At 68.3% G+C, this 223,611-nt stretch carries 208 protein-coding genes, 3 tRNA genes, 3 rRNA genes and 4 pseudogenes (1 of these 218 only partly in view); 136 read left to right on the top strand and 82 right to left on the bottom strand.

The genetic code is table 11. The features are described from left to right. Both ACT3UF_RS01090 and ACT3UF_RS01085 read right to left on the bottom strand, forming a co-directional pair. Positions 1 to 630, bottom strand: the 5' portion of a protein-coding gene (locus ACT3UF_RS01090) for a DNA recombination protein RmuC (protein WP_444607970.1). Its footprint begins 582 nt before the window's first position; 630 of the gene's 1,212 nt are visible here — the first part of the coding sequence; it begins with the start codon at positions 628 to 630; its stop codon lies off the left edge, out of view. Positions 631 to 698: 68 nt separating this feature from the next. Continuing rightward, positions 699 to 1,061 (bottom strand): winged helix-turn-helix transcriptional regulator, encoded by a 363-nt coding sequence (locus ACT3UF_RS01085; RefSeq protein WP_441444967.1) that lies wholly within the window; start codon positions 1,059 to 1,061, stop codon positions 699 to 701. Positions 1,062 to 1,243: 182 nt separating this feature from the next. On the opposite strand from ACT3UF_RS01085, the gene ACT3UF_RS01080 reads away from it, so the two are divergent. Then, entirely contained in the window at positions 1,244 to 1,894 is a 651-nt protein-coding gene (locus tag ACT3UF_RS01080; protein WP_444592074.1) for an NAD(P)-dependent oxidoreductase, read from the top strand. 87 nt (positions 1,895 to 1,981) lie between these two features. Here ACT3UF_RS01080 and ACT3UF_RS01075 read toward each other — a convergent pair whose 3' ends face one another. Then, positions 1,982 to 2,389 carry a hypothetical protein gene (locus tag ACT3UF_RS01075; protein ID WP_444598982.1) on the bottom strand — a complete coding sequence of 136 codons (408 nt, stop codon included), beginning with the start codon at positions 2,387 to 2,389 and terminating at the stop codon, positions 1,982 to 1,984. A 195-nt stretch (positions 2,390 to 2,584) separates the two neighbouring features. On the opposite strand from ACT3UF_RS01075, the gene ychF reads away from it, so the two are divergent. The 7 genes from ychF (at position 2,585) to ACT3UF_RS01040 (ending at position 10,358) form a co-directional block, all read left to right on the top strand. Next, complete coding sequence (gene ychF, locus ACT3UF_RS01070) at positions 2,585 to 3,688, top strand: redox-regulated ATPase YchF (RefSeq protein WP_444598981.1); 1,104 nt, start codon at positions 2,585 to 2,587, stop codon at positions 3,686 to 3,688. A gap of 88 nt (positions 3,689 to 3,776) precedes the next feature. Next, positions 3,777 to 4,124, top strand: coding sequence for a DUF3021 family protein (locus ACT3UF_RS01065; protein ID WP_170286904.1), 348 nt, complete (start codon positions 3,777 to 3,779; stop codon positions 4,122 to 4,124). 621 nt (positions 4,125 to 4,745) lie between these two features. Then, positions 4,746 to 6,293, top strand: coding sequence for a recombinase family protein (locus ACT3UF_RS01060; RefSeq protein WP_101555290.1), 1,548 nt, complete (start codon positions 4,746 to 4,748; stop codon positions 6,291 to 6,293). A gap of 330 nt (positions 6,294 to 6,623) precedes the next feature. Continuing rightward, positions 6,624 to 7,925: an IS256 family transposase gene (locus ACT3UF_RS01055; protein ID WP_444607969.1), complete on the top strand. Its 1,302-nt coding sequence runs from the start codon at positions 6,624 to 6,626 to the stop codon at positions 7,923 to 7,925. A 195-nt stretch (positions 7,926 to 8,120) separates the two neighbouring features. Beyond that, the gene (locus ACT3UF_RS01050) at positions 8,121 to 8,249 is read left to right on the top strand and encodes a hypothetical protein (protein ID WP_443335418.1); all 129 of its coding nucleotides are present in this window, start codon (positions 8,121 to 8,123) and stop codon (positions 8,247 to 8,249) included. 31 nt (positions 8,250 to 8,280) lie between these two features. Continuing rightward, entirely contained in the window at positions 8,281 to 8,778 is a 498-nt protein-coding gene (locus ACT3UF_RS01045; protein WP_429179881.1) for a hypothetical protein, read from the top strand. A gap of 293 nt (positions 8,779 to 9,071) precedes the next feature. After that, a complete protein-coding gene (locus ACT3UF_RS01040; RefSeq protein ID WP_444607968.1) occupies positions 9,072 to 10,358 on the top strand; it encodes an ISL3 family transposase in 1,287 nt (428 codons plus the stop codon). On the opposite strand, the gene ACT3UF_RS01035 is transcribed toward ACT3UF_RS01040, so the two are convergent. Further along, complete coding sequence (locus ACT3UF_RS01035; RefSeq protein ID WP_444607967.1) at positions 10,310 to 10,588, bottom strand: hypothetical protein; 279 nt, start codon at positions 10,586 to 10,588, stop codon at positions 10,310 to 10,312. The two genes, ACT3UF_RS01040 and ACT3UF_RS01035, sit on opposite strands and share 49 nt — an antisense overlap. Positions 10,589 to 10,671: 83 nt before the next feature. On the opposite strand from ACT3UF_RS01035, the gene ACT3UF_RS01030 reads away from it, so the two are divergent. The 8 genes and pseudogenes from ACT3UF_RS01030 (at position 10,672) to ACT3UF_RS00995 (ending at position 15,982) form a co-directional block, all read left to right on the top strand. After that, on the top strand, positions 10,672 to 11,037 hold the full coding sequence (locus ACT3UF_RS01030) for a type II secretion system F family protein (protein WP_444502888.1): 366 nt from the start codon (positions 10,672 to 10,674) through the stop codon (positions 11,035 to 11,037). Positions 11,038 to 11,242: 205 nt separating this feature from the next. Beyond that, positions 11,243 to 11,557, top strand: a complete 315-nt coding sequence (locus tag ACT3UF_RS01025) for a hypothetical protein (protein ID WP_147522362.1) — start codon at positions 11,243 to 11,245, stop codon at positions 11,555 to 11,557. A gap of 267 nt (positions 11,558 to 11,824) precedes the next feature. Further along, positions 11,825 to 11,989 (top strand): hypothetical protein, encoded by a 165-nt coding sequence (locus ACT3UF_RS01020; protein ID WP_444502889.1) that lies wholly within the window; start codon positions 11,825 to 11,827, stop codon positions 11,987 to 11,989. A 117-nt stretch (positions 11,990 to 12,106) separates the two neighbouring features. Continuing rightward, positions 12,107 to 13,393: an ISL3 family transposase gene (locus tag ACT3UF_RS01015; protein ID WP_444607966.1), complete on the top strand. Its 1,287-nt coding sequence runs from the start codon at positions 12,107 to 12,109 to the stop codon at positions 13,391 to 13,393. 270 nt (positions 13,394 to 13,663) lie between these two features. Then, a complete protein-coding gene (locus ACT3UF_RS01010; protein WP_443352271.1) occupies positions 13,664 to 14,182 on the top strand; it encodes a phospholipase A2 in 519 nt (172 codons plus the stop codon). A gap of 487 nt (positions 14,183 to 14,669) precedes the next feature. Continuing rightward, on the top strand, positions 14,670 to 14,903 hold the full coding sequence (locus tag ACT3UF_RS01005) for a hypothetical protein (RefSeq protein ID WP_114359129.1): 234 nt from the start codon (positions 14,670 to 14,672) through the stop codon (positions 14,901 to 14,903). Between the two features lie 184 nt (positions 14,904 to 15,087). Next, positions 15,088 to 15,558 (top strand): annotated as a pseudogene (locus ACT3UF_RS01000) (antirestriction protein ArdA); the annotation flags it as partial. Positions 15,559 to 15,736: 178 nt separating this feature from the next. Further along, positions 15,737 to 15,982, top strand: a complete 246-nt coding sequence (locus ACT3UF_RS00995; protein WP_101555291.1) for a hypothetical protein — start codon at positions 15,737 to 15,739, stop codon at positions 15,980 to 15,982. On the opposite strand, the gene ACT3UF_RS00990 is transcribed toward ACT3UF_RS00995, so the two are convergent. Beyond that, positions 15,970 to 16,215: a helix-turn-helix domain-containing protein gene (locus ACT3UF_RS00990; RefSeq protein WP_051216143.1), complete on the bottom strand. Its 246-nt coding sequence runs from the start codon at positions 16,213 to 16,215 to the stop codon at positions 15,970 to 15,972. The genes ACT3UF_RS00995 and ACT3UF_RS00990 overlap by 13 nt on opposite strands. Positions 16,216 to 16,333: 118 nt before the next feature. On the opposite strand from ACT3UF_RS00990, the gene ACT3UF_RS00985 reads away from it, so the two are divergent. Next, the gene (locus ACT3UF_RS00985; RefSeq protein WP_441459771.1) at positions 16,334 to 17,254 is read left to right on the top strand and encodes a hypothetical protein; all 921 of its coding nucleotides are present in this window, start codon (positions 16,334 to 16,336) and stop codon (positions 17,252 to 17,254) included. Positions 17,255 to 17,316: 62 nt separating this feature from the next. On the opposite strand, the gene ACT3UF_RS00980 is transcribed toward ACT3UF_RS00985, so the two are convergent. From ACT3UF_RS00980 to ACT3UF_RS00965, 4 genes are all read right to left on the bottom strand, one after another. Then, a complete protein-coding gene (locus tag ACT3UF_RS00980) occupies positions 17,317 to 18,660 on the bottom strand; it encodes a plasmid recombination protein (protein WP_029152154.1) in 1,344 nt (447 codons plus the stop codon). A gap of 319 nt (positions 18,661 to 18,979) precedes the next feature. Continuing rightward, positions 18,980 to 20,458: a Rep family protein gene (locus ACT3UF_RS00975; RefSeq protein ID WP_101555292.1), complete on the bottom strand. Its 1,479-nt coding sequence runs from the start codon at positions 20,456 to 20,458 to the stop codon at positions 18,980 to 18,982. A 360-nt stretch (positions 20,459 to 20,818) separates the two neighbouring features. Continuing rightward, on the bottom strand, positions 20,819 to 21,124 hold the full coding sequence (locus tag ACT3UF_RS00970; protein ID WP_029152152.1) for a helix-turn-helix domain-containing protein: 306 nt from the start codon (positions 21,122 to 21,124) through the stop codon (positions 20,819 to 20,821). A 640-nt stretch (positions 21,125 to 21,764) separates the two neighbouring features. Further along, on the bottom strand, positions 21,765 to 22,067 hold the full coding sequence (locus ACT3UF_RS00965; protein ID WP_444608402.1) for a transposase: 303 nt from the start codon (positions 22,065 to 22,067) through the stop codon (positions 21,765 to 21,767). 165 nt (positions 22,068 to 22,232) lie between these two features. Between ACT3UF_RS00965 and istA (ACT3UF_RS00960) the strand changes: the two genes are divergently transcribed. The 9 genes from istA (ACT3UF_RS00960) (at position 22,233) to ACT3UF_RS00920 (ending at position 32,415) form a co-directional block, all read left to right on the top strand. Continuing rightward, positions 22,233 to 23,540, top strand: coding sequence for an IS21 family transposase (istA, locus tag ACT3UF_RS00960; RefSeq protein WP_444607965.1), 1,308 nt, complete (start codon positions 22,233 to 22,235; stop codon positions 23,538 to 23,540). After that, complete coding sequence (gene istB, locus ACT3UF_RS00955) at positions 23,537 to 24,349, top strand: IS21-like element helper ATPase IstB (RefSeq protein ID WP_444607032.1); 813 nt, start codon at positions 23,537 to 23,539, stop codon at positions 24,347 to 24,349. The genes istA (ACT3UF_RS00960) and istB (ACT3UF_RS00955) overlap by 4 nt, the downstream gene beginning before the upstream one ends. A gap of 73 nt (positions 24,350 to 24,422) precedes the next feature. Continuing rightward, positions 24,423 to 24,599 (top strand): hypothetical protein, encoded by a 177-nt coding sequence (locus ACT3UF_RS00950; RefSeq protein ID WP_444607964.1) that lies wholly within the window; start codon positions 24,423 to 24,425, stop codon positions 24,597 to 24,599. Between the two features lie 126 nt (positions 24,600 to 24,725). Beyond that, positions 24,726 to 25,346: a helix-turn-helix domain-containing protein gene (locus ACT3UF_RS00945; RefSeq protein ID WP_444607963.1), complete on the top strand. Its 621-nt coding sequence runs from the start codon at positions 24,726 to 24,728 to the stop codon at positions 25,344 to 25,346. Between the two features lie 6 nt (positions 25,347 to 25,352). Further along, on the top strand, positions 25,353 to 25,496 hold the full coding sequence (locus ACT3UF_RS00940; protein WP_081014865.1) for a TrmH family RNA methyltransferase: 144 nt from the start codon (positions 25,353 to 25,355) through the stop codon (positions 25,494 to 25,496). Between the two features lie 94 nt (positions 25,497 to 25,590). After that, a complete protein-coding gene (locus ACT3UF_RS00935) occupies positions 25,591 to 27,162 on the top strand; it encodes a type I restriction-modification system subunit M (protein WP_444599877.1) in 1,572 nt (523 codons plus the stop codon). After that, positions 27,159 to 28,085 (top strand): restriction endonuclease, encoded by a 927-nt coding sequence (locus ACT3UF_RS00930; protein WP_264154852.1) that lies wholly within the window; start codon positions 27,159 to 27,161, stop codon positions 28,083 to 28,085. The genes ACT3UF_RS00935 and ACT3UF_RS00930 overlap by 4 nt, the downstream gene beginning before the upstream one ends. Beyond that, positions 28,082 to 29,266, top strand: a complete 1,185-nt coding sequence (locus ACT3UF_RS00925) for a restriction endonuclease subunit S (protein WP_444607962.1) — start codon at positions 28,082 to 28,084, stop codon at positions 29,264 to 29,266. The genes ACT3UF_RS00930 and ACT3UF_RS00925 overlap by 4 nt, the downstream gene beginning before the upstream one ends. Beyond that, complete coding sequence (locus ACT3UF_RS00920) at positions 29,263 to 32,415, top strand: type I restriction endonuclease subunit R (RefSeq protein ID WP_444607961.1); 3,153 nt, start codon at positions 29,263 to 29,265, stop codon at positions 32,413 to 32,415. The genes ACT3UF_RS00925 and ACT3UF_RS00920 overlap by 4 nt, the downstream gene beginning before the upstream one ends. A 144-nt stretch (positions 32,416 to 32,559) precedes the next feature. Here the strand turns inward: ACT3UF_RS00920 and ACT3UF_RS00915 are convergent, their stop codons facing one another. Both ACT3UF_RS00915 and ACT3UF_RS00910 read right to left on the bottom strand, forming a co-directional pair. Next, the gene (locus tag ACT3UF_RS00915) at positions 32,560 to 33,972 is read right to left on the bottom strand and encodes an IS1380 family transposase (protein WP_444502887.1); all 1,413 of its coding nucleotides are present in this window, start codon (positions 33,970 to 33,972) and stop codon (positions 32,560 to 32,562) included. Positions 33,973 to 34,585: 613 nt separating this feature from the next. Continuing rightward, a complete protein-coding gene (locus ACT3UF_RS00910) occupies positions 34,586 to 34,996 on the bottom strand; it encodes a VOC family protein (RefSeq protein WP_444599899.1) in 411 nt (136 codons plus the stop codon). Positions 34,997 to 35,107: 111 nt separating this feature from the next. Between ACT3UF_RS00910 and ACT3UF_RS00905 the strand changes: the two genes are divergently transcribed. Further along, positions 35,108 to 36,094 (top strand): helix-turn-helix transcriptional regulator, encoded by a 987-nt coding sequence (locus ACT3UF_RS00905; protein WP_444607960.1) that lies wholly within the window; start codon positions 35,108 to 35,110, stop codon positions 36,092 to 36,094. A 231-nt stretch (positions 36,095 to 36,325) separates the two neighbouring features. On the opposite strand, the gene ACT3UF_RS00900 is transcribed toward ACT3UF_RS00905, so the two are convergent. Together ACT3UF_RS00900 and ACT3UF_RS00895 are read right to left on the bottom strand one after the other, a co-directional pair. After that, complete coding sequence (locus tag ACT3UF_RS00900; protein ID WP_442332521.1) at positions 36,326 to 36,553, bottom strand: tautomerase family protein; 228 nt, start codon at positions 36,551 to 36,553, stop codon at positions 36,326 to 36,328. A gap of 181 nt (positions 36,554 to 36,734) precedes the next feature. Beyond that, positions 36,735 to 36,902 (bottom strand): annotated as a pseudogene (locus ACT3UF_RS00895) (helix-turn-helix transcriptional regulator); the annotation flags it as partial. Between the two features lie 188 nt (positions 36,903 to 37,090). Here ACT3UF_RS00895 and istA (ACT3UF_RS00890) point away from each other — a divergent pair. Beyond that, positions 37,091 to 38,668, top strand: coding sequence for an IS21 family transposase (istA, locus tag ACT3UF_RS00890; protein WP_444607959.1), 1,578 nt, complete (start codon positions 37,091 to 37,093; stop codon positions 38,666 to 38,668). Continuing rightward, positions 38,665 to 39,447: an IS21-like element helper ATPase IstB gene (gene istB, locus ACT3UF_RS00885; RefSeq protein WP_193119620.1), complete on the top strand. Its 783-nt coding sequence runs from the start codon at positions 38,665 to 38,667 to the stop codon at positions 39,445 to 39,447. Before istA (ACT3UF_RS00890) ends, istB (ACT3UF_RS00885) begins: the two co-directional genes overlap by 4 nt. A 59-nt stretch (positions 39,448 to 39,506) precedes the next feature. On the opposite strand, the gene ACT3UF_RS00880 is transcribed toward istB (ACT3UF_RS00885), so the two are convergent. The 4 genes from ACT3UF_RS00880 to ACT3UF_RS00865 all read right to left on the bottom strand — a co-directional run bounded on the left by ACT3UF_RS00880 (position 39,507) and on the right by ACT3UF_RS00865 (position 42,662). Continuing rightward, on the bottom strand, positions 39,507 to 40,442 hold the full coding sequence (locus tag ACT3UF_RS00880) for an alpha/beta fold hydrolase (RefSeq protein WP_444607958.1): 936 nt from the start codon (positions 40,440 to 40,442) through the stop codon (positions 39,507 to 39,509). Positions 40,443 to 40,614: 172 nt separating this feature from the next. Further along, on the bottom strand, positions 40,615 to 41,382 hold the full coding sequence (locus tag ACT3UF_RS00875; protein ID WP_442332519.1) for an SCO1664 family protein: 768 nt from the start codon (positions 41,380 to 41,382) through the stop codon (positions 40,615 to 40,617). Then, positions 41,382 to 41,945: a DUF3090 domain-containing protein gene (locus tag ACT3UF_RS00870; protein ID WP_442332518.1), complete on the bottom strand. Its 564-nt coding sequence runs from the start codon at positions 41,943 to 41,945 to the stop codon at positions 41,382 to 41,384. The genes ACT3UF_RS00875 and ACT3UF_RS00870 overlap by 1 nt, the downstream gene beginning before the upstream one ends. Positions 41,946 to 41,969: 24 nt before the next feature. Beyond that, positions 41,970 to 42,662 (bottom strand): histidine phosphatase family protein, encoded by a 693-nt coding sequence (locus ACT3UF_RS00865; RefSeq protein WP_442332517.1) that lies wholly within the window; start codon positions 42,660 to 42,662, stop codon positions 41,970 to 41,972. Between the two features lie 319 nt (positions 42,663 to 42,981). On the opposite strand from ACT3UF_RS00865, the gene ACT3UF_RS00860 reads away from it, so the two are divergent. Continuing rightward, on the top strand, positions 42,982 to 43,353 hold the full coding sequence (locus tag ACT3UF_RS00860; protein ID WP_444502734.1) for a zinc ribbon domain-containing protein YjdM: 372 nt from the start codon (positions 42,982 to 42,984) through the stop codon (positions 43,351 to 43,353). Positions 43,354 to 43,361: 8 nt separating this feature from the next. Here the strand turns inward: ACT3UF_RS00860 and ACT3UF_RS00855 are convergent, their stop codons facing one another. Further along, complete coding sequence (locus ACT3UF_RS00855) at positions 43,362 to 44,153, bottom strand: SDR family oxidoreductase (protein WP_444502733.1); 792 nt, start codon at positions 44,151 to 44,153, stop codon at positions 43,362 to 43,364. Positions 44,154 to 44,350: 197 nt separating this feature from the next. Here ACT3UF_RS00855 and ACT3UF_RS00850 point away from each other — a divergent pair, with 197 nt between their 5' ends. Beyond that, positions 44,351 to 44,641: a putative quinol monooxygenase gene (locus tag ACT3UF_RS00850; RefSeq protein WP_442332514.1), complete on the top strand. Its 291-nt coding sequence runs from the start codon at positions 44,351 to 44,353 to the stop codon at positions 44,639 to 44,641. A 92-nt stretch (positions 44,642 to 44,733) separates the two neighbouring features. On the opposite strand, the gene ACT3UF_RS00845 is transcribed toward ACT3UF_RS00850, so the two are convergent. Further along, on the bottom strand, positions 44,734 to 45,510 hold the full coding sequence (locus ACT3UF_RS00845; protein ID WP_444607957.1) for an ABC transporter permease: 777 nt from the start codon (positions 45,508 to 45,510) through the stop codon (positions 44,734 to 44,736). Further along, on the bottom strand, positions 45,503 to 46,396 hold the full coding sequence (locus tag ACT3UF_RS00840) for an ATP-binding cassette domain-containing protein (protein WP_442332512.1): 894 nt from the start codon (positions 46,394 to 46,396) through the stop codon (positions 45,503 to 45,505). Before ACT3UF_RS00840 ends, ACT3UF_RS00845 begins: the two co-directional genes overlap by 8 nt. On the opposite strand from ACT3UF_RS00840, the gene ACT3UF_RS00835 reads away from it, so the two are divergent. After that, on the top strand, positions 46,373 to 46,918 hold the full coding sequence (locus ACT3UF_RS00835; protein WP_442332511.1) for a TetR/AcrR family transcriptional regulator: 546 nt from the start codon (positions 46,373 to 46,375) through the stop codon (positions 46,916 to 46,918). The genes ACT3UF_RS00840 and ACT3UF_RS00835 overlap by 24 nt on opposite strands. Before the next feature lie 51 nt (positions 46,919 to 46,969). On the opposite strand, the gene ACT3UF_RS00830 is transcribed toward ACT3UF_RS00835, so the two are convergent. Further along, a complete protein-coding gene (locus ACT3UF_RS00830; protein ID WP_444607956.1) occupies positions 46,970 to 47,632 on the bottom strand; it encodes a FadR/GntR family transcriptional regulator in 663 nt (220 codons plus the stop codon). Between the two features lie 173 nt (positions 47,633 to 47,805). Between ACT3UF_RS00830 and ACT3UF_RS00825 the strand changes: the two genes are divergently transcribed. After that, a complete protein-coding gene (locus ACT3UF_RS00825) occupies positions 47,806 to 48,600 on the top strand; it encodes an ABC transporter ATP-binding protein (protein ID WP_444607955.1) in 795 nt (264 codons plus the stop codon). A gap of 86 nt (positions 48,601 to 48,686) precedes the next feature. Here the strand turns inward: ACT3UF_RS00825 and ACT3UF_RS00820 are convergent, their stop codons facing one another. Next, positions 48,687 to 49,430: a sulfurtransferase gene (locus ACT3UF_RS00820; RefSeq protein ID WP_444607954.1), complete on the bottom strand. Its 744-nt coding sequence runs from the start codon at positions 49,428 to 49,430 to the stop codon at positions 48,687 to 48,689. Between the two features lie 32 nt (positions 49,431 to 49,462). Here ACT3UF_RS00820 and ACT3UF_RS00815 point away from each other — a divergent pair, with 32 nt between their 5' ends. The 3 genes from ACT3UF_RS00815 (at position 49,463) to ACT3UF_RS00805 (ending at position 51,064) form a co-directional block, all read left to right on the top strand. Further along, a complete protein-coding gene (locus ACT3UF_RS00815) occupies positions 49,463 to 49,789 on the top strand; it encodes a type II toxin-antitoxin system RelE/ParE family toxin (protein WP_444502728.1) in 327 nt (108 codons plus the stop codon). 110 nt (positions 49,790 to 49,899) lie between these two features. Continuing rightward, a complete protein-coding gene (locus ACT3UF_RS00810) occupies positions 49,900 to 50,340 on the top strand; it encodes a YtoQ family protein (protein WP_442332506.1) in 441 nt (146 codons plus the stop codon). 193 nt (positions 50,341 to 50,533) lie between these two features. Further along, positions 50,534 to 51,064 carry a hypothetical protein gene (locus ACT3UF_RS00805; RefSeq protein ID WP_444607953.1) on the top strand — a complete coding sequence of 177 codons (531 nt, stop codon included), beginning with the start codon at positions 50,534 to 50,536 and terminating at the stop codon, positions 51,062 to 51,064. A 117-nt stretch (positions 51,065 to 51,181) separates the two neighbouring features. Here ACT3UF_RS00805 and ACT3UF_RS00800 read toward each other — a convergent pair whose 3' ends face one another. Next, positions 51,182 to 51,421, bottom strand: a complete 240-nt coding sequence (locus ACT3UF_RS00800) for a PspC domain-containing protein (protein WP_442332504.1) — start codon at positions 51,419 to 51,421, stop codon at positions 51,182 to 51,184. A 105-nt stretch (positions 51,422 to 51,526) separates the two neighbouring features. Here ACT3UF_RS00800 and ACT3UF_RS00795 point away from each other — a divergent pair, with 105 nt between their 5' ends. After that, positions 51,527 to 52,021 carry a GNAT family N-acetyltransferase gene (locus ACT3UF_RS00795; RefSeq protein ID WP_441445675.1) on the top strand — a complete coding sequence of 165 codons (495 nt, stop codon included), beginning with the start codon at positions 51,527 to 51,529 and terminating at the stop codon, positions 52,019 to 52,021. 181 nt (positions 52,022 to 52,202) lie between these two features. On the opposite strand, the gene ACT3UF_RS00790 is transcribed toward ACT3UF_RS00795, so the two are convergent. Then, positions 52,203 to 52,562 carry a hypothetical protein gene (locus ACT3UF_RS00790; protein ID WP_441445676.1) on the bottom strand — a complete coding sequence of 120 codons (360 nt, stop codon included), beginning with the start codon at positions 52,560 to 52,562 and terminating at the stop codon, positions 52,203 to 52,205. Between the two features lie 111 nt (positions 52,563 to 52,673). Between ACT3UF_RS00790 and ACT3UF_RS00785 the strand changes: the two genes are divergently transcribed. From ACT3UF_RS00785 to ACT3UF_RS00775, 3 genes are all read left to right on the top strand, one after another. Continuing rightward, the gene (locus tag ACT3UF_RS00785) at positions 52,674 to 53,651 is read left to right on the top strand and encodes an aldo/keto reductase (RefSeq protein ID WP_441445677.1); all 978 of its coding nucleotides are present in this window, start codon (positions 52,674 to 52,676) and stop codon (positions 53,649 to 53,651) included. Between the two features lie 61 nt (positions 53,652 to 53,712). Then, positions 53,713 to 54,234: an AAA family ATPase gene (locus ACT3UF_RS00780; RefSeq protein ID WP_441445678.1), complete on the top strand. Its 522-nt coding sequence runs from the start codon at positions 53,713 to 53,715 to the stop codon at positions 54,232 to 54,234. Positions 54,235 to 54,305: 71 nt separating this feature from the next. After that, positions 54,306 to 54,761, top strand: a complete 456-nt coding sequence (locus tag ACT3UF_RS00775) for an OsmC family protein (protein WP_441445679.1) — start codon at positions 54,306 to 54,308, stop codon at positions 54,759 to 54,761. 48 nt (positions 54,762 to 54,809) lie between these two features. Here the strand turns inward: ACT3UF_RS00775 and ACT3UF_RS00770 are convergent, their stop codons facing one another. From ACT3UF_RS00770 to ACT3UF_RS00760, 3 genes are all read right to left on the bottom strand, one after another. Beyond that, the gene (locus ACT3UF_RS00770; protein WP_444502726.1) at positions 54,810 to 55,430 is read right to left on the bottom strand and encodes a hypothetical protein; all 621 of its coding nucleotides are present in this window, start codon (positions 55,428 to 55,430) and stop codon (positions 54,810 to 54,812) included. Continuing rightward, entirely contained in the window at positions 55,427 to 56,221 is a 795-nt protein-coding gene (locus ACT3UF_RS00765; RefSeq protein WP_441445681.1) for a GNAT family N-acetyltransferase, read from the bottom strand. The genes ACT3UF_RS00770 and ACT3UF_RS00765 overlap by 4 nt, the downstream gene beginning before the upstream one ends. 105 nt (positions 56,222 to 56,326) lie before the next feature. Continuing rightward, a complete protein-coding gene (locus ACT3UF_RS00760) occupies positions 56,327 to 56,758 on the bottom strand; it encodes a CHRD domain-containing protein (RefSeq protein WP_441445682.1) in 432 nt (143 codons plus the stop codon). Positions 56,759 to 57,258: 500 nt separating this feature from the next. Between ACT3UF_RS00760 and ACT3UF_RS00755 the strand changes: the two genes are divergently transcribed. The 7 genes from ACT3UF_RS00755 (at position 57,259) to ACT3UF_RS00725 (ending at position 64,489) form a co-directional block, all read left to right on the top strand. Then, the gene (locus tag ACT3UF_RS00755; protein ID WP_444607952.1) at positions 57,259 to 57,909 is read left to right on the top strand and encodes a dihydrofolate reductase family protein; all 651 of its coding nucleotides are present in this window, start codon (positions 57,259 to 57,261) and stop codon (positions 57,907 to 57,909) included. 215 nt (positions 57,910 to 58,124) lie between these two features. Then, positions 58,125 to 59,771: a DUF6357 family protein gene (locus ACT3UF_RS00750; RefSeq protein ID WP_441445684.1), complete on the top strand. Its 1,647-nt coding sequence runs from the start codon at positions 58,125 to 58,127 to the stop codon at positions 59,769 to 59,771. A gap of 218 nt (positions 59,772 to 59,989) precedes the next feature. Beyond that, positions 59,990 to 60,784: an amino acid ABC transporter ATP-binding protein gene (locus ACT3UF_RS00745; RefSeq protein WP_441445685.1), complete on the top strand. Its 795-nt coding sequence runs from the start codon at positions 59,990 to 59,992 to the stop codon at positions 60,782 to 60,784. A gap of 60 nt (positions 60,785 to 60,844) precedes the next feature. Next, positions 60,845 to 61,714 carry a glutamate ABC transporter substrate-binding protein gene (locus ACT3UF_RS00740; RefSeq protein ID WP_441445686.1) on the top strand — a complete coding sequence of 290 codons (870 nt, stop codon included), beginning with the start codon at positions 60,845 to 60,847 and terminating at the stop codon, positions 61,712 to 61,714. Positions 61,715 to 61,904: 190 nt separating this feature from the next. After that, positions 61,905 to 62,579, top strand: a complete 675-nt coding sequence (locus ACT3UF_RS00735) for an amino acid ABC transporter permease (RefSeq protein ID WP_441445687.1) — start codon at positions 61,905 to 61,907, stop codon at positions 62,577 to 62,579. Continuing rightward, a complete protein-coding gene (locus ACT3UF_RS00730) occupies positions 62,576 to 63,469 on the top strand; it encodes an amino acid ABC transporter permease (RefSeq protein ID WP_441445688.1) in 894 nt (297 codons plus the stop codon). The genes ACT3UF_RS00735 and ACT3UF_RS00730 overlap by 4 nt, the downstream gene beginning before the upstream one ends. 159 nt (positions 63,470 to 63,628) lie before the next feature. Beyond that, positions 63,629 to 64,489, top strand: a complete 861-nt coding sequence (locus ACT3UF_RS00725) for a phosphatase PAP2 family protein (protein WP_441445689.1) — start codon at positions 63,629 to 63,631, stop codon at positions 64,487 to 64,489. On the opposite strand, the gene ACT3UF_RS00720 is transcribed toward ACT3UF_RS00725, so the two are convergent. The 8 genes from ACT3UF_RS00720 to arfB form a co-directional block, all read right to left on the bottom strand. Then, positions 64,373 to 64,987, bottom strand: coding sequence for an NAD(P)-dependent oxidoreductase (locus tag ACT3UF_RS00720; RefSeq protein ID WP_441445690.1), 615 nt, complete (start codon positions 64,985 to 64,987; stop codon positions 64,373 to 64,375). The two genes, ACT3UF_RS00725 and ACT3UF_RS00720, sit on opposite strands and share 117 nt — an antisense overlap. A 67-nt stretch (positions 64,988 to 65,054) precedes the next feature. Further along, a complete protein-coding gene (locus ACT3UF_RS00715) occupies positions 65,055 to 65,399 on the bottom strand; it encodes a TraR/DksA family transcriptional regulator (RefSeq protein ID WP_441445691.1) in 345 nt (114 codons plus the stop codon). A gap of 242 nt (positions 65,400 to 65,641) precedes the next feature. Beyond that, positions 65,642 to 66,151: a flavin reductase family protein gene (locus tag ACT3UF_RS00710; RefSeq protein WP_441445692.1), complete on the bottom strand. Its 510-nt coding sequence runs from the start codon at positions 66,149 to 66,151 to the stop codon at positions 65,642 to 65,644. Continuing rightward, positions 66,144 to 66,908 carry a dihydrofolate reductase family protein gene (locus ACT3UF_RS00705; RefSeq protein ID WP_441445693.1) on the bottom strand — a complete coding sequence of 255 codons (765 nt, stop codon included), beginning with the start codon at positions 66,906 to 66,908 and terminating at the stop codon, positions 66,144 to 66,146. Before ACT3UF_RS00705 ends, ACT3UF_RS00710 begins: the two co-directional genes overlap by 8 nt. Before the next feature lie 61 nt (positions 66,909 to 66,969). Continuing rightward, entirely contained in the window at positions 66,970 to 67,593 is a 624-nt protein-coding gene (locus tag ACT3UF_RS00700; RefSeq protein ID WP_441445694.1) for a DUF3152 domain-containing protein, read from the bottom strand. A 27-nt stretch (positions 67,594 to 67,620) separates the two neighbouring features. Beyond that, positions 67,621 to 67,824, bottom strand: a complete 204-nt coding sequence (locus tag ACT3UF_RS00695) for a hypothetical protein (protein ID WP_441445695.1) — start codon at positions 67,822 to 67,824, stop codon at positions 67,621 to 67,623. A gap of 151 nt (positions 67,825 to 67,975) precedes the next feature. Then, the gene (locus tag ACT3UF_RS00690) at positions 67,976 to 68,575 is read right to left on the bottom strand and encodes a 1-acyl-sn-glycerol-3-phosphate acyltransferase (RefSeq protein WP_441445696.1); all 600 of its coding nucleotides are present in this window, start codon (positions 68,573 to 68,575) and stop codon (positions 67,976 to 67,978) included. 71 nt (positions 68,576 to 68,646) lie between these two features. Then, positions 68,647 to 69,087: an alternative ribosome rescue aminoacyl-tRNA hydrolase ArfB gene (gene arfB / locus ACT3UF_RS00685; protein ID WP_441445697.1), complete on the bottom strand. Its 441-nt coding sequence runs from the start codon at positions 69,085 to 69,087 to the stop codon at positions 68,647 to 68,649. Between the two features lie 187 nt (positions 69,088 to 69,274). On the opposite strand from arfB, the gene ACT3UF_RS00680 reads away from it, so the two are divergent. The 3 genes from ACT3UF_RS00680 to ACT3UF_RS00670 all read left to right on the top strand — a co-directional run bounded on the left by ACT3UF_RS00680 (position 69,275) and on the right by ACT3UF_RS00670 (position 71,075). Then, the gene (locus tag ACT3UF_RS00680; protein ID WP_441445698.1) at positions 69,275 to 70,021 is read left to right on the top strand and encodes a hypothetical protein; all 747 of its coding nucleotides are present in this window, start codon (positions 69,275 to 69,277) and stop codon (positions 70,019 to 70,021) included. 104 nt (positions 70,022 to 70,125) lie between these two features. Beyond that, positions 70,126 to 70,728, top strand: coding sequence for a GrpB family protein (locus ACT3UF_RS00675; RefSeq protein ID WP_441445699.1), 603 nt, complete (start codon positions 70,126 to 70,128; stop codon positions 70,726 to 70,728). A 32-nt stretch (positions 70,729 to 70,760) separates the two neighbouring features. Beyond that, entirely contained in the window at positions 70,761 to 71,075 is a 315-nt protein-coding gene (locus ACT3UF_RS00670) for a 4a-hydroxytetrahydrobiopterin dehydratase (RefSeq protein ID WP_441445700.1), read from the top strand. Between the two features lie 156 nt (positions 71,076 to 71,231). Here ACT3UF_RS00670 and ACT3UF_RS00665 read toward each other — a convergent pair whose 3' ends face one another. Beyond that, positions 71,232 to 72,797, bottom strand: a complete 1,566-nt coding sequence (locus tag ACT3UF_RS00665; protein ID WP_441445701.1) for an alkaline phosphatase D family protein — start codon at positions 72,795 to 72,797, stop codon at positions 71,232 to 71,234. A 284-nt stretch (positions 72,798 to 73,081) separates the two neighbouring features. On the opposite strand from ACT3UF_RS00665, the gene ACT3UF_RS00660 reads away from it, so the two are divergent. Next, on the top strand, positions 73,082 to 75,373 hold the full coding sequence (locus ACT3UF_RS00660) for a sodium-translocating pyrophosphatase (protein WP_444599772.1): 2,292 nt from the start codon (positions 73,082 to 73,084) through the stop codon (positions 75,371 to 75,373). Positions 75,374 to 75,528: 155 nt separating this feature from the next. After that, positions 75,529 to 75,825, top strand: a complete 297-nt coding sequence (locus ACT3UF_RS00655; protein ID WP_441445703.1) for a hypothetical protein — start codon at positions 75,529 to 75,531, stop codon at positions 75,823 to 75,825. Between the two features lie 179 nt (positions 75,826 to 76,004). Here the strand turns inward: ACT3UF_RS00655 and ACT3UF_RS00650 are convergent, their stop codons facing one another. Beyond that, positions 76,005 to 76,067, bottom strand: coding sequence for a TraR/DksA C4-type zinc finger protein (locus tag ACT3UF_RS00650; protein WP_444599773.1), 63 nt, complete (start codon positions 76,065 to 76,067; stop codon positions 76,005 to 76,007). Positions 76,068 to 76,139: 72 nt separating this feature from the next. On the opposite strand from ACT3UF_RS00650, the gene ACT3UF_RS00645 reads away from it, so the two are divergent. From ACT3UF_RS00645 to ACT3UF_RS00635, 3 genes are all read left to right on the top strand, one after another. Next, the gene (locus ACT3UF_RS00645) at positions 76,140 to 77,090 is read left to right on the top strand and encodes an L-lactate dehydrogenase (RefSeq protein WP_441445705.1); all 951 of its coding nucleotides are present in this window, start codon (positions 76,140 to 76,142) and stop codon (positions 77,088 to 77,090) included. Positions 77,091 to 77,242: 152 nt separating this feature from the next. Then, the gene (locus tag ACT3UF_RS00640; protein ID WP_441445706.1) at positions 77,243 to 78,844 is read left to right on the top strand and encodes an L-lactate permease; all 1,602 of its coding nucleotides are present in this window, start codon (positions 77,243 to 77,245) and stop codon (positions 78,842 to 78,844) included. Beyond that, on the top strand, positions 78,814 to 78,963 hold the full coding sequence (locus tag ACT3UF_RS00635) for a hypothetical protein (RefSeq protein WP_441445707.1): 150 nt from the start codon (positions 78,814 to 78,816) through the stop codon (positions 78,961 to 78,963). The genes ACT3UF_RS00640 and ACT3UF_RS00635 overlap by 31 nt, the downstream gene beginning before the upstream one ends. 36 nt (positions 78,964 to 78,999) lie before the next feature. Here ACT3UF_RS00635 and ACT3UF_RS00630 read toward each other — a convergent pair whose 3' ends face one another. The 4 genes and pseudogenes from ACT3UF_RS00630 to ACT3UF_RS00615 form a co-directional block, all read right to left on the bottom strand. After that, a complete protein-coding gene (locus tag ACT3UF_RS00630) occupies positions 79,000 to 80,694 on the bottom strand; it encodes an alpha-amylase family protein (protein WP_441445708.1) in 1,695 nt (564 codons plus the stop codon). A 62-nt stretch (positions 80,695 to 80,756) separates the two neighbouring features. After that, positions 80,757 to 81,713 (bottom strand): TIGR03885 family FMN-dependent LLM class oxidoreductase, encoded by a 957-nt coding sequence (locus ACT3UF_RS00625; RefSeq protein ID WP_441445709.1) that lies wholly within the window; start codon positions 81,711 to 81,713, stop codon positions 80,757 to 80,759. A 68-nt stretch (positions 81,714 to 81,781) separates the two neighbouring features. Further along, positions 81,782 to 82,257: pseudogene (locus ACT3UF_RS00620) on the bottom strand (VOC family protein). Between the two features lie 127 nt (positions 82,258 to 82,384). Next, on the bottom strand, positions 82,385 to 83,425 hold the full coding sequence (locus tag ACT3UF_RS00615) for an LLM class flavin-dependent oxidoreductase (RefSeq protein WP_441445711.1): 1,041 nt from the start codon (positions 83,423 to 83,425) through the stop codon (positions 82,385 to 82,387). Positions 83,426 to 83,566: 141 nt separating this feature from the next. Here ACT3UF_RS00615 and ACT3UF_RS00610 point away from each other — a divergent pair, with 141 nt between their 5' ends. Continuing rightward, a complete protein-coding gene (locus tag ACT3UF_RS00610; protein WP_441445712.1) occupies positions 83,567 to 83,704 on the top strand; it encodes a hypothetical protein in 138 nt (45 codons plus the stop codon). A gap of 66 nt (positions 83,705 to 83,770) precedes the next feature. On the opposite strand, the gene ACT3UF_RS00605 is transcribed toward ACT3UF_RS00610, so the two are convergent. From ACT3UF_RS00605 to ACT3UF_RS00595, 3 genes are all read right to left on the bottom strand, one after another. Further along, positions 83,771 to 85,078: an acyl-CoA dehydrogenase family protein gene (locus ACT3UF_RS00605; protein WP_441445713.1), complete on the bottom strand. Its 1,308-nt coding sequence runs from the start codon at positions 85,076 to 85,078 to the stop codon at positions 83,771 to 83,773. Between the two features lie 222 nt (positions 85,079 to 85,300). Then, positions 85,301 to 85,630 carry a hypothetical protein gene (locus ACT3UF_RS00600; protein WP_442331893.1) on the bottom strand — a complete coding sequence of 110 codons (330 nt, stop codon included), beginning with the start codon at positions 85,628 to 85,630 and terminating at the stop codon, positions 85,301 to 85,303. A gap of 174 nt (positions 85,631 to 85,804) precedes the next feature. After that, on the bottom strand, positions 85,805 to 86,143 hold the full coding sequence (locus tag ACT3UF_RS00595; protein ID WP_441446327.1) for a hypothetical protein: 339 nt from the start codon (positions 86,141 to 86,143) through the stop codon (positions 85,805 to 85,807). A 210-nt stretch (positions 86,144 to 86,353) separates the two neighbouring features. Between ACT3UF_RS00595 and ACT3UF_RS00590 the strand changes: the two genes are divergently transcribed. Both ACT3UF_RS00590 and ACT3UF_RS00585 read left to right on the top strand, forming a co-directional pair. Further along, on the top strand, positions 86,354 to 88,015 hold the full coding sequence (locus ACT3UF_RS00590; RefSeq protein ID WP_444599771.1) for an ABC-F family ATP-binding cassette domain-containing protein: 1,662 nt from the start codon (positions 86,354 to 86,356) through the stop codon (positions 88,013 to 88,015). Positions 88,016 to 88,199: 184 nt separating this feature from the next. Beyond that, complete coding sequence (locus tag ACT3UF_RS00585; protein ID WP_444502244.1) at positions 88,200 to 90,206, top strand: BCCT family transporter; 2,007 nt, start codon at positions 88,200 to 88,202, stop codon at positions 90,204 to 90,206. Between the two features lie 13 nt (positions 90,207 to 90,219). Here the strand turns inward: ACT3UF_RS00585 and ACT3UF_RS00580 are convergent, their stop codons facing one another. After that, complete coding sequence (locus tag ACT3UF_RS00580) at positions 90,220 to 90,714, bottom strand: flavin reductase family protein (protein WP_441445894.1); 495 nt, start codon at positions 90,712 to 90,714, stop codon at positions 90,220 to 90,222. Positions 90,715 to 90,864: 150 nt separating this feature from the next. Here ACT3UF_RS00580 and ACT3UF_RS00575 point away from each other — a divergent pair, with 150 nt between their 5' ends. After that, entirely contained in the window at positions 90,865 to 91,779 is a 915-nt protein-coding gene (locus ACT3UF_RS00575; protein WP_441445895.1) for an NADP-dependent oxidoreductase, read from the top strand. A gap of 103 nt (positions 91,780 to 91,882) precedes the next feature. Here ACT3UF_RS00575 and ACT3UF_RS00570 read toward each other — a convergent pair whose 3' ends face one another. The 3 genes from ACT3UF_RS00570 to ACT3UF_RS00560 all read right to left on the bottom strand — a co-directional run bounded on the left by ACT3UF_RS00570 (position 91,883) and on the right by ACT3UF_RS00560 (position 95,138). Then, positions 91,883 to 92,680 carry a VOC family protein gene (locus ACT3UF_RS00570; RefSeq protein WP_441445896.1) on the bottom strand — a complete coding sequence of 266 codons (798 nt, stop codon included), beginning with the start codon at positions 92,678 to 92,680 and terminating at the stop codon, positions 91,883 to 91,885. A 177-nt stretch (positions 92,681 to 92,857) separates the two neighbouring features. Continuing rightward, complete coding sequence (locus ACT3UF_RS00565; RefSeq protein WP_441445897.1) at positions 92,858 to 93,604, bottom strand: helix-turn-helix transcriptional regulator; 747 nt, start codon at positions 93,602 to 93,604, stop codon at positions 92,858 to 92,860. 94 nt (positions 93,605 to 93,698) lie between these two features. Further along, on the bottom strand, positions 93,699 to 95,138 hold the full coding sequence (locus tag ACT3UF_RS00560; protein ID WP_442331890.1) for an MDR family MFS transporter: 1,440 nt from the start codon (positions 95,136 to 95,138) through the stop codon (positions 93,699 to 93,701). 170 nt (positions 95,139 to 95,308) lie between these two features. Between ACT3UF_RS00560 and ACT3UF_RS00555 the strand changes: the two genes are divergently transcribed. The 3 genes from ACT3UF_RS00555 (at position 95,309) to ACT3UF_RS00545 (ending at position 98,082) form a co-directional block, all read left to right on the top strand. After that, positions 95,309 to 96,373 (top strand): tellurite resistance/C4-dicarboxylate transporter family protein, encoded by a 1,065-nt coding sequence (locus tag ACT3UF_RS00555; RefSeq protein WP_441445899.1) that lies wholly within the window; start codon positions 95,309 to 95,311, stop codon positions 96,371 to 96,373. Positions 96,374 to 96,607: 234 nt separating this feature from the next. Continuing rightward, positions 96,608 to 97,312, top strand: coding sequence for a dihydrofolate reductase family protein (locus tag ACT3UF_RS00550; protein ID WP_441445900.1), 705 nt, complete (start codon positions 96,608 to 96,610; stop codon positions 97,310 to 97,312). After that, positions 97,312 to 98,082 carry a DUF899 family protein gene (locus ACT3UF_RS00545; RefSeq protein ID WP_441445901.1) on the top strand — a complete coding sequence of 257 codons (771 nt, stop codon included), beginning with the start codon at positions 97,312 to 97,314 and terminating at the stop codon, positions 98,080 to 98,082. The genes ACT3UF_RS00550 and ACT3UF_RS00545 overlap by 1 nt, the downstream gene beginning before the upstream one ends. 106 nt (positions 98,083 to 98,188) lie before the next feature. Here the strand turns inward: ACT3UF_RS00545 and ACT3UF_RS00540 are convergent, their stop codons facing one another. Next, entirely contained in the window at positions 98,189 to 98,506 is a 318-nt protein-coding gene (locus ACT3UF_RS00540) for a DUF2249 domain-containing protein (RefSeq protein ID WP_441445902.1), read from the bottom strand. Between the two features lie 74 nt (positions 98,507 to 98,580). Between ACT3UF_RS00540 and ACT3UF_RS00535 the strand changes: the two genes are divergently transcribed. Beyond that, entirely contained in the window at positions 98,581 to 99,273 is a 693-nt protein-coding gene (locus ACT3UF_RS00535; protein ID WP_444607951.1) for a helix-turn-helix transcriptional regulator, read from the top strand. Further along, entirely contained in the window at positions 99,270 to 101,987 is a 2,718-nt protein-coding gene (locus tag ACT3UF_RS00530; protein ID WP_444599648.1) for a multicopper oxidase domain-containing protein, read from the top strand. Before ACT3UF_RS00535 ends, ACT3UF_RS00530 begins: the two co-directional genes overlap by 4 nt. Before the next feature lie 112 nt (positions 101,988 to 102,099). On the opposite strand, the gene ACT3UF_RS00525 is transcribed toward ACT3UF_RS00530, so the two are convergent. After that, positions 102,100 to 102,420, bottom strand: coding sequence for a putative quinol monooxygenase (locus ACT3UF_RS00525; protein WP_444592560.1), 321 nt, complete (start codon positions 102,418 to 102,420; stop codon positions 102,100 to 102,102). Positions 102,421 to 102,572: 152 nt separating this feature from the next. Here ACT3UF_RS00525 and ACT3UF_RS00520 point away from each other — a divergent pair, with 152 nt between their 5' ends. The 3 genes from ACT3UF_RS00520 to ACT3UF_RS00510 all read left to right on the top strand — a co-directional run bounded on the left by ACT3UF_RS00520 (position 102,573) and on the right by ACT3UF_RS00510 (position 105,665). Next, a complete protein-coding gene (locus ACT3UF_RS00520; RefSeq protein ID WP_444592561.1) occupies positions 102,573 to 103,364 on the top strand; it encodes an IclR family transcriptional regulator in 792 nt (263 codons plus the stop codon). Positions 103,365 to 103,476: 112 nt separating this feature from the next. Next, positions 103,477 to 104,103 (top strand): hypothetical protein, encoded by a 627-nt coding sequence (locus ACT3UF_RS00515; RefSeq protein WP_441445906.1) that lies wholly within the window; start codon positions 103,477 to 103,479, stop codon positions 104,101 to 104,103. Beyond that, positions 104,100 to 105,665 carry a GMC family oxidoreductase gene (locus ACT3UF_RS00510; protein ID WP_444599647.1) on the top strand — a complete coding sequence of 522 codons (1,566 nt, stop codon included), beginning with the start codon at positions 104,100 to 104,102 and terminating at the stop codon, positions 105,663 to 105,665. Before ACT3UF_RS00515 ends, ACT3UF_RS00510 begins: the two co-directional genes overlap by 4 nt. Positions 105,666 to 105,739: 74 nt before the next feature. Here ACT3UF_RS00510 and ACT3UF_RS00505 read toward each other — a convergent pair whose 3' ends face one another. Beyond that, positions 105,740 to 106,555, bottom strand: a complete 816-nt coding sequence (locus ACT3UF_RS00505) for a SurA N-terminal domain-containing protein (protein ID WP_444599646.1) — start codon at positions 106,553 to 106,555, stop codon at positions 105,740 to 105,742. Positions 106,556 to 106,856: 301 nt separating this feature from the next. Here ACT3UF_RS00505 and ACT3UF_RS00500 point away from each other — a divergent pair, with 301 nt between their 5' ends. Continuing rightward, positions 106,857 to 107,210, top strand: coding sequence for a hypothetical protein (locus ACT3UF_RS00500; RefSeq protein WP_442332321.1), 354 nt, complete (start codon positions 106,857 to 106,859; stop codon positions 107,208 to 107,210). A gap of 138 nt (positions 107,211 to 107,348) precedes the next feature. Here ACT3UF_RS00500 and ACT3UF_RS00495 read toward each other — a convergent pair whose 3' ends face one another. The 5 genes from ACT3UF_RS00495 to ACT3UF_RS00475 all read right to left on the bottom strand — a co-directional run bounded on the left by ACT3UF_RS00495 (position 107,349) and on the right by ACT3UF_RS00475 (position 113,893). Continuing rightward, the gene (locus ACT3UF_RS00495) at positions 107,349 to 108,197 is read right to left on the bottom strand and encodes a sugar phosphate isomerase/epimerase family protein (protein WP_444599645.1); all 849 of its coding nucleotides are present in this window, start codon (positions 108,195 to 108,197) and stop codon (positions 107,349 to 107,351) included. Positions 108,198 to 108,344: 147 nt separating this feature from the next. Continuing rightward, a complete protein-coding gene (locus ACT3UF_RS00490; RefSeq protein ID WP_444599644.1) occupies positions 108,345 to 109,517 on the bottom strand; it encodes a Gfo/Idh/MocA family protein in 1,173 nt (390 codons plus the stop codon). 178 nt (positions 109,518 to 109,695) lie between these two features. Then, positions 109,696 to 111,171 carry an MFS transporter gene (locus tag ACT3UF_RS00485; protein WP_444599643.1) on the bottom strand — a complete coding sequence of 492 codons (1,476 nt, stop codon included), beginning with the start codon at positions 111,169 to 111,171 and terminating at the stop codon, positions 109,696 to 109,698. Positions 111,172 to 111,653: 482 nt separating this feature from the next. Then, positions 111,654 to 112,661, bottom strand: coding sequence for a transglycosylase family protein (locus ACT3UF_RS00480; RefSeq protein ID WP_441444282.1), 1,008 nt, complete (start codon positions 112,659 to 112,661; stop codon positions 111,654 to 111,656). 311 nt (positions 112,662 to 112,972) lie between these two features. Then, positions 112,973 to 113,893 carry a macrolide 2'-phosphotransferase gene (locus tag ACT3UF_RS00475; RefSeq protein WP_442332322.1) on the bottom strand — a complete coding sequence of 307 codons (921 nt, stop codon included), beginning with the start codon at positions 113,891 to 113,893 and terminating at the stop codon, positions 112,973 to 112,975. Positions 113,894 to 114,009: 116 nt separating this feature from the next. Here ACT3UF_RS00475 and ACT3UF_RS00470 point away from each other — a divergent pair, with 116 nt between their 5' ends. Further along, positions 114,010 to 114,669 carry a lysoplasmalogenase family protein gene (locus tag ACT3UF_RS00470; RefSeq protein ID WP_441444284.1) on the top strand — a complete coding sequence of 220 codons (660 nt, stop codon included), beginning with the start codon at positions 114,010 to 114,012 and terminating at the stop codon, positions 114,667 to 114,669. A gap of 59 nt (positions 114,670 to 114,728) precedes the next feature. Here ACT3UF_RS00470 and ACT3UF_RS00465 read toward each other — a convergent pair whose 3' ends face one another. The 5 genes from ACT3UF_RS00465 to ACT3UF_RS00445 all read right to left on the bottom strand — a co-directional run bounded on the left by ACT3UF_RS00465 (position 114,729) and on the right by ACT3UF_RS00445 (position 120,358). Continuing rightward, positions 114,729 to 116,120: a TerC family protein gene (locus ACT3UF_RS00465; protein WP_441444285.1), complete on the bottom strand. Its 1,392-nt coding sequence runs from the start codon at positions 116,118 to 116,120 to the stop codon at positions 114,729 to 114,731. 250 nt (positions 116,121 to 116,370) lie between these two features. Then, positions 116,371 to 116,697 (bottom strand): plasmid stabilization protein, encoded by a 327-nt coding sequence (locus ACT3UF_RS00460; RefSeq protein ID WP_441444286.1) that lies wholly within the window; start codon positions 116,695 to 116,697, stop codon positions 116,371 to 116,373. Between the two features lie 197 nt (positions 116,698 to 116,894). Then, a complete protein-coding gene (locus ACT3UF_RS00455; protein ID WP_441444287.1) occupies positions 116,895 to 118,001 on the bottom strand; it encodes a baeRF2 domain-containing protein in 1,107 nt (368 codons plus the stop codon). A 141-nt stretch (positions 118,002 to 118,142) separates the two neighbouring features. Beyond that, complete coding sequence (locus ACT3UF_RS00450) at positions 118,143 to 119,501, bottom strand: NtaA/DmoA family FMN-dependent monooxygenase (protein WP_441444288.1); 1,359 nt, start codon at positions 119,499 to 119,501, stop codon at positions 118,143 to 118,145. Positions 119,502 to 119,707: 206 nt separating this feature from the next. Continuing rightward, positions 119,708 to 120,358, bottom strand: coding sequence for a mismatch-specific DNA-glycosylase (locus ACT3UF_RS00445; protein WP_441444289.1), 651 nt, complete (start codon positions 120,356 to 120,358; stop codon positions 119,708 to 119,710). 89 nt (positions 120,359 to 120,447) lie between these two features. Between ACT3UF_RS00445 and ACT3UF_RS00440 the strand changes: the two genes are divergently transcribed. Beyond that, positions 120,448 to 121,056 (top strand): thymidine kinase, encoded by a 609-nt coding sequence (locus ACT3UF_RS00440; protein WP_441444290.1) that lies wholly within the window; start codon positions 120,448 to 120,450, stop codon positions 121,054 to 121,056. Positions 121,057 to 121,106: 50 nt separating this feature from the next. Here the strand turns inward: ACT3UF_RS00440 and ACT3UF_RS00435 are convergent, their stop codons facing one another. Beyond that, positions 121,107 to 121,607: a hypothetical protein gene (locus ACT3UF_RS00435; protein ID WP_441444291.1), complete on the bottom strand. Its 501-nt coding sequence runs from the start codon at positions 121,605 to 121,607 to the stop codon at positions 121,107 to 121,109. Between the two features lie 132 nt (positions 121,608 to 121,739). Between ACT3UF_RS00435 and ACT3UF_RS00430 the strand changes: the two genes are divergently transcribed. Next, on the top strand, positions 121,740 to 124,979 hold the full coding sequence (locus ACT3UF_RS00430) for a GH92 family glycosyl hydrolase (RefSeq protein WP_444607950.1): 3,240 nt from the start codon (positions 121,740 to 121,742) through the stop codon (positions 124,977 to 124,979). Here ACT3UF_RS00430 and ACT3UF_RS00425 read toward each other — a convergent pair. From ACT3UF_RS00425 to ACT3UF_RS00410, 4 genes are all read right to left on the bottom strand, one after another. Then, positions 124,913 to 125,767, bottom strand: coding sequence for a YwaF family protein (locus ACT3UF_RS00425; RefSeq protein ID WP_444607949.1), 855 nt, complete (start codon positions 125,765 to 125,767; stop codon positions 124,913 to 124,915). The two genes, ACT3UF_RS00430 and ACT3UF_RS00425, sit on opposite strands and share 67 nt — an antisense overlap. A 237-nt stretch (positions 125,768 to 126,004) precedes the next feature. Continuing rightward, positions 126,005 to 128,077 (bottom strand): PTS fructose transporter subunit IIABC, encoded by a 2,073-nt coding sequence (locus ACT3UF_RS00420; protein ID WP_444606884.1) that lies wholly within the window; start codon positions 128,075 to 128,077, stop codon positions 126,005 to 126,007. Between the two features lie 64 nt (positions 128,078 to 128,141). Beyond that, entirely contained in the window at positions 128,142 to 129,098 is a 957-nt protein-coding gene (locus ACT3UF_RS00415) for a 1-phosphofructokinase family hexose kinase (protein ID WP_442332325.1), read from the bottom strand. Beyond that, positions 129,095 to 129,856 (bottom strand): DeoR/GlpR family DNA-binding transcription regulator, encoded by a 762-nt coding sequence (locus tag ACT3UF_RS00410; RefSeq protein WP_441444296.1) that lies wholly within the window; start codon positions 129,854 to 129,856, stop codon positions 129,095 to 129,097. The genes ACT3UF_RS00415 and ACT3UF_RS00410 overlap by 4 nt, the downstream gene beginning before the upstream one ends. A gap of 294 nt (positions 129,857 to 130,150) precedes the next feature. On the opposite strand from ACT3UF_RS00410, the gene ACT3UF_RS00405 reads away from it, so the two are divergent. Next, positions 130,151 to 130,663 (top strand): phosphoribosyltransferase, encoded by a 513-nt coding sequence (locus ACT3UF_RS00405; RefSeq protein ID WP_444607948.1) that lies wholly within the window; start codon positions 130,151 to 130,153, stop codon positions 130,661 to 130,663. Between the two features lie 215 nt (positions 130,664 to 130,878). Here the strand turns inward: ACT3UF_RS00405 and ACT3UF_RS00400 are convergent, their stop codons facing one another. Further along, positions 130,879 to 131,934, bottom strand: a complete 1,056-nt coding sequence (locus ACT3UF_RS00400) for a DUF808 domain-containing protein (protein WP_444607947.1) — start codon at positions 131,932 to 131,934, stop codon at positions 130,879 to 130,881. A 165-nt stretch (positions 131,935 to 132,099) separates the two neighbouring features. Here ACT3UF_RS00400 and ACT3UF_RS00395 point away from each other — a divergent pair, with 165 nt between their 5' ends. Both ACT3UF_RS00395 and ACT3UF_RS00390 read left to right on the top strand, forming a co-directional pair. Beyond that, on the top strand, positions 132,100 to 132,747 hold the full coding sequence (locus tag ACT3UF_RS00395; protein ID WP_441444299.1) for an SDR family oxidoreductase: 648 nt from the start codon (positions 132,100 to 132,102) through the stop codon (positions 132,745 to 132,747). A 288-nt stretch (positions 132,748 to 133,035) separates the two neighbouring features. Next, positions 133,036 to 134,217, top strand: coding sequence for an MFS transporter (locus ACT3UF_RS00390; protein ID WP_441444300.1), 1,182 nt, complete (start codon positions 133,036 to 133,038; stop codon positions 134,215 to 134,217). A 72-nt stretch (positions 134,218 to 134,289) separates the two neighbouring features. Here ACT3UF_RS00390 and ACT3UF_RS00385 read toward each other — a convergent pair whose 3' ends face one another. Further along, on the bottom strand, positions 134,290 to 134,589 hold the full coding sequence (locus ACT3UF_RS00385) for an acylphosphatase (RefSeq protein ID WP_441444301.1): 300 nt from the start codon (positions 134,587 to 134,589) through the stop codon (positions 134,290 to 134,292). Positions 134,590 to 134,784: 195 nt separating this feature from the next. Between ACT3UF_RS00385 and ACT3UF_RS00380 the strand changes: the two genes are divergently transcribed. Next, positions 134,785 to 135,657: a GNAT family N-acetyltransferase gene (locus tag ACT3UF_RS00380; RefSeq protein ID WP_441444302.1), complete on the top strand. Its 873-nt coding sequence runs from the start codon at positions 134,785 to 134,787 to the stop codon at positions 135,655 to 135,657. 16 nt (positions 135,658 to 135,673) lie between these two features. Here the strand turns inward: ACT3UF_RS00380 and ACT3UF_RS00375 are convergent, their stop codons facing one another. Further along, a complete protein-coding gene (locus ACT3UF_RS00375; RefSeq protein ID WP_441444338.1) occupies positions 135,674 to 138,139 on the bottom strand; it encodes a phosphoketolase family protein in 2,466 nt (821 codons plus the stop codon). A 261-nt stretch (positions 138,140 to 138,400) separates the two neighbouring features. On the opposite strand from ACT3UF_RS00375, the gene ACT3UF_RS00370 reads away from it, so the two are divergent. Both ACT3UF_RS00370 and ACT3UF_RS00365 read left to right on the top strand, forming a co-directional pair. Next, positions 138,401 to 139,123 carry a PepSY domain-containing protein gene (locus ACT3UF_RS00370; RefSeq protein WP_441444303.1) on the top strand — a complete coding sequence of 241 codons (723 nt, stop codon included), beginning with the start codon at positions 138,401 to 138,403 and terminating at the stop codon, positions 139,121 to 139,123. Between the two features lie 211 nt (positions 139,124 to 139,334). Beyond that, positions 139,335 to 139,697 (top strand): GNAT family N-acetyltransferase, encoded by a 363-nt coding sequence (locus ACT3UF_RS00365; protein WP_441444304.1) that lies wholly within the window; start codon positions 139,335 to 139,337, stop codon positions 139,695 to 139,697. A 24-nt stretch (positions 139,698 to 139,721) separates the two neighbouring features. Here the strand turns inward: ACT3UF_RS00365 and ACT3UF_RS00360 are convergent, their stop codons facing one another. Next, the gene (locus ACT3UF_RS00360) at positions 139,722 to 140,894 is read right to left on the bottom strand and encodes an amidohydrolase (protein WP_444606877.1); all 1,173 of its coding nucleotides are present in this window, start codon (positions 140,892 to 140,894) and stop codon (positions 139,722 to 139,724) included. Between the two features lie 85 nt (positions 140,895 to 140,979). Here ACT3UF_RS00360 and ACT3UF_RS00355 point away from each other — a divergent pair, with 85 nt between their 5' ends. The 4 genes from ACT3UF_RS00355 (at position 140,980) to ACT3UF_RS00340 (ending at position 143,866) form a co-directional block, all read left to right on the top strand. Continuing rightward, positions 140,980 to 141,876 (top strand): polyphosphate kinase 2 family protein, encoded by an 897-nt coding sequence (locus tag ACT3UF_RS00355; RefSeq protein ID WP_444606876.1) that lies wholly within the window; start codon positions 140,980 to 140,982, stop codon positions 141,874 to 141,876. Positions 141,877 to 141,963: 87 nt separating this feature from the next. Continuing rightward, positions 141,964 to 142,461 carry a thiol peroxidase gene (tpx, locus tag ACT3UF_RS00350; protein ID WP_444599636.1) on the top strand — a complete coding sequence of 166 codons (498 nt, stop codon included), beginning with the start codon at positions 141,964 to 141,966 and terminating at the stop codon, positions 142,459 to 142,461. A gap of 120 nt (positions 142,462 to 142,581) precedes the next feature. Further along, positions 142,582 to 142,962 (top strand): DUF488 domain-containing protein, encoded by a 381-nt coding sequence (locus tag ACT3UF_RS00345; protein WP_444607946.1) that lies wholly within the window; start codon positions 142,582 to 142,584, stop codon positions 142,960 to 142,962. A 79-nt stretch (positions 142,963 to 143,041) separates the two neighbouring features. Then, positions 143,042 to 143,866, top strand: a complete 825-nt coding sequence (locus ACT3UF_RS00340; RefSeq protein WP_441444308.1) for a sulfite exporter TauE/SafE family protein — start codon at positions 143,042 to 143,044, stop codon at positions 143,864 to 143,866. Positions 143,867 to 144,003: 137 nt separating this feature from the next. Here ACT3UF_RS00340 and ACT3UF_RS00335 read toward each other — a convergent pair whose 3' ends face one another. From ACT3UF_RS00335 to zupT, 4 genes are all read right to left on the bottom strand, one after another. Beyond that, on the bottom strand, positions 144,004 to 144,792 hold the full coding sequence (locus ACT3UF_RS00335) for an alpha/beta fold hydrolase (protein ID WP_444607945.1): 789 nt from the start codon (positions 144,790 to 144,792) through the stop codon (positions 144,004 to 144,006). Positions 144,793 to 145,005: 213 nt separating this feature from the next. After that, positions 145,006 to 147,234 (bottom strand): NADP-dependent isocitrate dehydrogenase, encoded by a 2,229-nt coding sequence (locus tag ACT3UF_RS00330; protein ID WP_444502237.1) that lies wholly within the window; start codon positions 147,232 to 147,234, stop codon positions 145,006 to 145,008. Positions 147,235 to 147,377: 143 nt separating this feature from the next. Then, positions 147,378 to 148,592 carry a hypothetical protein gene (locus ACT3UF_RS00325; protein ID WP_444502238.1) on the bottom strand — a complete coding sequence of 405 codons (1,215 nt, stop codon included), beginning with the start codon at positions 148,590 to 148,592 and terminating at the stop codon, positions 147,378 to 147,380. Between the two features lie 133 nt (positions 148,593 to 148,725). Continuing rightward, positions 148,726 to 149,553, bottom strand: a complete 828-nt coding sequence (gene zupT, locus ACT3UF_RS00320) for a zinc transporter ZupT (RefSeq protein ID WP_441444312.1) — start codon at positions 149,551 to 149,553, stop codon at positions 148,726 to 148,728. 102 nt (positions 149,554 to 149,655) lie between these two features. On the opposite strand from zupT, the gene hisD reads away from it, so the two are divergent. Beyond that, a complete protein-coding gene (gene hisD / locus ACT3UF_RS00315) occupies positions 149,656 to 150,993 on the top strand; it encodes a histidinol dehydrogenase (protein WP_441444313.1) in 1,338 nt (445 codons plus the stop codon). Positions 150,994 to 151,092: 99 nt separating this feature from the next. Here hisD and ACT3UF_RS00310 read toward each other — a convergent pair whose 3' ends face one another. Next, a complete protein-coding gene (locus tag ACT3UF_RS00310) occupies positions 151,093 to 151,485 on the bottom strand; it encodes a DUF3054 domain-containing protein (RefSeq protein WP_441444314.1) in 393 nt (130 codons plus the stop codon). Positions 151,486 to 151,692: 207 nt separating this feature from the next. Here ACT3UF_RS00310 and ACT3UF_RS00305 point away from each other — a divergent pair, with 207 nt between their 5' ends. The 7 genes from ACT3UF_RS00305 to ACT3UF_RS00275 all read left to right on the top strand — a co-directional run bounded on the left by ACT3UF_RS00305 (position 151,693) and on the right by ACT3UF_RS00275 (position 156,698). Further along, positions 151,693 to 152,826, top strand: a complete 1,134-nt coding sequence (locus ACT3UF_RS00305; protein WP_441444315.1) for a histidinol-phosphate transaminase — start codon at positions 151,693 to 151,695, stop codon at positions 152,824 to 152,826. Further along, complete coding sequence (hisB, locus tag ACT3UF_RS00300; RefSeq protein WP_441444316.1) at positions 152,823 to 153,461, top strand: imidazoleglycerol-phosphate dehydratase HisB; 639 nt, start codon at positions 152,823 to 152,825, stop codon at positions 153,459 to 153,461. The genes ACT3UF_RS00305 and hisB overlap by 4 nt, the downstream gene beginning before the upstream one ends. Further along, entirely contained in the window at positions 153,461 to 154,093 is a 633-nt protein-coding gene (locus ACT3UF_RS00295; protein ID WP_442332018.1) for a hypothetical protein, read from the top strand. Before hisB ends, ACT3UF_RS00295 begins: the two co-directional genes overlap by 1 nt. Beyond that, positions 154,090 to 154,785, top strand: coding sequence for an imidazole glycerol phosphate synthase subunit HisH (gene hisH, locus ACT3UF_RS00290; RefSeq protein ID WP_441444318.1), 696 nt, complete (start codon positions 154,090 to 154,092; stop codon positions 154,783 to 154,785). Before ACT3UF_RS00295 ends, hisH begins: the two co-directional genes overlap by 4 nt. Next, positions 154,782 to 154,940 carry a hypothetical protein gene (locus ACT3UF_RS00285; RefSeq protein WP_441444319.1) on the top strand — a complete coding sequence of 53 codons (159 nt, stop codon included), beginning with the start codon at positions 154,782 to 154,784 and terminating at the stop codon, positions 154,938 to 154,940. Before hisH ends, ACT3UF_RS00285 begins: the two co-directional genes overlap by 4 nt. Positions 154,941 to 155,079: 139 nt before the next feature. Beyond that, positions 155,080 to 155,814, top strand: a complete 735-nt coding sequence (gene priA, locus ACT3UF_RS00280) for a bifunctional 1-(5-phosphoribosyl)-5-((5-phosphoribosylamino)methylideneamino)imidazole-4-carboxamide isomerase/phosphoribosylanthranilate isomerase PriA (protein ID WP_441444320.1) — start codon at positions 155,080 to 155,082, stop codon at positions 155,812 to 155,814. After that, positions 155,811 to 156,698, top strand: coding sequence for an SseB family protein (locus tag ACT3UF_RS00275; protein ID WP_442332017.1), 888 nt, complete (start codon positions 155,811 to 155,813; stop codon positions 156,696 to 156,698). Before priA ends, ACT3UF_RS00275 begins: the two co-directional genes overlap by 4 nt. A 200-nt stretch (positions 156,699 to 156,898) precedes the next feature. Here the strand turns inward: ACT3UF_RS00275 and ACT3UF_RS00270 are convergent, their stop codons facing one another. Then, on the bottom strand, positions 156,899 to 157,207 hold the full coding sequence (locus ACT3UF_RS00270; protein ID WP_441444339.1) for a DUF1844 domain-containing protein: 309 nt from the start codon (positions 157,205 to 157,207) through the stop codon (positions 156,899 to 156,901). 193 nt (positions 157,208 to 157,400) lie between these two features. Next, positions 157,401 to 158,387 carry a hypothetical protein gene (locus ACT3UF_RS00265; RefSeq protein ID WP_444592359.1) on the bottom strand — a complete coding sequence of 329 codons (987 nt, stop codon included), beginning with the start codon at positions 158,385 to 158,387 and terminating at the stop codon, positions 157,401 to 157,403. Positions 158,388 to 158,694: 307 nt separating this feature from the next. On the opposite strand from ACT3UF_RS00265, the gene infC reads away from it, so the two are divergent. The 5 genes from infC to ACT3UF_RS00240 are packed head-to-tail and all read left to right on the top strand — an operon-like array spanning position 158,695 to position 163,080. Then, on the top strand, positions 158,695 to 159,321 hold the full coding sequence (gene infC, locus ACT3UF_RS00260) for a translation initiation factor IF-3 (RefSeq protein WP_442332021.1): 627 nt from the start codon (positions 158,695 to 158,697) through the stop codon (positions 159,319 to 159,321). Between the two features lie 25 nt (positions 159,322 to 159,346). Next, positions 159,347 to 159,541: a 50S ribosomal protein L35 gene (gene rpmI / locus ACT3UF_RS00255; protein WP_441444323.1), complete on the top strand. Its 195-nt coding sequence runs from the start codon at positions 159,347 to 159,349 to the stop codon at positions 159,539 to 159,541. 58 nt (positions 159,542 to 159,599) lie between these two features. Further along, positions 159,600 to 159,980 carry a 50S ribosomal protein L20 gene (rplT, locus tag ACT3UF_RS00250; RefSeq protein WP_096802603.1) on the top strand — a complete coding sequence of 127 codons (381 nt, stop codon included), beginning with the start codon at positions 159,600 to 159,602 and terminating at the stop codon, positions 159,978 to 159,980. 29 nt (positions 159,981 to 160,009) lie between these two features. Further along, on the top strand, positions 160,010 to 160,954 hold the full coding sequence (locus ACT3UF_RS00245; protein ID WP_444592360.1) for a TrmH family RNA methyltransferase: 945 nt from the start codon (positions 160,010 to 160,012) through the stop codon (positions 160,952 to 160,954). Further along, on the top strand, positions 160,951 to 163,080 hold the full coding sequence (locus ACT3UF_RS00240; RefSeq protein WP_442332014.1) for a cytochrome c oxidase assembly protein: 2,130 nt from the start codon (positions 160,951 to 160,953) through the stop codon (positions 163,078 to 163,080). The genes ACT3UF_RS00245 and ACT3UF_RS00240 overlap by 4 nt, the downstream gene beginning before the upstream one ends. Positions 163,081 to 163,560: 480 nt before the next feature. Here the strand turns inward: ACT3UF_RS00240 and ACT3UF_RS00235 are convergent, their stop codons facing one another. Then, positions 163,561 to 164,181 (bottom strand): MBL fold metallo-hydrolase, encoded by a 621-nt coding sequence (locus ACT3UF_RS00235; protein ID WP_441444326.1) that lies wholly within the window; start codon positions 164,179 to 164,181, stop codon positions 163,561 to 163,563. Next, complete coding sequence (locus ACT3UF_RS00230) at positions 164,178 to 165,278, bottom strand: S-(hydroxymethyl)mycothiol dehydrogenase (protein ID WP_441444327.1); 1,101 nt, start codon at positions 165,276 to 165,278, stop codon at positions 164,178 to 164,180. Before ACT3UF_RS00230 ends, ACT3UF_RS00235 begins: the two co-directional genes overlap by 4 nt. A gap of 210 nt (positions 165,279 to 165,488) precedes the next feature. Here ACT3UF_RS00230 and pheS point away from each other — a divergent pair, with 210 nt between their 5' ends. From pheS to ACT3UF_RS00070, 32 genes are all read left to right on the top strand, one after another. Further along, positions 165,489 to 166,595, top strand: coding sequence for a phenylalanine--tRNA ligase subunit alpha (pheS, locus tag ACT3UF_RS00225; RefSeq protein WP_441444328.1), 1,107 nt, complete (start codon positions 165,489 to 165,491; stop codon positions 166,593 to 166,595). A gap of 1 nt (position 166,596) precedes the next feature. Then, positions 166,597 to 169,200, top strand: a complete 2,604-nt coding sequence (gene pheT, locus ACT3UF_RS00220; RefSeq protein WP_444607944.1) for a phenylalanine--tRNA ligase subunit beta — start codon at positions 166,597 to 166,599, stop codon at positions 169,198 to 169,200. Further along, complete coding sequence (locus ACT3UF_RS00215; RefSeq protein ID WP_444607943.1) at positions 169,197 to 169,667, top strand: hypothetical protein; 471 nt, start codon at positions 169,197 to 169,199, stop codon at positions 169,665 to 169,667. The genes pheT and ACT3UF_RS00215 overlap by 4 nt, the downstream gene beginning before the upstream one ends. A gap of 117 nt (positions 169,668 to 169,784) precedes the next feature. Beyond that, positions 169,785 to 170,909 carry an N-acetyl-gamma-glutamyl-phosphate reductase gene (gene argC, locus ACT3UF_RS00210; protein WP_441444341.1) on the top strand — a complete coding sequence of 375 codons (1,125 nt, stop codon included), beginning with the start codon at positions 169,785 to 169,787 and terminating at the stop codon, positions 170,907 to 170,909. Positions 170,910 to 171,003: 94 nt separating this feature from the next. Further along, positions 171,004 to 172,173 (top strand): bifunctional glutamate N-acetyltransferase/amino-acid acetyltransferase ArgJ, encoded by a 1,170-nt coding sequence (gene argJ, locus ACT3UF_RS00205; RefSeq protein WP_444592362.1) that lies wholly within the window; start codon positions 171,004 to 171,006, stop codon positions 172,171 to 172,173. Next, entirely contained in the window at positions 172,170 to 173,186 is a 1,017-nt protein-coding gene (argB, locus tag ACT3UF_RS00200; RefSeq protein ID WP_444592363.1) for an acetylglutamate kinase, read from the top strand. The genes argJ and argB overlap by 4 nt, the downstream gene beginning before the upstream one ends. Beyond that, positions 173,179 to 174,426 (top strand): acetylornithine transaminase, encoded by a 1,248-nt coding sequence (locus tag ACT3UF_RS00195; RefSeq protein WP_444592364.1) that lies wholly within the window; start codon positions 173,179 to 173,181, stop codon positions 174,424 to 174,426. Before argB ends, ACT3UF_RS00195 begins: the two co-directional genes overlap by 8 nt. A gap of 1 nt (position 174,427) precedes the next feature. Continuing rightward, a complete protein-coding gene (gene argF / locus ACT3UF_RS00190; RefSeq protein ID WP_444607942.1) occupies positions 174,428 to 175,411 on the top strand; it encodes an ornithine carbamoyltransferase in 984 nt (327 codons plus the stop codon). Continuing rightward, the gene (locus tag ACT3UF_RS00185; RefSeq protein WP_442332838.1) at positions 175,408 to 176,025 is read left to right on the top strand and encodes an arginine repressor; all 618 of its coding nucleotides are present in this window, start codon (positions 175,408 to 175,410) and stop codon (positions 176,023 to 176,025) included. Before argF ends, ACT3UF_RS00185 begins: the two co-directional genes overlap by 4 nt. A gap of 129 nt (positions 176,026 to 176,154) precedes the next feature. Further along, on the top strand, positions 176,155 to 177,393 hold the full coding sequence (locus ACT3UF_RS00180; protein WP_442332839.1) for an argininosuccinate synthase: 1,239 nt from the start codon (positions 176,155 to 176,157) through the stop codon (positions 177,391 to 177,393). Between the two features lie 38 nt (positions 177,394 to 177,431). Then, a complete protein-coding gene (gene argH, locus ACT3UF_RS00175; RefSeq protein ID WP_442332841.1) occupies positions 177,432 to 178,904 on the top strand; it encodes an argininosuccinate lyase in 1,473 nt (490 codons plus the stop codon). Positions 178,905 to 179,312: 408 nt separating this feature from the next. After that, positions 179,313 to 180,581, top strand: coding sequence for a tyrosine--tRNA ligase (tyrS, locus tag ACT3UF_RS00170; protein ID WP_444502243.1), 1,269 nt, complete (start codon positions 179,313 to 179,315; stop codon positions 180,579 to 180,581). A gap of 863 nt (positions 180,582 to 181,444) precedes the next feature. After that, a 16S ribosomal RNA gene (locus ACT3UF_RS00165) occupies positions 181,445 to 182,964 on the top strand. Between the two features lie 376 nt (positions 182,965 to 183,340). Further along, positions 183,341 to 186,406: ribosomal RNA gene (locus ACT3UF_RS00160) — 23S ribosomal RNA — on the top strand. Positions 186,407 to 186,526: 120 nt separating this feature from the next. Continuing rightward, positions 186,527 to 186,643, top strand: a 5S ribosomal RNA gene (gene rrf / locus ACT3UF_RS00155). The 16S, 23S and 5S rRNA genes sit together here, the layout of an rRNA operon. Positions 186,644 to 187,012: 369 nt before the next feature. Next, on the top strand, positions 187,013 to 188,020 hold the full coding sequence (locus ACT3UF_RS00150) for a polyprenyl synthetase family protein (protein ID WP_441445619.1): 1,008 nt from the start codon (positions 187,013 to 187,015) through the stop codon (positions 188,018 to 188,020). A gap of 251 nt (positions 188,021 to 188,271) precedes the next feature. Further along, positions 188,272 to 194,535, top strand: coding sequence for an Ig-like domain-containing protein (locus ACT3UF_RS00145; RefSeq protein WP_444607941.1), 6,264 nt, complete (start codon positions 188,272 to 188,274; stop codon positions 194,533 to 194,535). 51 nt (positions 194,536 to 194,586) lie between these two features. Continuing rightward, on the top strand, positions 194,587 to 195,561 hold the full coding sequence (locus ACT3UF_RS00140) for an AAA family ATPase (RefSeq protein WP_441445617.1): 975 nt from the start codon (positions 194,587 to 194,589) through the stop codon (positions 195,559 to 195,561). Positions 195,562 to 195,663: 102 nt separating this feature from the next. After that, a complete protein-coding gene (locus tag ACT3UF_RS00135; RefSeq protein WP_441445616.1) occupies positions 195,664 to 197,130 on the top strand; it encodes a DUF58 domain-containing protein in 1,467 nt (488 codons plus the stop codon). Beyond that, on the top strand, positions 197,127 to 199,637 hold the full coding sequence (locus ACT3UF_RS00130) for a transglutaminase domain-containing protein (RefSeq protein ID WP_441445615.1): 2,511 nt from the start codon (positions 197,127 to 197,129) through the stop codon (positions 199,635 to 199,637). Before ACT3UF_RS00135 ends, ACT3UF_RS00130 begins: the two co-directional genes overlap by 4 nt. Beyond that, the gene (locus tag ACT3UF_RS00125) at positions 199,637 to 201,712 is read left to right on the top strand and encodes an RDD family protein (protein WP_441445614.1); all 2,076 of its coding nucleotides are present in this window, start codon (positions 199,637 to 199,639) and stop codon (positions 201,710 to 201,712) included. Before ACT3UF_RS00130 ends, ACT3UF_RS00125 begins: the two co-directional genes overlap by 1 nt. Beyond that, a complete protein-coding gene (locus tag ACT3UF_RS00120; RefSeq protein ID WP_441445613.1) occupies positions 201,709 to 202,590 on the top strand; it encodes a PP2C family protein-serine/threonine phosphatase in 882 nt (293 codons plus the stop codon). Before ACT3UF_RS00125 ends, ACT3UF_RS00120 begins: the two co-directional genes overlap by 4 nt. Then, a complete protein-coding gene (locus ACT3UF_RS00115) occupies positions 202,590 to 205,547 on the top strand; it encodes an FHA domain-containing protein (RefSeq protein ID WP_444607940.1) in 2,958 nt (985 codons plus the stop codon). Before ACT3UF_RS00120 ends, ACT3UF_RS00115 begins: the two co-directional genes overlap by 1 nt. After that, positions 205,544 to 207,187, top strand: a complete 1,644-nt coding sequence (locus ACT3UF_RS00110) for a protein kinase domain-containing protein (RefSeq protein WP_441445611.1) — start codon at positions 205,544 to 205,546, stop codon at positions 207,185 to 207,187. Before ACT3UF_RS00115 ends, ACT3UF_RS00110 begins: the two co-directional genes overlap by 4 nt. Before the next feature lie 60 nt (positions 207,188 to 207,247). After that, on the top strand, positions 207,248 to 207,958 hold the full coding sequence (locus tag ACT3UF_RS00105) for a hypothetical protein (RefSeq protein WP_441445610.1): 711 nt from the start codon (positions 207,248 to 207,250) through the stop codon (positions 207,956 to 207,958). Positions 207,959 to 208,055: 97 nt separating this feature from the next. Then, complete coding sequence (locus tag ACT3UF_RS00100) at positions 208,056 to 212,522, top strand: FtsK/SpoIIIE domain-containing protein (protein WP_441445609.1); 4,467 nt, start codon at positions 208,056 to 208,058, stop codon at positions 212,520 to 212,522. Between the two features lie 205 nt (positions 212,523 to 212,727). After that, entirely contained in the window at positions 212,728 to 212,997 is a 270-nt protein-coding gene (locus ACT3UF_RS00095) for a WXG100 family type VII secretion target (protein WP_441445608.1), read from the top strand. A 118-nt stretch (positions 212,998 to 213,115) separates the two neighbouring features. Then, on the top strand, positions 213,116 to 213,598 hold the full coding sequence (locus ACT3UF_RS00090; protein WP_441445607.1) for a hypothetical protein: 483 nt from the start codon (positions 213,116 to 213,118) through the stop codon (positions 213,596 to 213,598). Between the two features lie 271 nt (positions 213,599 to 213,869). Continuing rightward, on the top strand, positions 213,870 to 214,130 hold the full coding sequence (locus tag ACT3UF_RS00085; protein WP_441445606.1) for a hypothetical protein: 261 nt from the start codon (positions 213,870 to 213,872) through the stop codon (positions 214,128 to 214,130). Positions 214,131 to 214,198: 68 nt separating this feature from the next. Then, complete coding sequence (locus ACT3UF_RS00080; RefSeq protein ID WP_444607939.1) at positions 214,199 to 214,468, top strand: WXG100 family type VII secretion target; 270 nt, start codon at positions 214,199 to 214,201, stop codon at positions 214,466 to 214,468. Positions 214,469 to 214,931: 463 nt separating this feature from the next. Beyond that, on the top strand, positions 214,932 to 215,192 hold the full coding sequence (locus ACT3UF_RS00075) for a hypothetical protein (protein ID WP_441445606.1): 261 nt from the start codon (positions 214,932 to 214,934) through the stop codon (positions 215,190 to 215,192). A gap of 68 nt (positions 215,193 to 215,260) precedes the next feature. Beyond that, a complete protein-coding gene (locus ACT3UF_RS00070; protein ID WP_441445605.1) occupies positions 215,261 to 215,530 on the top strand; it encodes a WXG100 family type VII secretion target in 270 nt (89 codons plus the stop codon). A 154-nt stretch (positions 215,531 to 215,684) separates the two neighbouring features. Here the strand turns inward: ACT3UF_RS00070 and ACT3UF_RS00065 are convergent, their stop codons facing one another. Then, the gene (locus ACT3UF_RS00065) at positions 215,685 to 216,173 is read right to left on the bottom strand and encodes a YajQ family cyclic di-GMP-binding protein (RefSeq protein ID WP_441445604.1); all 489 of its coding nucleotides are present in this window, start codon (positions 216,171 to 216,173) and stop codon (positions 215,685 to 215,687) included. 197 nt (positions 216,174 to 216,370) lie between these two features. Between ACT3UF_RS00065 and ACT3UF_RS00060 the strand changes: the two genes are divergently transcribed. From ACT3UF_RS00060 to ACT3UF_RS00015, 10 genes are all read left to right on the top strand, one after another. Beyond that, a tRNA-Tyr gene (locus ACT3UF_RS00060) sits at positions 216,371 to 216,452 on the top strand. Positions 216,453 to 216,537: 85 nt separating this feature from the next. Further along, positions 216,538 to 216,610, top strand: a tRNA-Thr gene (locus ACT3UF_RS00055). A 53-nt stretch (positions 216,611 to 216,663) separates the two neighbouring features. Then, positions 216,664 to 216,740: transfer RNA gene (locus ACT3UF_RS00050), tRNA-Met, on the top strand. A gap of 97 nt (positions 216,741 to 216,837) precedes the next feature. Then, positions 216,838 to 217,008 carry a 50S ribosomal protein L33 gene (gene rpmG, locus ACT3UF_RS00045; RefSeq protein ID WP_029360274.1) on the top strand — a complete coding sequence of 57 codons (171 nt, stop codon included), beginning with the start codon at positions 216,838 to 216,840 and terminating at the stop codon, positions 217,006 to 217,008. A 218-nt stretch (positions 217,009 to 217,226) separates the two neighbouring features. Further along, on the top strand, positions 217,227 to 217,676 hold the full coding sequence (locus ACT3UF_RS00040) for an FAS1-like dehydratase domain-containing protein (protein ID WP_441445603.1): 450 nt from the start codon (positions 217,227 to 217,229) through the stop codon (positions 217,674 to 217,676). 82 nt (positions 217,677 to 217,758) lie between these two features. Then, a complete protein-coding gene (locus tag ACT3UF_RS00035; RefSeq protein ID WP_441445602.1) occupies positions 217,759 to 218,241 on the top strand; it encodes a MaoC/PaaZ C-terminal domain-containing protein in 483 nt (160 codons plus the stop codon). Continuing rightward, on the top strand, positions 218,238 to 219,365 hold the full coding sequence (locus ACT3UF_RS00030; protein WP_441445601.1) for a UDP-N-acetylmuramate dehydrogenase: 1,128 nt from the start codon (positions 218,238 to 218,240) through the stop codon (positions 219,363 to 219,365). The genes ACT3UF_RS00035 and ACT3UF_RS00030 overlap by 4 nt, the downstream gene beginning before the upstream one ends. A gap of 85 nt (positions 219,366 to 219,450) precedes the next feature. Then, a complete protein-coding gene (glyA, locus tag ACT3UF_RS00025) occupies positions 219,451 to 220,719 on the top strand; it encodes a serine hydroxymethyltransferase (protein ID WP_441445600.1) in 1,269 nt (422 codons plus the stop codon). Positions 220,720 to 220,831: 112 nt separating this feature from the next. Continuing rightward, a complete protein-coding gene (locus ACT3UF_RS00020; RefSeq protein ID WP_441445599.1) occupies positions 220,832 to 221,731 on the top strand; it encodes a bifunctional methylenetetrahydrofolate dehydrogenase/methenyltetrahydrofolate cyclohydrolase in 900 nt (299 codons plus the stop codon). Then, a complete protein-coding gene (locus tag ACT3UF_RS00015) occupies positions 221,728 to 222,549 on the top strand; it encodes an exodeoxyribonuclease III (RefSeq protein ID WP_444607938.1) in 822 nt (273 codons plus the stop codon). The genes ACT3UF_RS00020 and ACT3UF_RS00015 overlap by 4 nt, the downstream gene beginning before the upstream one ends. Before the next feature lie 118 nt (positions 222,550 to 222,667). Here the strand turns inward: ACT3UF_RS00015 and ACT3UF_RS00010 are convergent, their stop codons facing one another. Together ACT3UF_RS00010 and ACT3UF_RS00005 are read right to left on the bottom strand one after the other, a co-directional pair. Continuing rightward, complete coding sequence (locus ACT3UF_RS00010; protein ID WP_444592108.1) at positions 222,668 to 223,429, bottom strand: succinate dehydrogenase iron-sulfur subunit; 762 nt, start codon at positions 223,427 to 223,429, stop codon at positions 222,668 to 222,670. After that, positions 223,429 to 223,611 (bottom strand): annotated as a pseudogene (locus tag ACT3UF_RS00005) (succinate dehydrogenase/fumarate reductase flavoprotein subunit); the annotation flags it as partial. The gene ACT3UF_RS00010 and the pseudogene ACT3UF_RS00005, both read right to left, overlap by 1 nt.

Genomic DNA, 223,611 nt, shown 5'->3' with positions numbered 1-223,611 from the left:
GCGCTCCGGGTCCGTCTCCTCGGTCGCATCGAGATAGGCGTCCATCGGCGCTTTCGCATCGAGCACCACATGCCGGTCCCCGGAGAGGTGGACCACCAGGTCCGGGCGCTGCCCGGCGTTCCCGTCGGCCCGCGTGCCGGAGAGCTGCTCGGAGAAGTCCACGTGCTCGATCATTCCGGCGGCCTCAACGATCCGCCGCAGCTGCACCTCGCCCCAGCGTCCGCGTGCGGTGGGGGCGCGCAGCGCGGCGGTGAGGGCGCTGGTGCCGGACTCGAGGGACTGCGCGCGCTGGGCGAGCTGGCCGAGGTGCGCCCGCAGCGCCCCTTCCGCCTCGATGCGCGCGGCCTCGGAACGGGCCAGGGACCGCTCGAGATGGGCGAGCGTGGAAGAGATCGGCGCGAGGGTGCGCTGGAGCTCGACCTCACGCTCCTCCTCGGCCGCGTCCCTGCGGGCGACGTCCCGCTCGTGGCGCTCATCGGCCAGGCGCAGCAGCTGCCCGGCCGCATCCGTCTCGGAGCGCCGGCTCTCCACCAGCGCCCGCGCACGCTCGCGCAGCAGCAGCCAGGTCACCGCGGCGCCGAGCACCGCGCCGAGGGTCAGCCCGATCAGGAGCATCTGTGTTCCGCTCATGCGCCCCAGCACACCACGGGGGTGTGACGCGCGAGCGCCGCCACGCCCGACGGCCGACGGGAGGGACTTCAGGCGAGCGCGGAGCCGGCCCGCGCGGCCTGCACCTCGTCCATGTGCTGCCGCGCCCACTCCACCAGGCCGTGCAGCGGCGCCAGCAGGGAGCGGCCGAGGGGTGTGAGCTCGTACTCGACCCGCGGCGGGATCTCCGGATAGGCGGTGCGCAGCACCAGCCCGTCGGCCTCGAGCGAGCGCAGGGTCTGGGTGAGCATCTTCTGCGAGATGCCGTCGACACGGCGGGAGATCTGGGAGAAGCGCTGCGGGCCGTCCTCGAGCATGCCGATCACGAGCACCGTCCAGCGGTCGCCGATGCGGTCGAGCAGCTGTCGCGAGGGGCACTCGCGGTTGTAGGGGTCGAAGTCGAACAGGGCCATCACGAGCTCCTCTGTGAGGGACGGAATACCGCGGAGGGATGGTTACCGCAAAGTGCCTACTTCCCATTAGAGACTAGGTTACCTACGGTGAGTGTCAAGGTCCACGGCATCTGCAGCGGGCCAGGGGCATCCTCGCCCCGTGATCTCGACCGCGCTCAGGAGAGCGCACGGAAGGAGAGCCCATGGCTCGCATCATCGTTCTGGGAGGCACCGGATACGCCGGGAGCCACATCGTCGCGGAAGCGGCAGGCCGCGGCCACGAGGTCGTCGCCGTCAGTCGCACCGCGCCGGAGTCGCTGCCCGCCGGCACCACCCACCGCGCCGGCGATGTGCGCGATGCGGAGTTCCTCGCAGAGCTCCTGGACGGCGCCGACGTCGTGATCGCGGCCGCGTCGCCCCGTGGCGACCTCGCCGAGGCGGGCCTGCTGCGCAGTGCCTACACGGACCTCCGCGGCCTCGCCGCCGAGAAGGGCGTCCGCCTCGGCGTGATCGGGGGCGCCGGCTCGCTGTTCGTCTCCGAGGGCGGCCCCAAGCTCGTTGACATCCCCGAGTTCCCCGAGCCGTTCAAGGTCGAGGCCCGTGAGCTCGATGCCGTCCTCGAGGACCTGCGCGCCGAGGGCGAGGAGCTGGACTGGTTCTTCGTCAGCCCCGCCGCGATGTTCAACGGCATGAACCCGGGCGAGGCCAAGGGCACCTACCGCGTCGGCGGCGACGTGATGCTCGCGGACGAGGAGGGGAACTCCGAGCTCTCGGGCGCGGATCTGGCCCTCGCGATCCTCGACGAGGTCGAGACGCCGGCCCACCGCCGCGCCCGCTTCGCCGTCGCCTACTGAACGACCCTCGCGCGCTGATCCGCCTCTGCGCAGCGGCCGGGCCTCACCGGGGCCCGGCCGTTCGCTGTCGTGCCGGCCGGTCATCGTTCAGGAGGGGAGCGAGCCCGTGCGGAGCAGATGGTCGAACTCGCGGGTGAAGCGCTCGGCGTCGGCCCTGCGGTGCGGCACCATCTTCAGCTCGCGGCCCGAGGCGGCGGCCACCTTCACGCGCGCGAAGAGCCCGGGCCGGTAGGTCACACCGGTCACCTCGGAGGCCGGTACCTCCCGCTTGACTTTGGCCTGCTTGATCGGCCCTGCGACGGCGGCGATCATCACGCGCGCAGCGGTCACGATCATGACCTCCGGGAAGTCGCCGGCCACACCCGGCAGCACCAGCAGCACCTCTTCTTCAGGAGTCATCAGTGAGGGGATGTCGCGGCGCAGCCCCGGGCTCTCGAACAGCTCGTTGCGGTTGAGGGCGGTCGCGTAGGTCATGGAGGCGCGCGAGGCTGACATGCTCCGAGTCTAAAGATCACGCCCTCCCCAGAAGCCGGCCGAGCCGGTACCCGCGCGGCGCGCTGCGACGAGCGCCCACTGTGCTGACCACCGCCGACGGCGAAGGCCCGAATGTCCAGGTGATCCTCATGGGGTCTGCGACGTCACCCCCGGGGCGGGGTCACGGCCGGGCACGGTCCCGTAGAATCAGCTCCCGTGGCTCTAACAATCGGAATCGTGGGACTGCCCAACGTTGGCAAGTCGACCCTCTTCAACGCCCTGACCCGCGCTGAGGTCCTCGCCGCGAACTACCCGTTCGCGACCATCGACCCCAACGTGGGCATGGTGCCGCTGCCCGATCCGCGGCTGGCGGAGCTCGCCACCGTGTTCGGCAGTCAGAAGCTGCTGCCGGCGACGGTGTCCTTCGTGGACATCGCCGGCATCGTCAAGGGCGCCAGCGAGGGCGAGGGCCTGGGCAACAAGTTCCTCGCCAACATTCGCGAGGCCGACGCGATCTGCCAGGTCACCCGCGCTTTCGCCGATCCCGACGTGACCCGCGTGGAAGGCTCCACCGACCCCTCCAACGACATGGAGGTCATCACCACCGAGCTGATCCTCGCCGACCTCCAGACCATCGAGAACTCGATGCAGCGCCTGGAGAAGGACACCAAGCGCGGCCTGGTCGACTCCGCCGTGCTCGAGAACGTCATCAAGGCGAAGGCATTGCTGGAGACCGGCAAGACCCTCTACCAGGGCGCTGAGGCGGCCGGCATCGACGTCGCCGCGATCCGGGACCTGCAGCTGATGACGGCCAAGCCCTTCATCTACGTCTTCAACACCGACGAGGAGGGGCTCGCCGATGCCGCCTCCCAGCAGGCGCTGCGTAACCTCGTCGCCCCCGCCGAGGCGATCTTCCTCGACGCGAAGTTCGAGTCCGAGCTCATCGAGCTCGACGAGGACGAGGCCGCCGAGATGCTCGAGTCCACCGGCCAGGAGGAGTCGGGCCTCGCCCAGCTCGCCCGTGTCGGCTACGACACCCTCGGCCTGCAGTCCTACCTGACCGCCGGCCCCAAGGAGTCCCGCGCCTGGACCATCCCCAAGGGAGCCACCGCCCCCCAGGCCGCCGGCGTCATCCACACCGACTTCGAGCGAGGCTTCATCAAGGCCGAGATCGTCTCCTTCGACCAGCTCATGGAGGCCGGCTCAATGGCGGAGGCCAAGGCCAAGGGCTGGGTGCGCATCGAGGGCAAGGACTACGTCATGAAGGACGGCGACGTGGTCGAGTTTAGGACAGGACTTACATCTGGAGGTAAGAAGTAGCATGCCTGGATTAGCTCCGACGACGCTCCCTTCTGTGCAGCCGGTGGGCGGCTTCATTCACGGGCAGGCCGCGGCTAGAATCACAGGTATGAGACAAACGCGGCCGTTCGCTATTTCAGGCGTAATAACGGGCACAGTCATGGTGGCAATCTCATTCTTCATCGAGGATGCCGCCCAATCGAAGAGCACGTTGGTTGCGGGGCTTATTGCGGCGGTCACCATTGCTGCGATACCGATTTACGATATCAACTCGTGGTCTCTCACGAAACGCTCACTCGTACATTTTCTTGCGATGCTCGCAACCGTATTTCCGCTACTTCTCTTCAGCGAATGGTTCACTCTGCCAGTGGCCATCAGTGTGTTTTTACTGTTCGGCATCGTTGGCTGGACAATCGGCTACGTCGTCTACCGGGTTCAGGAGAAGAAGCAGGCATAGAGCTGACCCTCAGGGGTAGAATAAGACCGCGCACACGCGCACGATCACGGGTAAGTGCGTTTGGGGCACCTCGGCTAGCCAACAACCACGTAATGCGCGTTCGCCCACGTGCCGGGGTGAACCCGGGCTGGCTCTACCTGTGTTTCGCCAGCTGGCAGGTACAGGCTCAGGTGAAGGCGCAATCGTGCGGCTCAGTGGTCGACGCCGTTTACCCGGGCGACCTGGACGACGTGATCCTCCCGCCGATCGATGAAGTCCGTGGAGACGCTGCGTACCAGTGCTGGAAGGACTTCGCCGAGGCTAACCGGTTGGAGGCCAACGCAATAGACCGGCTTGAGAGTTCAATGTTGGCGAGCGTAGAGGCTTCATAAGCCCCACTCAGCAGGCACGAGTTCGGCTAGTCAACGGGCCCCGAGCATGCCTGCGCCGGCCGTGTGCCACCCGCGAGCCAATTCTGGCCGGTCTGGCCGTTCATGGACCGCTGACTTCTTATGGTGACGCCGCCGAAAGTAGTATTGCCACGCCTGCAGCCCAACGGCGTGATCCTTCCGAGATTGTAGGAGGGGAGCGCATATTCCTGTGTCCCGAACACTGCTTACGTGATGCTGTTATGGTGCACGTATGAGCAGCGCACCCCGCAAGGCAGCCATCTACCTCCGTATCTCTCAGGACCGCGAGATGGATGGGCTCGCCATCGAACGCCAGCGCGAGGATTGTGAGAACCTCGCTCGGTTCCGGCGCTGGGAGATCGTCGAGACCTATGTGGACCAGTCGAAGAGCGCTACCGACCGGTCCGCGATCCGTCCGGACTACGACCGCATGGTCGCCGACTACCTGGTCGGACGGTTCGACGCCATCATCTGCTACGACCTCGACAGGCTCACCCGGCAGCCGCGGCAGCTGGAGGACTGGATCGACGCCGCCGAGCTTCGCGGCCTCGCCCTCGTAACGGCCAACGGCGACGCGGACCTCTCCACCGACGGCGGTCGCATGTACGCACGCATCAAGGCCGCCGTGGCGCGCGCCGAGATGGAGCGCAAGAGCGCCCGTCAGTCTGCGGCGCAGAGACAGCGCGCTATGCAGGGGCGTGCCCCGAAGGGCATGCGTCCGCTTGGTTATGCCGTCGACGGCAGTGTGATGCCTGATGAAGCCGTGGTCGTGAAAGCGATCTATGCCCTGTTCTCGAGGATCGAAAACCCTGAGTCGCTACGCTCGCTCGCCCGGGCGCTCAGTGGTACCGAGAAGATCAAAGGGCTCTCTGCCCTTCCCAAGCACACGCACACAGTCAGCGTCGAGCGCGCCGCCGCCCGCGAGGAGCAGGGCCTCGACCCCCGACCGATCGTCGAAGACGGTCCGTGGTCGCCTTCGACCGTGCTCGGCATCCTGCGCAACCCGCGTTATGCGGCGCTGAGCACTTACACGCCGAAGTTCGCCCAGGCGGACGGGAAGCGTCGCCGGATGTGGAAGGCACAAATCCTCCGCGACGACGCCGGAGAGCCGATCCGGGGCCAGTGGGAGCGGATCGTCGATGACGAAACCTGGTGGAAGGTCCAGGAGATTCTCGACGACAAGAAGCGCGTGACCAACACCAGTGGTGCAACCAAACGCAAGCGCCTCGGGAGTGGACTGTACCGCTGTGGTGTCGTCGTCTCTGTGACTGGAGAGGTCTGCGGCAAGAAAGTCACAGGCGCACCACGCGGGTACACGTGCCCAGGTCACTTGGTCCGCTCTGGTCCCGCCATAGACGAGTACGTCACGAAGGCAATCAGCGCCCGTCTCGCCATGGATGACGCGGCGGAGAAGATCCTCAAGCCCAAGGACAGCTCACAGACCGAGGCCCTCGACGCTGCGATCAGCGACCAACGAGCCAGGATCAGTCGTGCGCAGCACGACTACGACGAGGAGATCATCGAGGGGCGCGACCTCAAGCGCGTGCGCGACGCCGCCGAGGAGCGCATACAGGAGCTGGAGGCCCAAAAGGCACTGCGGGGACGCGCTGGTGTGCTGCGACCAATCCTCGACACCGATGACCCGCCAGGCGCGTTCAGAGGCGCATCGCTTGAGATCCGACGTCAAGTGATCGACGCGCTGGTTACTGTCACGGTGTTTCCACAGCCCAGAGGGCGCAAAGGGTTCGATCCAGCATCGGTCGAGATCGTGTCGAAGTAGGCCGCGGTCCGCGAAGCGGACCCGGGAGGTCTCCCGAGAGCGGCTGACGCGGCATAAGCGCGTCATTTCACTAGAGCCTGACTGCCAGTCGCGCCACCGCTCTCCTCGACACAGAGGAGACCGCTATGACAAGGAGCTTCGACACTACACCCCGCGTTTGGATCGGCTGCCTCCAGTGCTACAACGAAGGGAAGAGGAATGATCAGAACCTGTGGATGACTCCCGGCGAGGGGGCGTGCAAGGGGCGCACCTTCCCGAGGATGATCCGCAAGGAACGAACTCTCTGATCAAGGACCGGCGTTGGCGCGCTGGTTCGGGAAGGTACGCCCGATGCTCAAGATAGTCCCCGACTCCGACGAGGCCAATCAGAACGGGGCGAATCCGTCCGGCGAGTCGGTGCTCGACGCGCTTGCCCGTGACGGGGCGCGGCAGATGCTCGCGGCGGCGCTGCAGGCCGAGGTCGCCGCCTACGTCGATGCCGCGGCCGATGAGGTCGACGCCGACGGCCACCGGCTGGTGGTCCGCAACGGTCACCACGAACCGCGCGAGGTGACCACCGCGGCGGGCGCGGTGCCGGTCCGTGCTCCGCGGGTCAACGACAAGCGCACCGACGAGGCCGGGGAGCGACGTCGGTTCGCCTCGGCGATTCTGCCCGCCTGGGCCCGCAAGTCGCCGCAGGTGGCGGAGGTGCTGCCGCTGTTGTACCTGCACGGGCTGTCCAGCAACGATTTCGCTCCTGCGCTGGAGCAGTTCCTGGGCACCAGCGCAGGCCTGTCGCCCGCGACGATCACCCGGCTGACCGGCCAGTGGCAGGACGAGGCGACGGCGTTCAACACCCGGTCCTTGGCCGGCACGGACTACGTCTATGTCTGGGTCGATGGGATCCACCTCACCGTGCGGCTGTCTCAGGACAGGGTCTGCCTGCTGGTGATGATCGGGGTGCGTGCCGATGGCCGCAAGGAGCTGATCGCCCTGGCCGACGGGTTCCGCGAGTCTGCGGAGTCGTGGGCCGATCTGCTGCGTGACTGCAAGCGCCGCGGGATGGCCGCCCCGGTGCTCGCGATCGGCGACGGCGCGCTGGGGTTCTGGTCTGCGGTCCGCGACGTCTTCCCCACCACTCGCGAGCAGCGGTGCTGGTTCCACAAGATCGGAAACGTCCTGTCCGCGCTGCCGAAGTCCGCCCAGCCCGGGGCGAAGAAGGCCCTGGCCGAGATCTGGCAGGCCGAGGACCGTGCCCATGCCGAGACGGCCGCGAAGAACTTCGCCGACGAGTACGGGGCCAAGTGGCCCAAGGCCGTCGCGAAGATCACCGACGACCTCGCCGTGCTGCTGGAGTTCTACGACTACCCCGCCGAGCACTGGATGCACCTGCGCACCACCAACCCGATCGAGTCCACGTTCGCCACCGTGCGGTTGCGCCAGCGCGTGACCAAGGGTCCCGGCTCCCGCGCCGCCGGCGTCGCGATGGCATTCAAGCTGATCGAGTCCGCTCAGACCCGCTGGCGGGCCGTGAACGCTCCCCACCTGGTCGCCCTCGTCCGAGCCGGCGCTACCTTCGAGAAAGGCCGCCTCGTCGAACGCCCCGACGACCAGACCGATCATCGGCCAGGAGACCGCCAACAGGCGGCTTGATGCACCGAGCTATAGGGCTGGACATGCAGGCTCGAGGTGCGAAGTCACCCGTTGTCTTACCTACCGTCCGGTAGCCAGTGTCTCAACCGCCACGCTTTGGCATAGATCACGTTGTTCGTTATCCAAGTAGGTGCGCGCGAGCTCGCGGAATGGGGCTCGCACGCATCGCGCAAGAAACCGTCAACCGGAGGAATCATGGATCGGCGAAAGTTCTTCACCGCAACGTTCGTCGGGGCCGCCGCCGCAGAGATCGGCGAAGAAGCGGTCACAGTGCTCCAAGACATTCTCGGAGTGGGCGGCGTCGTCTCCGCCTGCTCTCTCTGACCCGTTCGTTGACCCGAAGGAATCCACTTTGATGGCAGATAACAGCGATGTCAGCGACTTCATTCCCCCGGCGTTCTCCTTCGCCCTCACGGGGCATCTTGCGACTGGGGCGGTCAAGGTTGTCGCAATTGCACTGCTGCTATGGGGGCTGGGTCTGACTGGGTGGACTGCAAGCTTTCCTGCTGGAACGGCGATCATCACGGCTGTGGTCGTGATGGTCGCCGTCGAGCTTGCCACGACCGGCGTGGAGCGAATCTTCGTTCTCCGTCACCGGCACCCGGACCCCGGAAGCGTCCCGATGACGGCGATTGTCGCCGTACTTCCGTTGCCGATCAGCTTCCTCATCGGACTGCTCTTCGGGCCGGCGTCCTCCGGGGCTCTGATCACGAGGGCTGTCACCACCGTGGTCTACTGGGCCGCCCTTGTCGTGCTAGAGCGCCCGTGGGTCGAAGGAGACACCCAAGCCGACATCCGCAAGAAGTACGAGCAGACGAACGCGATGACTGGGGAACAATTCCGGTCCGAGTGACCGGCGCTGACAGCGCCGGCCAGCAACTCCTCGGTCGAGTAGCGGAACACCGATGCGCAGGTCTTGGCAATTTCTCCGCCCGCAGAACGGAGAGCAGGCCCTTCGCGAGTTCTAGACCTCGGCGACCCTCACCCGCTGCACCCCGTCTCCCGAACTGTCCGGAGATCGCCATGTTTGCCGGCTCTTCGCGGTTGGTGGTGAAGGAGAGCGTCGCGTCGCTGGCGTAGAACGGCCCGTGGTCCTGCTGTGATGGGTGTTGTCTAGACATCCACATTCCAGAGGACCACGAGCCTGTGCACGAGAATACTGGTTCGCAGCGAGATGCTGCGAGCACGATCTTCAACCTGCCCGACTACCACGTCATCGACGCGATCGACCTGCCCGACGGAGGCCGTCGAGTGGTGATCGCCTCGACCGTCCCGCCCGGATGTCCGTCGTGCGGAGTGCTCGCGACCAAGGTCCACTCCCGCCGGTCCCAGCACGTCCGGGACGTCCCCGTGGCCGGGGCGATGGCGGTGGTGTGGGCCAAGCGACGCTGGTTCTGCCTCGAGCCGGCCTGCGCCCGGCGCACGTTCTGGGAAGCCACCGACCAGGTCCCGCACCGCGCGCGCTCAACGACCCGGCTGCGAAACCAGATCGTCTCCGCGGTGATCACCTCTGGCCGGGCAGCCTCGGAAGTCGCCCGGACCCATGGCGTCTCGTGGTGGCTGGTCCAGGCCGCGCTGGCGGCTGCCGCCGTGGTCCTGCCCACCGCCGAGGACGTGTCAGTGACGTGCCTGGGCATCGATGAGCACCGCTACCGGTCGGTGCGCTGGTTCCGCACCGACGACGGTGCCTGGAGACGGTTCGAGCCCTGGATGACGACCCTGGTCGACCTCTCCACCGGGCAGGTCCTCGGTATCGTCGACGGCCGGGACTCCACCGCCGTCGGCGACTGGCTCGCCCAGCGCTCCGAGCTCTGGCGGGAGCGGATCGAGATCGTCGCCATCGATCCCTCGGCCGCGTTCCGCAAAGCACTGCGGACCTACCTGCCCCGCGCTGCGGTCTCGGTCGACAAGTTCCACCTCGTCAAGCTCGGAAACGACATGGTCACCACCGTCCGTCAACGCCTAGCCCGCACCCATCGCGGTCGTCGCGGCCGCAAGGACGACCCGGCCTGGGCCCACCGGATGCTTTTGCTACGCGGCGCTGACACCCTCACTCCACGGGCCTGGGAGCGGTTGGAGACGGTGTTCCGCACCGATGACCCCACCGACGAGCTCTCCGCCGCCTGGGGCATCAAGGAGCAGCTCCGCCGCCTATTGGCGACCGACACCCTGGCTCAGGCCTGGGAGGAACGGATGCGGATGGGCTACTTCGTGCAGATCGCGAATATGCCCGAGGCGACCAAGCTCTACGACACCGTCGTGACCTGGTGGGACGCGATCGAGGTCCTCATCGTCACCGGCGCGACCACCGCTCGAGTCGAGGCCGCGAATACCGGCATCAAGAACATCAAACGCACTGGCCGCGGCTTCCGCAACGCCGAGAACTACCGGATGCGTATCCTGCTGACCAGCGCCGCGAAAACCGTAGCGTGAATACCCGCCCCAGCAGGATCATTCACCACGAACCGCGAAGAGCCCGTAAAGCGATGAGACGCTGGCAATTCGACGAGCGGCGACACCGGCGGAATCTTCTCGTTGAGGATCGCCTTGTACTTCGAGTCCCTGATCGCGTGAACGTATGCCGAGTACTCGATCGCGTCTACCTGTGCACGCTTCTCCTTGACGGGCTCCTTACGGAGGTGCTCGACCGGGTACAGCTCCATCTCAGCCACCTCGAACGGATCGAGGATGCGATACGCCAAGGTGTCCGAGCGCTGTCCCGCGAGCCGCAGGCGACAGGTCCGGGTTGGGCCAGATCGCCCGAGCGGCACGGTGGGGACTCGACGACCTCCGGTGGGAGGAGACCACGGGAGGTGCGGCCGGTGATGGCGTCGCAGGTGAGAGTCCTGCGGCACGAGCTCTGGCCTCGGTGGTGGCGGTCATTCGGTTCTCCGCGCGGACGGGAGTCGCGCTGGCACCGCTGCTGCAGTCGCACGCGGACGAGCTGCGGCGCGGCGAGCACCGCAGACGACAGATCGCAGCTGCGCGGCTGGGCGTCATGCTCGTGCTGCCGCTGGGCGTGTGCGTGCTGCCGGCGTTCGTCCTGCTGGGCGTCGTCCCGGTGCTCCTGACACTGGTGAGCGGTCTGGGGCCCGCGTTCGGGGGAGTCTGAGGGCGGGGGATTCTGGCGTCGGGGGCGCTAGACGTCGGGGACTCGGACTCAGAGCCCTTCACATGAGGGACGTGATATCCGGGGTCGTCGACTTCTGGAGATTCTGAGTGCGGAACACGCGGAGCGCCTGGATCGATACTGTGGTGCCGGTGGGGCGGTCGGTTCCACTGCGGACCTGTCCGGACTTGTAGAGGAGACGCACACGATGGCACGAACGATCACGATGTACGACCGGTACGGGCAGGAAACCCCGGCCGAGGCATCGCTCGAGGGATTCATGGAGCTCTACGACTCGGTCGCGCAGGTGGGCCGCGATGAGGACTGGCGCGATGTCTTCATGACGGATTCCGATGAGTGGAACCTCAACGTCAACCCGGATGCCATCACCTTCGAGAACGTCGAGGAGGGTGGCGAGTTCGAGTCGTCGCAGGCGCCTGATCGCGAGACGGTCCGCGTGCTTGCAGACCTGTTCCTCCGCGGTGACCTCGACGCGATCCGCGAGCGACTCAGCCCGGCTTGAGAACCAGACTCATCTTGACCTGACAGCCGAGCTCGACGCGGCCTGTGGCGCACTGATGCGTCACAGGCCGTTCGTGTGCATGGGAGAGGTGCGCACGCGTGGAGGTGGAATCCGTCCGTGGTGTCCACAGCCCTTCCACGTCCCAATCGCAGCCCGCTGATCGGGTCCACTCTCGTGGCACGGCAAACCACTCGGTTGCCGTGCCCGGCGGGAGGTCCCCGCGGGGCGGAGGCGGGGGAGGCCCCGCCGCAGCGGAAGGGGATGACCATGACGATGGTGACGGGAACGGACCTGCTGGCGCCGGACCAGGATCCGGACGGGGACGGACGAGATGAGGCGGCGGTCGCTGAGCTCGCGGTCGTGAAGCCGGCGAACGTGCGGGAGTGCCTGGCCGATGACACCGGTGCAACGACGGCGGAGTACGCGATGTAAACAGGCTCTTCCCGGTTCGTGGTGATGGGGAGCGTCGCGTCGTAGGCGCAGAACGGCTCGTGGCCCTGCTGTGATGGGTGTTGTCAAGACATCCACATTCCAGAGGACCACGAGCCTGTGCACGAGAATACTGGTTCGCAGCGGGATGCTGCGAGCACGATCTTCAACTTGCCCAATTACCGCGTCATCGATGCCGTCGACCTGCCCGATGGTGGCCGGCGGGTGGTGATCGCCTCGACCGTCCCGCCGGGCTGTCCGTCCTGCGGGGTGCTCGCAACGAAGGTCCACTCCCGACGGTCACAGCAAGTCAGGGACGTTCCCGTCGCCGGCGCGGCGGTGGTGGTGTGGGCCAAGCGGCGCTGGTTCTGCCTGGAGCCGGCCTGTGCCCGGGGCACGTTCGCTGAGGCCACCGAGCAGATCCCTCGTTACGCACGCTCGACGACCCGACTGCGGGAAGAGGTCGTCTCGGCCGTGATCACCTCGGGCCGAGCAGCCTCCGAGGTGGCCCGGGCCCACGGCGTCTCGTGGTGGCTGGTCCAGTCCGCCCTCAGCGCCGCCGCTGTGGTCCTGCCTGACGTCGACGACGTGCGGGTAAGGCGTCTGGGGGTCGATGAGCACCGCTACCGGTCAGTGCGCTGGTTCCGCACCGACGAGGGCGCTTGGAGACGGTTCGAGCCGTGGATGACGACACTGGTCGACCTGGCCACCGGGCAGGTCCTCGGCATCGTCGACGGCAGGGACTCCAGGGCCGTCGGGGACTGGCTGGCCCAGCGTTCCGAGCTGTGGCGGGAGCGGATCGAGATCGTCGCGATCGATCCGTCGGCCGCGTTCCGCAAGGCGCTGCGGACCTACCTGCCTCGGGCCGCGGTCTCGGTCGACAAGTTCCACCTGGTCAAGCTCGGAAACGACATGGTCACCACCGTCCGGCAGCGCCTGGCCCGCACCCATCGCGGGCGGCGGGGTCGCAAGGACGACCCGGCCTGGGCCCACCGGATGCTGCTGCTGCGCGGCGGCGACACCCTGACCCCGAGGGCGTGGGAGCGGTTGGAGACGGTGTTCCGCACCGATGACCCCACTGACGAGCTCTCGGCCGCCTGGGGCATCAAGGAGCAGCTCCGCCGCCTGCTGGCCACCGACACTCTCGCCCAGGCCTGGGACGAACGGATGCGGATGGGCTACTTCGCCCAGATCGCGAACATGCCCGAGACGACGAAGCTCTACGACACCGTCGTGGCCTGGTGGGACGCGATCGAGGTCCTCATCGTCACCGGCGCAACCACCGCGAAGGTCGAAGCGGGCAACACCGGCATCAAGAACATCAAACGCACCGGCCGCGGATTCCGCAACCCGGAGAACTACCGGACCCGTATCCTGCTGACCAGCGCCGCGAGAACCGTAGCGTGAATACCCGCCACAGCAGGGTCATTCACCACGAACCGCGAAGAGCCTGTTTGCCGTTCACCATCCGGTAGCCATCTGGGCCAACGTTGTTGACATGTATCACACAATCACATATTGTGGAAGCGTGCAAAAAGGACGGACTTACCAGCGGGGGCGGCAATCTATGTTGTCACAACCACCCGAGGAAGCCTAACGTGAGGAGGGGTGACGGATACAGCGGTCCGAACAAGATTGTCTTTGAGTGTGCTAGCGTGGTTAACGATTATCGTATTGATGTTGGCGCTAGCGCCATCGCGGGCTGACGCGGAAACTACCGAGCACAGTTATACGCGCGACGGACTGACAGCAACCTGGAACTCAAGCGATTTTTCGGATCTAACTGTTACGGACACCCCCGCTACGGCCGACTCCTCTGCCAGCAGTAAAGATAGCTACGTTGGTAATGCAATTATCGATGCATGGGAGTATTCTACATCTGCGCTTCAAGGTAGCGACCACAAGATAACCCCCTACGCACCCCCTAATGGGTGCAGCTATTCGCCGGACAGTTGGGGGGCAGCGAATTTTCGGCCCACATGTGATTCGCACGATATTTGTTACTCGAGCACCTCGGACCTTTCTCGTAAGCTTTGTGACCAGCGACTTCGTTATGGCCTTAGGGCCGCCTGTGATGCCGCATACCCGGACGGGAATCAGCAAGAGACGGCATGTTTGGGGGCAGCCAACACCTATTATCGCGCCGTACGCATATTTGGTAGAAGTCACTACGAGGGTACTGGAGACCCTGCTTGAATGGGGTGGGCATGAAGGCTGCGACCAACGCTGGTTTGGTAATTCTTATTTTCGGGCTCGTCCTGGCACTCGTATCATGCCTTTTCAATATGGTCACATCGGCCGACGGTGGCGGAGCCAACATAGGCGCGGGTATAGGCTTCATTCTGGGTCTCGCGTTAACTGTGGTTGGAGTGCTTTGCATTGGTGGTAGCGCAATTGCTTCCAAGGCGAGGCGGAAATAAGTGCTACCTCGTGCCTTCTCGTGATCGTCGGCGCACCATGCGGAGTCGCCCCTATCTCTGGATTTACTCTGAGGCAACCGCGCGGGTGTTTCGGAAAGAAGAAGTAATTGGTTCATGAGCACTCCAGCAACTTCAAAGAGCTCCTCTAGCGTGAAGGCTATAATGCCGGCTGGCAACCATGGGGGCGAATCGACGTCGCGGAGGCCCCGCAACGCGGGCGAGGGCTGACAGAAGCGGTTAGCACTACCGAGGACAATCTGCAGATGGCGAGCGCCCTGCTGCTGTGGCGCAGGGCGCTGGCGCGGCATCACCCGGGCAGGCTCTTCACGGCCATGACAGTGGCACTCGGCGCCAACCGTCTCGCGGAGGTCTCCTCTCTGCGGGCCGGGATTGAGGCGTATAACCCGGTCGGCTCCGACACGACGCGCTCCCGACCGCTGACAGTGCTGGCAGGCGATGTGGATGCAGCGAAGGGGCCGATCGGTGCGGCCCGTTAAGCTGCGCGGACGACGGTTTTGTGCCTGGCTGGGAAGCGTGCGACGAGAGCGGCCCATCGACCGTCGATCTGGATGCGACGCTGGTGACCGCGATCTGTAGGAAGCACGAGCAGATGAAGAGCCTGCTGTTGCTCCGGTAGCTGAGCCCCAATCCACAGGTCTTGACAATTCCTCCGAAGGGAATCTCGTTGGTGACTGGCACAACGCAACTGATGCAGATGAGATCACGACATCGCAGCTGCACGGACGCGCAATCGACCCTGGTACCCACGAAGAACTCTGGTGCCTCGATCATGAGAACCTACCCATCACAGCGGAGTGCTCACCTCGTGACGCCGCCGAGCTGGCCCGCACCCTCGAAGACGTGCCTGAACGTGAGAGGCCCGCTCTCAATGCCTGGGTCCTGTCCGGCGACTACATCGAAGACGGGGACGGGCTGCCGAGCATCAGCGACTTTGAAGAACGTTACTGCGGGGAATGGTCATCATTTCGCGAGTACGCCGAGCAACTCGTCGAAGACAGCGGCCTGCTGGCCGACGTGCCCGAGGAGGTAGCCCGCTACTTCGACTGGGAGGCATGGACCCGCGACCTCATATACGACTACGCGGTCATGGACGACGGCTCCCACGGCGCCTACGTCTTCCGGAGCCTGTGATGTCGGACAACGAACTGACGCTCTGCCTGTGCTTCGAATGCTCGCCACCCGAGTTCACGGACCGCGCTTATGTCGTCGTACCCGACCGAGGAATGTGGCGCGTCCACACCTGCCCTACCCACGGCCCGGTCTCCGTGGCGGAGGTCCCCGTGAAGCCGGTCAGCACTCAAGAGGAGGAATGAAGATGTCCGCAGAGAGCAATGCCCGTGACCACATCCACGCATTCCGGTGGTGGGTGGGCAACCCCGAGATGACTCGCGCCGAAGCAGAGCTGCGGGACCTCGCCGCACTGCGCGAAGCGGTGGAGTACGAGATCGCCATGCACGCTCACCAGGTCGCCACATACGAGGGCATCTCCTGGGCAACTGTCGCTGATGCCCTCAGCATCAGTCCCGCTGCTGCCCGCCGTCGCTATAAGCGCTGAGTCGTGGTCGAGGCGTCGACGCCGACCGTGAGCAACGCGACGCTGTCCACACGAAGGGCCTCGGCAAGAGCGTCGATCGAGTCGAGCGTGAGGTTGCGCTCGCCCCGTTCGATGCCCGCGAGATAGCGCGGCGTCACATCGAGATCTTCAGCCAGCTTCTCTTGGGTAAGCCCTCTCGACACGCGCAGGGCGCGGAGGTTCCGGCCCAGGCGGTGTTTGAGGGATTCCTTCACCCTTCAAGCCTCAAAGAAGGAAGCGAAGAGTACCAGGTACTCATCGCTTCCACTAGGATTAGTGGCTAGACCAGGACATGTGCACAGAGAGGAACGCGCCTACCCGCGCAAGCGAACGATGAAGAGAACACTGCACCGACCAGCGGCAATGATCGCCGCGGCGATCCTCGGCCTCACCCTTGTGGGATGCGGCTCCGACCCGGCGGAGACGCCTGACAACGAGACCGGGGGTGACACCGCTGCCAGCGTCTACGAGTTTCAGACCAACGGCATCGAGCCGTCGAACGAAGTGACCGTCCGCACACCCGACGACCTCCGAGAGGTCATGGGCGCAGACGCTAACAATCTCGTCATTGACCAGATCGTTGTGACCGGCCACGACCTTGGCGGCGCGCAGGTCTGCGCGGCTGACTTGGCGATCACGTACATGGACGGTCAGCCCGATGGCCTCGTGTCGGCAGGATCAGACGCCGGTCAGCGGTCGCAGGCGGAGGACGCACTTCTGGAACGCTCCGAAGCATCTTCGATCGAAGAGATTGTCGCCGAGGTCGATGGGCTCATCGCCGACGGCGAAGAGCGCGGTCTCACGGCCCAGCAAATCGGAGACCGAATCGAGATGTTCGCCGGGATCCAGGGCACCTTCTACACCGACGGTGCGACCGGCCAAGAAGTGGTGGATGGCTACCTCAGCGGCGGCAGTGAAGGCGAGTCGACGAACGCGGGGATCATCGCCAAGGCGCTGGGACTCACTTCCAGCAAGGAACCCAACGCGCTATCCGACTTCGACGAGTCCGCACCCGAGGCGGGCACGTACATTGCCGCTGACTTCTCGACCCTCACCGTGGTAGGCGACTGCGCCGCCTCCGCGACCGACCCGGACAACGCGATTGAGTTGGAGCTACCCTTGGTTGACGCCGACGGAAAGAGCGACACCACCGCGACCGTCCAGCTGTCGGTGATGGCCGACGGCACCATCGGGGTGGCAGGTGAGGTCAAGGACTACATGCGCGACGCCAACGACAACTGGATCGCGAGCTGACCGCTCCTCACTCGACGCAGAACCCAGCAGCTTGATGGCTGCGGGGTTCTGCGTTTCCAAAGCTATGCCTGCCCACCAAACTGGTGGCCCGCATCCTGCTCCGGCTCCTCTGTGCTGATCTCGGTCGCCAGGTCTCGGATGAGGCGCGACTGTGCAGCGACAGTGCGCTCCTTCCACTTCTCGAAGCTCGGGCCCCGGTACGTTCCGAGCCCGTCAGTCGTGCGCCGCTGATGCTTCTTGAACTCGCTCTTTGCGTGCTGCTCGAACCGATCAAACAGCGTCGTGCCGTCCTTGAACTTCGTCCCCTTGAGGAAGCGTGTCATTACTGCCGACTGCGCAGCGAGAAGATCCTTGCGCACGTCCTCGTAGCTCGGGTGGGATGGCGGAGGCCCAGCCTCCCGCAGTTCGCGCTCAATCTCATCGTGCAGCGCGTGCAGATGCACTTCCCGTGCCCTCGCAGCGGCCCTCGCCTCTTCAGCATCCATGCGAGTCTGTTCAGCTGCGTGACGAGCCTGTGCAGTATCACGCTCGGCCAATTCACGACCTTCGGCGTACCCATCCGTCTTCGCCTTGCTGCGCAGCTTCGGGAGATCGGCCCGCTCAGCCTGGAGGGCATCGCGTTCGGTCTTGGCAGCCTGGCAGTCTTCCCACGCCTTCTTGCTGTTGCGTTCTGTGTCGGCCAGATGCGCGGCAGCCTTCTCCGCGGTGCGCTTGGTGCGCACCGCGCGAGCCTGAAACTCACTACTCGACAGATGCTCGGTCGAGCGCTCGGTCACGGCATGCTCGACTTCATACCCGATCTTCTCCATGTGGGCACGAAGCTCACGATGCTGACGCTTGAGATCGCCCGGACCCTTGAAGAAGTCCTTCTGCGACAAACGACCATCCTGGGTCACCGGCGTGATCATGACCTGCAGCTGCGGTGAGTGCTCATCGAGGTGGATCGAGCCACCTACGACATTGGCCTGTCCGAACTCGGCACTTGCCCAGTTGAGCGCAGCGATCGTGAGGCGGCCAGCCTCCTCGTTCAGACCCTCGTTCCTCCACTCAGGACAGTGATCTTCGAACCACGATGGATCGAGCTGCAGCACGATCCCGCGCATAACCACTGCATCCTTGCGCAGAGACTTGTGTACGGTGGCGAGCCGCGTGTTCAGGTACTCCTCCAACTCGTTGGACGGAGGGTCGCCATCGACCGACTGCACCGACCGGTAGCTGCCACCGCGATCGTTGACGAACGACATATTCAGGTGTGTTCTACTCGTATCGATGTTCGTGTTCGCGTGCTTGAACGAGTACCCGGCAGCCTCATCGGCCTCCCGTGCGATGTGTCGCATGAAACCCTGCACATGCCCTCCCGCGCGACCCACCTTGTGGCTCGCGTCATACGTCATCGTGTAACTCATGCTGATCTCCTCTCGACCTGTTCCAGGGAAGCACCGCCTGTTGACGCTGCTTCCCCGGAGCCCCCGGCGGCTCTCCCGAGGGGCCTTCCAGATCGGAGGTCCCCGCTCCTCCACACCCGGGACCCTGCGCCCGTGTGTGGAGCCTCTGCGGCAACCTCCGATCCGGAAGGTGTAGCCCCATACACTTCGACCGTCGCTTCGCGAGTCGAAGTTCCTGGGGCCCTCCGGGGGCCTCGGTCCTGACGGACCTCGATGCAGCGATCCGCCGTCGCCCCACCTGGGCGACGACGAATCGACTGCAAGGTCGCGGCGACCGCACTCATGCCGTACCCCCGGTGGTGAGCGCCAACGGCACGTCACGGCTGTGCTCGGCGAGCCCATCCAGCAACTCGTCGACAGCAGCGCCAGCGTCGTGAGCGCCACCGCCTGCCGGGCCGTAGCTCAGCGACAACACCTCGAAGCTGGTGTAGCCACTTGCCTGCTTCGTTGAGATGGCGCGCTTGTACGGATCGCCCTTGACTACGGGCTGCACCAGGTACCGGAGAATGTCATCCTCCCGGAAGACCCGCACCACCGACTGCAAGCGGCGGATGAACTGATCGAGCGCTTCATCGACATTGCCCTTCTGACGGGCAAAAAAGAAGAACTCGACCGGCTCGATGGTCGCAGTGATCACGATGAGCCTGGGAGCGACCTCACCCTTGTTCTTGTACCGCGCCCGAGCAGGCGAGGCATTGTGCGGATCGAGCAGAAGTAGCCAGTCGTTGGCATCCATAGCCGAGGCCCGCAGATCATCAAGCAGCATGATCTCCTCGCCCCGCCAGTCATCGAGCGGGTTTGTTGTCGCGGCACGGTAGACCTGCCACCGCTCCCCGTGTCCCTTGGCGCACGAGATCGCCTCCTGGATGAACGCGTTCGCGAACCTGGTCTTGCCGACCCCGGCCTCGCCATGGATGAAGACGACCTGGGTCGAAAAAGCACCGGCACGCAGCTTCGCCGCCGCACGGTAAGCACGGCGCTGCCCGTAGGCCGACAACGCATCATCGATCTCCCGCTGATGCCGTGAATAGATATCGAAGTACTCATCGGTGAGCATGATCTGGTCACGCGTGAGTTCACCCTGGAGCACCATCTCCCGGAACGGCTCGAACTCCAGCTTCGCCCGCTTCGCCTTGACATGAGCGCGGCCCTTCCGCCACGCCGGATACCGCTCGCGGTACACCTGCTGATATTCCATGCCCCGTACCGAGGCGACCTGCTCCGGCGGGTACTGGAACTTGTCGGGGTACTTCACGTGCGTGAGATAGGCCAAGCCGTTGTCGTGCTGCTGGGTGATCTTCTTGCCGCAGACCTCGACAGGCGCACCGCCGCGCGACTTGTCGAGTTCAACGTACTGGACCTCGACTCCCAGAATCGCGGCCAGCTTCTCGACCGCTGCCGAGGTTTCGCGACTCTTGAACTTCAACAGCAGATGCAGGTGCAGGTACTTCGGCACCTCGACCATCGAAGCGGTCGCATCATCCCAGCCCAGCTGAGTATCGTCACCGTGCAGGATGCAGTGAGCCTCTTCGATCACGAGACCGACAGATTCCAGCAGCACGACCAAGTACTGCGAGAACGACGCGGCAGCCGCACGTAGCGCATCGACGCGCGAAGGATCATCCTTCGGGCGACCGTTCGCTGCGTGCGCCTGCTCCAACAGGCCGGCGAACACCGGATCAGTCGAGTGCTGCCAGCACTCGGGCTTGATCTGCTGCACCAGCATGACCAGAGTCGGGTTCGCTGCCTTACGCGCCATAGCGATCACCCCGGAGCCGGGGAGCATCGGCGCTCGCAGGCAGACCGATGTACCCCCGATGTTCCCCCCGCTGTACCCCAGACGGTGAGGTGCCATGAACGGCTGCTCCACGCGGCGGGATCGGCGGGAACACGCTGGTTGCGGCAAGGCGCGGCGAATCTACAAGCCCTTCGCCGCGCCCGTAGGTGGAGTGTTCCTGCTTAAGCTCCACAGAACTCTTAGTCGCAGAGATATCCCACAGCACATCGTTCCCGGTATGTTCCTCACTGGCACCCCAACCGCACTGGCTGCGGCGCTGGGTAAGCACGCGATAACAGGGCTCGCGGTGGACGCCGCCCACGACGGATGCCTGTGCAGTACTCACTTGGCACCGCCAAGGAGAGCGCGCAGACGGCGGACCTGTTCATCCGACAACGGGGGAGCAGACGCTACGATCCGCTCGACGGCGGACTCGATGGACTCGAAGCCGCTGGCGCGTGTCGGTACAGCGAGCGCATCGAGATCAGTGCGTAGGACCTTGACACGGCCGCCGACCTTGACAGCGGGCAGCCTGCCATCGGCGATGTATCGACGAAGCGTTTGATACGCGCCATACCCGAGCTGGACAGCCTCAGTCAGGCTGATGTAGTGGGACAGGTTTGACTTGGGAGGAGTGGTGTACCCCATGAGAACTCCAGACAGAAATATCTGTCCGGAGACGGGGGGAATAGTTGTCCGGCTACTTTCCCGGTCGCCGTGCGCGATGCTCCACTGGGCCCTTCCGGACCTCCGTGCCTTACGGGAGAAGTCACTCCCTGCCGGGTCGTCTAAATCTGAATCTCGACGTGGTTCCCGGTGCTACCCGGTGCTGACTACGCGCTGCTCGACACAGCCCACGTGGGGTGATCCCCCTTCGTTGATCTTGCTCACGCGATCTCAGAAGGCTTGTCGCGATCCTATCCGACCTGTCAAGCAAGGTCAAGCCCGAGTATTCGAGACGGTAGTGCTGTCCGGAACGTGGTGGAGTTCCGCTTCAACGTCTAAAGATGGCCTCTGACCAGGGGTTTTACCTTCGCAGCTTCCGATCTGGCTCGTCGGACGAGTTCCGATCTACCATCAGTTGCTTAGCGTTTATGCCGCTGACCTGCGCTTTTAGTCGGCCCCTGCGGAACTTCTGCAGGGGCCGATTCTCGTTTCTGCGGTGCGGGAGCGTCTCTGGGACGCAGCGTCGGCTGGCCAGTGCTGTGGCGGGTTCACGTCGTTCGGCGCGCGATCTCTCGGGCGGTGCGCTGACTCATTAAGCCGCTTGACTCAAAAGTCGGTCGCGTCAACGACGCCGCAGTTCACTGGGCAGGTCTCGTTCCGCCAGAGTGCGAGTGATCTCGTCCCACTGGGAGCTCGCCACCAGTTGGTTGTGCCGGCGCAACGCGGTCTGCCATGACCCGAACTCTGCTGGGAGCTCGCGCCACGGGATGCCTGTGCGGGTCTTGTAGAGAGCGGCGTCGACGATCGTGCGTATGTCAGTGCGCGGCCGCCCGCGGCGAGGGCCATCTTCTGTGTGAACGATGTGCTTGATCCAGCTCCATTGCTCATCTGTGAGTCGTTGATAGTCCGACTGGAGGCCCTCGATGTCTCTGTGATGACGCTCGCCGAAATTCCCCAGTTGTGCTCACCGAAATTCCCCAGTCTGGGTCGCTCCGTCGCATGAGGCGGGTCTCCCTGGATGCTGGTGGTCTCTGACCACTCACCAGCCTTCCAGGGAGGCCCAACGCTCATGCTCTCAGAGAGGAGCAGCGTGGACATCCACGCTCTGCACCGGCAGGGAATCACGATCAGCGAGATCGCCCGACGCACCGGCCATGACCGCAAGACCATCCGTTCCTACCTCCGCGGCGACCGCGAGCCCGGAGTCCGTAAACCCGCCGTCCCGGACGCATTCGGGCCCTTCACCGACTACGTCACCGCCAGACTGATCGAGGACCCCCACCTCTGGGCCGTGACGCTGCTGGACGAGCTGCGGCCGCTGGGGTTCGAGGGCTCTTACCAGTCCCTGACCCGGCAGATCCGTGACCGGTCGTTGCGGCCGGCCTGCCAGGCCTGCGCCCACGTCACGAAGCGTCCGAATGCGGTGATCGAGCATCCGCCCGGGGAGGAGACTCAGTTCGACTGGCTCGAGCTGCCCGACGCACCCGAGCAGTGGGCCTACCCCACGAAGCGAGCGTTCCTGCTGGTCGGCTCGCTCGCCCACTCCGGCGTCTGGCGGGCCGCGATCGCGCCCTCGATGGACCTGCCCCACCTGCTGGCCGCGATGACGACCGTGCTTTCCCTCCTCGGAGGGCTGACCAGGGTGTGGCGGTTCGATCGGATGCGGACCGTGCTGGACCCCGCCACCGGGGACCTGACCGCGATGTTCTCCGCGTTCGCGAAGCACCACGGAGTCCAGGCCGTCACCTGCCGACCCCGCTCAGGCAACCGCAAGGGCGTGGTCGAGAAGAACAACCACACCGCCGCCCAACGCTGGTGGCGAACCCTGCCCGACGAGATCACGGCCGAGCAGGCCCAGACCTCCCTCGAAACGTTCGCGGCCCGGCAGGACGGCCGCCGCCGCGAGAGCCCGACCGGGACCACCACCGCAGCGGCGATGCGTGCTCAAGAGCGGCTCCGGCCCCTGCCGCCGATGGCGTTCCCGGTGGTGGTGACCGAACACCGGACCGTCTCGCGGCAGGCCCTGATCCACTGGCGCGGCAACCGATACTCCGTCCCACCCGAACTCGCGATGGCCACGGTCAATGTTCATCAGCACCTCGGCAAGGACCACATCGAGATCACCACCACCTCCGGCGCGGCGGTTGCTCGTCACCGCCTGGCCGAGCCCGGTCTGGGCATCACCCAGCGCACCGATCAGCACGTCACCGCGCTGGAGACCATCGCGCTGGCCTCGGCCCCGCCGGGACGGCCCCACCGCCGAAAGGAACGCATCCCACCCGGTGCTGCGGCGCTGGCCGCTGCCCAGGTCTTGACCGGGCCGCCGGCCCCGAACGCCACCGTGATCGACCTGGCCGCCTATGAGCAGGCCGCGAAGAACAGGAACACCCTGACATGACCACCACCTCACCCGCTCCGACTCCTGCGAGTGTCTATCAGCAGCTCAAGGGCCACCTGGACGAGCTGAAGCTCGCGGACGCCGCCGAAGCCCTCCCCGGCATCCTGGATCAAGCCCAGGCCGAAGACTGGACCCTCACCCACGCCCTGGAGCAACTGCTGGCGATCGAGGTGAGCGCCACCGAGAAACGTCGCCTCGCGGGCCGGTTCCGGTTCGCGAACCTGCCCACCGGAGCGACGCTGAGCAACTTCGACCACGACGCCGCCTCCGGCATCGACCCGAACCTCCTCGCAGAGCTCGGGACCTGCCGGTTCCTGGAGAACGCGACGAACGTGCTGCTCATCGGTCCGCCCGGAGTGGGTAAGACCCACATCGCCACCGGCCTCGGCCACGCCGCAGTCAATGCTGGCTATCGGGTCTACTTCACCTCCGCCGCTGACCTCGCCGCTCGCTGCCACCGCGCCGCGATCGAGGGGAAGTGGTCCACGATGATGCGGTTCTTCGCCGGCCCGACTCTGCTGATCATCGACGAGCTCGGCTATCTGCCGCTGCCGGCCGAAGCTGCCTCGGCCCTGTTCCAAGTCATCAACCAGCGCTACCTGAAGACTTCGATCGTGATCACCACGAACAGGCCAGTCGGTGCCTGGGGAGAGATCCTCGGCGACACTACCGTCGCCGCCGCGATGCTCGATCGGCTTCTCCACCGCTCCGTCGTCGTGACCCTCGACGGCGCCTCCTACAGGCTCCGTCACCACGCCACCGCCGCCGAAGAAATTCGCCGCGCCACCACCGGCACGAACCTCGGCTAACCTAACCCCGCGACCCTGGGGAGCTTCACCGAGCAACTCTGGGGAAAATCGATGAGCGCCATCATCTGCCGTCGTGACCATCCTTCGCCTGGTCATCGATTCGCACGGCTTTGACCACGCCGCGGATGACGGAGCATTCGGTGCATTGGACGGTTGGCTCAACGTAGCGAGGGGAATGCCCGGTCAAGGTCTCGACGTGCTGACAGGTCAGTTCCACTCGCCAGGTGGCGCTGCGGTTGATGTGCAATGAGGGTGGGTACAGGAGCTGTCGGAGCTCATCGCGCTGAGTCGGCGAAAGCGGCGGGAACGGGCAGCACAGGTGGCAGTGCTCCACCCTGTTGCCCGCGAGACGCCAAACGCCCATGTTGCACGCCTCATGTTCGGCTCGGAACTCGGCATTGTCGGCGTCGATCAACGCAATGCTCTCTTCATCGGTTCCCAGGGCTGGCTCACCGAGAAGGGCACGCCCACACGCGCGGCATGGTTCGCCCGCTGCATAGGCTTCATGCGGCAACTGGGGGTCGTTGCCTGCCCACTCCTCTCGCTTTGCCTCCTCCGCTTGGGCCCACGATTCCGAGAGCAGTGCCCTGCTGCGTGGTGTGTGCAGGACGCGGGGGAGGGCGTTCGGGCCGTCCTCTGGGATCTGTTGTGGGTCGGGCATCGTCACGCTCTCCTTCGAGGTCTGATGCGGGCGCGGGGCGAGTCGTGCGCGAACACCCGGGCCGCAACTGGAAGCGATAACTTCCTGGAAGTCATAACTACCAGGCATGAGGCTGGATGTGTGACAGAACCGCTGAAGAAGGTGCTCGGAGCGCAGGTGCGCGACCTGCGTCTTGTGCGCCACCTGTCGCAGGAAGGTCTTGCCGAAGAACTCGGAGTGTCGACTCGGTACCTTGCCGGCATCGAGCGTGGCGAGCGCAACCTCACGCTGGATTCGGTCGACGCCCTCGCCGAGCAACTCGGCGTCGAGGCGCACGCACTAATCGTTCGTCGGTGATGCTCGTTGCGTGAGCTGGAGGGCCACGGCATCACGCCTGAGACCGACGCACTGCTCGATTGCCGGGTCACGATCCCGATGAGTGGCCGCGTCGACTCGTTGAACATGACGGCCGCAGCGGCTGTGGCGTTCAACGAGTCGACGCGGTGATGATGCGGGAAGCCCGAGTGTCAGTGGCACCCGATATCGTGAGAGCAAATACCCCAGCACCGTGATTGCGCAGTGGCGCGGAGGAGACAAACCTATGGCACCGACCACCAAAGAGGCGCAGCGTGCCGAGCTGCATAGGACCATCTGGCGCATCGCGAACGACCTTCGAGGCAGCGTCGACGGGTGGGACTTCAAATCGTACGTGCTGGGGATGCTCTTCTACCGGTTCATTTCTGAGAATCTCACGGCGTACCTCAACAAGCACGAGCATGATGCGGGCGATGCGTTGTTCGACTACCGGCTGACGGCGGACTCTGACGCGGAGTTCGCGCGCGACGAGGTTGTCGCGGAGAAAGGGTTCTATATCCTGCCGTCCGATCTGTTCGCCAACGTGCGGGAGCGTGCGGCGCGGGACGAGAACCTCAACGAGACGCTCGAGCGCGTCTTCAAGAACATCGAGGCGTCGGCGCTGGGTACGGACAGTGAGGACGACATCAAGGGTCTGTTTGACGACCTGGATGTCAACAGCAACAAGCTCGGCTCGACGGTTGCCAAGCGCAATCAGAAGCTGGTGAAGCTGCTCGACGCGATCGGTGACCTGCCGCTGGGGCGGTGGGAAGACAACTCGATCGACCTGTTCGGCGACGCCTACGAGTACCTGATGCAGATGTACGCCGCCAACGCCGGCAAGTCCGGTGGCGAGTACTACACGCCGCAGGAAGTCTCCGAACTGCTGGCCCGCATCACGGTGGTCGGCAAGACACAGGTCAACAAGGTCTACGATCCGGCCGTCGGATCGGGATCGCTGCTGCTGAAATTCGACAAGGTGCTCGGCAAGAACAACGTCCGCCAGGGCTTCTACGGCCAGGAGATCAACCTGACCACGTACAACCTCGCACGGATCAACATGTTCCTGCACGACGTCAACTACGCCGACTTCAACCTCGCCCACGGCGACACCCTCGTCGATCCCCAGCACTGGGACGACGAGCCGTTCGAGGCGATCGTCTCCAACCCGCCCTACTCGATCAAGTGGGAGGGCGACGCCAACCCACTGCTCATCAACGACGAGCGGTTCGCGCCGGCCGGTGTCCTCGCGCCGAAGTCGAAGGCCGACCTCGCGTTCACGATGCACATGCTCAGCTGGTTGGCGGTGAACGGCACGGCAGCGATCGTCGAGTTCCCTGGAGTGCTGTACCGCGGGGGAGCGGAGAGGAAGATTCGGCAGTACCTCGTTGACAACAACTACATCGATACCGTGATCCAGTTGCCGCCGGACCTGTTCTTCGGCACGACGATCGCGACCTGCATCCTCGTGCTGAAGAAGTCGAAGAAGACCAGCGACGTGCTGTTCATTGACGCGTCAGCCGAGTTCAAGCGCGTTGGCAACAAGAACAAGCTGCTCGATAAGCACCAGGCGAGGATCCTCGAGGCGTTCACGACGCGCGAGCCCGAGGACTACTTCACCACCGTCGTGAGCAACGAGGACATCGCCACCAACGACTACAACATCGCCGTGTCGTCGTATGTAGAGGCCGAGGATACCCGCGAGGAAGTCGACATCGTCGAGCTGAACGCCGAGATCGCGCGCATCGTCGCGCGCCAGGCAGAGCTTCGTAAAGCGATCGATGAGATCGTGGTGGATCTGGAAGGTGCGCGGTCATGACGGACATGCCCAACTGGGAAGGCTTCATGATCCCGACGCTCAAGGTGATGAGCGATGGCATCATCCGCCACTGGCGCGAGTTTCAGCCTCTCGTAGCTGATCAGGCGCAGCTCACCGATGAGCAGAAGAAGGAGATGCTTCCGTCCGGGAGCGCGCTCAAGTATGAGAACCGCATCGGCTGGGGCGTCTCGTTCCTGACGAACGTCGGCGCGCTCAGGCGTCCGAAACGCGGTCACTACCAGATCACCGATGCCGGCAAGCAGCTCATCGAGCTGTTTCCGAACGGTGCCAAGGAACGTGACATCAAGGCGCTCGGTGCGGATCCCAGCTCGCCCATCCGCGAGTACGTGGCGACCACGACCCGCAAGACGAACGAGTCTACAAAGACCGCTCCGACCGAAGAGTCGTCGATGACTCCTACCGAGCAGGTGCAGAGCGGCATCGAGCGCATCCACGACGAGATCGCGGTCGAGCTGCTCACTCGGCTGCAGGACAAAGACCCAGGCTTCTTCGAGCAGGCGGTTGTCGATCTCCTGCTGTCAATGGGCTACGGCGGCACCACCGGGGCCGGCAGCGTCACCCAGCTCAGCAACGACGGAGGCATAGACGGTGTTATCGACCAGGACATCCTCGGCCTCAATCGCGTGTACATCCAGGCCAAGCGTTACCAAGACGGCAACGCTGTCGGACGCCCCGACCTCCAGGCGTTCGTTGGAGCACTCAGCGGTAAAGCCGACAGTGGCGTCTTCATCACGACCAGCCGCTTCTCCGACGGCGCACGCACCTACGCCGAGAACGTGCCGACCCGCATCATCCTGATCGACGGCACACGCCTGACGAGCCTGATGATCCGCTACGGCGTTGGCGTGCAGGTGAAAGAGACCTATAAGGTCGTCGAGATCGATGAGGACTTCTTCGCATGAGCCGCATCGATGACCTGATTCAGGAGCTGTGCCCGAGCGGAGTGGAGTACAAACAGCTTGGCGATGTCGGCAGGGTCGTGCGGGGGAAGCGTTTCGTCAAAGACGACATGATCGACGCGGGTGTCCCGTGCGTTCACTATGGTGAGATATATACCAAGTACGGCATTTCTGCAGTTCAGAGCATCTCCTACGTATCGCACGAACGTGCACGCACACTTCGCTTCGCGCAGCAGGGCGACGTAATCATGGCATCAGCTGGCGAGACGATCGAAGACATTGGAAAGTCTGTCGCATGGCTGGGGAGTGAACCCATCGCGATCCATGATGCGTGCTATGCGTTCTCGAGCTCGATGGACCCCAAGTTTGTATCGTACTTTTTCGCTTCCCGCTTGTTTCGAGACCAGATTCGGCGAAGTATCTCCTCCTCAAAGATCTCGTCGATCTCGACGCAGAACGTTGCGAAGGCACGCATCCCGGTGCCACCACTCGAGGTGCAGCGCGAGATCGTGCGAGTGTTGGATAAGTTCACTCAGCTGGAAGCGGAGCTGGAAGCGGAGCTGGAAGCGGAGCTGGAAGCGCGGCGCGCCCAGCACGAGCACTATCGGCACGCCGCGCTCACGTTTGGCTCAAATGTGGCGATCAGTAAACTTGGCGATCTCGCGAAAAACCTTGACAATCGTCGCAGGCCAGTAACCCGCGACGCACGTGTACCCGGTGAAATTCCCTATTACGGCGCGTCCGGAATTGTCGACTACGTGAGTGAGCACATCTTCGATGGGGACTACCTGCTGGTGTCGGAGGATGGGGCGAATCTACTCGCGCGCTCGACCCCGATCGCGTTCTCGGTCTCAGGCAAAACTTGGGTGAATAACCATGCCCACGTTTTGGAGTTCCCCACGTACGCCGAGCGACGCTTCGTCGAGTTCTATTTGAATTCGATCGATCTTGCCCCGTACATATCTGGCGCGGCGCAGCCGAAACTAAATAAGGCAAATCTCAATAAGATTCCGATTCCGAATCCACCGATGACTGTGAAGGAGCAGATCGTCGAAGTGCTCGATAAGTTTGACGCGCTCGTCAGCGACATCAACATCGGCCTCCCTGCCGAACTCGATGCTCGTCGCAAGCAGTACGAGCACTATCGTGACCGGCTTCTGACGTTCAAGGAACTGACGGCATGAGCGATGCGCCGGCGCGTACGTACGATCCGATCGCTGTCTCGTCGGAGAGCACGGTTGTCGCTGAGTTCGTTCATGATCCGTCGCAGGCTGATGTCTATCAGTCGGAGTCCGCGCTCGAGAAAGAGATGATCCGCCTCCTCCAGGCGCAGGCATACGACTACCTGCCGATCACCTCCGAGGCGGAACTGGTCGCGAACGTGCGCGTGCAGCTCGAGAAGGTCAACAGGATCACCTTTTCGGATGCCGAATGGGAGCAGTTCTTTACGACGAAGATCGCAGGTGCTAACGACGGCATCGTCGAAAAGACCGTGCATGTGCAGGAAGATCACGTCCAGCTCCTCAGACGCGACGATGGGACGACGAAGAACATCACGCTGATCGACAAGACGAATATCCACAACAATCGGCTACAGGTCATCAACCAGTACGAGATCGGCCGCGGCGAGGGCGACGCTGGCGAGGGCGGTGCGAAGTACGCCAACCGCTACGACGTGACCGTGCTCGTCAACGGGCTGCCGATGGTGCACATCGAGCTGAAGCGTCGCGGCGTGGACATCCGGGAGGCCTTCAACCAGATCAGTCGTTATCAGCGCGACAGCTTTTGGGCGGGCTCGGGCCTGTTCGAGTATGTGCAGCTGTTCGTGATCAGCAACGGCACGCTCACGAAGTACTACTCCAACAGCACTCGCAACAGGCACCTGGCCGAGCAGAAGAAGTGTGGTGGCGTTGGCAAGGGCAGGAAGACGAGCAACTCGTTCGAGTTCACCAGCTGGTGGGCCGATGCGAACAACAAGCCGATCACCGAGCTGACGGCGTTCGTGAAGACGTTCTTCGCGAAGCACGCACTGTTGAACATCCTCACGAAGTACTGCGTGCTCACCGCGGATCGGGACCTGCTGGTGATGCGGCCGTACCAGATTGTCGCGACCGAGCGGATCCTGCAGAGGATCCGGATCTCGACGAACTACAAGACGCTCGGCACACTCGATGCAGGAGGATACGTCTGGCACACTACTGGTTCGGGTAAGACGCTCACTTCGTTCAAGGCGGCGCAGCTCGCGTCGAAGATGCCGAGTGTGGACAAGGTGCTGTTCGTCGTGGATCGCAAGGACCTCGATTACCAGACGATGCGCGAGTATGACCGGTTCGAGAAGGGCGCGGCGAACTCGAATGCGTCGACGGCGATCCTGAAGAAGCAGCTTGAGGACGCCGGTGCGCGGATCATCATCACGACGATCCAGAAGCTGTCGACGTTCATCAAGGCGAACAAGGGCCACGAAGTCTTCTCTGGCCACGTGGTGATCATCTTCGATGAGTGCCACCGGTCGCAGTTCGGCGACATGCACACCGACATCACGCGCGCGTTCAAGCGGTACAACCTGTTCGGTTTCACCGGCACGCCGATCTTCGCCGCGAACGCCGGCAGCGGTGGCAACCCTCGGCTGCGCACGACCGAGCAGGCCTTCGGCGACAAGCTCCACACGTACACGATTGTCGACGCCATCACAGACAAGAACGTGCTGCCGTTCCGGATCGACTACATCAACACCATCAAGGTCGGGAACCCCGACGACTCACAGGTGTCAGCGATCGACCGTGAGCGAGCTCTCATGGATGCGCGTCGGATCCGCGATGTCGTGGCCTACACCCTGGAGCACTTCGATCAGAAGACGAAGCGCTCATCGAGCTACGAACACGCGGTCGTGACGAACGTCGCCGACTCAGTGCGGGGCCGGCGTCAGGCGGAGGCACTCAAGGAGCGGAAACGAGTGCGCGGATTCAACGCGCTGTTCGCGACCGCGTCGATCGATGCCGCACGCCGCTACTACAACCAGTTCCAGCTGCAGATGGAGCAGCTGCCACCGGACAAGCGGCTGAAGATCGGGCTGATTTTCAGTTACGGTGCGAACGAGGCCGAAGCCGACGGAATCCTCGATGATGAAGCGTTCGACACTGATGCGCTCGACCTTGACACGCGCTCGTTCCTGGAAGACGCGATCCAGGACTACAACGACATGTTCGGGACCAGCTACGACACGAGCGCCGACCGGTTCCAGAACTACTACAAGGACCTGTCGCAGCGGATGAAAAACCGCGAGATCGACCTGGTCATCGTGGTGAACATGTTCCTCACCGGCTTCGACGCGACGACGCTGAATACACTGTTCGTCGACAAGAACCTGCGCGCCCACGGCCTGATCCAGGCATACTCGCGCACGAACCGCATCCTCAACTCGGTGAAGACCTACGGCAACATCGTCGCCTTCCGCGACCTCGAGGAAGAGACCAACGCGGCGTTGGAACTGTTCGGCAATAAGGATGCCCGCGGCGTCGTCCTGTTGAAACCGTACGGCGACTACTACGGCGAGTACGTCGACAAGGTCACCGAACTGCTCACGCGCTTCCCGATCGGGCAGCAGATCGTGGGGGAGCAGGCGCAGAAGTACTTCATCCAGCTGTTCGGTGCGATCCTGCGGCTGCAGAACATCCTCACGTCCTTCGACGACTTCGACGGCAACGACCCACTCACCGAGCGACAGCGGCAGGATTACACCAGCATCTACCTGCGCCTGCGCGACGAGTACACGCGCGATCGCGACGGCGACAGGGAGGTCATCAATGACGACGTCGTGTTCGAGATCGAGCTCGTCAAGCAGGTCGAGATCAACGTCGACTACATTCTCATGCTCGTCGAGAAGCTCCGCGCCGAGGAGGGCGACGGCGACGACAAGGAGATCCGCGCTGAGATCACCCGCGCCGTCGACGCGAGCCCGACCCTGCGCAGCAAGCGCGACCTCGTCGAGGACTTCGTCGAGTCGGTGTCGCTGCAGGGCGCGGTCGATGAGCAGTGGCAGGCGTACATGGCCGCGAAGCGAGAGGCCGAGCTTCAAGAGCTCATCGAAACGCACAAGCTCAAGCTGGAGCAGGCGCGGTCGTTCGTGGATGCCGCGTTCCGGGACGGCCAGCTGCGCACAGCGGGCACCGAGATCACCCGCATCCTGCCACCCGTGTCGCGGTTCAACCGCGAGTCCAACCATGGCGACAAGAAGAAGCGGGTCATCGAAGCCCTGTCCAGGTTCTTCGAGCGGTTCCGCGGACTTGCCTCGGGGGATGAAGAGTCTAGCCTCGATGTTTCATCGGGTTGGTGAGCGGGGGCGTTCGGCGTCGTTGCCGGCGTTCAGCTGCTGATTCTGGCATGCGGGCGTGACAGGTCGGCGCAGTGTCCGTTGCGGGCGGTCGGGTTCCACTCCCGAGAAGGTGCTGGGGGTCGTAGGGACGGGTGGGCTCGCTACTCAGTTCTGCGCGACGGCGGTGCGGAGCCGGTTGACGCCGGTCAGGACCTTCACGGCTTCGGGTGCGTGCTGGGCGAGGTGGAGGACCTTGTGCCGGCAGCGGCGCACCAGGGTCGCAGGGACCTCGAACAACCGCGCGCGAAGCCGTTTGGGCTCCCACTTCCTGGCGTCGTCACTGGTGAAGGCGATGGTCTGCATCCAGGCAACAAGCTCGGAGGCGAGCTGGACGACCTGGCACCAGATCTGGTTCTGCGTGAAGGACTGCAGCGGAAACTTCATCAGGCCCGTGTCTTTGGCGTTGCGGATCCGGTCCTCGCACCGGGCGCGGCGGCGGTGCCGCAGCTCGAGGACGGGCAGCTGTCCGCGTGGGGTGTTGGTCGCGAACGCGGTGATGCGCATCCCCTCGTGATCGGTGATCCGCAGCTGCGCTCCGGGATGGGGACGTTCCTTCCGCACGATCACCCGCATCCCGCCTGGCCAGCCGGAAAGGTCCAGCAGCCCGGTCAGTTCCGCCACGAACGCGCCCTCACGGACCCCGTCATCGTCACTGTCATAGGCGGGAGTCCACGCCTTCGCCTCGTCGAGACGTTCCAGCACGCCAGGAGTGTTTGCGGGGAGGGAGAACCCGACCGAGTAGGCCAGACGCCGCGTGGTCAGCCACTGGATGAAGTCCTTGGTGCCGCCGGCTCCATCGGTGCGGATCAGGATCTTCTTCGAGCCCCGCCCGCCAGAGGAGAGCAGTCCGGACGGCAGCTGGGCGAGAGCCTGACGGGTCACGGCGATGTGGTCGCTGGCCGTGTTCGAGCCTGCGTTGCCGGGCCGGAGGTGGATCGCGAGAGGTTCTCCGGTCCCGGTCTGGCCGTGGTCGAGGAAGGCGCAGAGGGGGTGGTAGCCGAAGCCGCGTTTGAACGTCGGTGCGGCCTGCTCCTTCTCGCTGTGGACATTGATCAGGGTGGCGTCGAGGTCGATGACCAGCGGGTTCTTCGCACTGGTCTTCGCGGCTGGAGAGTGGTCGCCGGCGAAAGTCCAGGCTCGTTCACGCGCGGCCCGGCGGGCCCGAGAGATCGCCTCGATCACGGCGGGTGCGTCCTGGGCGAGCGTGGTGAGCATGCGGGAGATCGTCGGCGTCGAGGCGACGTCGCCGAACAGGCCCGGTTCACACCGCAGCAGGTCAGTGTCGCGGGCGACTTCCCCGCCCACCGCGAGCGTCATGGCGAGATCCAGCAGCACCTTCGACCCGTGATGCTCGGCCAGCGGCTTCGTCCACGGCGTCAACGCTTCCCGCAGTGAAGCGGCCAGGCCGGTGGCGTGGATCGTGTCGGTCAGCAGCACCGCACCGGCGTGCGAGACCGCCGGGACCTCAGCGATGTCCACGCGCGGACGAGGGTAGTAGAACAAGGTAGGGTGGGACACCTGAAAGGTGCTCCTTCCAGCGGATGAATGCGAGTCTCGACAACCCGTATTATCCCTGGCCAGGAGCGCCTTTCGCTATCTGGTCCACCCTCCAAGACCGCGCCCCCGTGAAATCTCGAGGCTAGGGACTGAGGCTAGCAATGAGTGAAATCATGGGCTCATGACCGAGGACAACCCCGATCGCGCGCCGAAGGTCATCCGCTGTGAGCACTGGTCTGAGGAGCTTGGTCGCTTCGGCGGCTGGCACCACCACGAGGGTCCTCACGCGTGCGACTGGGGGAATCACGATGGCGAGTGTCCGTACTGGGTCAGCGTTGGCGGTAGGCCAAACCTCATGTCTCGGTAGATGGAGTCGTGTAGCCATGCCGTCCGGTGGCGCGCCCGCTGGCCCCTCGCGACTCTGCCATGACCCTGGGTGATAGCTTAGTTCCGGGTCATATGGCGGCAAAGGGACAGCCTTAGCACCAAAGGTTCCGCAATCACCGGAACTCGGTGGAGTTCCGCTTCAACGTCTAGTTCGCGCTTCTCTGCAGCGTGGTGTGTTGATCCTGGATGGCGGTTCCCGCAGCCAGAGGCGCGCTCTGTGGCCAATTGGCTGCACATACTCCAGGTTCTAATCCTGGGCCTCGTTCGAGAATCGGTCCTGGGCTGCCTCGCTGATCGGCGTGAAGATGTTGATCAGGTTGCCGTCCGGATCTCTGATGAGGAGCGAACGGTTGCCCCATGGCATATCCGTCGGCTCATTGACGAACACCTCAACGACATTCTGAAGCGCTGTGTAGGTCGCGTCGACGTCGTCGACGAGGAAGTCCAAGGTGACGCTGCGATTCGCACGTGGCTCGGCGACCTGCTCTCCGAGCAACGGCACTGTCGCAGTGCTGGCGATGGCTAGCGTGCCGGATGGTGTGCGAAGCTCGGCGAACATCGGGTGGAGGCGCTCGGCGATGAGTCCGGTGGCTGTTTCGTAGAACGTGACGAGTGCGTCGACGTCGTCGGTGAAGATGCGAGTGGCTGCCAGCTGCATTGCTTTCTCCTCGTTGTAGTAAATGTGCGGCCCGATGTGCCCGGCCGCGGACACGACGGTACTGGTGATACCGGGCGAAAACTGACCGGTATCAGAGGGATGATGGACGGTATGGCCGACACGACCGCGCGAGTGTTGCAGTTGCTTGAGCTGCTGCAATCCGCGCAGCTGCGCACCGGCGCCGAGCTGGCTGATCGCCTCGGTGTCGACGAGCGGACTGTTCGCAGAGATGTGGCGCGACTGTTCGATCTGGGAGTGCCCGTCGAGACGCTGCGAGGGCGTTACGGCGGTTATCGGCTCGCGCCCGGTCAACGCGTCCTCCCGCTCATGTTCAGCTCTGAGGAAGTGGTCGCGGTCTTTTTGGGGCTCGCCCGTACACAGGCGGCTTCACGCGTCCCGGGGATTGCCGCGCAGACTGCCCTGTCCAAGATCAAACGAGCGTTGCCGACCGATGACGCGGAGCGGATCGACGCCCTTCTCGGGGTGATGACGCGGACCTCGCAGGACGGGGGAGTCGCTCCCGACCCTGCTGTGATGTTGACGGTGGCGGAGGCCGTGACTCTTCGACACGTCCTCGACCTGCGTTACGTCGGTGGCAAAGGTGTTCACTCTCGACGCACGGTCCACCCCTATGGTCTGGTCGCGCATTCGGACCGGTGGTATCTCGTCGCGTTAGACACGGACAAGCAGGAGCAACGTGCCTTCCGGGTGGACCGGATTCGATCGGCTCGGTCGATACCTGGAACCTTCGCGCCACCGCAACAGTCCGATATGGAAGGTCGCCTGCTCGCACTCTTCGCCGATGCGGACTATCGATGGCAGGTCGTACTGCGCATTCGAGAGACCGAGGATCACATCAGGGGTCATCTGCCGCAGAGTGTGGCTCGGCTCGAAAGGTTGGACCGTGCTGCGGAGCGGGGTCGGGAGGACGCCCCGCCCTGGCATCGGGCCGTGATCCATGCAGAGAACCTCGACTGGCTACCGTCCGTCATCGCGGCTCTCGACTGCGAGGTGGTGATCGATCGTCCCGAGGAACTCCGAAGCCGGGTGAAGGCTGCAGCGACGCGGATGCTTCACGCAGCCGGGGGCGATCAATGATCACCCGGGAGCGGCTGCGCAGCGCTCTCGCGGCGTCTTGGCCGAAGTCACCGATCCAGCCGAGCCGCTGAACGGAGGATCAGCTCCGAGCCGATGACGATGTTGTCGGACATGCGGGGTGGGCACTGCCATGGTGTCGCCACCGGGCCGAATGACTAGTGCTGTGCACGTCAAGGAGCGCCGTTCGCACGCGGACGGCGCTCCTTTGCAGTCGTTGCACTCAACGGGCGATCAGCCGACGACCGCACCGCGGGCGAGGGTCATCACGTCCTCGGTGGTCAGAGGCTCGCCTGCGATTCCCCAGTCACCGCTGCGTACCTCATCGATCACGCACGAGGTGACGGAGCGCAAACTTTCGCCCTCGATCTGCACCATGGCGTCGGTGAGGTTCCTGATGATCTCGTGCTTCTGCTCTGACGTGAATACGCCCTCGATGACCTTGACGTTGATGTATGGCATGACGTCCTCCTGGAGTGTGCATCTGCGGTGTGTACTACGTGTTTCACGCTAGGCCGATGCCACGGTCGGCGCATCGGTGATAGCCGCCATGCCTGTCGAGTATTTTGGGCGGGAATGTCGGGCACCACCCAGTGCCGCCGGGCTGCGGATACTGCGCCGAGCGGCCTGACGCCCAGAGGATTCACTCATCCAGCGCGCCGCGCTCCAGTTCGGTCAATCGTGCCGCTGCTGCGGCTCTCGCTGACTTGCCCGTGAGCGAGAGCTTCGCATAGACGTTGGAGAGGTGGCGTTCGACGGTCCGGGTGCTCATCGACAGCCGGCTGCTGCACTCGTCGTTGCTCATTCCCTGGGCGACAAGGCGCTGCTAGCGGACATGCCAATCTCCCTGTAGGCGGACACGGATTTCCCTGCTGACGGACAGTTGATCTCCCTGTCTGTGGTCCTGGGATCGGGCCGTGTCGGTCCCGAAATGCGCGTCCCTCCGGGGTTTGCTCGAGGTCTTCTACCACCACGAGCAGGTACCCACCGGAGGGACGCATGAAGAAGTCTGACAGGGAGATCATGGAAATTCTGGAGGCGTTCGACGCCACGGGGTCCGCGCATTCGGCGGCGGGGCTGGCGGGGGTGGATGCGAAGACGGTGCGGCGTTACGTCGCTGCCCGGGATGCGGGGGCGCCGGTGATGGGGCCGGGCCGGCGGCCGCGGATGCTGGATGGGTTCTTGCCGAAGATCGAGGAGTGGGTCGAGCGCAGTAGCGGCAAGGTCCGCGCGGACGTGGTCCATGAACGGCTGGTCGCGCAGGGGTTCACGGGGACGGAGCGAACTACTCGGCGGGCGGTCGCACGAGCCAAGGCGGCGTGGCGGGCCGGGCACCGGCGCACTTACCGGCCGTGGATCACCGAGCCGGGGCTGTGGCTGCAGTTCGACTGGGGTGAGGGTCCGAAGGTGCCCGGCCCGGACGGGACGCCGCGGCGGACGTGGCTGTTCTGCGCGTGGCTGGCCTTCTCGAGGTTCCGGGTGGTGATCCCGGTCTGGGACCAGACCCTGCCCACGCTGATCACGTGCCTGGATGCGACGCTGCACCGCCTGGGCGGGGTCCCGACCTATGTCCTGACCGACAACCCGAGGACCGTCAGCATCGATCACGTGGCCGGGGTCCCGGTGCGGCATCCGCAGATCGTCGAGGTCGGCCGGCACTACGGCATGCAGGTCCATACCTGCGTCCCTTTCGATCCGGAGTCCAAGGGCGGGACCGAGGCGACGGTGAAGATCGCGAAGGCGGATCTGGTGCCCACCGACGCGAACCTCCGCGCCGACTACGCCTCGTTCGCCGAGCTCGAGACCGCCTGCGAGACGTTCACCCACAAGGTCAACGCCCGCAGGCATCGAGAGTCCGCACGGATCCCGGCCGAGGCCCTGGCCGAGGAACGTGCCCGCCTGCACGTGCTGCCGGCGGCTCCTCACACGATGGCGCTGGGCCAGACCCGGTCGGTGGGCACCGATCAGACGGTGCGGTTCGGATCGGTGCGCTACTCCACGCCGCCGGGCCTGGTCGGGGCCGAGGTCTGGGTCCGCGCCGCGGGGATGGAGCTGGTGATCATCGCCGACCTCGACGCCCTACCCACCCTCCCGGACTGGGCCGGGGACCGACGCGGGCTGGTCGAGGTCGCCCGCCATCGCCTCTCCACCCCGGGCACTCCCCGGATCGACCTGGCCCACTATCCCGACCATCCCCAGGACCCGACCGGCGCTCCCCGCGTTCCGCGGCCCCGGGCCCGCACCAGCGCCGAGCGGGACTTCCTCGCCCTGGGAGATGGGGCGAGGGCCTGGCTGATCGAGGCCTCTGCCGCCGGGACAGTGCGGATCCGGGCGAAGATGACCGCCGCGCTCGAGCTGGCCGCCCTGGTCGGCACCGATCAGGTTGATGCCGGACTCGGGATCGCCGCGACCGCCGGACGCTTCGCCGAGGGTGACCTGGCCACCATCGTCGACCACCACTTAAGCGGTGCCGCGGTCGCAGACCTGGTCATCGCTGATGAGACCCACTCCGCCCAGCCCGGCACCACCAGCTGGGCCGGATTCACCACCACCACGAGCATGGAGACCACCCGATGACCGTCACCACGACGATGACTGCCCCGCCGCTGCCCGAGGACCTGACCACGGTCCTGAAGCGCATGCGCATGCCCTACCTCCGTGCTGCCGCCCCGGACGTGCTGGCCACCGCGAAAGCGCAGCGATGGGACCCCACCGAGGTCCTCCGCGTCCTTCTGGCTGAAGAGGTCCGGGGGCGGGACGCGGCCACCAAGGCGATGCGCCGCAAGAGCGCCGGCCTGCCAGCCGGGAAGACCTTCCAGACCTGGCAGGAGACCGCCTCCTCCATCCCCGCCCCGACCCAGTCGGCGCTGGCGACCCTGGAATGGATCCACCGCGCTGAGAACCTCGCCATCAGCGGGCCCTCCGGCACCGGGAAGACCCACTTCGTCGAGGCGATCGCCCACCAGGTGATCGACGCCGACATGCGCGTTGCCTGGTTCACCCTGGAATCGCTGACCACCGCGATCGGACGGGCCAGCGTCGATGGGTCGATCAACAAGGTCATCGCCCGGATCACCCGCGCCGACCTGATCGTCGTTGACGACATCGGCATGCTCCCGGCAGGGCAGGCCGCCGCCGAAGCGTTCTACCGCCTCGTCGACGCTACCTACGAACGGCGGAGCCTGGCCGTGACCAGCAACCTCCACCCCGCCGGGTTCGACACCTTCATGCCCAAGACCCTCGCCACCGCGACCGTCGACCGGCTCCTCCACCACGCCCACGTCCTCACCACCGAGGGCACCTCGATGCGACTGGCCGAGGCCACCGCCGGACGCGGTGTCGTCCCTTTGACCTAACCCCGCAGGGAGATCAACTGACCGCCGACAGGGAGATGAACTGTCCGCGGACAGGGAGATCAAACGTCCGCCCACAGGGAGATCCCGATGTCCCTTGACAGGCGCAGCACCTCGAGTTCACGGCTGGTCAGGCTCGCGCTCGGAGGCTTCACCGGCGCTGCGCCGGCGAACGCAGTCACCTCGTCGATGAACTCGTCCCAGGCCGGCTCATCGGCCAGCAGAATGTGGTTCTTCCCGTGCAGGCTGACGAGCCTGGCACCTGGGATGAGGCCCGCCAGCCGCCGTCCTTCCTCGAAGGGGACAGATCGATCCCCATCCGCGTGCAGGACGAGAGTGGGGGCGGTGACGGCACGGGCGGACGCGCTCACGTCAACATTCGCTCTCCCGATGCTGCTGGCCACAGCCGCCTCCGGCGTCATCGACCGACGTTCGAGGTCGTCGAACCAACGCATCTGCGTCTCGCTCGCGCCGGGAATGAATGACGAGGTGATGACGCGGCGATAGATCGGGTCAGCGCGCCCCCAACCCACTTTGATCATCTGGAGCTCGAGCTCCATCTCCTCAAGAATCGCCGCGCCGGGGTTTCTCGCCACTATGCCTCGACCGTATGCCCCCAACAAGATGAGATGAGTGACCCGTTCCGGGTGGCGCCGCGCGTACTCCACGGCCACAGCGCCGCCCTGCGACATGCCGAACAGAGCGAAGCTGGGGAGCCGCGCAGCGTCCACGACGGCCTCAAGGTCTGCCAGCAGCGCGGCCAGGCTGTAATCGACCGGATTGCGGTCGGAGAGTCCGTTGCCGCGGGCGTCGTAGCGGATGACGCTGAAGCGCTGGCCAAGAGCCAGCAGCCAGTGATTCCACACCGGACTGGACCAGTCGTATTCGAGGTGTGTCAGCCAGGTACCCGCACGCACAAGCGGTGGGCCCTCGCCGTGACGGGACCACGCAATGCTCGTGCCGTCGGCGGAGGTCGTGAACGATATCTCGTTCCTCATGGCCTGACTGTACGCCGCGCTCACTGACCTTGCGCGCTCCGCCGAAGCGCTCGATGAGGGGTCATTCGGCATAAGCCCCAGCGACAGGCTCGCTCCCTCCTCCGGCCTCTCCTCGACACCGGAGGAATCAGGCCCCTGCTCCACCTTCAAATGCGATGAGCCAGTATTTCCCTCAGAACAGCGGCCAAGGTACCGCCGGCATCTCACCGCTCGGAGCCGGAAACCGCCCGGTCAGGCGCAGCCGGTCGCAGCGCGCGGCGAGCGAGGTGATCTCCTCGGGGCTGAGCAAATCGGCCAGGTCTCGGCCCAGCTCGCCGCCGAGACCTTCGCTGACACGATCTATGCCGTCTTCTTCGTCGGCGGTCAGGGCGCCTCCCCGCCATCCCCACAGCACGGTGCGCAGCTTGTGGTCGCGGTGAAAGGTGAGCCCGTGGTCCACGCCATGCCGGTGTCCGTCGGTCAGGGAGAGGACGTGGTCGCCTTTGCGATCGGCGTTGTTGACGATGACGTCGAACACCGCCATGCGTCGCAGCGCCGGCGAGTCCTCGTGGACGAGGGCGATCGTCCGTCCGTCCTCATCGAGTCCCTCAAGGACCTGCTTCCATCCCGACTCCGGCACGTGGTCCGCCGCGATCAGGTCCACGGCGTTCTGGGTGGGGTCATGCTCCTGCCAGAGCTGCACCATTCCTTCGCCCAGCGGACCATTCCGCAGCCAGGTGCGGGGCACGACGCCCCAGCCGAGGGTCTGCGAGACCAGGTAGGCGGCCACCTCTCGGTGGGCCAGCGTTCCCTGGGGAAAATCCCATAGCGGACTTTCGCCGGCTATCGGCTTGTAGACGACTGACACGTCGCTGATGCTGCCCAGAAAAGTGGCGTTCGACGCCGTCGTGATACGGCCGGTGAGAGTGAGCTCGGCAGCCAACGGGTCCGGCGTCGACATCAGCCCTCGGGAAGGGTGCAGGTGTGCCCGTCAGCGTCCACGGGTTCACCGCAGAGCGGGCACAGAGGGCGTCCAGCACTCACGATCTCGCGGGTGCGCTCGGCGAAGGCGCGGGCGGTGCCGACAGGCATTCGCACGAGCAGCCTCTCGGGCTCGTCGGCCCCGTTGTCATGAAGCGATTCGGCGTTGCCAGCGGCCGCGGCATCGTCATCGTCGATGAGAGGCTCCGCCTCGATGATGATCTGGGCCGTGGTCGGGTCCCATGCCAAGCTCATGACCCCTGTGCGGAACTGCTCCTGGACGGCTTCGAGCGGATCATCGTCCTCAAGCTCCACGGGAGTGCCCGTGGGAATGCTGAAGGGGTTGCTCTCGATGGTGATGAGCTGGTCGAGGATCTCGTCGATCTTCTCCGCGAGCAGAGCCGCCTGCTGCTTCTCCAGGGCGATGCTCACGACTTCCTTCCCTGCGCGCACCTGCAGGTAGAAAGTACGCGCCCCCGGAAGTCCGATGGTGCCGATGACGATCCGGTCGGGCCAGGAGAACTCATGAGCACGCGTATGCATGTCAGTACTCTACGACCTCGAGCTTCACGGTGTCGTCTGGCCTGCACCGCCGCCGACCGGCGCATCGCCGGCGTCGACGCCGCTCGACAACCACGACAGATCGCCCGCATCGGTGTTGGTCGCGTAGACACTCGGCCGGCTCGTGCCATAGCGCACGATCGATACGGAAGCGGGGCCGACGTTGAGGCGCTGGAACAGGTCGAGGTGCATGCCGAGCGCGTCAGCGAGGATCGACTTGATGATGTCGCCGTGACTGACTGCCGCCCATACGGCCCCTGGCCCGTGCTCGGACTCGAACGTCGCATCGTGGCGTCGAATCGCTGCCACTGACCGAGCCTGCATCGCGGCCAGGGATTCACCGCCCGGAAAGACGGCGGCGGACGGTTGTGACTGGACCACCGGCCATAGATCCTCGGTCGCCAGATCACTGAGCATGCGGCCCTGCCATCGGCCGTAATCGCACTCGGTGAGCTCGTGGTCGACGGGCGCGTGCGGCGCGCCTGCCTGGCGATCCAGGATGAACTGGGCGGTCTGCTGACAACGCTCAAGAGGGCTCGACACCACCCCGACCAGGGGCACAGGCGCGAGCCGGTCTCCGGTCAGCGCCGCCTGGTCCCGCCCTCTCTGGTCCAGACTGATGCCGGCAGCTCGACCTGCCAGCACTCCAGCGGAATTGGCGGTGGAGCGGCCGTGCCGCACGAGAAGGACTGTGGCCATCCACCCAGCCTAACCACTCAGCCGCGCGCGTCCTGCGCCCATGTGTCTCATAGGAGTGAGCCTCTAGGGTCCTTCAAGACGCCGGGATGAGACTCTCGACCCCAGTCCCATGACGAGGATTCCTCATTCACGGACGCACCTCAGCCGGCATCTGTGACGTGCGAGTGCTCAACGTCCAGCCGTGATGGGAGTCGCGTGGCCCGCACCGGATGCCGCGGAGGCCTGCTTGCCCACGCCCCGATGGGGGATACTGCCAGGCAGAGGCCACTGCGACCGAGGCAATCGCCTGGGTGCTGTCACCGATGGGAGTCCGTGTTCGATGTCTGAGGTCCTGCCCAGCTGCCCGCAGTGCGATGCGGCGTACACCTACGAGTCCGGCCTGCTGCTGGCGTGCCCCATGTGCGGCCACGAATGGGCGGCCGGGACCGCGAAGGATGCTGAAGAGAGCGTGCTAGAAGATGCGCCGCCAGCGATCCGGGACGCCGTCGGCAACGTTCTCGTCGACGGGGACACCGTGACCATCTCCAAGGATCTCAAGGTGAAGGGCGGTGGTGGCGGCGCCATCAAAGTCGGCACCAAGGTGCGCGGGATCCGCCTCATAGAGCCGGTCGACGGGCACGACATCGATGCGACGGTCCCGGGCTTCGGTGCCATGAAGCTCAAGTCGAGCGTGGTCAAGAAGGTCCTCTGAGCCGACGCTCACCCCTGGTCGCGGAGCGCGCGCAGATCGTCGAGCACTCGCTGCGGTTCGTCGTCCAGAGGCATGTCGCGCACGTCCCCGGGGGCGTCGAGACCGTCGGACGGGTCGGCAGGGAGGGCTGCGAACAGGAGCTCCAGATCCTCCGTCGCAGGGCCCTGTTCGGCGACGAGCTCGAACGTCCTGCCGGTGGCCGCCGGCGAGCTGAGCGCGGCGACGAGGACGTGAGCGATCTGCTCGCGGGAGACAGCGCCGTCGCCCGGATCGCCGGCATGGTGGCGGTCGCCCTGGCGGAGCACGAGCCGGTGCTCGTCGGGCCCGTTCTCATCGAACCATCCTGGTCGCACGATCGTGTACGGCTGCCCACTGAAGCGGACGAGGCGCTCCGCGCGGCGCTTCCACTCCGCCGGGTGCAGGGTGTTGTACAGCCCGCTGCGTGCAGTGACGCCCACCGCCGACATCAGCACGATCCGCACGTCGCGTCCGGCCAGGAGCTGGAGCAGGTCACGCACCCCCGCGTAGCTGACCTCCTCGATGGCCTGCTCGGTGGTCTCCACCCCGTGGGTGAAGATCACTGCCTCGGCGCCGTCGACGGCTGCGCGCAACGACTCGGGGCGGGTCACGTCTCCGACCGCCAGCTCAGCGCCTGCGGGAACGATGTGCGAGGCACGCTCCGCATCGCGCACCAGGGCGCGGACCCGGTATCCGTGCGCGAGGGCTTCAGCGACGGTGAGGCGACCGATGCTGCCGGTCGAGCCGACGACGAGGACGGTGGGAGCGGTCGAGCTGGTCATGGAATTCCTTCTGGAGGAGAGGCGGAGGTGATGAGTCCAAGGCCCGGCAGCACCGGAGTATTCCGATTCGTCCGGTCTGTGAACATCAGGGACTGCCGCCGCGACGGAGACGCCGGACTCTCCGAGAGCGAGCAGGGCCGGGGGACAGATCGTGGAGACTGGGTCCTTCCCGCCGTTCGCACGACATCGGAGGCTGCATGAGCTTCATCAGGCTGACCGGAAGACTCCTCTGCGCGGATCGTCATGAGGCGGCTGTCGTCCACCGCTGTCTTCGCCAGCATGTCGACCTCACCCGTGCCGAAGCCGGTTGCCTCCGCTTCGAGGTCGAGCCGACGGACGACCCGCTCGTGTGGACAGTCTCGGAGCTGTTCGTGGATCAGGCGGCCTTCGATTCGCATCAGGCGCGCGTGCGGGCGAGCGAGTGGGGCAGGGCCACGTCAGGGATCGCGCGGGACTATGTCATCGAAGCGGTCACTGACGACCTGTGATGGTGTGGGGTTCGGCGGCACGTACCAGCGGGAGGGTCTCGCACGGCGCGACCGCCAGGTGCTCGACATGGTGGCCCTGGCAGCCCTTCCGCTCACTTCCGCCGTACCAGCGCCCTGGTGGTGACCAGCAGGCCGGCAGCGGTCCACACGGCCAGGATCAGGAGATCGCCCGCATCGGCGGCGAACGCGCTGGACGCGATCCCCGCCCGCATGAGATCTGCTGCGGGCTGGATGGGCAGCACGTGGTGCAGGGACTGGAACCATTCCGGCAGCTGGCTCTCCGGGAACGTGATCGGTGAGAACAGCAGGACGAAGAACACCAGGACCTGGGAGACGAGCTGGGCCAGGGTCGCCGGCAAGGTGACGGCCAGGGCGTAGCCGATCGCAGTGGCCATCGTCGTCGTGAGCAGCGAGGCGAGGATGAGCAGCGGCCAGTCGAACGAGAAGGTCAGGTCGTATCGCAGCCATGCCACGGCGAGCCCGATCGCGACCCCGGGCAGCGCGATGAGGGTCCACACGACGAGGTCGACCACGAGCAGGAGCGGCCGGGGCACCGGCAGGGCACGCTGGTAGTCCAGGGCTCCCGCCGCCCGGGCGCGGGACACGCCCTGCGGGACGATGACCAGCCCGATGGTCAGCAGCAGGATCGTCGGCGCGCCGGAGGAGAGGAACAGTGCGCTCTCCGCGGTGATGTCGGGGATCAGGAACCCGAATCCGAGGATGATCCCGGCGGCCAGCACCGCCTGGATGACGACGATGAGCGGCAGCATCGCACCGATCGACGCCACCGACCAGCGCAGCAGAGTGCGGAAGCTCGCCCAGAGGCTCACGTGGACGGGGCGGACGGGGGAGAGCGTTGCCTCATGCATGAGCTGACTCCTGAACCGTTGCGTCGGCACCCGGGATGGGCGCGGCAGCGGGGTCGGGCTGCGCGGTGAGCGCCAGGTACGCGTCCTCGAGCGTCGTCGGATCCATGGAGAACCCTTCGATCCTGTGTGCGGCGTGCTGTGCGGACGCCCAGGCGACCGCGGTGGCGGCGTCCGCGGCGGGCAGCGTGATCAGCGTGCGGCGCCCGGTCCGGACCCGGCGCAGCGCCGGCAGTCCTGGATCGTGCTCGGACGGATCCGGTGCGTCGGGTGGGATCTGCAGCTCCAGGCGCAGATCGGTGTCCTGCGTCCCGCGTATATGCGCGGGTGACCCGGCGGCGATGAGCCGGCCCCGGTCGAGGATGGCGAGCTCGTCCACGATCCGTTCGGCCTCGACGACGTTGTGCGTAATGAGCAGGACCCCGCTGCCCTGGTCTCCTCGACGGCGCACCGCATCCCACAGCAGTCGGCGCCGGGAGGCATCGATGTCGTTGGTGGGCTCGTCCAGGATGAGCAGCGGGACCGGGGCGGCCACCGCCATGGCGAAACCGGTGAGCCGCCGGATCCCGCCGGACAGGCCGCCGCCCTCGGGCAGCGCCCGTCGGTCCAGCCACGTTCCGATGTCCAGCTCCTCGGCCAGATCGGTGGCGGCCCGGCGCGCGTCGCGTGCCGAGAGCCCACGGAGACGGCCGGCGATCTCGATCGCAGAACGGGGGGTGAGCCCGTCGATCGGGGCCTGTGCCTGGGGCTGCAGGGCGACGTGCCGCCGCGCTTCAGCAGGATGCTGGCACAGCTTCCCGACCCCCTCTCTCGCCGAGATCGGCAGCGGCAGACTCGCGAAGCGCTGATCTTCGCAGCGCGTCGGGTGTTCTCCGAGGACGGCTACCACTCGGCGAGCCTGGAACGGATCGCGCGCGAAGCCGGCTTCTCGAAAGGGGCCGTGTACTCGAACTTCAACGGCAAGCCGGCCCTCTTCCTGGCCATCATGGACCGCAACCTCGAGCTCGCGGAGGTCGACCTGAAGGATCCGTTCGAGACGCCGACCGACCCGGCCTCCACCGGTAGAGGTGCGGGGGAGCGGGAGGGCGTGCCCTCGGGAGCGACGCAGGGCTTCGCCCTCGCGACGCTGGAATTCATCGCCAGCGCGGCCCGCGACGAGGAGCTCGCCCCGCAGCTGCACGAGCGCTTGGGAGCAGTGCTCGACCACTACAACGAGATCGCCCAGAGGGCCCGGGCCGAGGGTGAGACGCTTCCCGCCGCTGAGGTGGGCCGACTGCTGGCGGCGCTCGATCAGGGTACCGGTCTCCTCCTCCTGGCCGGAGGTTTCCTCCCCGATCGTGCGGCGTTCAACGACGGCATGCGCAGGCTGCTCGACCCGGTGCGCGCGGCCGCGATGCGATCCGACGGCTGAGGCGCGTTCGCGACGGCGCGAGAGGACAGTGCCGTCATCCCATCGTGGCCGTCATCCCGTCGTGAGGGTGAGCAGGTGTTCCCGCGCGAGCGCTGAGGCTGTCCGGCCGTCGCGGTCGGCGATCGCGTCGAGGACGCGCAGGTGCGCCTGCTGATCGGCATCGCTTCCGAACGCGCCACGCAGGCGCAGCAGATCGATCATGGCTCGGCGGCTGCGCGGAGTGAAGCTGTCGAACAGGTCGACGAGGATCGGATTGTGCGACGCCACCACGATGGCTCGGTGGAACGCGATGTCCGCATCGATGTGCGCTTCGATGTCGGTCCGCTGAGCGTCACGCGTGGCTGCTGCATGCCGGATCGCGCGCAGTTCAGCGGCGGTCCACCGCTCGGCCGCGAGCGCGACAGCTTCGACTTCGATTGCGATGCGCGCTTCGATCACCGAATCGATGTCGACTTTTCGCAGTACTGCGCTCCAGTCTTCGACGATGTCGAGTGCAGCAACGAACACCCCAGCTCCTTGCCGGGTGGAGAGCACGCCTTGGCCCGCGAGGCGGCGGATGGCCTCACGCACGGTCGAGCGGCCCACGCCCAGCTGCGGGCCGAGCGTGTTCTCCCCGGGCAGTTTCGAGCCGAGTGGCCACTCGCCGGCGCGGATGCGGTCCAGGAGCAGATCTGCTGCCTGTTCGGCGAGCGGGGTGCGAATCACCTGCGCCATGAAGCCTCCACTTCGCTACTTGTCTGAGGAGTTGTGTACAGTCTAGCCCGTGTCCCAGCAGCTCCGCCCGCTCCGCCTTCCGCTCCGCCTTCTCCGCCTCCTCAGGAAACTCCGGATGGTGTCCGTCGGGAGCCGCGAGTCGCAGGGCCACCTCTTTGAGGGGGAGCACGCCGATGACTGACCGGGAGATCCTTCGGCTAGAGAGCGTCGGCTTCGTGCGCGAATCCCGGCAGATCCTCTCCGACATCACCATGACCGTCCGTGCGGGGGAGCGATGGGCACTGATCGGCCCGAACGGAGCCGGCAAGAGCACCGTCCTCAGCATGTGCGGCGCGGTCGCGCATCCCACTCGTGGCACCGTCCACGTGCTCGGTCGCAAGCTCGGCCGGGTCGACATTCGCGAACTTCGCGAGTCCATCGGACACGTCGATCCGCGGCACTCACCGGGCTCGCCGCTCACTCTCCGTCAGGTCATTCTCACGGGCGCGACGGGTACGACCGAGCTCATGTCGCGCTGGGTCCCTGACGCACTCATCCAAGCTCGCGCCGATGAGCTGATCGAGATGCTCGGACTTGCCGGGCTCGAGGCGGCGGCCTGGCCGACGATGTCGCAGGGCGAGCGAGGTCGCGCTCTCATTGCGCGTGCCCTGTTGCCCGATCCCCCGCTCCTGCTCCTGGACGAGCCCTCCACGGGACTCGACGTCGCAGCGCGTGAACAGTTCCTGGCCACCATCGACGCGCTGCACCTGGCACGACCAGACCTGGCCACCATCCTGGTGACACATCATCTCGAGGAGCTGCCTGCGACGACGACGCACGCCATCTTGATCAAGGCCGGCCGGGTGCACGCCGCAGGCGCTGCCCGAGAAGTGCTGACGACCGAGACGGTGAGCGGGTGCTTCGACCACCCGATCGAGATCGAGCACCGCTCCGGCCGTTGGCAGGCGCGGGCCGCGGCGAGAGGCTGAGCGGTGCGGAGCGGCCGTCGGCCGGGGCTCGCGGGCTCCGCTGCATGGCGCAGGCACATCGAGCTCAGTGAACCTCGAGCGGCGCACTACGAGGCGATGGTGGCCCGCGGCGTGAGGTCGGGAGCGAGCGCCTCGCGCTCGTCGAAGACGAAGCAGTCCCCGTCGTAGTGGTCGCGGCCGACGTGCTCGAAGTAGCCGAGGATCCCGCCATCGAGCTGAAGCGCGTCGATGCCCTCATCGCGCAGGTAGATCGCGGCTTTCTCGCAGCGGATCCCACCGGTGCAGAAGCTCACGACGGTCTTGCCCTCGAGCGCCTCGCGATTCGTCGACGCAGCCTCGGGGAAGTGCGTGAACCGCTCGATGCGCCAATCGACGGCACCCTCGAACGTGCCGTAATCGACCTCGAACGCATTGCGGGTGTCGAGCATGACGACCTCGCGGCCCTCGTCATCGTGGCCCTGATCGAGCCAGCGCTTGAGGGTGCGCGGCGCCACGGCGGGCGCGCGTTCCTCGATGGGGCGGATTGTCGGGTGATCCATGCGGATGATCTCGCGCTTGAGCTTGACCAGCATCTTGCGGAACGGCTGAGACTCCGACCAGCTCTCCTTCGTGGTCAGCGCGGCGAAGCGGGGGTCCTCGCGCAGCTCATCGACGAACTCGCGCACCGCGTCGGCATCACCCGCAAGGAATACATTGATGCCCTCCTCCGCCAGAAGGATGGTGCCCTTCAAACCCGCCGCGTCCGCTCGTGCGCGCAGCTCCGGACGCAGCTGCTCACGATCAGTGATCTGAGTGAACAGGTATGCGGAGATATTGAGGACGGTCGTCACAGACCGAGCCTACAGAGGACTGCGCGGGTGAGGTGCTCAGCTGTGATGCGTGCAGGGGCTCGTCGAGGACGAGCCGCAACCCACCTTGGCCCACTCTTGTGCCGCGATCAGCCTGCGCGATTCCAGATCGGGCTGAGCGATGGGACGCCCGTCAGGCGGAGAAGCACCTCCGCGAGATCCAGATGGCGATCGAGCGCGTCGACGCGGATCCAGGCCGAGGGCGCGCCAGGAGCGAGATCCGCGAAGGCTACGTCAGCTATGCGATCGGCAGTCATGCGGTCTTCTTCGTTCTTCGTGCCGACCACCTGGACATCGTCCGCATCCTGAATCAGCGGATGGACCCTTCCCGGCACCTCTGAGCCGAGGGCTGGGGCACGCACTGAGGTTGGCTCTTCTCACTGCACTGATGAGATGGTGGGACGAAGAGCGCAGGCCAGGCCCACCCGCACCCCATAAGGAGCCTTCAGCTATGAGTTTTTCTGTGTATCTCTCCGGCGAGATCCATTCCGAGTGGCGTGAGGAGATCCGGCGCGGTGCCGAGGCCGCCGGGCTGGACGTGGTCTTCACCGCGCCGGTGACCGACCACCCCGCGAGCGACGCCGCCGGCGACCATCTGGGTGAGAACGACAGCCCGTTCTGGCGTGATCACCAGTCCGCCAAGGTCAACGCCATTCGTACCCGCACCCTGATCGCGCAGGCCGATCTGGTGGTGGTGCGCTTCGGGGACAAGTACAAGCAGTGGAACGCCGCCTTCGATGCCGGCTACTGCGCCGCGCTGGGCACGCCCTACGTGACCCTCCACGAGGCAGATATCATCCACCCGCTCAAAGAGGTCGACGCCGGAGCACAGGCCTGGTGCACGACCACCGACCAGGTTGTGGAAACCCTGCGGTACGTGCTGAAGGCGTGAGCCGGCGGACTCATCGTGGGCGCTGTCACGCTGTCGGCAGAGCACTCAGCCCACAGAACTCGGGAGTTCAGCCGGTATGACACCTTCGCGACGTCGACGTGCAGGCAAAGCAAAGCCGTCCCTCCGCACGGCGCGGTACGGGACTTTCGAGAGTGCGCTGGGAAGGCCGGTCAACAGCGTCGAGGTGCAGTCGGTGCTCGACGTGCTCGGCCCGCACGAGGTGCGACAGCTCAAGGCCTCAGCAGCGAGCTACGACCCGGAGGACGCGCGGACCGTGGCGTGGGACTTCCCGACCGTGCCACCCGCGACGCGATGGGGTGCCACGAACCTCGGTATCCGTGACGGCACGGTCGTGTGGCTCACGGTGGCCAGGGAGCTCGTCAATGGCCAGACCAACGGACTGCCCGTCTCGTTCCGACTCACCGATGACACCGAGGAGCTCTTCAGGCCACAGGGAGCTGAGTGGAACTGGGCCACCGCGATCGTCCGGCGGAGGGGTGCCCTCCTTCTCGACCTCGACGTGCCGCAAGGGCACTGGGACGGCAGCTATCGGTTCCCGCTCACGGCACTGCAGGCGGAGCGCATGCAGGCGGATCCGCTTCTGTATCGCGAGGTGTGGGAAGGACTCGTCCGTGTCTGTCAGAGCGCTCGCCACTTCGATGACCCGGCCACGCTGCCCGACACTGCTCAGTCGCTCATCAACGCGCGCTGCGGGCCGGGATGAACACGGTCTTTGTCGCTCATGCAGTCTGGAGGGGCCTCGCGGGCACTCTGAGCGGAGAGTTCGCGCTGTTCAGCCGGTGAGGGGCAGCTCCGGAAACGAAGCCGGGATGGTTCCGGATCACCGCTCGAGAACGCGCTCGAGCGGGATGCGGCCGTCCTGCCAGGGGAGCAGGGCCCAGGCCACCAGGTAGGCGCCGAGTCCGAGCACGGGCAGCAGGAAGGACGCCAGGAGCAGCAGACGCACCAGCCAGACGTCGATTCCGAACTTCTCGGCGAGACCACCGCCGATGCCCGCGACGAGGCGGCGAGGCCCACGTCGGAAGCCGATTCTGCGGAAGGTGTTGAAGAAGGCACTCATGGCTTCCACGGTACGGAGCACCAGCAGTTCCCGCAGTGGGGGCAACCCCCGGAAAAATGGAAGGTTCCCTGACCCGACGTTCCGCCTCGCTTTACGATGTGCGCCATGACCTGGATCGCTCACCGAGATGACCCGGTGCCCGACGATGTGGCCCGCCTGCTCGTCACCGTGCCCGAATGGTTCGGCCGTCCCGAGTCGAACGCCGAGTACGTCGAGGCCGCCCGTACCAAAGAGACCTGGACCGTCCGCGACGCCTCGGATGTTGTCGTCGGCGTCACTCTGGTGGATCGTCACTTCCCGTCGGCCGCCGAGGTGCACCTGATCGTCGTGGAGCGCGCCGCGCACGGGGCTGGCATCGGTACGGCGATGCTCTCCGCCCTCGAGGCCGATGCCCGTGCCCGGGGCGTGCGGCTGCTGGAGGTGAAGACCCTCGGTGCATCGCATCCTGACCCTGCCTATGCACGCACCCGGCACTTCTACGAGAAGCAGGGCTTCCTGCCGCTGGAGGAGACCGAGCTGTGGGGCGAAGGCACTCCCTGCCTGATCATGGTGAAACCGCTGCCCACCGGTCGGATTCACGAGGGAGCGGAGCGACGTTGAGGCGTGCCCCTGAACCAGATGACACGCGGATCTGGAGCGCGAGGGCACGTCGATCGCGGTCACCGACCTCGGTGGCGAGGGGCCGACGCACTGACGCGATGGTTGCGGTGAGATCGCCCAGCTGGCCCCGCAGTGACCACGCACCCCGGGACCGCGCGGGTGACGATACTCGCGTGCCGTCTCAGCCCAGCGGCATCTGATCCTCGCCGAACTCGACGCCCTCCGACTCGAGCCGCTCGCGCGCGGCATGGTGGACGACCCCGCGACGCCTCGGGTCGGGCTCGAGGAGCCCGATCACCGTCTCGCGAGAGGTATTGGGGTGCTGCGCCACGACGACCCGGGTGCTCCAGAACTTGTCATGCGCGAATCGGGCGAGCAGTGCCGCGCTCGCGTGCCGATTCGCCGCCGCGTCATTGCGGATCGCCTGGTTGGTGTCGCTGAGGAACGGTGCGAGCTCCTCATCGGTGGTCGCGCTGGCGGCGAGCGCGTACCGCCGCTGCTCGTCCGCCACCTCCTCCGGCGTCTTCTTCTTCCGTGCCATCGGTCGTCCCCGTCTCGCGTCGGTCCGTCGGATGCACACCGTAACCCTTCGCACCGACGGGCGGACGAGACCGCCTGCCGGAGACTGCCACCTTGGCGATAGCCTGGGGCGATGCGCTATGACTCCCTCGGCTCCAGCGGTCTTCTCGTCTCGTCACTCGGCATCGGATGCAACGCCTTCGGGCGCCGGATCGACCAGGACGCGGCGACCGCCGTCGTCCAGGCCGCGCTCGATGAGGGCGTGACCTTCTTCGACACCGCCGACACGTACGGCATCGGCGAGTCCGAGACGATGCTCGGGAAGGCGCTCGGGGCTCGCCGTGAAGAGGTCGTGATCGCGACCAAGTTCGGTATGGACATGGGGGAGACCTACCCAGGAGCGCGGGCGAACCGGGCCAGCCGCGGCTACATCCTCCGCGCGGTCGAGGGATCCCTGCGCCGCCTCGGCACCGACCACATCGACCTCTTCCAGCTTCACGCCCCCGATCGCATCACCCCGATGGCGGAGACCCTCGACGCACTCGGTGACCTGGTCCGCTCCGGGAAGGTGCGGTACATCGGCTGCTCGAACCTCGCTGCCTGGGAGGTCGCGGACGCCGCCCACCTCGCCGACGCCGTCGGTGCTCCCTCGTTCATCACGGCGCAGAACGAGTACTCCCTGTACAACCGCAGCGCCGAGACAGAGCTCGTCCCCGCCCTCGAGCATTTCGGAATGAGCCTGCTGCCCTACTTCCCGCTCGCCTACGGGCTGCTCACCGGCAAGTACTCGAAGACGGGCGGCGCCCCTGAGGGGACCCGCCTCGCCACCGAGACGGCCCGCTTCGACAACGCCCGCTGGGACGTGATCGAGGGCTTCCGCCGGCTCTCCGAGGAGTCCGGGCGCAGCATGCTCGAGATCGCCCTCGGCGGCCTGCGCGCCCAGCCCACGGTGGACACCGTCATCGCCGGCGCCACCCGCCCCGAGCAGGTCGCCGCCAACGCTCGCGCCGTGGCGTGGGAGCCGACAGCGCAGGAGCTCGACGCGATCGACGCCGTCGCGGCCCCGGGCTCGGGCCCCGGCCACACGACCTTCGCCGCGTCCCGCCGCTGAATCCGGCCGACGGGCGGTCTCCGCGAGCCGGTGCTCGGGACGGACCTGAGAGGATCGCGCCATGACTCCACGCCTCCTCGCCGTCTCCGGACTGCCCGGCGTCGGGAAGACCACCGCCGCAGCGGCGATCGCCCGTCGGCTGAGCGCCGTGCACCTCTCGATCGACGCGATCGAGGAGGCGCTGCTGGGCTGCGGCCTGCCAGCGGGCCGTCAGGTCGGGATCGCCGCCTATGAGGCGGCCCGCGCGATCGCCGAGCTCAACCTCCGACTCGATGCCGACGTCGTCGTCGACGCCGTCAACGACAGCGACGAGGCGCGGCAGACCTGGCGCGGCGCCTCACGGTCGACAGGAGCGCAGCTCCTGTTCGTCCACCTGGTCACCTCGGATCGGGGAGAGCACCGGCGCAGGCTCGAGGAGAGGGACCGCGGCTTCGCGCACGTGCCCGAGCCGCGATGGGACCAGGTGCTCCTGCGCGCCGCCGAGAGCAGTCCCTGGACCGATGAGCACCTCGAGCTCGACTCCGCAGAGCTGCCGGTGCATGAGGTGGTCGATGCGGTGCTCGCCCGCCTGGAGCTGTCCTAGCTGAGCGTCGCGAGGGAACGCCCACGGCGCATCATGCGGCGCAGCGAGCGCACCGTCCCTAGGATCGCCCCATGCACACCCACGAGTACGACGCGCAGCTCACCTGGACCGGCAGCACGGGGGAGGGGATCCGCTCCTACTCCCGCGAACATCATGTGAGCGTGGCCCCAGGGGTCGACATGACCCTCAGCGCCGACCCGGTCTTCCGCGGAGACCCGGCGCTCGCGAACCCGGAGCAGCTGCTCGTGGTCGCGGCGAGCTCCTGCCAGATGCTCTCCTTCCTCGGCGCCTCCGCCCGCGCGGGCGTCGACATCGTCTCCTATGAGGACGCCGCCTCCGGGGTGATGCCCGAGGAGTCCGAGCCGATGTCGATCACCGAGATGGTGCTGCGCCCGCGGATCCGCGCCCGCGGCACGGACGCGGCGACGCTGCAGGATCTTGTCGAGCAGGCGCATGAGCGCTGCTTCATCGCGAACTCCCTGCGCAGCACGATCACCATCGAGCCCGAGTTCGAGATCCTCGACTGAGCAGAGGGCCGGACGTCGGCCGACGGACGTCGCGCGCGGTCGCGCCCACTACGTCTGCTTGTGCTTCCGTTCGACCTCGACGCGGACGCCCCGCCGGGCGAACTCCTCGAGCATCGACTCGTACAGCGGCCGGTAGTCGACCGCCGGGTAGCGCAGCAGCGGGATCCGCAGCCGTGCTTCGCCATCCTTCACGGTGATCCGCGGGACGCCCAGCAGCTCGTCCAGGTGCAGGACCAGGGCTCGGTTCAGGTCCGCCCGATCCCACAGGATCTGGAGCTTCGCGTCGTTCTGGTACTGGACGGCGGTGACCGCGGAGATCGACTCCCACGGGATCAGGTGGTCCCCGCGAACCCGCAGCCCGCGGGCCGACGGCTTCAGATCGATGGCGTCCGCCCCCTTGCGGACCGAGCCCCGGATCCCGCTCACGAGCCCCACGACGCCGAAGAGGACGCAAATCCCTCCGAAGATGGTGGGCATGCCCTGAAGGGTGATCTGCGCGCGCTGGCTCAAGGTCTCGGGAAGGTCGTTCCTGATCAGGTAGATGCCGCACCAGAGGGTCACGGAGCCCAGGAAGAGCAGCAGGGAGCCCCGATCCACCCTCGGCCAGTGATGCGCGCCGGTGCTGACGAAGTCCCGCGGGGGTCGGGTGCGAAATCGAGAGGTCGTCACAGTCCGAGGTGCTCCCTCTCTCGTGGGCCGCGCTGCCACGTCCACGGCACGGTCCCGGTGGCCCTCACGAGACCGGCGCGTTCGAGGATCGGACGGGAGAATTCGGTCGAGTCCGAGTGGATCCAGCGCACGCCCTGCGTCATGGCCGAGCGCACGCGCGCCGCGGTGAGCGCACGGTAGATGCCGCGCCCGCGGAAGTCGGGAAGAGTCGCCCCGCCCCAGACGCCCGCGAAGCCGGTGCCGGGGATCGGGTCGATCCGGCCGGCGCTCACCACCTGGCCGTCGCTCTCCGCCGCCCACAGCTCGACCGTGTCCCCGCGGGCCTGCCGCTCGAGGATCTCACCCAGCATCCGCTCCGCCATCGGACGCCCCCCGAACACCGCGTCCTGCATGTCCAGCGCGGCGCGCAGCTCCACGGGCGCGCTCAGCCGGCGGAGGGTGATCCCGGCCAGCGGCTCCACCCCGATCAGGGCGGAGGCCTCGCCGAGCATCACCGATTCCGCCGCTCCCGCCACGAATCCGGCCGCAGTGAGCGCCTCGTGGAGTCCGGGCGTGCGATCGTGCGTTCGGGTCTTCCATTCCGCCTCGACGAGCGAGGGATCCTGCGCGAGCAGCGCCTGCACGGCGGCGACGCCGGCCGCGGGATCCTCGAGCGCGCGATAGGTGACCAGCAGCCGACCGCCCCGGAACCGCCCGATCCACAGCGGCCCGTGACGGGTCACGCTCCGCGCCCCCGTCATCTCGGCGGCGGTGCGGAGATGGGCGTCGTAGAGGGCGAGGAGATCGGTCACCGCCCGAGACTAGCGGTGCTCAGCCCTGCACGAGATGGCCGGTGTCGCTCACGCTCGCGACCGCCCACTGCCCGAAAGGCGGTCTCGTGCGCGAGGCGGCACCGACTACTTGAGCTGGCCGCGCACCTCACCGCCCGGGTAGGTCGGCGTGTGGACGTTGACGTACCAGCTGCGCGGACTCTCCCGGATCCCGGCCAGGATTGCCGGGTCGGTGACCGTGGTGCAGGCCTCGACGTCGAACGAGGTCGCGTTCGGCACGGAGAGCGGGACGTGGACGGGACCCGCGACGCCCTGCTCGCCCAGGTGCACGTGCGCGGCGACGGCCCCGGTGGTGAGCCCGGTGACCTCGAGCGTGTAGCAGAACTGGTCGCCGTCGATCGAATAGCTGAACTTCCCATGCCCTCCTCCTTCGGCACCGGTGGTCTCCTGCCCGTTGTTGACCGGGATCGCGGGGGCGGCGTTCGCGGCGGCGGCACTGCCGCCGATGGTCAGCAATGACAGCGCGGTGGCTGCGGTGATGCGGGTGAGGTTCTTCATGGCGTGCTCACTTCCTCGTGACGTGCCCGTGGTGCGGGCCTCACAGAGGACCACGAGAGAGAGGGCTCCGGGTTCACTGCAGGATCGACGCAGAGCGATTCTGCGGGCCGATAGGATCGCGGCTCCGAGCGCCGAGCGCGCCCCGACCTCCTCGAGGAGCACGAACGGCACTTCTTCCAGCTCGAGCTCCTCGACGCCGAGGTCCCGGAGCGTTGGCAGGCGGGGAAGAGGGATCCCTCCGACGGCGGAGCGGCACAGCGATGGACCTGCTGGTGGACCCCGCTGAGGGACTCGCACGTGCTGTGCGCCGGGTTCGGTGCGCGGCTGGGCTGGGTGGAGGGCGCCGTCCGCCCCGGCCCCGGGGAGACGTCGGCCTGAGCGCCGTGTCCGGCATCGCTTGCGCCGGCATTGCTTGCGCCGGCACCGCCGAGGCCTCACCCTGTGTGCACGGGAGCGGAGCGTTCGAGCGATCTCTTCATGTCATCGCACAGGGAGCGCACATGGTCCGGACCAGGGTTCACAACCTCCTCGTCTCCGCGGACGGCTATGCCGCCGGGGAGCACGTGACGCTGGAGGAGCCGATCGGCGGCGCCGCGGCGCTCTTACGCTCCTTCGACGGTCGCGTCATCCATGGTGTGCATGGGATGGACGACCCGGTGACCGTGGATCGCGCCCTGTTCAGCCTGTGGGGCCAGGGCGTCGGTGCGGAGATCATGGGGCGGCGGAAGTACGGCCCGCAGTCCGGCGAGTGGCCGGACGACGGCTGGAAGGGATGGTGGGGCGATGAGCCGCCCTTCCTCACGCCCGTCTTCATCCTGACCCACCACGCGCGCGCGTCGATCGAGTTCGACAACGGCACGAGCTTCCATTTCGTGGACGCCTCGCCCGAGGAGGCGCTGCGCCTCGCCCAGGAGGCGGCAGGAGGGGCCGACGTGCGGATAGGCGGGGGACCCTCGACGGTGGGCCAGCTCCTCGAGGCGGACCTCGTCGACTTCCTGCACATCGTGATCACCCCGATCGTGCTGGGCGCCGGGGTGCGGATCTGGGATCACCTCGCCGGGCTCGAGCAGCGGTTCAGCATCGAGTACGTCAGCACCGCGAGCGGTCTGACCCATCAGCTGTGGAACCGGGATCGGGCCCGCCAGGGCTGACACCCAGGGCTGACACCGCACCACGGCACCCCGGGCCGCGTGCCGTATTCTGCCGCCCCAGCACTCCGAGGTGCCGTCCCAGCCGACGAAGGAGCCCTCATGACCTCGCGCCCGATGCTCGGTCTGGTGCCCATGCGCCCGCGGGACCCGCGCGAGCCCGGCCGAGCGGCGTCGTCGGGTACCTGAGCGTCTTCTTCGCCATCTGGCGGGCCTGGATGAACTTCACCTGGTTCGCCACCTCCTTCGACACCGACGACTGGCTCTACAGGGTGCTGACCATCGTGCAGATGGGCGGCGTGCTCGTGCTCGCCTCGGGCGTCCGGCCGGCCTTCGTCGACCATGACTTCCGGGTGATCGTCCTGGCCTACGTGGTGATGCGCCTGGCCCTGGTCGCGCAGTGGCTGCGGGCATCGCGCGGCGCCGGTTCCGCGCGCCGGACCGCACTCGTGATCGCCGTCCTCGCCGTCCGCGAGGGGATCGAGGCCTGGCAGGGGGACGCCTGCTGCGCCGCGTCGGACGGGAACGACCGGCGAGGCGCGGACTCCGCCCATCGGCGACGGAGGAGGATGGGCGTCTCGACCCGCCGAGCGAAGGATCCCCGCATGACAGACACAGTCTTCGTCCGCAGCACGAGGTGGCTCCCGTGGGTACGACGCACGGAGGAGGACGGGCTCGAGCTGGTCCTGGTCGGAGGTGCCGATGCGACTCACGATCCCCGCGAGTTCCCCCTTCCGATCCAGGAGGAGCATCTCGCCGTGCTCCGCGAAGATCTCCCTCGGCACGTCCTGCTCGCCGCGCTGATGCAGCCTCTGTACGACGACGCCGGAATCCGTGATCCCTTGGATGCACGGGCGGCGTCGGCGCTGCTGCGGACTGTCCTGCTCGGCTCGCCGGCGCAGATCGATGCGCTCGCCGCGGGCGCGCAGCAGGTGGACTCCTATCTCATCGGTCATGGGGCTGATGCCGAGGCGCTGGCGCGCGGGGAGCTCTTCCGCGCCGCCCGCGGCGTGACCGAGTCCGTCGACCATGCGCGCCGGGCCGAGCACGACGCCGCCCGCCGCCGTGCCGGCCGCGGCATCGTGCTCGGCCCGTTGGACACTGCGATCCTCGACTACACCGGACAGCGTCTCCACGGCGGAGGGGTCCCACGTCGGCTGCCCGACGCGGTGGAGCCCTCGATGCTGCCGACGGTCCTCGAGGTGATCGCCGAGGTCGAAGCGGCCTGCGAGGGAATGCAGATCCGCAGGGACCCGCGACGGGGAGCCACCGGCACGGACAAGCAGGACTGGCGGCGGATCGAGGCCGCGACCGAGGCTGCCCTCGTGCGCTTGCACCCCGAGCTCAGCGCAGCCACCGTGCGCTCGCTGTGCGCCCTGGTCGGCGGCGAGGCCGCGGATCGTGGAGAGGGCCGCCCTTTCGACGAGGAGGACCTGCCGGTCGGCGGCGAGCGCGTGCGCGAGCTGGTCTTCTCCGACGCGGAGGGGACGGAGGAGCGCTGGCGACCCGGGGGCGTGCGCGCGGCCGAGGCGTTCTGGCAGTTCGTCGCACGGAACGTCGGCCGCGCGAACGAAGTGTTCTCCCTCGAGGACCCCACCCATCTCGAGGAGATCCACCTCCACTTCTATGCCGACGGGATCGAGCGGATCATTGCGCCGACGGGTCGCGTGGAGGACGGGCTGGAGGAGGAGTACGGCATCGTCGGAGGCCTCGCTGAGTACCGCGAGCTGGTGCGCAGCTTCATCGAGGGAGGCTATGCGGCGCTCGACGCCCAGGGGCCGTGGCTGCCGGACACGGACGCGTTCGTCGCCGCCGTGCGGCGCCATCGTGCGGGGGAGGGCGGGCTGACGCTCGAGCGCCGGTGACCTGATCCGCAGCCACAGGCACAGGCGCAAACCCAGGCCCAGGGCGAGGAGCGGGGAGCGGGGATCCGGACCGGAGGGGTGGTTCACTGCTCGAGGACGACTGACCGGCCCCCTCCACGCCGCACGGCGCGCCCGCGAGGCGCCAGCGCAGACAACGATTTGGTCAAGGGATCAGCGGGCGGCAGGTATCGAGGATCGAAGCGGATAGCCTCTCGGGTATGACGCAGACCACACCGGAGTCGGAGGGCGTCGCTGCCGCCGCCGCGACCTCGAAGCGCCCGCTCGTCGAACTGACGGGCGTCAACAAGCACTTCGGCTCCTTCCAGGCCCTCACTGACATCACCCTGACCATCCCCGAAGGACAGGTGGCGATCGTGATCGGCCCGTCGGGATCGGGCAAGTCCACTCTGTGCCGGACCATCAACCGGCTCGAGACCATCGACGAGGGTGGCCGCATCAGCATCGACGGCAAGGTGCTGCCCGAGGAGGGCAAGGCGCTCGCCACGCTGCGCGCCGAGGTCGGGATGGTGTTCCAGTCCTTCAACCTCTTCGCCCACAAGTCGATCCTGGAGAACGTCACGGTCGGCCCGATAAAGGTCAAGGGCATCAAGAAGGCTGAGGCCACCAAGGAGGCCATGGCGCTGCTGGAGCGCGTCGGGGTGTCCGCGCAGGCCAAGAAGATGCCGGCCGAGCTGTCCGGCGGTCAGCAGCAGCGGGTGGCCATCGCCCGGGCCCTGGCGATGAAGCCGAAGGTCATGCTGTTCGACGAGCCCACCTCCGCGCTGGACCCGGAGATGGTGCAGGAGGTCCTGGACGTCATGGTCCAGCTCGCCCGCGAGGGAATGACCATGGTCGTGGTCACCCACGAGATGGGCTTCGCCCGGAAGGCCGGGGACCGCGTCATCTTCATGGACGAAGGGCGGATCCTCGAGGACACCGATCCGGAGACCTTCTTCACCGACCCGCAGCACGACCGCGCCAAGAATTTCCTCGGAAAGATCCTGGCGCACTGAACACCCCGCGTGAATCGTCTTTTGCACCGCACCATCACTCCCCACCCAACTGGAGGAACCATGCGCAAGAAGCTCGCATCAGCAGCGGCGATCGCCGCCGCAGCCGTACTGGTCATGTCCGCCTGCGCCCCCTCGCAGTCCGGCGACGAGGGCGGTGGTGGCGGTGGCGGTGAGAGCGGCGGCGAGAGCCTCCGCATCGGTATCAAGTTCGATCAGCCGGGTCTCGGCTTCCGCGAGGGGGACGGCGACCCCACCGGCTTCGACGTCGAGGTCGCGAAGTATGTGGCCGGAGAGCTCGGCTACGGCGCGGACCAGATCGAATGGGTCCAGACCCCTTCGGCCAACCGGGAGAACGCCCTCGAGGGCGGCGAGGTCGACATGATCCTCGCGTCCTACTCCATCACCGACGAGCGTGACGAGCGCGTCGACTTCGCCGGCCCCTACTTCGTGGCCGGCCAGGATCTCCTGGTCCGCGCCGACGACACCGAGATCACCGGACCCGACGTCCTGGACGGCAAGAACCTCTGCTCGGTCACCGGCTCGACCTCCGCTCAGAAGATCAAGGACGACTTCTCCCAGGGCGTGGAGCTGGTCGAGCAGGGTGGCTACGCCGAGTGCGTCACCTACCTCGAATCCGGGCAGGTGGACGCCGTGACCACGGACGACATCATCCTCGCCGGACTCGCTGCCACCCCGGAGAACACCGGCAAGTTCAAGGTCGTGGGCAACACCTTCTCGGTGGAGCGTTACGGCGTCGGCATCCCCACCGGCTCCGACAAGTGCGAGGACATCAACGCCGCCATCACGAAGATGAAGGAAGACGGGGCCTGGCAGGAAGCGCTGGACACCGCCACCGAGGGCACCGGGTACACCCCCGACGAGGAGCTGAACAGCGGACCCGAGTCCGAGCTCGAGTCCTGCGACGACTGAGCGGCCCCGCCGCACCTCGCAGCTTCGCTGCACTTCGCAGTCTCGCTGCACTTCGCGGTCCCGCCGCACTTCGCGGCCCCGCCGCACCTCGTGACGGCGGCAGGACGGGCATCTTGCCCGACCTGCCGCCGTCCGCCCCGGCACCGGACGGTCCCCGCCCTCGGCCATGGGCCACCCAGACAGGAAGCACATGAACGGATTCCTCGAACTCTTCGCCGAGTACGACGTGCTCGGCGCCTTCTGGATGAATATCAAGCTGACGGCGATTGCCGCCGTCGGCTCATTCCTCCTGGGCACAGTCCTGGCTCTGTTCCGGATCTCGCCGGTGGCTTCCTTCCGCGCCGTCGGCACCGCGTACATCAACATCGTCCGCAACACCCCGCTGACGATCATCATGGTGCTCGGTGTGCTCGCGGTCTGGGGCCAGCTGAAGGTCGAGTTCTTCTCGAGCTTCGACCTGAACTTCTTCACCTACGCCGTGATCGCCCTGACGATCTATCACGCCGCGTTCGTCTGTGAGGCGATCCGCTCGGGCGTGAACACGGTGCCGCTCGGCCAGGTGGAGGCCGCGCGGGCCATCGGCCTCACCTTCCTGCCAGCGGCCCGGATCGTGGTGCTCCCGCAGGCGCTGCGCGGCGCGATCACGCCCCTGGGCAACACCCTGATCGCCCTGACCAAGAACACCACCGTCGCCGCTGCCGCCTCTGTGGCCGAGGCTTCGGGCCTGATGAGCACGATGATCGAGTTCAACCCCAACCTCATGGTCTACATCTTCCTCACCATCGCGATCGGCTTCTGCTTGATCGTCATCCCCATGGGCATCCTCACGACCTGGCTCTCCGACAAGCTGGCGGTGGCCCGATGAGCGCGCAGGCGGGCATCCTCTTCGACGCGCCCGGCCCGCGGGCCAAGCGCAATGTTCTGCTGACGAACCTGATCGCTCTCGCGGTGATCCTGGCGATCGGGGCGCTGGTGCTGCTGCAGCTGGATCGGCAGGGGCAGCTGGCGCCGCATCAGTGGGCGAACGCGCTGAACGGCAACGCGTGGACGAACTACTACCTCCCTGGTCTGCAGTTCACCCTGCAGTCCTCGGGCATCGCCGTGATCACCGCGACCGTCTTCGGTCTGGTGTTCGGCTTCCTGCGGCTGGCCCCGTTCGCGATCATCCGCGTCGCTTCGAGCGTGGTCGTGGAGTTCCTCCGCGCGGTGCCGGTGCTGGTGATGATGTTCTTCCTGTACTTCTTCCTCTCCCGGCGGATCGCGCCGACGGGGCTCTTCGCCTCGGAGGACTCCGCCTACTTCGCGGTGATCATCGGGCTGACCCTCTACAACGGGGCGGTCATCGCCGAGCTCATCCGCTCCGGAGTGCATTCGTTGCCGAAGGGGCAGCGGGAGGCAGCCGCCGCCGTCGGCATGACGCGCAACCAGTCGCTGCGGATCATCGAGGTGCCGCAGGCCCTCACCGCCATGCTCCCATCGCTGCTCAGTCAGTTCGTGGTGATCCTGAAGGACTCCGCGCTCGGCTTCCTGATCGGCTTCTACGAACTGCTGCAGTACTCCCGCCAGCTGGGCTCGGGCTACTCCAACATCTTCCAGACCCTCGTGGTCGCGGCGCTGATCTTCATCGTGATCAACTACCTGCTCACCAAGGTCGCGACCTGGCTGGCGGGGATGCTGTCCTCCCGTACCGGCGGCTCCACGGCCCCGACCACGTCCACCACGATGGTCTCCACCATGGGGCAGGACGTGAAGTGACGTGAGCGCCATGGTCTGCACCATGGGGCAAGACGCGACATGAGAGACCGCGGGACGGCGCCGAGCGTGCCGCAGATCCTGTGATCTCCCGCGCACCGTGCTCGACGAGAGGCCCGGCCATTTTTCTCCGTCCGGGGAGTCTCCTAGGCTTTCTCGACGATGGTCGCCGATACCCAGATTTCGACCGACGCCATGATCGACACCCCGCTCGACCGGCGTCCGCTCAGGGAACTCGATCTGAGCTGGTTCGACCGGGTGACGTCGGTCCCGGCTCTTCTCCTCGCCCTGGTCGCGGTGAGCCTGCTGGCGGTGGGCCCCCTGCAGGAAGTGGACCGGCTCCTGGCGCGGCGCTGGCTCGTGCAGATCGACCCGTCCTCCCTGGCGTTCGCCCAGAACGTGTTGGACCGGATCGCCGGCCAAGCCGTGTGCCTGCCCGTGCTGGCAATAGTCGCGATCGTTCTCGCACGACGACGGCGCTCGTGGCGACCGGTCGTGATCGCCCTGCTCGCCGAGGCGGGCTTCCTCGGCGGGGTGGGAACGCTCAAGGTGCTGCTCGGCCGCGGAGCGTCCTCCACGGGTGACCCCCGCTTCTTCGAAGCGGGCCTGCTCGAGATGGGCACCCTGGGGATCAGCTTCCCCTCAGGTCACGCCGCGGAGGCGGTGCTGATCTACGGCACGGCCGTGCACCTGATCTCGCACTACAGCAGCGCTTCCCAGCATGTGGTGCGGAACCTGCGCTGGATCGTGGTGCTGCTCTGCGTGAACTCCGTGAGCGTGTCCTTCCTGCTCGGCTGGCACTGGATGACCGACCTCAACGGCGGTCTCCTCGCCGGCGGTCTGCTCCTGCGACTGCTGGTCGAGGCGGATCGGCGCTCGGGGGACGCGACGGCAGCGCGGCGCACCTCACCGGGCGCTCACACCGAGCTTCCTGCCGATCGTCGAGTCATCCGCGAGCACGTCCAGCAGCAGGGCGGCCAGATCGCTGCGGGAGATCGACCCGCGCAGGGTTCCCTGCTCTGAGGGCTCGAGTGCGCGCCATGCCCCGGAGGCGGGCCCGTTCGTGAGACCTGTCGGACGCACCAGCGTCCAGTCCAGCCCGGACTCGACCACCGCCGATTCCTGCTCGTCATGGTCGGCCAGCGGCTTCGCGAGCAGAGTCTTCATGGCCCACCCGACGATGCCGGGCAGCTGAGAGCCGGAGTCTCCCGCTCCCAGCGAGGACTGCACGACGAGTCGGCGGGCGCCCGCGGCCTGCATCGCGGTGACCACCGCCCTGGTCACGGCGGCGCGCTGGTGAGGGACACCCTTGGCTCCGCCGACGGTCACCACCACGGCATCGGCGCCGGCCACGGCCTCAGCGGCGATTCCCGGCGCCAGGGCGTCGCCGGAGAGCGCGCGGGCACCGGCGGGAGCTGCGCCGCGGCGGGAGAGCGCGGTGACCTCATGGCCCTGCTCATGCGCCAGGGAGGCCAGCAGCGCTCCAGTGCCCGTCGAGACGCCGATCACAGTGATCTTCACAGAATTCCCCTCACGTCATCGATGCCTGCGTGAATCGTAGCCACCCTGCTCGCAGGGTGCGGCGGGCTCACGGCGCGCAGTCGATGCAGGTGGTCGCCTCCGGTCGGGCCACCAGGCGTGCCGGCGCGATGGGGCGACCGCAGGCGCTGCACCGGCCGTCCTCGCCGCGCGACCAGCGAGCGTGCGCGTCGTCGATCGCGGCGAGAGTCTCGAGCGTGTTCTGGCGCAGGCCTTCGAGCCGGGACCACTGGGCGGACAGCGGGACCCCGTCGGGATCGTGCTCATCATCGTCGCTGAGGCCCTCGCGCGTGCGCCGCAGCGCGAAGAGCTCCTGCTCGATGTCCGTCAGGCGCGCGAGCGCCTCCTGCCGACGGGCCGCGATGCTCGCTGCCCGTGACGGTGACGAGTCCATTGCGAGCTCCCTTCAGGTCTGCGGCGAGAGGCTGCTGCCCCCGGTGCGCTGCTCCCAGTGTGCCCCGCCGTCGCGCTGATGACAGATCTTCCCTCGGCGGCTGGGTGCTCGTGTTGCCCCGCGCCCCCGCTCGCCGGGCGGGGCAGGCGAGAGCGCATGACTTCACCCGTGAGCGCGGGCGGGGAGAGGCGCAGGATCTGACTTCGAAGGGCCCGCGCCGGGCCGTCGAACCGGCGGTGGCCTCAGGGCCGGATCGCCCGTTCCTCGGCCGCGTGGCCCGCTCGCAGATGCGCGACCTGGGACATCCGCAGCGGCTCGAAATAACTCGGCGAGCGGGCCGAGCGCAACGTCGTGGTGACGCACATATGGTCCCCGCTGTCGTCGAGAAGGGTGAGTCGCTCGACGAGCATCCGGTGCGGGCAGGCTTCGAGGAGGGGGACCCCGCTCTCGTCGATGCTGATCTCGAGCCCGGAGAACTTGTCCTCGTCCTCGCCGGAGAGGGTCCCGAAGCGCTTCGCGAGGTCGAGGTCCTCGGCGGTGAGGAAGTGGATCGCGAAATGGGTGGCCCGCAGCCCGACCCGGTAGGTGTGGTTCGCCTTGGACAGCCACAGGCAGTAGTGCGCGGCCGAGATGCTCGACTGCGCATGGAAGCCCACCAGGCAGCCGGCCTGCTCACCGTCGGCCGCGGTGGTGACCACGACCATCGCGGGATCGGCTGCGGCCATCAGCTGTGTGAAGGCGTCGTCATTCATCGGCTGAGCCCTTTCGCGGGAGTGTCTCGTAGCGGAGGAACAGCGTGTCCTCCTCGACCATCGCGGCCTTCAGCGCGAAGCTGCTGAGCGGTGCACCCGGAGGGGTGACGCTGACCGGCAGCGGGTCCCCGCCCATCAGGGGGGAGAGGGACAGGCACAGCTCGTCGAGGCGGTCGGCGGCGACCAGCTCGCCGAGCCATCGCGGGCCGCCCTCGCACAGCACCACCCGATCTCCGCGTTCGGCCAGTGCGCGCAGCGCGGTCGCCGGGTCGACCCGGTCCTGGCCGGCGATGATCACCGTCGCCGTCTCACGCACTGCGGCCAGGCGCCGCGGATCGGCGGCGGCGCAGCTGATGACGAGGGTCCGCGCGTCCGCGGGCGCGCCCGCGAAGACGCTCGCGGTGAGATCCAGGTCGAGGCTGCGGCTGACGATCGCGACCGGCGGGGTCGCGGAACGACCGCTGAGCCGACGCTGCTCGCGTGCCTGCTCGGACAGCCGGATCGGCGCGTAGCCCTCGCGGCGCACGGTCTCGGCACCGATCAGCACCACATCGGCGATCTGCCGCATGCGGCGGAACAGCGACTGGTCGGGGGCGGTGGACAGGGCCCCGACGCGCCCGTCGATCGCGGCGGTGCCGTCCAGGCCGGCCACCATGTGCCCGGTCACCCAGCATTCATGTCGGGGTCGGGAGCGGTCCACAGCGAGGTAAGGCTCGAGGGGGTCGGGAACGTGCGCGCCGTGCTCGAGGAGCTCCATCAGGGCACCCTACGCCGCCGGCTGCGGGACGCGATGACGGTGCAGCGGGGGGAGCGGGCGCTCAGCCTGTCGCGCTGGTCGCAGGCCAGGCGTTCGGCGCGCATCCTTCGAGGTCCATGGACTGCTGCAGCATCACGGGCGCGGGTTGCTCGGCTCCGCCGCACTGGGCATGGCTGTGGCCGAGGAGATGACCCACTTCGTGATTGATCATGTAGGCGCGGTACTCCGTGAGGTCGCCATAGGTCGGGGTGGCGTGGAGCCAGCGGTCCGAGTTCAGCGCCACGTCCGGGCCGATGCGGCAGCTCCAGGTCCCTCCGGTCTTCGCCGGCAGGCAGAGCGCATCCACGGTGGGCGGGGACCCCAGTGAGATGGTGAACTCGGCCTCCTCGGCTGTCGCCAGCTGATGGAACGCCACTCCTTCGAGCTCCTGCCAGCCACGGGGATCGGCGAGGACCCGGGCGATCTCCGCCGAAGCCTCCTCGGCACTGACTCCGATGCCGTCCTCGACCCGCACGGCGTAGGTGCGCACCGTCGCACCCTCCGCGGCTGCAGGCGCGGGGGAAGGCTGAGCGAAGGTCCAGGTGCCGGCGCCCACGGTGCCGGTGCGCACCATCGCCTCCTCGTCGGCCGGGCCGTCTCCTTCAGCCTCCGGGGTGCCTTCGGCCTCCGGGGTGAGCGTCTCCACGGTCGCTCCGCCAGCATCCGACGGGCCCTAGCCGCCGGCGTCGTCGGTCGCGGACGCGGTGCGGGAGCTCGAGCCGGGGTTCTGAGAGTCCTCGTCCCCGCCGAGTGCCCGGACCACGGCGACCAGCGCCAGGATCAGCAGCGCGACCAGCAGCAGCACCAGGCCGGAACGGACCAGCCGGCCGCGCCGGGTGAGCCGGAGCTGGGGACGAGGAGCGGAGGGCGGGGGCACAGGCTCACGCTAGAGGACCGGACCGGCTGCGCGACGGAGAAACGCGGGACCCGGGAAGCGGTCTCCACCCTGATAGCCTGGGGCGATGAGCTGCCGCGTCGTCGGCATCGACTCACCGTGCCCGCGACGCCGGGGCTCCTGGCCGCTCGATTCAGGCGGGGTCGGGAGATGCGGGGTCCGTGGTCGTGCCCTCTTCCCGCAGACGCGGTTCGACCCGCATCGACGGGTGATAGCCGGTCTTGTCCGCGTAGAAGTCACGGATCCGGTCCATGTCCGCACCGATGTCGCCGGTGAGTTCGAGGCTCGGGCCCAGTCCGGCGGTCATCGTGGTGCGGTCCACATATCCGAGCACCACCGGCAGCCCGGTGGTGCGGGCGATGCGGTAGAAGCCGGACTTCCAATGGGTGTGCGCGCCGCGGGTCCCGTCGGGCGTGACCACCAGGCCGAACACCTCACCGGCGTGCACCCGGGCCACCACTTCGTCGACCACCTTGCTCGGGTCCGAGCGGTCCACCGGGATCCCGCCCAGAGCCCGCATGATCGGGCCCCTCCACGAAGTGAACAGCGTGTGCTTCCCCAGCCAGCGCAGCGGCAGCCGCAACTTCCAGGAGATCGCGAGCATGAACGCGAAGTCCCAGTTGGAGGTGTGCGGGGCGCCGAGGATGACAGCGGGCTGGCGCGGAGCCGGTTCGGTGACGAGCGTCCAGGGGCTGAGGGCCCAGAAGGCGCGGGCGAGGAGGCGACGGAGCATGGGCTCAACCTAGACGAGGTGGGGGAGCCGAGGGAGCAGAACGCGCAGGCCGTCGCCGCATCTCCAGGAGATCACTCCCCTCCGGGCCGGCGCCTGGTGCGTTTGAGGTCCGCCCGTCGGCTCTTCGCCTCGAGCCGCCGACGTTTCGAGCCCTTCGTGGGGCGAGTCGCCCGGCGCACCACGGGAGGGGCGACAGCCTCCCGCAGCAGTGCTGCGAGACGCTCCCGTGCCGCCCGGCGGTTCTGTCGTTGTGAGCGCTGCTCCGATGCGGTCACGGTGAGGACTGTGCCCGCGAGCTTCCCGGAGAGCCGGGACAGGATCCGTGCCCGCTGGACCGCGTCGAGCGCGGTGGTGGTGGCGAGGTCCAGGCTCAGCTGCACCCGGGAATCGGTGGTGTTGACTCCCTGCCCGCCGGGGCCGGAGGCGTGGGAGAACTGCTCGTCCAGCTCAGCGGCCGGCACCCGCAGGCCGCGCGGTGCGCCGGGGCCCGGGGTGACCAGCAGATCGTCCATACCTCCAGTCTGGCCGACGGGCGGGCGGGAAGGCGCCGGCCGGAGCGTGGGATTGCACGCGTCGACCGCTCCTGACGCGAGCTGCCGGTCAGCGCGCGCCGCCAGTCACCGCGCACTGCTGGCCACCGCGGACTGCTGGCCACCGCGGGCCATGGACGCGGCGGCGCGCAGCGGGCACGATGGCCGTATGACTGAGTCAGCGGGGGCGGCGCACAGTCCAGAGTCGAGCGCCGAGGGGACGGCGCGCACTCGTCGCCCGGCGGTGGCATGGGATCCGGGCGCCGACACGCTCATCGCACTGCTCACCCTCCTGGGATTCTGGGCCTCCTACTGGGCGGGAACCACGATCCATTCCGTGTTCCTCTACGCCGGGATCCTGCTGCTGGGCACTCTGGTGCCGGCGTGGGTGGTGCTGCATCGCCGCCGCGAGGGGCTCGCGGGACTCGGCATCACCCGCCGCTTCCTGGCTCGGTCCCTGGTCATCTCCGCGGTGCTGGGAGTCGGCTCCGCCTATCAGCTGGTCATGCTGTCCGCCGAGCAGGGGATCCCGGTGCTCCCGCACCTGCTCGGGAACCTGATGGTGCTGTGGGAGCCGCTGTTCGTCTTCGGCTGGCTCTTCCTACGCTGGGAGCGCGCCTTCGGCTGGCTGCCGGCGATCGGACTGACCGGCGCGGGCTTCACGCTCCAACACGTGGGCAGCGTCCCGCTGCTCGCGGCGCTGAGCTTCGGCGCCTTCGCACTCGTCTTCGCCGTCGTGTTCGCCCTGGTGCGGAACCTGCTGATCCTGTGGCCGCTGTTCTACCCGGTCGCCAGCGGGATCGGCACTCTGCAGTCCGGCTTCGCGATGGACTGGGGCGACGTGGTGATCGGGGCGGCGCTGCTGGTGGTCCAGCTCGCGATCATCCTCGGGGTGTGGAGGACTCGCCGCCTATAGTCGCCTCGGCACCGCTCGTCGCTCCGGCACCGCTCGTTGCCTCGGCACCGCCGAGACCGGTATCGGTGCCGGTGAGACCGTCAGGAGTCGAGCAGGTGGAACCGATGACCCTTCCTTTCCAGCGCAGCGAGCACGCGGCACCGATGGCACCCGCGCTCGCCGCCGCGCTGCGCGATGCCGATCTCGGCGTGCGCCGAGGCGTCGTGGAGCTCTCGGAGCCCTCGCCCCGCTGGGCCCGGACATTCGCCGGGCTGGTCGACGCGCTGACACCCACCCGCCCGGTCGACGCCCTCGCCCTCGAACACATCGGGTCCACCTCAGTGCCCGGCCTGCCCGCCAAAGCGATCCTCGACGTGGCGATCGGTCAGCGGCCCGGCTCGGACCCGCTGCCGCTGCACGGGTGGCTGATGCGCGCCGGGCATCTCTACCGCGGCGAAGCCGATGGGAACCGCCCCGATCGGATCTACGCCCTCGAGCTCGAGCCTGGAGTGCGGCTGGTCAATGTCCACGTGCTCGACCACGGTGATGAGCAGTGGCGCCGCTATCTCGCCTTCCGCGATCACCTGCGCACCCACCCGGCGGAGCGCGATGCCTATGCGAAGTGCAAGCGGCGCCTGGCCAGGGAGCACCCCGAGGACCGGCTCGCGTACGTGCAGGCCAAGGGCTCGTTCATCACCGGCCGAGATACCGGAACCTCCGAGGGGTAGCCGCGCGACCACCACCGGGGCACGATGGAGCCATGGCTGATTCGAAGAAAGTTCTGTCCTCCACCGAGATCGCCGACGCCGCCCTCGAAGGCTGGCAGCAGGACGGCGAGACGCTCACCGCCGGCTTCGCCACCGGTGATTTCGCCACCGGTCTCGATCTTGTGAACCGCATCGGTGCCGCCGCAGAGAAGGCGAACCATCACCCGGACCTCACCCTCACCTATCCGGAGGTCACGGTGACGCTGACGAGCCACGACGTCGGTGGCGTCACCAGCCGCGACCTGGAGCTTGCCCGCGTCATCAGCGGTTATGCCGCGCAGCTCGACATCGCCGCCTCGCAAGGCTGAACCGCCTCGCCCGGCTGAACCCGCCTCGCCATGCTGAACGGCCGTGCCAGGCTGAATGGCTGCGCCAGGCTGAATGGCTGCGCACAGCTGAACGGCCGCGTGACGCTGAACGGATTCGGGGCGGGGTGCAGCGAGCGGTGAGCAGGAGCTCGCCGCTCACACGCGATGCGCCCCGGCGACCCCGGTCTCGATCACGAAGGAGGCGTCCGTCTCGCGCGGCGCATCCGCAGTGGAGACGTACTCCACGGTGTGGAAATCAGCCCGGAACTGCTCGGGGGAGACCTCACAGGTGACATAGCCGCGACGATCCTGGCGGTAGTGCATGTACGGCATGTCGCTCTGCCACAGCTCGAGCTGGCCGTCGGAGACGTTCATCCCGTCGCCGTTGGAGGTGACCGAGGTGACCACCACCTCGCTTCCGAGGACAGGGCTCGCATCGTCCTCGAAGTCTCGGCGCAGGTCGTTGAGGTAGTGGCAGTGGACATCCCCGGTGAGGACCACGAAGTTCTCGATCTCACGCTCGGCGACGAGGCCGAGGACCCTGTCGCGGGACCCCTGGTACCCGTCCCAGCCGTCGTTGTACGCGCCGGGCCCGCCGACCTTGTAGTCCATGTTCGCGAAGAAGATCTGCTGCGGCACCACATTCCACACAGCGCGTGATTCCACCAGACTCTGCTCGAGCCAGCGGTGCTGCTCCTCGCCGAGCATGTCGGTGGCCCACTGCTCGGGGCCCACCATGTCCTTCTTCCCGCCGTAGGGCTGCGGGTCGCGGTACTGGCGGGTGTCCAGCACGCTGAACCGCGCGAGATCCCCGTAGTCGAATCCGCGGTACAGCGGCAAGGCGGTGTCCACCGGCTTGCGGAAGCGGCGCAGGGGCATGTGCTCCCAGTACGCCTGGTAGGCCGCGGTGCGGCGCGCTGTGAAGTCCGCGGTGGAGGCATTTCCCTGGCCCGGGTCGTCGTTCTCCGGGGACATGCCCGCGTAGTTGTTGTCCACTTCGTGGTCGTCCCAGGTCACGATCCAGGGCGCGGCGGCGTGGGCCGCCTGCAGGTCCTTGTCGGTCTTCTGCTGGGCGTGGCGGCGGCGATACTCGCCCAGGGTGTGAATCTCATCGCCCTCGTGGCGTCGCACCCCGCCCTGCTTCCCGGCCGCGTACTCGTAGAGGTAGTCGCCCAGGCAGAACACCACGTCCAGATCGTCCTGGGCCAGGTGCTTGTAGGCGGTGAACCACCCCTGCTCGAAGCTCGCACAGGAGGTGACGCCGAAGGAGATCGGGCTCAGGGATCCGGCCGCCGGTGCGGTGCGGGTGCGACCTGCGGGGGAGATCTCTCCACCGACCCGGAAGCGGTACCAGTACGGCGTCCCCGGTGCGAGCCCTCCCACCTCGACGTGCACGCTGTGGGCCTCCTCGGGCAGTGCCTGCACGGTCCCGCTCTGCAGGACGGTCGCGAAGTCGTCGTCCTCCGCGATCTCCCACTCGACCTCGACGGTGCGCTGCGGCATCCCGCCGTCCTCGAGCAGCGGTTCCGGGGCGAGGCGGGTCCACAGCACCACCGAGTCCGGCAGCGGATCACCGGAGGCGACCCCGAGGGTGAACGGTGCGGCGACCCGGCCGGCGGTCAGCGCGAGGATCGAGGCGGGGACGGCGAGACCCGCACCGAGCGCGGCACCGCCGATGAGCATGGTGCGGCGGCTGGGACGGGTGAGGAGAGGAAGGGGCACGGGTACTCCAGATCGGGAACGAGCCGTGTCGTCAACGGCCCCGACCACCGTAGGAGCGCACCCCTCCGCAGTTCACGGGAGGGACCATGACCATGCGGTGAACATCCTCGGAACGGCTGAGTTCAGGTTCCATCAGCACGGCGGCCTGCGCCCCGCCGGATGCGCCGAAAGGGTATTCCTGGGGGCCGATCGCGGCTACAGTTCGCGCACCAGGTCCGTCGTGCCCGATGACGAGCGCGGCGGGATGAAGGACCCCATACCCACGACGACGTGCGGAGGACCTCATGACACCGGATTCCCTCACCCTCTCCCCGGCGAGCCTCACCACGGTCGGGGTGATCGTGGTGATCGCCCTGATCGCGATCGCGATGGCCCTCCGATTCCGCACCGAGGTGCTGCGCGCCAAGACCGGCACCGACGCCATGAACGAGGTCGCCGCGGCGGTCCAGGAGGGCGCCGCCGCGTACCTCCGTCGTCAGCTGCGCACCCTGGGCGTCTTCGCCGTGCTCACCTTCCTGCTGCTCCTGCTGCTGCCCACCCACGGCGCCACCGGCACCGAGGGGATGCTGCTGCGCGTCGCCCGCTCGGTCGCCTTCCTGGTCGGTGCGGGGTTCTCGGGCCTGATCGGCTACCTCGGGATGTGGCTCGCAGTGCGCGCGAACGTGCGGGTCGCCGCAGCGGCGCACGAGGTCGGCCGAGATCCGGCGATGCTCATCGCCGTGCGCACCGGGGCCTGCGTCGGGATGGCGACGATAGGCTTCGGCCTGCTCGGCGCGGGGATCGTGGTGCTCCTCTTCCGCGGGGACGCCGCCCTGGTGCTCGAGGGCTTCGGCTTCGGCGCCGCGATGGTCGCGATGTTCATGCGCGTCGGCGGCGGCATCTTCACCAAGGCCGCCGACGTCGGCGCCGACCTGGTCGGCAAGCTCGAGAAGAACATCCCCGAGGACGATCCCCGCAACGCCGCGACCATCGCGGACAACGTCGGCGACAACGTGGGGGACTGCGCCGGGATGGCGGCGGACCTCTTCGAGTCCTATGCCGTGACCCTCGTCGCCGCGCTCATCCTGGGCCGGGCCGCCTTCGGGGAGGCCGGCATGGTCTTCCCCCTCATCGTCCCCGCGATCGGTGTGCTCACCGCCCTGATCGGCATCTACCTCACCACCCCGAAGCGGGGCCAGAGCGCCCTGACCACGATCCGCCGCTCCTTCCTGGTCTCCGCCGCGATCTCCGCGGTGCTGTGCACGATCGCTGCCTTCCTCTACCTCCCCGGCACCTTCGCCGAGCTCGGGATCGAGGAGACCACCGCCGCGATCGACGATCCGCGGATCATCGCTGCCGGAGCCGTGGCGATCGGCATCGCCCTCGGTGTGCTGATCCTCTACCTCACCGGCTACTACACCAGCACCGAGGACCGCCCCGTGCGCCAGGTCGCCGCGACCTCCCGCACCGGCGCCGCGACCGTGGTGCTCTCCGGCTTCTCCCTCGGGCTGGAATCCGCGGTGTTCACCGCGCTGGTCATCGCCGCCGCCGTGTTCGGCGCCTTCCTGCTCGGCGGCTCCGGCATCGCCGGCCTGTTCGCGATCGCGCTCGCCGGCTGCGGCCTGCTCACCACCGTCGGCGTGATCGTCGCGATGGACACCTTCGGCCCGGTGACCGACAACGCCCAGGGCATCGCCGAGATGTCCGGGGACGTCGATGTCGAGGGCGCCCAGGTGCTCACCGAGCTCGACGCCGTCGGCAACACCACCAAGGCCATCACCAAGGGCATCGCGATCGCGACCGCCGTGCTCGCCGCGACCGCCCTGTTCGGCTCCTACACCGACGCGATCCGTGATGTGCTCGGGGACCGCTACCAGGACTTCCTGGATCAGTCCGTCGTCTTCTCCCCGCAGACCCTGGTCGGCGTGATCATCGGCGGCGCCGTGGTGTTCCTGTTCTCCGGCCTCGCGATCAGCGCCGTCGGCCGGGCCGCCGGTGCTGTGGTGTATGAGGTGCGCCGCCAGTTCCGCGAGATCGCCGGGATCATGGAGGGCACCGCGAAGCCCGAGTACGGGCGGGTGGTGGACATCGTCACCCGCGACTCGCTGCGGGAGCTCGCCACCCCCGGCCTGCTCGCCGTCGCCGCCCCGATCGCCGTCGGCTTCGGCCTCGGAGCACCGGCCCTCGCCGGCTATCTCGCCGGCGCCATCGCCACCGGCGTGCTGATGGCGATCATGCTCGCCAACTCCGGCGGAGCCTGGGACAACGCCAAGAAGCTCGTGGAGGACGGCCACCACGGCGGCAAGGGCTCGCTCGCACATGAGGCCACCATCATCGGAGACACCGTCGGCGATCCGTTCAAGGACACCGCCGGCCCCTCCATCAACCCGCTGCTCAAGGTGATGAACCTGGTCGCGGTGCTGATCGCCCCCGCCGTGGTCGGGATGAGCGCGCTCAGCGGGGACGCGAACCCGCTGCGCTACCTGATCGCCGCCGCGGCCGTGGCCGCGATCGCGGTGGCGGTGACGATCTCGATCCGTCGCGGAGTGGTGCTGGATGCCGAGGTGGACGACGACGCCAGGTCGGACCTCTCCTGAACCGAATCCCGGCGGTGGTCGCTCCGCTCGAGGACACCCCCGGGGCCGCCGAGACCGCCGAGGATCGACGCCTCGACGTCCGGGAGGGCGAGCCGGGCTCAGGCCCGCGTGACTCGCCCTCGAAGGGGTAGCGCCGGAGTGCTTAGCATGAGCCCATGAACCACTTGCCTGCCAGCAGCTCCGCCGATGCAGCCGCAGCCGACTCCCGTCGCGTCCAGCAGGAGCGGCAGCGCTTCTTCATCGCGTTCGCCGTGATGGAGGGGATCGTGCTCGCGCTCGCGGCCGTCCTGATCTATGTCCTCGAGCTGATCGACCCCGCGCTGGGGCACTGGGTGCTCATCGCGATCGCACTCCTCGGGGGCGGCATCCTCAGCACTTACCTGGTCATCTCCATGCGCCCGAGTCGGCAGGGGTCGGCACCTGTGTCCGGTGCTGGGGATCGCAGCGTGTAGACGAGGGGACGGTTCCGAGGTCCGTCAGGAGTCCGCCCTTGTCGAAGAGCCTCGGGTTCGCCGCGAACCGGGGCCCTCCGGCACGGCGCAGATCCATCGGCATCTCGCGGGGGCCGCGAGCGCAGGCGCGGCGCGGGGGAGCTGCTCGGCGCCGGGCCGCATCGTCCCGACGGCCGGGCTCACGGCGCGCAGTCGATGCACCTGGTCGCCTCGGGCCGGGCCACGAGCCGGGCCGGAGCGATGGGCCTGGGCCGACCACACGGTAAGGGCCTTGGTCCCTGAGGTACGCCCTGCCTTCTTACTAATATGACAACATGATCGAGAACTCAAAACTCACCGTCATCGGAGCCGGCGCCGTCGGCTCCAGCGTCGCCTACGCGGCCCTCATCCGCGGGTCCGCCCGCCACGTCGCGCTGTATGACATCAACGCCGAGAAGACCGAGGCGGAGGTGCTGGACCTCGCCCACGGCACTTTGTTCACCCGCGGCGGCGACATCATCGGCGGCTCGGACATCGCTGTGGCCGAGGGATCGCACGTCGTGGTCATCACCGCCGGTGCCAAGCAGAAGCCCGGCCAGACCCGCATCGAACTGGCCGCGACGAATGCGAAGATCGTCCGCTCCCTCATGCGTCAGACTCTCGAGGTCGCGCCCGACGCCGTCTTCGTCATCGTCACCAACCCCTGCGACGTGCTGACCATGCTCGCCCACGAGGGCTCCGGGCTCCCGGCCGAGCGCGTCTTCTCCTCCGGCACCGTGCTGGACTCCTCGCGGCTGCGGTGGGAGATCGCGCGCCGCACGAACGTGGCGTCCACCAGCGTGCACGCCCAGATCGTCGGCGAGCACGGGGACACCGAGTTCCCGCTGTGGTCCGCCGCCCGCATCAATGCGGTGCCGATCCTCGACTGGACCGGCGAGGACCGGACGCCGATGTTCACCCCCGAACAGCTCGACCAGATCGCGGTCGACGTGCGCGACGCCGCCTACAAGGTCATCCAGGGCAAGGGCGCCACGAACTACGCCATCGGCCTGTCCAGCGCCCGCATCGTCGAGGCGATCCTCGGCGACGAGAACGCCGTGCTGAACGTCTCCACGGTGCTCTCCGACTTCCACGGCATCGACGGCGTCGCGCTGTCCGTGCCGAGCATCGTCAACTCCTCCGGCGCCCACCCCATCTACGAGACCCCCTTCGACGAGCAGGAGATCGCGAAGCTGCGCGAGTCCGCCGCGGCGCTCGAGAAGGTCGCCGCGGACCTGCGCGACTGATCCGCCGTCGCGATCCACGGGAGGAGCGAGGGACTCCCGCGGATGACCCCACCCCCGACCCCCGGGGACCGCGATCCGGTCGCCGCGGGTCGATCCCCTCGTGCCCGCCGGCGTGACACCGTCCCCGGCCCCGATCCAGAGGAACCCCGCACATGTGGATGCAATCCATCGACCCCCTCGGCAACCTGACGCTCTCCGCGCTGGTCGCCGCCCTGCCCATCCTCGTCTTCCTCCTCCTGATGGTGGTCTTCAAGCTCTCGGGAGTGATCTCGGGACTGATCGCCCTGGTGGTCGAGGTGCTCGTCGCACTGCTCGTCTTCGGCATGCCGGCCTCGGCCGTGGCCGGCGCCGGGCTCTCCGGCCTGCTCACCGCGATCTGGCCGATCGCCTACATCATCGTGATGGCGGTGTGGCTCTACCGCCTGGCCGTGTTCTCGGGCCGCTTCGACATCATCCGCTCCTCGATCGGAGCGATCTCCGCTGACCAGCGGGTGCAGGTGCTGCTGATCAGCTTCGGCTTCGGCGCCTTCCTCGAGGGGGTGGCAGGCTTCGGCGTCCCCATCGCGATCTGCGCCGCCCTGCTGGTGCAGCTCGGTTTCACGCCCATCAGGGCCGCGGTGATCTCGCTGGTCGCGAACGCCGGTGCCGGCGCCTACGGCGCGATCGGCATCCCGGTGCTGGTCGGCGCCCAGGTGACCGGCCTGGACGTCATGGAGCTCTCCCGCGCTCTGGTCATCGTGCTGCAGCCGCTGACGTTCCTGATCCCGTTCTTGCTGGTGGTGATGATGGACGGGCTGCGGGGACTGCGCGAGACCTTCCCGCTCACCCTGGTGGTCTCCGTGGTCTTCAGCGGGGTGCAGGGCGGGGTGCTGTGGTTCCTCGGCCCCGAACTGGCGGACATCGGCGCGGGCCTGGCGGCGATGGTGGCCGTCTTCGCCGTGAGCCGGGTGTGGAAGCCGCGACGGATCTACCGCGAGAACGACTCCCCGATCCCCGAGGCCGAGAAGCACAGCTTCCACGAGGTGGTGGTGGCCTGGAGCCCCTTCTACATCCTCTCCGGCTTCATCCTGCTATGGTCGCTGCCCCCGGTGAAGGAGCTGTTCGCCACCGGCGCCCTCGCCGCCACCACCCTCCGCGTCCCGCTGCCCGGCCTGACCGGGGAGGTCTCCACCGCCGCCGGCGACCTCGTCGAGTACACCTGGAACGTCTCGATCCTCGGCGCCACCGGTACCGCGATCCTGCTCGCCGTGATCCTCTCCTTCCTCACCACCCCGCAGGTCTCCCTGCGCGAGCTGCTCCGCGAGCTGGGCGGCACCCTCAAGAGCCTGGGCAAGGCGATCGTGCTGATCGCTGTGATCCTGGTGCTCGCCAACATCGCCAACTACTCCGGGGGCTCGACCTCGATGGGCTCGGCGCTGGCCGCCGTCGGACCGCTGTTCCCGCTGATCGCTCCCGTGATCGGCTGGATCGGGGTGTTCCTGACCGGCTCCGTCGTCAACAACAACACCCTGTTCGCTCCGCTGCAGGTCGCCACCGCCGAGGGCATCGGGGCGGCGCCCGCGCTGCTGGTGGGCGGCAACACCGCCGGCGGCACCACCGCGAAGGTCATCTCCCCGCAGTCGATCGCGATCGCCGCTGGCGCGGTGGGCCTGTCCGGCCGGGAGGGCGAGATCCTGCGCCGGGCGATCGCTCCGAGCCTGGGGATGCTGGCCGTCATCTGCGTATGGAACTTCGTGCTCGCGCTGCTGCTGTGAGCGGCGGCGTGGTGCCGGTGCGCGTGGTCTCCACCTGCAGCAGCCGTCCGCGCCAGGTATTCGGCAGCGGGGTCGAGGCCTCCGAGCACATCGACCGGCTGCGCGGCGATCAGGGCTGAGGCACCCGGCCCCGGCACCGCAGTCGTCGGTCCTCGTCACCGCAGCCGTCGGTCCCCCGTGAGCAGCAGTCGCAGCCAGTGGTGGCCGTATCCGCCGACGTCCAGGGTGAGCCGCCCCTCCTGACCGATGGTGTGCCGCTCGCCGCTGAAGAGGTCGAGCACCTCGGTGCCGTCCTCGACCTCGGCAACGTGGACGGTCAGCGTGGTGGCCGCGGGTGCGAGGTTGTGCACCAGCACGGAGGAGGAGGTGCCGCCGCCGAAGGGGTTCCAGGTGCAGCGATGCACGAGCACCGCGGGGGCGTCCGACGCGAGGACCTCGTAGTCGCCCATCCCGACCTCGGGGCATTCCCGGTAGCGGCGGGCGAGCTGCCCGATGAAGGACAGCAGCGAGTCCGGGTCGGAGCGCTGATCCTCGGCGTTGACGTGCTCTGCCCCGTAGGGTCCCCCGGTCACAGGGGCGACGAGAGCGGACGGCTTCGCGACGGAGAAGCCGCCGTTCTTGCCCGCCGTCCACTGCATCGGGGAGCGCACCGAGAGTCGACCGGGGATGTCGAGGTTCTCGCCCATGCCGATCTCCTCGCCGTAGAACAGCACCGGCGTGCCGGGCAGGGCGAACAGCAGCGAGTAGACCATCGTGAGCCGCCGAGGATCGCCGTCGAGCATCGGAGGCAGCCGTCGCCGCAGCCCGCGACCGTACAGCTGCATCTCCTCCTCGGGCCCGAAGGCGTCGAAGACCTCCTGGCGCTCGTCCTCGCTGAGCTTGTCGAGCGTGAGCTCGTCGTGGTTGCGCACGAAGGTCGCGAACTGCCGGGTGGGCTTCAGCGACGGCCGACGGTTCAGTGTGCGCGCCATCTCGGTGGCATCATGCCGAGCCAGCGACAGGTACATCCGCTGCATCAGCTCGAAGTCGAACATCATGGTCAGCTCATCGGCGTCGTCGCCCCCGAAGAACGCCATCTGCTCCTCGTAGGGCAGGTTCACCTCGCCGAGCAGGATCGCATCGCCGCGTCGGCGGCCGATGAAAGCGGAGAGGCTGCGCAGGTACTCGTGGGGGTCGGAGTAGTCGGCGGAGGCGTCCGGCACGATGCCGCGGCTCTCGATGAAGTACGGCACCGCGTCCACCCGGAAGCCGTCCAGGCCAAGCTGCAGCCAGAACCCGATGATCTTCGCGACCTCCTGCTGCACCGCCGGATTGGTGATGTTGAGGTCCGGCTGCTCGGAGTAGAAGTTGTGCAGGTAGTACTGGCCGGCCTTCTCGTCGTAGGTCCACAGCGAGTCCTCTGCGTCGGGGAAGACCACCTGGTCGGAGGTGTCCTCGGGCGGCTCGTCCCGCCACACGTAGTAGTCGCGGTACGGGCTGTCGCGGGACGAGCGAGCCGCTGTGAACCACGGATGCTGGTGGGAGGTGTGGTTGACGACCAGGTCCATGATCACGCGCATCCCGCGGTCCTTCGCCGTGCGGAGCAGCTCCACCAGGTCGCCGTGGTCGCCCAGACGGGGATCCACGCCGTAGTAGTCGATGATGTCGTAGCCGTCGTCACGGCCCTTGGTGGGGTTCAGCGGCATCAGCCACAGACAGGTCACCCCGAGTCCGGCCAGGTAGTCCAGACGCTGCGAGAGGCCGTCGATGTCGCCGACGCCGTCGTCGTTGCCGTCGAAGAACTTCTCGATGTCCAGGCAGTACACGACGGCGGACTTCCACCATTGGTCCGAGGTCTCGGTCTTCAGCACGGGGTCTCCTCACGGGGACGGGAACGGGGCCGGGGTGCGGGGCCCTCACTGCGGGCGGTCGGTCACCGCAGCTGGGGCAGGACCTTCTCGCCGAAGGCCTCCAGGAACGGTCGCTGCTGCTGGCCGACGTGGTGCAGGTACACCTCGTCGAAGCCGAGGGACGCCAAGTCGTGGATCTGCTCGGTGAGCTCGCCGAGGTCGGAGGAGACCAGCACCGCCTCGCGCAGCTGCTCGGAGCCGACTCCGTGCTCGCTGACCGCGTCGTAGGTCGCCACGCGAAGGTCGGTGGAGGCGGGGGAGGGGAAGATGTTGGAGCGCCACTGGTCGTGCGCCACAGCGAACGCCTCCTGTTCGGTCGGGGCCCAGGCCAGGTGGACCTGGAGGATGCGGTGCGGCGCGCCACCGGCATCCGCCCAGCGGTCGAGCATCTCGCGCAGCAGGGACGGATCCTGGTTGATGGTCGCGAGCCCGTCGGCCCAGCGCGCCCCGCGCATCGCGGTGGCCACACTGATCGCCGGCGCGATCAGCGGCGGCCGCGGCTCGGCGAGCTCCCAGACGGTCGCCTCCTCGACCGTGACCAGGCCGTCGTGGGAGACCGTCTCGCCGGCGAGCAGACGACGGATCACCTCGACACTCTCCTCGAGGCGCTGCTGTCGGACGTCCTTGCGGGGCCACCCCTGCCCGGTCACGTGCTCATTGGCGAACTGGCCGGTGCCCAGCGCGGTCCAGAAGCGTCCCGGGAACATCTGCCCGAGGGTGGCGATCGCCTGGGCGACGATCGCGGGGTGGTAGCGCTGCCCGGGGGCGGTGACGGTGCCGAAGGTCAGCTCGGTGGTGGCGAGCGCCGCGCCCAGCCAGGGCCAAGCCATCCCGGCATGCCCCTGCCTCTGCGACCACGGCTCGAGATGGTCCGAGCACATGGCCGCCTGGAATCCGACCTGCTCGGCCAGCTGGACGTCCGCGAGCAGCTGGCGCGGGGAGATCTGCTCGTGGGAGGCATGGAAGCCGTAGACAGTCATGTCGTCGTTCCTAGCAGAGCGCGGCACCGTTCGGAAGTGGTCCGACCGAGAGGCCGGGGAGCCGGGACTCAGCCCGCCGCGGCCTCCAGACGCGCGATGTCGAGCTTGACCTGGGTCATCAGCTCGGCGGTCACCGCCTCGGCGTGGGGCCCGGTGAGCAGGGCGGTGAGCTGCTGCGGCACGATCTGCCAGGACAGCCCGAACCGGTCGACGCACCACCCGCATTGCGACTCGCGCCCGCCGCCGCGACGAGCGCCTCCCACAGCCGGTCGATCTCCGCCTGCGAGTCGACGGTGACCACGATCGAGACCGCTTCGGAGAGGGGGAACTGCGGCCCGCCGTTGAGCAGCATGTACGGGACACCCATGAGTTCGATCTCCACGGTCAGCGCCTGACCGGTCATATCGGGACCGTCCGGTGGTCCGCCGCCCGCCTCGTAGACGCTGCGGCCCAGGAGCTTCGAGCCGGGCAGCAGGGAGACGTAGAACTCGGCGGCCTCGTCGATGTCGCCATCGAACCAGAGACAGGTGCTCACTGTGGTCATGGCGGCATCATCCTCCCTGACCTCGTGGCTACGGAACGGTCAGCACGAAAGATCTGGGAAGGTCGCCTCCTGGTTGACGGTGACGGTGATGTGTGGCATCAGTCCTGAGCGGGATGAGCAGGAGCGGTCACTCAGACCGCGGTGACCAGCCCAGCAGCGGACCGAGCCGCGTTGCGATATCGGTGAGGATCTGCACGTAGTCCTCGTGCTCGAAGCTGAAAGGGAGGGCGAAGGCGACCTCGTCCACCTCGCGGAATCCGGCGTGAGCCCAGAGCTGCTCGGCGATCTCCTGGCTGGTGCCCAGGAGATCCGGGGCGAACATCATGCCGCGGGGTCCCTGCGGGCTGTGGGTGCGAGGCAGTCGCTCCTGGACATAGTCCCGGTACTTCTCCCGCTGCTCCGGGCTCGCCGAGTCCGTGGGGATGACGACCAGGCCCTGGGAGACGCGGGCAGCGGCATTCGGGGCATGTGCCGTGGCGGCCTCCCTGAACGCCCGGATCTGAGCGGCCTGGACGGCGGCGAAGTCCGGATCCTGCCCCTGGTCGGGGAAGATGACGCTGCTGCTGAGCAGGTTCAGCCCATGCTTCCCGGCCCAGGCCGCTGAGCTCATGCTGCCGGCCCCGTACCAGAGCCGGTCTCGCAGCCCGGGGGAGTACGGCTCGACCCGGGAGGAGTACTCCTCGACCACGCCCTGCTTGCCGGAGAGGTCCCGCACCGGCTCACCGGCGAGGAAGCCGGCGAGCTGCTCCACCCGGGCCTTGCTGAAGTCCTCGAGCTCTGCGGTGTGCGGGTAGAGAGCATGCTTGAGGGTCTCGTACTGCATCGGGGTGCCCACGCTGACCCCTGGATTGATCCGGCCCCCGGAGAGCACGTCCACCGTGGCGAGATCCTCGGCCAGCCGCAGCGGGTTCTCCCAGCCCAGCGGGGTCACCGCGGTGCCCAGCTCGATCCGTCGGGTGCGCTGACTGGCCGCGGCCATCACGGCCACGGGGGAGGAGATCCCGAACTGCAGGTGGCGGTGGCGCAGCCAGGCGCTGTCGAACCCCAGCTCCTCACCGAGCTCGATAATCCGCAACGTCGACTCGTGCCCGGCGGCGGGGTCCTCCGGATCGAACAGCCCGATGGTGAGGAAGCCGAGGCGCTGCAGAGACTGGGAACGATCGGGCATCGGGCACCTGTTTCGAGAGGGGAGAACGGGGTGTGGCCAGAGTCCGCATCGTATCGAGCGCGGTCTGGGTCTGGGTCTGGGTCTGGGTCTGGGCCTGCCCGCCCGGTAGCCGGTACGGTCGAGGGCGACCACCATCAGGAGGTGCAGATGCTGAACTGGCTGTTCCGCGCACGACGGATTCGGGGCGATGTCCGTGCCGCCCAGCGAGGGCCGGAAGCGATGGGGGAGCGTGCGGGCCGACGCGCCGCGCACCGCCTGCTCTCACGCCTGCTGCGCTAGCGCCCTCGTCCGGGCGCCGCAGCCGACCGACGGGGAGTGACCTGGTCCCCGTCGGCCGGGCGACGATCAGGCGCCGACGGACACCGTGGAATGGACGGGCACCGGGGAATCGACGGACTCTGTGGAGTCGACGGATGCCGTGGAGTCGACGGGCACCGCGGAAGCGAAGCTCGCTTCCGGGGACTGGCCGCTCACCGTGCCGATCGCCCACTGGAACCCCGGCTCGGTGCCGTTGACCTCCCACGCGCCGATCTCTTTGGCCTTGTACACCCACGGATTATGGGAGGCGACGGTGCGAGCGTTGCGCCAGTGGCGATCCAGCGCCGCAGTCTCGCGCACGGCGGATGCTCCCAGGGCGTCGAACAGTCGGGTCGCCGCCTCCGGCACCAGTCGCGAGGTGACGACCTGGGCACGGGCCGAGGCGATCTCCGCCTCGACCACGGCGGCGCGCGCCTGTTCTCCTCCGTGCAGCGCGGCGTCGTGCGCCGCCTGCACGGCGTCGGCCACCTGAGCGGTGAGGGCGCTCGCGGTATGCGCGACGGCCGAGATCTCCCCGACCACCTGGAGGATCTGCGGATCCTCCCGGACCCGATCGGCGTTGCCGTGACTGTAGGTGCGGGTGCGGGCGGCTACTGCCGCGACCGCATCCGTCTCGATGGCAGAGGCGATCCCCGCCTGCACGGCGAGCAGCACCAGCTGGTAGACGGCCGTCTGGTAGTCGAAGCGATCGGCGAAGGGGATCACATCGCGGGCCTCGAGGCGGGCGTGGTCATAGATGATCGTGCCGGTGCCGGTGAGCTTCTGGCCGAAGCCGTCCCAGTCATCGCTGATGCGCACCCCGGGCTGGGCGAGCGGGACCACGGCGATGTGCTGGCCGCCGTCCGCCGCTTCGACCAGGGTGTCGGAGTAGTCGGCGTAGATCGAGCCGGTCGTGTAGAACTTCTGCCCGGTCACCCCAGCGTGCTCGCCGTCGACAGTGAGCCGAGTGCCGAAGGAGCCACGTTCCACCGAGCCGATCTCCGACCACGCATTGCCGATCACCGCGCCGTCGGCGATCTTCGCGAGCCACCGATCGCGGAACTCGGTGTGCGGAGTGACCAGCAGATCCTCGACGAAGGCGATGTGTCCGCGCCAGATCTGCGGGAGGTTGGAGTCCGCGGCGGCCAGGTCGACCAGCAGCGCGGTCAGCTGCGGGATCGTCGCGCCGAGGCCCCCGGCGTCCACGGGGAGCCGCACGCGCCCGAGACCGGCGTCGGCGAGGGCGCGCACCTCGGCCACCGGCAGGGTCCGGTCCCGTTCCCGGTCCAGGGTGCCGGCGGCGATGGACGTCAGCACGGGGGAGAAGCGGTCACGGAGCTCAGCGATCGTGGTCATAGCGGGCCTTTCGTGGACTCTTACGGTGGGTGATGGCCGACTGTAGGAGCCGCAGAGCGTGGAGGCCAGAGAGCTGTCGCATGCCGTCATGTGGTGACTTCCGGGGTGACGCCCGGGGATGCATCGCAGACGAAGCCGCCCGGTTCTTCGCAGAGCTCTTGGACGGTCTGAGCCCGCGGCGTGACAATATGGTCACGGCGCCGTCGCGTCGAGGCGCCCTCGTCAGTCCCGCAGGGATCTGCCGTCGGGGCCGCCCCAGGTGTCCAGCACCTCGAGCACCCGGCCGACGAGCTCTCCGAGCGAGCTCGTCTCGTGCAGGGCGGGGGACTGCGGATGAGGGATGCCGAGGACCCAACCGGCGCTCGACTCCCCGTCCGTCTTCGCGACGACGATGCCTGCCCCGTGGGGCAGCGGGATGCGCAGCAGGGGCCGCTCCTCATCGAGCATGAGCCGGCCGTCCAACTCGGGACGGGCTCTGACGAGAGCATCGTGGATCCGTTCACGCTCGAGCCAGTCGCCGAAGGCAGCTGCCATGTCGTGGGTGAAAAGCATGCAGGTCCTTCCACAGGGGCGAGTGATCGCGGTGGCCGGGAGCGGCCGTCGCGGGGGAGCTGCCTGCCGATGCTGCGCAGGAGCACGCCCCCATCATGCGCCAAAAGTCGGACATTTCGGATAAGTGTCCACGTGATGCCATGGCGTGAGGTGGCTCTCGTCGGTCGCGAGCGGTCAGCCCCGCAGGCGGGGCTCCGTCCCGTCGGGAGTCGGAATCGGCAGGGCCAGCAGATCGAGCGTCAGCGCCACCACGTCGTCGGCGGAGTCGAGCTCGTGGAGCACCGGTGCTGAAGCGTCCGAGATCCCCACGACCCACGAGGTCGGCTCTGCCTCATGCATCCTTGCCATGACCACCACCGCTCCGCTCTTGCGAGGGATCCGCAGCAGCGGCCGCTGGGCGTCGAGCATCAGGGTGCCGGCGAGCTCGGGCCGAGCGGCGATGAGGGCGCGCCGGATCCGGTCGCGCTTGATCCAGTCGCCGAAGGCGACGGCCAGGTCAGGGGTGAAGCGCATGAGGGGTCCTTCCGCAGAGGCGAGCTCGCGACTGGACCGGGTGGGTCGGCGCGAGGGAGGTGCGTCGTCCCTCCAGCAGTCCGACACCTGTCCACAATGCAGCCGATGGCTGACAAGTGAACTACCGCAGGGCGAGCAGAAGGGTCATCACCCGGAGCTCCACGCGGCAGCGGCGGCGAGTGCTGCTCGCCGCAGTGGGAGAATGTGCGGATGACCGCCACTCTCGTCGCCCACGGCCTTGCCGGCGGGTACGGCCACCGTGTCCTGTTCGAGGATCTCGACCTCACCGTCGCGCCCGGGGACGTGATCGGCGTGGTGGGTGCCAACGGTGCTGGCAAGTCCACCTTGCTGCGCCTGCTCGCCCGGGTCGATGCCTCGCACGCCGGGACCCTCTCGCTCTCCCCCTCGGATGCCTTCGTGGGCTGGCTGCCGCAGGAGCACGAACGCCGTGACGGCGAGACCGTCGCCGGCTACATCGCCCGCCGCACCGGCTGCGCGCAGGCCACCGCGGAGATGGACGCGGCGGCCACCGCCCTCGGGCAGGAGTCGCCGCGCGGCGGCCCCGACCCGGCTGATGTGTACGCCACCGCCCTGGAGCGCTGGCTCGCCAGCGGCGCCGCAGATCTCGAGGAGCGGATCCCCGCGGTGCTCGCGGATCTCGGCCTGTCCTACGAGGCCCACGGGGTGCGACGCACCGAGATGACCTCGCTCTCCGGCGGCCAGGCCGCCCGGGTGGGACTGGCAGCGCTGCTGCTGAGCCGCTTCGACCTGGTGCTGCTGGACGAACCCACCAACGACCTCGACCTCGACGGCCTTCAGCGGCTCGAGACCTTCGTGCAGGGACTGCGCGGGGGAGTGGTGCTGGTCAGCCATGACCGGGAGTTCCTCGCCCGCTGCGTCACTGATGTGCTCGAGCTCGACCTCGCCCAGAATTCTCACCGGCTCTACGGCGGCGGCTACGACGCCTACCTCGAGGAGCGGGCCACGGTGCGCCGCCATGCCCGTGAGCAGTACGAGGACTTCGCCGCGACGAAGGCCGATCTCGTCTCCCGGGCACGCACCCAGCGCGAATGGTCCAGTCAGGGCGTGCGCAACGCGATGAAGAAGTCCCCGGACAATGACAAGCTCCGTCGCCGCGCGCAGTCCGAGTCGAGCGAGAAGCAGGCCCGCAAGGTGCGCCAGATGGAGAGCCGGATCGCGCGCCTGGACGAGGTGGAGGAACCCCGCAAGGAATGGCAGCTGCAGTTCACGATTGGTGCCGCACCGCGTTCGAGCAGCGTGGTCGCCACCCTCACCGGCGCGGTGGTGAGGCAGGGCGACTTCACCCTCGGACCGATCTCGACCCAGGTCGCCGCCGGGGAGCGGATCGGGATCACGGGGCCCAACGGAGCGGGCAAGTCGACGCTGCTGCGGGCGCTGCTGGGCAGGCGCGCGGTGGACGAGGGGTCGTCGTCGCTCGGCGCGAGCGTGCGGATCGGCGAGATCGACCAGGCCCGCTCGCTGTTCATGGGGTCTATCCCGCTCGCTGACGCCGTCGAGGCCCAGCTGCCGGAGCAGTCCCCGGCTGAGGTGCGCACCCTGCTGGCGAAGTTCGGGCTCCGCGCCGACCACGTGGGCCGTGCCGCCGCTGAGCTGTCACCGGGGGAGCGCACCCGTGCCGCCCTCGCCCTGCTGCAGGCCCGCGGCGTGAACCTGCTGGTGCTCGATGAGCCCACCAACCATCTCGACCTCCCCGCGATCGAGCAGCTCGAGCAGGCGCTGGAGTCCTATGAGGGCACCCTGCTGCTGGTCACCCATGACCGGCGCATGCTCGAGACAGTGCGCACCGACCGCCGTTGGCACGTCGAGAGCGGGACGCTCGCCGAGCTGTGAGATCGCCGTCTCCTGTCCCGGGCAGCGGATTCGCTGATTACAGTAGGCGCTCGAATGCCTGCGGCGTGCGACGCGCAGCGGTCGGAAAACAGCCGGCGACTGCACGCGATGACTCCGTCTCGCGGCCCGCCGTACTGGAACCGTCCCGCCTTCCCCACCCGAACGGAGTCACGACGTGACGAACCTGGACGAGCCCACCGCCCCGAGGGAGAAGGGCGAGCGCGGCGGATCCCCAGGGCGCCCACCCGGCAACCCGCTGGCGAGCTTCGACTACTCCAGGCCGCAGTACCCCCATGACATCCACCCGGCCCTGGTGCCGGGGATCGGCATCGACGAGCAGCGCCGTCGCTACAGCATCGACAAGATCGTGTTCGGCGTCGCCGGCGTCCTCGCCGTCGCCTTCGTGATCTGGGGGATCGTCAGCCCCACCAGCGTCGGCGACGTCGCGAACGTCGCCTATGCCTGGGTCATGACCCACCTCGGCTGGCTCTTCAACGCCGTCGCCACGGTGGTGCTGGTGACCCTGCTGATCCTGGCCTTCTCCCGGTACGGGAAGATCCCGCTGGGCAAGGACGGGGAGACCCCGGAGTTCTCCACCTTCTCGTGGGTGGCGATGCTGTTCGCCGCCGGCCTCGGCATCGGCGTGATGTTCTGGGGACCCTCGGAACCGCTGACATACTTCCTCACCCCGCCGCCGCTGACGAACGAGCCCGAATCGGTCGAGGCGCTGCACACGGCCCTCGCCCAGACCTATTACCACTGGGGCTTCCACGCCTGGGCGATGTACGCCCTGGTGGGTGGCGCGGTGGCGTACGCGGCCTATCGCCGAGGGCGCACCCTGCTGATGTCCTCGATCTTCGAGCGCCTGTTCGGCAAGAAGCACTCCGAGGGCTGGGCGGGGCAGCTGGTGGACATCTTCGCGATCATCGCGACGCTGTTCGGTACCGCCGCCGCGCTCGGCATCGCTGTGCTGCAGATCGGCGAGGGCTTCGTGATCGTCTCGGGTGCCTCGGAACTGACCAACACCATGATGATCGTGATCATCGCGGTGCTCTCGGTCGGCTTCGTTCTCTCGGCGGTCTCCGGCGTCTCCCGCGGCATCCGCTACCTCTCGAACACCAACATCGTGCTCACGATCGGCTTCGCCGCAGCGCTGTTCATCCTGGGTCCGACCCTGTTCCTGCTGAACCTGCTGCCCTCGGCCGTGATGGAGTACCTCGGCTCGCTGCTCGAGTTCATGGGGCGCTCGGCCTCATGGGGCCAGGACACCCTCGACTTCCAGTCCGCCTGGACCGTGTACTACTGGGCCTGGTGGATCTCATGGTCGCCCTTCGTGGGCATCTTCATCGCGCGCATCTCCCGCGGCCGCACCATCCGCCAGTTCGTGCTCGGCGTCATCCTCATCCCCTCCTCCCTGCTGTTCCTCGCGTACGGGATCATGGGCGGCACCGCGATCTCGATGTACCGCGACGGCTCGCTGGGCCAGATGGACTCGGTGAACCCGGCCCAGGTGCTGTTCACGATGGTGGAGAACCTGCCCTTCGCCGAGTTCCTGCCGATCCTGATCATGTTCATCCTGGGGATCTTCTTCATCACCGCCGCCGACTCCGCCTCCGTGGTGATGGGCATCCTCACCACCAAGGGCAGCCAGAGCCCGCCCAAGCTCGTCGTGGTCTTCTGGGGAGTGGTGATGGGCGGCATCGCGGTGGTGATGCTGCTGCTGGGCGGTGAGACCGCGCTGCAGGGACTGCAGTCGCTGGTGATCATCACCGCCGTGCCCTTCGCCGTGGTGATGCTCCTGATCATCGTGGCCTGGCTGCGGGAGCTGCGCAGCGACCCCCTCACCCTGCGCCAGCAGTACGCCGCGGCGGCGATCGACAACGCCGTCGTGGACGGCGTGGACAAGTTCGACGACGACTTCAGCCTGCAGGTGGTCCGCACCGAACCGGGTGAGGGCGCCGGCGCCGTGGTCGACTCCACCGACGGGGAGTTCACCGAGTGGTACCAGCGCACTGACGAGAACGGCGAGCCTGTCGGCTACGACTTCGACACCGGGGAATGGGCCGACGGCTGGATCCCTGAGACGGGGGAGAGCAAGGTCGTCTCCGTCGACGATGCGGATCCTGCTGACCAGGCGGACGCACTTGAGGATCCGAGCGGCACGGGGTCAGACCCCGAACCTGTCCGCTGACCGTCCAGGGGTGTCAGGCGGCAGGGTCCTCGTGCGCCAGCTCCTTGAAGCGGCTGCGATGGAAGACCACTGCCTCGGCTTCGGGGGTGCTGTCGATGGAGAGCACCTCGAGCAGCACCAGGTCGTGGTCCCCGGCCCGCATCTGGTCGTGCACCTGCACGGTCATCCAGGCGGGGGCGTGCTGCAGGGTGAGTGCGCCGTGGGGATCCACCGTCACGTCGATGCCGTCGAAGCGGCGCCCCCGATCGGTCGCCGAGAGCTGGCGCGCGAACGGCGCCTGAGCACGGCCCAGCACCGTGACCCCGAGATGCCCCTGTTCGTGCAGGGCCGGCCAGGTTTTCGAGCTGTGCTGCACTGCGAGGGACACCAGCGGCGGATCCAGGGAGACGCCGACGGTGAAGGTCGAGGCGATCAGCCCGTGTCGGACTCCGCCGATCTCGGCGGCCACCAGGACCAGACCCTGCGGGAAATGGGAGAACGCCTCACGGAGCGCGATGTCGGACAGCATGGCTTTCACTGTAGGCCTCCCACCGCCTCCGAGTCAGGGGAGGAGTTTCATCTCGGACGTGCGGCGTCACGCAGCGTCATATGCGTCGTGTACCTGACACCCCGCAGGGAATGCACCGCCCCCGCGACGCGTTGCCCCCTCATGCGTGCAATGACCTACTCCGAATACGGCGACCCCTCCACTCTCGAGCTCACCGACGCCCCGTTGCCCACTCTCGGCCCGGGCAACGTGCTGATCCGGGTGGAGCGCGCTTCCGTCAACCCGGTCGACTGGAAGGTGATGAGCGGCGGCCTGGACTCCCTGATCGACGCGGTCTTCCCCGTGATCCCCGGCTGGGATGTGGCCGGAGTGGTCGAGGCCGTCGGCCCCGACGCCCCCGAATTCACGCCCGGTGACCGCGTCGCCTCCTACGGCCGCAAGGACGTCATCCACGGCGGCACCTTCGCGGAGTACGTCGCGCTGCCGGCCACCTCGGTCGCCGCGATCCCGGACGGCGTGCAGTTCGAGGCCGCCGCGGGTCTGCCGCTGACCGGGCTGACGGCGCTGCGCAGCCTCGACACCCTGGAGCTGACGGCGGAGGACACCCTGCTCATCCATGCCGCTTCCGGCGGTGTCGGCTATCTCGCCGCGCAGCTCGCCCGTGAGCGCGGCGCAACCGTGATCGGCACCGCCTCCGCGCGCAACCACGAGAAGCTGCAGGCCATCGGCGTCACGCCCGTCACCTACGGGGAGGGCCTGGTCGAGCGAGTGCGCGAGATCGCTCCCGGCGGCGTGAGCACGGTCGCGGACTTCGTGGGCGGGGTGCGCGAGGAGACCCTCGCGGTCCTGGCCGACGGCGGCCGGCACGTCTCGATCGCGGATCCCTCGGTCGAGGAGGCCGGCGGGCGCTGGGTCTGGGTGCGGCCCGACGGCGCACGGCTGCGCAGCCTGCTCGAGAAGGTCGCGGCCGGCGCGCTCCACGTCGAGATCGCCCGCACCTTTCCGCTCGCCGAGGCGGGGAAGGCCTTCGAAGCGAGCATGGAGGGTTCGGAATCCGGCAAGCTCCTCATCGACGCGACCCGCTGAGTCTCGCAGGCGAAGGACGGCCCTGCACTGCGCGGTGCAGCGCCGTCCTCGTCTCCGGCCCCGGAGCGAGCAGGCGGGGACCACCTGTGCTGCCGGTGGGGGCTCATCCCTCGGGTTCGGCCTCGCCCATCGCGCTGATCTGGAAGGTCGCGCCTTCGGGATCAGCGATCGTGGCGATGGTCCCGAAGGGGGAAGGCGTCGGTCCGTCCAGCACTGTTCCGCCGAGCTCCTTCACCCGGGCGATCGCGGTATCGCTCGAGCCCACGCCCAGGTAGACGCGCCACCCGGTGGCGTCCTCGGGCATCATGCCGGTCGCGTCGCACAGCCCCCAGCTCACGCTCTCGCCGGGACCGTTGGTGGCGTAGCGGAAGTCCGGCCCGGACATCTCCTCCGCCATCGGCACCAGCTGGGCGTCGAACACCTCGGTGTAGAACGCGGCGGCCTCGTCGTACTTGTGCGTCATCAGCTCGAACCACACCGGTGAGCCGGGCGTGCCCGTGAACTCGTAGCCCTCGAGGTTCCCGGCCTGCCACAGGCCGATGGGCGCGCCGGTGGCGTCGAGGACGACCGACATCCGCCCCGAGTCGCTGATCGCATCGGGCGGGACCATGACCGTGCCGCCGGCCGCCGTCGCCTTCGCGGTGCGGGCATCGGCGTCGTCGACGGCGAGGTAGACGCCCCATTCTGGCGGCAGCGGATCACCGGCCGGGCAGGTCATGCCCGAGACGTTCATCAGCCCGCCCACCAGGGCGCCGCCGTTGCGGATCAGGTGGTAGTGGTTGAAGCTCTCGCCGAGGTCCTCGAACTCCCAGCCGAACAGGCCTCCGTAGAAGGCCTTCGCCGCGTCGGTGTCGGTGATGCTGAGATCGAGCCAGGTGCTGGTGCCGGTGCTGCGAGTCATCATTCCTCCTGGGGTGCGGTGGACCCGTGGGCCCTGGTGCCCCCAACCTAGAGGGGGCGGGTCGCGCAGGTTTGTCCGATCCTGCGCACCTGGACGGTGACCTGGCGTGTGCGGCCAGGTGTGTGCGGCTCGTGCCGGGATGCTCGAGGGCGAGGGCGGCCCCGCGCCACCCGGGTCTCAGCGACGGCAGAGGCTCGGCAGGGCCGAGAGCAGAGGCGGCCGCAACGCTGACCCTCCCGCGGCGAACTCGAGCGTCACCTCGCCCGGCGCCATGAGCGGTGCAGGGTGCACCGCCACCACTGGCTGCTCGGGCACCAGCATGTCCAGCGGGTCGGCGTGTGCGGGCACCAGGAATCCGAGGAGGAACGGGGCCCCCTCGCACAGCGGCAGATCCACGTGAGGGACTCCGGAGACGAGGGCACCCGAGAGGGGCAGCCCGATCGGCGCTGGCTGCGGGTACCAGCCCACCCACACCGACGCGTCGCCGCGCGTCTGCGCCGTCACGGGCAGCGACAGGTGCACGCGGACCGCCTGAGGATGCGGGCGCAGCAGCGCGAAGGGGCGCGGCGGCCGGTCGCTGATCCGGTCGGCGAGTCGGCGCAGCTGCCCCGGCGCGACCCCGACGGTGCTGCGGAAGCGACGGCTGAAGCTCGAGAGCGAGTCGAAGCCGACGGCACCGGCCACGTCGATCACCGCATCGTTCCCGGTCAGCAGCATTCGCTTCGCCGCATCGATCCGCAGTGCCGTGAGGTACTGGCCGGGACCGATACCCACCCGGGCGCTGAAGATCCGAGAGAAATGGAAGCGGCTGTACCCGGCGTACGCCGCCAGGTCGGCGACGTCCAGGGTGGCGGCGTTCTCGTGCGCGAGGCGCAGCACGGAGGCGAACCTGTCCTCCGCGACAGCGGGCGTGAGCGTGGTCACAGTTCAGAGTGTACGGTCCTGGCCGGACGTTCCAGAAGGGTCTCGCGGGGCACAGGGCCGTGGGTGGCGGCGTCCTCGGCAGACTCTGCGCAGCTCAGTGCTCGTCCGTGACCTCGTGGGTCGGCCGGGAGCCGCGCAGGAAGCACGAACCGATCAGGCCCACTGCGGCGATCCCGCCGGCCACGATGAACGCCACGTTCACCCCGTGGATGGCACCGGCCACACCGTACTCCTCCGGGTCCCGTGCGGTGGCCGTCATCACCGTCACCAGCACCCCGGTGCCGATGGAAGCCGCGACCTGTCGCATGGTGTTGTTCACGGCGGCCCCGTGGGGGATCAGCCGCTGCGGGAGCTGGTTCAGCGCGGCGGTGGTCACCGGCATGATCACCATCGCGGTGCCGAACATCCGCACGGCATTGACGATCGCGATGTAGGTGAAGGTCGTGTCCACGGTCAGCCGGGCCAGCAGGAAGCTGGTCACCGTCAGCACCGCGAAGCCGGTGATCGCGAGCGCGGAGGCACCGAAGCGGTCGAAGAACCGCCCGGTCACCGGCGACATGATGCCCATGATCACCGCTCCGGGCAGCAGCACCATCCCGGATTCCATCGCGGTGAAGTCACTCATGTTCTGCATGTACAGCGGGATCATCAGCATCCCGCCGATCATCGCCATGAATACCAGCATCCCCAGCACGGTGCCGAGCGTGAACATGCGGTTGCTCAGCACCCGCAGGTCGAGCAGGGGCTCCGTCAGCCGCAGCTGACGGTGCACGAACCACACCAGGGTCAGGGCGCCGACGATCAGGGGGATGAGCACCTGCAGGCTCAGCCAGCCGACGTTGCCCGCATTGCTGAAGCCGAACAGCAGTCCGCCGAAGGCGAAGGAGGACAGGATCAGCGAGAGCACGTCCAGGCGTGGATTCGTCTGCTCGGTGACGTTCTTCAGGGTGAAGCGCGCGAAGAGGAGGGTTCCGAGCGCGATCGGCAGCATCATCACGAACAGCCACCGCCAGGACCAGTGGTCCACGATGAAGCCGGAGAGGGTGGGGCCGATCGCGGGGGCGAAGGAGATCACCAGTCCGAAGGTGCCCATGGCGGTGCCGCGCTTGTGGATCGGGAAGATCGCGAACAGGATCGTCTGCATCAGCGGCATGATCATCCCGCCGCTGGCCGCTTGGACGATCCGGCCCAGCAGCAGCACCGGGTATTCCGGGGCGGCGGCGCAGATGATCGTCCCCAGGGTGAAGATGACCATCGCGGCGAAGAACATCGTGCGAGTGGTGAACTTCTGGATCAGGAACGCCGTTGCCGGGATCATGATCCCGTTGACCAGCATGAACAGCGTGGTGACCCATTGAGCGGTGTTCGCGGTGATGCCGAAGTCGACCATGAACGCCGGCAGGGCCGTGTTCAGGAGGGTCTGATTGAGGATGATGACGAAGGCTCCCGCGAGCAGGACCGCCATCACGAGGTTCGGGTTCACCGCCGGTGCGGAGCCCTTTTCGCCGTCGGTCCCCTCGTTGTGCTGCCCCATGCTCGGAACGTCTCCTGTCGTGATCCCCATCGGGCTGCTTTCCCGCTCGTCGGGCGGCATTCGTCGCCGCGCTCGACACTAGGGGTGAAGTTGCACTGGGTGCAAGGTCTCTGGGCTGGGATGAGCGTCTCTGTTGTCAGAGGTCACGGTTCCCGTCGCACAATGGTCTTGTGTCCACTTCCGCCACGACGTCCCCGAGCCTCCCAGTGCGCGCCGAGCGGGCGCTCGCCGGGCTCGCTCCGGGCTATTTCGCGCTGGTGATGGGCACCGGGATCGTCTCGATCGGCCTGCGGATGGTGGGGGCGGACGCAGCGGCACTGGGGCTGCTGGTCCTCGCCGCCCTGGCCGGCATCGTGCTGGCGGTGCTGTACGTGCTGCGCTGGACCCGTCACCGGGCACGGATGCGTGCGGACGCGAAGAACCCCGAGATCGCCTTCGGCTACTTCACCATCGTCGCCGCGGCCTGCGTCGTGGCCGTCGGGCTGCAGCAGGTGGGGTTCGGCACGGCCTCCGTAGTGCTGCTCGGGGTGGCCGCCGCGATATGGATCGTGCTGGGGTACGTGCTGCCCTGGCAGGTGCTGATGGCCCGGGACGGAGAGCCGATCCTCGCCCGCACCAACGGCAGCTGGTTCATCTGGTCGGTCGCCTCGCATTCACTCGCCGTCGGCCTGTCCGGGCTGGAGCCGGCGACCCCTGCCTATGCGAACCTGCTGGGCCTGCTCACGGTGCTGGCCTGGTCGGTGGGAACGATCTTGTACGTCGGGATCGCGGTGCTGGTGATCCTGCGGATCGTGCACTTCGGGATCACCCCTCGACAGTTCGAGCCCACCTACTGGGTGGCGATGGGCGCGCTCGCGATCTCTGTGGTCGCCGGGGCCGGGATCTACGCCATGGAGCCTGTGCCGATGGTCGATGCCGCCCGCGGGCTGATCGGTGGAACCGTCGTGATCTTCTGGTGCTTCGCCCTGTGGCAGTACCCGCTGCTGGCCGGCGCCGGCTTCTGGCGCCATGCGATCCATCGGGTGCCGCTGCGCTACGTCCCGTCCCTGTGGTCGATCGTGTTCCCCCTGGGAATGTTCGCCGTCGCCTCGCTGCGGCTCGGCCGGGTGGAGCACCTGCCGCTGGTCGAGGGGGTGGGGATCGCGGGGCTGGTGCTCGCGGTGCTCGCGTGGATCGCGGTCGCGGCGGGGCTGATGATGACGCTGCTGCGAGGCCTGCGAGGCGCGAGGGGTTGAAGCAGCCCCGAGCGGAGACGGCAGGGAATACCTCAGGGGTCCGCCCGGGGGTGCGGTCCGGAGGCGTGCCTGCTGCCGGAGCGCCCGCTGTCGGTGCGCATGCCGCCAGCCTGCCACCGGTCGCCGCGAGGTCCGTCCCCTGCCGGCCATGGACGGGAGCCGCCGCGAGTGCTTGGGTGGAGGAAGACGTGCCCCGGTGGACGCCGGGGCCGAACTCTTCGAGGAGCGATCGCGATGAGCGATGCGAGCACCAGCAGCACCACTAGGAACAGCAGGTCCGGCGGCACCGGCGGGACCAGCAGAGCGCCAGCGCCCGGTGCGGGAGCTGGGGAGCTCCTGGTGGACTTCATTCTCTCCCTCGACGGCTGCGCCGCCGGCGAGGGCTGGCCGGGTTGGTGGGGGCTCGAGAGCCCGGAGTATCTCGCCTGGCTCGGTGAGCAGCCGGACTCGGTGACTCTGATGGGCGCCACCACCTACCGATTGATGGCGAGGATGGCGGAGCAGGCGCAGCGGATCGACGTCTCCGAAGAGGAGAAAGCTAGCTTCGCCCAGATGGCGCAGCTGCCGAAGATCGTCTTCTCCTCCACCCTCGAGGAGCCTCTGGCCTGGCCGAACACCACCTTGATCAGCACCGATGCGGTCGAAGCGGTCAGGGAGCTCAAGCGCACCGCGACCTCACCGCTGACCACGACAGGCAGTATCCGCCTCAGCCACTCGCTGCTGAAGGCGGGGCTTATGGACCGTTTCCGCATCATCCTGTTCCCGGTGATCACCGGGCGCACCGGGCTCGAGCGGATCTGGGAGCAGTTCGAGGACTTCTCCCTCGAACTCGTCACCGCCCGCACCTTCGACGGCGGCCTCCAGCTGCTCGAATACGTGCCGACCTATCTGCCGGAGCCTCCCGGCACGGCGTGGGATCGCACCGGGGAGGCCGAGTGATGAGTACGTCGTCGAGGGAGCCCACCGGCCTGCCGCCCGTGGTCGACATGGCGTCCTGGCAGTCCACCCGGGACGAGCTGCTGGTGCGGGAGAAGGCGCACACCCGCGAGGGGGACGCGATCGCTGCGGCGAGGCGCCGGCTGCCGATGGTGGAGGTCGACGGGAGCACCCTGGTGACCGGCCCGGTCGGCCCCGTGCCCTTCCTCTCCCTCTTCGAAGGCCGCGACCGGCTCGTGGTCTACCAGCACATGTGGCACGACGGAGCCCCGCACCAGGGGCAGTGCGAGGGCTGCACCACTACTGCATGGCACCTCCATGACGCGACCTATCTCAACGCCCACGGCGTCTCGCTCGCGATTCTCACCACCGGAGCCTGGGAGGAGGTGCATCCCTTCATCGCCTTCATGGGCTATCGCCGCGTGCCCTGGTACTCGGTGCGAGAGGTTCCCGCCCCGATCGGTGGCGGCATGGGGCATCTCGCGAGCTTCCTGCGCGACGGGGACCGGGTGTACCTCACCTATCGCACCACCGGGCGGGGCAACGAGCGGGTGAACTTCTCGATGGGCCTGCTGGACATGACGCCCTACGGTCGCGGTGAGGACTGGGAGGACGTCCCGGCCGGCTGGCCCGCGAGCCGTCATGCCTGCTGGTCCTGGCGCACCGATGCCCAGGGCGAGCCCACCTGGGGCGAGACCAGCCGGCCTCTGCCCCAGTGGTCGCGACCGGGCGCCGCACCGGTGACGACGCTGGGCCGACGCGACCAGCACTGAGCGGCTGCGCCGCCCGGCAGCACTGAACTGCCCCGTTGCCCCGTTGCCCTGTCGGTCCGCCGGCTTGCTGGCCCGGCGGTCCGACGGGCGACGGCGTGCGGCGTGCTCAGGCGGCGCGACGGATCAGGATGCGCCAGCGCTCGGGACCCCGGTCGAGGTATTCGGTCGCGTAGGCGTCCCCGTGCTTGGCCTGCAGCTGCATCAGCAGCGGGACCGGGTCATGGGTGGCGGAGATGACCATGCCCCCACCCGGCACCAGCGACTCGATCGCCCCGAAGATCGAGGCGTGGCGGATCGCGTGGGGGATCGTCTGCACATCGAGCTCAGGAAGCGACTCGTCGTGCTCCCCGCAGGCGCATCCCTGCTGGGACGGCTTCTGGTAGACGGCGTCCTCGCGCGAGCTCTGGATCTGGATGTCTGCCATGTCGGCTCCTGTCTGTCGTCCGTTCGGGACGATCGTGGCGAATCTGGTCCACTCGATATATTACATTTGATCCCGTGGAAAATATGGTCTCAGGTCCCGCGGCATCCGGCGCCGCTCAGCCCCGCCGAAACGCCGCGGGCCGCCGCCACTCGACCGCGCGTGAGCAGGTGCTGCGCGCGGTGGAGGCACAGCTCTCCCCGGTCTCGGTCACCGCGCTCAGCCGCTCCACGGGCCTGCACGAGAACACCGTGCGCGGCCACCTCGATCAGCTGCTGGCCGACGGCCACGTCACCCGCTCCCGGGCGGCGGCCGACGGGCGCGGACGCCCCGCCTGGCTCTGGCGCCCCACCCAGCACGGTCCCGCCTCGCCCTACGCCGCGCTCGCCGGCGTGCTCGCCGGAACCATCGCCCGCACCAGCGCCGATCCCGCCGCCGCCGCCCACGAGGCAGGTCGCGGCTGGGGCGCCGAGCTGGCGGAGGACCTCCCAGAACCCGCACGACCCGCTCCCGCCCGCGCCCTCGTCATGCACGCCATGGCCGCGCAGGGCTTCGCCCCTCAGGAGGACGGCGAGCAGATCGTGCTGCACCGCTGCCCGCTGCTGGAAGCCGCAGACCGCCACACCGAAGTGGTCTGCTCCGTGCACCGCGGCATGATCGACGGACTCCTCGAAGGCGCCGCCGGCACAGAGGGTTCCCGGATCGTGGCCGAGCTGATCCCCTTCGCCGCCCCCGGACGCTGCCTGCTCCACCTGCGGGACGCGGGATGAGCAGCCCCGCCCTTCGGCGTCGACGCCGGGGACCGTCCTGGCGACTGGGCTGGATGCTCCCCGCCGGGCTCGCCCTGATGGCGGGCCTCGACGCCGCGCTGCTGCTGCTCGGCCTGCCCGCGCCGATCACCACCGACCGGCTGCCGGTGGTGCACGGGATGCTGCTGGTGCTCGGATTCGTGGGCACGCTCATCGCGCTCGAGCGCGCGACCGCCCTCGCTCGCTGGTACGGCTTCCTCGCCCCCGCACTGCTGGGGCTCGGAGCCATCGCCCTGGTCGCGGACCCCGTTCCCCTGATGGTGGGCAAGGTGCTGCTGGTCCTCGGCACCGCCGCATTCACCCTGGTGTACGTGCCGCTGTGGCGGCGCCAGCATGATGAGGCCGTCCTCACCGAGCTGCTCGCTGCGGGCCTTGCCTGCGGGGGCGCGATCCGCTGGGCCGGAGGCGCGGACTTCGACGAGGTGCTGCCCTGGCTGATCGGTTTCGTAGTGCTGACCATCGCTGCCGAGAGGGTGGAGCTGGCGCGGATCACGCTCGGCGCCCGCGCAGGATCCCGAGTGCTCGTGCACGCGGCGAGCCTGGTGGCGGCGCTGCTGATCGGGGTGGCGTGGCCGGTGGCCGGAGCGGTCCTGCTGGGCGCCGGACTGCTCGCCCTGACGCTCTGGCTTATCCAGCATGACGTCGCCCGGCACACCATCCGCACCCGCGGGGCGACCCGCTTCATGGCCGCGGCCATCCTGTGCGGCTATGGATGGCTCATGATCGCCGCGGTGGTGCTGCTGCTGGGCGGCACTCCGCAGGGTGCCGCGTACGACGCCGTCGCCCATGCCGTGTTCCTCGGCTACACGATCTCGATGATCATGGCGCACGCGACCACGATCCTGCCGGCCGTGCTGCGGATCGACCTGCCCTATCGCAGTGCGTTCTGGGTGCCGCTGGGGCTGCTGCAGCTGAGCCTCGTGGTGCGCCTCGGACTGGGTGACGCGCTCGGCTGGGGGCCCGCCTGGCAGCTCGGCGGCGTGCTCGGTGTGCTCGCCCTGCTGGTCTTCGGCGCCACGGCGCTGGCCAGCGCGATTCTCGGCCCGCCGCCCGCCCGGAGCCTCCCTTCGCCGCGCCCCGAGCGATCGAGATCCGCCCGGGCAGTAGCGACGAGCTCCGCATCAGCCATAACACCGCCGAGCGGTTCTGCCGCGACCCCGCCGAGTGGTGCTGCTCTGGCCCCGCCGAGCGGTGCTGCGTCAGCTGCGACCCTCTCGCCAGCCCCGGCCACTTCGGCGGGCCCGACGCTGACCCCGGCCCCGGCCTCGGTGGGCAGCGCCCGCTTCGGCGGCCGCCGCGCCGGACTCGCCGTCGGCGGCCTGCTGCTGGCGACGCTCACGCTCCTCGCCATCGGCACCCTCCACCCGCTCACACCGGGAGGCGGGAAGAACGAGGGGACTGGGGTTCCGGCCGCGAGCGAGCAGGCGCCGGTGCAGACCGTCGCGGTCACTGCGGAGGGGCTGCGCTTCACCCCGGATCGGATCGAGGTGCCGGCCGGCACTCACCTGTTCATCGAGGTGACGAACGTAGATGCAGCGATGACTCACGATCTCGTGGTGGACAGCGGCGCCCGGACCGAGCGCCTCGCGCCCGGGCAGAGCGAGCTGCTCGACGTGGGCGTGGTCACCGGTGACCTCGAGGCGTGGTGCGGCGTGGCCGGGCACCGCCAGCAGGGGATGGTGCTGAGCATCGTCGCGGCCGGCGCTGCACCGGGCGATCACCCCGCCCTCGCAGGAGCCGATCCCTCAGCGCATGACCACGGCACGTCGGGGGAGGAAGCGGTTCAGAAGCCAGCCATCGATCTCGCCGCCGATCCCGGCCCCGACTTCATGCCCTATGACGCCGAGCTCCCGCCGCTGCCGCCGAGCGACGGCCCCGTCACCCGGAAGGTCACGCTCGAGGTCACGGAGCAGGTCATGGAGGTAGCTCCCGGGGTCACTCAGCGCCTGTGGACCTTCGGCGGGAGCGTGCCCGGGCCGGTGCTGCATGGGAGGGTGGGCGACATCTTCGAGGTGACCCTGGTCAACGACGGGCCGATAGGCCACTCGATCGACTTCCACGCCGGGGAGCTCGCGCCCGACGGCCCCATGCGCACGATCGCGCCGGGGGAGTCGCTGACGTACACCTTCACCGCAGAGCGGGCCGGGATCTGGATGTACCACTGCGGGACCGCACCGGTTTCCACCCATATCGCCTCGGGGATGTACGGGGCGGTGGTCATCGAGCCGGAGGATCTGCCCGCGGTCGATCACAGCTATGTGCTCGTCCAGGGCGAGTACTACCTCGGTGCGCAGGGGGAGGAGCTGGACGGCGACGCCCTCGCCGCCGGTGAGCCGGATCTGGTCGCGTTCAACGGCTACGCCGCCCAGTACGACCATGCGCCGCTGCAGGCCCGGGCGGGGGAGCGGGTGCGGCTCTGGGTGCTCGACGCAGGGCCCGAGCGGGCGCTGAGCTTCCACGTGATCGGCACCCAGTTCGACACCGTGTGGAGCGAGGGGAGCTACCTCGTGGAGCCGGGCTCCGGTGACGGCTCGCAGGCTCTCGGCCTGCTGCCAGCGCAGGGCGGCTTCGTGGAGCTCACCCCGCCCGAACCCGGGCACTATCCCTTCGTGAACCATGTGATGCGCGACGCCGAGCGCGGCGCCCACGGGATCCTCGAGGTCACCGCCTCGTAGAGGCATTGCACCGGAGACGCAGTGCACCGTAGAGGCACCGCATCGTGCGCTCGGTGCCACGAGGGGCGACGCCGCCCGTGCGCTCCGGGGCGCGCGAGCGGCGTCACCGCGATCACTCGACGGTGATCTCTCCCATCGGGCCCCAGCCTTCGCTGTCGATCTGGTGGGAGACGATCTGCGGGGTCGCCTCGAGGTACTGCGGGAACTCCTCCTGCATCTTTTTGAAGTGCGGGGAGTTCACGTGCGGGCCGGCGCCCTCATCGGTGAATGCTTCGATGAGCACGTAGGTGTTCGGCTCCTTGACACTGCGCGACCATTCGAACCACAGGTTGCCCGGCTCGGCCAGGGTGGTCTCGGTGAACTCGCTCGCGAGCTCGGGCCACTGATCGGCGAACTCGGGCTTCACCGGGAACTTCACGTTGATCAGGATCATCGAGGGGTCCTTTCAGAGAGGGGTGCGCGGCCAGCCTGCCTGGTGGTCGGCCACTGCGGTAGCCCCATTCTCGCAAGGCAAGAATCCCGCCCTGTCACAGGGCGTCTGCGGCACAATGAGCGCAGCGGCCGAAAGGCGGGAGAAGAGGCGGGATGAGCATCGTGCAGGAACTGGGCGACGGCGCCCCGATCGGGCAGATCGCCCGAGCCCTGGCCGTGCTCGAAGCCGTCGCCGAGCACGGCAGCAGCACCGCCCGCGGCATCGCCGACGCGACCGGCATCCCGCTGCCCACCGTCTACCGGATCGCCCAGGAGCTCCTGCGCGCCGACTACCTGGTCCATCTGCGAGACGAGAAGCGCTTCGCGCTCGGCTACAAGCTGCACCGGCTGGCCGTCGGCCTCCACGAGCACCTCGGAGTCCCGCGGGTCGTGCGCGAGGAGGTCCACTCCCTGCACCGCGATCTCGGGATGGCCTCCTACCTCGCCATCCACCGCGGCACCGACTTCGTGGTCGTGCACGTCTCCGACTCACCGCAGGCGCCGCGCCTGTCCCCGCTGAGCTTCGGATTCCACGAGAGCCCGCACGCCACCGCCTTCGGAAAAGTGGGGCTCGCCTCGCTGCCGCCCGAGGAGCAGGAGGCCTACCTCGCGGGCACCCCGCTGCGCGCCCACACCGACCGCACCGTCACCGACCCTGCTCAGCTGCGCGAGCAGCTCGCGGAGATCGCCGCCCGCGGCATCGCCTGGGAGCACCAGGAGTTCGTGCCCGGCACCGACTGTCTCGCCGCGACCATCAAGGCCGACGACGGCATGCTCATCGGCACCGTCGCACTGTCCGCACCGGTGGCCGCCTATGCAGGCCGGGTGCGCCACATCGAGGACCGGCTGCGGGCCTGCGCCTCCCGGGCGGGCCGCGCCTACCGCCTGGGCGCGGACCACTCCTGAGCCGGATCCGTCGGACGGTTCTCGCCCGGCGATAACGCCGATTGCCGCCGCCTCGCGCCCTCCCTAAGGTGTGCTCCAGATCACTGACAACGACGCAGTGGAAGGAGATGCCATGAGTGCTCCGCAGACGGGGGACACCGTCAACGACATCGAGGGGAGCGAGGACGCTGCCCGGACGCTGCTCGCGCTCATCCGGGCCGCATTCCCGCACGAGGGTGTGCCAGGAACCGCGTACGAGCGGGCCGCGGCCACCGTGCAGGTGGCCGCCGAGGAGACCACCTGGATGCGGGTCAAGCTCGCCCAGGGACTCGACTCCCTGCAGGCCCTGGCAGATGGCCGCTTCACCGAGCTCACCGCCCAGGAGGCGCTGCCGCTGCTGCTGCGTGTCCAGCACACCACGTTCTTCGGCTTCGTACGGCAGACGGTCGTGGTGAGCCTCTACGAGGACGAGGAGGTGTGGGAGGCGCTCGGCTATGAGGGGCCCTCCTTCCACAAGGGCGGCTACATCGACCGCGGCTTCAACGATCTGGACTGGCTGCCCGATCCACGGATCGAGGAGTACGACGGGGAGCCGCTCGTGGACGTCGTCTCCGACCTGCCCAGTGCGGCGAGCACCGCCAGCGTCCGAGGCGCCGCTGTCCCGGCCGGCCAGAGCAAGGCGCGGGCCGGCCGCACCGGCAGCAGGACGGGCAGCAAGAGCGGACACAGGAGCAACGGGAGCAAGGGAGCGTCAGCATGAGCACCATCGACCATTCCACCGAGGCCGTCGTCATCATCGGCTCCGGGGCCGGCGGCGGCACCCTCGCCTACGAGCTCACCAAGCAGGGCATCGAGTGCGTGCTCCTCGAAGCGGGCCCCTACCTGCGGGGCGAGGACTACATGAACCTCGAATGGGAGGCCTTCAACCAGATGGCCTGGACCGACGCCCGCACCACCTCCGGCAGCTGGCGAGTGGCGAAGGACTTCCCCAACCTCCCCGCCTGGATCGTGAAGGCCGTCGGCGGCACCACCACCCACTGGTCCGGGGCGACCCCGCGCTTCAAAGCGCACGAGTTCAAGGCTCGCTCCACCTACGGTCGGATCGACGGGGCGCACCTGCTGGACTGGCCGCTCACCTACGACGAGCTCGAGCCGTACTACACCCGGGCCGAGGACGCGATCGGCTCCACCCATCGCGGCGGCCGCCCGCCGCTGCCCGCGAACAACAACTACAAGGTTCTGGCCGCGGGCGCGGAGAAGCTCGGCTACCACCACTATGCGACCGGTCCCTATGGCACCAATGCCGAGCCCTACGACGGTCGCCCGGCCTCCGTCCAGGACGGCTTCAACTTCCAGGGCGACAAGAACGGCTCGAAGTGGTCGACGATGGTGCGGGAGATCCCCCGTGCGCTCGAGACCGGCAAGCTGGATCTGCGACCGAACAGCCATGTCGCCCAGATCCTGCACGACCGCGCGGGTCGCGTGGACGCCGTGCTGTATCTGGACCAGGACGGGACCCTGCATCGCCAGGCCGCGAAGGTGGTGTGCGTGGCGGGGAACTCGATCGAGACCCCGCGCCTGCTGCACCTCAGCTCGTCCTCGCTGTTCCCCGACGGGCTCGCGAACTCCTCCGGACAGGTGGGCCGCAACTACATGCGCCACATGACCGGCAGCGTGTACGCCCAGTTCGACAAGCCGGTGCGGATGTATCGCGGCGAGACGATGGCCGGGAACATCTCCGACGAATCCGTGCATGATCCCACTCGTGGCTTCGCCGGCGGCTACTACATCCAGACCATCTCGCTGGGGCCCGCGTTCATGGCCAGCTTCGTCGAGCCCGGTGCCTGGGGGCCGGACTTCACCCGGCTGCTGGATGCCTACGAGAACACCGCCGGCTGCTGGCTGGTGGGAGAGGACATGCCGCAGGAATCCAATGCGGTGACGCTCGACTCCACGGTCACCGACCAGCACGGACTGCCTGTCGCCCATGTCCGCTTCGACGACCACGCCAACGACCTGGCGATGCGGGAGCACGCCTACACCCAGGCGCAGAAGCTCTATACCGCCGTGGGCGCGGTCAGCACCCACCGCACCACCCCCTACCCCTCCACGCACAACCTCGGCACCTGCCGCATGAGCGAACGGCCCGAGGACGGCGTGGTCGACAGATGGGGCCGGGCGCACGATGTGCCGAACCTGTTCATCTCCGACGGCTCGCAGTTCACCACCGGCGCCGCCGCGAACCCCACCCTGACGATCGTGGCGCTGGCGATCCGGCAGGCCGAGCACATCGCCGACGCGCTCAAGAAGGGGGAGGTCTGAGCCGTCCCGCAGTGCACGAGAAGCGGCCGGGTCAGCTCACAGGAGCGGCCCGGCCGTCAACGTGGTGAGGGCGCTCAGACGTTCACCGTCACGTCTCCGGCCTCGCGCAGCTCGGCGGCGATGGTGGTGGCCGCCTCGTTCTGCTGTTGGGCGATCGCCTGCTGGGCGAGCTGCTCCTTGGCCTCCTCGAAGGGCGGCACCTGTGCGGTGTCGCCACCGGCCTGCTCCTGCTGCTCGACGAGCTGGTCGTACTGCGTCTTCAGCTCCTCGTCGGTGGGCTCTTCGATGCCCGCCTCCTGCTCGATGTAGGTGGTGAGCATGAACTGCGACGAGGCGTCCTTGCGCACATCCTCCTCGCTCATGCCCTGCTGCTCGAGCGCGGCTACGACCTCGTCCGCTGAACCGAGTCCGTTCTGCTGGGCGATCTCCTCGAGGGTCGCGTCGATATCCGCATCTGTCGGCTCGATACCGGCCTCGGACGCGCCCTGCAGCAGCAGCCGATTGTCGACCAGCTGATTCGCGACCTGGGTCTTCAGCGCCGCCTGGTCGACCTCTCCACCGGCGCTCTGCTGCTGCTGCATCGCCGCCTGCTGGAACTGGCCCTCGTAGATGGCGGTGAACTCGTCCTTGGTGATGTCCTCACCGTTGACGGTGGCGACGACATCCGGGACGTCGGAGACATCGGCTTCCGGCATCTGCGGCTGCTCGCCGCCCTGGCCGCCGGCGAGGGGCGAGCCGCCGCCGTCGCTGGCCGCAGGCGCCTGCCCGCCCTGATCGCTGCCGCCCGAAGGTGCAGCCTGGTCGCCGCTGCAGCCGGTCAGTGCGACCGCTGCGGTGAGTGTGAGTGCGGCGAGAGTGCGCCGGAGTGCCCGCTGGCTGGGAACCTTCACTGTGCCTCCTGAGGTGGGGGAGCGGGCGACGTTACGCCCTGAACCCTGGAACCGCGTTGCAGGTTCGCCCAGGTGGCGGTCAGGACATCGAATTCTCTGCCTGAGATGGGTCTGGAAACGGCGATGCTGTGCGGAGGCCTGACTCACACCGGCGGCGCCCATCGACCCTGACCTCTCCGGAGCCCGCCCGAGCTGCGCTCCGGAGACGGAGCGGCCTCGCCGGGCCAGCGGCGTCGCCGGTGCAATGGCCGATGGTCTGAGGGCGTGGCGTGCGGCGCCGAGCACCTCTAGGGTGTCAGCCATGGAGATGACGATTCCCGCAGACTGTGGCAACTCCCCGCGCATGACGATCGTCGCGGAGATCGCTTCGGCCTGGGCGGCGGGGGAGGAGGCGACGGTACGCGCATGGCTGCGCGAGGACGCCACCTGGTTCCTCGTCGGTGAGGACAGTCCTGTGCCCGGCGGCTTCGCAGGGCCGCCCTTCGCCGCAGAGCGAGGGGAGATCCTCATGGTGCTGAACCATGGCCGCCTCGCCGCCTGCGAGGGCTACCTGGTGCGCGGCGACGAGCGGGTCGACTTCTGCCACATGATCCGCTTCGCCGGAGCCACGAAGACGGCGCAGATTCGGGAGATCCGCACCTACCTGCAGCGCTGAGGCACCGCCGGGAACCGCAGGAACGGCAGATCGGGCGGTTCCGAGCCAGGATCCGGTCAGGATCGGCTCAGAATCGCCCGATCTGCGCTGCACGCCCGATCTGCGCTGAGAGGAGTCCCGCCGAGCGGCGGGATCGGGTCAGTAGCCGATGGACTTCAGATACTCGCGGGACTCGCGGATGCAGTCGATCGGGTCGCGGCCGAAGGTGTCGTCCTGCTCGATGAGGAAGTACTCGGCGCCGGCCTTCTCTGCGGCGGGGAGCAGCGCGGGCCAGTTCATGTTGCCCTGGCCCACCTCGGCGAACTGGCCGAGCGACAGGAAGGCTCCGTAGAACTCCTTCATGTCGATCTCCTTCGCCTCGAACTTGTCGACGATTCCCTGGGGCAGGGGAGCGACCCGGAAGTCCTTGACGTGGATCAGCTTGCAGGCGCTGCTGTAGGCCTCGAGCATCTCCAGGGGTGCCATGCCGCCGCGCTGGACCCAGTGGAGGTCCACCTCGAACAGGAGCGACGGCGCCACGCGGCGCACGATGTCGAAGATCCGCTCGCCGTCGAACTTGATGAGGTCGACGTGGTGGTTGTGGTAGCACAGCGTGATGCCCTGCTCGGCGAGGCGGGCGGCGTAGGGCTCGACGGAGGCGGCCCACTCCTCGGTGGCGGTCTTCGAGGTCATCGCTGAGAAGGGCATCATGCCGATGCGCAGGAAGCGGGAGCCGGTCTTCTCGCAGGCCTCAACGGCGCGGTCGAACTCGGTCGAGAGGGCGAAGCCGTTGCCGCCGGGCTCGATCGAGGCGCTCATCGCGGCGGTCTCGACGTTGAAGTCCGCCTTGCCGCGCACGAGATCGTCGATCAGCTCGTCGGTCATCTCCACCTGGGAGACCTCGACGGCGTCGATGTCGAGCTCGCGCACCTGGCGCAGCACCTCGTACATCCCCTTCTCGTTGATCTGGTCCTTGAGCATCATGAGCTGGAGTCCGAGGACGGGCATGGTGAGTCTCCTTCGAGTCGTGAGGGCGGCGCCGCGCGGCGCCGGAGGAACGTGATGGTGCGTGGTGCGTGGTGCGTGGTGCGTGATGCGAGCTGACGGAAGCGGCCGGGTCGGTGCCTGGAGGCACCGGCCCGACCGCTCAGCGGCTCAGGCGCGGGTGGGGAACTTGCCCTCATCCTCGATGCGCTTGTTGAGCTCGGCGAGGTACTCCTCGGCCGGGTAGTCCACCAGATCGATCTCGCGACCGGTCCAGGCCGACAGCTGCATGCCGGAGGCCAGGCGCACGCCGTTGATGCCCTCGGCGCCGTCCGCGATCAGCGGGGTGCCGTCGTTGACGTTCGCCGCGAAGTTGGTCAGGACGTCGATGTGCTGCTGGCCCCAGACCGACTCGTACTCCTTGACCTCGGTCTCGTACAGCTCGGAGGTGTCGATCATGCCCTTGAACAGGCGGCCGACGTCCTCCGCCGACATGCCGTCGCTGAGGCTGCGCTCGTCCTGCTTGAGGCGGGTGATGGTGACCTTCTTGGAGCCGTCCACGACGACCTTTCCCTTGTCGAACAGCATCTCCAGGCGGTCGGTGCCGACGATGTCGTTCGTGGAGGTGATGAAGCTGCCGGTCGCGCCGTCGCCGAAGTCGACGACCGCGTTGACCTCGTCCTCGGTGGCGATGTCGCGCTGGAAGCCGAAGGAGAGCTTCGCGAAGACCTTCTTCGGGGTGCCGCACAGCCACTGCCAGAGGTCCAGCTGGTGGGGTGCCTGGTTGACCAGCACGCCGCCGCCCTCGCCGCCCCAGGTCGCGCGCCATGCCGACTGGTCGTAGTACGCCTGCGGGCGCCACCAGGTGGTGATGATCCACGAGGTGTGGCGCAGCTTGCCGAGCTCACCGGAGGCGATGAGCTCCTTGAGGTCCGTGTAGACGGGGTTGGTGCGCTGGTTGAACATGATCGCGAAGGTGGTCTCGGGGTGCTCCGCCGCGAAGGCGTTCATCTCCTCGACCTGCTTGGTGTAGATGCCGGCCGGCTTCTCGGTGAGGGTGTGGATGCCCTTGCCGAGAGCGGTGATGGTCATCTCCGCGTGGTCGAAGTGGGGCACGGTGGTGACCACCGCGTCGATGTCACCGGAGTCCAGCATCGCGAGGTAGTCGTCGTAGAAGGGGACGTCCGGGTGCTTCTCGGCGGCGATCTCTTTCTTGGCGGGATCGTTGTCCGCGATGGCGCCGAGAGTCATGCCCGCGACCTTGCCGTCGGCGATCACGCCGGCGTACATGCCGCCCTGAGCTCCGAGGCCGATGATTCCGAGGCGGACGTTCTTCTCCGACATGGTGTCTCCGTTTCTGTGGTGGATCCCTGCGCTCCGTGAAGCGGTCGCGCGGTGAAAAGTAAGTCTGACGTGGGGTGAGGTGAGACGAGGTGGGGGAAGGGCCGGTGGGGAAAGCTCTCTCCCCACCGACCCTACTCCGGTCGACGGACCCTCGGGAGGGACCGTCGACCAGCGTGGATCAGCTCTCGGCAGCAGCCGCGGCGGCCTCGGCGTGGCGCTGCTCGAGGAGGGCGACGTTCGCGTCGACGCGCTTCTTGGACAGCGGGTACCAGAAGATCAGGGCGAGGAGCGAGACGACCAGCAGCAGGGCCGGCACGAGGGTGGACAGGTTGTAGATGCCATCCAGCACTTCCTGGGTCTGCACGACGGTCCCGCCGGTCCCGGACTCGTATCCGATCCATCCCAGGGCCCAGCCGGTCAGGCCACCTGCGATGGCCTGGCCCAGCTTGCGGGCCCAGGAGTACATGCCGTAGACGGTGGCATCGTTGCGCTCACCGGACTGGATCTCCTGGAGGTCGATCGCATCGGTGATGAATGCCCAGATCAGGATGTTCAGGCAGGACACGCCGAGCATGAGCACGGCGTAGCCGACCATGAACACGTAGGGGCTGTCGGTGCGGAGGACGAACAGGATCAGTGCGGCGATGACGGCCAGCGACATGCCGACCACGCCGACCTCCTTCTTGCCGAAGGTCTTGGCGAGCTTCGAGGCGAAGGGGACCAGCAGCAGGGTCGGGGCGAGGCCCACGAAGTTCACGAGGCTCAGCAGCTGGCCGTTGTTGAAGTACTCGTTGAGCATGTAGGGCATCATGCCGCCGAGCAGCATGAAGGCGATGAGCATGAACAGCGAGGTGGCGATCAGTCCGGTCAGTCCCCGGTTCTTCGCCATGGCGCCGAGGGTCTGCCCGAGGCTCGCGCGCTGCTCCTTGGCCTTCGCAGGTGTCGCGATGCGCTCCTCGACGTTGATGAAGCACAGCAGGTAGCAGACCACTGCGAGGATGCCGCAGCCGAGTGCGGCCCACATCATGTTGGTTCCGGAGAGCTCGGACTGGCCGTTGATCTGGACGAAGACGACGAGCGGCAGGACCACGGAGATGGCGAGGTTCGCGAGGGTGGCACCGAGGGAGCGGAACACCGACAGCGAGGCGCGCTCACCGGGCTGGTTGGAGATGACCGAGGCCATGGAGCCGTAGGGGATGTTGATCAGGGTGTAGAAGACCGAGCCCCACAGGACGTAGGTGGCGATCATCCAGCCGAGACGGGCGCCGTAGCTGCCGTCCTGCAGGAAGGGAGAGAACATGAGGAACGACGCGGTGGCGACGGGGATCATGATGCGCAGCAGCCAGGGCTTGAACCGGCCGGACCTGCCGGGCTTCAGGGTGTCGATCAGGCGTCCTGCACCGACGTCGGTGAAGGCGTCCAGGATGCGCGCGGCGAACAGCAGGGTGCCGACGTGGGCGGCGTTGATGCCCATGACGTTGGTGTAGAAGATCATGAAGAACGCGGACTGCAGGAGGAACGTGAAGTCGTTCCCGAAGTCGCCGAACATGTAGCCGATCTTGTCTCGGAAGCTGAACGGGCGCTTGGCCGTCGAGCTCGGCGAACTGGACGGGGCCATGCGGCCCTGCCCCGGGTGTGCGCTGGTGGTGCTCATCGTTGTGCTCCTTCTGGCTCATCCTTGAGTAGCTGGAGCGACCAGGCGCGGTGTGTCGCTGGTGGCTCCGGTGTGCCGAGGGTGCCGCGAGAAGCGGTGTCGGCTATGGCCCGAGTCTTGCCAGAGCGCTGAACGATTGGCCATTGTTGCCAGAGGTTGCAGTGTGGTTGCCGGGAGGTCGAATCTTGTACTACTTGGTAACGGGACTGCTGCCAGCACTTTTGCTTCGTGTCGAGAGAAGGGGTCTCTGTCACGTTGGAGGATGGAGGCCGGCGCGCCCTGGAAATTGCCGTGGGTTGCCGCGCTCCGGGTCCGGGGTCCTGCGGGCTCGCACCCATTGCGCGCTGCGCACGCGCGCGGTGCACTCGCCGAACGGCGGACGGCCGGGCCACCGGTGAGGGTGGCCCGGCCGTCCGGGGAGCTGCGGCGGAGCCGCGCGGTGGCTGCGGCCCACAGGGTGGGATCGCAGCTGCCGGGAGGGATCAGTAGAGGTTCAGGAAGGTCTGCAGGACCTCGGTGGTGTCCTCGTCGATCTCGTCGGAGCCGTTCTGGGCGGCGCCGACCTCGTGCTGGAGGCCGGCCACGGTCTTCTCGCCGATCACGCCGTCCTGACCGGTCTCGGCCCAGCCCTGGAGCGCCAGGGTGGTCGCCTCGTCCATCTCGCCGGTCTGCTCGACGTTCAGCCAGTCCTGGAGGGCCGTGATGGTCTCCGGGCCGATCTTCCCGTCCACCTCGAGGGTGCCCGCGACCGAGAGGTCGCCGCTGGCCTTGGAGCCGGGCTCGCCTGCGGACTTCTCCGGGGCAGGAGCGGACTCCTGCTGAGCCTTCGGGGCAGGATCCTGCTGTGCCTTCTCGGAGGGCTCCTGCTCGGGCTGCTGCTTCTTCTCGGTCTCCTTGGCGAAGCCGTTCTCGTCGCAGTTGTCGGCGATGCCGTCGCCGTCGCAGCTCCAGTCACCCTGGGGCTCGGTGCTCTCGCGCTCCGTTGAGCGGTTCGCCTGCTGCTCGGACTCGCGGCTCGGGGTGGAGTCCTGCTGCTTCTGCTCGGGCGCCTCTTCCTTCGGGGCCTCGTCCTGCTCGGACGGCGCTGGGGCGTCGCTGGTGCTGGCACCGCCGCTCAGGGCGGAGCCGCAGTTGGGCCAGGCGCCAGCGCCCTGCTCGGCGAGGACGCGCTCGGCCACCGCGATCTGCTGGCCCTTGGAGGCCTGGTCGGCGCTCGAGGCGTACTGCGTTCCGCCGAAGCCCTCCCAGGTCTGCTGGGAGAACTGCAGGCCGCCGTAGTAGCCGTTGCCGGTGTTGATCGACCAGTCACCGCCGGACTCGCAGGCGGCGACCTCGTCCCATCCGGTCGCGGCGTTCGCCGCGGTGCCGGTGGCGAGCATGCCGGTGGCGACGACGGCGCCTCCGGCGAGGGTCACTGCGGTGCGGGCCAGGCCTCTGCGCAGGGCAGAGGCTCGGGGGGTCGTGGTGGCGTGCGTGCTGTGCTTGGACATGAACACGTCCTCTCGCTGGTCGTGCGGGTCTTGCTGGTCTCGCGGATCCGCAGGGGCGGAGCTCGCGTCTCGAACGACCGCCACCGTAGGGGGAGAGGGGGGCCCCGGATCAAGGACCCCCGAGGGTGCTGACGGAGATTTGACCTGAGGGGAACGTGCCGATGAACCGGCAGAGCGCCCGTTACCTGTCCGTGACCTGCCGGGACGGGGCGCCCTGGGGCTCACGTCGCGCGCGGATGTGAGTCCGCTCCCGCTCTGTGACCCCGGCCACTGGGTGATCGGCGCGCCGAGGCATGGGACGACCTCGAGAGTCAGGACTCGGCAGGAGGGTTCAGCGCCGCTGCGGCGGCCTCTCGATGCGCTGCCTCCCCGGTGGTCAGCGCGAACAGCCCATAGGCGATCGGTCCGGCTGAGAACATCTCGGTGCAGTGCTCCGCGAGTCGCGGCCACGTGTGCCCGCCGCCTGCCGTGTATGCCTGGAGGGCTGTCTCGAAGGCGTCTGCCGGCGCGCTCACCTGGTGGAACATCAGATCTTTGGCGGGATCGCCGATCGCGGCGGTGGTCCAGTCGAGGATCGCGGTGATCTGGTCGTCCTCGACCAGGGTGTGGCCCGGATAGATCTCGCCGTGGGTGAGCACCGAGTGCTGCGGCCAGAAGCTGTCCTCCGCGATCCAGGCGGTCCAGCGCTCCCGCAGCGTCGCCGAGATCTCGAATTCTGCGGCGACCTGCTCGAGATCCCGCTGCCAGCCCTCACGCACCTGCCTGGGTGAGCGCACCTCGATACCGGTGGCAGCGGCCGCCTCGGTACCCACCGCATGCAGCTGGGATACGGCGGTTCCGAGCGAGGTGGCGTAGACGGGAGAAGACATGTCGACATGCCAGGTCACTGTGCCATCCCGCTCGACGCTGAGGCCGGGGGCGCCGGGCAGCAGCGGGTAGGCGATCAGCTCGGAGGTGCTGATCTGCCAGTCTGGGACCGCGATCCCCAGGTGCGGGCCGACCATCTTCAGGAGCCTCCCCTCGACCGCAGCGCGCTCGAGCACGTCGGGGCGGCGGGGTATGCGCAGCACCCAGTGCTTGCCGTCGGCGGCGCGGGCGATCGCCACCCGGAAGTCGAGTCCGATCTCCTCGGTGTGCAGGGTGGAGCCGTCGAGGTCGAGACCATGGGCGGAGCCGAGCTCCAGCAACGCGTCCAGGTCAGCGGGTGGGACGGCGGCGGTGGCAGGAGGCATCCCTGCATGGTGCCACCGCCCTCCCTCGGCGACCAGTGCTTTTGCTCTGCCGAGGCGGAACGTACTCTCGTCCTATGCGAGCAGGCACCGGCGGGACCGCTGGCGGAGGGACATCGATGCGAGCTCTGATGGGCGTCCTGGTCATGATCGGCATCATTCATCTGGCGGCGCAGTGGTTCGAGATCGGGCTGGTCGCCGAGCTTACCCAGGTGCTGCTGATGCCGCTGCTCGCCGCAGCCCTCTGGGCGGGCACGGCAGCGCCTCGTCGGCCCCTCGTGCGCCTCACCCTGATCGCCCTCGGCTTCTCCTGGCTCGGAGACACGATCCCTCGCTTCGTGGGTGGAGAGCCCGGGTTCCTCGGCATGCTGGGCAGCTTCCTGATCGCACAGCTGGTCTATGCGGTCGCCTTCTGGCCATGGCGGCATGCCTCGTTGCTGCGCCGGCCTCGCGCGGTGTGGATCTACCTGCTCGTGGCGGTGGTCGTCGTCGTGCTCTCGGCCCCCGGAGCCGGTGCGCTGCTGCCTGCAGTCATGGTCTACGCGACGGCGATCTGTGCGATGGCTCTGCTGGCCACCGGCCTGGGGCGGCTCGGGGCGATCGGTGGTGCGGTGTTCGTGGTCTCGGACTCCCTGATCGCGCTGGACGCCTTCGGAGTGCTCACGCTCCCGGCGCACAACGTCTGGGTGATGGCCACCTACCTCGTGGCACAGGTGCTGGTCGTGGTCGCGGTGCGCCGGGCGGCCAGCGGAGCGCCCGCACCTTCCCGACGTCCCTGACGGAGAACGGGCGCCCCTCGGGGAGTCCGAAGGACGCCCGCTCACCGGACTGTTGCAGCTCAGCGCCTGCGCGCTGCGACGTGGTCGTCCCGGGCCTGCTCGCGCTCGCGGCGCTTGGCCTCCTTCGTCGCGCGGGCCGCCTGCTCCTCTGCGACCGTGATGACGTTGCCGCTGGGATCCGTCGCAACCGAGCCGTCGGCACGGGTGACCACCAGGTCCCCGGGCTGCTCGTCGGAGCGCTCGCCGCGTTCTTCCTGCTCGGCCCGGTGCTCATGGATCCGGTGGGCGTCCGCCAGGAGCTCCCGCACGTTCTTCTCCGCCACGACCATGGCCTCATACTTCACGGGCAGGGCGTCGATCCTCTTCTCGTGCGCGATCATCTGGTCGTAGATCCCCTGGCGCCGTTCCTCGAAGGACGTATAGGACATCTCGATGTACGCCTTCGCCTCCTGGTGGGCATTGTTCACGGCCGCCTGCGCCCGGCCCTTGGGTGACAGCAGGGAGGCGAGCACCGTGACGGTGAGAACACCGAGGATGACGCTGAGGGAGAACCCGGTCGTGATCTCCGGGACGCCATGGAACGGCTCACCGCCGTTGACGAAGGGCAGTTCGTTCTCGTGCAGGGCGTGGAAGACGAGCTTCACGCCGATGAACGCGAGGATGATCGAGAGGCCGTAGGAGAGGTACACCAGGCGGTCCAGGAGACCGTCGATGAGGAAGTACAGCTGGCGCAGGCCCAGCAGCGAGAACACGGTCGCGGTGAACACGATGTAGGTGTTCTGGGTGAGGCCGAAGATCGCCGGGATCGAGTCGAGCGCGAACAGCAGGTCGGTGGCGCCGATGGCGATCATCACCAGCAGCATCGGGGTGAGCACCCGCTTGCCGTTCTCGATCGTGAAGAGCTTGTCGCCGTCGAACTCGTCCGTCGCGGGGAGGAACTTCTTGATCACGCGGACGAAGAAGCTCTCCTTCTCCTCCTCGCCGGAGTCGTCCTTCAGCTCATCGACGATCATCTTCACCGCGGTGATCAGCAGGATCGCGCCGAAGGCGTAGAACACCCAGGAGAACGCGTCGATCGCGGCGGCACCGATCGCGATCATGCCGGAGCGGGCGATGATCGCGAAGGTGATGCCGAACAACAATACCTTCTGCTGGTCCTCGCGCGGGACCGCGAAGGCGCCCATGATCACGAGGAACACGAAGAGGTTGTCCACCGAGAGCGCCTTCTCGGTGACATAGCCGGCGAAGTACTCGCCGCCCATCGTGCCGCCGCCGACGAGGAGCACCCCGACACCGAACAGCAGCGCGATCCCTACGTAGATGGAGGACCAGATCGCGGCTTCGCGCAGAGTGGGGATGTGCGCCTTGCGCACATGGAAGAAGTAGTCGAAGGCCAGCAGGCCGAGGACCGCCACGATCGTGAGGATCCAGACGAGCGGGGAGACAGTCATAGGAGAGCTTTCCTGGGTCGAGTTCTGACCCGAGTCTCTCCACCCGTCGATCTGCTCGACGGGCCGCTGCGCCCGGAGGTCCGATGACGGTCCTCGTGATGACGTCCGCAGCGTGGCGGATACTCCCCCGTTGCCATCTCGCACCGTACTGCTGGTTCCTGGGCGGGGAGTGGGAGCGGCGCCGACATCGGCTGCCGGACGTCAGCGGCGAGAACAGCGGACGTGCTGCGACCCGGGCGTGGCATCAACCTCACCGATCCTCGACGGCGTCCTTCAGCTCGTCCTTGTCCATGGTCGAGCGTCCTTCGACCCCCTGACGCTTTGCATCGGCGTAGAGCTGCTCCTTGGTGCGCCCCTGCGCCCCGGAGTGGGAGCGCTGGCCGCCCCGTTCGGAGGGGGACTTGTCCTGCGTGGAGGTTCGGCTCGCCTCCTCGGACTCGCCCTCTTGGGCACGAGTCTTGTTCACGGTGCGAGCAGCGATCTCCTCCGCCTCATCCTCGGAGCTGCCGCTCTCGATCTGACTGTCCTTGATGTGCTCGTACTGGCGTTCACGCTTCGAGCTCCAGGCCTTGGGCATGGTCACTCCTGCTCTCATCGTCGCTGTGCTGTGCTTTCAGCGGGCGGGCTGCCCGCGGGCCCCCATCCTCACGCAGTCCGCGTACGAGGGCGAGGCTGGGAACCGAACGGTCGACATCCCCGGGGCAGGAGCGGCCCGCCGACCGACGGCCGGTGCGCAGGCGCCCCGACCGTCGGTGGACCGTTCCTCGGCCGCGATCACTCGCGGCGAGCATCTCCGGACATGGATCCGATGCTGTTGGACGGGGTGGTCTCATCGCGCCAGCGCAGCAGCGCCCCGACACCCTCGGGGATCCCGTCGGCATCCTCCGGGAGCGCGGAGATGGCCGCATCGGTGGCGAGCGCACCGCGCAGAAGCTCCTCGATACCCGCCGGCTCGTGGCCGGCGACGAACAGGAGCTCCTCGACCTGTCCGCGGGAGAGGGCCTGCCAGACCTCCGCCGCACCGCCGACCGAGGCGCCGTCGCGGGCCTGGCTCTCCCGGAAACGGGCCGCGAGCTCCCGTTGGCGGGCCGCGATGAACTCGTCGGTGACCAGGCGCAGCTCCTCGCGGAACGGGCCGCGGTCCAGCGCGACGCCGCGGCTTGCGCCTTGGACCTCCACCAGGCGCTCCCGGGTCTCCCGGCCCAGTGCCTCGCGCAGCAGACCGATCGCACGGACATCACCGCTGACCATCACCATGTCGACCTGGCGCTCGCGCAGGATCTTCTCGACCGAGCCGGCGACGGCGTCGGCGTTGCGCTCCCAGGAGTCCTCGACACGGGCCTCGTAGTTGTCCGCTCGCCAGCCGTGCTGGGCCCCGCCTCCGAGGCTCGCCTTGTGGAGCACGTCGTGGCCGCCCTCGACCGTCGAGTCCTCGCCCAGCCCATTGGTCCCATGGCTGATCGAGGGATTCTCCGGGGAGCGCAGGTGCAGGTCCGCCCCTGCGCGGTCCACCACGATCAGCAGCTGGCTGACCGCGAACGGGATCAGCCGGAGCAGGGGGAGCAGCGTGGGGAACTCCCCGCGGTGGGCGGATTCCTGCAGCGGCGGCACGGGCAGCACCCGGTCCACCAGGATCTCGGTGTCCGAGGCGAAGAGCGAGCGCCCATGGCGACCGCCCAGTGGTGAAGGGCTGAGGACGGAGTCCTCGATCTGGGTGAGCAGGACCTGCGGGGCGCCCTCCGCACCGAGCCGGGAACGCAGCTGTGCCCACCTCGCCTCGAGCTCGCCGGCGGCCTGCGGATCGGTCCGCGTGGTGTCGAGATGGACCGAGATCAGGGGACCGGTCTGGTCCAGGACAGGAGTGAGCCAAGGCAGTTTCACAGGTGACCTCCAACATGCTCTACGTGCGGGGGAGCGAGCACCCTTGCTCGGCCTCGTCGCCCCGCCTGGGTCCGCTCAACACTTCCACGCGCGCCCGGTCGCCGCAAGCAAACGGCCGGATCCGGCCCCGCCCATCGCCACTCAGACCCCGTGATCCGTGAAGGCGCCCCGGAACTGCGCGGCAGGATGCTCCGCCGGGAGCCGGTCGCTCCCGCTCAGCCGACGGCGCAGAGTGCCCTCCAGCTCGGGCAGGCGGCCGCGCTCCCGCAGGATCGGGGAGACCAGCTCCGCGAAGTCGCGCACGGTGTCGAAGGAGTGGTACTGACGCAGGTTGATCCCGTCGATGCCCTCCACATCGAGCCAGTGCTCGATCGCATCCGCGACCACCTCCGGCGTGCCGGCCACGAAGAACCTGTCCTGCCAGGCCTCGTCGACGGCGTCCAGCAGCTCGCCGACGGTGGAGGAGAGACCGCGCCGGCCCACCGGGGTGTCCGCCGGCAGGCCCTCGGCCTCGAGCGCCTCGGCGATGGTCCGCTCCCGCGGGTGCTCGAGCGCCCGGATCGGCACCGACTGATGCACGAGCATGCCCTCGATCGAGCGGTGCTCCCGGTAGAGGGCGAGCTTCGCGTCGACCTCCTCCTGGGTGCTGGCCGTGATCACCGCCGCCTGCACCACGAACTTCGGAGCTGCGGGATCGCGGCCGGCCTCCGCAGCGGCGGCGCGCACGGCCGGGACGGTGCGCTCGAGCAACGGGCCGTGGGTGAAGACCAGCTCGGCATGGCGTCCGGCGCGCAGGGCACCCGCGGGGGACGCAGTGGCGAGGATCAGAGTCGGGGTGCGCTGCGGGGAGGGCTCGGAGAGATGCGGGCCGGCGACGGAGAAGTTTTCGCCGACATGGTCGATGCGGTGGACCTTGGTCGGGTCCGCGTAGGTACCGGCCTCGGCGTCACGCACCACGGCGTCCTCCTCCCACGAGCCCTCCCAGAGCTTGTACACCACCTCGAGGTACTCGTCGGCGATCTCGTAGCGGTGATCGTGCTCGATCTCGTCGGCGAGCCCGAAGTTGCGCGCAGCGTTGGGCAGGTAGGAGGTGACGATGTTCCACCCGACCCGTCCATCGGTGAGGTGGTCCAGGGTGGACATGCGCCGGGCGAAGGCGAAGGGCGGCTCGTAGCTCGTGGAGAAGGTGATGCCGAAGCCGAGGCGTTCGGTGACCGCGGCCATCGCGGGGACCACCAGCATCGGATCGTTGTTGGGGATCTGCAGCCCCTCCCGCAGGGCGGTCTCGGCGGAGCCTCCGTAGGTGTCATAGGCACCCACCACATCGGCGAGGAAGATCGCGGTGAAGCCGCCGGATTCGGCGATCTGTGCGAGCTCGGTCCAGTACTCGAGGTCGGTGTAGCGATGGCGGTTGTTGCCGGGCAGCCGCCACAGCCCGTGGGTGATATGGCCGACGCAGTTCATCTCGAACAGGTTCAGGATGAGGGGCTTGGGGGACACGAGGGCTCCATTCGTCGGTCAGGGATGCTGCCCTGCACGATCCGCCCTGCGGCCCCGCCGCGCACGTCCTGTGAACGACGGTGACCGGGGAATTCGACGGCGCCCTCTACGTCGACGCACTCGTTCCTGCGGCGTCATGATTCACCGGGGCCACGGGAGCGACGCATCCCGGGACCCTCGGGGATCGCCCGGCCTGCTGAGGGTGATCAGCTCTCGTCGTGGTGCTGGACGCCGGCGCTGCGGGCGACCTCGCGCCAGTTGTCGGCGAGCGATGCCACGGAAGCATGGGCGTTCAGCCCGCTCGGCTGCGGCACCACCCACAGCGCGACGCTCGCAGGCCAGCCGGCGACCGTGGCGGGGTCCTGGAGCCCGAGCCGGGCCTTGGGCAGCGAGTAGGCGGAGCGGAATGCGGTGATGCCCGCGATCGCGACGGCCTGCGGTCGCAGCTGCTCGAGCCGTGCGATCAGCTGCGTCCCGGACCGTTGCAGCTCTTCACGCCCCAGCTCGTCGGCGCGCACCGTGGCGCGACCGATCAGATTCGTGATGCCGATGCCGCGTCGGTGGAGATCCTGCTCGTCCTCGGGAGCCAACCCGCGGGAGGCATCGACCAGGCGGGAGGTGAGACCGGCCCTGTGCAACGAGGGCCAGAACCGGTTGCCGGGCCGGGCGAAGGGAGCGTTGACCGCTGCGGTCCAGAGACCGGGATTGATGCCGACGATCAGCAGCCGCAGCGGCGGGTCCAGCGCCGGATCGGGCAGCACATCGTCGATCGAGTCCGGATCCGGGGTGGCGAAAGCGGCGAGGTCCTGCTTGGTCGGCTTCCGGCCCGCGAGGGGGGAGGGGCGCCGTGTGCTCATCCCGGCACTGTACTGCGGAGCGCGGGCGCGATGCACTGCGGAGCGCGCGCTCTGGGTGGGGCTCTGCGGGCCGCGCGTACGCTGAGGACATGCGCCCCATGGAGGCAGGACGACTGCACGTGATCGCGGGTCCGATGTTCGCTGGCAAGACCGAGGAGCTGCTGCGGAGGGTCCATCGGGCCCGGTTGGCCGGGCTGCGGGTGGAGGTGGTCGGCCACCTTCTGGATGAACGCGGCGGCGCGGACCGGCTGAGCTCCCACGCCGGGCGCTCGCTCCCCGCGCGCATGCTCGAGCATGCCGAGGAGCTGCAGGTGCCGACCGGTGAGGACAGACCCCACATGGTCGCGATCGATGAGGCCCAGTTCTTCGGCCCGTCGATCGTGCCGGTGATCGAGAGGCTGCTCGACGCCGGGATCCAGGTGGAGGTCGCCGGGCTGTGCATCACCTACGACGGTGAGCCCTTCGCCCCGCTGCCCACGCTGATGGCGCTCGCCGAGGAGGTGGTGAAGCTGACTGCGGTGTGCACCGTCTGCGGCGCGGATGCGGCCTTCCACACCCGGCTCGTCGATGACGGCTCCGATGCTCAGCGGATCACCACCTTGCAGGTCGGTGGCGCCGAGTCCTATCAGGCGCGCTGCCGCAGCCATCGCTGGAGCACTGCCCAGCCGCTCGGGGGGAACGCCACGCCGCTCGGGTGACACGCCTGCCGCGCGGAGGAACCGTCATGCCGTTCCGAGGAACGGCCCGCTCAGGTGATCGGCTCGGCGCCCGGCTCGACGACTTCGATGCCGTCCAGGTCCCACTGCCCGTCGATGCGCCGCACGTAGTAGCGCAGCTGGACCTCGGCGTCGTCCCCATTCGAGGAGAACGACTCGGTGACCTCGAAGATCGCGTATCCCTGCCGGTTGATGCGCTCATCGACCTGATAGTCGATCGAGGTGATCCCGCCCAGCGCCTCCTCGAAGATCGAGCAGCTCGTCAACCCGGTCGCGTCGCGGTACTCCTCCGTGGTGGAGTCCATGAACAGCTCGCAGTCCGTGGTCTCCAGCGAGGTGTAGAAATCCTCGAGAGTCGACTGCGGGTTACCGCGGGTGAGCACCTGGAAGGCGATGAAGATCGCGAAGGCCGCGATCACCAGCAGACCGACGGCGGCGACGCCGGCGACCAGCAGCCAATGCCACATCGGGCGCTTGGGCCGACCGGGTCCCGAGGACAGCGGGCGCCCCTGCTGCGGCTGTGCGTAGACCATGACTTCTCCCCGGGTTCGTGTGGCGTCTCCGGTCAGTATCCCGTACTCGGCACTGCCGTGCGATGGGGAGCACTCCCCACTCCCGGGCCTGCCTGGCCCGCGAGAGGACGGGCAGTCGATAGCCTGGCGTGCATGATCGTCACCGCAGACCAGGGACCCGTGGGATCACCGACCAGCAAGGACGGCGCCGGGCTGCGGGCACCGTCCGCCCTGCGGTACGCAGGGAGCGCCGGTGAGGGCGCCGAAGCCGTGGCACCTGTCCTCCCGGGTCTTCGGGAGCTGACGGGCCGCACCATCGCCCCCGGTGATGTCCTGCGCTGGTTCGTGCACCCTGCGCTGGATGCGGCCCAGACCTGGGGGGCGACCTATGTGGCTCTCGATCTGGTGCTCGACGATGGCAGCCGGCTCTCGGACATCGCGCCCCGCGACCAGTACGGGACCCTCGCCACCGCCCGCGGACTCGGCGACGGGAAGATCCTCTACGCGGACCAGTGGAATGACGTGCAGTTGAGCCTGGAGGATCTCGTCGGCCGCACGATCACCGAGGTGCTGATGGTGCTCGACGCCCCGGCGGATCCCGAAGGTGACCTGCTCGAGGAGATCGGCGGGCCGGATGCTTCGCGGGTCGCCGACGGCGCGATGCTCACCGGCTGGATCGACGGCCCGTACCTGGGGGCTCCGCGCGCGGATCCGCCCCTCGAGGACCCGGTGGCCTGGGTCGACACCCGGCGCGGCAGCCATGCCTCGAGCGAGTTCTCCCGCGGGAACACTCTGCCGCTGACCGCACTGCCCAACGGCTTCGCTCTCTTCACTCCGGCGACCGACGCGCGCACCCGGCGGTGGGTGTACGAATACCACCGCGCGAACGGTCCGGACAACCGCCCCCGGCTCCAGGGCATGGCGCTGTCCCACCAGCCCAGCCCTTGGATGGGGGACCGTCACCAGCTGATGATGATGCCGCTGCTCGGCGCGACGCCGGATGCGAGCCCAGCGGCCCGGGCCCGGGCCTTCGACCATGACCGGGAGACCGCACGGCCGGACCTGTACGAGGTGCTGCTGGACGGCGGCATCACGCTGCGCCTGGCACCGACAGACCACGGCGCGATCTGTGAGATCGACCTGCCGGAGCAGAGCGAGGCGCCGCACCTGCTGGTCGAGGGAGTCGACCAGCACTCGCGGGTCGATGCGGCGGGATCCGTCTTCGACGGCCGCCTGCACGCATGGGTCGACTCCTCCCCGGCACTGGGTCAGGTCCGCACCGAGGGCGCCACCCGCATGTACCTGCTGGGGCAGGTGGATCCCGCGCCGGTCTCCGTGGACCAGGCCCGGGGTGACAGCAGAGGCAGCGTGCTGACCTTCGCCCCCGGCACCCGTCGGGTCACGGTCCGGCTGGTCACCAGCTATCTCGGTCTCGAGCAGTGCCGGCGCACGTTCGGCCAGGAGCTCGCCGAGCGCACCTTCGAGGAGATCCGAGCTGCCGCCCACGCGACGTGGTCCGAGCGGCTGCAGGTGATCGACGTGCCGGATGCCGCTCCCGCCCAGCGCCGCACCCTGTACGGCAACCTCTATCGGCTGAACCTCTATCCCACCTCGCATGGGGAGAACGCGGGCAGCCTCGAACGTCCTGAGCCGGTCCACGCGAGTCCGGTGCTGCCGGTCAAGGGCGCCCCTACCGCGACTCGCACCAATGCCCAGGTGCTCCCGGGGAAGATGTACGTCAACCACGGGTTCTGGGACACCTATCGGACGTCCTGGCCGGCCTATGCGCTGCTCTATCCGCAGCTCGCCGCCGAGCTCGCGGACGGCTTCATCCAGCAGTACCGCGAGGGCGGTTGGATCGCCCGCTGGTCTGCGCCGGGCTATGCGGACTGCATGACCGGCACCAGCAGCGATATCGCCTTCGCAGACCTCCACGTCAAAGGGGTCCCGCTGCCCGACCCGCTCTCCGCCTATGAATCGGGACTGCGTCACGCCACCGTGGCGCCGCCCTTCCCCGAGGTGGGGCGCAAGGGCAATGAGCGGGCGGTGTTCACCGGCTATGTCGACACGGACACCGAGGAGTCCGTGTCCTGGGCGCTCGAGGCGCACATCAACGACGCGGGACTCGCCGCCCAGGCGGAGCTGCTCGCGCAGCGCGCCGAGGCCGACGGCAAGGCGGTGGCGGCAGGGCAGCTGCGCGAGGAGGCGCGCTATCTTGCGGCGCGCAGCCTGAACTACCCGTTGCTGTTCGACCCCGCGATCGAATTCTTCCAGGGCCGCCACGCCGACGGCGCCTTCGCGCAGAGCCCCGAGGAGTATGACCCTCGCGTCTGGGGCGGGGACTACACCGAGACCGACGGCTGGAACTTCGCCTTCCACGTCCCGCATGACGGGGAGGGGCTGGCCACCCTGTACGGCGGCCGCGAGATGCTGCGCGGACGGCTCGAGGAATTCTTCGACACCCCGGAGCGGGCAGACCGACCGGGCAGCTACGACACGGTCATCCACGAGATGGTCGAGGCGCGCGCAGTGCGGATGGGCCAGTTCGGGATGTCGAACCAGCCCTCGCACCACATCCCCTTCCTCTTCCACCACGTCGGAGCACCCGAGGAGGCGTCCCGGATCGTGCGAGAGGTGCACCGCCGGCTCTTCGTCGGCGAGCAGATCGGCCAGGGCTACCCGGGTGATGAGGACAACGGCGAGATGAGCGCCTGGTGGCTGCTCACAGCGCTGGGCCTGTACCCCCTGCAGCTCGGAACCGGCCGCTACCACCTGGTGGCGCCGCTGTTCCCCCGCGCCACCGTGCATCCCCTGGGCGGGACCCCGTTCTCCATCACCACCCAGGCGGAGGATCCGCAGGACACCTGCATCACCGGCATGACCGTGGACGGCCGGGAGCACCGCGACTCCTGGATCGACCACGCGGACCTGCGCGGCCGCCTGCACCTGCGCCTCGCCGCGGAACCCGCGGACTGGGGAGGGATCCCCCCGTCCCCGAGCACGCCGGGGGAGCGGCCGCAGCCGCTGCGCGATCTGTTCGCCGCCGACCCCTCGGACCCGCTGCACGATGACGACTCCCGCACCGAGCGCGCCTTCGGAACTGCGAGCGCGGTGATCGAGCTGCCGGAGCTGGGCGAGCCGCAGCAGGCCCGATTCCTCACCCTGACCTCCTCTGCGCAGACCGGCGGGGACCCGATCGCCTGGCGCCTCGAGGGATCGGACGACGGGCGCGACTGGACGGTGCTCGACGCCCGTTCCGCGCAGAGCTTCCGCTGGCGCCGACAGACCCGCCCCTTCGAGATCGCGAACCCCCGGCCCTGCCTCCATCACCGCCTGGTGGTGACGGTCTCTGAGGGGCTGCTCCGGCTGGCGGAGATCGAGCTGCTGGCCTGAGGAGCCTGAGACGCGAGCGGGCGCCTGAGGACACCGCCACGGCCGGAGAGCGGGATGCCTGAACGCCGGTCGCGCAGCGCCCACGGCCAGGTCATCAGCGCCCAGACCGCCGCGATCAGCACCGCTTCGACCAGCAGGTACTGCGGCCATGGGCCGAGCAGGTCCAGGATCGAGGGCCCTGCGGGAGCCCGGTTGAGGTAGCCGTAGTTCGCGCCGGTCAGAGCATTGCCGGTGAAGGCGATCACCGCCCACGCCGCCGTCACCGCGTAGGCGAGTCCGTAGCCCCGCCAGGTGGGCCGATAGCCGAGCCCCCAGATCAGCACCAGAGGTGCCAGCAGTCCCGCCCCATGCGCGATCCAGTACTGCGTGAACTCCAACGGGATCCACACGAAGTAGTTCACATCCGGCGTGAGCACGGACTGCAGGTTCAACGTCAGGCCCCAGAACCAGCTGACCACGAGCGCCCACCGGGCCTGTGTGATCAGGGCCAGTGGCACGAGGAACCGCAGCGCGTCGGAATAGTGCAGCGGCAGGGATTCATGGAGGTTCCAGGCCCAGGGCATGAAGCCCCACGACGTCCAGAACACGGCGTTGGCGAGCAGCACCCAGCCTGCGATGCGGAGCACCTGGTCCACGCGCTGCGGTGCTGAGCGGCGGGCCCAGAGGACCAGCGCGAAAGCGGCGAGCACGAGCAAGGCGAGCATGGTCAGGTGGGCCGCGCCGTAGGCGGGCATGTGCCCGAGGGGCCCCGCGGCCAGCAGAGCGCCTGAACTGTGGCTCTCCGGCATCTCTGCTCCTTGCGCTCCGGCGAGTGCTCCGGCCGCTCTCGAGGGCCGACGTCGTCGGTCTGTCGTCTTCGCTCCGCCACAATGGTGGGCCAGCACAGGCACTCTGTTCGAGCATACGGAAGCTCCCCGCCGCGGCGGGGAGCTTCCAGTCGAGAGAGGTGTGCACCGAAGGTCATGCTCGGTGGGCGTGCTCGGAAGAGGGGAGGAGTCCGGCTCAGCCGGGCATGGCCCGGAGGATTAGGCGGCAGCGCCCTGTCGGCGGCTGCCGAGCTCCTTGAGCACGGTGACCAGCGCCGCGGAGACCAGCGTGCCGGCGAGGATCGCCACCAGGAATCCCCAGATCGGGGAGATCGCGAAGGCGACGAAGATGCCGCCGTGCGGGGCCTGCGAGCCGACGCTGAAAGCCATGATCAGCGCACCGGTGACGGCGCCGCCGGCCATCGAGGAGGGGATCACGCGCAGCGGGTCCGCCGCGGCGAAGGGGATCGCGCCCTCCGTGATGAACGCCGCCCCGAGCAGCCAGGCAGTGGCGCCGTTCTCCCGCTCCACCGGGGAGTAGAGCTTCCGGCGCACCACGGTGGACAGGGCCATCGCCAGCGGCGGCACCATGCCCGCGGCCATCACGGCCGCCATGATCTGGAAGGATGCCTCGGTGCCCTGGGAGAGGCCGGCGGTCGCGAACAGGTAGGCGGCCTTGTTGACCGGTCCGCCCAGGTCGAAGCACATCATCAGGCCGATGATCACGCCGAGCAGAATCGCGGAGGAGCCGGACATCCCGGTCAGCCCGTCCTGCAGGGCGGTCATCAGGGAGGCCAGCGGGCGGCCCAGGAACAGCAGCATCAGACCGCCCACGATGAGGGTGGTCAGCAGCGGGATGATCACCACGGGCATCAGCCCGGCGAGCCACCGCGGCGGCTTCAGGGTGGTGAACCACAGGGCGACCAGGCCGGCCAGCAGGCCGGTGATCAGGCCGCCGAGGAACCCGGCACCGATCGCCAGGGACACGGCGCCGCCGATGAAGCCGGGGGCGATGCCCGGGCGTCCCGCGAGGCCGAAGGCGATGTAGCCCGACAGCGCTGCCACCAGGAAGCCCATGCCGAGGTTGCCGAGGGTGAACAGCACTGCGCCGAGGTAGAGGGCCAGACCTGCCCGATCGGTCTGCATCGCCCCGGTCGCACCGTCATAGGTCTGGTGGTCCGGCAGGGAGCCGAGCGAGAAGGTGGTCGCGACGTCCTGCGCGACGAAAGCGACGTCGAAGCCGGCGATGAGGAAGCCCAGCGCCATCAGCAGGCCGCCCGCGGCGACGAAGGGGATCATGTAGGACACGCCGGTCATCACGGCGCCCTGGATCCGTCGCGGCCAGGACTGCCGCGTCCCCGACTGCGAGGAGTCAGCAGAGCCGCTGCCGGACGCGCCAGCGGCCGGGACGCGCCGGGCCGACGGGTCCGAGGAGGCGGCGACGGCCTCGTCGATCATCTGCGGGCCGTGGGAGATGGCCCGCTTGACGGGATGCTCCACCAGCGGCAGTCCGGCGAAGCGCTCACGACCGGAGATGTTGACATCTGCGGCGACGATCAGTGCGCTCGCCGCGGCGATCTGCTCCTCGGTGAAGGGGGTGATCCCGCCCGAGCCCTGGGTCTCCACGTGCAGCTCGACGCCCTTCTCCTTCGCGGCGTTCTCGAGCGACTCGGCGGCCATATAGGTGTGGGCGATGCCGGTGGGGCAGGAGGTGATCGCCAGCAGCACCGGAGCTGCGTCGGCGTCGGGCTGCGCCACCGGTGTGGCCTCCGCAGTCGTCCCTGCGCCTGTGCTGGCGGCTGTCCCTGCTGCCGTCGCCGGGGCCGCCACGGGCTCCGGTGCGGGCTCGAGCACGGCCATGACCAGGTCGGAGACCTCATGGGGCTCCTTCACAGCACGCAGGTCCGCGAGGAACTCGGGGCGGATGAGCGCGCGCGAGAGCTGAGCGAGGAGCTTCAGATGCTGGTCGTCGGTGCCCGCGGGAGCAGCGATACCGATGATCAGATCAGCGGGCCCATCGGCGGAGCCGAAATCCACGGGCTCTGCGAGGCGCAGGAAACCCAGCGCCGCCTCATGGACCGCGTCGGTGCGGCAGTGGGGGATCGCGAAGCCGCCGGGCATGCCGGTGGCGAAGGACTCCTCGCGCTTGAGCAGCCCCGCCTCGAGGCCGTCGCGGTCGGCGCGACCGGTGGCGGAGATCAGATCAGCCATCAGGCCGATCACCGCGTGCTTGTCGCCGGGAGGATCGACCTCGAGGCGGACCAGCTCTGGGGTCATCAGGGGAGCGGACATGAGTTCTCCTTCGAACGGGCTCCTCCGCGACTGCGGAGTGAGGGCGTGCAGGGTGAGGGCAGGTTCAGAGACGGACGACGCCGGTGGCGTCGATGCGCACCTGGTCCGGCCGGGGGATGGTGGTGCCGGGCAGGCCGACGGCGGCCGTCCCGTAGGCCAGGGCGCGGGCCAGGCGCTGTGCCGGTCCCTCCCCGAGATCGCGGCCGATCAGGTAGCCCGCGGTCGCGGAGTCGCCGGCGCCGACGGTGGAGACCACCGGGCCCGCTGCGGAGGGGCAGTACCAGGCGGAACCCTCGGTGGCGAGCAGTCCGCCTGCTCCGCCGAGGGTCACCAGCACGGCGCCGACGCCGCGGTGGTGGAGGTCCAGGGCCGCCTCGTGCACTCCGGTGAGGTCACCGGCGGCGGCCTGCTGCTCGAGGGCATCGCCGTCGGTGCCGACGATCTGTCCGAGCTCCTCGGCATTGGGCTTGAGGAAGTCTGGCGCGACCTGCGGCAGTGCGGCGGCGAGCGCCATGAGCGGCGCGTCTGAGGTGTCGACCCCGACCCGGGCCCCCTGGGCGTGGAGCTGCTGCACCAGGCGCACATACTCGTCGACCGGCAGGCCCGGTGCCAGCGAGCCGGAGAGCATCACGGTGTCCTGCGGACCGGCGGTTCCCAGCAGGAGCTGTTCGAGTGCGGAGACCTCGGAGACGGACAGAGTCGCCCCGGGCTCGTTGAGCTTGGTGGTGAGCTGCGGGCTGGAGAGCACGGTGAGGTTCGTGCGCACCCTGCCCGAGATCGGGCTGGAGCGGACCGTGAGCCCCTCCGCTGCGAGCAGCGTCAGCAGTGGGTCCGCCGGTGCTGCCGGGAGCACCGCGGTGACGGGCAGGCCCGCTCGGTGGACGCCGAGCGCGACGTTGATGCCCTTGCCGCCGGGCTGGGTGTGGTCCTCGCCGATGCGATGCACGCCCCCGGGGGTGAGCGGGCCACCCAGGTCGACCGTCCGATCCAGTGAGGGATTCGCGGTGAACGTGATGATCATGCGCAGATCACCTCGACGCCGGCTTCAGCGAGGAGGGCGCTGAGCTCGGGAGGCGGTGGTCCGTCGGTGACCAGGGTGTCGACGTCGGTGAGGGCGGCGAAGGTGATCAGGCGCGTGATGCCGAACTTCGAGGAGTCCGCGAGGACCACTCGCCGGTCGGCCGACGTCACCATCGCCGTCTTCACGGCGGCTTCGTCGGGGTCGGGGGTGGTGAAGCCCTCGGGCCCCAGGCCGTTGCAGCCGAGGAACACGACCTCCGGATGGAGCAGACGGATCGCGTCGACGGTGGTGGCACCGACGGCTGCCTCGGTGGCGGGACGCACCCTGCCGGGAAGCACGTGCACCGCCAGATCGGTATGGCGCAGGGCGCCCTGCGCGATCGCAGGAGCGTTCGTGATCACGGGGCCACGACGACCGTCGAGGTGGGGCAGGAGCTCACCGATCGTGGTGCCGGCGTCGAGCAGCACGGCGGCCTCGGGGTCGGAGGGCAGCAGACGCGCGGCGGCGAGGGCCAGGCGCCGCTTGGCCTCGATGTTGGTGATTCGGCGGGATTCGAGGTCCGGTTCCACCTCGCCGGGGTGACGCGTGACGGCCCCGCCGTGGACGCGATCCAGGAGCCGCTGTTCGGCGAGCTGGTCGAGATCGCGGCGGATGGTCTCGGTGGCCACCTCGAACTGTGCGGCGAGATCGGTGACGGTGACGCGGCCGGATTCGGTCAGCGCATCCAGGATCCGATGTCGGCGTTCTGGGGCGTACATGCATCCACCTGCTTCATCGACGGGGCGGGAGCGGAGAGCTCGAGGAGCTGTACCGCGTGAGGATCACAGTAGCCGGGAAAGCCACACAAAACAACAGTGGGAGTGTGTGGGTTTTTCTGGGTGTGCGGTGGCTCGACCGTCGAATCTCGGAGCTGCCTGCCTGCGCAGCACCGGGCGTGAGAGAGCGAGCTGTGAGGAAGAGAGCAGACCCACGGCTCCAGCACCCGAGCGCAGGGCCAGGGGCGGCTACCATCGGAGCACTCTGCATCGCCCCTCCCGAGGAGAACCGAACCGATGTCCCAGGCCTTCCACGCCGATTCCTCCGACCTCGTCGTCAAGGAGGTGCTGAGCTGGGAGCTGTTCGGCACCGCCTCGCGCGAGCTGGCACAGAACATCGCTGATTCGGACTTCGAGCCCGAGATCGTGATCGCCGTCGCCCGCGGCGGGCTGCTGCCCGCAGGCTCGCTCTCCTACGCCCTCGGCCTCAAGCTGGCCGATGCGATCAACGTCGAGTTCTACACCGACGTCCACGAGACCCTGCCCGATCCGGTGCTGCTCGCGCCGATGATCGACACCGAATCGATCAAGGGCAAGCGCCTGCTGGTCGTCGACGACGTCGCCGACTCCGGCCGCACCCTCGCCCTGGTGATGGACCTGCTGCGTGAGATGGGCGCCGACGCCCGCAGCGCCGTCCTCTACGCGAAGTCCGCCTCCGTGGTCTCCCCGGACTACGTGTGGCGCCGCACCGATGAGTGGATCGTCTTCCCCTGGTCGGCCGAGCCGCCCGTGACCCCGGCCGGCGCCTGACCCAGCGCCGGTTCCCCTGCCTGCGCTGGTTCCCCGGCCTGCGCTGGTTCCCCGGCCAGCGCCGGGACCCCGGCCGGCAGGGTCGCGATAGGACGAAAACGAGCCAGAATCCGTGAGGATCTGGCTCGTTTTCGTACGATCCTGCGTTGCCTGCGTTGCCTGCGTTGCCTGCGTTGCCTGCGTCCCGACGGGCGCGGTGGGGCCCGCGGGGCGCCTCAGCGCTGGGGCATGGGGGGCGTTGGGTTCCCTGAGTCGGTGGAGGAGCCGACGGCGGCATCCGTACCGGGGGTGTCGTCGGCGCTCGCCGCGGCGTGCTTGCCCTCGTCGTCGCCGTGCTCGTCGTCACCGCGATGCCCGAAGGGCAGGAAGTGCATGATGACGGCAACGATGCCGCCGACGATCAGGCCGAGCACGAACGAGAAGAAGGTGTTGATCAGCCAGGCGAGCACTCCGCCGACACCGGCGACGCCGGCCACCAGACCCTCGAGGTGGTGGACGAAGCCGTAGGGCTGGTCGAGCCCGAGGTCATGGGTGCCGACCAGCAGGATGTGGCCGCCCACCCAGAGCATCGCGACCATGCCCACATAGCTGATCACCGTCATGACCTTCGGCATCGCATGAACCAGGCCGGTGCCGAACTTCTGCTTGAACTCCGAGTCCTTGTCAGCGGCCATCGCCAGGCCCACGTCATCCATCTTCACCAGGATGCCGACAGCGCCGTACACCAGCACGGTGATGCCGATCGCGACCACCACGAGCACGGCGGCGCGCGCCCACAGCGAGTCCGCATCGATCGAGTTCATGGAGATGACCATGATCTCCGCGGAGAGGATCAGGTCGGTGCGCACAGCGCTGGAGACGATCTGATCTTCGGCGTCCGGGCCCTTGGCGGCGGCCGGCGCCTTCTTCGGCTTGCCGCTGACCAGCTCCCAGATCTTCTCGGCGCCCTCGAAGCTGAGGTACAGACCGCCGAGCATGAGCAGCGGAGTCAGCGCCCAGGGCGCGAAGACGCTCAGCAGGAGCAGGACCGGCAGGATGAAGAGGAGCTTATTGCGGAAGGAGCCCTTGGTGATCCGCCAGATGATCGGCAGCTCACGCTTGGGTTGGAGCCCCTTCACGTACTGGGGCGTCACCGCGGCGTCGTCGATCACCACGCCCATCGCCTTCGAACTTGCCTTGAAGGAGGCGGCGGCCACGTCGTCCGAGCTGGCTGCGGCCAGGCGCGCGAGCGCGGCGACGTCATCGAGCAGTGCGGCGAGTCCACCGGCCATGCTGAGGTTCCTTCTCTTGAGGTGATGGCCGCACGCGCGGCGATCCGGCTCAGGATAACGGGCGTGCGCACCCTCGCGGCCCGGGAGCCCGCCCGATGTCCACCCACCGCGAACATGGCGGGGGAGGCCTCGACTCCTGGTAGCGGCGGTGACAGTGTGGGTGCCATGGATATTGCACTTATCGGAGGACATGGGAAGGTCGCGCTGCTCGCGGCACCGCTGCTCGTGGAGGCCGGGCACACGGTCCACTCGGTGATCCGGAACCCGGAGCATGCGGGGGAGGTCGAGGCCACCGGTGCGAAGGCGGTGCTCAGCGACATCGAGAGCCTCGACGCCGGAGGCTGGGACGAGCTGCTGCGCGGCAAGGACGCAGTGGTGTGGTCCGCTGGCGCCGGCGGCGGGGACCCGGAGCGCACCATCGCGGTCGACCAGCGGGCGGCGATCGCGTCGATGGACGCCGCGCAGCGCGTCGGAGCGAGCCGCTATGTGATGGTCAGCTACTTCGGCGCGAGCCTGGAGCACGGCATCCCTGAGTCGGAGCCCTTCCACGCCTATGCGGAGGCCAAGGCGCAGGCCGACGCCCACCTGCAGGGAACCGAGCTGGCCTGGACGATCCTCGGACCCTCGGGGCTCACCCTCGAGGAGCCGACCGGACGAATCGATCTCGGCGCGCCCGAGAGCGGCACCGTCTCGCGCGCCAACGTGGCTCGCACCATCGCGGCCGCCATCGAGCGTCCCGGCACCGCCGGGAAGTTCCTCCAGTTCAACGATGGGGAGCAGGAGATCGGCGCAGCTTTCGACACCGTGATCTGACGCGTGATCTGACGCCGCGAGCTGATCCCGCGAGGTGACGCCGCGAGGCGGAACTGCGGGATGGCCCCGCGGGAGATGCCGCCCCAGGCGGGCCCCGGTTGCCCCGACGCGACCGGGGCCCTCGTGCGTCGCAGGGGTCGGAGGGCATCCATCGGTTCGTCCGACCTGCGGTGTTCGTGCGACCTGCGGTGTTCGCGCGACCTGCGGTGTTCGTGCGACCTGCGGTGTTCGTGCGACCTGCGGTGATCTATCGTGAGTGGACCGGACCGAGAACGAGGAGCAGCAGCAGTGGACAGCGCACGTCGTTGGGCCGGGATCGTGGCCCTCGCGGCCGGGATCTTCGTGCTCATCACCATCGAGGAGCTGCCCATCGGGGTGCTCAGCGTGATGGCACCGGATCTCGGGGTGAGCGAGGGCATGGCCGGCCTCACGGTCACGGTGCCCGGTGTCCTCGCCGGCATCGTCGCCGTCCTCACCCCCGTGATCGTGCGCGGGATGGATCGCCGCCTCGTGCTGGTCCTCGCCCTCGCCTCCGTCGTCGTCTCCAGCGCTCTGAGCGTCATCGCCCCGACCTTCGCGGTGCTTCTGATCTCCCGCCTCTTCGCCGGCATCTCGATCGGCCTGTACTGGGCGGTGATGGCGATCGTTGCCCTCGGCCAGGTCGGGAAGGAGCATGCCGCGCGGGCGCTGACCATCGCCTTCAGCGGCGCGGGGGCTGCGCTGGTGCTGGGCGTGCCGGTCGCCGCCTGGATCGGCACCCACATGGGGTGGCGGGCCGCCTTCGCGATCGTCGGAGCGGTCGCTGCGGTCGTCGCCCTCCTGATCCTGGTGCTGGTGCGTCCCGTGCGCTCGCCGGTCAACGTCACCCCGGCGATGATGCTCCTCGCAGCCCGCACTCGCGGGGTGCGCTACGCGGTGGCCCTCACCCTCCTGGTGGTGGTCGCGCAGTTCATCACCTACTCCTATGTCAGCCCCATCCTGCTGGAGCGGGCGGATGTGCCCGTGACCGATGTGGGCATGATGCTCCTGGCCTACGGCATCGCCGGACTGATCGGCAACTTCGCCGTGGCCCCGCTGCTGCGCCGCAGCGCCCCCTGGGGCGTGCTGGTGGTCTCCGCCGGGGTGGGGGTGTCGCTGATCGCGGTGCACCTGCTCATGGACAGCCCGGCCATGGCCCTCGCGATCCTGCCGCTGTGGGGATTGTTCGTCGGAGCGATCTCGGTGGCCATCCAGGCCTTCGTGGGCTCCGAGGCCGGTGAGGTCCTCGAAGAGGGCACTGCGCTGAACAGCGCGGTCTTCAACATCTCGATCGCCGCCGGTGCGCTCGTGGGCGGGCTGATCATCGACCGGGCCGGCCAGGGGGTCCTGATACTCACCTCGACTGCGATGGTGAGCGCCGGCGCCCTCCTGGCCGCGTACTACGTGCTCACCTCTCGCTCTCGCGGCCGACAGGCGACGCCCCTCCAGTAACACCGCCGGCAGCGGGATCCCGCACGCTGCGCAACCTCCCGGCCCGCAATGCTGTTCAGCTCCGGACGCCGTTCAGCCCGTGACCCGGAACGAGTCCGCCCCGCGCGGTGCCTCCCGGTGTACGTCGATCCCGTCGACGCGGGCGCTCGAAGGACCCTTTCGCAGGTGCTCGATCATCGACTCCACGGCCTCCGGCGGGCCCTCGACGTCGGCTTCGACCGTGCCATCGAGCAGATTCCGCACCGTGCCGCCGACACCCAGCCGCGATGCCGCCGAGGCGGCATCCATCCGGAAACCGACTCCCTGCACCCGGCCCCGGACCCGCACGATCCGCCGCACAGACTCGATGCCGTCGGCTGCTGCGTCGTTCATGACTGTCCCCTCCCGGTGGGCGTTGCGCGTGCCTGCGCGTCACCCGATCGTCCTCGCCCTGATCGTAGTGTCGGCCGTCGAGGGCACCTCTCGTGGCCCCCTCGACGCACCTCATCAGCACCCCAGAGCCAGAACACCGTCCGCGTGCGAAGAAAACCTCTGGACCGTCAGCCCCGACGATGGTGGAATCCAGTCATGGCGACGACGCTGACCATCCCGACCCCCGACCTTCTCGAGCACGCGATCGGGACGCTGCGCACCTGGCAGCGGGAGGATGGCCCGTTCCATCTCCATCCCGGCGATCTCGGCTGGCACCACCTGCGTGGGGCCGAGGCCGCTACGGCGCACCTGCGCCTCTGGCACCGCGAGGATCGCCTGGTCGCCCTCGGCCTGTTGGACGGGCCGGACCTCGTGCGCACCGCTGTGGATCCTGCTCTGGCCGCCGACGAGGAACTCGCCCGCTCCATGGCCGAGGCCCTCGCCCGGCCCGAGCATGCGGTGCTGCCGGAGGGCCAGGCCTTCGTGGAGGCGCATTCCGCGCATGGTCTTCGCACCGAGCTGCTGCGGCGCGGCTGGAGCGAGGGAGAGCCGTGGGTGCCCCTGCGCCGGGGCCTCGCCGCGCCGGTCGAGGAGCCCGGGATCGTCATCGAGCAGGTCGGCGCCGACACCATCGCGGAGTACACGGCCGTGCACCGCTCCGCCTTCGACAGCCCCGGCGTGACTGATGAGCGCTTCCGCATCATGACCACCTCACCGGCCTATCGCGACGCCGTCTCGCTGCTCGGCCGCGACTGTGACAGCACCGCAGTCGCGGTGGTCACCGTCTGGTCCGCCGGCGTCGGCCGCCCCGGACTCATCGAACCGATGGGCGTGCACGCGGACCACCGCGGGCGCGGCCACGGTCGTGCGATCTGCCGTGCCGCCGCCGCGCAGCTGCGCGACCTGGGAGCCTCGAGCGCGCTGGTGTGCACCCCGCGCTCCCAGGCCGGCGCCGTGGAGACCTATGTCGCGGCCGGATTCGCGCAGCGCGCAGAGGTCCCGGACCTGCAGCGCTGCGCGGTGACCTGAATCCTCGCCGCTGGCCTCAGGCGTTGTCTCCGCCGGTGTCGACCGCGGCCCCGCCGGAGACGGAATCGCCGCCGTCTCCCCACTGCCATTGGGCGATGTCCGGGGCGTCCTCCCCATGCTCGTAGGCGTAGGCCCGCGCCCGCAGGCGGGAATCCACCATCTGCTGGCGCAGGCCGGCGTAGCGGATGCTGAGCCCCTCGACCCGGTCGATCACGTCCATCACCAGGTGGTAGCGGTCCGCGTCGTTGAGCATCAGCATGTCGAAGGGCGTCGTCGTGGTGCCCTCCTCCTTGTAGCCGCGCACATGGATCCGGGAGGTGCGGTCGTGGCGGTAGGCCAGGCGATGGATCAGCCACGGATAGCCGTGATAGGCGAACACCACCGGGATGTCCTGCCCGAAATACCCGTCGAAGTCCCGCTGCGAGAGGCCGTGCGGGTGCTCGGTGTCGTCCTGCAGACGCATCAGATCCACCACGTTCAGCACCCGCACCCGCAGCTCGGGGATCTCCGCACGGAGGATCTTCGCCGCGGCGAGCACCTCGATGGTGGGGATGTCCCCAGCGCAGGCGAGGACCACCTCCGGCTCCTGGCCGCTCTGCTCGGTGCCCGCCCAGTCCCAGATCCCCAGCCCGCGCGCGCAGTGGACGACCGCCTCGTCCATGCTCAGCCAGGTCGGGCCCGGCTGCTTGCCGGCGACGACGACGTTGACGTACTGCTTCGAGCGCAGGCAGTGGTCATAGGTGGACAGCAGCGTGTTCGCGTCCGGCGGGAGGTAGACCCGTACGATCTCCGCCTTCTTGTTGACCATGTGATCGATGAAGCCCGGGTCCTGGTGCGAGAAGCCGTTGTGGTCCTGCCGCCATACATGGGAGCTCAGCAGGTAGTTCAGCGAGGCGATGGGGCGGCGCCATTCGAGCTCACCTGACACCTTGAGCCACTTGGCGTGCTGGTTGACCATCGAGTCGACGATGTGGATGAACGCCTCATAGGAGGAGAACATGCCGTGGCGGCCCGTGAGCAGGTATCCCTCGAGCCAGCCCTGGCACTGGTGCTCGGAGAGCACCTCCATCACCCGCCCGGCACGGGCGAGATGCTCGGAGCGGTCATGTTCCTCGAAGTCCGCGTTCCACTGCTTGTCGGTGGCCTCATAGACCGTCTGCAACCGGTTCGACGCCGTCTCGTCCGGGCCGAAGATCCTGAAGTTCGACGGATTGTCCCGGACTACATCCCGCAACCAGGTGCCCAGCACCTTCGTCGCCTCCGCGATCACACCTCCGGGACGGGGGACCTCCACGGCGTACTCGCGGAAGTCCGGTAGTCGCAGCGGGATGAGCACCGAGCCGCCGTTGGTGGAGGGATTCGCGGACATCCGCAGCTCACCGGTCGGCGCGGCGGCGGCGATGTCCTCGTGCAGCCTGCCCTCCTCGTCGAACAGCTCCTCGGGCCGGTAGGACCGCAGCCAGGAATCGAGGTTCGCGAGATGCTCGTCGGTGTCCCGTGCGTTGGCCAGCGGCACCTGATGCGAGCGCCAGGAGCCCTCGGTCTTGTTGCCGTCGATCTCCTTCGGCCCGGTCCACCCCTTCGGGGTACGGAAGACGATCATCGGCCAGGCAGGGCGCTCGGTCTCGCGACCGGCCTTGGCATCCTCGGCCGCGTGCTGCTTGATCTCCGCGATCTGATCGAGCGCCTGATCCAGGACCTCCGTGAAGCGTCGATGGGTCTCCAGCGGGTCCTCATCGTCGAACCCGCCGGTGAAGAACAGCGGGGTGTGCCCGTATCCGCGCATCAGCGAGGCGAGCTCCTCGTCCCCGATTCTCGCGAGCACCGTCGGATTGGCGATCTTGTAACCGTTCAGATGCAGGATCGGCAGCACCACGCCGTCGTTCTGGGGATTGACGAACTTGTTGGAATGCCAGGAGGTGGCCAGCGGTCCCGTCTCCGCCTCCCCGTCCCCGATCACCGTGAAAGCGATCTGATCCGGGCTGTCGAACATCGCGCCGTAGGCGTGCGAGAGCGCGTATCCGAGCTCGCCGCCCTCATGGATCGAACCGGGCGTCTCCGGGGCCACGTGCGAGGGGATCCCGCCGGGGAAGGAGAACTGGGTGAACAGCCGAGCCAGCCCGTCCTCGTCCTCGCTCACCGCCGGATACACCTCGGAGTAGGTGCCTTCGAGATAGGTCGAGGCGACCAGTCCCGGGCCGCCGTGACCGGGGCCGGTGATGTACATGGCCTTCAGCCCGCGCTGAGCGATCGACCGGTTCGCATGCGCGTACAGGAATGTCAGGCCCGGCGTGGTGCCCCAGTGCCCCAGCAGCCGCGGCTTGACGTGCTCCCGCTGCAGCGGTCGGCGCAGCAGCGGGTTGTCCTTGAGGTAGATCTGGCCGACCGACAGGTAGTTCGCGGCCCGCCACCAGGCGTGGAGCCGCCGGAGGTCCTCCTCCGTCGGGGCAGTGGCAGGAGAGTCGGGCCAGCGAGAGTTCATGGTCATGGCGCCTTCCAAGGGGTCGGGAGACCTGCAGGAGCTCCGGCAGGGACGACATCCTCACTGTAGAGCCGGATCGCGGACCTGGAAAGGGGCCGACGGTCCCGACCCGGACCGTTCGGTCCACAGCCGATGAGAGGCGGATGAGAGTCTCCTCAGCATCCGCTCATGGCCCCTTCCCCGTTCTAGCCTGGGGTGACTGTTCGACATCGGGAGTCTGCCGCCGCGGGTGGCAGCACCCCTCCAGGAAGGTGGCACCCCATGAACCGCACCCTCATCCGTCCCCGCACCACCGCCCGCGCCGCGGCGCTCGGGGCACTCGTCGTCGCCCTCGCCGCCGGCTGCGGCGGCACTGATCAGAGCGAGGACGGCGCAGCGCCCAGCGAGGGGTCCGGCACCGCCCAGGAGGGAGGTGACGCCTCCGACGAGGGTGCTGCGACCGACGATGGCGCGGCCGATGACACCTCGACCGACGACAGCGCTGCGAGCGATGACGGCGGCGCGACGGGCTCCGCGCAGCAGGAACCCGCCGCGGCCGCACTGCCCGAGGACGCGGATCTCGCCACCGAGGAGCTGCCGATCACCGCCGAACGAGCACTCGAGATCGCCACCGAGACCGTGGGCGGCGGCGAGCTCGTGCAGATCGAGATCGACCACGATGACCGCGCCTGGGAGTGGGAGCTCGAGCTCATCGCGGACGGCACCCAGCACGAGCTCGACATCGACGCCACCACCGGCGAGGTCACCGCACACGACACCGATGATGACGACGACCAGGACCCCGTGGTCGACGTGACCTCCCCGATGGCCTACGCCGAGGCGATCGAGATCGCCCTCGGTGAGGAGCCCGGGCGCGTCAGCGGCTGGGACCTGGACTCCGACGACGGCAAGATCCGCTACCAGATCGACATCGACCGGGCCGACGGCGGCGACGTCGACGTGGAGGTCGACGTCGAGACCGGTGAGGTCAGGATCGACGACTGACGATCGCCGCGCGCTCGACGACTGATGCTCGCTGGGTACTGCGGTCGTGCGCTCGACGACTGGTGCTCGCTGTGCACTGCGGCTGTGCACTGCGACTGTGCGCCGCAGCCGAGCGCCCTGGCTGCGCACCCTGGCCGGGCATCATGACCCCGCACTACGGTGGGGACCGGGCACAGCACCCGCCCGGACCCCACCGTCGGCAGGAGACGCCATGGACACCGTTGTCATCGACAGCCCCGAGAACTCGCGCTACGAGATCCGCGTGGACGGGACCACGGCCGGATTCGTGGACTACCGGCTGCGCGGGGAAGTTCTCGCAGCGGTGCACACCGAGATCGACGAGGCGTTCCAGGGACAGGGCCTGGCCGGCCAGCTCGTCCGTGGCATGTTCGCCGACCTCCGCGAGCGAGGACTGCAGCTGCATCCCTACTGCCCGCTCGTGCACCGCCTGATCCGCAAGAACCTCGCGGAGCACCTGGACCTGGTGCCGGAGAACGCCCGGGAGCGGTTCCACCTGCCGCTCACGGCCGAGGAGCCCGCCTCCGAGGACGGCCCGCCCGCCTACGAAGGCTGAGCGCCGGGCGGGCCGCCCGCCTCCTCAGCGCGCGGCTATCACCGGCTCGCCGGCGTCGTCGCGATGCATGACCTCGCGGCCGCTCTGCCATACCCGCAGCGTCCGGTTCCGCACATCCAGCGGATCGCCCTCCCAGAGCACCAGATCCGCGTCCTTGCCCGGGGCGAGGGAGCCGAGCCGATCGGCGATCCCCAGCACCTCGGCCGGGTTCAGGGTGATCGCCCGCAGCGCGTCGGCCGAGGCCATGCCGTGCTTGACGGCGAGAGCCGCCTGGTCGATGAGGAACTCGATCGGCACCACCGGATGGTCGGTGATGATCGAGACCTTCACCCCTGCCGCGGTGAGGATCCCGGGCGCCTGCGGGGTGCGGTTCCGGACCTCCACCTTGGAGCGGGAGACGATCAGCGGTCCGTAGAGCACCGGCACCCCGGCGGCCGCGATCCGGTCGGCGATCAGGTACGACTCGGTGCCGTGGTCGAGCACCAGCTCGTAGCCGAACTCCTCGGCGAGCCGCAGGGCGGTGGCGATGTCGTCGGCCCGGTGCGAGTGCTGGCGCCACGGGATCTCGCGCTCCAGCACCCGGGTGAGCGCCTCGGAGACCAGATCCGCATTGCGCTCCTCGACGGGCTTCGCGCTCCAGGCGCGGGCCTTCGCGAAGGCTTGACGGATCGTGAGAGCCACGCCGAGTCGGGTCGAGGGGGTCTGGTTCCGCTCCCCGTAGACGCGCTTGGGGTTCTCGCCGAGCGCGGCCTTGAGCCCGGAGGGGCTGCGCAGCACCATGTCGTCCACCACGCGGCCATGGGTGCGGATCGCGACCGCGAGGCCACCGATCGGGTTCCCGGAGCCGGGATTGACGTTCACCGCGGTGATGCCGCCGATGATCGCGTCGTCGAAGCCGACCTCGACGGGGTTGATCGCGTCGATCGCGCGTGCCGCGGCCATCACCGGGTCGGTCATCTCGTTGGTGTCCTGGCCGGCCCAGCCCTCGCCCTCCTCCCACACGCCGAGGTGCACGTGGGCGTCGATGAACCCCGGCAGCAGCCAGCCGCCCGCCGCGTCGAGCACCTCGGCATCTGCAGGGATCTCCAGGTCGGGCCCGAGATCGGTGATCCGTCCGTCCTGGATCAGGAGCGTCCCGTCGAAGGGCTCGCCCTCGATGGGGACGATATGGGCATTGGTGATGGCGGTGAAGGTCATGCGACGACATTCCGCCGACCGGACGGTGGAGTCAAATCGGCGGCGAAGCCCCACCTCGGGGAGCCGCCCGGGCTACCCTGCGTTCATGTCGAAGAAGCCCAAGACCTCGAAGACACCGAAGCAGTCAGCGCCCAGTGACCAGACGCCCACCGGCTTTCTGATCGAATCCGGGTGGAAGGGCGAGGTCACCGAGCTCGACCCCCGCGCCACCCCCGGCTTCGACGGGAAGAAGGACGACGGCAAGGAGGTGCTCGCGGACCGCGATGGCGAGCTCGACGAGCTCCAGGAGCGCCTGTACGCGGCCCACCATGGTCAGGAGGGCGGCCGCTCCGTGCTGCTGGTCGTCCAGGGGATGGACACCTCCGGCAAGGGCGGCATCATGCGCCATGTGGTGGGGAACGTGGACCCGCAGGGCGTGGACATCGCCGCTTTCAAGGCCCCGACCCCGGCGGAGAAGCGCCATGACTTCCTCTGGAGGATCCGCAAGCGCACCCCAGCTCCGGGGATGATCGGGGTCTTCGACCGCTCGCACTACGAGGATGTGCTGATCCATCGCGTGCACGGCTGGGCCGACGCGAAAGAGATCCGCGAGCGGTACACCGCCATCAACGCCTTCGAGCGGGAGCTCACCGAGGCGGGGACGACGATCGTGAAGGTCATGCTGCACATCTCCCGTCAGGAGCAGGGGGAGCGGCTGATGGAACGGCTCGAGCGCCCGGACAAGCACTGGAAGTTCAACCCGGGTGATGTCGACGAGCGCCAGCACTGGGATGACTACATGCAGGCGTACACACGGGCGCTGAGGGCGACCTCGACGGTCGCGGCCCCCTGGAACGTGATCCCCGCCGACCGCAAGTGGTACGCCAGGATCGCAGTCCAGCAGCTGCTGCTGAACGCCCTCGAGGGCATCGACCCGCAGTGGCCCGTCGCCGATTTCGACGTCGAGGAGCAGACCGAGCGGCTGCGGGAGACGATGGACTGACCTGGCGGTCCCGGCCTTCGCGCTGTGCCGAGGCCGGCTCCCAGGAAGCGGCTTGTGCCGCTCAGCTCCGAAGAAGATGATGGAGTCATGGCTTCCATCACCTTCAAGAACACTCCCATCAGCACCGTCGGCGAGCTGCCGGCCACGGGTTCTGCCCTGCCGGCCTTCGAGCTCGTCGGCCAGGACCTCGGTGCCGTCTCGAGCGCCGACCTCGCCGGCAAGCGCGTGGTCCTGAACATCTTCCCCTCGGTGGACACCGGCACCTGCGCGATGAGCGTGCGGAAGTTCAACGAGCTCGCTGCGGGCTTCGAGAACACCGTGGTCGTCTGCGTCTCCCAGGACCTGCCCTTCGCCCAGGCCCGCTTCTGCGGCGCCGAGGGCATCGAGAACGTCGTCACCGGCTCCGCCTTCCGCTCCTCCTTCGGTGAGGACTTCGGCGTGACCATGAGCGATGGACCGCTCGCCGGGCTGCTCTCCCGCGCGGTGATCATCACCGACGAGACCGGCAACGTCCTCTACACCGAGCAGGTCGGCGAGGTCTCCGAGGAGCCCGACTACGAGGCAGCGCAGGCCGCGCTCGCCTGAGCGCTCCCCTTCGACCGGCCCGCGCCCGCGTGAGCGGCTGCTCGCCCCCTGACCTCAGGGCCCGGCTCGCCCTCGGCGCAGACCGGGCCCTGTCTGCTCCACCACAGGAAGGATCGGATCATGAGCACCCCCGAGATCACCCTGGAGCGCGTTCACGACGTGCTGGACGACGAGGGCTCCGCCGCTCACGAATACCGGGTGCTGGTGGATCGGCTGTGGCCCCGAGGCATCAAGAAGGAGCGGCTCGCGCACGACGACTGGGACCAGGACGTCGCCCCCAGCTCCGAGCTGAGGAAGGCATTCCACGGCGATGAGCTGGGTTTCGAGGAGTTCTCGGCCAGGTACCGCCACGAGCTCGAGACCAGCGACGCTCCTCAGGCGCTGCTGGACCGGGCGAACGAGGCCGAGGCCCGGAGGATCGTGCTCCTGTTCGCCGCGAAGGACACCGAGCACAACCATGCCCAGGTCCTGCACGAGGTGCTGGAGGACCTGACCCGCTGACGCGCCGCGCCTCTCCGCGCGCGCGCCACCGGGCGGACGTCCGCTCGCCGCGGCTCCGTGCGCAGTAGGGTCGACGCCCGTGGAACCCCTCTCGCTGATCCTCCTGCTCGCCCTGGGCACCCTCGCCGGTGCGATCAACGCGGCAGTCGGCTCGGGCTCCCTGCTGACCCTCCCCGTGCTCCTCGCCCTCGGCATCCCGCCCGGGGTCGCCGTGCGCACCAACACCATCGGGATCCTGTTCTCCACCATCGGCTCCACCTACGGGTACCGCCGGGAGATCGCCCAGGAGAAGGGGAACCTTCGGCCGCTGCTGCTCGTCACGGCGGTGTGCGCGACCCTCGGAGCGCTCCTGCTGCTGATCTCCCCGGCACAGGCGCTTGACGTCGTGGTGCCGGTGCTGATCATCGTCGCCCTGGCGATGGTGATCTTCCAGAAGCGCCTCACCGCGTTCCTGCGCGATCGGCAGGATCGCCGGTCGGCCCGCCGCCGGACCGTCGCCGAGGGGCCAGCAACGGAGGCAGCCGAGCAGCGCAGCCCATATCGGTCTCCGGGGCTGATCGCCGCGATGGGCGGTGCGTCGGTCTACGGCGGCTACTTCACCGCAGCGCAGGGGGTGCTCTATCTGGGCATCCTCGGCATCTTCACCGGCCGGCCGATGGGTTCGGTCAACAGCATCAAGAACCTGCTCAGCCTGGTGGTGAACCTCGCCGCGGCAACCGTCTACGTCATCGCGCACTTCGTGCTCGGGGTGGAGATCGTGTGGCTCGCCACCGCAGCCATCGCTGTGGGGGCTCTGCTGGGCGGGTACTTCGGTGCCCACCTGGCCAAACGGATGCCCGAGTGGCTGCTGCGCGGCATCATCGTCGTCGTCGCCCTGGTGGCGCTGCTCCGCCAGGTCCTCTGACCAACGCGAGCCCCCGGGGACCAGCGCGAGCACCGGGGACTAGCGCGAGCCCGGGGACCAGCGCGAGGCCCGGGACAGCGCGATCACCCGGCGGACCGGGAGCGGAGCAGGAGCTCCAACTCTCACTGCAGGAACTCTCAGCGCAGGAACGGCAGGGCGTGCGCGAGCACCTCATCCGAGGGGAACAGCGTGCCGCCGTGGTCGCGCCCGGGCAGCGGCACGAACTCCGCGTCCGGCATCAGTGCGGCAGCCCGCTGGGAGTCCTCGAAGCGCGGGTGGTCCTCGGTCCCCGCCACCCACAGGGCCGGCACCATGCACTCCTCGAGCACGTCATCGGGCACCCCCGGGGTGTCATCGGTGGCGCTGAGCAGTGCCGCGACCGCGAGATGGTCGGCCGCGAGGAAAGCGGTACGTGTCGCGCGGGCCCGCCGAGAGGTGACGTCGGGGCTGAGGCCCTGACCGATGCAGAACGACTCCATCCCCTCCTTCCGCACAGCCTCGATCACCCCGGGAAAGAACACGGAGTCGACCTGACCCTGCTGCGCCGAGGCGGAGCCGCCGAGGCTCACCAGGCGGGTCACCCGCCCCGGATGCGCGAGTGCGGCACTCAGCGCGATCCGAGCGCCCAGCGAATAGCCCATCAGCGCGGCGCGTTCGATCTCCTCGGTGTCGAGCACTGCCAGCAGATCCGCCACCAGCACCTGCTGGGTGTAGACGGCAGGGTCGTGCGGCGCCCCGGAGCGTCCGTGGCCGCGGATGTCCACCCGGATCACGGTGTGCTCGGCGGCGAGCGGCGCGAGATAGCCGAGGCCCCGCCAGATCGCCCGGGAGAGCACCGAGCCGTGCAGCAGCACGAGCGCCGGGCCGGAGCCGGTCACGTCATAGCGCAAGTCGATGCCATCGACGGGGGAGGGGATGACGGGCACGGCAGGCCTTTCTCGGGCGGGGTGGAGCACGCTGCTCCGCGCGCCCCAGAGTACGCAGGCAGCAGCGGCGCTGCGGGTCACGCCGCAGGGTGCATCGCGGATCGCGTCGCAGGGTTCGCCGCAGGTCGGGCTGCAGACGCCGGACGCCGGCCCGGTCCGCACAGGGCGGTCCGGACCGGCGTCTGGTCTGCGGGGCTCAGGGAACCAGCGGGCTCAGAGCGCCGCCGAGATCTCCTCGAGGATCCGGTTGAAGGTCGCCGACGGGCGCATCACCGCAGCGATCTTCTCGGCATCGGGGCGGTAGTAGCCGCCGATGTCCGCGGGCTTGCCCTGCACCGCGAGCAGTTCCTCGGCGATGGTCTGCTCACTGTCGGTGAGCTTCTTCGCGATGGGACCGAACGCCGTGGCCAGCTCGACGTCCTCGCTCTGCTGCGCCAGCTCCTGGGACCAGTACATCGCCAGGTAGAAGTGGCTGCCACGGTTGTCGATGCTGCCGAGCTTGCGCTGCGGGGACTTGCCCTCGCTGAGCAGTGTCTCGGTGGCGCGATCCAGGGCGTCGGCGAGCACGCGGGCGCGGTCGTTGCCGGCAGTACGAGCCAGGTGGCGCAGCGACTCGGCCAGTGCCAGGAACTCCCCGAGAGAGTCCCAGCGCAGGTAGTCCTCCTCGATGAGCTGCTGGACGTGCTTCGGGGCGGAGCCGCCGGCGCCGGTCTCGAACAGGCCGCCGCCGTTCATCAGCGGCACGACCGAGAGCATCTTGGCGCTGGTGCCGAGCTCCATGATCGGGAACAGGTCGGTGAGGTAGTCGCGCAGCACGTTGCCGGTGACCGAGATGGTGTCCTCGCCGCGGCGCACCCGCGCCAGGGTGTGCTCGGTGGCCTCGATGGGGGACATGATCTGGATGTCCAGACCCTCGGTGTCCTCCTCCGCCAGATACTTCTCGACCTTGGCGATGAGGTTGCGGTCATGGGCGCGGGACTCGTCGAGCCAGAACACGGCGGGCATGCCCGACTCGCGCGAGCGGCGCACCGCGAGCTGGACCCAGTCGCGGATCGGGGCGTCCTTGGCCTGGCAGGCCCGGAAGATGTCGCCGGCCGCGACCTCCTGGGTCATGAGCGCGGCGCCGGAGGCGTCCCGCACCTCGATGCGGCCGTCGGCCGCGACCTCGAAGGTCTTGTCGTGCGAGCCGTACTCCTCGGCCTTCTGCGCCATCAGGCCCACGTTGGGGACGGTGCCCATCGTGGTCGGGTCGAAGGCGCCGTTCTGCTGGCAGTCCGCGATGGTCGCCTGGAAGACGCCCGCGTAGGAGGAGTCGGGGATCACCGCGAGGGTGTCCTGCTCGGCGTCGTCCTTGTTCCACATGTGGCCCGAGGTACGGATCATCGCCGGCATCGACGCGTCCACGATCACGTCGGAGGGGACGTGGAGGTTGGTGATGCCCTTGTGGGAGTTCACCATCGCGAGGTCCGGGCCGTCGGCCAGGTCCTGCTCGATCGCAGCCTTGACGCCCGCGCGAACGGTCTCCTCGAGGCCCTCGACCCCGGCGAGGATTCCTCCCAGGCCGTTGTTGGGGGACAGGCCGGCCGCAGCGAGCTGGTCACCGAACTGGGTGAACAGGGTCGGGAAGAAGGCGCGCACGGCGTGACCGAACAGGATCGGGTCGGAGACCTTCATCATGGTCGCCTTCAGATGCAGGGAGAACAGCACACCCTGCTCCTTCGCAGTGGCGACCTGCTCGCGCAGGAAGGCCTCGAGCGCCGCAACGCGCATCACGGTGGAGTCGACGACCTCACCGGCGAGCACCGGCAGGGAGGCCTTGAGCACGGTCTCGGTGCCGTCGGCTGCGATGTGCACGATCGAGAGGGTGTCTGCGGCCTCGAGCACCACGGACTGCTCGTTCGCCCGGAAGTCGTCCTGGCCCATCGTGGCCACGGAGGTCTTCGAGTCCTTGCTCCAGGCGCCCATGCGGTGCGGGTGCGCCTTGGCGAAGTTCTTCACCGCGGCGGGGGCACGACGGTCGGAGTTGCCCTCGCGCAGCACCGGGTTCACGGCCGAGCCCATGACGGAGTCGTAGCGGGCCCGAACGTCCTTCTCCTCGTCGGTGGAGGGGGACTCGGGGAAGTCGGGCAGGGAGATGCCCTGGGCCTGCAGCTCGGCGACGGCGGCCTTCAGCTGCGGCACCGAGGCGGAGATGTTGGGCAGCTTGATGATGTTGGCGTCCGGTGCCTTCGCCAGCTCGCCCAGCTCGGCGAGAGCATCCGCTTCGCGCTGGTCCTCGGGCAGGAGGTCGGAGAAGGCCGCGACGATGCGGCCGGCCAGGGAGATGTCACGGGTGGTGACGTCGATCCCGGCCGTGTCCGAGAAGGCATCGAGGATCGGCAGGAACGATGCGGTCGCCAGCATCGGCGCCTCGTCGGTGTGGGTGTAGATGATGCGCGCCATGTGTCGCGGTGCTCCCTCGGGTCGGTGCGGCATTTGTCTTGACGTCAAGACTAATCGACGACGGGCTCGGCCCGCCCCATCGATCAGGATGCCTCCACGGTACGTGAGATGGTGCTCGTCCGCTCGGCTCCGGGACCTGGGTCTCAGGCGGCCGGCTCCTCGTCGACGACCTCGACCTCCCAGGGGTCCGAGAGCACGATCTGGGTCGCACCCTCCGCATCGACCGTGACCGCGAAGCCATGCGCCCGGTAGGAGCCGGGGGAGAGGGCGCCGCGGCCGCAGGTGGAGCGGCTGACCCAGGCGCGATCGACGCGGGTCACCCCGTCTTCGTCGATCCACTGCAGGCCGACGTCCGTCGCATTGCGGGCGCCGGTCACCACCGTGCCCGTGGCGGGATCGACCACCACAACTCCCTGCAGCAGGGCGCGGGTGCCGAGCTCCTGCACCGTGACCGTGACCTTCGCGGTGATGGCCGTTCCCGGCTCGTCCTCCGGGACCAGGGTCGAGACGCTGGTGGTGGGATCCTCGACATCGACGGTCAGGCCGTCGCCGTCGCCCACCGCCTCCAGCGGCGCACGGCAGGCCAACTGCGAGAGATCCACGGGAACCTCGCCGGTCGGGGCGCTGATCGCACCGGGCACGACCTTCAGCCGGCCGCCCACCACGTCGACCAGCACATCCTCACTCGCCTTCCACCCGGCGTCGTCCGTCCCGCGGCCCGGCCCGTCGATCCCGCCTCCGCTGAGTCGCAGCAGGAACTGGCCGTCGGGCAGGGGCGCGTCGTCGCAGGTGCCCAGAGTGAGGTGTGCGGTGGCGGCCGACGGGGCCGACTCGCCCTCCGCTGCGGCGATCTCGACGCGTTCGCGCACCACCATCGGCGGGACCGGTGCGCCCTCGACGCCCAGCTCGCCGTCGTACCCCGGCGCGGGGACGCCGCGGTTCTCCGGATGGGCCGGCAGCAGCACCCCCTCGGGGACGAAGCCGGTGTAACTGTGGTCCGCCGCGAGGCGGAACGGTCCCGTGAGGGTGAGGTCGTTGCCCTCGGTGCTCATCGATTCGGGGGTCAGCACCCCGCCCTCGGTCGAGGCGGGCAGCGGGCTGTCCTCCTCGCCGGGACGGCACAGCCAGGACGGGTCCGTCGCCGTGCTCGCGGTGCTCATGACCTGCTCGGGGTCCATCGGCTCCGCGGCAGTCGACGGCGCATCCGGGGTGGAGGGGCCGCTTCCGGGCAGCGCAGGGAGGGCATCGCAGGCGCCGAGCGAGAGGATCAGCAGCCCGGTGGCGAGCGCACTCGCCCTATGGCGCCGCAGCAGAGGACGACTCTTCTCCGTGTCGCCCCGACCCTCCGCCGTGACCATCGTGTCCCCTTCCGGTCCCCCGACCCTCCACCTCAGGCCGGTGCCTCCGCATGGCCGTCTTCGGTGCTGGGGAGAACGTACCGGAGCGCGCCCCGATTCACCGCACCAGCCCGATCCACAGCACGCGCCCGCCTCACAGCACCAGCAGCGTCACCGCCATGACCGCCATGCCGGCCACCAGTGAATAGATCACGGTGTGGTGCTCGCCGGTCTCCTCCGCCGCCGGCAGCAGCTCGTCGAGGGACACGAAGACCATGACTCCGGCCACGCCGGCCAGGATCGCTCCCATGGCATCCCCGCTGAGCAGGGGAGAGAGCAGGAGGAATCCGAGCACCGCCCCGACGGGTTCGGCGAGTCCGGTCATGGATGCGAGCCAGAAGGCCTTGCTCCGGGAGCCGGTGGCCCGACGCACCGGCACCGCGACGGCGAGACCCTCGGGGATGTTGTGCAGCGCGATCGCGGCGACCACCGGGATCGCGACCTCAGGCGCCTGCAGCGCGGCCACGAAGGTCGCGAAGCCCTCGGGCACGTTATGCAGCGCGAGGGCCAGGGCGGTGACGGTGCCGGTGCGCAGCAGGCGGGCGCGCAGGGCCAGATCGGCGGCCTGCTCGTCCGGAGCGCGGTGCTCGTCCTCACCGTGGCTGCCGTCCATCCGGCCCGCGAACTCGTGGGGGCTGACCGCGCTGGGGACCAGCCGGTCGAGCACGGCGATCAGTGCGATGCCCACGAAGAAGGCGAGCACGGCGAAGGCGGTGCCGCGGGCATCGGCCTCGCCCCCGGAGAGCACCCGGATGCCCTCGGGCAGCAGCTCCATGAAGGAGACGTAGAGCATGACCCCGGCGGAGAGCCCGAGACCGCCGGCCAGGACCTTCGCGTTGGTGCCGCGCCCCAGCACCCCGAGGGCGGCACCGATGCTGGTGGCGCCACCGGCGACGAGAGTGAGGAGAAAGGCGACGAGCACGAGGACGACTGTAACCCTGCGACCGGGTCGATCCGGGAGGGAGGTCCTTCCGTGGGATGGGCAGAACATGCCCGGTCCCCGCCGCCCTTCTAGACTGACGCCATGCCTGATCCCGCCCCGTTCCTCTCCGTGATCGACCTCCGCGCGCGGCGCCTGAGTGCGGCCGAGCTCACCGCGGCGCTGCCGCGAGCCGAACTGGACGTCGAGTCCGCGGTCGCGGCCGTGCGCCCGGTGGTCGAGGACGTCGCCGCGCGGGGTGCCGCCGCGGTGCGCGATGCCTCCGAACGTTTCGACGGGGTGCGGCCGGAGCATCTGCGGGTCCCCAAGGAGGAGCTGGAGCGCGCGCTCACCGAGCTCACTCCGGAGATCCGCGCCGCTCTGGAGGAATCCGCGGCCCGGGTGCGTGCCGTCGATTCTGCGCAGTCCAGGCCCGACGAGACGGTCCAGGTGGTGCCCGGGGGCATCGTGACCCAGCGTTGGGTGCCGGTGCGCCGAGTCGGACTGTACGTGCCCGGCGGGCGAGCCGTGCTGCCCAGCTCGGTCGTGATGAACGTGGTGCCGGCGCAGATCGCCGGAGTGGAGCAGATCGTGCTCGCCTCGCCGCCCCAGAAGGAGTTCGGCGGCCTCCCGCACCCGACGATCCTTGCGGCCTGCGCGTTGCTGGGGGTCACCGAGGTGCTCGCCGTCGGCGGCGCCCAGGCGATCGCGCTGCTCGCGCACGGTGCCGAGGATCTGGGTGACGGCCGTGGCCTGGAGGCCGTGGATCTCGTCACCGGTCCCGGCAACGTCTATGTCGCAGCCGCCAAGCGCCTGGTGCGCGGGCAGGTCGGGATCGACGCCGAGGCCGGGCCGACGGAGATCGCGATCCTCGCCGACGCCGATGCCGACCCCGCCTTCGTCGCGGCGGATCTCATCTCCCAGGCCGAACATGACCCGTTGGCCGCGAGCGTGCTGGTCACGGACTCCGCCGAGCTGGCTCACGCGGTCGAGGCCGCGCTCGCGATCCAGGTTCCCGCCGCCGCGCATCAGGCGCGCATCGAGGAGGCGCTGCGTGGTGAGCAGAGCGGTGTGGTGCTCGTCGACGACCTCGAGCAGGGGCTGGCGGTGGTCGACGCCTACGGTGCTGAGCACCTCGAGATCCAGACCGCCGATGCCGCCGCCGTCGCCGCCCGGGTCACCAACGCCGGTGCGGTCTTCGTCGGATCCCATAGCCCGGTGAGCCTCGGCGACTACGCCGCCGGGTCCAATCACGTGCTCCCCACCGGCGGCACCTCACGCTTCACCGGCGGGTTGGGCGTGCAGACCTTCCTGCGCGGCATCCACGTGGTCCACTACGACCGCGACGCTCTCAAGGGTGCCCGCACGGCGGCGACCACGCTCGCCGATGCGGAAGGGCTGCCGGCTCACGGCGCGGCGATCGACATCCGCTTCGCGGACTGACTCCCCGCGGCGGAGCTGCCGGCAGTGCCGGTGACCACCCTGACGTGACCACCCTGACGACGTCGAGGCCCGTTGAGGGCCGGGGCATCACCCCGGTGATCAGCGTCCGGAGGTGAGTTCGACCGGCTGCGGAGTGCGCTCGTGGCGGGTGACGTACAGCGCCACCGCACGCCAGCCGAGCATCAGCACGCCGGTCACCACGGCGGTGACGATGATGAAGGACACCTCGGTCCCAGCGGTGAACAGGGTGCGCAGCGCCATCGTGGTCGCGAGCGTGATGCCCCACACGAACACCCCATGCGGCCAGATCCGGAAGGGCGCGCGCCAGGCCCGGATCGCGAGATGGCCCAGCAGCACTCCGAGGGCGAACGGCCAGCCCACCAGGAAGAGGTTCTGTGTGGTCAGCGGCGTGCCGTGCTGCACGAAGCCGATCGCGACGAAGAGCAGGACGACCAGCAGGTCGCCGACCAGGGCACCCAGGGAACGGAACATCGCCCCAGGATACTGACGGACCCCGGAGGCGCCCGTCGTCGCCGCCCGCTCTGTGAAGGGCGCCACGCCGCAGGGAATGCCGCCATGCCCGCGGGGAACGGCGTCATACATGCCGCCGGGCACCTGCAGCGCCTGTCGTCGGCATGGGACACCTCAGCGAGCGGACGACACGGTCGCCAGCAGCCGGTGCGAACTACCATGGAGGCCATGTCCGTGAACCCTGCTCCGACCCTCGACAGCTCCGTGCTGCCCGCCCCGCGGGACGGCATCGCGGGAGCCGCCCCGTACGGCGCTCCCCAGCTCGAGGTCGCGCATGCGCTGAACGTCAACGAGAACCCCTACGGCCCCTCGCCGGAGCTCGCCGCCGCGATCGGCCGCGCCGCGGCGGAGGCCGCCGTGGGCCTGAACAGGTATCCGGATCGGGAGGCGCTGGACCTGCGCGCCGACCTCGGTGCCTATCTCGCCGCAGAATCCGGGATCCCCGCGCCGGACGCCCACGCCGTCTGGGCTGCCAACGGGTCGAACGAGATCATGCACCAGCTGCTGCTGGCCTACGGCGGCCCCGGCCGCACCGCGCTGGGCTTCACCCCGCACTACTCGATGTACCCCGAGTACGCGCGGGACACCTACACCGACTGGGTCACCGCCGAGCGCGGCCCCGCCCCCGACTTCACCCTCACCGCGGAGGCGGTCACCGCGGCGATCGCCGCGCACCGGCCCAGCATCGTGGTACTCACCAGCCCGAACAACCCCACCGGCACCGCGCTCGATCTCGACGTCGTCGAGGCGGCGGCGACCGCGCTCGCAGCGACCCGGGGCCTGCTGGTGGTCGACGAGGCCTACGGGGAGTTCCGCCGGGACGGCGTCCCCAGCGCGCTCACGCTGCTGGGGCGGCACCAGAACCTGGTGGTGGCCCGCACCATGTCCAAGGCCTTCGCACTCGCCGGCGCCCGGCTCGGCTACCTGATCGCCGATCCCGCGATCGTGGACACCGTGCGAGTGGTGCGCCTGCCCTACCACCTCTCCGCCGTCACCCAGGCGGTCGCCCGCACCGCCCTCGCTCACCGTGAGGAGCTGCTGGGCAAGGTCGCGCTGCTGCGCACCGAGCGTGATGCGCTCGCCGAGCACCTTGCCTCGCGCGGCCACGAGGTGGCACCGTCCGACGCGAACTTCATCCTGTTCCGCAGCTTCTCCGACCGTGACTCCGTGTTCGAGGCGCTCCTCGCGCGCGGAGTCCTCATCCGAGCCGTCGGCCCCGCCGGCTGGCTGCGCGTGTCGATCGGCACGCCCGAGAACAACGCCGCATTCCGTACCGCCCTCGAGGAGGCCGACCCCCGATGACCAGCACGCCCAACACGCCCAGCGCCGCCGCCCGCCCGTCGCGCACCGCGACCCTCAGCCGCACCACCCGCGAGTCCTCGATCGAGCTCACCCTCGACATCGACGGCACCGGCCAGGTCGATGTCTCCACCACGGTGCCCTTCTTCGACCACATGCTCACGGCGCTCGCCACCCATGCCCGCTTCGACCTCACGGTCAAGGCGACCGGTGACACGCACATCGACGCCCACCACACCGTGGAGGACACCGCGATCGTGCTCGGCCAGGCGCTGCGCGAGGCCCTCGGCGACAAGCGGGGCATCGCGCGCTTCGGCGACGCGCTGGTCCCGCTGGACGAGTCCCTCGCCCAGGCTGTCGTGGACCTCTCCGGCCGGCCTTACTGCGTGCACTCGGGGGAGAGCGAGGCCCAGGCCACGCACCTCATCGGGGGCCACTTCACCGGCTCGCTGACCCGGCACGTCTTCGAGTCCCTCGCCCACCACGCCGCGATCTGCCTGCACATCCGGCTGATCGAGGGCCGCGATCCCCACCACATCGTCGAAGCCCAGTTCAAGGCCCTCGCCCGCGCGCTCCGTGCTGCGTGCGCGTACGACGACCGCGTCCTGGACGTCCCCTCCACCAAGGGAGCACTGTGATGAGCGCCGTCGATCCCGAGGATCCGCGTCAGGACCGTCCCGGAGAGCAGCCGGAGGGATCCGGCCGTCCCGCCGATGACATCGACGCGGAGTTCGCACGCCTCATGGAAGGCATCTCCCTCGAGGACGATGCCCCGCTGACCGTCGAGGACGTGCTCACCGACACCACGGGCGAGGAAGAGGTGCCCAGCGTCGCGGTGATCGCGACCTCCGTCGCCTCCGCGAAGGCGCTGGCAGGCGTGGTGCGGCTGGGCCGGGAGGCCCGCACCGACGGGATCGACATCCCCGTCGGGACCCGCACCCACGACAGCAGCACCGGCGCGATCGCGATCGGTCCGCTCGCCGAGGCCGCCGCTCATGATCTCGCCGCGATCGCCTCGACCGCCCTGCAGCGCAACGGGATCGTGCTGTTCTGGCGCCGCGGTGACCGCATGACGGCGACCCGGTACAAGAACGGCGAGCGGGGCGAGGACATCTCGCCCGCGATCGTGCTCGGTGCGGTCGACGACCTCGTCGAGGAGCTGCTGCTGGGCGCGACCACCCTCGAGGAGCTGGGGGAGGGGCTGGACCCGTCCGCCCTGAGCCGCTCCGAGGCGCTCGCTTGGATCGCCTCCGGGAAGAAGCGCAAGTGACGGAAGAGACCGCCCCCAGCGCCGCCCCGGTCCCCGCAGCCCATGTGGTGGTGCTCGATCATGGCTCCGGCAATGTGCGCTCCGTGGTTCGTGCGCTCGAGGCGGCCGGAGCCGAGGTCGAGCTGACCGCGGACCGTGACCGCGCGCTCACCGCGGATGGACTGGTCGTCCCCGGGGTCGGCGCCTTCGCCGCCACCCTCGAGCAGATCAAGGCCGTCGGAGGGGACCGCATCATCGAGCGGCGCCTCGCCGGGGGCCGCCCGGTCCTGGGCATCTGCGTGGGTCTGCAGGTCATGTTCGAGACCGGCGCCGAGCACGGTGAACGCACCCGCGGGCTGGGACAGTGGCCCGGAGAGGTGACCCGCCTGGAGGCGGCGGTCGTGCCCCATATGGGCTGGAACACCGTCGATGCCGCCGAGGGCACCGCCCTCTTCGAGGACATCACCGAGGAGCGCTTCTACTTCGTGCACTCCTACGCCGCGCGGCGCTGGGAGATGGAGCAGATCGGCTCGCTCGCCGCACCCAAGGTGAGCTGGTCCGAGCACGGGGGCGACCGCTTCATCGCCGCCGTCGAGAACGGTGCGCTCACCGCCACCCAGTTCCACCCGGAGAAGTCCGGCGATGCCGGAGCGAAGCTGCTGGCCAACTGGCTCCGCACCCTCCCGCGCTACGAGAGGGAGACCGTCTCATGATGGTCGCGTTCCTGACCCTGTTCGCCGGCGGCATGCTGCTCGGCGGCGCCTGGTCGTTCTACCGCTCGAAGAAGCCCTGGTGGTCGAGCGTCGGCCTGCTGCTGCTCGGACTGATCTGCTTCGGCATCTCCATCTGGCGCATCCAGACCGGTTGAGCCGGAGACCCTCATCCGGCTCCGCTGCACCTGCGCCCACCCTTTTCTCTGGGATCACTTCCTCCGAGATCACTTTTTTCTGAGACCACTTCACCACCGTCCGGGCCATCGTCCGACCACCGCTTCCAGGAGGCACCCCATGACCGCTCCCGTGCTCGAGCTGCTCCCCGCCGTCGACGTCCAGGACGGCCAGGCCGTCCGGCTCGTCCAGGGCGAGGCCGGAACCGAGACCGCCTACGGTGCCCCGCTGGACGCGGCACTGACCTTCCAGGAGGGCGGCGCGAGCTGGCTGCACCTGGTGGACCTCGACGCCGCCTTCGGCCGCGGCACCAATGCCGCACTGCTCGCCGAGGTGGTCGCAGCCGTCGACATGAACGTCGAGCTCTCCGGCGGGATCCGCGATGACGAGTCGCTCGCCGCGGCGCTCGCCACCGGCTGCCGCCGCGTCAACCTCGGCACCGCCGCGCTCGAGAACCCGGAGTGGACCGCAGAGATCCTCGCCGAGCACGGCGACCGCATCGCCGTCGGCCTCGACGTGCGCGGCACCACTCTGGCGGCCCGCGGCTGGACCCGCGACGGCGGCGACCTCTGGGAGACCCTCGAGCGGCTCGACGAGGCCGGCTGCCAGCGCTACGTCGTCACCGACGTCACCAAGGACGGCACCTTGCGCGGACCCAACCTCGAGCTGCTGGCCGAAGTGTGCTCGCGCACGGAGGCGAAGGTGGTCGCCTCGGGCGGGATCTCCTCCCTCGACGACCTGCGCGCCCTGCGCGAGCTGGTCTCGGCCGGCGTCGAGGGCGCGATCGTCGGCAAGGCCCTGTACGCGCAGGCGTTCACGATGGGCGAGGCGCTCGACGTCGCGGGCCGCCCATGAGCCCGGCGCAGGATCACGACCGTTCAGGGTCCCCGGCCGGGGCCCCGGAAGGGGCCCTGCCCGATGCGTCGGCGGAGCCTGCCGACCGCACCGAGCAGATCCACCGGACGCTGCCCGCCCATTTCCGCGAGAAGTCCCCGCTGACGGACACCGCCGGAGTCTCCTGGGAGGGACGGGACTACACGGTCAGCCCCTTTCCCGCAGATGACGGCAGCGCACCCGCGGCAGTGACCGCGGCCCTCGCCGCGCATCGGGCCGGCCAGGATCCCCACCGGCAGGGGCTGGTCTCCGCCCTCGCCGCAGCCCGGGTGCTGGTGCCGATCATGGCGGTCGCCACCGAGACCGGGACCACGGTCCACGGGCTCACCGGTGACAACGGCGCCGACATGGCGATGGTCTCGATCACGGCGCCCGACGGCACGACGGTGCTGCCGCTGTTCACTTCGGTGGCGGCCCTCGCCGCCTGGCGCTCCGACGCCAGGCCGGTGCCGGTCATCGCCCCGCAGGCTGCGCAGGCAGCGGTGCAGGAGGGCTGCACGGCCCTGCTCCTCGACCCCGCGACCCCGGCAGCGGAGGGCGGACCGGTGCTGCTGCCGCGCTCGGTGCTGTGGGCGCTGGCCCAGGGGAGGGAGTGGATCCCTCCGCACCAGGATCCCGAGCTGGCCGAGGTGCTGGACAGGGTTGCCTCCGACTCCTCTGACGAGGTGCTCGCATTGACCGCGCGGGCCGGGGAACGGGCCGAGGTGGATCTCCAGCTCCGACTGCGGCCCGGGCTCACCGCGCCCGCGGTGCGTCAGGCAGTCGATGAGGTCACGGCACGCCTCGGCGCCGAGCAGCTGGTCGCCGAGCGGATCAGCTCGCTCCGCCTCGTCCTCGGCTCCTGACCCCAGGGTCTCCTCGAGCCCTGCAGACTCCTAGGGTCTCCCCGGGCCGTGCGGGCTTCTAGGAACTCCCCGGGCCCAGCGGGGCTCCCAGAAACCCCAGGGGCCCGGGCCCCCGCAGCTCCCGGGAACCCCTTGCAACTCTTCGCGTTCCAGGCACGACGCACTCGCGGTCGACGACGCGTGGTCAGGAACCCTCGAGGTCAGGAGACGCGGCCGGTGTACTTCTCGCCCGGCGCCTCACCGGGGGCGTCCGGGAAGGGGAGCGCCTCGGCGAAGGCCAGCTGGAGCGAGCGCAGGCCGTCACGCAGCGAGCGGGCATGCTCGTTGCCGATCTCCGGAGCCGCGGCGGTCACGAGACCGGCCAGGGCGTTGATCAGCTTCCGGGCCTCGTCGAGGTCCTGGTACTGACCGGTCTCCTCGTCCTCCGCGAGCCCGACCTTTACGGCCGCAGCGCTCAGCAGGTGCACGCAGGCGGAGGTGATGATCTCCACCGCGGCGACGTCGGCGATATCGCGGAGCTCCTCAGCGCCCGTGGCGGGAGCCTCGGCGTGACCGGCATGGTCCGCATGGTCGGCGTGGCCGGCATGGTTCGCGTGGTCGGAGTGGTCGTGGTGCTGGTGATCGTTCACGTCTGCAGAGATCCTTCGTGGTCGGTGGTGCACGCCCGGTGCGGGCGCGCGGGGTGGTGGTGTGGGGCGGTGATCAGCTTCCCAGAGGAAGGGTCCCGGCCTCGTCCACCATGCTGAAAGTGAAGTGCAGGCCGGTGGGCTGGGTGCCGATGGGGACGTCGTAGACCTTGTGGAAGGTGGCGGTGCTCTCCGGGGAGACCACTCCGAAGGGTCGGCTGTCCGCGACGAAGTTCGCGCTCGCGTCTGAGTCGGGAGCGTAGGTCTGGCCGTCGCCCGCCTCGAGCTCCACCAGCTCTGCAATGTCCACGCTCGTGTCGCGCGGGTTCTCGACCTCGAAGATCACGACGATGTATTCACCCTCGGGCTCCATGGTCGAGCCCGGAGTGCCGACCTTGCGTACACCGATCTCGGTGCTCACCTCCGTGATGGTCACCTCGCCGATCTGCACCTGCCCGGGGCCGGCTGGATCCTGCGCCGTCCCGGTCGCGGGCGCCGACGGGGCCGACGAACCGGCTGCGGGTGCGGCGGGCGAGAGCGCCCGGAAGGCGAGCACCCCGCCACCGACGATGACCACCAGCAGCAGGACAGCGATCACCGAGATCCCTGCGATGAGCAGGCCACGCCGGCTCCTCCCGGCGGGCAGGGCTTCCTTCGGCGGCGCAGGCCGACGGTTGGGCCTGGCCGGCCGCGGCGGTGGCGTGGGGAATCCCTCGGGAACAGGACGGAGCACTGCTCGTGGCGCCGTGCGCAGAGCGGTCACCGGCCGGATGCCGGTGGCGGGGACCTGCCCGGTGCCGCTGTCGGCGGGGGCCCCGGGTACCGCGGCGGAGGTCTCCTCGCCGGCGGAGAAGTCGGCGGCGGGTGCCTCATCCGCGTCGAATGCTGCGGAGGGTGCATCGTCCTCCGCGATTCCGGAGTCGGCGGCGCGAGCACCGCCGGTTCCCGCGGCATCGAGCGGTGTCTGCCCGTAGCCGTAGTCGTGGGGCTCAGGGGACGGCGTGCTGGGGACGGGACGACCGGGGAGGTCGTCCCCGCCGGACGCATCGCGGTCGGTCTCCACCAGCACTCCTTGTTGTCGCAGCATGCGGGCGCGACGCACATCACCTGGACTGCGGCCGCACTCCTGCTAGGATAGACGATTGGAACAGGTCGAGACCCTCGTCTTCAGTTCCTTCAAGTGGAGTCCCTTCCCACCTCGTGGCGATCAGCCCGTGAGCCTTCCGGCCCGCGAGCGCACAGCTGCTGGGTCAGTATCGCAGTCAGGCAGCAATGCCTGTACCGCGCTGTGGCGCGTGCACCTGGGGCCTCCGCATGATATTGCGGGGGCTTTCGTCGTCTTCCGACTCGAATCAAGGTGAGGAGCCAACATCAGCGAACAGCGCATCAATGGTCAGATCAGGGTCCCCAAGGTCCTCCTGGTCGGGCCCGCCGGCGAGCAGGTCGGTGAGGTCCGTGTCGAGGACGCCCTGCGTCTCGCACAGGAATCAGGCCTCGATCTCGTCGAGGTCGCGCCCGGCGCGAATCCGCCGGTCGCGCGTCTGATGGATTACGGCAAGTACAAGTACGAAGCCAACCTGAAGGCCCGTGAGTCGCGCAAGAACCAGGCGAACACGGTCCAGAAGGAAATCCGTATGGGCCTGAAGATCGATACCCATGACTACGACACCAAGCGCCGTAATGTTGAGAAGTTCCTTGACGGTGGCGACAAGGTCAAGGTCATCATTCGCTTCCGTGGTCGTGAGCAGTCCCGTCCCGAGAGGGGCGTCAAGCTTCTCGGTCGTATGGCCGAGGACGTCGCCGACTACGGCTTCGTCGAGTCGCATCCGCGGCAGGACGGCCGCAACATGGTGATGGTCTTCGGGCCTCACAAGAAGAAGGCCCAGGCCATGGCCGAGGCCCGCAAGCGCAAGACCGATGCTGAGAAGGCTGCTGCTCGGAGCGAGGACGAGAAGTCCGCTCCCACGGCTGAGGCCGACACCAGCGCCGAGTCCTGAGAAACGTCACAAGGAGAACAGGCAGATGCCGAAGAACAAGACCCACTCGGGTACCAAGAAGCGCGTCCGCGTCACCGGCTCGGGCAAGCTCATGCGCGAGAAGGCCAACGCCCGCCACCTGCTGGAGCACAAGTCCTCCACCCGCAAGCGCCGTCTCGGCAACGACACCTCTGTCGCCAAGGCCGATGTCAAGCGTATGAAGAAGCTGCTGGGCCGCTGATCGCCCACGTGGGAGCACTGCTCCCGCGCCCCTGAATTTACGATCGAAGGAGTATCACGTGGCACGCGTGAAGCGGGCGGTAAACGCCCATAAGAAGCGTCGGGAAATCCTGGAGCAGGCCAGCGGCTACCGCGGTCAGCGCTCTCGCCTGTACCGCAAGGCGAAGGAGCAGGTGCTGCACTCGCAGACCTACAACTTCCGCGACCGCAAGAAGCGCAAGGGCAACTTCCGTCAGCTCTGGATCCAGCGCATCAACGCTGCGGCCCGCGCCAACGGCATGACCTACAACCGCCTCATCCAGGGCCTCGGCCTGGCCGGCGTCGAGGTCGACCGCCGCATGCTCGCAGAGCTCGCCGTCAACGACGCCCCGGCATTTGCCGCCCTGGTCGAGGTCGCGAAGAACGCCCTCCCCGAGGACGTCAACGCCCCGGCAGCCTGACATCGCGGCATCTGTTGCGAAGAACCGCAATGCCTGAGCGCCCGGATCAGTCTCCGCTCACCTCTGCCCGCTCCGAGCGGGTGAAGAAGGTGGCGGCGCTGACCGGGCGCTCTGCACGTCGTAAGCAGGGCAGGTTCCGGATCGAGGGGCCGCAGTCGGTCCGCTCGCTGCTGGCGCATCGCCCCGAGCTGGCGCTCGAGGTCTTCCTCACCGAGCGTGCGGCCACGGGCCACCCCGAGCTGATCGAGCTGGCCCGCGCCGCCGGGGTACCCGTACGCACCGTCGATGAGCAGATCCTGCGCGCCCTGGTCCGTGACACCGCAGCGACCAGCTCAGCGGGGGCCACGGACGCCCCCGGCGCCCCGGAAGCACTCGGTGCCTCCGGTACTGCCGGTGTTGCCGGTGCCTCAGGCTCCCTGGTCTCCCCGCAGGGGGTCGTCGCCGTCGGCGCCCTGCCCGCCGAGGACCCGTCGGCCGCCGCAGCAGCCCTGGGCGCGCTGCCACCCGAGGGTCCCGTCACCGTCGCAGTGCTCCACGAGGTTCGCGACCCCGGCAACGTCGGCACCCTGATCCGCACGGCGGACGCCGCCGGCGCCGACCTGGTGCTGCTGACCCGCACCAGCGCCGACCCCTACGCACCCAAGGCGGTGCGCGCCGCCGTCGGCAGCCTGTTCCACCTCCCCGTGCTCACCGGCGCCGAGATCGAGGACGTGCTCGCGCAGCTCGCCGCCACCTCCATCGCCGCCGCCGCCACCAGCGGGTACGCCGACTCCGAGCTCTTCACCGCGGCGCTTCCCGCGCGGATCGCCTGGATCTTCGGCAACGAGGCACGCGGCCTGGACGAGGCCACCCTCGCCGCCGCCCCGTTGACCGTGCGGATCCCCCTGGCCGGGCACGCCGAATCGCTCAACGTCCACACCGCCGCGACCGTCTGCCTCTTCGAGACGCTCCGGCGCCGACAGGCAGGGGCATGAACGCCGTCTCCCAGCGCGCCGGCGCCCTCGCACTTCCTATCCTCCTGCTCCTCACCGTCGCCGCCGCCCTGGCGGGCATGGCAGCCACCGGAGCCCTCGCCCCTGCCGAACTCGTCCCCGCCTCTCCGCTGGTCACCTGGGGCCTGCCGGTCGTACGTGCACTGCACCACCTGGGCCTGCTGCTCGCCATCGGGGCCGGTGGAACCGCAGTGCTGCTGCTGCCGGGTCCCGGTCGCCGCCAAGTGACCACCCTGGATCCGCTGCGCCGCCGGACCGTGCGCCTCGGCGCCGCGGGAGCGCTGCTGTGGGCGGCGGCCTCCCTCGCCCTGATCCCGCTGGTCGGACTGGAAGCCACCGGCGCCGGCAGCGACCTCAACCTCTGGGACGTGGCGATGGGTGGTGAGCTGGGCCGGATCCAGCTGAGCATCACCGTCTTCGCGGCGCTGTCCGCTCTCGCCTATGCGCTCGCGCGCTCCACGGTGCTGGCCAGCTGGGGGCTGGCCTTCGCCGGGGTCGGCGCCGCCGCGCTGGGGCTCGCCGGGCATGCCGGCTCCAGCCTCGACCACATCAACGCCGTCAATGCGATGTCGGTGCACCTGGTGGCGGTCAGCGTCTGGGCCGGGGGGCTGCTGGTGCTCTTCCTGCTCGATGCCCGCATGGACGAGACGCAGATGGCCACCGCGATCCGCCGGTTCTCGCCCTGGGCGCTGGCGGCCGTGGCAGCCCTCGCGCTCAGCGGGCTGATCAGCGCGTGGATCCGGATGTCCCACTGGTCCGAGCTGCTCACCACCGGCTATGGCCGGGTGGTGCTGATCAAGGCGCTGGGCCTGCTCACTCTCGCCGTGCTGGGTGCTCTGCAGCGGCGACGGCTGGGGGAGCGGATCCGATTCCGTCACCTCGTCGCGACCGAGGGCCTGGTGATGGCCGCGGTGATCGGTGCGTCGATCGCCCTGGGCCGCTCCGCTCCGCCGGTCCCGCAGGAGATCCCCGCCGTGGGGGAGCTGCGGGTCCTGGCCCTGGTGGGCTACCTCCCGCCGGAGCGCGAGTTCTCGCCCGGCACCCTGTTCACCGTGTTCCAGCCCGACTGGATCGCTCTCGCCCTGGCCGTGACGATGGCCGGCCTGTACGTGACCGGCGTGGTGCGTCTGACCCGTCGCGGGGATGTCTGGCCGTGGATCCGGACCGCGTGCTTCCTGGCGGGCTGTCTCGCCTTCGCCTGGGTGATGAACGGCGGCGCTGCGGCTTGGGGCAAGTTCCGCTTCGACGCGCACATGATCCAGCACATGGCGATGATGATGATCGTGCCGCCGCTGTGGGTGCTCGGCGGCCCGGTCACGCTGCTGTCCCGCGCGGTCGCGCCCCGCACCGACGGCTCCCGCGGCGTGCGCGAATGGGTGCTGGCCGCTCTGCACTCCAGCTATTCCCGGCTGGTCTCCTCCCCGCCGGTGGCCGGGTTCCTCTTCGTGGGCTCGTTGATCGTCTTCTACTTCTCGCCCCTGTTCGAGCTGGCCATGGAGCACCACGTCGGGCATCTGCTGATGACGGTGCACTTCCTCGCCTCCGGCTACCTGTTCGCCTGGGTGCTGATCGGCGTCGACCCCTCCCAGAAGCCGATCAACCCGGTGCTGAAACTGATCACCCTGCTGGTCACCCTCGCGTTCCACGCCTTCTTCGGGGTGGCCATGGTCTCGGCGACCTGGCTGGTCGCGGAGGACTGGTACACCCAGCTCGGGATGTACCCGTTGGATCGGCTCGAGCTGATCCAGGTGCGCGGCGGCACCATCATGTGGGCGATCTCGGAGGTCCCGACCGTCGGCTACGCGATCATCGTCGCGGCGATGTGGATGAAGTCCGACGATCGCCGGGCCCGCCAGTACGACCGCAAGGCGGAGCGGGACGGCGGCGCCGAGCTCGCGGCCTACAACGCCTATCTGGCGCAGCTGCGGGGTGAGAGCGATCTGGACCCGGCGGAGGAGCCGGCGGCCACAGCGGAGTCCGGCGTCGCGTCCGTCGCTGACGCCGACGAGGCGGGCTGCGCTGAGCGCGGGGACGCGGCCGACGGCGAGGCGGTCCGGCCGTCCGCTGAACAGGGGACCCCTCCCACGAACGGCCCGCAGACCGCATGAGCCACGATGCGCGGGGTCGGGTCCTCCGCTTCAGCCCCATGACTCTCGACGCGGCCCGGGTTCGTCAGCGCGGACCCCACCGAGGACGGTGAGGCCTGTGAGATCAGCCTGGGTCTGCACCCGGATCTCACGGGCTGCGGCCGCGGCTCCGCCTTCCTCGCCGCCGGGCTGCAGCAGCCCCGTCGCTCGGAGATGCCTGATCGCATCGTGCTGAGCGTCGCCGCGTTCAACATCCGGGCGAACAGCGCGTAGGAGGGTGCCGGATTCGAGGACATCGAACGGCATGCCCCGCGCACCGATGGCGGGTCCATGACGTCGTCCGCACGGAGCTGCGGAGACGCTGAGCACCGCTGACGCGAGGGCAGACAGAGCTCGGATGCACGCGCGCCCGACGCAGAACGGCGGCGATCGTCCGGAGATGATCGCCGCCGCTCCCGTGCTCAGCCGGGTCAGCTCAGCGAGGGCCCGTCAGTGCGGGACTCAGAGCCAGTCGCCCTGGGCCGCCCGCTTCTCTGTGCCGATGGTGGTGTCGGGGCCGTGGCCGGTGTGCACCACCGTGTCCTCGGGCAGCGCGAACAGCCGCTCCCGCACGGACTCCTCGATCGTCTCCCGGGAGGAGAAGGAGCGCCCGGTGGCACCGGGACCGCCCTGGAACAGGGTGTCGCCGGTGAACACGGCGCCCAGCTCCTCGGAGTAGTAGCAGGTCGAGCCGGGGGAGTGGCCCGGGGTGTGCAGCGCCTCGAGGTTCACCCCCGCGATCGTGAACATGTCGCCGTCGGCGACGTCGTCGTCCCAGGGCAGGTCGCCATGGGTGAGCTGCCAGACCTCGCGGTCCGCGGGGTTCAGCAGGATCGGTGCCTCGAGCGCCTCGGACAGCTCGGGGGCCATCCGCACGTGGTCGTCGTGGGCGTGGGTGAGCAGGATGCCCACGCACTCCCGGTTGCCGACCAGATCGAGCACGGTGTCGAGATCATGCGGGGCATCGAAGACCACGCACTGCTCGTCATCGCCGAGCACCCAGACGTTGTTGTCCACCTGATGGGTCTCGCCGTCGAGGCTGAAGGTTCCCGAGGTGACGGCGTGCGCGAGCCGGGCGGTCATCGGCCGATCACCGCCACGGTGCGCAGGGTGTCGCCCTCGTGGAGCGCATCCAGGGAGCCGTCGACCCCGGCGAGGTCGGTGCGACCGGTGACGAAGCGGTCCAGGGGGAGTCGTCCCTGCAGGAAGAGGTCGATGAGATACGGGAAGTCCCGCTCGGGGAGGCAGTCCCCGTACCAGGAGGACTTCAGCGACCCGCCCCGGCCGAAGACATCCAGCAGCGGCAGGGTGAGCTCCACCCCCGGGCGCGGCACGCCCACCAGCACCACGCGGCCGGCGAGGTCTCGGGAGTAGAAGGCGGTCTCGTAGGTCTGCGGAATGCCCACGGCGTCCACGACCACGTCAGCGCCGAAGCCGCCGGTGAGCTCCTGGACCTTCTCGGCCACCTGCTGGGGGGAGAGGCCCTGGGTGAGCACGGTGTGGGTGGCGCCCAGCTCCTTCGCGGCGGCGAGCTTCTTCTCGTCGACGTCGAGCCCGATGATCGTGGTCGCGCCGGCGAGCTTCGCCCCGGCGATCGCGGCGCAGCCCACGCCGCCCAGACCGATCACCGCGAGGGATTCGCCCCGCTGCACGGCGCCGGTGTTGATCGCGGCGCCGATGCCCGCCATCACGCCGCAGCCCAGGAGGCCGGCGACCTCGGCAGGGGCGTCCTCGGAGACCTTCGTGCACTGTCCCTCATGGACCAGGGTCTTCTCCGCGAAGGAGCCGATGCCCAGCGCCGCGGTGAGCTCGGTGCCGTCGGTGAGGGTCGTGGGCTTGGAGGCGTTGTGGGTGTCGAAGCAGTACTGCGGTACGCCCTTCTTGCAGGCACGGCACTGCCCGCAGACGGCCCGCCAGTTCAGCACCACGTAGTCGCCGACCTCCACGTGGGTGACGTTCTCACCGATCACGGAGACGCGGCCGGCGGATTCGTGCCCCAGCAGGAAGGGGAACTCGTCGTTGATCCCGCCGTCGCGGTAGGCGAGGTCGGTGTGGCAGACGCCGGTCGCCTCGATGTCGACCACGACATCGTTCGGGCCGGGGTCGGGGATCACGATGTCGAGCAGCTCGGCGGGCTGCTTCTCACTGCGGGCGACGACGCCCTTCACGGTCCAGGTCATGCTGGCCTCCTTCGAGGTCGGGGTTTGCCCACCAGCCTATCCGCGCTGATCACCCGATGACTGGATCCGTCCCGATGAGGTGCGTCGCGTCGTCGGCGGTTGTGCTCCCCGGGCAGTCGCCGCACCTCCTAGAATGGCGTGCGGTGCCCGCGCGGCAGTTCCCGCACCTTGGTGCCCGTGCCCTCCTGCCCCCGGACGAAAGCGATACCTGTGTCCGAGTCATCCTCGACTCCCGCCGCCCCGGCCCTCGACGAGGCGACCATCGGTGACGCCATCGATGCCGCGCTCTCCGCGATCGCCGCGGCCGCCTCCACCGCCGAGCTCAAGCAGGTCCGCATCGAGCATGTCGGTGACGCCAGCGTGCTCTCGAGCGCGAACCGCGCCATCAAGGACCTCCCCAAGGAGCAGAAGGCCGCCGCCGGCAAGCTGGTGGGCCAGGGCAAGGGTCGCGTCCAGAAGCAGCTCGCCGCCCGCCAGCAGGAGCTCGCCGCCGCCGAGGAGGAGGCCGCGCTCGCCGCGGAGACGGTCGACGTCACCCTCCCCACCGACCTGCGCCCCCGCGGGGCCTCGCATCCGCTGACGGTGCTGCAGGACCGGATCAACGACTTCTTCGTCGGCATCGGCTGGGAGATCGCCGAGGGCCCGGAGATCGAATCCTCCTGGCTGAACTTCGATGCCCTGAACGCTGACCCGGAGCACCCCTCGCGTTCCCTGCAGGACACCCTGTACGTCGCGCCCGAGGGCTCCGGCATGCTGCTGCGCACCCAGACCTCGCCGGTGCAGATCCGCGCCATGCTCGAGCGTGGCGCTCCGCTGTATGTCGCCTGCCCCGGCACCGTCTACCGGGCCGACGAGATCGACGCGACCCACTCGCCGATGTTCCACCAGGTCGAGGGCCTCGCGATCGACAAGGGCCTGACGATGGCGAATCTCGTGGGCACCCTCGACGCCTTCGCCGCGCACATCTTCGGCGGGGCGCCGATCACGCGCCTGCGCCCGAACCACTTCCCCTTCACCGAGCCCAGCGCCGAGATGGACTTCCGCTGCTTCAGCTGCGAGGCGCGCGAGGGCCTGGACCACGAGGCGGACCCGAACTGCCGGGTGTGCGGCGGTACGGGCTGGATCGAGATGGGCGGCTGCGGCATGGTCCACCCGAACGTCCTGCGCGCGGCCGGCGTGGACCCCGAGGAGTACCAGGGCTTCGCCTTCGGCCTGGGGATCGAGCGCATCCTCATGCTCCGCAACAGCGTGGCGGACATGCGCGACATGGTGGAGGGCGACGTCCGCTTCTCCCAGCACTACGGTACGGAGATCTGAGATGCCCCGCATTCCCCTGACCTGGCTCGCCGAGCACACCGAGCTGACCGCCGGCGCCTCCGCCCAGCAGGTCGCCACCGACCTCTCCCGCGTGGGACTCGAAGAGGAAGCGATCTTCGGCGCCCAGGTGTCCGGTCCGCTCGTCGTCGGCCGCGTGCTGGAACTCGTCAAGGAGCCCCAGAAGAACGGCAAGACCATCAACTGGGTGCGCGTGGACGTCGGCCCCGAGCACAACGAGGACGCCGACAACCCCAAGGACCCCCAGCCGGGCGAGGAGCGCCCCAGCCGCGGCATCATCTGCGGCGCGCACAACTTCGTCGAGGGCGACCTGGTGGTGGTCTCCCTGCCCGGCACCGTGCTGCCCGGCGACTTCGCGATCGCGGCCCGCAGAACCTACGGCCACACCTCCGACGGGATGATCTGCTCCGGCGACGAGCTGGGGCTGGGGGAGGACCCCTCCGGCGAGGACGGCATCATCGTGCTGGGCCGCGGCCACGCCGAGGGCCTGACCGGGGAGCCCGGGGACGACGCGATCGCCCTGCTCGGTCTCGCCGACGAGGTCGTCGAGATCAACGTGACCCCGGACCGCGGCTACTGCTTCTCCATGCGCGGCGTGGCCCGCGAGTACTCCCACGCGACCGGCGCGAGCTTCACCGACCCGGTCACCAGCGTGGACGTCCCGCAGGCCGAAGCGGGCGGAGTCGCCGTCCAGCTGCGCGACCAGGCCCCGCTCCGTGAGGTCGCGGGCTGCTCGCGCTTCGTCGCCCTCGAGGTGCGCGGCGTGGACCCTGCCGCCCAGACCCCGCGCTGGATGGCCCGCCGCCTGACCCTCGCGGGCATGCGACCGATCTCGCTGATCGTCGACGTCACGAACTACGTGATGCTCGATCTCGGACAGCCGCTGCACGCCTACGACGCCGACAAGGTCGTCGCCCCGATCGTGGTGCGCCGCGCCCGCAAGGGCGAGAAGCTCACCACGCTGGACGACGTCACCCGCACCCTGGATCCGGAAGACCTGCTCATCACCGACAGCGAGGGCGGCGAGGGCGAGCGCCTGCTCGGCATCGCCGGTGTGATGGGTGGAAAGTCCACCGAGGTCTCCAGCACCACCTCGAACATCGTGCTCGAGGCGGCGACCTTCCACTCCATCTCGGTGGCCCGCTCCGCGCGCCGTCACCGCCTGCCCTCGGAGGCGTCCAAGCGCTTCGAGCGCGGCGTGGATCCGCAGCTGCCGCTGGTCGCGGCCTACCGTGCCGCACAGCTGATCGCCCAGTTCGGCGGCGGCGAGATCGCGCCGACGGTCACTGATGAGGGCTCGGTCCCCGCCCCGGCCGCGGCGATCACCCTCCCGCTCGGCGACGCCGAACGCGTGGTCGGCATCGCCTACACCCCGGAGCAGGTGCGCGGCAGCCTCGAGATGATCGGCTGCCAGGTCGAGGACGCCCGCGACGGCTCCCTCGCCGTCTCCCCGCCCTCCTGGCGCCCGGACCTCACCATCCGGGAGGACCTGATCGAGGAGATCGCCCGTCTCGTCGGCTACGAGACGATCCCGTCGATCCTGCCCACGGCGCCCGGCGGACGGGGCCTCACCCGCGCCCAGCGAGCCCGTCGTGACGCACACCGCGCACTCGCCGAGGCAGGGGTCATCGAGGTCACGTCCTATCCCTTCGTGGGCGAGGGCATCTTCGACGCCCTGCGCTATGAGGCCGACGACACGCGGCGCGACGCCGTGCGCCTGCTGAACCCGCTGGCCGACGACGAGCCGCTGATGCGGACCTCCCTGCTGCAGACCCTGCTGCCCGTCGCCCGGCGGAACCTCGGCCGCGGCGAGGAGTCGGTGGCGATCTTCCAGCTCGGCACCACCTCCCGCTCCCGCGGTGAGGGCGCCCGCTCACCGGTCCCGGCGGCTGGCCAGCGGCCCACCGACGCCGAGCTCGAGGAGGTCCTCGCCGCACTGCCGGTCCAGACCCGCACCCTCGCCGCCGTGGTCGGCGGGGCGTCCGGCCCGGATTCCTGGCAGGGCGAGGTCGCGCCCTGGGGCTGGGCCGACGCCTTCGAGCTCGCGCGCCGCACGGCCGCGGCCGTCGGCGCCGCGCTCGAGGTGCGCCAGGTCGAGCACGCTCCCTTCCACCCCGGCCGCGCCGGCGAGCTGCGAGTCCTCACCACCGACGGGGAGAGCACGGTGATCGGCCATGCCGGTGAGCTGCACCCCGCCGTGGTCAAGGAGTTCGGCCTCCCGGCACGCACCAGCGCATTCGAGCTCGACCTCGAGGCGCTGATCGCCGCGGCCCCGGCCGTCGTCACCGCGACCCCGGTGCCCACCTATCCGGTGGCCAAAGAGGACTTCGCCTTCGTGGTCGATCAGGACGTCCCCGCAGCGGCCGTCGAGGCCGCGATCATCGTGGGCATCGGCGACCTCGCCGAGAACGTCCACCTGTTCGACGTCTTCACCGGTGAGCAGATCGGCGAGGGGAAGAAGTCGCTCGCCTTCGCGGTGCGGCTGCGCTCCACCGAGGGCACTCTGAGCGCGGAGCAGATCGGTGAGGCGCGCAAGCGCTGCATCGCCGCCGTCGACGCCGCCGTCGGAGGAGTGCTTCGCGCATGAGCTCGACGCCTCCGGCCACCGGTCCCGCGCCGACACCGCCCGTGCCGGCGCGGAACGGGACCATCGCCTGGGCGCTGGGCTTCCTCGCGTACTTCCCGATCCCCTTCGTAGGGCTGGTGATCGCCGGGATCACCCAGCTCATCGTCGGCCTCCGCCAGCGGAAGCATGGCGGGCTCGCCGCAGTCAACGGCGTGCGCGCCGCGAACTGGGGCCTGACCCAGCTGTGCTGGCCGGTGCTGATGGCGCTCACGATGCTGATCGCGGTGCTCACCGGAGCTCCCTCTCCCACCGGGGACGGGATGATGTTCCACCCCGTGATGAACGTGCTCGTCTTCACGGTGCTGGGACTCTTCTTCATCGTGTGCCTGCTGCAGGCGGTCTACGCGATCGTCGGCACGGTGGTGGCGTCCAAGGGTCGGCGGGTGGGGCTGCCCGTGATCCCGTTCCTGCGCGCCCCGCGCGGCTGAGGATCCGCAGGAAGAGCGCACAGGTCGCCCAGAACCGGGCACGCGCCGGAGATATCGTCCCGGTCACGTCGACCTGACTGGCTGTTCATGCATTCGGCTGTATATACTTCCGGCATGATGTCCGTAACCGGTGACGCCGTCCGCTCCTCGCTCCAGGGCGATCTGTCCGTGGGGAACAGCGCGCGGCGACCCCGCGTCGCCGTCGTCGGCGCCTCCGGATACGCCGGGGGAGAGACCCTCCGACTGCTCGCCTCCCACCCGGGCGTCGAGATCGCGACCGTGGCGGCGCATTCGAGCGCGGGCAAGCACCTCAGCGAGGTCGCCCCGCACATCGACCTCGGTCACGACCCCGTGCTGGCCGAGACGAGCGTGGACACCCTGCGCGGCCATGACGTGGTCGTGCTCGCGCTGCCCCACGGCCAGTCGGGACAGATCGCCGCCGCGCTGCGCGCCGAGGACCCCGATGTGCTGGTCCTCGACCTCGGCGCCGACCACCGGCTCGAGAACTCCGAGGACTGGAGCGAGTACTACGGCAGCGAGCACTCCGGCACCTGGACCTACGGCATGCCCGAGCTGCCGCTGGCAGACGGCACGCGCCAGCGCGATCTGCTGGTCGGCGCCCGGGAGATCGCAGTGCCCGGCTGCAACGCCACCGCCGTCTCCCTCGCGCTCGCACCGCTGGTGCGCGCCGGGCTCGTGGACGCCGCGCAGCTCAGCGCTGTGCTTCCGGTCGGCTACTCCGGCGCCGGCCGCGCGGCCAAGCAGCACCTGATGTTCGCCGAAGCCTCCGGCAACGCCGCCCCGTATGCCGTCGGCGGCAGTCACCGGCACGTCCCCGAGGTGCTGCAGAACCTCCGCCGCGCCACGGGTGAGACGGGCCAGCGCCTCACCTTCACCCCGGTGCTGGTGCCCATGAGCCGCGGGATCCTCGCCGTGTGCACCGCGCCCGTCGCAGAGGGCGCCACCACCGCCGATCTGCTCGGCGCCCTGCAGGCCGACTATGCGGACGAGCACTTCGTGACCGTCCTGCCGGAGGGAGTCTTCCCCGCCACCGGCGAGGTGACCGGCGCGAACACGCTCCGCATCGGCGCCGCAGTGGATCGCCACAGCGGCCAGGCCACCGTGATCTCCGCATTGGACAACCTCGTCAAGGGCACCGCCGGAGCGGCGATCCAGTCGATGAACCTCGCGCTGGGCCTGCCTGAGGGCACCGGCCTGACCCGGACCGCGCTCGCCCCCTGAGCGCGAACTTCAGAACTCCCGTCGCACGCTCGTTGGACCGTCAGGTTCCCGCAGCGCGCCCGCCGCAGCACCCCCAGACCTCCCAGGAGCTCGCATGTCGATCACCCGTCCCCGCGGCTTCCGCGCCGTCGGCCTCGCCGCCGGTATCAAGTCCACCGGCAAGGATGACCTCGCCCTCATCGTCAACGACGGTCCCCGTGACATCGCCGCCGCGGTGTTCACCAGCAACCGGGTCCAGGCGGCGCCGGTCCTCTGGTCCCGCCAGGCCATCTCGGACGGCCGCGCGCGGGCCGTAATCCTGAACTCCGGTGGCGCAAATGCGTGCACCGGCCCGGAGGGGTTCGCCGACACCCACCGCACTGCCGAGCACCTCGCCGGCCTGCTCGACGTCGCCGCTCAGGATGTGCTCGTCTGCTCGACCGGCCTGATCGGGGAGCGACTGCCGATGGAGCCGCTGCTGGCCGGGGTCACCACCGCCGCAGGACGGCTCGAGGCCGGGGCCGAGGCTGATGCCAGCGCCGCTGCCGCGATCATGACCACCGACACCGTGCCCAAGACCGCGGAGGTCACCACGCCCTCCGGTGCGATCGTGGGCGGGATCGCCAAGGGCGCCGGGATGCTCGCACCGCAGCTGGCGACCATGCTGGTGGTGCTCACCACCGATGCCGACGTCGACGCGGAGACCGCCGACGCCGCACTGCGCGCCGCGACCGCCACCACCTTCGACCGCGTCGACTCCGACGCCTGCATGTCCACCAACGACACCGTCATCCTGCTGGCCTCCGGCGCGAGCGGGACCGCCCTCGGGCTCGAAGAGCTCACCGAAGCGGTCCGCGCCGTCAGCGCCGACCTCGCCCGGCAGCTGGTCGCCGATGCCGAGGGCGCGAGCCACGACGTCCACGTGATCGTCCGCTCCGCCACCACCGAACAGGCAGCCCTCGCGGTCGCCCGGGAGATTGCCCGCTCCAACCTGGTCAAGGCCGCGATCTTCGGCAACGACCCCAACTGGGGCCGCATCGTCTCCGCAGCCGGCTGCGTCCCCGAAGCCGTGGCCCCGTTCGACGTCGCGAACCTCTCGGTCACCGTCAACGGGGTCGAGGTGTGCCGCGCAGGCGGCGCCCACCGCGACCGCTCCGAGGTGGACATGACCCCTCGGGAGACCCTCATCGAGGTCGATCTCGGCGCCGGCGAGGCCACCGGCGACATCTGGACCAACGACCTCACCCACGACTACGTCGAAGAGAACAGCGCCTACTCCTCATGAGCACCGCACCGAACTCCCCGGAACCCGCAGCCGCCGGCGGTGGCGCGGACGGCACCGACCCGTCGGCAGACGCCCCGCTGGTCGGCAAGAACCCCCTGGCCCAGCTCGACGCCGCCCGCAGCGAAGCCCGCGAGAAGTCGGAGGTGCTGATCGAGGCGATGCCCTGGATGCAGCGCTTCCGCGGCAGGATCGTCGTGGTCAAGTACGGCGGCAACGCGATGGTCGACGAGGAGCTGCGTCGCGGATTCGCCGCGGACATCGTCTTCATGCGACTCGCCGGCATCCGGGTCGTCGTCGTCCACGGCGGCGGACCGCAGATCAACGCGATGCTGGAGCGGGTGGGCAAGGAGTCCACCTTCCGCGGCGGCCTGCGCGTGACCGACGCCGAGACCATGGACATTGCCCGAATGGTGCTGGTGGGTCAGGTGGGACGGGAGCTGGTGGGACTGATCAACCATCACGGTCCCTTCGCGATCGGCATGTCCGGCGAGGATGCCCGGCTGTTCACCGCCACCCGTCGGGGCACGGTGGTGGATGGCGAGGACGTCGACCTCGGCCACGTGGGGGCAGTGGGCGCCGTCAACATCGACGCCATCAGCGATCTGCTCGAGAGCGGCAGGATCCCGGTGATCTCCTCGATCGCCCCCGAGGTCGACGCCCACGGCAACCCCACCGGGGACGTGCTGAACATCAACGCGGACCTCGCGGCCGCCGCGCTGGCCGAGGGGCTGGACGCGGAGAAGCTGGTGATGCTCACCGATGTCGAGGGGCTCTACCGCGACTGGCCCGACCGCGCTTCGCTGATCCCCGAGATCTCGGCCTCCGAGCTGCGGGAGATGCTCCCCGGCCTCACTGCCGGGATGATCCCGAAGGCTGAGGCGCTGCTGGGAGCCGTCGACGCCGGTGTGCGCACCGCCGCGATGATCGACGGCCGGATCGAACATGCCGTGCTGCTGGAAGTGTTCACGACCAAGGGCGTGGGCACCATGGTGAGGAGGGATGACTATGTCTGAGCAGGTGAAGCCCGCGCAGGGGAAGCCCGCGCAGGAACAGCCCGGGCTGGATCTCGCCCAGCGCTACGGGGAAGCGCTGCTGCCCGTCTTCGGCACCCCGCAGCGGATCCTCGCCCGCGGTGAGGGCGTGCATGTCTGGGACACCGACGGCAACCAGTACCTCGACCTGCTGGCCGGGATCGCCGTCAACGCCCTCGGCCACGGCCACCCGGCGTTGCTCGCCGCGATCACCAAGCAGGCGGAGACCCTCGGGCACGTCTCGAACTTCTTCGCCTCCGCACCGCAGATCGAGCTCGCCGAGAAGCTGCTGACGCTCGCCTCCGCCCCCGCCGGCTCCGGCGTGTTCTTCGCCAACTCCGGCACCGAGGCGAATGAGGCGGCGTTCAAGATCGCCCGCCGCACCGGACGGCCGCGCATCCTCGCGCTGCAGAACTCCTTCCACGGCCGCACCATGGGCTCCCTCGCCCTCACCTGGAAGGAGGCCTACCGGGCCCCCTTCGAGCCGCTGCCCGGCGGCGTCGAGTTCCTCCCCGTCGGGGACGAGCAGGCTCTTGCCGAAGCCCTCGCCCCGGGAGACGTGGCCGCGGTGTTCGCCGAGCCCATCCAGGGTGAGGCCGGGGTGCGCCCGCTCGCGCCCGAGTACCTGCGCGCGCTGCGCCGCCTCACCCGCGAGCACGGCACCCTGCTGATCCTCGACGAGGTGCAGACCGGGATCGGCCGCACCGGCCACTGGTTCGCCCACCAGGCGCTCCCGGACGTCCAGCCCGACGTGATGACGCTCGCCAAGGGCCTCGGCGGCGGTTTCCCGATCGGCGCCGTGATCAGCTACGGCCCCGCCGTGCACGATCTGCTGCAGCCCGGCCAGCACGGCACCACCTTCGGGGGAAACCCGCTGGCCTCCGCCGCCGCGCTCGCCGTGCTCGGCACGATCCTCGAGGACGGGCTGCTCGAGCACGTCCGCGAGGTCGGCGCGGGATTCACCCGTGACGTGCTCGCCCTCGGCCATCCTTTGATCGAAGAGGTTCGCGGAGCCGGCCTGCTGCTCGGCATCGGCCTGCGCGCACCGATCGCCACGCAGCTCGCGACCGCTGCGCTCGAGGCGGGGTTCATCGTCAACGCCCCGGACGCGACCACGCTGCGGATCGCTCCGCCGCTGCTGATCACCCCGGCCGAGCTCGGCACCTTCACCGCCGCCCTGCCCGCCCTGCTCGAGGCCGCTGCGCCCGAAGGAGAGAACTGAGATGCCCCGCCACTTCCTGCGTGATGACGACCTGAGCCCCGCCGAGCAGAAGGAGGTCCTGGCCCTCGCGCTGGCCCTTGCCGAGGATCGGTTCGCCAAGCGCCCGCTGGACGGGCCGCGCACGGTCGCGATCATGTTCGACAAGTCCTCCACCCGCACCCGGGTGTCCTTCGCGACCGGCGTCGCGGAGCTCGGGGGCAGCCCGCTGGTGATGGAGGCCGGCAGCAGCCAGCTCGGCCGCGGCGAGTCCATCGCCGACACCACCCGGGTGCTGACCCGGATGGTCTCCGCGATCATCTGGCGCACCTTCGGCCAGGAGCGCATCGAAGAGATGGCCGCACACTCGACCGTGCCGGTCATCAACGCCCTCACCGACGAGTTCCATCCCTGCCAGATCCTCGCGGACCTGCAGACCATCGCCCAGCACACCGGGGGACTGGCTGAGGGGGACGCGGCGCTGGCGGGTCGGTCCCTGGCCTACCTCGGCGACGGGGCGAACAACATGGCCCACTCGTACCTGCTCGGTGGCGTCACGGCCGGTATGGACGTGCGGATCGCCTCCCCGGCCACCCACCGCCCGGACTCGGAGATCGTGGCCCGTGCCGAGGAGATCGCTGGCGCCACCGGCGGGAGCGTCACCCTCACCGATGATCCACGGGTCGCGGCCGCGGAGGCCACCGCCGTCATCACCGACACCTGGGTGTCGATGGGCCAGGAGGGTGAGGACGGTCGGGGTGAGGAGACCTTCGCGCCCTTCCAGGTCACCGAGTCGCTGATGGAGCTCTCGGGCGGGCTGTTCCTGCACTGCCTGCCGGCCTACCGCGGCAAGGAGGTCACCGCCGCGGTGATCGACGGGCCCTCCTCCGTGGTGTGGGACGAGGCCGAGAACCGCCTGCACGCCCAGAAGGCGCTGCTGACCTGGCTGCTCGAGCACCCTGACCAGAACACCGCCGCGCACGCCCTCCCGCGGGGAGCGCGCCGATGAGCGATTCCCGCCGCGCGCTCGCCCAGACCAAGACCTCCCGTCAGCAGCGCATCGTCCAGCTGCTCACTCACCAGGAGGTGTCCTCCCAGTCCCAGCTCGCCCAGCTGCTGACCGCTGAGGGCATCGAGGTCACCCAGGCGACCCTCTCGCGGGACCTGGTGGAGCTGCAGGCGGAGAAGATCCGCGGCTCAGCGGGCAGCCTCGTCTACCGGCTGCCTCCGGAGGGCGGATCCGCCCGCCCGGCGGCAGCCCCGGAGAACGAGCTGCTGGAGGCGAGGCTGCCGCGGCTCGCGGAAGGCCTGCTGGTCTCGGCGGAGGCCAGCGGCAACCTGGTGGTGGTGCGCACCCCGCCCGGGGGTGCGCAGTATCTCGCTTCGGCGATGGATCGCTCGGTGATGCCGGATGTCCTCGGTACGATCGCAGGCGATGACACCGTGCTGCTGGTCTCTCGGGACCCTGCCGGCGGTGACCGGCTCGCCGAACGACTGCTCGATCTCGCGGATGGCCGACGGGAGACCGTCGACCCCGCGACGTCGCCCCGGCGTCAGTCCGCACCGACGGATCATGCCGGTCGCACCGGCTCGTCGACCCCGGACACGCCACGCAGCGCCTGACTGCTTCGACCCCAAGACCCCAAGACCCCAAGATCCTGAGACGCCAAAGTCTCTTGACCCCATGACCTCGGGCACCGGCCCCTCGGGACCCGCCCGATCACTCTGTGACTCACGACTAGGAGCATTCCTGTGACCGAAAAGATCGTCCTCGCCTACTCCGGCGGCCTCGACACCTCCGTGGCCATCGGCTGGATCCATGACGCCACCGGCGCCGATGTCATCGCCTGTGCGGTGGATGTCGGCCAGGGCGGAGAGGACCTCGAGGTGATCCGCCAGCGCGCCCTGGACTGCGGCGCCGTCGAGGCTTATGTGGCCGATGCCCGCGACGAGTTCGCCAACGAGTACTGCATGCCCGCGCTCCAGGCGAACGCGCTGTACATGGACGCCTACCCGAACGTCTCCGCGATCTCGCGCCCGGTGATCACCAAGCACCTCGTGAAGGCGGCCAAGAAGTACGGCGCCTCCACGGTCGCCCACGGCTGCACCGGCAAGGGCAACGACCAGGTCCGTTTCGAGGTCTCGATCACCTCGCTGGCCCCCGAGCTCAAGTGCATCGCTCCGGTGCGTGACCTCGCGCTGACCCGTGACAAGGCGATCCAGTACGCCGAGCGCAAGGGTCTGCCGATCGAGACCACCAAGCACAACCCCTTCTCGATCGACCAGAACGTGTGGGGCCGCGCCATCGAGACCGGCTTCCTCGAGGACATCTGGAACGAGCCCACCAAGGACGTCTTCAGCTACACCGACGACCCGGCCTTCCCGCCGGTCGCCGACGAAATCGTCATCTCCTTCGAGCGCGGCATCCCGGTCGCCATCGACGGTCGCAAGGTCTCCCCGCTCGAGGCGATCCAGGAGCTCAACCGCCGCGCCGGCGCACAGGGCATCGGCCGCATCGATATCGTCGAGGACCGCCTGGTGGGCATCAAGTCCCGCGAGGTCTACGAGGCCCCCGGCGCGATGACGCTGATCACCGCTCACCAGGAGCTCGAGCGCGTGACCCTCGAGCGCGAGCAGGCCCGCTTCAAGCGCACCGTGAGCGACCGCTGGACCGACCTGGTCTACGACGGCCAGTGGTTCTCCCCGCTGAAGAAGTCCCTGGACGCCTTCATCTCGGACACCCAGCGCTACGTCAGCGGTGATATCCGCATGACCCTGCACGGCGGCCGCGCCACCGTGACCGGGCGCCGCACCGAGACCGGTCTGTACGACTTCAACCTCGCCACCTACGACGAGGGCGACACCTTCGACCAGGCCAGCGCCCGCGGCTTCATCGACATCTACGGCCTGGCCGCCAAGCAGGCCGCGGCCCGCGACGTCGCCTTCGGCAACGGCGAGGACCTCGACGCCGCACCCGAGGGGCAGGCATGAGCCAGAACGGCTCCCTGCCAGGCCAGGACGGCACCCAGATGGATGCCTCTGCCGGGCAGGCCGCCGCGGATCCGTCAGCTGCAGCGGACCCGTCGGCCGCGAAGGAGAACGCCTCCCTGTGGGGCGGGCGCTTCGGCTCCGGCCCTGCGGCGGCGCTGGCCGCCCTGTCGGTGTCCACCCACTTCGACTGGCGGCTGGCGCAGTACGACCTGCGCGGCTCGAAGGCGCACGCCAACGTGCTCCACACAGCCGGCCTGCTGAGCGATGACGAGCTCACCGGCATGCAGGCCGCGCTGGACACCCTCGCGGCCGACGTCGCCTCCGGCGAGTTCGCCGCCGCGCCCGAGGACGAGGACGTGCACACCGCCCTCGAGCGCGGCCTCATCGAGCGGGCCGGTGCGGATCTCGGCGGCAAGCTGCGCGCCGGGCGCTCCCGCAACGACCAGATCGCCACCCTGATCCGGCTGTTCATCCGCGATCAGGCTCGCGCCATCGGTGACCAGGTCCTCGACCTCGTCGATGTGCTGGTGGCCCGGGCTCGTGAGGTGCACGGCGCTCCGATGCCGGGCCGCACCCACCTCCAGCATGCCCAGCCGCTGCTGCTCAGCCATCACCTGCTGGCCCACGCCTGGCCGCTGCTGCGGGACGTGGAGCGGTTGCGGGATCTCGACGCTCGCACGGACATCTCCCCGTACGGCTCGGGGGCTCTGGCCGGTTCGAGCCTGGGCCTGGATCCGCAGGCGGTCGCCGCGGAGCTGGGCTTCTCGGACTCGGTGTGGAACTCGATCGACGGGACCGCCTCGCGCGACCTCACCGCCGAGTTCTCCTTCGTGCTCGCGATGATCGGGATCGACCTCTCGCGGCTCGCCGAGGAGGTCATCCTGTGGAACACCAAGGAGTTCTCGTTCATCACCCTGGACGACGCCTACTCCACCGGCTCCTCGATCATGCCGCAGAAGAAGAACCCGGACATCGCCGAGCTCGCACGCGGGAAGGCGGGCCGCCTGATCGGCGACCTGGTGGGACTGCTGGGTACGCTCAAGGCGCTTCCGCTCGCGTACAACCGCGACCTGCAGGAGGACAAGGAGCCGGTCTTCGATCAGGTCGATTCGCTGGACCTGGTGCTGCCGGCGTTCACGGGCATGATGGCGACCCTGGTCTTCCATACCGAGCGGATGGCCGAGCTCGCGCCGCAGGGCTTCTCGCTCGCGACCGACATCGCGGACCACCTGGTGCGTCGCGGGGTTCCCTTCCGCATCGCCCACGAGATCTCGGGGGCTTGCGTGAAGGCCGCCGAGTCTCAGGGCAAGGAGCTGTGGGACCTCACCGACGAGGAGATGGCCTCCATCTCTGAGCACCTGGACGGCTCGGTCCGTTCAGTGCTGACCGTCGAGGGCTCCATCGCATCCCGTGACGCGAAGGGCGGGACCGCGCCGGTGCGGGTCGCGGAGCAGGAGGAGGCCGCCGCCGAGGAGATCTCCGCGTTGCGCGCCTTCACCCGGGACCGCTGAGCGGCGGCCACGCCCGTCACACGGTGCCGTCGACTGCCCGGCTCGTCCGGTCACCGGATTCTCCCGGCCACCTGTTCACCGGGCCACCGGTTCACTGGGCCGCCGGGTTCACTGGGCCGCCGGGTCCTCCCGGCCACCGGATATCTGTCTCCTCTGAGGATTGAACAGCTATACGGCTTTCAACCCTCACCAGGGACAGGAATCTGGTGGCCGGAGGCGGATGCGACGCCGTGGGCCCGGGATCTGTGACAATGGCGCTCGGGCACGCACAGCGTGGGCTCCACGCACACCGAGGGCTCACCGGGCAGCTCGCTCGAACTCCGGTCCGTGCGCGCCCCGACCAGTCAGACCCCGGCCTCTCCCGGCCGGACCATCGGCACCCTGTGCCCCTCCGAGAGGAACCGATCGATGCATTCCGTCCTGGACGAGCTCGCCTGGCGAGGACTCGTCGTACAGACCACCGGGCGCGAGGCGCTCGGCAGCGCTCTGGCGGACGGGCCGGTCAGCCTGTATTGCGGCTTCGACCCGACGGCGTCGTCCCTTCACGTCGGTCATCTGACCCAGGTGCTCACGATGCGCCGGCTCCAGCTCGCCGGTCACCACCCCTACGCGTTGGTGGGTGGGGCGACCGGCCTGATCGGTGATCCGCGCATGTCCGGGGAGCGGGTGCTCAACGATGCCGAGATCGTCGCGACGTGGGTCGACAGCCTGCGAGGGCAGATCTCCCGCTTCCTCGACCTCGAGGGCGAGTTCGCGGTGACCATGGTGAACAACCTCGACTGGATCGGGCAGATGAGCGCCCTGGACTTCCTGCGGGACATGGGCAAGCACTTCCGCATGGGCACCATGCTCGCCAAGGACACGGTGGCCCGCCGCCTGCAGAGCGACGAGGGGATCAGCTACACCGAATTCAGCTACCAGGTGCTCCAGGGCATTGATTACCTCGAGCTGCATCGCCGCCATGGGGTCTCATTGCAGTTCGGAGGCAACGACCAGTGGGGGAACCTGCTCACCGGTGTCGATCTGATCCACAAGGTCGAGGGCCACGATGCGCACGCCCTGACCACACCGCTGGTCACCAAGGCGGATGGCACCAAGTTCGGGAAGAGCGAGGGGGGCGCAGTCTGGCTCGACGCAGACCTCACCAGCCCCTACGCCTTCCACCAGTTCTGGCTCAATGCGGCCGACGGCGACGTCGTGAACTACCTGAAGTACTTCACCTTCCGGTCGCAGGAGGAGATCGCCGAGCTCGAGCACGCGACCGCCGATGCCTCCCACCAGCGCGCAGCCCAGAAGCTGCTCGCGGACGATCTCACCACGATGGTCCACGGTGAGCAGGCCACCGCGCAGGCCAAGGCTGCGGCGACGGTCCTGTTCGGGCGCGGTGATGTGCGAGAGCTCGATGAGCAGACGATCGTGACGATCGCCCGCGAGCTGCCAGGCGCGGAGGTCTCCACGACCATGGCGCTGGTCGATGCGTTCGTGGAGTCCGGCATCGCGGCGTCGAAGGGTGCCGCACGGCGCGACGCTGAGGGCGGAGGCCTCTCGGTGAACGGAGAGAAGGTGACTGCTGAGGATCTCGCCCGAGAGGTGGGGGACCTCGAGGCGCTGCCGGGCAGGCACCTGCTCCTGCGCCGCGGACGCAAGAACGCCGCGATGGTCCGCCTCGCCGGCTGACCTACGTCCACACCGGAATTACGACGAGCCCCGTGCCCTGCAGCCGCAGAGCACGGGGCTCGTCGTGAATCCGGGGCCGGACGTCGTGGAGTGGGGAGACCCGGGGCGCAGGGGAGAGCCAGGGGGCGGGGAGCGTCAGGACGGAGCACGGCGTCCGGCCGGCAGCAGCGTCACCAGCTCCGTGGCCATGCCCGCCAGCGCCCGCCAAGTACGGCCTGCCACCGAAACTGTCAAGCCGACGATAAGTTCCGGTGACGCCCCTCTCAGACGCGGGTCACATCGCGATGAACGAGCGCTTTCCCTGAACAGAAAAACCCCGGTTGACCTGCACGGACGCGCTCAGAAGTGGGTGAATGGGAGGTGAATCCTCCGGTTTGACGACCCTCGCCCGGACCCGTAATGTTCTTTCTTGTCAGCAGGAACAACGCAGACACGAAGGGCCGGGAGCATCCCATAGGGAAGCGAACGGAACGGAGTGGAGCGGGACAGCTGCAGGACTGCCGGACCGAGAGATCGGGATGGTGAACGTGGGCAGGTCAGAGGGAAGATCGCGAGTCGATCCGAACGAGACCGGGAGCACACGGAGCGGAGTTGGACTGGGCCGCGAAGAACTGCTAGAGTAGTGATTCGCGCCGGAACGACGACGTAGAACGTCAGTCGGTAGGAAGTTTCCGCCGGCGCCACCGAGCCTCTGACTCGAACCGCTCTGCGGGGAGAGAATGATGTGCGCGTGTTGCTTGATATCTCAATAGCGTGTCTGTTTGTTGATGCCATTATTTTGAATGGCAATTATAATACGGATGATACAGCAGTTATATGCTGGTTGTTTGTTTATGTTGTCAGGATACTGTTTTTCATGTTTTTTCATGGAGAGTTTGATCCTGGCTCAGGACGAACGCTGGCGGCGTGCTTAACACATGCAAGTCGAACGATGACGGTGGTGCTTGCACTGCCTGATTAGTGGCGAACGGGTGAGTAACACGTGAGTAACCTGCCCCTCACTTCGGGATAACCTCGGGAAATCGTGGCTAATACCGGATATGAACTTCTACCGCATGGTGGTTGTTGGAAAGATTTATCGGTGAGGGATGGACTCGCGGCCTATCAGTTTGTTGGTGAGGTAATGGCTCACCAAGACGATGACGGGTAGCCGGCCTGAGAGGGCGACCGGCCACACTGGGACTGAGACACGGCCCAGACTCCTACGGGAGGCAGCAGTGGGGAATATTGCACAATGGGCGAAAGCCTGATGCAGCGACGCCGCGTGAGGGATGACGGCCTTCGGGTTGTAAACCTCTTTCAGTAGGGAAGAAGCGAAAGTGACGGTACCTGCAGAAGAAGCGCCGGCTAACTACGTGCCAGCAGCCGCGGTAATACGTAGGGCGCAAGCGTTGTCCGGAATTATTGGGCGTAAAGAGCTCGTAGGTGGCTTGTCGCGTCTGCCGTGAAAACCCGAGGCTCAACCTCGGGCGTGCGGTGGGTACGGGCAGGCTAGAGTGTGGTAGGGGAGACTGGAACTCCTGGTGTAGCGGTGAAATGCGCAGATATCAGGAAGAACACCGATGGCGAAGGCAGGTCTCTGGGCCATTACTGACACTGAGGAGCGAAAGCATGGGTAGCGAACAGGATTAGATACCCTGGTAGTCCATGCCGTAAACGTTGGGCACTAGATGTGGGGGACATTCCACGTTTTCCGCGTCGTAGCTAACGCATTAAGTGCCCCGCCTGGGGAGTACGGCCGCAAGGCTAAAACTCAAAGGAATTGACGGGGGCCCGCACAAGCGGCGGAGCATGCTGATTAATTCGATGCAACGCGAAGAACCTTACCAAGGCTTGACATGCACCGGGCGACTGCAGAGATGTGGTTTTCTTCGGACTGGTGCACAGGTGGTGCATGGTTGTCGTCAGCTCGTGTCGTGAGATGTTGGGTTAAGTCCCGCAACGAGCGCAACCCTCGTTCTATGTTGCCAGCACGTCATGGTGGGGACTCATAGGAGACTGCCGGGGTCAACTCGGAGGAAGGTGGGGACGACGTCAAATCATCATGCCCCTTATGTCTTGGGCTTCAAGCATGCTACAATGGTCGGTACAATGGGTTGCGAAACTGTGAGGTGGAGCGAATCCCAAAAAGCCGGCCTCAGTTCGGATTGGGGTCTGCAACTCGACCCCATGAAGTCGGAGTCGCTAGTAATCGCAGATCAGCAACGCTGCGGTGAATACGTTCCCGGGCCTTGTACACACCGCCCGTCAAGTCACGAAAGTCGGTAACACCCGAAGCCAGTGGCCCATCCTCGTGAGGGAGCTGTCGAAGGTGGGATCGGTGATTGGGACTAAGTCGTAACAAGGTAGCCGTACCGGAAGGTGCGGCTGGATCACCTCCTTTCTAAGGAGCATCACCAATTATGGTGGCCATTTTCCTGCCCGAGTGTGGTGGGGGTGGTTGCTCAAGGGTGGAACATCAACGAATAGGCGCTTCATCAGCTGGCATGGCTTGTGAGTACCGCTCCTTTTGGGGGTGTGGAAAGCGGGTGTGCTGGGTGGTTTGAGGTGGAGACACGCTATTGGGTTGTGAGGCTGCACGCAGCCCCAACGGGACCGTCCTTCGGGAGGGTCTTTTTTGGGGTGTGTGGCTGGTCCTCCCTGATCTTGCCTGGCGCGAATGCGTGGGTGGGGTTGGTGTGGGGTTGTTTCTTGAGAACTGCATAGTGGACGCGAGCATCTTGTAAGCAATTTTAAAGATTTTGTGTCTTTGTGTGTTGCCGTAAGTTTTAAAGGGCACACGGTGGATGCCTTGGCAAGAGGAGCCGACGAAGGACGTGGGAGTCTGCGTTAAGCCTCGGGGAGTTGACAACCGAACTGTGATCCGAGGATGTCCGAATGGGGAAACCCACCACGAGTCATGTCGTGGTACCCACCGCTGAATGTATAGGCGGTGTGGAGGGAACGCGGGGAAGTGAAACATCTCAGTACCCGCAGGAAGAGAAAACAAAAGTGATTCCGTGAGTAGTGGCGAGCGAATTCGGATGAGGCTAAACCTGGTCTGTGTGATACCCGGCAGGGGTTGCAGGTTGGGGGTTGTGGGACGTATCAGGGCTGTCTGCCGGCAGCTCGGCGTGGACGTATAGCGATAGTCGAAGTCGTGTTGAGTGCGACGGCGTAGAGGGTGTGACCCCCGTAGACGAAATCGATGTACGGCGCGATGCTGTTCCCAAGTAACACCGGACCCGTGAAATCTGGTGTGAATCTGCCAGGACCACCTGGTAAGCCTAAATACTACCTCTTGACCGATAGCGGACAAGTACCGTGAGGGAAAGGTGAAAAGCACCCCGGGAGGGGAGTGAAATAGTACCTGAAACCGTGTGCTTACAATCCGTCGGAGCCTTTAGGGGTGACGGCGTGCCTTTTGAAGAATGAGCCTGCGAGTTAGTGGTCGGTGGCGAGGTTAACCCGTGTGGGGTAGCCGTAGCGAAAGCGAGTCTGAACGGGGCGTTCAGTCGCCGGCTCTAGACCCGAAGCGAAGTGATCTATCCATGGGCAGTGTGAAGCGCGGGTAAGACCGCGTGGAGGCGCGAACCCACTTCAGTTGAAAATGGAGGGGATGACCTGTGGATAGGGGTGAAAGGCCAATCAAACTTCGTGATAGCTGGTTCTCCCCGAAATGCATTTAGGTGCAGCGTTGCGTGTTCCGTACCGGAGGTAGAGCACTGGATAGGCGATGGGCCCCACCGGGTTACTGACCTTAGCCAAACTCCGAATGCCGGTACGCTAGAGCGCAGCAGTGAGACTGTGGGGGATAAGCTTCATAGTCGAGAGGGAAACAGCCCAGAACATCAGCTAAGGCCCCTAAGCGTGTGCTAAGTGGAAAAGGATGTGGAGTTGCTGAGACAACCAGGAGGTTGGCTTAGAAGCAGCCACCCTTGAAAGAGTGCGTAATAGCTCACTGGTCAAGTGATTCTGCGCCGACAATTTAGCGGGGCTCAAGCACACCGCCGAAGCTGTGTCATTCAGTCCTTGTGGCTGGATGGGTAGGGGAGCGTCGTGCAGCCAGCGAAGCCGCGGGGGAACCCAGTGGTGGAGGCTGTACGAGTGAGAATGCAGGCATGAGTAGCGAAAGACGGGTGAGAAACCCGTCCGCCGATTGATCAAGGGTTCCAGGGCCAGGTTTATCCGCCCTGGGTTAGTCGGGACCTAAGGCGAGGCCGACAGGCGTAGTCGATGGACATCGGGTTGATATTCCCGAACCGATCGTAGGAGGACCCATACCGAGGCAGTCGATGCTAACCACCCGAGTTTTCCCCATGCCCTTCGGGGTGTGGAGGTTGACGAGGCTGGGAACCAAGGTTGTAGTAGGTCAGCGCGAGGAATGACGCAGAGAGGTAGCTTCCGCGGACTTAATGGAATAGTCCGTCTAAGCGTGCAGCCCGACCCCGGGTAATGCTGGGGTCATCAAGGGTCAGACGTGATGGGGATCCCGTATGGGCGTAGGTGAGTGATCCTGTACTGCCAAGAAAAGTTCCGGCGTGACGAATACGGTCGCCCGTACCCTAAACCGACTCAGGTGATCAGGTAGAGAATACCGAGGCGTTCGAGAGAATCGTGGTTAAGGAACTCGGCAAAATGCCCCCGTAACTTCGGGAGAAGGGGGGCCCGAACCGTGAGAGCGGTGAGGGCCGCAGAGACCAGGGAGAAGCGACTGTTTACTAAAAACACAGGTCCGTGCGAAGTCGTAAGACGCTGTATACGGACTGACGCCTGCCCGGTGCTGGAAGGTTAAGAGGACCGGTTAGACACTTCGGTGTCGAAGCTGAGAATTTAAGCCCCAGTAAACGGCGGTGGTAACTATAACCATCCTAAGGTAGCGAAATTCCTTGTCGGGTAAGTTCCGACCTGCACGAATGGCGTAACGACTTCTCCACTGTCTCAACCGCGAACTCGGCGAAATTGCATTACGAGTAAAGATGCTCGTTACGCGCAGCAGGACGGAAAGACCCCGGGACCTTTACTATAGTTTGATATTGGTGTTCGGAACGGCTTGTGTAGGATAGGTGGGAGACTTGGAAGCATTCACGCCAGTGAGTGTGGAGTCATTGTTGAAATACCACTCTGGTCGTTTTGGATTCCTAACCTCGGTCCGTGATCCGGATCAGGGACAGTGTCTGATGGGTAGTTTAACTGGGGCGGTTGCCTCCTAAAGAGTAACGGAGGCGCTCAAAGGTTCCCTCAGCCTGGTTGGCAATCAGGTGTTGAGTGTAAGTGCACAAGGGAGCTTGACTGCGAGACAGACATGTCGGGCAGGTGCGAAAGCAGGAACTAGTGATCCGGCACCTCATTGTGGAATGGGTGTCGCTCAACGGATAAAAGGTACCCCGGGGATAACAGGCTGATCTTGCCCAAGAGCTCATATCGACGGCATGGTTTGGCACCTCGATGTCGGCTCGTCGCATCCTGGGGCTGGAGTTGGTCCCAAGGGTTGGGCTGTTCGCCCATTAAAGCGGTACGCGAGCTGGGTTTAGAACGTCGTGAGACAGTTCGGTCCCTATCCGCTGCGCGCGTTGGATATTTGAGAAGTCCTGTCCCTAGTACGAGAGGACCGGGATGGACTGACCTCTGGTGTGCCAGTTGTTCTGCCAAGGGCATGGCTGGTTGGCTACGTCGGGAAGGGATAACCGCTGAAAGCATCTAAGCGGGAAGCCTGCTTCGAGATGAGATATCCATACACCTTCGGGTGTGAGAGGCCCCCAGTAGATGACTGGGTTGATAGGCCAGATGTGGAAGCACAGCAATGTGTGGAGCTGACTGGTACTAATGGCTGATGACTTACTACAACATTTTTATTGTTTATGCGTGTTTGCGTCCACTGTGCGGTTCTCGAGGAACAACTCCTCAGAACGTCGGCCCTCTTTTTGAGGGGTTGGTGTTCTGGTGGTCTGGTTGTCTCATTGTGTTACGGCGGTCATAGCGTCGAGGAAACGCCCGGTTCCATTCCGAACCCGGAAGCTAAGCTCGATTGCGCCGATGGTACTGCACTCGGGAGGGTGTGGGAGAGTAGGTCGCCGCCGGACATCTTTGTGGGAGTGGGAGTGAGCTTGAGACCCTTAAAGGGTTTCGCTCCTCCCACTCCTTTTTTCATGCCGAAAACAGGGTTCCGGTTTTCATGCGCGAAGTCAGGGTTCTTGCCGAGGGGCGTGCAGGGCTGGTGACCAGCGATGTCGTCGCCAGCGCTGAAGCGGGACGTCGACGTGGCACGGCGTTCTCCCGCTCACCTCAGGACCAACAGTGCGGTTCGGCGCGTCTGTCCCCGGTAGACTCGGTTGTCGGGTCCGCGCAGCCATCCGTTGCTGGTTCCCGAGCTCGTGGCCTCGTCGTCTCGAGCATCCCGCAGTTCATGTCCCGGGAGCGCCGCCGGCGCCCCGCTGAGTTCCAGGAGAGCCATGCCGTCCACGTTGCCGGGAGTTCCCGACATCGATGAGCAGCTCGCGAGCAACATCGTCGAGCGCCTCGGAGCCATCGAGGAGCGGCTGCGTGACTCCGTGGCCACGTCCGACGACATGGTCCGCTGGACCAGCCGTCACCTGATGGATGCCGGAGGCAAGCGCGTGCGTCCCATGCTGGTGCTGCTTGCGGCATCGCTCGGTGACCTCGACGCTGAGGGGGTGCTCGACGCTGCAGTCCTGGTCGAGCTCACGCATCTGGCGAGTCTTTACCATGATGACGTGATGGACTCGGCGCCCACCCGCCGTGGTGCGGAGAGCGCGCATTCGCTCTGGGGCAACAACGTCGCGATCCTCACCGGTGACTTCCTCTTCGCTCGTGCGAGTGCGCTCAGCGCCCGGATCGGGACCGAGGCTGTCCGCCTCCACTCGGAGACCTTCGAGAGGCTGTGCCTGGGACAGCTCCATGAGACCGTCGGGCCGAAGGAGGACGAGGATCCCTTCGCCCACTACATCTCGGTCCTCGCCGATAAGACCGCCTCGCTTCTCGCCCTCGCGGGAAGCCTCGGGGCGTCCCTGGCAGGGGGACCCGCTGGCTCAGCCGACGTCATGCGGCGGTACGGGGAGAAGGTCGGAGTCGCCTTCCAGCTCGCGGACGATGTGCTCGATCTCGAGAGCGACGCCGCCACCAGCGGGAAGACCCCCGGCATCGATCTGCGTGAGGGAGTGCCGACGATGCCTACCCTGCTGGTTCGACGCCGCGCTGCGGCGCAGCAGGACGCCCATAGCCTGGACCTCGTGGCACGGCTCGACGGTGACCTCAGCTCAGATGCCGCGCTGGATGAGCTCGTCGCAATGCTCCGGGCCGATCCTGCGCTCGAGGAGACGCGCGCGCTCGCGCAGCGCACTGCCGATGAGGCGGTGGAGATTCTCGCCGAGCTGCCGGAGAGCGACGTCCGTGCCGCGCTGACGACGTTCACCCGGACCCTGGTGGAGCGCGCACGCTGACTCCCGGGCGGACCGGGGCGGCTGCCCAGCTCCGTCCCGGTCTCCACACCGTTTCGTGATCAGGCGCTCGTGGTGCTCATGCGCTGCTGCGGGTACCCTGGGCAGGTCGCGCGCGCGGAAGTATCAGCTCCGGGGAGCATTCTCTGAGCGAGTGCTGGGCACCACTTGCGGGCGCGTTGAGAATCGGAACATGCGCTGGGGGTACGTCCATGTCTGACACCGCTGGATCCAAGCGACGCCGGGGGAGGCGCGTGACGGTCGCGTCCTCGGCCATGATCGCTGTGGTCGCGCTGGTGCTGACCGGGTTCGCGCTGCGCTATCCGGGTCTTTCCTCGTCTGATGTCCAGGTCTCCAATGGCGGGGTCTGGGTCTCGAACCAGGACAGCGGGCTCATCGGCCGGCTCAATGTGGATGCCGGTGAGCTCGATGCACGACTGATGTCCACCGGTCAGGACCTCGACATCATCCAGTCGGGGTATCACGTCTTCGAGACGGGCGCCCGGGGGTTCACCCCGATCAACACTGCGTCCGTGGTTCGCAACGGCCTCGTCGAGCTGCCCGCAGGTTCCACGGTGAAGATCGGTGGGGATCGCGTCGTGATCGCTGCGCCGGACGGGCGCGTCTGGATCCTGACCCCCGAAGAGGCCGCGGCATTCAGCCCCGCCGCAGTAGATCCGGTGCTCGAAACCGGCAAGGAGGCGCCGCCGGTCGCCGTCTCCGAGAATGGTGTCGTGTATGTGCTCAACGGCTCCGAGCTGCTGAGGTATGCGAAGACCTCGCCGACCCAGGACACGACGGCGGACAAACCGATCGAACTCGCTGATGTCTCCAGCAATTCGGATCTGCTCCAGCTCACGGTGGTCGGCGACGAGCCGGTGGTCCTGGACAAGGAGAAGCGCCTGCTCCGGGTGGGAGCCGACGCCAACGAATACGACCTCACCGACGACGGAGTCTCCACCCTGGAGTTCGCCGAGCTCCAGCAGGCAGGCCCCGCCTCCGACAACTTCGTGCTCGCCACCCGCGATGCGCTCTTCGTGATCCCCTTCGACGGTGGCAAGGCCACGAAGCAGGCCGCCGGCGGCACGGGGAGCACCGTGGTCCCACCCGCCCAGGTCCAGGGATGCGCCTACGGGGCCTGGGGTGGCTCGAACCGTTATGTGCGGCTGTGTGCAGGGGAGGAGCCGATCGCCGAGAGCATCCCCGAGGCGGACAGCGCCGCCGATCTCACGCTGCGCGTCAACCGCGACCTGGTGGTCCTCAACGACCAGAAGTTCGGATTGTCCTGGGAGATCATGGACAACATGGAGGTGGTGGACAACTGGGTCGTGACCCAGGAGATCCAGACCAACGAGTCCGAGGAGAAGGAGAAGGAGACTCTCACCACCACGATCACGAACATCGCCGCAGAGCGCGATCAGGAGAATCGCCCGCCGACCGCCAATGAGGACCGGTACGGTGTGCGGCCCGGCAAGAGCGTGGTCCTGCCGGTGACCCGCAACGACACTGATCCGGACGGGGACATCCTGTCCGTGCGCGTCGAAGGCGAGCAGCCCGGCATCGGCACTGTCACTCCGATCCGAGGCGGAACTCAGCTCCAGATCCAGGTGGACGAGGACGCCTCCGGCAGCGCCACGTTCACCTACCAGGCGAATGACGGCCGCGGTGGCACCGATACCGCAACTGTCACTCTGGACGTGCGCGCCGACGGCGACAACGAGGGTCCCAGGCCCGCGGACGAGATGATCACCAAGGTCCAGGTCCGCTCCGGTGAAGAGATCAGCTTCAACATCAGCCCGTACTGGGAGGATCCGGACGGCGACGCCTTCTATCTCGCCAATGCCACCGTCCCACCAGAGGACCTCGTGACCTTCCGTCCCGATGGCCTGGTCACCTTCAACGATGCCGGACTCGCCCCTGGAACCAAGCAGATCGAGGTCAGCTTCCGGGACGAGCATGGCAAGCAGGGGGAGGGCACCGTCGAGATCGAGTCGGTGACCGAGACCGACCTGGCGCCCATCACCACCGCGGACCACGCCACGATCGTGGCGGGTCGCACCACGACCATCAAGCCGCTGCTGAACGATCTGAACCCCAACGGCGGCAATCTCGAGCTGCTCAGCGTGAGCGAAGTCGACGGGCTCGAGATCGACCCGGTCCTCGAGGCGGGGACCATCAACGTCCAGGCGAGCGTGCCGGGCGCCTACTACCTCGAGTACACGGTGGCGGCGAGCGGCGCGAGCACCGTCTCGCTGGGACTCGTGAGGGTCGATGTCATCGAGCCCGAGGCGGAGAATCTCGCCCCGGTCGCGGTCGATGACATGGGCACGGTGACCACTGGGACGGACACCCTGCTGGACCCGTTGGAGAATGACGTGGACCCCACCGGCGGGGTGCTGGTCGTCAACTCGATCGACGTGCCTGAGGGCAGTGGCCTGAAGGCCACCATCGTGAACCACCACCTGATCCGAGTCGAGGCGGCGCCGGGTGCGATGGTCTCGGCGGAGCCGGTCCCTGTGACCTACGAGGTGGCGAACTCGGCCGGCGTCACCACCGGCACCGCCCGGGTGATGGTCGCCAGCACCGATACCCAGTTCGCGAACCCCGTGGCCGTCCCGGACCGGGCCGTGGTCCGTGCCGGCGACATGGTCAACATCAACGTGACCGGCAACGACATCTCGCCGACCGGCGCTGATCTCCATCTCGCGCAGGAGATGGACACCTCTCGCGCCGATGAGCTGGGGCACACCGAACCCCACCAGGACCAGGTTCGCTTCCGGGCGAACGATGACGCCACCGGTGAGGCCGTGGTCCAGTACCAGGTGATCGACGAGACCGGCCGCACCGGCTCAGCGCTCGCCTACATCACGATCGTCCCGCGCGATGCCGACAACACCGCGCCGAAGCCGGACAACCTCACGGCGCGCACCGTCGCGGGTACGCCGGTGCGGATCCCCGTTCAGACCACCGGAATCGATCCCGAGGGCGACTCCGTGATGCTCACCGGCGTCACCAGCCCGATGCCCACGCTGGGAGAGATCGTCAGCGCGAACGGCGAGTGGATCGAATACCTTCCCCACGACGGCTCCGTCGGCACCGATCGCTTCCGCTACCAGGTGATGGACCGCCACGGCGCGATCGGCACCGCCGAGGTGCTGGTCGGGGTGGCCGCACCGAACGATCGCAACCAGGCACCCTATGCGGTCGACGACACCGTGGAGGTCCGGCCGGATCGCGAAGTCCAGATCCCGGTGCTCGCCAACGACACCGACCCTGAAGGCGACCTGTTGGCCGTAGTGCGCGGTGACGTCGAGGCGATGACCGAGATCCAGCAGCACGCTCCGCCTGAGGATGCCGACGACGGCTACCTCACCGTCACCACCCCTTCCGAGCCCGGCACCCACACCGTGCTCTACTCCGCGACGGATGGACAGCTGAAGAGTTCGGCGACCGCGACCATCAAGGTGGCGAGCAATGCGCCGCAGCTTTCGCCGGTGGCGCGGGATGACTTCGTCCCGGTCGAGGACGTCATGGACCCCGAGATGGACTTCGTGGACGTCGAGGTGCTCGCCAACGACTCCGATCCCGATGGCAGCACCAAGGACCTCACCGTCGAGCTCGACGAACCGACCGGCGGTGTCGAGCTGCTCGATGAGGAGGGCACCGTCCGGATCCTCCCGCAGGAAGAGCAGCAGCGCATCCGGTACACCATCACCGATGTCGACGAGCTCGCCTCTGCCGGATACATCTGGGTGCCCGGCACCGCGAAGCAGGCTCCCGTCTGGGTGGGGCAGCCCCTCCAGGTGCAGGTCGGCTCCGAGGTGAGCGTCGATCTCGCGGATCCGAGCAACGTCCGGGTGCGCCCCGGCGCCGAGCCAGCACGCATCACCGATCTGAGCCTGGTCTCCGCACAGCACAGCGACGGTGGAGAGCTCGTCTCGGGCGAATCCACTCTCGTGTACCGGCCGGCCGCGGACTTCTCGGGCAACGACACCATCACGGTCGAGGTCACCGACGGTGCGGTGGGCGACCCCACGGCTGCCGTCGCGACCCTCGCGATCCCGGTCCAGGTCGCTCCCGAGGAGACCAACCTTCCACCGACCCTGCAGGGCGCGGTGCTCGAGATCGAACAGGGAGGTGCGCAGTCGTCCATCGATCTGGCCGCTGGCGCTGAGGATCCCGAGAACGAGGAGCTGACCTACGCCCTGGGTGATCTCACGCCGACCCCCGAGATCACGGTAGGGCTCGAGGGCTCGACTCTGACCGCCTCCGCGACCACGAAGTCGCCCAAGGGCGAGATCCTGGAAGTGCCGGTCACCGTCACCGACGGGACCAACCCGCCGGTCTCAGCGACCGTGCAGATCACCGTCGGCGGCTCACAGCGACCGCTGATCTCGGCGACCCTCGACGAGGCCACCATCGATGCCGGGCGCACGGAGTCGATCCCCGTGCTCGAGAACGACTCGAACCCCTTCCCCGGCGGTGAACGGGAGATCGTCAGTGCGGCACTGGTCTCCGGTGACGGCGAGGTCTCGCTCGATGGCGACGACGTCGTGATCACGCCGGATCCGGACTTCCATGGATTCCTCAATGCCAGCTATACGGTCATGGACGACACCGGTGACCCTGATCGACAGGTCAGTGGCGAGATCCGGGTCACCGTGCTGGGCAAGCCTGAGGCCCCCTCCGCGCCTCGCATCGGCGAGGTCGGGGACGGGTTCGTCGAGCTGAACTTCACCGCTGGCGCTGACAACGGCTCGCCGATCACCGGGTACAAGGTCTCCACGGCAAGCGGTCCCGCGGTGACCAAGGACTGCCCGTCCACCTCGTGCACCATCACCGGTCTGGCCAATGACACCGAGTACTCCTTCCAGGTCGTCGCGGTGAACGACGTCGGGGATTCCGACCCCTCGGCCGCCTCGCCCATCGCGCGGCCCGATGTCCGCCCCGAGAAGCCCGCCGCCCCCTCGGTCGAACGCGGCGACGAGCAGCTGACCCTGTCCTGGACCGCACCGGTCAACCGGGGCTCCGCGATCCAGAGATACAAGGTGCAGATCCACAACACCTCGACGAACGAGATCGCGCCTCGGGACATCGAGGCGGGGAGCACCCAGAGCGTCTTCACCGACCTGGACAACGGGGTGAAGTATCGCTTCCGCATCCAAGCCTTCAACCTGGCCGAAGAGCCTTCGGACTGGTCCGGCTGGTCGAAGCCCGAACACCCTGCTGGCAAGCCCGCCACCCCGAGCGGTACCCCGGTGGCTGAGCGCGTGAGCGATGCGCGGCAGCAGGGCGGCGGGGGCGGGATCACCGTCACCTGGCCGAAGATGACCAAGAAGGAGTCCAACGGCGAGCCGATCACGCAGTACATCGTCACCGCCTCCTCAGGGGAGAGCCAGACGGTGGACCACACCAAGACCTCCGCAACTTTCCTCCAGCTGGATGCGGACACTGCACATTCCTTCACCTACACCGGTGTGAACTCGGTGGGCAAGGGAGTGGGTGCGTCGAAGCCCTCGAACTCCGTCACCCCATGGTCGAAGCCCGCCGCCCCGACCGGGGTCAGAGCGACGATGCCCAGTGAGGGCACCGGCGCCGGACCCAACGGCCGGGCGACGGTTCACTGGCAGGCGGCGGACGGCAACGGCACCACCGTCACCAAATACGTGGTGCGCTGGAACGGTGGCTCGAAGACGGTCAACGCACCGGCCACCAGTGCGGACATCTCCGGACTCGGGACCAGCGGAACCACGTACAGGTTCAGCGTCGAGGCGCGCAACGGCTTCGAGGCCAACGGCGGTGTCAGCGATCCTTCCGGGGAGTCAAACGCGGTGCGGCCGTACACGACACCGGACAAACCGAGCGCAGCCACTATCTCGACCGCCAAGTGCACCGGCGCGAACAACTGCCCCGTGACGTACAAGGCCTCCGCCGGCGGCGATGACGGCGGGGCCGGTAACACGACGCTCCAGGTCCGTATCGACGGTGGTGGCTGGCAGGACTCGGGCACCTCCTACTCCAAGACGATCCAGGCCAAGTCCGCCTCCTCGCATTCGATCGAGGCACGTGTGGTGACGAAGCCGAAGAACGCCGACGGCTCCACGGCCACCATGACCTCCGGCACCGTGAAGGACTCGAAGAAGGCCCAGACCTACACCCCGCCCCCCGCGCCGAAGATCAGCGGTGAGAACGGGTACGGCGATGCGACCGGGGAGGATGGGTGCAACAACGGATGGTGCTACTACCTCGACTTCACAGTGTCGGGTCTCGCCCCGAACACGACCTACGAGTACTGCATCAAGGCCGATGGCGTCATCGGTGGGAACTGCTGGTACCCAACCACGGACGGCGCCACCCCGACGATCGGGACCTTCACGACGAACTCTTCCGGTGCATGGGACCTCCGCGACAGCGGGCATAAGCCGTACTGGGGTCACCCGTACACCGACCTCTGGGTCTGGGTCAGGATCGACGGTCAGACCGCCGACTCCAATAAGGTCCAGATCCGCTCGAGCTGAGATCCCCGCCTCACGACATCCGCCCTCTTCCCGAAAGCAGAATTTCTCCTCATGAGCATGACCCCCGAACAGGCCCGCTGGTTCGCCGAGACGTTCGACAAACTCGTCCAGAGCATCGGCCAGGCCGTCCTCGGCAAGAACGAAGTGGTCCGTCTGGTGCTGACCGCGATGATGGCCCCTGGGCATGTGCTGCTCGAGGACGCGCCGGGCACCGGGAAGACCTCGCTGGCCCGCTCGATCGCCGCGACCGTGCAGGGCACCAGCACCCGCATCCAGTTCACCCCTGACCTGCTGCCCTCCGACGTCACCGGTGTGACGATCTACGACCAGAACACCAAGGCCTTCGAGTTCCACAAGGGACCGGTGTTCGCGAACATCGTCCTCGCCGACGAGATCAACCGCGCCTCGCCGAAGACCCAGTCGGCGATGCTCGAGGTGATGGAGGAGGCCCGGGTCACAGTCGACGGTGTCACCCACGAGGTCGGCAACCCGTTCATGGTGATCGCCACCCAGAACCCCATCGAGCAGGCCGGCACCTACCGTCTTCCTGAGGCGCAGCTGGACCGGTTCCTGATGAAGACCTCCATCGGCTACCCCGACCACGCCTCCAGCGTGCAGATCCTGCAGGGCTCCGCGCTGCGCGACCGCAGCAGCCAGCTCAGCCCGCGCATCTCCCTCCAGGCCGTCAACGACATGACCCAGCTGGCCTCCACCGTGCATGTGGACCCGGCGGTCCTCGAGTACGTCTCCCGACTGATGGAGGAGACCCGCCTCGCGCCGGAGGTGCGCGTCGGCGTCTCCATCCGTGGCGCCCTGGCGCTGATGCGCGCGGTGAAGGTGTGGGCTGCGGTCAATGGCCGCCACTATGTGATCCCGGATGACGTCAAGCACCTGGTCGAGCACGTCTGGCTGCACCGCTTCGTGCTCGACCCCGAGGCAGAGTTCTCGGGCACCACCGCCAAGAGCGTCATGACCAAGATCCTCAGCGAGGTGGCGCCGCCGCAGGCGCGACAGCAGTCGGCATGAGTACCGATCGTCGACGAACTGCGAGGGACGAGCGGGAGGAGATGAGCGCATGAGTGCTGTTCGTCGACGAACTGCGAGGGACGAGCGGGAGGAGATGAACACATGAGTTCAGAGACCTCACTTCCCACCGACGCCGCAGACGCAAAAGCCGCCAAGGCCCAGGCGAAGAAGCGGCGCAGCGCCGTTAAGTCGGAGGCCAGGGCGAAGGCCCGCTCCACCCGGAAGCAGACGCGCGCCGCGAAGCGTACGCAGAATGCTCCCGGGTCGGTGTCCGAAGCTCCTGGGTCGGTGTCCGGCGGGCCGGGTGCCGCACAGCCGGGCCGATCAGCCGGGCAGCCAGGCTCAGAGGCCGAGCAGAGCACCGGGCTGGCCGGTCTCCGCGACCGCGCGGTGGAACTCTGGATTCGACGGATCCACCCCGTGCTCGATGTCATCTCCCCGATCGGGTGGGCCGTGTTCGGTGCCGCCGCGGCCTGCTGGTTCATCGGCCTGACCCTCCACATCACCGAGCTGAACGTGATCGCGTTCGCGCTCACCGTGCCGCTGGTGATCGCGGCGCTGTTCGTGCTGGGCCGTGCCTCGTACAAGGTCACCCTCGATCTGCAGACCCACCGCGTGGTGGTCGGTACCCGCGCCGTCGGCAGGGTGGAGGTCGCCAACCCGACCCAGCGGGTGATCCTGCCCTCGCGCATCGAGCTGGCGGTCGGCTCCGCCACCGCGCAGTTCATGGTGCCGAAACTCGACGCAGGTGCCGAGCACGAGGAGCTGTTCGCCGTGCCCACCAAGCGTCGCGCCGTCCTGGTCGTCGGCCCGGTGCGCTCGGTGCGCGATGACCCGCTCTCGCTGATGCGCCGCCAGGTCACCTGGGCGAAGGAGCAGGAGCTGTTCGTCCACCCGCGCACCGTGCGCCTCGACGAGGCGGCCAGCGGGTTCCTGCGCGACCTCGAGGGCACCCCCTCCTCGGACCTCTCCAGCTCCGACATCGCCTTCCATGCGCTGCGCGACTACGCTCCGGGCGATGACCGGCGGCACGTCCACTGGCGCACCACTGCCCGCACCGGGAAGCTCATGGTCCGTCAGTTCGAGGAAACCCGGCGCTCGCATGTGGTGGTCGCGCTGGACAATCTCGCCGAGCACTACGCGAGCGACGACGAGTTCGAACTGGCAGTCTCCGTAGCGGCCTCGATCTCGGGCCAGACCTTCCGGGAGGAGAAGGAGCTGACTCCCTTCACCTTCGACGAGCGTCAGAACACGGGGACCCTCCGGCAGATGATGGACGACTACACCGTCATCGAGCAGTTCAAGGAGCGGGCCTCGTTCCATGAGCTTGGCCAGAAGGCCGCCGATCTCGCCCCTAACGCCTCCGCGGTGATGATGGTCGTCGGCTCCCACACCACGGCGCGCGAGCTGAACTCCGCCGCCAACCAGCTTCCGATCGGAGTGATGGCAGTGGCGATCCGCTGCGTGGATGATGCCGACGTGAAACGCTCGGCGATCGGCAGCCTGGACGTGGTCACGCTGGGATCGCTGGACACCCTCGCGCGAGCCTTGCGGGCGGTGGGTCGATGAGCACGACCACCACCGCGCCCAGGCGGGCGCCGAGCTACTTCTCGAGCATCCCGCACCGCCGTCGGGCACTGGACCTCGCAGCCCTGGGCGCGCTGTTCATCCTCGCGATCCTCGGCTTCCACCACGTCTACGGCGGCATCCAGTACCTGCTCACCGGGATCATGGCGCTGGTGTTCGGCACCCTGATCGCGCTGATCGGAGCGCGGTGGCGCTGGGGACCGCTGCGGATCACCCCTCTCGTGCTGGTGACGTACTTCCTGTTCGGGCCGATGTTCGCCGCCCCGACCCGTGCGCTCTGGGGTGTCCTGCCCAGCCCCGGTGCTCTGTGGGAGCTGATCAAGGCTCCGGTGACCAGCTGGAAGTCGGTGCTGACGGTGGCACCTCCGGTGGGCGTCGCCCAGGGAGTGCTGGGTGTGGTGTGGATCAGCACTCTGCTGCTGTCGCTGCTGGCCATGTCGATCGTGATGAGGTCTCGGCTGTACGTGCTGGCCTGGCTGTTCCCCTTACTGCTGGTGGGCGTGACGATCATCTTCGGCACCGACCAGTCATTCGCGGCGGTCCTCCGAGGGGTGCTCTACGCGACCATCTCCATCGCCTGGCTGACCTGGCGGTTCGAGGCCGCGAGGCTTTCCAACGCCCAGTCCACGATCATCTCGGACACGGTGAGGCCGGGCTCGTGGAAGAACCCGGTGCTGCGGCGCCGTGTGATCGGCGGCGCACTGATCATGGCGCTCGCCGGCGGTGGCGCGGTCGCCGCGCACTCCCTGCTGGATCCGCCTCCGGGCACCATCCGCTATGCGGCGCGAGACAAGATCAGCCCGCCCTTCGACCCGCAGCAGTATGTCTCTCCGCTCACGGAGTTCCGCGGCTACCTCAAGCATCAGCGCAAGGAGGAGCTGTTCACGATCTCCGGTGTCAGCAGCGGTGAGCAGATCCGGCTGGCCACCATGGACTACTACGACCTGCAGGTCTACAACGTCGCCAGCAGCGAGGCCAAGGATGGCCCCTCCGGGGCGTTCTTGCGCACCGCGCCGGGGGTCGACCTCCGCGCCGGCACCGGGCAGGAGCGGGTGTCGTCGGTGACCATCGGCGCCTATTCCGGCGTGTGGCTGCCCACCGCCGGCGCGCAGACCAACCGCATCGACCTCGCAGAGATGACCTCCGAGCGGTCGAGCGTGACCTCCGAGAACCTCTTCCTCAACCAGCAGTCCCAGACGGCGGTGAACGCACGTGGGGTGAGGCCCGGTGACACCTATGAGCTCTCCTACGAGCCCTATGCGGAGCCCACGGCCGAGCAGCAGCGCACCGCCAAGTTCGCACAGATCGAACTGCCCGAGAACGCGCCGATGGATGTGCTGCGGCCGCTGGCCGAGGAAGCGGCGGGGTCGTCGGACTCCGACTTCGAACGGTTCCAGAACCTGACCAGGACGGTGAAGAAGGACGCCTTCTACTCGCATGGTCTCGATGAGGATGCGGCGTCCCTCTCCGGCCATGGCGCGAGCCGCCTGCTGGCGATGCTCGAGGAGGTCGGCTTCGATGAGAACACCCCGGATGCGCAGCCGGAGGGTCGCATCGGCGACGAGGAGCAGTTCGCGGCGCTGACCGCGGTGATGGCCCGCTCGATCGATATCCCCGCCCGCGTGGTGATGGGATTCGAGGTCCCTCCCGGCCAGGAGGGAACCGTCGCGATCACCGGCGACAACGTCACAGCCTGGGTCGAGGTCGCCTTCGAAGACATCGGATGGGTGCGCTTCGATCCCGCCCCGGACGAGGAGGACGACCCCACCGAACCTGAGCCCAAGGAGGTGGAGGAGCCTCTGCCCCAGGTGGCGCAGCCGCCGCCGCCTCCGGCTGAGCCGCCCAGCCCGCCGCCGGGCGCGATGAGCGACGACAGCGAGAAGGATGAAGAGCCGCCGGAGCCGACCACCTCGTGGGTCGTCTACCTCGGCCTGGGTCTGATCCCCGTGGCGCTGCTGCTGATCGCTGTGCTCGCCGTGATCATCGCCAAGACGGTGCGGCGAGGACGCCGCCGCACCCGGGGCCCGTTGCCGACGCGCATCGATGGGGGCTGGCAGGAGATCCTCGACCTGTTGACCGACCTCGGCCAGAAGCCGGACCCCCTGATGACCCGTGCCGAGACCGCGGCGCGGCTCCAGGCAGACATCCCGGCGATGGGAGCGCTGACTCTCGCCGGCCGTGCAGACCGCGCAGTCTTCGGACCTGACGATCTCCCCGAAGCTGCGGCCGAGGAGTACTGGAGTGATGTCATGACGGCGCGGCGTAGCATGTCCGCTGCGGTGCCGTGGCACAAGAGGCTGCGGGCAGCGCTCTCACTGCGCTCCTTCCGCCGGCGGTCCGCGGACCGCCGCACCGAGAACAAGCGCCTCCGAGTGAATGCTCGGGCCCGGGACAAAGCGCTGCGCCGCTCCGAAGCGATGCGCCGACGCCGGTCTTCGCTCCGCGAAGGCACCAGGAGGACGAGATCGTCGAAGAAGGGCAGAGCGTGATGAACCAGACGCGATACTGCAGCACCTGCGGGACTCTGCTGTCCGAGGGCGCGGTGATCTGCGGAGAGTGCGGTGCGCGCTATCAGGCCTCGCCCTATGAGCGCCGGGCGACCGATACTCCCGGGGCCTGGGCGCAGGCGCCACGGTCACGGGCGCGGGACCTCGGTGCGGACGCCGCCCAGGCTCCGGAGGAGGAGGGGATCGAGCTGGTCTCCAGGGAGTCTCTCCTGCCGAAGAACCCGGGTGCGACGGCACTGCGCACTCAGGAACAGTACGATCAGATGATGGTGACCCAGCCCGCGATGAATCAGACCGGACCGGGCCCCGCGCCCGGCATGCTGAACGGACCGGGGTCTCCGGCTCCGGCGCCGAGTGCACCCGGGGGAGAGCCGATGGAGCCGCCGCTGGACGGATGTGTCCCCGGCTCGCTGCTGCGACGATTCCTGGCCGCGCTGGTGGACTCGGTGATCGGCACCCTGGTGGCGGTGCCGCTCACCCTCGGCATGATCCTCATCCTGACCTCCGACACCATCGGCCTGCTCCCGCAGATCCTGGTCGGGGTGGGCGTGGCGCTTCCCGTCGCGTACACGGTGCTGATGATCTGGCTGGCCGGGTCGAAGGGATTCACCCTCGGCAAGCTGATCCTCGGACTGAGGATCACGAAGGACGGCGCAGGCGGGCCGATCGGCTTCGTGCGTGCACTGGGCCGCTGGGCGCTGTACGGGATCATCCCGCTGATCATGGCGCTGTCGATCTTCATCGACCCGAAGAAGCATCTGCGCGGCTTCCACGATCGGGTGATCGGCTCCGTCGTCGTGGACATCAAGGCAGGTCGCAACCCGCTGCAGCCTCGTCCCGACGATTTCGAGCGCGAGAGCGCGGCTCACTACCTCGGCGCCCCCTCGGTCGCGGTCTCCACGCACCCGAACCTGCTCTCCGAGCCGGGGACGGCGTGGAGCGGTCCCTCTGACTCGGCACCGGCTCAGCCCGTCACCGGCGGCTGGGACGGGAGCCAGCAGATGGCACCGAGCCCGTATGCGCCGCCCGCGTCGAGCAGCTCCGCACCGGAGGCACCGATGTCGACGGGTTGGGCCGCTCCGCCGCCCACGCGGGAACCTGTCGCGCAGCAGCCGGGCGGCGAAGGTGGCTGGGCACCGCCTCCGGTCGACCCTGTGCCGCAGCAGAGCTGGGACCAGAACGCTTCTGCACCGCGGCAGCAGAGCGCGGAGCAGGTCGCCCCGGCGCCGCAGCAGGCACCGTGGGACCAGCCGGCGCCGCAGCAGGCGCCGCGGGACCAGCCTGCCGTGCAGCAGGACTGGAGCCGGCAGGACGGGACTTCACAGCCCCAGCAGCAGCCACAGCACTGGGGCCAGCCCGCCCCGCAGCAGTCGGCGGCGCCGGCCCCGTACCAGGACCCGAATGCCGCCGGAACTGCAGGATGGGCTCCGCCCGCCCCTCAGGGCCAGCCCTCCGCACCTGGGGCGAACTCCGCCCTGGACTCCGGAGCGCAGCCCTCCTACGGTGCTCCGACGCCTTACGCGGCACAGGAGCAGGAGAACTCCGCGCCGCAGGCTGGCGCCGCAGGCTGGGGACCCGCCAGCACGAATCAGGAACCTGTCGGGACGCCCGGCGAACTCACCGGAGACGCGTGGGACGCAGGGATCGACGAGCAGACCCGCCTGTCCGAACCGGACGACTCGCTCGGCGATCTCGAACAGACCCGTCTCTCCGCAGTGAAGCTGCCGGCGGTGAAGAAGCTGCGGCTGACGGCCGACGACGGCACCGACCGCCTTGTCGAGAAGGCCGTGGTGATCGGACGCAACCCCTCCGCTTCGGGGGAGGAGGTGCTGTTCGTGCTGAAGGACGACACGCGCTCCGTCTCCAAGACGCATCTGCGGATCGACGGGACCGGGGAGGAGATCACGGTCACCGATCTGGGCTCGACCAACGGCTCCACCATCCTGCGTGAGGACGGCTCCCGGGAGAACCTGGTCCCGAACGCGCCCACGGTCCTTCCCACCGGTGCACAGCTGACCCTCGGGGACCGGACCCTGTCCGTGGAGAGGGAGCAGTGATCGACCGCTCCCTCTCGGACCCGGATCTCACAGGAACGATCCGGGTCATCTCCGCCGCCGCCACCCACGTCGGCCATGTGCGGGCCACCAATGAGGACAGCATCCTCAACGTGTCACCGATCTACCTGGTCGCTGACGGCATGGGCGGGCACAATGCCGGTGAGGTCGCCAGCGCGATCGCGGTCGAGGAGTTCGAGAAGCTCACGATTCAGGAGAACGTCACCGTCGAGCAGCTGGGGGAAGCGCTGCGCTCCGCAGCCACGCGGATCGGCGAGCTCGGCGGCGAGTCCACCCTGGGCGCCGGGACCACAGTCGCAGGGGTCGCGACGATGGTGCTGGACGGAGTCGGCTACTGGGTCGTGCTCAATCTCGGGGACTCCCGCGTGTACCGCCTCTCAGGAGACGTCTTCGAGCAGGTCAGCGTGGACCATTCGGTGGTCCAGGAGCTGATGGACCGGGGCGAGCTCACCCCTGCCCAGGCGAAGGTCCACCCCTACCGTCACATGGTCACCCGGGCCCTCGGCGCCGGGCCCGAGTCCGATCCGGACTACTGGCTGATCCCCGCAGAGGTGGGGGATCGGATGCTGATCTGCTCCGATGGGCTGACCGGCGAGATCGACGACGCCGCCATCGAGCAGCTGCTGCGCCGTCCGACGGACGTGCGCACCCTCAGCCATGAGCTGGTGGGCCGTGCGCTCGATGCCGGTGGTCACGACAACGTCAGCGTGGTCCTGGTCGAAGCCGTCGAGGTGGTGGGCCAGCCCCTGATCACCGAGAGCACAGCCGGCAGCTCGAGCTCCGCAGATCGGGAGGACGAGTTCGAGATCGATGAGGACACGCTCCCGCGAGCGCTCCGCGATGGTGGCGGAGAGGTCTGATGAACGAGGAGAAGGGTGTAGGAGCCGAGGACCTGCTCGGGAGAGGGACCTGGGTGCGGCAGGGCCCGGCCACGCTGGTGATCCGGAACAACGCCTGGGTGGTGCTGGTCCCCGGGCTGCGCAAGCAGGTCACGGAAGCGGCATGGGAGCTGCTCGACGGCTCTCCCGACCCGGAAGGGTTCCTCGATGCTCTGGTGGAGACCGGGGGGATCGAGAGCGCGGAGAAGCTCTCCGCGCTGCTGTTCGGCTTCCATGACGGCACCACCGGCACGTTCGGAGTGAAGGGCACGACGCCGATCGCCGTCTACACCCCCGAAGGATCCCAACAGATCGCGGGCTCGGACGAGGAGCCCTTCGTCCTGAGGACCGTCGAGGGCGTGCGTCGCACCGCGTTCGGAGATCTCCCTGCCGAGCAATCCCTCGGGGCACCTCGGCTGAGTTCGGGGGTGATCCCGGTGCGGGGATTCGTGCACGTGACGGAAGACCCTGCAGAGCTGGGAGATGCCGAGCGGGCCGAACTCGCCGAGCAGGTGGAGAAGGACGGCCGGTCGATCGAGAGCCCGGAGGCGAAGAAGCGCCGCGCCGCACGCCCGACTCCTGCCCCGAAGCCTGCCGGGAGCAGCGCTGCCGCCCCTCTGGTGAGGCCCGCGACAGCCACCCGCAAGCCGGGGGAGATGCCGCCCACCATCTCCCGAGGGGGAACACGCGGAGGCTCGACCCGGCCCGCCGCCTCCGAGACCGCGTCCGCCGGACCGAATATGTTCGCGGGCCTCTTCGGGAACAGCTCTGCGACCCCGAAGCCGGCGGCTCAGGCTGAAGCACCAGCACCAGCACCAGCACCAGCACCAGCACCAGCACCAGCACCAGCACCAGCACCAGCACCAGCACCAGCACCTACACCAGCACCAGCACCCGCACCGGCGGCGGTGCCTGCTGCGGAACCGGCAGCACCCGTACCCGCTGGGCAGCAGACTTCGGCTCCCTCTCCTGCCGTCGACGGCGCGCCGTCCTCGGAGCCCGCCCCGGCTGCGGCAGAACCCAAGCCTGCAACGCCTGTGAAGCGGCGATTGGTCAGCACCTCTCTGTTCGACCGCGGCCGTCGATCCTCCACCGCGGCACCTTCCGCTCAGGCGACCACGGCACCCGCACCGAATGGTGAGAGCACACCCGCTGGTGGGACCCCCTCTTCCTTGCAGCCCGCGGCAGCCGCGGCGGAAACGCCCGGGCCGGCAGGCGCGAGCTCCGCTGCCTCGACGCCCCCGGTCGAGCAGTCGGTGAGCACGGCAGCGCCGGCCGCGCCTGCCACCGCGACACGTCACTCGCCCGCGACCGCAGCACCCGTCACGTCGGCCTCCGTACCGACCCCTGACCCTCCGCCCGAGGATGAGTTCGAGTCACCTCCGACTCAGATCGCGCCGATCGATGACGACGACCTGGGCGACCAGGGCGATCAGGGCGACGAGAATGCTCCGACGCCTCCGCCGAGGCGGGCATCACGGCACGCTGCCGCTCCAGGGCCCGTCGCGAGCGAGCTCGAGAACACCGGGGCCTACGACGATCTCTTCGGCAAGACCGTGTTCCGGCGCATCGAGGACGCCGCCGTCCGGCGCAGCGAGGACGAGGACGACGCAGAGGATTCAGAAGAGCAGCCGGCCGCGGAGCGGACAGCCGCATCGGCATCGGCAACGGGATCAGTGCCGGCCGCTCCACCTGCCGAGACCACGTCAGCTGCCCCGGTCTCCCCGGCCTCGGCGCCTGAGCCGCTGCCGGCGGAACCCGCCACCGGCGGAGAGTTCATCGACTGGGTGCCGGGGGTCGGGCGCACGGCTCCGGAGATCGCACAGACCGCAGCGCGGCGCGCCTCAGAGGTTCCACCTCCGCAGCCGGCCTATCCGCAGGTCCAGATGGCGGAACGGCCATCCCCTCCGAACTCCGCTCCCCGCTCGGCAGCCGTCGGGCCGCCCATGGCGCCGGGCATGCCGTACGGACGCCCGATGAGCACCGGGGACGCCGGCCAGCACGTCGGATACCCGACGCCTGCCGGGCAGCCGCAGCCCTATGCGAACGGCCCTGCGAACCCGGGAGCTGCGGGACACCAGGTCGGGTTCCTCGGACCTGTGATGAGCGGCTCTGCGAACCCCGGCCATCCCGCACCGCCTGCACAGCAACACCGCGGCGCCTCCCCGGCACCGCAGCGACCCGCGCCGCCCCAGGGTGCCCATCCCGGTGCCGCCGGGTCTGCCGGAGGTGCCGTGCCGAACCGCTATCCACCGCAGGCCTCCTCTGCGAGCAGCGGGTATCCGCAGGCCGGGAGCTCGGCTCAGGCGCCGGGCGCTCCCTACCCTGGCGGGCCGATGCCGGGTCGGCATGCCAGCGCGCCCCACCCTGTAGCGCCCGCCGGCACTCCGGTGACTCCCACACCGCGTCCAGGGCCGGCTCCGCAGCCCGGATCCGGAACAGCGGCCCCTGCGGGCGTGCCGGGGCACGTCGTGGGCGGCGGTGTGACCCTGACCGGGATGGTGTGTCCGAACGGCCACGCGAACTCCCCGGAGCGCGCTGCGTGCCGGGCCTGCGGTGCACCGCTGCAGGGGCAGCCTCGCACCGTCGTGCGCCCGCCGTTGGGAGCCGTCGCCGTCTCCGGCGGCGGTCGTTTCGTGCTCGACCGCACGGCGATCATCGGTCGGCGTCCTCGCGCTTCTCGCGTCAGCGGTCATGAAGTGCCGCAGCTGATCACCGTGCCCAGCCCGCAGCAGGACATCTCCCGGTCGCACCTCGAGCTGCGGCTCGAGGGCTGGCATGTGGTGGCGCTCGATCTGGGCACCACCAACGGCACCACGCTGTATCGAGAGGGTTACGAGCCGGTCCGGCTGCGTTCACGGGAGGGTGTGGTCCTCCATGATGGAGACCATCTGGATCTGGGGGATGACGTGCATCTGAAGTTCGGGGAACGGCTATGAGCTCCAGGCCCCCCTCTGCGCCGCCCCGGCTGCCCGGTTACGAGTACGAGCAGCTGCTGGGCTCCGGCGGCTTCGCCGATGTCTTCCTGTACCGCCAGTTCCGCCCCCAGCGGCGGGTGGCGATCAAGGTGCTCCTCTCGAACGTGCTCGACGAATCGGTACGGCGGCAGTTCGACGGCGAGGCCAATGTGATGGCCCAGATGTCGACGCATCCGTCGATCGTCACGATCCACCAGGCGGAGGTCTCCGAGGACCACCGCCCGTACATCGTCATGGAGTACTGCCCGCGGTCCAACTACGGCGTGCGTTTCCGCAAGGAGCGGATCACCGTCGCCGAGGCACTGCGGGTGGGCGTTCAGATTGCGGGGGCAGTGGAGACGGCGCATCGCGCCGGAATCCTCCACCGCGACATCAAGCCCGCGAACATCCTGGTCACCGACTACAACCGCCCGGCGCTGACGGACTTCGGGATCTCGATCGCCGCAGGCCAGGGCGATGACGTCGAAGACTCCCAGGGAATGTCGATCCCGTGGTCCCCGCCGGAGTTCTTCGCCGACCCGCCCCGCGCCGACGTGCGCTCGGACGTGTTCTCCCTGGCTGCGACCGTGTACTCGCTGCTGGCCGGGCAGACTCCCTTCGAGCACCGCGGGCGGCGCAACACCGCCTCGGATCTCATCCATCGCATCTCGAGCGAGCCGCTGCAGCCACTGACCCGCCCTGATGTGCCGGCAGAACTGAACCGGGTCCTCTCGATCGCGATGGCCAAGGAGCAGGCGGGCCGGTATGACACGGCTCTCGCCTTCGGCCGTGGGCTGCAGCAGGTGGAGCTCTCCCTCTCCCTGCCGGTCACCCAGATGGACGTGCTCGACGACCGGAGCACCGCGGCCGCGCACAGTGCCGAGGACGACGAGCTCGACATGCACACTCGGATCCGCAAGGTTGCCACCGTGGACCCGGAGTCGGTCAGCACCACCGGCCCTGGGAGCCGGCGCAGGCTCGATCCCTACGCCGGCATCGCCCCCGCGATCGGCGCCCCGGCCGCGCCCGGATTCGGTGCCCCGGCAACCTCTGCGACGGATGATTCCGTCGAGTCGACCCTGCTGCGCCCGATCGGTGCGCGTCCCGCGGGTGCCTCTGCGCACTCGCCGCTGCCCGCGCCCGGCTACGCCGAGCACGAGGAGGAGCCCGCGAAGGCGCCGGCCTGGCCTTTCGTGGTGTTGGCGGCGGTGCTGATCGTGGTGCTCGGCGTGGGTGCCACCCTCGGAGTGCGCTACTTCCTGATCCCCGAGCCGGAACCCATTCCCAGTACGGACATCAACGTCGCGGCTCCGCCGCAGGATCCGCTGGAGCCGCCGACGGACATCAAGTTCACGCCCATCGCAGCGGGGAGCACTGGTGCGCCCGGTCTGGTACAGGTCAGCTGGGAACCGCCGGCCGGGGTCACGAAGGATGAGCACTACGTGGTCCAGTGGAAGGACATGCCGGACAACTACGAGCGCTACCAGCAGCAGCACGAGGTCCACGGCCTGAACTCGGTCGTCCTGGAGATCCCACCACAGCAGCCTGCCCCCTGTGTCCAGGTGCAGACGGTCAATCCCAACGGCAATTCGAGCCCCCCGGGAGAGAGCTGTTATGAGTAGGCGAGACAGGTACGGTGCAACCATGACGAACAGTCGTGATGACAGAGGGGACGGCTGACGATGGCGTCGACGATTTCGGTCGAGTTCTGCGGGGAGTGGTACCGCGTCGAGGACGGTGAGGAGCTCACGATCGGCCGCGAGGCAGATCTTGCGATCGATGAGGACAATCCTTTCCTCCATCGACGCTTCCTCACGATCGTCCAGGTGGAGTCGATGTGGTGGCTGGTGAACATCGGTTCGCGGCTGTCCGCGACGATCACCGACGGCACCGGTTCGATGCAGGCCTGGCTCGCCCCCGGCGCGCGCATCCCGCTGGTCTTCGACATCACCAAGGTGGTGTTCACGGCCGGGCCCACCACCTATGACCTGTCGGTGCATGCGGAGTCCCCGGAGTTCGCACGGATCGCCGGTCCGGAGGATCCGGCAGGGGAGACCACCGTCGGCTCGGTGCAGCTCACCCCGAGCCAGAAGCTCCTGATCCTCGGGCTCGCCGAACCGATGCTGACCCGAGAAGGATCCGGGATGAGCTCGGTGCCCACTTCTGCCCAGGCCGCAGCACGATTGGGATGGCCGCTCACGAAGTTCAACCGCAAGCTCGACAACGTCTGCGACAAGCTCGACCGGCTCGGGGTGCGGGGACTGCGTGGCGGACCGGGCAAGCTGGCCAGCAACCGGCGGGCCCGCCTGGTGGAGCACGCCGTCTTCTCTCGGCTGGTGAGCAGTGAAGACCTCCACCTGCTGGACCAGTCGCAGGATATCGACGAGGACTGAACGACCGCCGACGCCAGCACACACATTCTTGGAACGGGTTGCCCCCAGGGGCGCTGCAGCAGGCGGACGAGGGGTCCGCTGAGGGGGAGGAACACCAGTGCGTATCAAGCTCACGCTGCGCAGGCCCGAGGACCGGCTGACCGATCTCGAGGTCACCGCCGATGCGACCGCGACGGTGGCTGATGTGGCGGGTGCCCTGTACTCCGCGGATCCGCTGCGCAGCGACGCGGTGGCACCGGAAGGCCTGACCCTGCAGGTCCAGGACCCCGGCGCGGGCACAGGCGCGAAGGGGGTGCGCTCGCTGGACCGCGAGATCGACCTCATCCAGGCCGGGCTGCGCTCCGGCAGCGTGGTCTCGATCGCCCGTTCCTCCACCGAGTACGCCACCCGTTCCGAGTCGCGCGGCGCAGCGGTCGCACTGATGCGGGTGCTGTCGGGGCCCGAGACAGGCCGCGAATTCCCACTGCCCACGGGGTCCAGCGTGATCGGCCGGGAGGGGGATCTCGACATCCGCATCGGGGATCCGATGCTCTCCAAGCGGCATGCCCGCATCAACGTCGGAGACTCGATCGAGATCGTCGACCTGCATTCCTCCAACGGAGTGGTGATCGGCGGCGAGCAGGTCCAGCGAGCCGTGATCGGACCCGCGGACACGGTGCTGATCGGCCAGACCACCTTCTCGGTGATCGCCCTGCATCGCCTCGGCGGCACCGCGCCGAGCTCTCCGGTGGTGGAGTTCAACCGCTCACCCCGGGTGGTGCCGCGGTTCCCCTACCGCCCCCTCAAGGCGCCGACCCCGCCGAAGGAGCCCAACCCGCAGTTCTTCCCCATCTTCATGATGTTCGCCCCGATCCTCATGGGCGGCCTCATGTTCTCGATGACCCGCAGCCCGTTCTCGCTCATGTTCGTGTTCATGATGCCGATGATGGCCACCGCGGGATATCTGAACCGCAAGTTCCAGCAGAAGAAGATGCTCGAGCGCCAGATCAAGAACTTCGAGGAAGGATTGGCCTCCCTCAAGCGCCGGGTCACCGCCGCCCAGGACCTCGAACGTGCGGTCCGGCTGGTCGAGGCCCCGTCGGCCGCCGATACCGTGGATGCCGCCTTCCGCCTGGGGCGCCTGCTGTGGACCCACCGGCCCGAGCACAACGCCTTCGGCACCGTGCGGCTGGGACTGGGTGTCGCCGATTCTCGCGTGGGCATCGAGATGCCGGGGGAGAACGACGCGATCCCCAAGTACTACGACATGCTCGATGACATGAACGAGGAGTACAAGCTGATCGCCGGAGTGCCGGTGGTCGCGGAGCTCCGCAACGCCGGGAACCTCGGCGTCGCCGGAGGTGGGGAGGAGGCCGATGGGGTCGCCCGCGGCATCGTCACCCAGCTCTTCTCCCTCCACTCACCGGCGGAGGTCGCGATCGCCGCGATCACCTCGCGCGCGAGCCGCGAGATGTGGCAGTGGCTGAAATGGCTCCCGCACACTTCGAGCCCGCACTCGCCGCTGCCGGGGGACCACTTGGCGGACACCCCCGGGCGGGGCAACTCACTGGTCGCACGGATCGAGGAGCTCATCGAGCAGCGGGCCGGCGACGCCCCGCCCCAGCTGCGCACCCCGATGACCTCCGACGTCAAGCAGGAGACGCCGATCCCGCCCGAGCCGGTCACCCCGAGCCTGGTGGTCATCATCGAGGACGACGCGCCCGTGGATCGGGCTCGCCTGGTGCGCATCGCCGAGCGCGGACCGGATGTCGGCGTGCACGTCATCTGGAGCGCCTCCAACGTCGCCGCACTCCCGGCGGCCTGCCGCACCTACGTGTCCGTCGAGGAGTCAGTCGACGGCGCGAGCGCCGGCCACGTGCGGCTGGGGGAGCGGTTCTACCCGGTCACCGTCGAGACCGTCTCGATCGAGGTGGCCTCGGGTGTGGCCCGCCACCTCTCCCCGGTGGTCGATGCGGGAGTCCCGATCGACGACGACTCCGACCTCCCGCGGGCGATCTCCTACCTCAAGCTCGCCGGCATGCAGACGGCCGAGGACCCGAACTACATCATCGAGCGGTGGAAGGAGAACAACTCCCTCACCCCGCGCGACGGCTCGGAGCCTCAGCGCCGCAAGCACGATGCAAACCTCCGCGGACTGATCGGCCACAACGGCCAGGACGCCTACCACCTGGACCTGCGCACCAACGGCCCGCACGCTCTGGTCGGCGGCACCACCGGCGCTGGCAAGTCGGAGTTCCTCCAGGCCTGGGTGCTGGGCATGGCCACCGCCCACAGCCCCGACCGGGTGACCTTCCTGTTCGTGGACTACAAGGGCGGCGCTGCGTTCGCCGACGCCGTCGAGCTGCCCCACACCGTGGGCCTGGTCACCGACCTCTCCCAGCACCTGGTGCGACGAGCCCTGACCTCGCTGCGCGCCGAGCTGCACTACCGCGAGCACCTGCTGAACCGCAAGAAGGCGAAGGACCTGGTCTCGCTCGAGCGGACCGGCGATCCCGAGGCACCCCCCAGCCTCATCATCATCGTCGACGAGTTCGCGGCACTGGCCAAGGAGATCCCCGAATTCGTGGACGGCGTCGTGGACGTCGCCGCCCGGGGCCGCTCCCTCGGCCTGCACCTGATCCTCGCCACCCAGCGCCCGGCCGGCGTCATCAAGGACAACCTGCGCGCCAACACGAACCTCCGCATCGCCCTGCGCATGGCGGACGAGGCCGACTCCAAGGACATCCTCGGAGACAAGATGTCCGCGCACTTCGACCCCAGCATCCCGGGACGTGGCGCAGCCAAGACCGGGCCCGGCCGCATCGCCACCTTCCAGACCGGGTACGCCGGTGGGTGGACCACGGATGAGCCCGAGCGGGCCCGGATCGACATCGTCGAGAAGGACTTCGGCACCGGCGAGCAATGGGACATCCCCTCCCCACCGACCAAGGAGGTCAAGGACCCCGGTCCCAACGACATCTCCCGCGTGGTGGCCACGGTCAAAGCCGCAGCGGAGAACGCCGGGGTGCCCGCGCCCCGCAAGCCGTGGCTGTCCGAGCTCGCCGACGCCTACGACCTCTCCCGGCTTCCCAGCCGACGCACCGACGAGGAGCTCCTGCTCGGCGTCATGGATGTTCCCGAGGACCAGGCGCAGCCGACCACCTCCTACTACCCCGACCGTGACGGCAATATGGCCATCTACGGCACGGGCGGCTCCGGAAAGTCCACCACCCTGCGCACCTTCGCGATCTCGGCCGCCTCGACCGTGCGCGGCGGGCCGGTGCACGTCTACGGGCTCGACTTCGGTGCCTCCGGTCTGACGATGCTGGAGGAGCTGCCGCACGTGGGCTCGATCATCCCCGGCGATGACGAGGAGAGGGTGATCCGCCTTCTGCGGACCCTGCGGGAGCTGATCGACGAGCGGGCCAAGGAGTTCGCGAGGATCCGTGCCGGCTCCGTGGCGGAGTACCGCGAGCTGGCCGGCAAGCCCGACACCCCGCGCATCCTGCTGCTGGTGGACGGCATGGCGGCCTTCCGCGAAGCGTATGACTACTCGAATCTGTCCAAGTGGTTCACGGCCTTCGTCCAGATCGCCACCGACGGCCGCCAGGTGGGGGTGCACGTCATCGTCACCGGCGACCGCCCCAACGCGATTCCCACCTCGCTCGGATCATCCATCCAGAGACGACTGATCCACCGCATGGCCAGCATCGATGACTACGCCGGATTCGGCGAGCCTAAGGACGTGCTGGACGCCAACTCTCCGCCTGGACGTGCGATCCAGGACGGCCACGAGGTGCAGGTCGCGGTGCATGGCGGAGACTCCAACGTCGCGCTGCAGTCCCGCGAGGTCGCCAAGCTCGCCCAGGCGATGCGGCGGGCCGGGGTGCCCGAGGCGCCGGCGATCGAACGACTTCCCGAACGGGTGGAGTTCTCCTCGCTGCGACCGACCCGCGGCGGTCTCCCGGTGCTGGGCCTGGCCGACGAGACGCTCGCCGAGATCACCTACGAGCCGCGCGGCGCCTTCATGGTCACCGGGCCGATGGGATCCGGGCGCACCACCGCGATGCTGACGATCGCCACCGGGCTGAAGGCGATGGACGAGCCGATGCGCCTGGTGCGCTTCTCCTCGCGTCGCACCCCGCTGACCGGCCTGCCGATCTGGGATGTGGAGGCCTCGGACCCGGACACCGTCAGGGAGCTCGCCGCCCAGCTGCGCGAGACCATCGAATCCGGCAGCGTCGGTGAGGGAAAGCTGGCCCTGTTCATCGACGGGGTCGCGGACTTCACCGGCAGCGGCGTCGAGAATGATCTGGACAAGCTGATCCGTGCCAGCACTCGCGAGGGCCAGTTCGTGGTCGGTGAGAACGAATCCGCGTCGTGGTCGCAGGCCTACGTGCTCGCCCAGCCCTTCAAGGCCGGTCGCCGCGGCCTGCTCCTGCAGCCCAGCGACATGGACGGGGACTCCCTGCTCGGCACCGGATTGGGGAGGATCCGTCGAGCGGACTTCCCCGCCGGCCGTGGCTTCCTCGTCTACAGCGGACGCGCGCTGAAGCTGCAGGTCGCACAGATCACCACTGGCTGAACGGTGCGGGCGGGCAGGACGGTGCGGGTGTGCCCGGGCTGCCGCGCTGCCACGGGAAGATGCGGGCAGTGCTCGGTTGTCCCCATGGGGACTCCTCCCCATGGTCCCGGCTCCCAGATCGCTCTAGAGTGATTTCCGTACGACAGCAGGCCCGTGCACCGGATCAGGGCGCAGGCGCGAGACACCAGGAAGGGGAACCCGAACCGTGAACGCCACGAAGGGTATGAACGTCGAAGAGGTCCGGCGGATGTCGGCCCAGCTCCGCGATGCGGCCGAGGAGATCACGAGGATCGAGCAGGAGCTCACCTCCGGTCTCGAAGAGGTGGACTGGACCGGTCCCGATGCTGATCGCTTCCGCAGCCAGTGGTCGGGAGAGATGGTTCCGGCGCTGCAGCAGATCATGAATTCCGTCAACGATCTCGGCGATACGGCGGATCGCAATGCGGCCGAGCAGGACGCGACCTCCTCGAACTGACAACGCATCACCCGGTACTCGCGACCGATGCCCGAGGCCCGAACCCATGGCGTGTTCGGGCCTCGTTCATGCCTGATATGTTTGGCGCCGTCAGAGGTGGGACGAACGGAGCTAATCCATGGCCAAGAACATCGAATATCCGAGCGCGGATTTTCCGGGTCCGCCGCGCATCACCATAGAGGTGCCGGACGATTGGGAGTCCTTGACCGTTCCCGGAGTCCAGGTCGCTGTGGCACAGCCCCGGGTGGAGGGGCAGTTCCGGGCGAACGTCGTGGTGACTGTGCAGCGCTTCGGACCGGACTTCACCCTCGACGCGGCCAAGGCCGGCCTCGAGCAGCGCAAGGCTGCTCTTCCCGAGCTCGAGGAGCTCGGCACGGGGGAGATCCAGGTGGAGGGGATGACCTGGATCGCCAGCGAGTACGGATACACGCAGCCCGGGCGACCGACCGTCGTCCAGGCGGCGCGCTATGCGGTCGTCGACCGCGGCGGCGTGGCGAAGGACGTCCTGGAGATCGTGGGGAGCTGCGGCGCTGAGAGCGCAGATGACGAGATCGAGACCGTCCGCGCGATCCAGGACTCCGTGACCCTGGACCTCAGCTGACCCCGCGCCCCTCACCTGGTGACGGCCTCGGACCTTCGGGTCCGAGGCCGTTCGCATGTGACGACGGGGACGAAGTTGCACGGCCGGGTCAGTTCCCGGGGGATGTCGCGTGGGGACCTCTGCCTGGGGAGTTGTCCCCATCGCCAAGTGGGGGTGGGGGTTCTAGAGTTGTGTCATCACCTGGGGGACAGGGTCGAGGAAGCGGTCAGTGGCCGTGGAGGTCTTCTCCGGTGGGTGGGACCGAGTTTTTCACTACGACATGGAGGACACCATGAAGAAGGGTATGACCCCGGAGTCTGTCGAGCAGATGGCGCAGCAGATTCAGCAGGCTGGTGAGGATGTTCAGCAGGCGTTCCAGCAGATCGCGTCGCGTGTGTCGGAGTTCGATTGGACCGGTGAGGACCGGGATCGTTACGTCACCGAGTTCACCGATGGTCTCGGTCAGCTTGCGCAGCAGGTGACTCAGCAGTGTGGCGATTTCTCTGAGCGTGGGACGCAGAATGCTGCGGCGCAGCGTGAGGCGTCTTCCTGATCCTCGGATCTTCAGTTTCTTTTCTTCGTGTGTTTTGAAGCTCCGTGGTGGGGCGAAAGGGGTAGGTCATGGCTTTCAAGGGTATGAATCCGGAAGAGGGTCGCGAGGTTGCGCAGGGCGTGAATGATGTTGGTCAGCAGATTCTTGAGCTGATCAGTGGCGCTACCAACCTGGTGAACTCGGTGGAGTGGGTCGGTCCGGACTACGACGCGTATGTCGAGGAGTGGAACAGCTTCGTGAGCGGTCCTGTGGCCAATCTGGTCAATGGGCTGGCGGACAAGGGCACGCAGCTCAATGAGCACGCTGAGCAGCAGGATTCGACCTCGAACCAGGGCTGATTGTCCGGTTCTTCGTGGGGAAGGCCCCGCACCCTTCGTGGGGTGCGGGGCCTTCCTCCATGCCGTGACGGATGCTCATGCGGTGGCCTCGTGCTGGGCTGCTGGGCTGCTGGGCTGCTGGGCTGCTGGGCGCGCGGGCTCGCTGAGCAGCGGTCTTGTGCGCCGGCGGAGAGCGGGCGGAAGGTCCGATGCGCCGACGAGCCCGGGGCCCGTCAGGGGACCTGGAGCGGGAGACCGGCTCTGTCCACAACGTCGAGAAGCGCATGAAGGGCATTTGACCTGCAGTGATGCGGGGGAATGGGGATGTGGAGGGCCATGGGGAGTTGTCCCCATCGCCAAGTGGGGGTGGGGGTTCTAGAGTTGTGTCATCACCTGGGGGACAGGGTCGAGGAAGCGGTCAGTGGCCGTGGAGGTCTTCTCCGGTGGGTGGGACCGAGTTTTTCACTACGACATGGAGGACACCATGAAGAAGGGTATGACCCCGGAGTCTGTCGAGCAGATGGCGCAGCAGATTCAGCAGGCTGGTGAGGATGTTCAGCAGGCGTTCCAGCAGATCGCGTCGCGTGTGTCGGAGTTCGATTGGACCGGTGAGGACCGGGATCGTTACGTCACCGAGTTCACCGATGGTCTCGGTCAGCTTGCGCAGCAGGTGACTCAGCAGTGTGGCGATTTCTCTGAGCGTGGGACGCAGAATGCTGCGGCGCAGCGTGAGGCGTCTTCCTGATCCTCGGATCTTCAGTTTCTTTTCTTCGTGTGTTTTGAAGCTCCGTGGTGGGGCGAAAGGGGTAGGTCATGGCTTTCAAGGGTATGAATCCGGAAGAGGGTCGCGAGGTTGCGCAGGGCGTGAATGATGCTGGTCAGCAGATTCTTGAGCTGATCAGTGGCGCTACCAACCTGGTGAACTCGGTGGAGTGGGTCGGTCCGGACTACGACGCGTATGTCGAGGAGTGGAACAGCTTCGTGAGCGGTCCTGTGGCCAATCTGGTCAATGGGCTGGCGGACAAGGGCACGCAGCTCAATGAGCACGCTGAGCAGCAGGATTCGACCTCGAACCAGGGCTGATTGTCCGGTTCTTCGTGGGGAAGGCCCCGCACCCTTCGTGGGGTGCGGGGCCTTCCTCCATGCTGTGGGCGTCAGGCGTCAGGCGTCAGGCGTCAGGCGTCAGGCGTCAGGCGTCAGGCGTCAGGCGTGGGGTACCGGTGCCGGCGCCTTGGCCTCAGCGGTAGTTGACGAACTGGAGCGCGACATCCAGATCCTTGCCCTTCAGCAGGGCGATGACCTCCTGCAGATCATCCCGGCTCTTGGAGGAGACGCGCAGCTCGTCCCCCTCGATCCGCGCCTTGACCGCCTTCGGGCCCTCTTCGCGGATCAGCTTCGAGATCTTCTTGGCGTCCTCGGTGCTGATGCCCTCCTTGAGCGCAGCGGCCAGGCGAGTCTCCTTGCCGGACTGCTTGGGCTCGTCCACCTCGAGCGCCTTCAGTGAGATCCCGCGACGGATGAGCTTGGACTGGAGCACATCCAGCACGGCGAGCACCCGCTCCTCCGCGTTGGCGGTCATGACGATCTCGTCGCCGCTGAGCGTGATCGACGCCCCGGTGCCCCGGAAGTCGTACCGCTGCCCGACCTCCTTCACTGCCTGGTTGACAGCGTTGTCGATCTCCTGGCGATCGAGCTTGCTGACGATGTCGAACGATGAATCTGCCACGGTGGGTCCTTCCTTCAGGCGGCCGCACGGGTGGGCCGCACCCCCATTGTCCACGAGCCGCGCGGAGAGCTGTGATGCTCTTCATGCGTCCCGATGCCCCTCCGAGTTCGCATCGGCGGCGGGACGCCGCTATGCTGATTCAGGTCCGCTTCCGGCGGCCACGCGATCCAGGTCGGGTGGGCAGCGGGAGCAGTCGCGGCAGATTACCCGAGTGGCCAAAGGGAGCTGACTGTAAATCAGCTGGCATTGCCTACGGGGGTTCGAATCCCTCATCTGCCACTGCGGAGGGTCCATGTGATCCGAAGCACCGGGGTCCGCCCCCGAATTGCCTCCGGGCAAGGAGGCGGGTAAGGTTTACCGGGTTGCCCTGATAGCTCAGTCGGCAGAGCGTCTCCATGGTAAGGAGAAGGTCAAGGGTTCGATTCCCTTTCAGGGCTCTGATGGATGCGGCGGCCCGTTCTCATTCGAGACGGGCCGCTTCATCGGTCACGCCGGGGTAGCTCAGACGGTTAGAGCGCACGACTCATAATCGTGAGGTCGCGGGTTCGATCCCCGCCCTCGGTACCACACCGGTCATCACCGGCGTGCAGAATCCACATCCCCCGAGCACGGGGACCCACGAGGCGCGCTGCGGAGCGCGTCACCCGGACGAAAGAGGCGAACCGTGGCGAGCAAGAGCTCTGACGTGCGTCCCAAGATCACCATGGCCTGTGTTGACTGCAAGGCGCGCAACTACATCACCAAGAAGAACCGTCGCAATACGCCGGACCGGCTGGAGCTCTCGAAGTTCTGCCCGACCTGCGGCAAGCAGACGGCTCACCGCGAGACCCGCTGAGCGAGTCGAACGCACTTCCACGAAGGCCACCCGGATCATCCGGGTGGCCTTCGTCGTTCTCCGGGGCTGTCGACGCCGGACCTGGTCGCGGCGATGGGTTCGGTCACCGTGACAGAAACGGGATCCAGCGTGCCGAGGCACCGCCACCGCACGCCGACGGTGAGATGATCGAGGGGTCCACATTCGTCGGCCCCGCCGACCCGACCTCGGGAGACATCGTGACCACCACCCCCGATCCCGCCTTCGCAGGGCGCACTTACCCGGCCGGACCCGTGCACACGGTCTCCGCTGCGAAGATCATCGAATTCGCCCACGCCACCGGCGCCGGGTCGCCGGTGCACACAGACGCCGAGGCCGCGCGCAGCGCTGGCCACGCCGACGTGGTCGCTCCGCCGACTTTCCTGGTATCCCTCGCACAGGCCACGGAGGCGCAGTACATCGAGGACCCTGCCGCAGGCATCGACTTCCGCCGGGTGGTGCACGGGGAGGAAACCTTCACCCTCCACCGACCCGTTGTGGCCGGGGACCGCCTGGTGCCGACCCTCACCGTCGAAGCGGTCCGAGCCGCCGGTGGACACTCGATGATCACCACCCGCGTGGACCTGACTGATGAGGCCGGCTCCGATGTCGCCAGCGTGCGCAGCATGCTCGTCGTCCGCGGCGCCTGAGCCTGACTCGCGCCCGCCGCGCCCGCCGCACTCTCCGCGCCTTCCCTCGCCACGCCCGCCTCCCCGGAAACCAGGAGCAGACATGACCGCCACCACTCCCACCCCTGTGGACCTCGCCGACCTGGTCATCGGCCAGGAGCTCGCCCGTACCCGGCACGAGATCACCCGCGACACGCTCGTGCGATATGCCGGGGCCTCGGGGGACTTCAACCCCATCCACTACAACGACACCGTCGCCGCCGAGGCCGGGCTCCCGGGCGTGATCGCCCACGGCATGCTCACCATGGGCGTCGCGGTCACCGGGCTGCTCGACGCGATTGCGGATCCCACCGCTGTGCGTGCCTACACGACCCGTTTCACGAATCCGATCCCGGTGCCCGCGACCGGCACCGTGACCCTCGAGGTGAGCGCCGTCGTCGCAGCGATCGATGAGGCCGCACGGACGGCCAGGGTGGACATCACCGCGGAGGTGGATGGCACCAAGGTGCTCGGTCGTGCCCGTGCCACCCTCGCACTCCCGGCCGTCGACTCCTCCGAGACCCGCACCGGGAACGATGCCGCATGAAGCTCTCCGACCTGACCACCCTTCGGATCGGAGGGCAGATCCGCAAGTTGATCGAAGCCCGCACCGCCGATGAGGTGATCGAGGCGGTCGCCGCGGCCGACGCCGCAGGCGAGCCTCTGCTGGTGCTTGGCGGTGGCTCGAACCTGGTCGCCTCCGATGCGCCGTTCGACGGCACGGTCGTGCTCCTGCGGGACCCGGAAGACCCACCGCTGCTGGACGCCACCTGCGAGGTCGGCGCCTTCGGTGAGCCGGACGGCATCCCTGTGGACCCGGCCGAGCTCACACCGCTGGACCCCACCTGCGGCGGCGCCATCGTCGAGTACTTCGCCGGGGTGAACTGGGACCGCGCCGTGCGCTACGCGATCGCTCGCGAGATGGTCGGGGTCGAGGCACTCTCGGGCATCCCCGGCACCGTCGGCGCCACTCCGATCCAGAACGTCGGCGCCTACGGGCAGGAGGTCGCCTCGACCATCTCCCGAGTGCGCACCTGGGACCGGGAGAAGAACGCGGTGCGTACCTTCTTCGCCGCCGACTGCGGATTCGCCTACCGCGACAGCCTCTTCAAGCGCACCCGATACTCGGGCCCGGTGCCGTCGGCCACCGGCCGATACGTCGTGCTCTCGGTGACCTTCCAGCACACCATCGGCTCCCGCTCGGCCCCGATCCGCTACGCCCAGCTCGCCCAGGCGCTCGGCGTCGAGGTCGGGGAGCGGGCCCCGATGAGCGCGGTGCGGGAAGCAGTGCTGCGGATCCGCGGCGACAAAGGAATGGTGCTGGACCCGCTCGACCACGACACCTGGAGCGCCGGGTCGTTCTTCACCAATCCGATCCTCGCGCCGGGGGAGGCGGCACTGCTGCCCGACGGTGCGCCGCGCTACGAGGTCGACGGCGGACGGGTGAAGACCAGCGCCGCCTGGCTCATCAGCCACGCCGGCATCGAACGCGGACATGCGCTCGGCGAACGCGCCGCAGTCTCCACCAAGCATTCCCTCGCCCTGACCAACCGCGGCGGTGCGAGCAGTGATGACCTGGTGGCGCTGGCCCAGGATGTCCAGCAGCGGGTGGAACAGGCTTTCGGCGTGCACCTGGTCCCCGAACCGGTGAGGCTCGGCCTCGAACTCTGAGCCGCCGCGCGGCGATCCGGTCCTGCAACCTAAGATGGCAGGACGGCGTCCACCGCCGATCCGCCCCGACACTGCAGGAGGCCCTGTGAACGTCCTCGACCAGTCCATCTCCGAGCTCGACCCGGACATCGCCCAGGTGCTCGACCGTGAGCTGGCGCGCCAGCAGCGCACGCTCGAGATGATCGCGAGCGAGAACTTCGTTCCCCGTGCAGTGCTGCAGGCACAGGGGTCCGTGCTCACGAACAAGTACGCCGAGGGCTACCCGGGCCGCCGCTACTACGGCGGCTGCGAAGAGGTCGACGTCGCCGAGCAGATCGCGATCGACCGCGCGAAGGAGCTCTTCGGCGCCGAGCACGCCAATGTGCAGCCCCACTCGGGTGCGTCCGCGAACGCCGCGGTGATGCACGCCCTGGCTCGCCCCGGTGACAAGCTCATGGGCCTCTCCCTGGCGCACGGCGGCCATCTCACCCACGGCATGAAGATCAACTTCTCCGGCCGTCTCTACGACATCGTCGCCTATGAGACCGAGCCCGAGACCGGCCAGATCGACATGGCCAAGGTGCGCGAGCTGGCCGTCGCCGAGCAGCCCAAGGTGATCGTGGCAGGCTGGTCCGCCTACACCCGCCAGCTCGACTTCCCCGCCTTCCGTGAGATCGCCGATGAGGTCGGTGCGGTGCTCTGGGTCGATATGGCCCACTTCGCGGGACTGGTCGCCGCGGGACTGCACCCCAGCCCCGTCCCCTACGCGGACGTGGTCTCCACCACCATCCACAAGACCATCGGCGGGCCCCGCTCCGGCATGATCCTCTGCAAGGAGAAGTGGGCCAAGAAGATCGACTCGGCAGTGTTCCCCGGCCAGCAGGGCGGTCCGCTGATGCACGTCATCGCAGCGAAGGCGATCGCGCTCAAGATCGCCGGGACCGAGGACTTTAAGGACCGTCAGGCCCGCACCCTCGAGGGCGCGAAGATCCTCGCAGATCGTCTTCAGGCCGAGGACGCCAAGGCGGCCGGCGTGAAGCTGATCTCCGGTGGCACCGACGTGCACCTGGTGCTGGTGGACCTCGTCGACAGCGAGCTCGACGGCCAGCAGGCCGAGGACCGCCTGCACGAGGCCGGGATCACCGTGAACCGCAACGCCGTCCCCAACGACCCGCGCCCGCCGCGCGTCACCTCGGGCCTGCGCATCGGCACCCCGGCGCTCGCCACCCGCGGCTTCGGCGCCGAGGAGTTCACCGAGGTCGCCGATGTCATCGCCCTGGCCCTGACCGGTGGCGCGGACCTCGAATCGCTGCGCGCACGCACCGCGGCACTCGCCGAGGCGAAGCCGCTGTACGCCGATCTCCAGCAGTACTGAGCAGCCTCGTGGGGCCCGGCACACCGCGCCGGGCCCCACACGTGTCCCTGCATCCAGGGACCCCGCTGCAGCATCTGCACCACCCACCACCCCTGAGAACCCTAGGAGCGCCATGACAGCTCAGATCCTCGACGGCAAGGCCACCGCGAAAGCGATCAAGGAGGAGCTTGCCGAGCGCGTTGCGCGACTCGTCGAGGGCGGGCATCAGCGCCCGGGCCTCGCGACCGTGCTGGTGGGCGAAGATCCGGGCAGCGCCGCCTATGTGCGCGGGAAGCACCGCGACAGCGAGCAGATCGGACTGAACTCGATCCAGAAGCACCTCCCGGCGGATGCCACCCAGGAGGACGTCGAGGCAGTGGTCGATGAGCTGAACGCCGACCCCGCCTGCACCGGATATATCGTGCAGCTCCCGCTGCCGAAGCAGATCGACACCGATGCGATCCTCGAACGGATCGACCCGGCCAAGGACGCCGACGGGCTGCACCCGACGAACCTCGGCCGCCTGATCCTCAACGCCTACACCGAGATCGACACCCCGTTGCCCTGCACCCCGCGCGCCGTGATCGAGCTGGTGCGGCGCCACGGCCAGGACTTCCGCGGCAAGGACGTGGTGGTCGTCGGCCGCGGCATCACCGTCGGCCGCTCCATCGGCGCGCTGCTGACCCGCCGCGAGCACAACGCGACCGTCACACTGTGCCACACCGGGACCACGGATCTTCCGTCCCACCTCCGCCGTGCCGACGTGATCGTCGCCGCCGCCGGCGCCGCCCACCTGGTCCGTGCCGAAGACGTCAAACCCGGCGCGATCGTGCTCGACGTCGGGGTCTCCCGTCAGGAGGATCCCGAGGGCGGCAGGGCGAAGCTCGTGGGTGACGTGGATCCTGCCGCCGCCGAAGTCGCCGGCTGGATCAGCCCCAACCCCGGTGGCGTCGGGCCGATGACCCGTGCGCTGCTGCTGAAGAATGTCGTCGAGGCGGCCGAGCGCGCCGCCGGGATCGAGGTGCCCGCGTGAGCCTGACAGTCGCGACCGTCAACGTCAACGGACTGCGTGCCGCCGCTCGGAAGGGGATGGCCGACTGGCTCGCCTCCACTCCGGCGGACGTCATCACCCTGCAGGAGGTGCGCGCCCCGGAGGAACTGCTCGCCGGCCTCGTGGGGGAGGGCTGGTCCATCGTGGGGGAGGCCTCGCAGCTGAAGGGACGCGCCGGGGTGGCGATCGCCGCCCGCACCTCCCTGGAGCGCATCGACCTGGCCGGTGTGCGCCGTGGCCTGCCGGGTCTCGACGAGGATGCCCACACCGGCCGCTGGCTCGAGGCCGACCTCGAGGACCCGCTGGGAGACGGCACCACGATGACGGTCATCTCCTGCTACATGCACTCGGGCAACACCGAGAAGCCGCAGACGATGATCGACAAATATTCCTTCCTGGACGTGATGATGGAGCGCCTGGAGGCGCTGCGGGGCGACGGCCGCCATGTGGTGCTCACCGGGGACATCAACATCGCCCACACCGAATGGGACATCAAGAACTGGAAGGGCAACCTGAAGTCAGCCGGGTTCCTGCCCGAGGAGCGCGCATACCTCGATCGCCTCACCACCGCCGCCGGGTACGTGGACGTGCACCGCACCCTCCACGGTGACGGCCCTGGCCCTTACACCTGGTGGTCGCAGCGGGGGAAGGCCTTCGACAACGATGCGGGCTGGCGGATCGACTACCAGCTCGCCACCGAGAGCCTGGCCGCGAAGGCGACCTCCGCGCAGGTGGATCGTGCGCCGAGCTACGACACGCGCTGGTCCGATCACGCCCCGCTGGTGGTCAGCTACTCCTGAGCCGCCCTCTGTGCCCATGCATCCCTGAGACGACGAATGTGCGCTGGGGACCGATGATCTCTCGAACATCAGTCCCCAGCGCACATTCATGGGCCCGGCAGGCCCGGGAGCCGGTGGCTCAGACGCGGCCGCGGATCACGGCCTGCTTGACCTCGGCGATCGCCTTGGTGACCTGGATGCCGCGGGGGCACGCCTCGGTGCAGTTGAAGGTGGTGCGGCAGCGCCACACGCCCTCCTTGGAGTTCAGGATCTCCAGTCGCTGCTCACCGGCGTCATCGCGCGAGTCGAAGATGAAGCGGTGCGCGTTGACGATCGCGGCGGGGCCGAAGTACTGCCCGTCGGTCCAGAACACCGGGCACGAGGAGGTGCACGCGGCGCAGAGGATGCACTTGGTGGTGTCGTCGAAGCGCTCGCGCTCCTCGGCGGTCTGCAGCCGTTCGCGGCTGGGCTCCTGACCCTTGGCGACCAGGAAGGGCATGACCTCCCTGTAGGAGTCGAAGAACGGCTCCATGTCGACGATCAGGTCCTTCTCCACCGGGAGGCCCTTGATGGGCTCGATGGTGATGGGCTTGTCGATGTCGAGATCCTTGAGCAGCGTCTTGCAGGCCAGACGGTTGCGACCGTTGATCCGCATCGCGTCCGAACCGCAGATCCCGTGGGCGCACGAGCGACGGAAGGTGAGCGAACCATCCTGGTGCCACTTGACCTCATGCATCGCATCGAGCACCCGGTCGGTGCCGTGCATGGTGACGGTGAAGTCCTCCCAATGGGTGCCCTTGTCATCCTCGGGGTTGAAGCGAGCGATGCGCAGGGTGACCTGGAACGAGGGGACCTCATCGGCCGTGGCGTCGGCCTCCGGCTTCTCAGCGACGGCAGTCATCAGAACGTACGCTCCTTCGGCTCGTAACGGGTGATCACGACGGGCTTGGTGCCCAGACGGATCGAGGTGCCCTCGAGGCCCTCCTCCTCGGGGAGGGTGCGATAGGCCATGGTGTGCTTGAGGAAGTTGACGTCGTCGCGCGCCTCGTAATCCTCACGGAAGTGGCCGCCGCGGGACTCCTT

This window comes from Brachybacterium sp. AOP24-D1-21, assembly GCF_052378665.1.
Taxonomy (GTDB): domain Bacteria; phylum Actinomycetota; class Actinomycetes; order Actinomycetales; family Dermabacteraceae; genus Brachybacterium.
This window is presented reverse-complemented; position numbering and strand designations above follow the sequence as displayed.

What these genes read in the sequence shown, in the direction of transcription:
- ACT3UF_RS00995 (WP_101555291.1), top strand. Translation starts at nt 15,737, where the DNA reads ATGAAGATGTCCGCAGAGAGCAATGCCCGTGACCACATCCACGCATTC.
- argH (WP_442332841.1), top strand. Translation starts at nt 177,432, where the DNA reads ATGGATGCCTCTGCCGGGCAGGCCGCCGCGGATCCGTCAGCTGCAGCG.
- ACT3UF_RS00900 (WP_442332521.1), bottom strand. Translation starts at nt 36,553, where the DNA reads ATGCCATACATCAACGTCAAGGTCATCGAGGGCGTATTCACGTCAGAG.
- ACT3UF_RS00800 (WP_442332504.1), bottom strand. Translation starts at nt 51,421, where the DNA reads ATGAGTGCCTTCTTCAACACCTTCCGCAGAATCGGCTTCCGACGTGGG.
- ACT3UF_RS00475 (WP_442332322.1), bottom strand. Translation starts at nt 113,893, where the DNA reads ATGCCTCCTGCCACCGCCGCCGTCCCACCCGCTGACCTGGACGCGTTG.
- arfB (WP_441445697.1), bottom strand. Translation starts at nt 69,087, where the DNA reads ATGGACGATCTGCTGGTCACCCCGGGCCCCGGCGCACCGCGCGGCCTG.
- tpx (WP_444599636.1), top strand. Translation starts at nt 141,964, where the DNA reads ATGGCTTCCATCACCTTCAAGAACACTCCCATCAGCACCGTCGGCGAG.
- ACT3UF_RS00150 (WP_441445619.1), top strand. Translation starts at nt 187,013, where the DNA reads ATGCCGTCCACGTTGCCGGGAGTTCCCGACATCGATGAGCAGCTCGCG.
- ACT3UF_RS00070 (WP_441445605.1), top strand. Translation starts at nt 215,261, where the DNA reads ATGGCTTTCAAGGGTATGAATCCGGAAGAGGGTCGCGAGGTTGCGCAG.
- ACT3UF_RS01020 (WP_444502889.1), top strand. Translation starts at nt 11,825, where the DNA reads ATGACGATGGTGACGGGAACGGACCTGCTGGCGCCGGACCAGGATCCG.
- ACT3UF_RS00325 (WP_444502238.1), bottom strand. Translation starts at nt 148,592, where the DNA reads ATGGTCACGGCGGAGGGTCGGGGCGACACGGAGAAGAGTCGTCCTCTG.
- ACT3UF_RS00245 (WP_444592360.1), top strand. Translation starts at nt 160,010, where the DNA reads ATGCCTGAGCGCCCGGATCAGTCTCCGCTCACCTCTGCCCGCTCCGAG.
- ACT3UF_RS00465 (WP_441444285.1), bottom strand. Translation starts at nt 116,120, where the DNA reads ATGACTGTCTCCCCGCTCGTCTGGATCCTCACGATCGTGGCGGTCCTC.
- tyrS (WP_444502243.1), top strand. Translation starts at nt 179,313, where the DNA reads ATGCATTCCGTCCTGGACGAGCTCGCCTGGCGAGGACTCGTCGTACAG.
- ACT3UF_RS00395 (WP_441444299.1), top strand. Translation starts at nt 132,100, where the DNA reads ATGGATATTGCACTTATCGGAGGACATGGGAAGGTCGCGCTGCTCGCG.
- ACT3UF_RS00030 (WP_441445601.1), top strand. Translation starts at nt 218,238, where the DNA reads ATGAAGCTCTCCGACCTGACCACCCTTCGGATCGGAGGGCAGATCCGC.
- ACT3UF_RS00735 (WP_441445687.1), top strand. Translation starts at nt 61,905, where the DNA reads ATGAACGGATTCCTCGAACTCTTCGCCGAGTACGACGTGCTCGGCGCC.
- ACT3UF_RS00945 (WP_444607963.1), top strand. Translation starts at nt 24,726, where the DNA reads ATGTTCGGCTCGGAACTCGGCATTGTCGGCGTCGATCAACGCAATGCT.
- ACT3UF_RS00010 (WP_444592108.1), bottom strand. Translation starts at nt 223,429, where the DNA reads ATGACTGCCGTCGCTGAGAAGCCGGAGGCCGACGCCACGGCCGATGAG.
- ACT3UF_RS00125 (WP_441445614.1), top strand. Translation starts at nt 199,637, where the DNA reads ATGAACCAGACGCGATACTGCAGCACCTGCGGGACTCTGCTGTCCGAG.
- ACT3UF_RS00830 (WP_444607956.1), bottom strand. Translation starts at nt 47,632, where the DNA reads ATGGCGCAGGTGATTCGCACCCCGCTCGCCGAACAGGCAGCAGATCTG.
- ACT3UF_RS00075 (WP_441445606.1), top strand. Translation starts at nt 214,932, where the DNA reads ATGAAGAAGGGTATGACCCCGGAGTCTGTCGAGCAGATGGCGCAGCAG.
- ACT3UF_RS00655 (WP_441445703.1), top strand. Translation starts at nt 75,529, where the DNA reads ATGAACCACTTGCCTGCCAGCAGCTCCGCCGATGCAGCCGCAGCCGAC.
- hisB (WP_441444316.1), top strand. Translation starts at nt 152,823, where the DNA reads ATGACCAGCACGCCCAACACGCCCAGCGCCGCCGCCCGCCCGTCGCGC.
- ACT3UF_RS00035 (WP_441445602.1), top strand. Translation starts at nt 217,759, where the DNA reads ATGACCGCCACCACTCCCACCCCTGTGGACCTCGCCGACCTGGTCATC.
- ACT3UF_RS00925 (WP_444607962.1), top strand. Translation starts at nt 28,082, where the DNA reads ATGAGCCGCATCGATGACCTGATTCAGGAGCTGTGCCCGAGCGGAGTG.
- ACT3UF_RS00640 (WP_441445706.1), top strand. Translation starts at nt 77,243, where the DNA reads ATGTGGATGCAATCCATCGACCCCCTCGGCAACCTGACGCTCTCCGCG.
- ACT3UF_RS00020 (WP_441445599.1), top strand. Translation starts at nt 220,832, where the DNA reads ATGACAGCTCAGATCCTCGACGGCAAGGCCACCGCGAAAGCGATCAAG.
- ACT3UF_RS00345 (WP_444607946.1), top strand. Translation starts at nt 142,582, where the DNA reads ATGAGCACCCCCGAGATCACCCTGGAGCGCGTTCACGACGTGCTGGAC.
- ACT3UF_RS00590 (WP_444599771.1), top strand. Translation starts at nt 86,354, where the DNA reads ATGACCGCCACTCTCGTCGCCCACGGCCTTGCCGGCGGGTACGGCCAC.
- ACT3UF_RS00760 (WP_441445682.1), bottom strand. Translation starts at nt 56,758, where the DNA reads ATGAAGAACCTCACCCGCATCACCGCAGCCACCGCGCTGTCATTGCTG.
- ACT3UF_RS00920 (WP_444607961.1), top strand. Translation starts at nt 29,263, where the DNA reads ATGAGCGATGCGCCGGCGCGTACGTACGATCCGATCGCTGTCTCGTCG.
- ACT3UF_RS00380 (WP_441444302.1), top strand. Translation starts at nt 134,785, where the DNA reads ATGGCGACGACGCTGACCATCCCGACCCCCGACCTTCTCGAGCACGCG.
- ACT3UF_RS00670 (WP_441445700.1), top strand. Translation starts at nt 70,761, where the DNA reads ATGGCTGATTCGAAGAAAGTTCTGTCCTCCACCGAGATCGCCGACGCC.
- ACT3UF_RS00980 (WP_029152154.1), bottom strand. Translation starts at nt 18,660, where the DNA reads ATGAGTTACACGATGACGTATGACGCGAGCCACAAGGTGGGTCGCGCG.
- ACT3UF_RS00385 (WP_441444301.1), bottom strand. Translation starts at nt 134,589, where the DNA reads ATGAACGACGCAGCAGCCGACGGCATCGAGTCTGTGCGGCGGATCGTG.
- ACT3UF_RS00215 (WP_444607943.1), top strand. Translation starts at nt 169,197, where the DNA reads ATGAGCTCGACGCCTCCGGCCACCGGTCCCGCGCCGACACCGCCCGTG.
- priA (WP_441444320.1), top strand. Translation starts at nt 155,080, where the DNA reads ATGACCGCTCCCGTGCTCGAGCTGCTCCCCGCCGTCGACGTCCAGGAC.
- ACT3UF_RS00985 (WP_441459771.1), top strand. Translation starts at nt 16,334, where the DNA reads ATGAAGAGAACACTGCACCGACCAGCGGCAATGATCGCCGCGGCGATC.
- ACT3UF_RS00715 (WP_441445691.1), bottom strand. Translation starts at nt 65,399, where the DNA reads ATGGACTCGTCACCGTCACGGGCAGCGAGCATCGCGGCCCGTCGGCAG.
- ACT3UF_RS00130 (WP_441445615.1), top strand. Translation starts at nt 197,127, where the DNA reads ATGAGCACGACCACCACCGCGCCCAGGCGGGCGCCGAGCTACTTCTCG.
- ACT3UF_RS00850 (WP_442332514.1), top strand. Translation starts at nt 44,351, where the DNA reads ATGAGCTTCATCAGGCTGACCGGAAGACTCCTCTGCGCGGATCGTCAT.
- ACT3UF_RS00780 (WP_441445678.1), top strand. Translation starts at nt 53,713, where the DNA reads ATGACTCCACGCCTCCTCGCCGTCTCCGGACTGCCCGGCGTCGGGAAG.
- ACT3UF_RS00730 (WP_441445688.1), top strand. Translation starts at nt 62,576, where the DNA reads ATGAGCGCGCAGGCGGGCATCCTCTTCGACGCGCCCGGCCCGCGGGCC.
- ACT3UF_RS00530 (WP_444599648.1), top strand. Translation starts at nt 99,270, where the DNA reads ATGAGCAGCCCCGCCCTTCGGCGTCGACGCCGGGGACCGTCCTGGCGA.
- ACT3UF_RS00600 (WP_442331893.1), bottom strand. Translation starts at nt 85,630, where the DNA reads ATGCTTTTCACCCACGACATGGCAGCTGCCTTCGGCGACTGGCTCGAG.
- istB (WP_444607032.1), top strand. Translation starts at nt 23,537, where the DNA reads ATGACCACCACCTCACCCGCTCCGACTCCTGCGAGTGTCTATCAGCAG.
- ACT3UF_RS00425 (WP_444607949.1), bottom strand. Translation starts at nt 125,767, where the DNA reads ATGCCGGAGAGCCACAGTTCAGGCGCTCTGCTGGCCGCGGGGCCCCTC.
- pheT (WP_444607944.1), top strand. Translation starts at nt 166,597, where the DNA reads ATGCCCCGCATTCCCCTGACCTGGCTCGCCGAGCACACCGAGCTGACC.
- ACT3UF_RS00370 (WP_441444303.1), top strand. Translation starts at nt 138,401, where the DNA reads ATGAACCGCACCCTCATCCGTCCCCGCACCACCGCCCGCGCCGCGGCG.
- ACT3UF_RS00230 (WP_441444327.1), bottom strand. Translation starts at nt 165,278, where the DNA reads ATGACCTGGACCGTGAAGGGCGTCGTCGCCCGCAGTGAGAAGCAGCCC.
- ACT3UF_RS00435 (WP_441444291.1), bottom strand. Translation starts at nt 121,607, where the DNA reads ATGGTCTACGCACAGCCGCAGCAGGGGCGCCCGCTGTCCTCGGGACCC.
- istB (WP_193119620.1), top strand. Translation starts at nt 38,665, where the DNA reads ATGACCGTCACCACGACGATGACTGCCCCGCCGCTGCCCGAGGACCTG.
- ACT3UF_RS00690 (WP_441445696.1), bottom strand. Translation starts at nt 68,575, where the DNA reads ATGCTCCGTCGCCTCCTCGCCCGCGCCTTCTGGGCCCTCAGCCCCTGG.
- rpmI (WP_441444323.1), top strand. Translation starts at nt 159,347, where the DNA reads ATGCCGAAGAACAAGACCCACTCGGGTACCAAGAAGCGCGTCCGCGTC.
- ACT3UF_RS00810 (WP_442332506.1), top strand. Translation starts at nt 49,900, where the DNA reads ATGAGTTTTTCTGTGTATCTCTCCGGCGAGATCCATTCCGAGTGGCGT.
- ACT3UF_RS00355 (WP_444606876.1), top strand. Translation starts at nt 140,980, where the DNA reads ATGTCGAAGAAGCCCAAGACCTCGAAGACACCGAAGCAGTCAGCGCCC.
- ACT3UF_RS00750 (WP_441445684.1), top strand. Translation starts at nt 58,125, where the DNA reads ATGAACTTCACCTGGTTCGCCACCTCCTTCGACACCGACGACTGGCTC.
- ACT3UF_RS01005 (WP_114359129.1), top strand. Translation starts at nt 14,670, where the DNA reads ATGGCGAGCGCCCTGCTGCTGTGGCGCAGGGCGCTGGCGCGGCATCAC.
- ACT3UF_RS00085 (WP_441445606.1), top strand. Translation starts at nt 213,870, where the DNA reads ATGAAGAAGGGTATGACCCCGGAGTCTGTCGAGCAGATGGCGCAGCAG.
- ACT3UF_RS00360 (WP_444606877.1), bottom strand. Translation starts at nt 140,894, where the DNA reads ATGACCTTCACCGCCATCACCAATGCCCATATCGTCCCCATCGAGGGC.
- ACT3UF_RS00440 (WP_441444290.1), top strand. Translation starts at nt 120,448, where the DNA reads ATGCGCCCCATGGAGGCAGGACGACTGCACGTGATCGCGGGTCCGATG.
- ACT3UF_RS00560 (WP_442331890.1), bottom strand. Translation starts at nt 95,138, where the DNA reads ATGGGGCAGCACAACGAGGGGACCGACGGCGAAAAGGGCTCCGCACCG.
- ACT3UF_RS00825 (WP_444607955.1), top strand. Translation starts at nt 47,806, where the DNA reads ATGACTGACCGGGAGATCCTTCGGCTAGAGAGCGTCGGCTTCGTGCGC.
- ACT3UF_RS00480 (WP_441444282.1), bottom strand. Translation starts at nt 112,661, where the DNA reads ATGTCCAAGCACAGCACGCACGCCACCACGACCCCCCGAGCCTCTGCC.
- ACT3UF_RS00570 (WP_441445896.1), bottom strand. Translation starts at nt 92,680, where the DNA reads ATGACTCGCAGCACCGGCACCAGCACCTGGCTCGATCTCAGCATCACC.
- ACT3UF_RS00510 (WP_444599647.1), top strand. Translation starts at nt 104,100, where the DNA reads ATGAGCACCATCGACCATTCCACCGAGGCCGTCGTCATCATCGGCTCC.
- ACT3UF_RS00365 (WP_441444304.1), top strand. Translation starts at nt 139,335, where the DNA reads ATGGACACCGTTGTCATCGACAGCCCCGAGAACTCGCGCTACGAGATC.
- ACT3UF_RS01010 (WP_443352271.1), top strand. Translation starts at nt 13,664, where the DNA reads ATGTTGGCGCTAGCGCCATCGCGGGCTGACGCGGAAACTACCGAGCAC.
- ACT3UF_RS00930 (WP_264154852.1), top strand. Translation starts at nt 27,159, where the DNA reads ATGACGGACATGCCCAACTGGGAAGGCTTCATGATCCCGACGCTCAAG.
- ACT3UF_RS00410 (WP_441444296.1), bottom strand. Translation starts at nt 129,856, where the DNA reads ATGTACGCCCCAGAACGCCGACATCGGATCCTGGATGCGCTGACCGAA.
- hisD (WP_441444313.1), top strand. Translation starts at nt 149,656, where the DNA reads ATGCCTGATCCCGCCCCGTTCCTCTCCGTGATCGACCTCCGCGCGCGG.
- ACT3UF_RS00080 (WP_444607939.1), top strand. Translation starts at nt 214,199, where the DNA reads ATGGCTTTCAAGGGTATGAATCCGGAAGAGGGTCGCGAGGTTGCGCAG.
- ACT3UF_RS00975 (WP_101555292.1), bottom strand. Translation starts at nt 20,458, where the DNA reads ATGGCGCGTAAGGCAGCGAACCCGACTCTGGTCATGCTGGTGCAGCAG.
- ACT3UF_RS00790 (WP_441445676.1), bottom strand. Translation starts at nt 52,562, where the DNA reads ATGGCACGGAAGAAGAAGACGCCGGAGGAGGTGGCGGACGAGCAGCGG.
- ACT3UF_RS00305 (WP_441444315.1), top strand. Translation starts at nt 151,693, where the DNA reads ATGTCCGTGAACCCTGCTCCGACCCTCGACAGCTCCGTGCTGCCCGCC.
- ACT3UF_RS00795 (WP_441445675.1), top strand. Translation starts at nt 51,527, where the DNA reads ATGACCTGGATCGCTCACCGAGATGACCCGGTGCCCGACGATGTGGCC.
- ACT3UF_RS00235 (WP_441444326.1), bottom strand. Translation starts at nt 164,181, where the DNA reads ATGACCGCCCGGCTCGCGCACGCCGTCACCTCGGGAACCTTCAGCCTC.
- ACT3UF_RS01085 (WP_441444967.1), bottom strand. Translation starts at nt 1,061, where the DNA reads ATGGCCCTGTTCGACTTCGACCCCTACAACCGCGAGTGCCCCTCGCGA.
- ACT3UF_RS00310 (WP_441444314.1), bottom strand. Translation starts at nt 151,485, where the DNA reads ATGTTCCGTTCCCTGGGTGCCCTGGTCGGCGACCTGCTGGTCGTCCTG.
- ACT3UF_RS00595 (WP_441446327.1), bottom strand. Translation starts at nt 86,143, where the DNA reads ATGCGCTTCACCCCTGACCTGGCCGTCGCCTTCGGCGACTGGATCAAG.
- ACT3UF_RS00605 (WP_441445713.1), bottom strand. Translation starts at nt 85,078, where the DNA reads ATGACCACGATCGCTGAGCTCCGTGACCGCTTCTCCCCCGTGCTGACG.
- ACT3UF_RS01080 (WP_444592074.1), top strand. Translation starts at nt 1,244, where the DNA reads ATGGCTCGCATCATCGTTCTGGGAGGCACCGGATACGCCGGGAGCCAC.
- ACT3UF_RS00725 (WP_441445689.1), top strand. Translation starts at nt 63,629, where the DNA reads ATGGTCGCCGATACCCAGATTTCGACCGACGCCATGATCGACACCCCG.
- argF (WP_444607942.1), top strand. Translation starts at nt 174,428, where the DNA reads ATGCCCCGCCACTTCCTGCGTGATGACGACCTGAGCCCCGCCGAGCAG.
- ACT3UF_RS00400 (WP_444607947.1), bottom strand. Translation starts at nt 131,934, where the DNA reads ATGGCCGGTGGACTCGCCGCACTGCTCGATGACGTCGCCGCGCTCGCG.
- ACT3UF_RS00865 (WP_442332517.1), bottom strand. Translation starts at nt 42,662, where the DNA reads ATGGCCACAGTCCTTCTCGTGCGGCACGGCCGCTCCACCGCCAATTCC.
- ACT3UF_RS00430 (WP_444607950.1), top strand. Translation starts at nt 121,740, where the DNA reads ATGATCGTCACCGCAGACCAGGGACCCGTGGGATCACCGACCAGCAAG.
- ACT3UF_RS00295 (WP_442332018.1), top strand. Translation starts at nt 153,461, where the DNA reads ATGAGCGCCGTCGATCCCGAGGATCCGCGTCAGGACCGTCCCGGAGAG.
- ACT3UF_RS00240 (WP_442332014.1), top strand. Translation starts at nt 160,951, where the DNA reads ATGAACGCCGTCTCCCAGCGCGCCGGCGCCCTCGCACTTCCTATCCTC.
- ACT3UF_RS00525 (WP_444592560.1), bottom strand. Translation starts at nt 102,420, where the DNA reads ATGATCCTGATCAACGTGAAGTTCCCGGTGAAGCCCGAGTTCGCCGAT.
- istA (WP_444607959.1), top strand. Translation starts at nt 37,091, where the DNA reads ATGAAGAAGTCTGACAGGGAGATCATGGAAATTCTGGAGGCGTTCGAC.
- ACT3UF_RS00500 (WP_442332321.1), top strand. Translation starts at nt 106,857, where the DNA reads ATGGAGATGACGATTCCCGCAGACTGTGGCAACTCCCCGCGCATGACG.
- ACT3UF_RS00575 (WP_441445895.1), top strand. Translation starts at nt 90,865, where the DNA reads ATGACCTACTCCGAATACGGCGACCCCTCCACTCTCGAGCTCACCGAC.
- ACT3UF_RS00625 (WP_441445709.1), bottom strand. Translation starts at nt 81,713, where the DNA reads ATGACTGTCTACGGCTTCCATGCCTCCCACGAGCAGATCTCCCCGCGC.
- ACT3UF_RS00580 (WP_441445894.1), bottom strand. Translation starts at nt 90,714, where the DNA reads ATGCTGTCCGACATCGCGCTCCGTGAGGCGTTCTCCCATTTCCCGCAG.
- ACT3UF_RS00645 (WP_441445705.1), top strand. Translation starts at nt 76,140, where the DNA reads ATGATCGAGAACTCAAAACTCACCGTCATCGGAGCCGGCGCCGTCGGC.
- ACT3UF_RS00490 (WP_444599644.1), bottom strand. Translation starts at nt 109,517, where the DNA reads ATGTCGGAGAAGAACGTCCGCCTCGGAATCATCGGCCTCGGAGCTCAG.
- ACT3UF_RS00470 (WP_441444284.1), top strand. Translation starts at nt 114,010, where the DNA reads ATGCGAGCTCTGATGGGCGTCCTGGTCATGATCGGCATCATTCATCTG.
- ACT3UF_RS00275 (WP_442332017.1), top strand. Translation starts at nt 155,811, where the DNA reads ATGAGCCCGGCGCAGGATCACGACCGTTCAGGGTCCCCGGCCGGGGCC.
- ACT3UF_RS00775 (WP_441445679.1), top strand. Translation starts at nt 54,306, where the DNA reads ATGCACACCCACGAGTACGACGCGCAGCTCACCTGGACCGGCAGCACG.
- ACT3UF_RS00635 (WP_441445707.1), top strand. Translation starts at nt 78,814, where the DNA reads ATGGAACTTCGTGCTCGCGCTGCTGCTGTGAGCGGCGGCGTGGTGCCG.
- ACT3UF_RS00870 (WP_442332518.1), bottom strand. Translation starts at nt 41,945, where the DNA reads ATGCATACGCGTGCTCATGAGTTCTCCTGGCCCGACCGGATCGTCATC.
- ACT3UF_RS00880 (WP_444607958.1), bottom strand. Translation starts at nt 40,442, where the DNA reads ATGAGGAACGAGATATCGTTCACGACCTCCGCCGACGGCACGAGCATT.
- ACT3UF_RS00675 (WP_441445699.1), top strand. Translation starts at nt 70,126, where the DNA reads ATGACCCTTCCTTTCCAGCGCAGCGAGCACGCGGCACCGATGGCACCC.
- ACT3UF_RS00090 (WP_441445607.1), top strand. Translation starts at nt 213,116, where the DNA reads ATGGCCAAGAACATCGAATATCCGAGCGCGGATTTTCCGGGTCCGCCG.
- ACT3UF_RS00935 (WP_444599877.1), top strand. Translation starts at nt 25,591, where the DNA reads ATGGCACCGACCACCAAAGAGGCGCAGCGTGCCGAGCTGCATAGGACC.
- ACT3UF_RS00855 (WP_444502733.1), bottom strand. Translation starts at nt 44,153, where the DNA reads ATGACCAGCTCGACCGCTCCCACCGTCCTCGTCGTCGGCTCGACCGGC.
- ACT3UF_RS00545 (WP_441445901.1), top strand. Translation starts at nt 97,312, where the DNA reads ATGAGTACGTCGTCGAGGGAGCCCACCGGCCTGCCGCCCGTGGTCGAC.
- ACT3UF_RS00785 (WP_441445677.1), top strand. Translation starts at nt 52,674, where the DNA reads ATGCGCTATGACTCCCTCGGCTCCAGCGGTCTTCTCGTCTCGTCACTC.
- argC (WP_441444341.1), top strand. Translation starts at nt 169,785, where the DNA reads ATGTCCGTAACCGGTGACGCCGTCCGCTCCTCGCTCCAGGGCGATCTG.
- ACT3UF_RS00520 (WP_444592561.1), top strand. Translation starts at nt 102,573, where the DNA reads ATGAGCATCGTGCAGGAACTGGGCGACGGCGCCCCGATCGGGCAGATC.
- ACT3UF_RS00445 (WP_441444289.1), bottom strand. Translation starts at nt 120,358, where the DNA reads ATGAGCACACGGCGCCCCTCCCCCCTCGCGGGCCGGAAGCCGACCAAG.
- ACT3UF_RS00135 (WP_441445616.1), top strand. Translation starts at nt 195,664, where the DNA reads ATGAGTTCAGAGACCTCACTTCCCACCGACGCCGCAGACGCAAAAGCC.
- ACT3UF_RS00140 (WP_441445617.1), top strand. Translation starts at nt 194,587, where the DNA reads ATGAGCATGACCCCCGAACAGGCCCGCTGGTTCGCCGAGACGTTCGAC.
- ACT3UF_RS00550 (WP_441445900.1), top strand. Translation starts at nt 96,608, where the DNA reads ATGAGCGATGCGAGCACCAGCAGCACCACTAGGAACAGCAGGTCCGGC.
- ACT3UF_RS00970 (WP_029152152.1), bottom strand. Translation starts at nt 21,124, where the DNA reads ATGGGGTACACCACTCCTCCCAAGTCAAACCTGTCCCACTACATCAGC.
- argB (WP_444592363.1), top strand. Translation starts at nt 172,170, where the DNA reads ATGAGCACCGCACCGAACTCCCCGGAACCCGCAGCCGCCGGCGGTGGC.
- ACT3UF_RS00540 (WP_441445902.1), bottom strand. Translation starts at nt 98,506, where the DNA reads ATGGCAGACATCCAGATCCAGAGCTCGCGCGAGGACGCCGTCTACCAG.
- ACT3UF_RS00330 (WP_444502237.1), bottom strand. Translation starts at nt 147,234, where the DNA reads ATGGCGCGCATCATCTACACCCACACCGACGAGGCGCCGATGCTGGCG.
- ACT3UF_RS00415 (WP_442332325.1), bottom strand. Translation starts at nt 129,098, where the DNA reads ATGATCATCACGTTCACCGCGAATCCCTCACTGGATCGGACGGTCGAC.
- ACT3UF_RS00105 (WP_441445610.1), top strand. Translation starts at nt 207,248, where the DNA reads ATGGCGTCGACGATTTCGGTCGAGTTCTGCGGGGAGTGGTACCGCGTC.
- ACT3UF_RS00460 (WP_441444286.1), bottom strand. Translation starts at nt 116,697, where the DNA reads ATGCCCAAGGCCTGGAGCTCGAAGCGTGAACGCCAGTACGAGCACATC.
- ACT3UF_RS00740 (WP_441445686.1), top strand. Translation starts at nt 60,845, where the DNA reads ATGCGCAAGAAGCTCGCATCAGCAGCGGCGATCGCCGCCGCAGCCGTA.
- ACT3UF_RS01050 (WP_443335418.1), top strand. Translation starts at nt 8,121, where the DNA reads ATGGATCGGCGAAAGTTCTTCACCGCAACGTTCGTCGGGGCCGCCGCC.
- ACT3UF_RS01060 (WP_101555290.1), top strand. Translation starts at nt 4,746, where the DNA reads ATGAGCAGCGCACCCCGCAAGGCAGCCATCTACCTCCGTATCTCTCAG.
- ACT3UF_RS00910 (WP_444599899.1), bottom strand. Translation starts at nt 34,996, where the DNA reads ATGCAGCTGGCAGCCACTCGCATCTTCACCGACGACGTCGACGCACTC.
- ACT3UF_RS00845 (WP_444607957.1), bottom strand. Translation starts at nt 45,510, where the DNA reads ATGCATGAGGCAACGCTCTCCCCCGTCCGCCCCGTCCACGTGAGCCTC.
- ACT3UF_RS00195 (WP_444592364.1), top strand. Translation starts at nt 173,179, where the DNA reads ATGTCTGAGCAGGTGAAGCCCGCGCAGGGGAAGCCCGCGCAGGAACAG.
- ACT3UF_RS00485 (WP_444599643.1), bottom strand. Translation starts at nt 111,171, where the DNA reads ATGAGCACCACCAGCGCACACCCGGGGCAGGGCCGCATGGCCCCGTCC.
- ACT3UF_RS00110 (WP_441445611.1), top strand. Translation starts at nt 205,544, where the DNA reads ATGAGCTCCAGGCCCCCCTCTGCGCCGCCCCGGCTGCCCGGTTACGAG.
- argJ (WP_444592362.1), top strand. Translation starts at nt 171,004, where the DNA reads ATGTCGATCACCCGTCCCCGCGGCTTCCGCGCCGTCGGCCTCGCCGCC.
- ACT3UF_RS01025 (WP_147522362.1), top strand. Translation starts at nt 11,243, where the DNA reads ATGGCACGAACGATCACGATGTACGACCGGTACGGGCAGGAAACCCCG.
- ACT3UF_RS01065 (WP_170286904.1), top strand. Translation starts at nt 3,777, where the DNA reads ATGAGACAAACGCGGCCGTTCGCTATTTCAGGCGTAATAACGGGCACA.
- ACT3UF_RS00905 (WP_444607960.1), top strand. Translation starts at nt 35,108, where the DNA reads ATGGCCGACACGACCGCGCGAGTGTTGCAGTTGCTTGAGCTGCTGCAA.
- ACT3UF_RS00285 (WP_441444319.1), top strand. Translation starts at nt 154,782, where the DNA reads ATGATGGTCGCGTTCCTGACCCTGTTCGCCGGCGGCATGCTGCTCGGC.
- ACT3UF_RS00755 (WP_444607952.1), top strand. Translation starts at nt 57,259, where the DNA reads ATGGTCCGGACCAGGGTTCACAACCTCCTCGTCTCCGCGGACGGCTAT.
- ACT3UF_RS01045 (WP_429179881.1), top strand. Translation starts at nt 8,281, where the DNA reads ATGGCAGATAACAGCGATGTCAGCGACTTCATTCCCCCGGCGTTCTCC.
- ACT3UF_RS00860 (WP_444502734.1), top strand. Translation starts at nt 42,982, where the DNA reads ATGTCTGAGGTCCTGCCCAGCTGCCCGCAGTGCGATGCGGCGTACACC.
- ACT3UF_RS00115 (WP_444607940.1), top strand. Translation starts at nt 202,590, where the DNA reads ATGAACGAGGAGAAGGGTGTAGGAGCCGAGGACCTGCTCGGGAGAGGG.
- ACT3UF_RS00660 (WP_444599772.1), top strand. Translation starts at nt 73,082, where the DNA reads ATGACACCGGATTCCCTCACCCTCTCCCCGGCGAGCCTCACCACGGTC.
- ACT3UF_RS00185 (WP_442332838.1), top strand. Translation starts at nt 175,408, where the DNA reads ATGAGCGATTCCCGCCGCGCGCTCGCCCAGACCAAGACCTCCCGTCAG.
- ACT3UF_RS00420 (WP_444606884.1), bottom strand. Translation starts at nt 128,077, where the DNA reads ATGTCCGCTCCCCTGATGACCCCAGAGCTGGTCCGCCTCGAGGTCGAT.
- ACT3UF_RS00405 (WP_444607948.1), top strand. Translation starts at nt 130,151, where the DNA reads ATGTCCCAGGCCTTCCACGCCGATTCCTCCGACCTCGTCGTCAAGGAG.
- ACT3UF_RS00680 (WP_441445698.1), top strand. Translation starts at nt 69,275, where the DNA reads ATGACTGAGTCAGCGGGGGCGGCGCACAGTCCAGAGTCGAGCGCCGAG.
- ACT3UF_RS00375 (WP_441444338.1), bottom strand. Translation starts at nt 138,139, where the DNA reads ATGAACTCTCGCTGGCCCGACTCTCCTGCCACTGCCCCGACGGAGGAG.
- ACT3UF_RS00615 (WP_441445711.1), bottom strand. Translation starts at nt 83,425, where the DNA reads ATGCCCGATCGTTCCCAGTCTCTGCAGCGCCTCGGCTTCCTCACCATC.
- ACT3UF_RS01035 (WP_444607967.1), bottom strand. Translation starts at nt 10,588, where the DNA reads ATGGAGCTGTACCCGGTCGAGCACCTCCGTAAGGAGCCCGTCAAGGAG.
- ACT3UF_RS00745 (WP_441445685.1), top strand. Translation starts at nt 59,990, where the DNA reads ATGACGCAGACCACACCGGAGTCGGAGGGCGTCGCTGCCGCCGCCGCG.
- ACT3UF_RS00710 (WP_441445692.1), bottom strand. Translation starts at nt 66,151, where the DNA reads ATGAATGACGACGCCTTCACACAGCTGATGGCCGCAGCCGATCCCGCG.
- ACT3UF_RS00875 (WP_442332519.1), bottom strand. Translation starts at nt 41,382, where the DNA reads ATGTCGACGCCGGACCCGTTGGCTGCCGAGCTCACTCTCACCGGCCGT.
- ACT3UF_RS00705 (WP_441445693.1), bottom strand. Translation starts at nt 66,908, where the DNA reads ATGGAGCTCCTCGAGCACGGCGCGCACGTTCCCGACCCCCTCGAGCCT.
- ACT3UF_RS01075 (WP_444598982.1), bottom strand. Translation starts at nt 2,389, where the DNA reads ATGTCAGCCTCGCGCGCCTCCATGACCTACGCGACCGCCCTCAACCGC.
- ACT3UF_RS00515 (WP_441445906.1), top strand. Translation starts at nt 103,477, where the DNA reads ATGAGTGCTCCGCAGACGGGGGACACCGTCAACGACATCGAGGGGAGC.
- ACT3UF_RS00495 (WP_444599645.1), bottom strand. Translation starts at nt 108,197, where the DNA reads ATGCCCGTCCTCGGACTCCAGCTCATGATGCTCAAGGACCAGATCAAC.
- ACT3UF_RS01055 (WP_444607969.1), top strand. Translation starts at nt 6,624, where the DNA reads ATGCTCAAGATAGTCCCCGACTCCGACGAGGCCAATCAGAACGGGGCG.